This window comes from Allostigmatella hybrida (assembly GCF_020103775.1).
Lineage (GTDB): Bacteria > Myxococcota > Myxococcia > Myxococcales > Myxococcaceae > Hyalangium > Hyalangium aurantiaca.
This window is the reverse complement of record NZ_JAHXBH010000002.1, coordinates 1-230,686: the sequence shown is the minus strand read 5'-3', so window position 1 is coordinate 230,686 and position 230,686 is coordinate 1. Positions and strand designations below refer to the sequence as shown.

The 230,686-nt window shown below is 68.6% G+C and carries 160 protein-coding genes, 6 tRNA genes and 1 pseudogene (1 of these 167 cut by a window edge); 102 read left to right on the top strand and 65 right to left on the bottom strand.

Going from position 1 to position 230,686, the window contains the following annotated elements:
* The 3 genes in view from KY661_RS06195 to rsmI are tightly spaced (at most 26 nt apart) and all read left to right on the top strand, a layout consistent with a single transcriptional unit that may run on beyond the window.
* Window positions 1-594: the final stretch of a chromosome segregation protein SMC gene (locus tag KY661_RS06195; RefSeq protein WP_225409324.1), read on the top strand. 1,293 nt of this gene lie to the left of the window's left edge; only the last 594 of its 1,887 coding nucleotides appear in the window; the start codon falls outside the window, past its left edge; its stop codon occupies window positions 592-594.
* Between the two features lie 26 nt (window positions 595-620).
* A complete protein-coding gene (locus KY661_RS06190) occupies window positions 621-1,001 on the top strand; it encodes a YraN family protein (protein WP_225409323.1) in 381 nt (126 codons plus the stop codon).
* A gap of 5 nt (window positions 1,002-1,006) precedes the next feature.
* Window positions 1,007-1,834, top strand: coding sequence for a 16S rRNA (cytidine(1402)-2'-O)-methyltransferase (rsmI, locus tag KY661_RS06185; protein WP_225409322.1), 828 nt, complete (start codon window positions 1,007-1,009; stop codon window positions 1,832-1,834).
* 3 nt (window positions 1,835-1,837) lie between these two features.
* On the opposite strand, the gene KY661_RS06180 is transcribed toward rsmI, so the two are convergent.
* From KY661_RS06180 to KY661_RS06170, 3 genes are all read right to left on the bottom strand, one after another.
* A complete protein-coding gene (locus KY661_RS06180; protein ID WP_225409321.1) occupies window positions 1,838-3,199 on the bottom strand; it encodes a hypothetical protein in 1,362 nt (453 codons plus the stop codon).
* Between the two features lie 156 nt (window positions 3,200-3,355).
* A complete protein-coding gene (locus KY661_RS06175; RefSeq protein WP_225409320.1) occupies window positions 3,356-4,390 on the bottom strand; it encodes a M23 family metallopeptidase in 1,035 nt (344 codons plus the stop codon).
* Between the two features lie 69 nt (window positions 4,391-4,459).
* Entirely contained in the window at window positions 4,460-5,896 is a 1,437-nt protein-coding gene (locus KY661_RS06170; RefSeq protein ID WP_225409319.1) for a sigma-54-dependent transcriptional regulator, read from the bottom strand.
* A gap of 222 nt (window positions 5,897-6,118) precedes the next feature.
* Between KY661_RS06170 and murJ the strand changes: the two genes are divergently transcribed.
* From murJ to KY661_RS06150, 4 genes are all read left to right on the top strand, one after another.
* A complete protein-coding gene (gene murJ, locus KY661_RS06165) occupies window positions 6,119-7,732 on the top strand; it encodes a murein biosynthesis integral membrane protein MurJ (RefSeq protein WP_225409318.1) in 1,614 nt (537 codons plus the stop codon).
* A gap of 271 nt (window positions 7,733-8,003) precedes the next feature.
* The gene (locus tag KY661_RS06160) at window positions 8,004-9,917 is read left to right on the top strand and encodes a S1 RNA-binding domain-containing protein (protein WP_263436777.1); all 1,914 of its coding nucleotides are present in this window, start codon (window positions 8,004-8,006) and stop codon (window positions 9,915-9,917) included.
* 69 nt (window positions 9,918-9,986) lie between these two features.
* Window positions 9,987-10,060 (top strand) — tRNA-Met (locus KY661_RS06155).
* Window positions 10,061-10,135: 75 nt separating this feature from the next.
* Window positions 10,136-10,212 (top strand) — tRNA-Met (locus KY661_RS06150).
* A gap of 54 nt (window positions 10,213-10,266) precedes the next feature.
* On the opposite strand, the gene KY661_RS06145 is transcribed toward KY661_RS06150, so the two are convergent.
* Both KY661_RS06145 and ppk1 read right to left on the bottom strand, forming a co-directional pair.
* Complete coding sequence (locus KY661_RS06145) at window positions 10,267-11,001, bottom strand: 2OG-Fe(II) oxygenase (protein WP_225409316.1); 735 nt, start codon at window positions 10,999-11,001, stop codon at window positions 10,267-10,269.
* A 73-nt stretch (window positions 11,002-11,074) separates the two neighbouring features.
* Entirely contained in the window at window positions 11,075-13,222 is a 2,148-nt protein-coding gene (gene ppk1 / locus KY661_RS06140; RefSeq protein ID WP_225409315.1) for a polyphosphate kinase 1, read from the bottom strand.
* A gap of 100 nt (window positions 13,223-13,322) precedes the next feature.
* On the opposite strand from ppk1, the gene KY661_RS06135 reads away from it, so the two are divergent.
* Both KY661_RS06135 and KY661_RS06130 read left to right on the top strand, forming a co-directional pair.
* Window positions 13,323-16,520 carry a TonB-dependent receptor gene (locus KY661_RS06135; protein ID WP_225409314.1) on the top strand — a complete coding sequence of 1,066 codons (3,198 nt, stop codon included), beginning with the start codon at window positions 13,323-13,325 and terminating at the stop codon, window positions 16,518-16,520.
* Window positions 16,521-16,554: 34 nt separating this feature from the next.
* Window positions 16,555-17,295 carry a hypothetical protein gene (locus KY661_RS06130; RefSeq protein ID WP_225409313.1) on the top strand — a complete coding sequence of 247 codons (741 nt, stop codon included), beginning with the start codon at window positions 16,555-16,557 and terminating at the stop codon, window positions 17,293-17,295.
* Between the two features lie 13 nt (window positions 17,296-17,308).
* Here KY661_RS06130 and KY661_RS06125 read toward each other — a convergent pair whose 3' ends face one another.
* Window positions 17,309-18,247 (bottom strand): DNA topoisomerase IB, encoded by a 939-nt coding sequence (locus KY661_RS06125; protein ID WP_317987220.1) that lies wholly within the window; start codon window positions 18,245-18,247, stop codon window positions 17,309-17,311.
* A gap of 284 nt (window positions 18,248-18,531) precedes the next feature.
* On the opposite strand from KY661_RS06125, the gene KY661_RS06120 reads away from it, so the two are divergent.
* The 7 genes from KY661_RS06120 to KY661_RS06090 all read left to right on the top strand — a co-directional run bounded on the left by KY661_RS06120 (window position 18,532) and on the right by KY661_RS06090 (window position 32,588).
* Window positions 18,532-19,335, top strand: coding sequence for a hypothetical protein (locus tag KY661_RS06120; RefSeq protein ID WP_225409490.1), 804 nt, complete (start codon window positions 18,532-18,534; stop codon window positions 19,333-19,335).
* A 90-nt stretch (window positions 19,336-19,425) separates the two neighbouring features.
* Window positions 19,426-21,645, top strand: a complete 2,220-nt coding sequence (locus tag KY661_RS06115) for an SPFH domain-containing protein (protein WP_225409311.1) — start codon at window positions 19,426-19,428, stop codon at window positions 21,643-21,645.
* 115 nt (window positions 21,646-21,760) lie between these two features.
* The gene (locus KY661_RS06110) at window positions 21,761-27,253 is read left to right on the top strand and encodes a DNA repair ATPase (protein ID WP_225409310.1); all 5,493 of its coding nucleotides are present in this window, start codon (window positions 21,761-21,763) and stop codon (window positions 27,251-27,253) included.
* 136 nt (window positions 27,254-27,389) lie between these two features.
* Window positions 27,390-28,256 (top strand): nucleotidyltransferase, encoded by an 867-nt coding sequence (locus KY661_RS06105; RefSeq protein WP_075011095.1) that lies wholly within the window; start codon window positions 27,390-27,392, stop codon window positions 28,254-28,256.
* Between the two features lie 6 nt (window positions 28,257-28,262).
* Window positions 28,263-28,736 carry a heme-degrading domain-containing protein gene (locus KY661_RS06100; RefSeq protein WP_225409309.1) on the top strand — a complete coding sequence of 158 codons (474 nt, stop codon included), beginning with the start codon at window positions 28,263-28,265 and terminating at the stop codon, window positions 28,734-28,736.
* Window positions 28,737-28,834: 98 nt separating this feature from the next.
* On the top strand, window positions 28,835-30,778 hold the full coding sequence (locus tag KY661_RS06095) for a PhoX family protein (protein WP_225409308.1): 1,944 nt from the start codon (window positions 28,835-28,837) through the stop codon (window positions 30,776-30,778).
* 37 nt (window positions 30,779-30,815) lie between these two features.
* Window positions 30,816-32,588 carry a hypothetical protein gene (locus KY661_RS06090; protein WP_225409307.1) on the top strand — a complete coding sequence of 591 codons (1,773 nt, stop codon included), beginning with the start codon at window positions 30,816-30,818 and terminating at the stop codon, window positions 32,586-32,588.
* Window positions 32,589-32,608: 20 nt separating this feature from the next.
* Here the strand turns inward: KY661_RS06090 and KY661_RS06085 are convergent, their stop codons facing one another.
* Window positions 32,609-33,523: a glycoside hydrolase 64/thaumatin family protein gene (locus tag KY661_RS06085; protein WP_225409306.1), complete on the bottom strand. Its 915-nt coding sequence runs from the start codon at window positions 33,521-33,523 to the stop codon at window positions 32,609-32,611.
* A gap of 206 nt (window positions 33,524-33,729) precedes the next feature.
* Between KY661_RS06085 and KY661_RS06080 the strand changes: the two genes are divergently transcribed.
* Window positions 33,730-34,482, top strand: coding sequence for a hypothetical protein (locus KY661_RS06080; RefSeq protein WP_225409305.1), 753 nt, complete (start codon window positions 33,730-33,732; stop codon window positions 34,480-34,482).
* Here the strand turns inward: KY661_RS06080 and KY661_RS06075 are convergent.
* The 4 genes from KY661_RS06075 to KY661_RS06060 all read right to left on the bottom strand — a co-directional run bounded on the left by KY661_RS06075 (window position 34,448) and on the right by KY661_RS06060 (window position 39,165).
* Window positions 34,448-35,053, bottom strand: a complete 606-nt coding sequence (locus KY661_RS06075) for a cysteine hydrolase family protein (protein ID WP_225409304.1) — start codon at window positions 35,051-35,053, stop codon at window positions 34,448-34,450. The two genes, KY661_RS06080 and KY661_RS06075, sit on opposite strands and share 35 nt — an antisense overlap.
* 109 nt (window positions 35,054-35,162) lie before the next feature.
* Window positions 35,163-37,184, bottom strand: a complete 2,022-nt coding sequence (locus tag KY661_RS06070; RefSeq protein ID WP_225409303.1) for a PEP/pyruvate-binding domain-containing protein — start codon at window positions 37,182-37,184, stop codon at window positions 35,163-35,165.
* Window positions 37,185-37,204: 20 nt separating this feature from the next.
* Window positions 37,205-38,029, bottom strand: a complete 825-nt coding sequence (locus KY661_RS06065; RefSeq protein WP_225409302.1) for a hypothetical protein — start codon at window positions 38,027-38,029, stop codon at window positions 37,205-37,207.
* 62 nt (window positions 38,030-38,091) lie between these two features.
* Window positions 38,092-39,165, bottom strand: coding sequence for a hypothetical protein (locus KY661_RS06060; protein ID WP_225409301.1), 1,074 nt, complete (start codon window positions 39,163-39,165; stop codon window positions 38,092-38,094).
* A gap of 21 nt (window positions 39,166-39,186) precedes the next feature.
* On the opposite strand from KY661_RS06060, the gene KY661_RS06055 reads away from it, so the two are divergent.
* Window positions 39,187-39,957, top strand: a complete 771-nt coding sequence (locus KY661_RS06055; protein WP_225409300.1) for a 3-hydroxybutyrate dehydrogenase — start codon at window positions 39,187-39,189, stop codon at window positions 39,955-39,957.
* Here the strand turns inward: KY661_RS06055 and KY661_RS06050 are convergent.
* A complete protein-coding gene (locus KY661_RS06050; protein WP_225409299.1) occupies window positions 39,929-41,359 on the bottom strand; it encodes a Gfo/Idh/MocA family protein in 1,431 nt (476 codons plus the stop codon). The two genes, KY661_RS06055 and KY661_RS06050, sit on opposite strands and share 29 nt — an antisense overlap.
* A complete protein-coding gene (locus KY661_RS06045) occupies window positions 41,356-43,617 on the bottom strand; it encodes a nucleoside monophosphate kinase (RefSeq protein ID WP_225409298.1) in 2,262 nt (753 codons plus the stop codon). The genes KY661_RS06050 and KY661_RS06045 overlap by 4 nt, the downstream gene beginning before the upstream one ends.
* Window positions 43,618-43,742: 125 nt before the next feature.
* On the opposite strand from KY661_RS06045, the gene KY661_RS06040 reads away from it, so the two are divergent.
* Both KY661_RS06040 and KY661_RS06035 read left to right on the top strand, forming a co-directional pair.
* Entirely contained in the window at window positions 43,743-43,997 is a 255-nt protein-coding gene (locus KY661_RS06040) for a hypothetical protein (RefSeq protein WP_225409297.1), read from the top strand.
* A 26-nt stretch (window positions 43,998-44,023) separates the two neighbouring features.
* Complete coding sequence (locus tag KY661_RS06035; protein WP_225409296.1) at window positions 44,024-44,587, top strand: regulatory protein RecX; 564 nt, start codon at window positions 44,024-44,026, stop codon at window positions 44,585-44,587.
* A 16-nt stretch (window positions 44,588-44,603) separates the two neighbouring features.
* Here the strand turns inward: KY661_RS06035 and trxA are convergent, their stop codons facing one another.
* Window positions 44,604-44,930: a thioredoxin gene (gene trxA, locus KY661_RS06030; protein WP_225409295.1), complete on the bottom strand. Its 327-nt coding sequence runs from the start codon at window positions 44,928-44,930 to the stop codon at window positions 44,604-44,606.
* Between the two features lie 71 nt (window positions 44,931-45,001).
* Window positions 45,002-45,901 (bottom strand): LysR family transcriptional regulator, encoded by a 900-nt coding sequence (locus tag KY661_RS06025; protein WP_263436772.1) that lies wholly within the window; start codon window positions 45,899-45,901, stop codon window positions 45,002-45,004.
* Window positions 45,902-46,133: 232 nt separating this feature from the next.
* On the opposite strand from KY661_RS06025, the gene KY661_RS06020 reads away from it, so the two are divergent.
* On the top strand, window positions 46,134-47,606 hold the full coding sequence (locus tag KY661_RS06020; RefSeq protein ID WP_225409293.1) for a hypothetical protein: 1,473 nt from the start codon (window positions 46,134-46,136) through the stop codon (window positions 47,604-47,606).
* On the top strand, window positions 47,606-48,781 hold the full coding sequence (locus KY661_RS06015; RefSeq protein WP_225409489.1) for an ARPP-2 domain-containing protein: 1,176 nt from the start codon (window positions 47,606-47,608) through the stop codon (window positions 48,779-48,781). Before KY661_RS06020 ends, KY661_RS06015 begins: the two co-directional genes overlap by 1 nt.
* A gap of 15 nt (window positions 48,782-48,796) precedes the next feature.
* Here the strand turns inward: KY661_RS06015 and KY661_RS06010 are convergent, their stop codons facing one another.
* The gene (locus KY661_RS06010; RefSeq protein ID WP_225409292.1) at window positions 48,797-49,600 is read right to left on the bottom strand and encodes a lectin OAA family protein; all 804 of its coding nucleotides are present in this window, start codon (window positions 49,598-49,600) and stop codon (window positions 48,797-48,799) included.
* Between the two features lie 286 nt (window positions 49,601-49,886).
* Here KY661_RS06010 and KY661_RS06005 point away from each other — a divergent pair, with 286 nt between their 5' ends.
* A complete protein-coding gene (locus tag KY661_RS06005; protein ID WP_225409291.1) occupies window positions 49,887-52,073 on the top strand; it encodes an RCC1 domain-containing protein in 2,187 nt (728 codons plus the stop codon).
* 31 nt (window positions 52,074-52,104) lie between these two features.
* Here the strand turns inward: KY661_RS06005 and KY661_RS06000 are convergent, their stop codons facing one another.
* From KY661_RS06000 to KY661_RS05990, 3 genes are all read right to left on the bottom strand, one after another.
* Window positions 52,105-53,415, bottom strand: a complete 1,311-nt coding sequence (locus tag KY661_RS06000; protein WP_225409290.1) for a porin — start codon at window positions 53,413-53,415, stop codon at window positions 52,105-52,107.
* A gap of 189 nt (window positions 53,416-53,604) precedes the next feature.
* The gene (locus KY661_RS05995) at window positions 53,605-55,293 is read right to left on the bottom strand and encodes a vWA domain-containing protein (RefSeq protein ID WP_225409289.1); all 1,689 of its coding nucleotides are present in this window, start codon (window positions 55,291-55,293) and stop codon (window positions 53,605-53,607) included.
* A 74-nt stretch (window positions 55,294-55,367) separates the two neighbouring features.
* Window positions 55,368-56,417, bottom strand: coding sequence for a DHH family phosphoesterase (locus KY661_RS05990; protein ID WP_225409288.1), 1,050 nt, complete (start codon window positions 56,415-56,417; stop codon window positions 55,368-55,370).
* A gap of 169 nt (window positions 56,418-56,586) precedes the next feature.
* On the opposite strand from KY661_RS05990, the gene uvsE reads away from it, so the two are divergent.
* The 4 genes from uvsE to KY661_RS05970 all read left to right on the top strand — a co-directional run bounded on the left by uvsE (window position 56,587) and on the right by KY661_RS05970 (window position 61,929).
* A complete protein-coding gene (gene uvsE / locus KY661_RS05985) occupies window positions 56,587-57,522 on the top strand; it encodes a UV DNA damage repair endonuclease UvsE (protein ID WP_225409287.1) in 936 nt (311 codons plus the stop codon).
* Window positions 57,523-57,629: 107 nt separating this feature from the next.
* On the top strand, window positions 57,630-59,408 hold the full coding sequence (locus KY661_RS05980) for a M2 family metallopeptidase (protein WP_225409488.1): 1,779 nt from the start codon (window positions 57,630-57,632) through the stop codon (window positions 59,406-59,408).
* Between the two features lie 114 nt (window positions 59,409-59,522).
* Window positions 59,523-59,726 (top strand): cold-shock protein, encoded by a 204-nt coding sequence (locus tag KY661_RS05975; RefSeq protein ID WP_225409286.1) that lies wholly within the window; start codon window positions 59,523-59,525, stop codon window positions 59,724-59,726.
* 181 nt (window positions 59,727-59,907) lie between these two features.
* A complete protein-coding gene (locus KY661_RS05970) occupies window positions 59,908-61,929 on the top strand; it encodes a hypothetical protein (RefSeq protein WP_398577155.1) in 2,022 nt (673 codons plus the stop codon).
* On the opposite strand, the gene KY661_RS05965 is transcribed toward KY661_RS05970, so the two are convergent.
* Window positions 61,930-62,610: an FKBP-type peptidyl-prolyl cis-trans isomerase gene (locus KY661_RS05965; RefSeq protein WP_225409284.1), complete on the bottom strand. Its 681-nt coding sequence runs from the start codon at window positions 62,608-62,610 to the stop codon at window positions 61,930-61,932. It abuts the gene before it with no gap.
* A gap of 154 nt (window positions 62,611-62,764) precedes the next feature.
* Between KY661_RS05965 and KY661_RS05960 the strand changes: the two genes are divergently transcribed.
* The 13 genes from KY661_RS05960 (at window position 62,765) to KY661_RS05900 (ending at window position 73,227) form a co-directional block, all read left to right on the top strand.
* A complete protein-coding gene (locus tag KY661_RS05960; RefSeq protein WP_075011069.1) occupies window positions 62,765-63,106 on the top strand; it encodes a PilZ domain-containing protein in 342 nt (113 codons plus the stop codon).
* Between the two features lie 32 nt (window positions 63,107-63,138).
* Window positions 63,139-63,933 carry a hypothetical protein gene (locus tag KY661_RS05955; RefSeq protein WP_225409283.1) on the top strand — a complete coding sequence of 265 codons (795 nt, stop codon included), beginning with the start codon at window positions 63,139-63,141 and terminating at the stop codon, window positions 63,931-63,933.
* Between the two features lie 13 nt (window positions 63,934-63,946).
* Complete coding sequence (locus tag KY661_RS05950; RefSeq protein ID WP_225409282.1) at window positions 63,947-64,309, top strand: PEGA domain-containing protein; 363 nt, start codon at window positions 63,947-63,949, stop codon at window positions 64,307-64,309.
* A 128-nt stretch (window positions 64,310-64,437) separates the two neighbouring features.
* Window positions 64,438-65,127, top strand: coding sequence for a uracil-DNA glycosylase (locus KY661_RS05945; protein ID WP_225409281.1), 690 nt, complete (start codon window positions 64,438-64,440; stop codon window positions 65,125-65,127).
* A 94-nt stretch (window positions 65,128-65,221) separates the two neighbouring features.
* A tRNA-Val gene (locus tag KY661_RS05940) sits at window positions 65,222-65,293 on the top strand.
* 75 nt (window positions 65,294-65,368) lie between these two features.
* Window positions 65,369-67,297 (top strand): threonine--tRNA ligase, encoded by a 1,929-nt coding sequence (gene thrS / locus KY661_RS05935; RefSeq protein ID WP_225409280.1) that lies wholly within the window; start codon window positions 65,369-65,371, stop codon window positions 67,295-67,297.
* 61 nt (window positions 67,298-67,358) lie between these two features.
* The gene (infC, locus tag KY661_RS37885) at window positions 67,359-68,156 is read left to right on the top strand and encodes a translation initiation factor IF-3 (protein ID WP_450097568.1); all 798 of its coding nucleotides are present in this window, start codon (window positions 67,359-67,361) and stop codon (window positions 68,154-68,156) included.
* 92 nt (window positions 68,157-68,248) lie between these two features.
* Window positions 68,249-68,458 (top strand): 50S ribosomal protein L35, encoded by a 210-nt coding sequence (rpmI, locus tag KY661_RS05925; protein ID WP_075011063.1) that lies wholly within the window; start codon window positions 68,249-68,251, stop codon window positions 68,456-68,458.
* 84 nt (window positions 68,459-68,542) lie between these two features.
* Window positions 68,543-68,890 carry a 50S ribosomal protein L20 gene (rplT, locus tag KY661_RS05920; RefSeq protein ID WP_075011062.1) on the top strand — a complete coding sequence of 116 codons (348 nt, stop codon included), beginning with the start codon at window positions 68,543-68,545 and terminating at the stop codon, window positions 68,888-68,890.
* 147 nt (window positions 68,891-69,037) lie between these two features.
* Entirely contained in the window at window positions 69,038-70,087 is a 1,050-nt protein-coding gene (pheS, locus tag KY661_RS05915) for a phenylalanine--tRNA ligase subunit alpha (protein ID WP_225409279.1), read from the top strand.
* A gap of 56 nt (window positions 70,088-70,143) precedes the next feature.
* Entirely contained in the window at window positions 70,144-72,552 is a 2,409-nt protein-coding gene (pheT, locus tag KY661_RS05910) for a phenylalanine--tRNA ligase subunit beta (RefSeq protein WP_225409278.1), read from the top strand.
* Between the two features lie 93 nt (window positions 72,553-72,645).
* A complete protein-coding gene (locus KY661_RS05905; RefSeq protein WP_093515483.1) occupies window positions 72,646-73,050 on the top strand; it encodes an integration host factor subunit alpha in 405 nt (134 codons plus the stop codon).
* Between the two features lie 100 nt (window positions 73,051-73,150).
* Window positions 73,151-73,227, top strand: a tRNA-Pro gene (locus KY661_RS05900).
* 46 nt (window positions 73,228-73,273) lie between these two features.
* Here the strand turns inward: KY661_RS05900 and KY661_RS05895 are convergent.
* Window positions 73,274-73,468 carry a nucleotide exchange factor GrpE gene (locus KY661_RS05895; RefSeq protein ID WP_225409277.1) on the bottom strand — a complete coding sequence of 65 codons (195 nt, stop codon included), beginning with the start codon at window positions 73,466-73,468 and terminating at the stop codon, window positions 73,274-73,276.
* 450 nt (window positions 73,469-73,918) lie between these two features.
* Here KY661_RS05895 and KY661_RS05890 point away from each other — a divergent pair, with 450 nt between their 5' ends.
* Together KY661_RS05890 and KY661_RS05885 are read left to right on the top strand one after the other, a co-directional pair.
* Entirely contained in the window at window positions 73,919-75,280 is a 1,362-nt protein-coding gene (locus KY661_RS05890; RefSeq protein ID WP_225409276.1) for an AHH domain-containing protein, read from the top strand.
* 15 nt (window positions 75,281-75,295) lie between these two features.
* Window positions 75,296-76,546 (top strand): imm11 family protein, encoded by a 1,251-nt coding sequence (locus tag KY661_RS05885; RefSeq protein ID WP_225409275.1) that lies wholly within the window; start codon window positions 75,296-75,298, stop codon window positions 76,544-76,546.
* Window positions 76,547-76,821: 275 nt separating this feature from the next.
* Here the strand turns inward: KY661_RS05885 and KY661_RS05880 are convergent, their stop codons facing one another.
* Both KY661_RS05880 and KY661_RS05875 read right to left on the bottom strand, forming a co-directional pair.
* Window positions 76,822-77,037, bottom strand: a complete 216-nt coding sequence (locus KY661_RS05880; protein ID WP_225409274.1) for a helix-turn-helix domain-containing protein — start codon at window positions 77,035-77,037, stop codon at window positions 76,822-76,824.
* Window positions 77,038-77,257: 220 nt separating this feature from the next.
* On the bottom strand, window positions 77,258-77,566 hold the full coding sequence (locus KY661_RS05875; RefSeq protein ID WP_225409273.1) for a tyrosine-type recombinase/integrase: 309 nt from the start codon (window positions 77,564-77,566) through the stop codon (window positions 77,258-77,260).
* A 144-nt stretch (window positions 77,567-77,710) separates the two neighbouring features.
* Between KY661_RS05875 and KY661_RS05870 the strand changes: the two genes are divergently transcribed.
* The 3 genes and pseudogenes from KY661_RS05870 to KY661_RS05860 all read left to right on the top strand — a co-directional run bounded on the left by KY661_RS05870 (window position 77,711) and on the right by KY661_RS05860 (window position 78,988).
* Window positions 77,711-77,926: a DUF2381 family protein gene (locus tag KY661_RS05870; protein ID WP_225409272.1), complete on the top strand. Its 216-nt coding sequence runs from the start codon at window positions 77,711-77,713 to the stop codon at window positions 77,924-77,926.
* 32 nt (window positions 77,927-77,958) lie between these two features.
* A pseudogene (locus KY661_RS37880) lies at window positions 77,959-78,183 on the top strand (AHH domain-containing protein); the annotation flags it as partial.
* Window positions 78,184-78,520: 337 nt separating this feature from the next.
* A complete protein-coding gene (locus KY661_RS05860; RefSeq protein WP_225409270.1) occupies window positions 78,521-78,988 on the top strand; it encodes a hypothetical protein in 468 nt (155 codons plus the stop codon).
* 510 nt (window positions 78,989-79,498) lie between these two features.
* Here KY661_RS05860 and KY661_RS05855 read toward each other — a convergent pair.
* The 10 genes from KY661_RS05855 to KY661_RS05810 form a co-directional block, all read right to left on the bottom strand.
* Entirely contained in the window at window positions 79,499-80,683 is a 1,185-nt protein-coding gene (locus KY661_RS05855; RefSeq protein ID WP_225409269.1) for a DNA cytosine methyltransferase, read from the bottom strand.
* A gap of 8 nt (window positions 80,684-80,691) precedes the next feature.
* Window positions 80,692-81,144 carry a very short patch repair endonuclease gene (locus tag KY661_RS05850; RefSeq protein ID WP_225409268.1) on the bottom strand — a complete coding sequence of 151 codons (453 nt, stop codon included), beginning with the start codon at window positions 81,142-81,144 and terminating at the stop codon, window positions 80,692-80,694.
* Between the two features lie 6 nt (window positions 81,145-81,150).
* The gene (locus tag KY661_RS05845) at window positions 81,151-82,365 is read right to left on the bottom strand and encodes a PD-(D/E)XK nuclease family protein (RefSeq protein WP_225409267.1); all 1,215 of its coding nucleotides are present in this window, start codon (window positions 82,363-82,365) and stop codon (window positions 81,151-81,153) included.
* On the bottom strand, window positions 82,362-88,985 hold the full coding sequence (locus KY661_RS05840; protein ID WP_225409266.1) for a DEAD/DEAH box helicase: 6,624 nt from the start codon (window positions 88,983-88,985) through the stop codon (window positions 82,362-82,364). Before KY661_RS05840 ends, KY661_RS05845 begins: the two co-directional genes overlap by 4 nt.
* A complete protein-coding gene (locus KY661_RS05835; protein ID WP_225409265.1) occupies window positions 88,985-91,963 on the bottom strand; it encodes a hypothetical protein in 2,979 nt (992 codons plus the stop codon). Before KY661_RS05835 ends, KY661_RS05840 begins: the two co-directional genes overlap by 1 nt.
* 600 nt (window positions 91,964-92,563) lie before the next feature.
* A complete protein-coding gene (locus KY661_RS37695; protein WP_225409264.1) occupies window positions 92,564-92,773 on the bottom strand; it encodes a helix-turn-helix domain-containing protein in 210 nt (69 codons plus the stop codon).
* Window positions 92,774-92,972: 199 nt separating this feature from the next.
* Window positions 92,973-95,024 carry an ABC transporter permease gene (locus tag KY661_RS05825; protein ID WP_225409263.1) on the bottom strand — a complete coding sequence of 684 codons (2,052 nt, stop codon included), beginning with the start codon at window positions 95,022-95,024 and terminating at the stop codon, window positions 92,973-92,975.
* A 35-nt stretch (window positions 95,025-95,059) separates the two neighbouring features.
* Window positions 95,060-95,827, bottom strand: a complete 768-nt coding sequence (locus tag KY661_RS05820) for a 3-hydroxyacyl-CoA dehydrogenase (protein WP_225409262.1) — start codon at window positions 95,825-95,827, stop codon at window positions 95,060-95,062.
* Window positions 95,824-97,431, bottom strand: coding sequence for an MBL fold metallo-hydrolase (locus KY661_RS05815; protein WP_225409261.1), 1,608 nt, complete (start codon window positions 97,429-97,431; stop codon window positions 95,824-95,826). Before KY661_RS05815 ends, KY661_RS05820 begins: the two co-directional genes overlap by 4 nt.
* Window positions 97,432-97,442: 11 nt before the next feature.
* Entirely contained in the window at window positions 97,443-98,765 is a 1,323-nt protein-coding gene (locus tag KY661_RS05810) for an ABC transporter permease (protein WP_263436742.1), read from the bottom strand.
* 82 nt (window positions 98,766-98,847) lie between these two features.
* Here KY661_RS05810 and KY661_RS05805 point away from each other — a divergent pair, with 82 nt between their 5' ends.
* From KY661_RS05805 to KY661_RS05785, 5 genes are read left to right on the top strand one after another with little or no spacing between them, the layout of a single operon-like run.
* Entirely contained in the window at window positions 98,848-116,754 is a 17,907-nt protein-coding gene (locus KY661_RS05805) for a non-ribosomal peptide synthase/polyketide synthase (RefSeq protein ID WP_225409260.1), read from the top strand.
* The gene (locus KY661_RS05800) at window positions 116,747-121,339 is read left to right on the top strand and encodes a type I polyketide synthase (protein ID WP_225409259.1); all 4,593 of its coding nucleotides are present in this window, start codon (window positions 116,747-116,749) and stop codon (window positions 121,337-121,339) included. The genes KY661_RS05805 and KY661_RS05800 overlap by 8 nt, the downstream gene beginning before the upstream one ends.
* A gap of 51 nt (window positions 121,340-121,390) precedes the next feature.
* On the top strand, window positions 121,391-132,430 hold the full coding sequence (locus KY661_RS05795) for a non-ribosomal peptide synthetase (RefSeq protein WP_225409258.1): 11,040 nt from the start codon (window positions 121,391-121,393) through the stop codon (window positions 132,428-132,430).
* Window positions 132,427-133,746, top strand: a complete 1,320-nt coding sequence (locus KY661_RS05790) for an MFS transporter (RefSeq protein WP_225409257.1) — start codon at window positions 132,427-132,429, stop codon at window positions 133,744-133,746. The genes KY661_RS05795 and KY661_RS05790 overlap by 4 nt, the downstream gene beginning before the upstream one ends.
* Before the next feature lie 18 nt (window positions 133,747-133,764).
* Window positions 133,765-135,330, top strand: coding sequence for an amidase (locus tag KY661_RS05785; RefSeq protein WP_225409256.1), 1,566 nt, complete (start codon window positions 133,765-133,767; stop codon window positions 135,328-135,330).
* Between the two features lie 2 nt (window positions 135,331-135,332).
* On the opposite strand, the gene KY661_RS05780 is transcribed toward KY661_RS05785, so the two are convergent.
* Both KY661_RS05780 and KY661_RS05775 read right to left on the bottom strand, forming a co-directional pair.
* Window positions 135,333-137,408 (bottom strand): FUSC family protein, encoded by a 2,076-nt coding sequence (locus tag KY661_RS05780; protein WP_225409255.1) that lies wholly within the window; start codon window positions 137,406-137,408, stop codon window positions 135,333-135,335.
* Between the two features lie 112 nt (window positions 137,409-137,520).
* Complete coding sequence (locus tag KY661_RS05775) at window positions 137,521-139,020, bottom strand: MFS transporter (RefSeq protein WP_225409254.1); 1,500 nt, start codon at window positions 139,018-139,020, stop codon at window positions 137,521-137,523.
* Window positions 139,021-139,230: 210 nt separating this feature from the next.
* On the opposite strand from KY661_RS05775, the gene KY661_RS05770 reads away from it, so the two are divergent.
* From KY661_RS05770 to KY661_RS05755, 4 genes are all read left to right on the top strand, one after another.
* On the top strand, window positions 139,231-140,229 hold the full coding sequence (locus KY661_RS05770; RefSeq protein ID WP_225409253.1) for a polyprenyl synthetase family protein: 999 nt from the start codon (window positions 139,231-139,233) through the stop codon (window positions 140,227-140,229).
* On the top strand, window positions 140,226-140,822 hold the full coding sequence (locus KY661_RS05765) for a GbsR/MarR family transcriptional regulator (protein WP_225409252.1): 597 nt from the start codon (window positions 140,226-140,228) through the stop codon (window positions 140,820-140,822). The genes KY661_RS05770 and KY661_RS05765 overlap by 4 nt, the downstream gene beginning before the upstream one ends.
* 39 nt (window positions 140,823-140,861) lie before the next feature.
* Window positions 140,862-141,389, top strand: coding sequence for a gamma-glutamylcyclotransferase (locus KY661_RS05760; RefSeq protein WP_225409251.1), 528 nt, complete (start codon window positions 140,862-140,864; stop codon window positions 141,387-141,389).
* Between the two features lie 107 nt (window positions 141,390-141,496).
* Entirely contained in the window at window positions 141,497-143,350 is a 1,854-nt protein-coding gene (locus KY661_RS05755; protein ID WP_225409250.1) for a bifunctional metallophosphatase/5'-nucleotidase, read from the top strand.
* A 64-nt stretch (window positions 143,351-143,414) separates the two neighbouring features.
* Here the strand turns inward: KY661_RS05755 and glgB are convergent, their stop codons facing one another.
* From glgB to KY661_RS05735, 4 genes are read right to left on the bottom strand one after another with little or no spacing between them, the layout of a single operon-like run.
* The gene (glgB, locus tag KY661_RS05750) at window positions 143,415-145,616 is read right to left on the bottom strand and encodes a 1,4-alpha-glucan branching protein GlgB (protein WP_225409249.1); all 2,202 of its coding nucleotides are present in this window, start codon (window positions 145,614-145,616) and stop codon (window positions 143,415-143,417) included.
* Window positions 145,613-146,947 (bottom strand): maltokinase N-terminal cap-like domain-containing protein, encoded by a 1,335-nt coding sequence (locus KY661_RS05745; RefSeq protein ID WP_225409248.1) that lies wholly within the window; start codon window positions 146,945-146,947, stop codon window positions 145,613-145,615. Before KY661_RS05745 ends, glgB begins: the two co-directional genes overlap by 4 nt.
* Window positions 146,944-148,599 carry a maltose alpha-D-glucosyltransferase gene (gene treS, locus KY661_RS05740; RefSeq protein ID WP_225409247.1) on the bottom strand — a complete coding sequence of 552 codons (1,656 nt, stop codon included), beginning with the start codon at window positions 148,597-148,599 and terminating at the stop codon, window positions 146,944-146,946. The genes KY661_RS05745 and treS overlap by 4 nt, the downstream gene beginning before the upstream one ends.
* 15 nt (window positions 148,600-148,614) lie before the next feature.
* Complete coding sequence (locus KY661_RS05735; RefSeq protein WP_225409246.1) at window positions 148,615-150,612, bottom strand: alpha-1,4-glucan--maltose-1-phosphate maltosyltransferase; 1,998 nt, start codon at window positions 150,610-150,612, stop codon at window positions 148,615-148,617.
* Window positions 150,613-150,786: 174 nt separating this feature from the next.
* Between KY661_RS05735 and KY661_RS05730 the strand changes: the two genes are divergently transcribed.
* Window positions 150,787-151,419 carry an RNA polymerase sigma factor gene (locus tag KY661_RS05730; protein WP_263436740.1) on the top strand — a complete coding sequence of 211 codons (633 nt, stop codon included), beginning with the start codon at window positions 150,787-150,789 and terminating at the stop codon, window positions 151,417-151,419.
* Here the strand turns inward: KY661_RS05730 and KY661_RS05725 are convergent.
* Both KY661_RS05725 and KY661_RS05720 read right to left on the bottom strand, forming a co-directional pair.
* Window positions 151,416-152,573: a pyridoxal phosphate-dependent aminotransferase gene (locus tag KY661_RS05725; RefSeq protein WP_075005557.1), complete on the bottom strand. Its 1,158-nt coding sequence runs from the start codon at window positions 152,571-152,573 to the stop codon at window positions 151,416-151,418. The genes KY661_RS05730 and KY661_RS05725 overlap by 4 nt on opposite strands.
* A gap of 126 nt (window positions 152,574-152,699) precedes the next feature.
* Complete coding sequence (locus KY661_RS05720; protein ID WP_225409244.1) at window positions 152,700-153,566, bottom strand: phosphate ABC transporter substrate-binding protein; 867 nt, start codon at window positions 153,564-153,566, stop codon at window positions 152,700-152,702.
* 123 nt (window positions 153,567-153,689) lie between these two features.
* Between KY661_RS05720 and KY661_RS05715 the strand changes: the two genes are divergently transcribed.
* Both KY661_RS05715 and KY661_RS05710 read left to right on the top strand, forming a co-directional pair.
* Window positions 153,690-154,187, top strand: coding sequence for a hypothetical protein (locus KY661_RS05715; protein WP_225409243.1), 498 nt, complete (start codon window positions 153,690-153,692; stop codon window positions 154,185-154,187).
* Window positions 154,184-155,110 (top strand): hypothetical protein, encoded by a 927-nt coding sequence (locus KY661_RS05710; protein WP_225409242.1) that lies wholly within the window; start codon window positions 154,184-154,186, stop codon window positions 155,108-155,110. Before KY661_RS05715 ends, KY661_RS05710 begins: the two co-directional genes overlap by 4 nt.
* Window positions 155,111-155,156: 46 nt before the next feature.
* Here the strand turns inward: KY661_RS05710 and KY661_RS05705 are convergent, their stop codons facing one another.
* On the bottom strand, window positions 155,157-155,351 hold the full coding sequence (locus tag KY661_RS05705) for a hypothetical protein (RefSeq protein ID WP_075005553.1): 195 nt from the start codon (window positions 155,349-155,351) through the stop codon (window positions 155,157-155,159).
* Window positions 155,352-155,550: 199 nt separating this feature from the next.
* Between KY661_RS05705 and KY661_RS05700 the strand changes: the two genes are divergently transcribed.
* On the top strand, window positions 155,551-155,826 hold the full coding sequence (locus KY661_RS05700; protein ID WP_037583969.1) for a hypothetical protein: 276 nt from the start codon (window positions 155,551-155,553) through the stop codon (window positions 155,824-155,826).
* A gap of 65 nt (window positions 155,827-155,891) precedes the next feature.
* Window positions 155,892-156,632 carry a PHP-associated domain-containing protein gene (locus tag KY661_RS05695; RefSeq protein WP_225409241.1) on the top strand — a complete coding sequence of 247 codons (741 nt, stop codon included), beginning with the start codon at window positions 155,892-155,894 and terminating at the stop codon, window positions 156,630-156,632.
* 13 nt (window positions 156,633-156,645) lie between these two features.
* Here the strand turns inward: KY661_RS05695 and msrB are convergent, their stop codons facing one another.
* Entirely contained in the window at window positions 156,646-157,068 is a 423-nt protein-coding gene (gene msrB / locus KY661_RS05690; protein WP_075005551.1) for a peptide-methionine (R)-S-oxide reductase MsrB, read from the bottom strand.
* A gap of 211 nt (window positions 157,069-157,279) precedes the next feature.
* Between msrB and KY661_RS05685 the strand changes: the two genes are divergently transcribed.
* Entirely contained in the window at window positions 157,280-159,379 is a 2,100-nt protein-coding gene (locus KY661_RS05685) for a catalase (RefSeq protein WP_398577146.1), read from the top strand.
* 17 nt (window positions 159,380-159,396) lie between these two features.
* Here the strand turns inward: KY661_RS05685 and KY661_RS05680 are convergent, their stop codons facing one another.
* The 3 genes from KY661_RS05680 to KY661_RS05670 form a co-directional block, all read right to left on the bottom strand.
* Window positions 159,397-160,128: a DUF2845 domain-containing protein gene (locus KY661_RS05680; protein ID WP_225409240.1), complete on the bottom strand. Its 732-nt coding sequence runs from the start codon at window positions 160,126-160,128 to the stop codon at window positions 159,397-159,399.
* Between the two features lie 284 nt (window positions 160,129-160,412).
* Complete coding sequence (locus KY661_RS05675; protein ID WP_225409239.1) at window positions 160,413-160,751, bottom strand: FmdB family zinc ribbon protein; 339 nt, start codon at window positions 160,749-160,751, stop codon at window positions 160,413-160,415.
* 12 nt (window positions 160,752-160,763) lie between these two features.
* Window positions 160,764-161,972, bottom strand: a complete 1,209-nt coding sequence (locus KY661_RS05670) for a hypothetical protein (protein WP_317987219.1) — start codon at window positions 161,970-161,972, stop codon at window positions 160,764-160,766.
* Between the two features lie 219 nt (window positions 161,973-162,191).
* On the opposite strand from KY661_RS05670, the gene KY661_RS05665 reads away from it, so the two are divergent.
* From KY661_RS05665 to KY661_RS05645, 5 genes are all read left to right on the top strand, one after another.
* A complete protein-coding gene (locus KY661_RS05665) occupies window positions 162,192-162,692 on the top strand; it encodes a Fur family transcriptional regulator (RefSeq protein ID WP_177233461.1) in 501 nt (166 codons plus the stop codon).
* Window positions 162,689-163,204 (top strand): TlpA family protein disulfide reductase, encoded by a 516-nt coding sequence (locus KY661_RS05660; protein WP_225409237.1) that lies wholly within the window; start codon window positions 162,689-162,691, stop codon window positions 163,202-163,204. Before KY661_RS05665 ends, KY661_RS05660 begins: the two co-directional genes overlap by 4 nt.
* Before the next feature lie 70 nt (window positions 163,205-163,274).
* Window positions 163,275-163,553: an FtsB family cell division protein gene (locus KY661_RS05655; protein ID WP_225409236.1), complete on the top strand. Its 279-nt coding sequence runs from the start codon at window positions 163,275-163,277 to the stop codon at window positions 163,551-163,553.
* Window positions 163,550-165,712, top strand: a complete 2,163-nt coding sequence (locus tag KY661_RS05650; protein WP_225409235.1) for a sensor domain-containing diguanylate cyclase — start codon at window positions 163,550-163,552, stop codon at window positions 165,710-165,712. Before KY661_RS05655 ends, KY661_RS05650 begins: the two co-directional genes overlap by 4 nt.
* Before the next feature lie 36 nt (window positions 165,713-165,748).
* Window positions 165,749-166,663 (top strand): MBOAT family O-acyltransferase, encoded by a 915-nt coding sequence (locus KY661_RS05645; protein WP_225409234.1) that lies wholly within the window; start codon window positions 165,749-165,751, stop codon window positions 166,661-166,663.
* 2 nt (window positions 166,664-166,665) lie between these two features.
* Here the strand turns inward: KY661_RS05645 and KY661_RS05640 are convergent, their stop codons facing one another.
* Window positions 166,666-167,175: a MarR family winged helix-turn-helix transcriptional regulator gene (locus KY661_RS05640; protein ID WP_225409233.1), complete on the bottom strand. Its 510-nt coding sequence runs from the start codon at window positions 167,173-167,175 to the stop codon at window positions 166,666-166,668.
* Window positions 167,176-167,249: 74 nt separating this feature from the next.
* Between KY661_RS05640 and KY661_RS05635 the strand changes: the two genes are divergently transcribed.
* From KY661_RS05635 to KY661_RS05610, 6 genes are all read left to right on the top strand, one after another.
* On the top strand, window positions 167,250-168,653 hold the full coding sequence (locus tag KY661_RS05635; protein ID WP_398577145.1) for a TolC family protein: 1,404 nt from the start codon (window positions 167,250-167,252) through the stop codon (window positions 168,651-168,653).
* Complete coding sequence (locus tag KY661_RS05630; RefSeq protein WP_225409231.1) at window positions 168,641-169,807, top strand: efflux RND transporter periplasmic adaptor subunit; 1,167 nt, start codon at window positions 168,641-168,643, stop codon at window positions 169,805-169,807. The genes KY661_RS05635 and KY661_RS05630 overlap by 13 nt, the downstream gene beginning before the upstream one ends.
* Before the next feature lie 75 nt (window positions 169,808-169,882).
* A complete protein-coding gene (locus tag KY661_RS05625) occupies window positions 169,883-173,029 on the top strand; it encodes an efflux RND transporter permease subunit (RefSeq protein WP_225409230.1) in 3,147 nt (1,048 codons plus the stop codon).
* A 14-nt stretch (window positions 173,030-173,043) separates the two neighbouring features.
* Entirely contained in the window at window positions 173,044-173,835 is a 792-nt protein-coding gene (locus KY661_RS05620; RefSeq protein ID WP_225409229.1) for a class I SAM-dependent methyltransferase, read from the top strand.
* 129 nt (window positions 173,836-173,964) lie between these two features.
* Window positions 173,965-177,345, top strand: a complete 3,381-nt coding sequence (locus tag KY661_RS05615) for an ATP-binding protein (protein ID WP_225409228.1) — start codon at window positions 173,965-173,967, stop codon at window positions 177,343-177,345.
* A complete protein-coding gene (locus KY661_RS05610) occupies window positions 177,342-177,698 on the top strand; it encodes a response regulator (protein WP_225409227.1) in 357 nt (118 codons plus the stop codon). The genes KY661_RS05615 and KY661_RS05610 overlap by 4 nt, the downstream gene beginning before the upstream one ends.
* A 266-nt stretch (window positions 177,699-177,964) precedes the next feature.
* Here the strand turns inward: KY661_RS05610 and KY661_RS05605 are convergent, their stop codons facing one another.
* On the bottom strand, window positions 177,965-178,885 hold the full coding sequence (locus KY661_RS05605) for a type VI immunity family protein (RefSeq protein WP_225409226.1): 921 nt from the start codon (window positions 178,883-178,885) through the stop codon (window positions 177,965-177,967).
* Between the two features lie 187 nt (window positions 178,886-179,072).
* Window positions 179,073-180,776, bottom strand: a complete 1,704-nt coding sequence (locus tag KY661_RS05600; RefSeq protein ID WP_225409225.1) for an HAD-IG family 5'-nucleotidase — start codon at window positions 180,774-180,776, stop codon at window positions 179,073-179,075.
* A gap of 81 nt (window positions 180,777-180,857) precedes the next feature.
* Between KY661_RS05600 and KY661_RS05595 the strand changes: the two genes are divergently transcribed.
* From KY661_RS05595 to KY661_RS05570, 6 genes are read left to right on the top strand one after another with little or no spacing between them, the layout of a single operon-like run.
* Window positions 180,858-181,157, top strand: a complete 300-nt coding sequence (locus KY661_RS05595) for a hypothetical protein (protein WP_075005632.1) — start codon at window positions 180,858-180,860, stop codon at window positions 181,155-181,157.
* Window positions 181,154-183,136 carry a serine/threonine-protein kinase gene (locus tag KY661_RS05590; protein ID WP_225409224.1) on the top strand — a complete coding sequence of 661 codons (1,983 nt, stop codon included), beginning with the start codon at window positions 181,154-181,156 and terminating at the stop codon, window positions 183,134-183,136. The genes KY661_RS05595 and KY661_RS05590 overlap by 4 nt, the downstream gene beginning before the upstream one ends.
* A gap of 2 nt (window positions 183,137-183,138) precedes the next feature.
* Window positions 183,139-183,795, top strand: coding sequence for a response regulator (locus KY661_RS05585; protein WP_177241333.1), 657 nt, complete (start codon window positions 183,139-183,141; stop codon window positions 183,793-183,795).
* Between the two features lie 25 nt (window positions 183,796-183,820).
* Window positions 183,821-185,131 (top strand): M16 family metallopeptidase, encoded by a 1,311-nt coding sequence (locus KY661_RS05580; RefSeq protein WP_225409223.1) that lies wholly within the window; start codon window positions 183,821-183,823, stop codon window positions 185,129-185,131.
* A gap of 17 nt (window positions 185,132-185,148) precedes the next feature.
* On the top strand, window positions 185,149-186,516 hold the full coding sequence (locus KY661_RS05575; RefSeq protein ID WP_225409222.1) for a M16 family metallopeptidase: 1,368 nt from the start codon (window positions 185,149-185,151) through the stop codon (window positions 186,514-186,516).
* A complete protein-coding gene (locus KY661_RS05570) occupies window positions 186,513-187,226 on the top strand; it encodes an RluA family pseudouridine synthase (RefSeq protein WP_225409221.1) in 714 nt (237 codons plus the stop codon). The genes KY661_RS05575 and KY661_RS05570 overlap by 4 nt, the downstream gene beginning before the upstream one ends.
* Here KY661_RS05570 and KY661_RS05565 read toward each other — a convergent pair.
* The 3 genes from KY661_RS05565 to KY661_RS05555 are packed head-to-tail and all read right to left on the bottom strand — an operon-like array spanning window position 187,223 to window position 189,914.
* Window positions 187,223-187,873 carry a hypothetical protein gene (locus tag KY661_RS05565; protein ID WP_225409484.1) on the bottom strand — a complete coding sequence of 217 codons (651 nt, stop codon included), beginning with the start codon at window positions 187,871-187,873 and terminating at the stop codon, window positions 187,223-187,225. The genes KY661_RS05570 and KY661_RS05565 overlap by 4 nt on opposite strands.
* A 14-nt stretch (window positions 187,874-187,887) precedes the next feature.
* A complete protein-coding gene (locus tag KY661_RS05560; protein WP_225409220.1) occupies window positions 187,888-189,276 on the bottom strand; it encodes a hypothetical protein in 1,389 nt (462 codons plus the stop codon).
* 47 nt (window positions 189,277-189,323) lie between these two features.
* A complete protein-coding gene (locus KY661_RS05555) occupies window positions 189,324-189,914 on the bottom strand; it encodes a hypothetical protein (protein ID WP_225409219.1) in 591 nt (196 codons plus the stop codon).
* 144 nt (window positions 189,915-190,058) lie between these two features.
* Here KY661_RS05555 and KY661_RS05550 point away from each other — a divergent pair, with 144 nt between their 5' ends.
* The 11 genes from KY661_RS05550 to KY661_RS05500 all read left to right on the top strand — a co-directional run bounded on the left by KY661_RS05550 (window position 190,059) and on the right by KY661_RS05500 (window position 200,772).
* Entirely contained in the window at window positions 190,059-190,877 is an 819-nt protein-coding gene (locus KY661_RS05550; RefSeq protein ID WP_225409218.1) for an MlaE family ABC transporter permease, read from the top strand.
* A gap of 41 nt (window positions 190,878-190,918) precedes the next feature.
* Window positions 190,919-191,659, top strand: coding sequence for an ABC transporter ATP-binding protein (locus KY661_RS05545; protein WP_225409483.1), 741 nt, complete (start codon window positions 190,919-190,921; stop codon window positions 191,657-191,659).
* Window positions 191,660-191,738: 79 nt separating this feature from the next.
* On the top strand, window positions 191,739-193,262 hold the full coding sequence (locus KY661_RS05540; protein WP_075005534.1) for an MlaD family protein: 1,524 nt from the start codon (window positions 191,739-191,741) through the stop codon (window positions 193,260-193,262).
* Between the two features lie 109 nt (window positions 193,263-193,371).
* Window positions 193,372-194,292 (top strand): PfkB family carbohydrate kinase, encoded by a 921-nt coding sequence (locus KY661_RS05535; protein WP_225409217.1) that lies wholly within the window; start codon window positions 193,372-193,374, stop codon window positions 194,290-194,292.
* Between the two features lie 137 nt (window positions 194,293-194,429).
* Window positions 194,430-194,771: a TIGR02266 family protein gene (locus KY661_RS05530; protein ID WP_225409216.1), complete on the top strand. Its 342-nt coding sequence runs from the start codon at window positions 194,430-194,432 to the stop codon at window positions 194,769-194,771.
* A gap of 33 nt (window positions 194,772-194,804) precedes the next feature.
* Window positions 194,805-195,536, top strand: a complete 732-nt coding sequence (locus tag KY661_RS05525; RefSeq protein ID WP_075005532.1) for a metallophosphoesterase family protein — start codon at window positions 194,805-194,807, stop codon at window positions 195,534-195,536.
* A gap of 68 nt (window positions 195,537-195,604) precedes the next feature.
* The gene (locus KY661_RS05520; RefSeq protein ID WP_317987218.1) at window positions 195,605-196,273 is read left to right on the top strand and encodes a hypothetical protein; all 669 of its coding nucleotides are present in this window, start codon (window positions 195,605-195,607) and stop codon (window positions 196,271-196,273) included.
* Between the two features lie 51 nt (window positions 196,274-196,324).
* Window positions 196,325-197,167 carry an archaetidylserine decarboxylase gene (asd, locus tag KY661_RS05515; RefSeq protein ID WP_075005530.1) on the top strand — a complete coding sequence of 281 codons (843 nt, stop codon included), beginning with the start codon at window positions 196,325-196,327 and terminating at the stop codon, window positions 197,165-197,167.
* A gap of 26 nt (window positions 197,168-197,193) precedes the next feature.
* Entirely contained in the window at window positions 197,194-198,462 is a 1,269-nt protein-coding gene (hisS, locus tag KY661_RS05510) for a histidine--tRNA ligase (RefSeq protein WP_225409482.1), read from the top strand.
* Between the two features lie 90 nt (window positions 198,463-198,552).
* Window positions 198,553-199,293, top strand: a complete 741-nt coding sequence (locus KY661_RS05505) for an alpha/beta fold hydrolase (protein WP_225409214.1) — start codon at window positions 198,553-198,555, stop codon at window positions 199,291-199,293.
* Between the two features lie 177 nt (window positions 199,294-199,470).
* Window positions 199,471-200,772, top strand: coding sequence for an MFS transporter (locus KY661_RS05500; RefSeq protein WP_225409213.1), 1,302 nt, complete (start codon window positions 199,471-199,473; stop codon window positions 200,770-200,772).
* A gap of 6 nt (window positions 200,773-200,778) precedes the next feature.
* Here KY661_RS05500 and KY661_RS05495 read toward each other — a convergent pair whose 3' ends face one another.
* Together KY661_RS05495 and KY661_RS05490 are read right to left on the bottom strand one after the other, a co-directional pair.
* Window positions 200,779-202,116, bottom strand: coding sequence for an MFS transporter (locus KY661_RS05495; protein WP_225409481.1), 1,338 nt, complete (start codon window positions 202,114-202,116; stop codon window positions 200,779-200,781).
* A gap of 159 nt (window positions 202,117-202,275) precedes the next feature.
* Entirely contained in the window at window positions 202,276-205,038 is a 2,763-nt protein-coding gene (locus KY661_RS05490; protein ID WP_225409212.1) for an AbfB domain-containing protein, read from the bottom strand.
* Between the two features lie 155 nt (window positions 205,039-205,193).
* On the opposite strand from KY661_RS05490, the gene miaA reads away from it, so the two are divergent.
* Window positions 205,194-206,087 (top strand): tRNA (adenosine(37)-N6)-dimethylallyltransferase MiaA, encoded by an 894-nt coding sequence (gene miaA, locus KY661_RS05485; RefSeq protein ID WP_225409211.1) that lies wholly within the window; start codon window positions 205,194-205,196, stop codon window positions 206,085-206,087.
* Between the two features lie 12 nt (window positions 206,088-206,099).
* Here the strand turns inward: miaA and KY661_RS05480 are convergent, their stop codons facing one another.
* The 3 genes from KY661_RS05480 to KY661_RS05470 form a co-directional block, all read right to left on the bottom strand.
* Window positions 206,100-207,830, bottom strand: coding sequence for a response regulator (locus tag KY661_RS05480; protein WP_225409210.1), 1,731 nt, complete (start codon window positions 207,828-207,830; stop codon window positions 206,100-206,102).
* A gap of 49 nt (window positions 207,831-207,879) precedes the next feature.
* Window positions 207,880-208,845: a diguanylate cyclase gene (locus tag KY661_RS05475; RefSeq protein ID WP_075005522.1), complete on the bottom strand. Its 966-nt coding sequence runs from the start codon at window positions 208,843-208,845 to the stop codon at window positions 207,880-207,882.
* A 394-nt stretch (window positions 208,846-209,239) separates the two neighbouring features.
* Window positions 209,240-209,983 carry a tetratricopeptide repeat protein gene (locus KY661_RS05470; RefSeq protein WP_225409209.1) on the bottom strand — a complete coding sequence of 248 codons (744 nt, stop codon included), beginning with the start codon at window positions 209,981-209,983 and terminating at the stop codon, window positions 209,240-209,242.
* A 96-nt stretch (window positions 209,984-210,079) separates the two neighbouring features.
* Between KY661_RS05470 and KY661_RS05465 the strand changes: the two genes are divergently transcribed.
* The 5 genes from KY661_RS05465 to KY661_RS05445 all read left to right on the top strand — a co-directional run bounded on the left by KY661_RS05465 (window position 210,080) and on the right by KY661_RS05445 (window position 212,898).
* A tRNA-Leu gene (locus KY661_RS05465) sits at window positions 210,080-210,165 on the top strand.
* Window positions 210,166-210,255: 90 nt separating this feature from the next.
* Window positions 210,256-210,924, top strand: coding sequence for a response regulator (locus KY661_RS05460; protein WP_225409208.1), 669 nt, complete (start codon window positions 210,256-210,258; stop codon window positions 210,922-210,924).
* A 22-nt stretch (window positions 210,925-210,946) separates the two neighbouring features.
* Window positions 210,947-212,317: an RsmB/NOP family class I SAM-dependent RNA methyltransferase gene (locus KY661_RS05455; protein ID WP_225409207.1), complete on the top strand. Its 1,371-nt coding sequence runs from the start codon at window positions 210,947-210,949 to the stop codon at window positions 212,315-212,317.
* Window positions 212,318-212,374: 57 nt separating this feature from the next.
* The gene (locus KY661_RS05450; RefSeq protein WP_225409206.1) at window positions 212,375-212,770 is read left to right on the top strand and encodes a hypothetical protein; all 396 of its coding nucleotides are present in this window, start codon (window positions 212,375-212,377) and stop codon (window positions 212,768-212,770) included.
* A gap of 55 nt (window positions 212,771-212,825) precedes the next feature.
* A tRNA-Ala gene (locus tag KY661_RS05445) sits at window positions 212,826-212,898 on the top strand.
* 150 nt (window positions 212,899-213,048) lie between these two features.
* Here the strand turns inward: KY661_RS05445 and KY661_RS05440 are convergent.
* Window positions 213,049-213,969, bottom strand: a complete 921-nt coding sequence (locus KY661_RS05440; RefSeq protein WP_225409205.1) for a class I fructose-bisphosphate aldolase — start codon at window positions 213,967-213,969, stop codon at window positions 213,049-213,051.
* A gap of 219 nt (window positions 213,970-214,188) precedes the next feature.
* Here KY661_RS05440 and KY661_RS05435 point away from each other — a divergent pair, with 219 nt between their 5' ends.
* Together KY661_RS05435 and KY661_RS05430 are read left to right on the top strand one after the other, a co-directional pair.
* A complete protein-coding gene (locus KY661_RS05435; protein WP_225409204.1) occupies window positions 214,189-215,793 on the top strand; it encodes a TolC family protein in 1,605 nt (534 codons plus the stop codon).
* Between the two features lie 56 nt (window positions 215,794-215,849).
* Window positions 215,850-216,512 (top strand): MlaC/ttg2D family ABC transporter substrate-binding protein, encoded by a 663-nt coding sequence (locus tag KY661_RS05430; protein ID WP_225409203.1) that lies wholly within the window; start codon window positions 215,850-215,852, stop codon window positions 216,510-216,512.
* An 18-nt stretch (window positions 216,513-216,530) separates the two neighbouring features.
* Here the strand turns inward: KY661_RS05430 and KY661_RS05425 are convergent, their stop codons facing one another.
* From KY661_RS05425 to KY661_RS05415, 3 genes are read right to left on the bottom strand one after another with little or no spacing between them, the layout of a single operon-like run.
* On the bottom strand, window positions 216,531-217,517 hold the full coding sequence (locus KY661_RS05425) for an NAD-dependent epimerase/dehydratase family protein (RefSeq protein ID WP_225409202.1): 987 nt from the start codon (window positions 217,515-217,517) through the stop codon (window positions 216,531-216,533).
* A 10-nt stretch (window positions 217,518-217,527) separates the two neighbouring features.
* Complete coding sequence (locus KY661_RS05420; protein WP_225409201.1) at window positions 217,528-218,706, bottom strand: N-acetyltransferase; 1,179 nt, start codon at window positions 218,704-218,706, stop codon at window positions 217,528-217,530.
* A 6-nt stretch (window positions 218,707-218,712) separates the two neighbouring features.
* Window positions 218,713-220,266, bottom strand: coding sequence for an aminotransferase class I/II-fold pyridoxal phosphate-dependent enzyme (locus KY661_RS05415; RefSeq protein WP_225409200.1), 1,554 nt, complete (start codon window positions 220,264-220,266; stop codon window positions 218,713-218,715).
* Between the two features lie 336 nt (window positions 220,267-220,602).
* Here KY661_RS05415 and KY661_RS05410 point away from each other — a divergent pair, with 336 nt between their 5' ends.
* The 6 genes from KY661_RS05410 (at window position 220,603) to KY661_RS05385 (ending at window position 227,118) form a co-directional block, all read left to right on the top strand.
* The gene (locus KY661_RS05410) at window positions 220,603-221,796 is read left to right on the top strand and encodes an aminotransferase class I/II-fold pyridoxal phosphate-dependent enzyme (RefSeq protein ID WP_225409199.1); all 1,194 of its coding nucleotides are present in this window, start codon (window positions 220,603-220,605) and stop codon (window positions 221,794-221,796) included.
* A gap of 56 nt (window positions 221,797-221,852) precedes the next feature.
* On the top strand, window positions 221,853-223,757 hold the full coding sequence (locus KY661_RS05405) for an acyl-CoA mutase large subunit family protein (RefSeq protein ID WP_317987216.1): 1,905 nt from the start codon (window positions 221,853-221,855) through the stop codon (window positions 223,755-223,757).
* 7 nt (window positions 223,758-223,764) lie between these two features.
* Window positions 223,765-224,493 (top strand): class I SAM-dependent methyltransferase, encoded by a 729-nt coding sequence (locus tag KY661_RS05400; RefSeq protein WP_317987225.1) that lies wholly within the window; start codon window positions 223,765-223,767, stop codon window positions 224,491-224,493.
* A complete protein-coding gene (locus tag KY661_RS05395) occupies window positions 224,486-224,890 on the top strand; it encodes a cobalamin B12-binding domain-containing protein (protein WP_075005511.1) in 405 nt (134 codons plus the stop codon). The genes KY661_RS05400 and KY661_RS05395 overlap by 8 nt, the downstream gene beginning before the upstream one ends.
* A complete protein-coding gene (locus KY661_RS05390; RefSeq protein WP_317987215.1) occupies window positions 224,857-225,834 on the top strand; it encodes a hydroxymethylglutaryl-CoA lyase in 978 nt (325 codons plus the stop codon). Before KY661_RS05395 ends, KY661_RS05390 begins: the two co-directional genes overlap by 34 nt.
* Window positions 225,835-225,930: 96 nt before the next feature.
* Window positions 225,931-227,118: a PE-PPE domain-containing protein gene (locus KY661_RS05385; protein WP_225409197.1), complete on the top strand. Its 1,188-nt coding sequence runs from the start codon at window positions 225,931-225,933 to the stop codon at window positions 227,116-227,118.
* Window positions 227,119-227,174: 56 nt separating this feature from the next.
* Here the strand turns inward: KY661_RS05385 and KY661_RS05380 are convergent, their stop codons facing one another.
* From KY661_RS05380 to KY661_RS05365, 4 genes are all read right to left on the bottom strand, one after another.
* Window positions 227,175-228,002, bottom strand: coding sequence for a helix-turn-helix transcriptional regulator (locus tag KY661_RS05380; RefSeq protein WP_225409196.1), 828 nt, complete (start codon window positions 228,000-228,002; stop codon window positions 227,175-227,177).
* Between the two features lie 56 nt (window positions 228,003-228,058).
* A complete protein-coding gene (locus KY661_RS05375) occupies window positions 228,059-228,919 on the bottom strand; it encodes an aldo/keto reductase (RefSeq protein WP_225409478.1) in 861 nt (286 codons plus the stop codon).
* 18 nt (window positions 228,920-228,937) lie between these two features.
* On the bottom strand, window positions 228,938-229,963 hold the full coding sequence (locus KY661_RS05370) for an aldo/keto reductase (protein WP_225409195.1): 1,026 nt from the start codon (window positions 229,961-229,963) through the stop codon (window positions 228,938-228,940).
* A gap of 161 nt (window positions 229,964-230,124) precedes the next feature.
* On the bottom strand, window positions 230,125-230,595 hold the full coding sequence (locus KY661_RS05365) for a GNAT family N-acetyltransferase (protein ID WP_225409194.1): 471 nt from the start codon (window positions 230,593-230,595) through the stop codon (window positions 230,125-230,127).
* Window positions 230,596-230,686: the final 91 nt, after the last annotated feature.

Here is a 230,686-nt window from a genome sequence, read left to right as displayed (position 1 = left end):
CGGCAGATCGACGAGGTCAGCGCGCAGATCGCCAAGATTGGCACCTACGTGCGCGACGTGCGCGACGTGGAGCGGGAGATCTCCCGGACGAGGGAGTCCATCGCGCTCGCGAAGGCGCCGCCCCCCGCGGCCTTCGGGGGAGGCCCCGCGGAGCCCCTGGAGGATCCCTCGCCGGTGTTGCTGGCGCAGGCGGCGGACCTGCTGGCCTCGGATCTCTCCTCGGTGCAGGGCCAGCTCAAGGACCGCTGCCTCCAGTACTTCACCGCCCTCACGGACCGGCGCTACCAGAGCATCGACTGGGACCATGAGGGCCGGGGGTACGTGTTCTCCCAGGGGCGGCATGTGCCCGTGGGCGAGCTGCTGCCCAAGGACCTGGACCTGTACTACCTGGCCCTGCGCCTCACGGTGGTGGAGAAGGCGAGCGCCCGGGTGAAGTACCCGTTCCTCCTGGAGCACCCGTTCCAGGGCGTGGAAGAGATGAAGCTGCAGCTGCTGGGGCGGATGCTCAAGCACCTGGGCACGCTGACGCAGGTGCTGCACGTGACGGCGCACCCAGGCTTCGCCCAGCTGTCAGACTCGACGGTCAATCTCTGAGGGCAGGTGAACGTGGGGAGGGGTGGATGGGGCAGGCGGCAGGGGTGGACCGGCGGGCGTATGGGAACGAGGCCGAGGCGATGGCGGCGCGCTTCCTGGAGGACCAGGGCTATCGCATCCGCGCGCGGAACTTCCGGTGCCGCTATGGCGAGCTGGACGTGGTGGCCGAGCAGGGGGACACCGTTTGCTTCGTGGAGGTCCGGATGCGCTCCTCGGCGGTCTGGGGAGACCCCTCGCACACCGTCTCCTTCTCCAAGCAGCGCCGCGTGGTGAAGGCCGCGCTGCACTATCTCTTCGCGCATGAGCTGCGAGACCGGATGATGCGCTTCGACGTCATCTCGGTGGTGGGCCACGGCGGGCAGGCGCGCGTCGAGCACCTGCCCAATGCTTTCGATGCGGGGATGTGAGACCGATGCCTGGGACGCTCTACCTTGTCGCCACCCCGATCGGGAACCTGGGGGACATCACCTCCCGGGCCCTGGACGTCCTGAAGAAGGTGGCCTTCGTCGCGTGTGAGGACACGCGCCACTCCCGCATCCTGCTGGAGCACTTCGGCCTGGCCCCGGAGACGGTGAGCCTGCCCGCCTTCGCCGAGGGCCAGCGTGCGGGCCGGCTCCTGGACCGCATGGAGGCGGGGGAGGACTGCGCCCTCATCACCGATGCGGGCAGTCCCGGCATCAGTGATCCCGGCGAGAAGCTGGTGTCCGAGGCCCTGGAGCGGGGCATTCAAGTGGTCCCGGTGCCCGGGCCTGCGGCCCTCATCGCCGCCCTGAGTGCGTCCGGACTGCCCACGGGCCGCTTCCACTTCCTGGGTTTCCTGCCGCGCAAGGGGCCCGAGCGCCGGACCATGCTGGAGGAGGTGTCCCTGCTGTCCGCCACGCTGGTGCTCTATGAGTCCCCCCGGCGGCTGGGCGAGACACTGGTGGACCTGCAGGAGGCCTGGGGCGACCGGCGGGCGTGCGTGGCCCGGGAGCTGACCAAGCTGCATGAGGAGTTCGTGCGCGGCCCGCTGTCTGAGCTGGCCTCCCGCTATGGCGCGGAGGAGCCCCGGGGCGAGGTGGTGGTGCTGGTGGAGGGGCGCACCGGCGAGCGCCGCTGGTCCGAGGAGGAGCTGCGGCGAGCGCTGGAGGAGGGGCTGGAGCGCGGCGAGAAGCTCAAGGCGCTGAGCACCGAGCTGGCCCGCCGCGCGGGCTGGTCTGGACAGGACGTCTACCGCCTGGGGCTGAGCCTCAAGCGGTAGGGCTCAGAAGGCGAAGGTCGCCGACAGCTCCAGGCGGAACGTCTTGCTCTCGGTGGCCCGGAAGCGGCGGGACGGCAGGTCCGTGCGGTAATCGAACGAGGGGTTGAGCTCCTCGTTGGGGATTTCCTCCTTGTTTTCGCCCACCGTGGGAGAGATGTCGATCCGGCCGTTGTTGTTGAGGTCCTTGCCGAGGTCCTCGTCAGTGAGCGTGTGGTTCGTGTTGTAGAGGAAGGTGCCGGTGGCGCGCAGCCGGAAGGCCTCGCCGGCGCTTGCCGTGGCGCCGATCATGCCACCCACTTGGAAGTAGTCCTGGCTGACCAGCAGCTTGTGCAGGGCGGAGCTCAGCTCGTTGTAGTAGCGGCCCCGGGACACGTAGGTGCCGATGGTGCGCAGGTCGAGCGAGAACTGCTGGTTCTTGTTCTTGTTGTTGTAGGTGGCGATCTCCGTGCCGAACACGAAGCCCGCCATGCTGGGCGCCTTGATGCCCGTCTCCTTGCGGTTCCAGTCCTTCGAGCCGCAGTTCTTGGGCGTGCCCAGGGTGGGCGACGAAGAACCGTCTTCGGTCCTGTTGAAGCAGTTGGAGTAGATGCCTGGGCCGGTCACCGGCAGGGTGTAGTGGACCCGGAAGTAGGGCTCCGCGACGCCGAGCTTCCGCGAGAAGGACGTGTAGAAGGTGTACTTGTGAACGCGGTCGCCCACGTTGCCCCGCTCTTCCGTGGCCTCGGTGTTGTCCTGGCTGGGATCTCTCAGCTTGGCGGTGGGCGCCTCGTAGTCGATGCCGAGGATCCACGTGGGCTTCGTGTCGTCGTCCGCCTGGTTGAAGAAGGCGTAGGCCAGACCGAAGCGCATGTTGCCCAGGCCGCCGCGCTTGCTCGTGGACGGCACGGTGAACAGACCTTGTGCTCCGCTGCCAGTCTCTGAGCACCTTTCGACCAGACTAGTCTCAGGGTTGACGGTAGTGATTTCGGTGCCATCCGGCCTGATGCAGTTGTTGGGGATGGTGGAGTTCTCGTCCGATGTCCCGGAGACGTAGCCGTAGCTGTCGTTCTGCTGGAGGATGAGCGGCAGCCCGAAGGAGAACTCCAGGTCCTTGTAGATGCCGACGGCCAGGTCGATGTTCAGGCGCGAGTCGACGCCCTTGAACCAGACCTCCGAGGCCTCGATGCGCCCGTTCTCTCCGAGAGGATCGAGCTGCTCACGGGTGATCTTCGCCCGGGTCTGCGTGCGCTCGAAGCCGACGTCGATGAACAGATCGAACGGATCGTTCTCCTCGAACGAGGAGGCGATGCGGGTGATTTCCGCTGCGTTGGCTGCCAGTGGTGCGCCCAGCGTCAGCGCAGCGAGAACGGCGCGAAGCCTGTACATCCGACCTCCGAAGAGCCTCTGTCGCTCCCAGGGCCCGCGGATGGTGGCAACCGGCCTCTGGCCTGCTGCCGACGGTGGCCTAACCCCTGAGAACTCTTGAGAAATTGGCGGCGACGCTAGCCGCCATGCCCAGGGGTGTCAAGAAATGGGTGCGCCTCAGGGGCTGTTGCCGGCCACGGAGGGCGCCAGCAGCGAATCCATCCGGCGGATCTCCGCCTCCAGCGCGCCGCGCTGGGCCGCGGGCAGCGAGCGCCGGAAGGTGCGGTGGCTGTCGAAGGGATCGATGACGCGGTCATCCTGCGTCATGAGCTGGTAGTGCAGGTGGGGCGCGAAGGAGCGGCCGCTGTTGCCGCTGGCGGCGATCACCTGGCCCGTGGAGAACCGGCTGCCCGGGGTGAGCCCGCGCGACAGCTCGGAGAGGTGCAGGAACAGGGCCCGGCGCCGCTTGCCGCCCAGCTCCTCCAGTTCCACGCAGTTGCCGTTGGAGCCGAAGTTCCAGTTCTTGCGCTTGACGACGCCCGCGAAGGGGGCCTTCACCGGGGTGCCCACGGCGGCCTTGAAGTCCACGCCCTTGTGCCGGCGGCCATCGCGCAGCAGCGAGGTGATCTGCTCGTAGTCGTCCAGCGGCGAGTGCTCCAGGCGCATCTCCATCTCGTCGCCGGAGGGCAGGTAATAGCGCGGGTTGGAGTCACCCGAGGCCTGGAAGCGGTAGGCGCGGTGCGTCTGGCCCGTCTTGTTGCTGGCGAAGCGCACGGCGTGCACGAGCGGCTCCTCGCCGGGGCGCGTCTGGTACAGCACGTCCAGCGTGTCGCCGCGGAGGATCTCGTTGGGCACCTGCACCCACCAGACGAGGCTGCGCGTCACCACCTGGGCCAGCGCGGGGCCCACGGAGGGGTCCGTGGCCTGGACGAGCGCCGTCTCCAGGGGGCCCTCGATCTTCACGGAGGCGCGTGACAGCCCGGCGGCGGTCAACGGGTCCGTGGGGACCACGGGGGTGGTGGGGACCACCACGACGGGCGGGGCCGCGGGCAGGGCGGCGGCTGCAGTGGCCTCGGGCTCGCTGGAGGCGGGGCGCTGTTTCCACCACCAGACTCCCCCCGCGGCGGCACCGAGAATCATCGAAATGGTGACCACCGAGCCCAGGCGATTGCGCTTGGGGGGGGTTCCGAGAGTGGGAAGAGACGGCCGCATGCAAGCTCCCTGTGTCGAGCAGTTCCGCCGGGCCCAAACCGCCGCCCGCGCGGCGATATTTCGCCCCGCCTATTCGTCGGGACCGTCGTCCTTGCTGGCCCCTTCGTCCTTGCCCTCCGGGGCCGTGTCCCGGAGGCCGAACTCCTTCATCTTCGTTTGAAGGGACTTCCGGCTGATCTGAAGCAGCTTGGCTGCCCGGGTGACGTTTCCACCGGTCTCTTCCAGGGCCTTGGTGATGAGGTCCTTCTCGAGCTCCGCGGCCTTCATGCGGATGATGTCCTTGAGACCGGTCTCTCCCGTATGGGCCTCCATGGCGGGGGGGCCAGCGGGCGAGAGGGCGGGGGAGGTGTCGCCTTGACGAACGGGCTCCGGCAGGTCCTTGACGGTGATGAGGGGCCCGTCGGCGAAGAGCAGCACCCGCTCGATGAGGTTCTCCAGCTCGCGGATGTTGCCGGGCCAGGCGTAGGTTTGCAGCAGCGTCAGGGCATCGTCGGTGATGCCCTCGATGCGCTTGTTGAGGCGGCGGTTGTACTTCTCGACGAAGTGCCGCGCGAGCATGGGGATGTCGCTGCGGCGCTCCCGGAGCGCGGGCAGGACGATGGGCACCACGGCGAGCCGGTAGTACAGATCCTTGCGGAAGCGCCCGCTCTCGATTTGCGCCTGGAGGTCCTGGTTGGTGGCGGCGATGAGGCGCACATCCACGCGCGTCGTCTTGATGCCGCCCACGCGCTCGAATTCGCCCTCCTGGAGGGCGCGCAGCAGCTTCACCTGCATCTCGACGGGGATCTCGCCGATCTCGTCCAGGAAGAGGCTGCCACCGTCGGCCAGCTCGAAGCGGCCGGGCTTGGAGGTGACGGCGCCGGTGAAGGCGCCGCGCTCGTAGCCGAACAGCTCGGACTCGATGAGGTTGTGGGGGATGGCCGCGCAGTTGATCTTGATGAAGGGCTTGTCCCGGCGGCTGGAGGCGCCGTGCAGGGCGGTGGCGATGAGCTCCTTGCCCGTGCCGCTCTCGCCGGTGATGAGCACCGTGGAGGGCGTGTCCGCCACCTTGTCGATGATCTTGTAGACGTCCTGGATGAGCGGGGACTCGCCGATGATGGCGGTGCGCGCCTTGATGTCCGGACGCACGGAGTGCCGGGCGCTCTCGTGGGCCTTGGAGGCCTTGGCGATGACGGCGGACAGCTCCGACTGCTCGAAGGGCTTGGTGATGTAGTCGAACGCGCCGGCCTTGATGGCCTCCACGGCGGAGTCCACCGTGCCGTGGGCGGTGATGATGATGACGGGCACGTCCGGGTTGGCGGCGTTGACGCCCCGCAGGACGTCCATGCCGCCCACCTTGGGCATCACCAGGTCCGTCACCACGATGTCGGCGCCGTTCTTGTGGAACTCGGCGAGCCCCTGCTCACCGTTCTCGGCCACGGTGACGTCGTAGCCTTCCCGCCGCAACATGGCGGCCAGCACCTTGCGCAGATTCGCTTCGTCGTCGAGGACCAGGACCTTGGTCATGCGGTAGGGGCAGTGGGGGCGGAGGGGGGCAGGGGACCATGCGGCCCGCTGGGCCGACCGTCAAGCAAAACAGTGCCCCGCTGCCTTCCTGCTTCAGGGTGGTGAACGTCCCGCGTAGAGTCCCGCGCCCGCTTGACTGCTCCTGCTCCGCACCCTCCGCCGGCCCCCGGGCCTTCCCCCTCTACCCCCAAGTCCACTGGCGCCGGGAGTGGCCGGGGGGCCATGCTCGTCGCCGCGGGGATTCTCGCCTCGCGGTTGATGGGGTTGGTGCGAGAGCGCGTCTTCGCCCATTACCTCGGCAACGCGGCCGCGGCGGCCGTGTTCAAGGCCGCGCTGCGCATCCCCAACTTCCTGCAGAACCTGTTCGGCGAGGGGGTGCTCTCGGGCTCCTTCATCCCCGTGTATGCGCAGTTGCTGGGGCGCAAGGACCACGAGGAGGCGGACCGGGTCGCGGGGGCCGTGTTCGGGCTGATGGCGCTCGCCACCAGCATCATGGTGGCGCTGGGCATGCTGGCCACGCCCCTGTTCGTGGACGTCATCGCGCCCGGCTTCGAGGGGGAGTCGCGGGAGCTGGCCATCCGGCTGGTCCGCATCGTCTTCCCCGGCACGGGCCTGCTGGTGCTGTCCGCGTGGTGCCTGGGCATCCTCAACAGCCACCGCCGCTTCCTGCTGTCCTACCTGGCCCCGGTGGTGTGGAACCTCGTCATCATCGCCGCGCTGGTGCTGGCGGGGGGCCGGATGGGGGAGGCGCGCCTGGTGGAGGTGCTCTCCTACGCGGTGGTGCTGGGCGGGCTGCTCCAGTTCGGGGTGCAGGTGCCCTCGGTGCTGCGGCTGCTGGGGCGCTTCCGGCCCTCGCTCTCCGTGGCGAACGCTTCGGTGCGCCAGGTGCTGCGCAGCTTCATGACGGTGGTGATTGGCCGGGGCGTGGTGCAGATCAGCGCCTACGTGGACACGGCCATCGCGTCCCTGCTGTCCGAGCGGGCCCTCTCCTCGCTCTTCTACGCGCAGACCCTTTACCTCATCCCGGTGAGCCTCTTCGGCATGGCGGTGTCGGCGGCGGAGCTGCCCGAGATGGCCCGCGCCACGGGCGGGGCCACCGAGGAGGTGAACGCGAAGCTGCGCGAGCGCATCGAGGCGGGGGCCCGGCGCGTGGCCTTCTTCGTGGTGCCCTCGGCGGCCGCGTTCCTCTTCATCGGGGATGTGGTGAGCGCGGCGCTCCTGCAGACGGGCCGCTTCACGGCCGCGGACTCGCGCTACGTCTGGTACCTGCTGATGGGCTCCGCCGTGGGGTTGGTGTCCGGCACGGTGGGGCGGCTCTATTCCTCCACCTATTACGCGCTGAAGGACCCGGGGACGCCGCTGCGCTTCGCCGTGGTGCGGGTCTCCCTGGGGGCGGCGCTGGCCTGGGGCGTGGGCCTGCACCTGGCCCCCTGGCTCGGCCTGCCCCGGCACCTGAGCGCCGCCTTCATCACCGTGGCCAGCGGGCTGGTGGCCTGGCTGGAGGCCTTCCTGCTGCGCCGCAAGCTCGTCCGGGTTCTGGGAGGGTCCGTGGGGCCTCCGCCCGGGGTACTCCCCAAGCTGTGGATGTGTGCCCTCGCGGCGGGCGGGGTGGGGTTGGGCGTGAAGTGGGCCCTGTTCCAGGGGTTGGGGCCCATGCCGGGGGTGTCGGAGGAGTGGGGCGGCGGGTGGCTGGTGCCGCCCGCGTTGCACCCGGTGGCCACCTTTCTGGCCGTGGTATTGCCCTTTGGCGCCACCTACTTCGCTCTCACGGGGGCGCTCGGCTTCCCCCAGGCTCAGGCCGTCTTCCGGCGGGCGAAAAGGCTGTTGGGCCGGTAGCGGGCAGGGGCCAGGCAGCCGATTGCATGGAATGCAAAGGGCACCGCACTGCGTTCAAAAAGGACGCAGTGTGCGCAAAAGGACGCAAGCGTCTTCCGTCCCAGCTTGGGCTGTGTGTAGAGTGCGCCGCCTTTTTCAGGACCCGGTGTTTGCCTGAACCCTGGGCAGGATTTCCTTCAGGAAGGTCTCGGCAGTGAGCGACGAGAAAAGCGGTTCTGGTGGAGCCGGTGGATTTGGCCCGAAGAAGCCAAAGGCCACCTTCGGCGACGTGATGCTCGGTATTCCCTCTGGCCGCAGCGGCGAGCGAGAGGGCAAGGGGAGCGATCGCCCCAACGACAAGGGCCGAGGCCCTGGCCGTGGGGGCGGCGAGCGCGATGCGCGTCCGAAGCCCGAGGGTGAGGCGGGTGGCGCGTCCACCTCCGCCCCTCGCGAGGATCGCCGTCCCCGGGGCGGCGGTGGCGGCGAGCGCCGCGGCGGCGGTGCCGGTGGGGGCGAGCGCAAGCAGGGCCCCATGGTGGTGGTGAAGCGCGCCTCGGGGGTCATCGAGACGCGCGGCCCCTCCAGCGAGCAGGCCCCCTCCGAGGTGGGTGAGGCCCCCGCGGCCCCGGCCGCCGAGGCGTCCGCCGCGCCGGTGCCCACGCCCCGTCCCGTGCCCGCGCCGTCCAGCGCGCTCTACGAGGAGGTGCCCGAGAACGAGTCCTTCGCGGAGATGTTCGAGGCGCAGGTGAAGGAGGGCGGAGTGCCCGCCCGCCGCAGCGTGCGCATCGGTGAGAAGGTCACCGGGAAGATCTTCCAGCTGGGCGCGGACACCGCGTTCGTGTCGCTCGATGGCGTCAAGAGCGAGGCGATGATCGAGCTGCGCGAGCTGAAGGACGACGAGGGCATCCTGCGCTACGGCGTGGGCGACCCGATCGAGGCGCACGTCATCGAGGCGGGCGCCCGTGGCGTGCTGCTGAGCCGCACGCTGGCCAAGGGCAGCGCCTCCATGGCCATGCTGGCCGAGGCCCGCGCCTCGGGCATGCCCGTGGAGGGCATGGTGCTGAGCGTGAACAAGGGCGGCGTGGAGGTCGCCATCGGCGATGTGCGCGCCTTCTGCCCCATCAGCCAGCTCGACCTGCGCTTCGTGGAGAAGCCGGACCAGTTCATCGGCGAGAAGCTGACCTTCCGGGTCACCGAGGTCCGCGAGCGCAACGTGGTGCTCTCGCGCCGCGCCCTCCTGGAGGAGGAGCAGCGCAAGCAGGCCGAGCAGACGCGCAAGACGCTCGCCGAGGGCAAGGTGATCAAGGGCAAGATCACCGGCGTGCGCGACTTCGGCGCCTTCGTGGACGTGGGCGGCGTGGAGGGGATGATTCCCGTCTCCGAGATGTCCTACCAGCGCGTGGGCCACCCGAACGACGTGGTGAAGGTCGGCGACGAGGTGGAGGTGGAGATCCTCCGCATGGAGGCGGGTCAGCCGAACTCGCCCGACAAGGCGAAGCAGAAGGAGCGCATCACGCTCTCGCTGCGCGCCCGCCAGGAGGACCCCTTCAAGGTGGCGCTGGCCGAGCTGAAGGAAGGCGACCGGCTTCAGGGCAAGGTCGTCCGGCTGCAGCAGTTCGGTGCCTTCGTGGAGCTGCGCCCGGGCGTGGATGGCCTGGTGCACATCTCCGCGCTCTCCGACCGCCGCATCGCGCACCCGCGCGACGTGGTGCAGGTGGGCGAGACCATCTGGGTGACGATCGAGAAGATCGATCCGAACGAGAAGCGCATCGGCCTGCGGAAGATCTCCGAGGAGGAGGCGCAGCGCCCCGCCGAGGAGCGCACGGCGGCCCCCGCCGCGGCGAAGCCTGCCGAGCCCGCGGCCCCGCGCCCGAAGGTGGGCCAGGTGGTCACCGGCAAGGTGGACCGCATCGAGCCGTACGGCGTCTTCCTGGCCTTCCCGGGCGGCAAGGGGCTGATTCCCGCCGCCGAGACGGGCACGGACCGGGGCACGGACCTGCGCAAGCACTTCTCGCTGGGCCAGGAGGTGAAGGTGGCCATCCTGGACATCGATGCGTCCGGGAAGATCCGCCTGTCGATCACCGCCGCCGAGCGGGCCGAGGAGCGCGCGGAGCTGGATGCGTGGCAGAAGAGCCAGAAGCCGAGCGGTGCCGGCGGCAAGGGCTTCGGAACGCTCGCCGACCTGCTGAAGAACCGGAAGGCCTGAGGCGGGGCCTCCGAGGGAAAAAGGTGTTGACGCTCAGGTGGGGGGGCGGTACTTAGCCTCCCACTTCGCCGCGGGGTGGAGCAGCCTGGTAGCTCGTCGGGCTCATAACCCGAAGGTCGCAGGTTCAAATCCTGCCCCCGCAACTCGTAAGTCCGGGGGCTCTTCCGGGATGACTGGAAGAGCCCCAGGTGTTTCAAGGCAGCGCATCAACTTCATATCGCGGGGTGGAGCAGCCTGGTAGCTCGTCGGGCTCATAACCCGAAGGTCGCAGGTTCAAATCCTGCCCCCGCAACCATCGAAGTCGAACGGAAACCCCGGCCCTCAAGGCTGGGGTTTTTTGTTTTGGGCGCTACGGGCCGTTCGAGGAGCGCTTCTGCGCCTCGGAGGGCTCCCGGTCCCGGTGCGCGTCCAGGTAGGCCCCGAAGCCCGCCTTGGACTGGATGCGGAACGGGGCAATGCGCGCGAGGGCCTCGGGGCCGAAGGCGTACTGCTCGCAGACGAGGCTCGCGCGCAGGGCGCCTTCCGGGCCGCCCGTGAACGGTTGCACTTCGTGCTGAAGGTCTCCCCGGAAGTGCACGAGCAGGCCGCTCCGGGGCCGGACCTGTCCCAGGGGTTGGTTGTCGCGCAGCAGCCGCAGCGCGCCCCCCTGGATGCCCGGGGGAACCTGGAGGTAGAGCACGCTCACGTGTTCGGGCACGGCATCCGCGACGCCGCTGGGCTCCTGGAGCGTGGCGTCGATGTGCCGGCCCACGCCCTTGCCCGCCTCCAGCAGCAGCAGGTTGACGTAGAAGGCACTGGGCCGGAGCCGCTCCGGGCGAGGGCCGAAGAGCCGCTCCCGCCAGGGCAGCAGCCCGCGCGCCGTCGTGGAGGAGGTCACCAGCGCCAGGTACTCCGAGAGGAAAGGGAAGCGCTCCTCCAGGGTGGCCCGGCCCGCCTCGGTGAAGATGAAGGCGAAGCCCCGGCTGGCCTGGAACGTCCCCATCAACGGGCTGCGCGCCACGAAGCGTGAGCGGAGCAGGGCCTCCCGGAGGGCTTCCAGCGAAGGGCCGGGCAGGGCGTTCCGGTGGGTGACGTACTCGCTCACGCCTGCGAGCGTACCGGCTCCGGGTGCAAAGGGGCACACCCCCGGAGGCGGAAGCGCTCGCCTGCTGGGCCGATCAGGGCACGGGACGGCCGCTGCTGGCCTGGACCATGCGCGTGGCCCGCTCCATCAACTCCGCCTGGGCCCAGCGCTTCTCCCCCTGGGGCGTGCGCCGCTGCCAGGCCCCCGCCGCCTGAAGCTCCCAGGCATGCGTGTTGTCCGCGAGGGACCGGTCGAGCAGGTCCCGGATCTGCGCCAGCAACGGGGGATCCTCCACGGGCACCAGCGCCTCGACCCGGTGGTCCAGGTTGCGGGGCATCAGGTCCGCCGAGCCGATGTAGCAGCGCACCCCGGCGGCCCGCTCGAACAGGTAGATGCGCGAGTGCTCCAGGAAGCGGCCGAGCGTCGAGACCACCCGGATGTTCTCGGACAACCCCGGGACGCCGGGACGCAGGCAGCAGATGCCCCGGATGTTGAGCTCCACCCTCACCCCGGCCCGGGAGGCATCATAGAGCGCGAGGATCATCGCCGGGTCCACCAGCGCGTTCATCTTCATCTGGATGCGCGCGGGCTTCTCGGGCGAGTGGGCCTGCGCCGTGCGGCGGATCTCCTCCAGCAAGCCCTCCCGCATGTTGAGGGGCGCCACCAGCAGCTTGCGGAAGGACTGGGGGCGGGCGAAGCCGGTCAGGAAGTTGAAGAGGTCCGCCACATCCGCGCCGATCTCCGGATCCGTGGTGAACAGCCCCAGGTCCGTGTAGAGCCGCGCCGTCTTCGGGTTGTAGTTGCCGGTACCAATGTGGACGTAGTGGCGCACCTTCTCGCCCTCGCGCCGGACGATGAGGATGGCCTTGGCGTGTGTCTTCAGGCCGGGGATGCCGTAGACGACGTGAACCCCGGCTTCCTCCAGCGCGATGGCCCACCGGATGTTGGTGCGCTCATCGAAGCGGGCCTTGAGCTCCACCATGCACACGGCCTGCTTGCCGCTCTCGGTGGCGCGGATGAGCGCGGGCACCAGCGGCGAGCTGTCCGAGGTCCGGTACACCGTCTGCTTCAGGGCGAGGACGTCGGGATCTCCCACCGCCTCGGTGACGAAGCACTCCACCGAGGTGGAGAAGGACTCATACGGGTGGTGGACGAGCAAGTCCCCCCGGCGCATCGCCGCCATCACCGAGTGGGTCTCCGCGTCGGGGTCCGCCCGCAGCCGGGGCTGCGTGACGGGGCTCCACGGCGGATCCCTCAGCCCGGTGAAGCCGGGCGTGCCCAGCACCGCGTGGAGATCCGTCAGGGCGAGCAGCCCCTTCTCCTCGTACACCTGCCGGGGCTCCAGCTTGAGCGCCTCCATCAGCGGCTCGAGCAGCTTGGGGCTCATGCCCTCCTGGATCTCCAGGCGGATGACATCCCCGAAGCGGCGCTCGCTCAGCTCCGTCTGCACGGCCACCAGCAGATCCTCGGCGTCGTCGGACACCGTGAAGTCCGCGTCCCGGGTGACCCGGAAAAGCCCGTAGTCCAGCACCTCCATGCCGGGGAACAGCGCCCCCAGGTGGAGGGCGATGATGTCCTCCAACGGGACGAAGTCCGTGCGGCCCTTGAGCGGCACGAAGCGGGGTAGCACCTCCTTGGGCACCTTCACCCGTGCCACGTTCTCCGTCTCCGCTACGGGGTCTCTCAGCAGCACCGCGAGGCTCAGCGAGAGGTTGGAGATGTACGGGAAGTGCCGGCCCAGCCCGATGGCCAGGGGGGTGAGCACCGGGAAGATCTGCTCGCGGAAGCGCTGGTCCACCTGCGCCCGGGCCTCCGGGTCGAGCCCCTTCATGGACAGGATGCGCAGCCCCTTGTCCGCCAGGGCCGGGCGCAGGGTCTGCTCGAAGCAGGCGCTGTGCCGCTGCCCCTGCTCGCGGATGCCCGCGTTCAACCGGTCGATCGTCTCGCCCGGGCTGGCCCCATCCGGTACCAGCCGGGTGCCCCCGGTGCGGGCCTGCTCGTGCAGCCGGGCCACCCGGATCATGAAGAACTCATCCAGATTGCGGGCGTAGATGGCGCAGAACTTCAGCCGCTCCATCAAGAGTTCCGAGGAATCCTCGGCAAGCTGGAGCACCCGGTCATTGAAGGCAAGCCAGGACAGCTCCCGGTTGAAGAAGAGGTTCCGGTCCGGCAGTTCCATGCCTTCCGGGATGACATCCCGCTCATTGGGCTTGGAGTGAGTGCCCTTGCCGCGCTTCGCCATGGGGGGATGCGAGCAAGCCTCTCCCGCGTGTACCAGATGGGGTTTTGGCTTTTTTACACTTTGAGACAAAGTGCGGCGGCCAGTGCCAGAGGGGTTCACCGTGGAAAGTCGTCGTCATCTCGCGCGAGCGCTGTGTCTTGCCGCCGTGCTGCTGGGCTTTGGGGCCTGGGCGCAGGGCACCTCGGTCATCACCGGGACCATCCTCGACGCCTCGACCCGGAAGCCCCTGCAGGACGCAGTCGTGACGGTCATCGCGCCCCAGCTTCAGGGCGAGCAGTTGGTCGTCACGGATGCGAGCGGCCTGTACCGCATCCCCCAGCTTCCCTCGGGCGTCTACACCCTGCGGGTGGACCGCGACGGCTTCAAGCCCTACGCGCGCGGCGAAATCACCCTGCGCCTGGACCGCACCATCCGCGTCAACGTCGAGCTGCTGCCGGACGCGCTGAGCGAGGAGATCGCCATCACGGCCGCCGCGGCCACCGTGGACGTGGGCTCCAGTGCCCAGGGCGTGAGCGTGGACGCGGAGGTGATCCGCAACCTGGCCGTCATCCGGCCGGGGACGAAGGGCTCGGCCTCGCGCTCCTTCGAGGGCCTGGCCGAGCTGGCCCCGGGGGCCCAGGAGGACACCTACGGGGTGAGCATCAGCGGCAGCAGCTCCCCGGAGAGCCAGTACGTCGTCGACGGCCTGTCCGTGAATGATCCCGGCGTGGGCACGGTGGGCACGCCCCTGTCCGTGGAGTTCGTGAAGGAGGTCAACATCATCACCAGCGGCTACATGCCCGAGTACGGCCGCTCCACGGGCGGCGTGCTCAACGTCGTCACGAAGTCCGGCTCCAACGAGTTCCACGGCTCCGTCTTCGCCAACATGGCCCCGGGTTTCCTGCAGAACTCGGGGACCGCCATCCAGCAGCAGGGCAGCGTCATCTCCGCGCAGGGCAAGCCGTGGAACCTGGGCGACTTCGGCTTCGATCTCGGCGGGCCCATCCTCAAGGACAAGCTCTGGTTCTACGGAGGCGTGGCCCCCTCGTTCAACCGCATCCGCGTGGAGCGGCGGGTCAACGCGCTGGACATCTGCACGGAGCTGGATCCGGAGAACGGCTGCGAGAAGGTGGGCAGTGCACGCATCGACCCGGAGACCCGCTACACGCAGACGATTCCCCTGTGGGGCAGCCGGGTCAACCGCTTCGCCGATGAGCGCAGCCTCCAGTACCTGGCCAAGCTGACGTACAACTTCAACCCGGATCACAACCTCTCGGTGTCCGCCTTCGGCACCCCGCGCTCCTCGGGAGGGCAGGGCAAGTACTCCTTCAGCGACGACGGCGCCCCGGAGGTCTGCTCGGGGCTGTCGTGTACCGCCTATGTCCAGGGCACCTACGACTCCATCGCCACCCGGCGGGAGAACGATGCGCTGGACCTGGTGGCCAAGCAGTCCTCCTCGTTCTTCAACAAGACGTTGCTCGTCGATGCCACGGTGGGCTGGCACCACCAGGAGGACTCCATCCTCCCCTCGGACGGCTCGGGGCTGAACACGGGCGTGGGCCTGTCGGCCGAGCCGCGCATCAGCTGGCGCCGCACGCGCAACCCGGGCTCCCACACCATCCTCGAGTTCGAGGATCTGCCGTTCACCAGCGCCTGCGGGGCCACCGTGGCCGAGCAGCGGCAGCGCTGCCCCGTGAGCGCCTACACCACGGGTGGCCCGGGCACCATCAGCATCCAGCGGCTGGACCGCGTGCAGGGCAAGGTGCTGGGCACGTACCTCGTCCAGGCGCTCGGCCACCACATCATCAAGGCGGGCTTCGACGCGGAGCGGACGAGCTTCTACAACAACCGGGCGCGCACGGGCTTCGCCCAGTGGCAGGAGTGCACGGACGGCTCGTGCTTCTTCAGCCTCAACCAGTACGGCTACCTGGCGGCGCCCGACACCCCCGTCTTCCTGGAGACGAAGGAGGGCACCTCCCACTCGGTGACGGTGGGCGGCTTCCTCCAGGACAGCTGGTCCGTGCTCGACAAGGTCACCGTCAACGTGGGCGTGCGCTACGACATGCAGACGCTCTATGGGCTCGATGACAAGGTGGGGCTGAACCTGCCCAACCAGTGGTCGCCCCGCGTGGGCGTCATCTACGACTTCACCCAGCAGGGGCGCTCGAAGCTCTTCGTGAACTACGCCCGCTTCTACGAGAGCGTGCCGCTGGACATGGCGGACCTGTCCTTCCCGCAGCAGCAGCTCCTGTCGGCTACCTACAAGGCGCCGCCGTGCAACCCCACGGTGCCGGGGAACCTGGAGGAGGCCTGCTCCATCGCCCCCAACCGGGACGTCATCGGCAACCTGGAGAGCCCCAACCAGGGCTGGGACGCGCAGGGCGGCGACCGCGTCTCCGTGGACCCCAACATCAAGCCCCAGTCCATGGACGAGCTCTCCGCAGGCGCCGAGTACGAGCTGCTGCTGGGCCGCTTCGGGGCCGCCTACACGCTGCGCAGCCTCAACAACGTCATCGAGGACATGAGCCGGGACGACGGCAACACGTTCTTCCTGGGCAACCCCGGCAAGGGGTACTCGTCGGACTTCCCGGTGGCGCGCCGCCGGTACGACGGGCTGAACCTCTACTACCAGAAGAACTTCTCGAACCAGTGGCTCGCCCAGGCCAGCTACACGTGGTCCCGGCTGCGGGGCAACTACTCGGGCCTCTTCCGCGCGGACACGGGCCAGCTCTCGCCCAACCTGACGCGCGACTTCGATCTGCTCTCGCTGACCTTCAACCGCGATGGTCCGCTGCCGGGCGACCGGACCCACAGCTTCAAGATCTTCGGTGCGCGCGAGTTCGCCCTCGGCCCCGCCATGAGCCTCAACCTGGGCGGCAGCTACCGGGCCCGCTCGGGCACGCCGCTCAACTACCTGGGCGCGCACCCGCAGCGCAGCGGCTCGGAGACGTTCATCCTGCCGCGTGGCAGCGCCGGCCGGCTGCCGTGGGTGCATGGCATCGACACGCGCGTGGGCTTCAACCGGAAGCTGCCGGGCAACTCCACGCTGACCCTGTCGCTGGATGTCTTCAACCTCTTCAACTTCCAGCAGTACACCGCCGTGGATCAGACGCTCACCACCACCCGCGTCTACGCCATCGAGCAGGGCGGAAGCCCCGCGGGCGTGGAGGCCTGCGTGACGGGGCAGGGGGAGTGCCAGGTCATCTCCACGTCCACGAACAAGCCCATCACCTCCGCCGACCTCAACCCCAACTTCAAGCGCCCCATTACCTACCAGGCCCCCCGGTCCGTCCGCCTGGGCGCGAAGATCAGCTTCTAAGGCCCCCCGGAGAACACCTTCCATGAAGCGTCGAGTGAGGGAATTGAGTGTGGGCGTGGCCGCCGCCGCGCTGCTGGCCTGCAACACCGAGGACCCGGAGCGGCAGTGCGTGGTGGCACGGGCCGTCTCGGACGGATCCACGGGCTCGTTCGCCGCGGCCTATATCCTGAAGGAGGGGCAGGACCCCACGCGGGCGTGTGCCCAGCTCACCGCCGAGCCGGTGGGCCTGCAGAAGTACTACAGCGAGGATCCGAAGGCGCCCGACACCGTGGCCATCCGCAGCGCGCGGGTGGGGAAGTTGCTGGAGCAGTACGCCTCGCGGCTGGCGGCGGGGCCCGCGCCCACGCCCAACTCCCTGGGCGCGCTGGGCGAGGTGCCGGGCGAGGACAACTTCTGCGACGTGCCCACGCTGACGCCCACCCGGGTGGAGGTGCCCGAGGACAGCTCCGGGCCCGCCCAGAGCTTCACCTACACGTGGCTCAACCTGCGCATCTACAACACGCCGCAGATCCCCGGGACCCAGTTCGTCGCGGACCTGCTCTACACCGAGAACGGCTGCATCGCCGAGTACCAGGTGAAGGGCATCTGGCCCGTGGTGAACTGCGGCAGTGGCACGCCGAAGGTGCCCAACGACACACTGTGCGATCCCAACCCGGACTTCGAGGCGGGCCGACTCCGGGGCTCGGGCATCAATCCGCTGTTCCCGGTGAAGTGCGATCCGGTGGCCCTCATCTGCGTGCTGACGGGCGAGGTCCCCTCGGCCCCGAACCCCTGAGCCGGACGCGGCCTCAGGTGGCCCCCTCCTGGATCATCTCCAGCAGGGCCTTCTCCGAGCAGTGGAGCACGGGCTTCTCGTGCTTCGCCAGCTCCTCCACGGACTCGAAGTAGCGCTCCACGACCTTGCCCTGCTCGAACATGGCCAGCACGGAGGGGTAGATATAGGAAGCCTTCGCCACCGCCGGGGTGTTGCCGAGGTGGTGGGCGGCCTCCTTCACCGCGGCCACCATGGTCTTCTTCGCCGCCTTCACGCCGCTCTGGGCCTCGGCCTGCTTCACCCGTCTCCGGGCCCGGGCCAGCGCGCAGGCGCAGACCAGCGTTCCGCCCCACGTGCGGAAGTCCTTGGCGCTGTAGTCCGCGCCCATGACTTCGCGGATGTACTCGTTGATGTGGCGGCGGCGCACGTCCACCACGTGCCCATCGTCCAGGACGAACTTGAAGACATCCCGCCCCGGGATCTTGAGCAGCTGCCGGATGAGGGTGGCCACGCGCCGGTCCTTGAGCTCGCGCTGCTGCCGCTGGCCGCTCTTGCCCGGGAAGTCGAAGTGGACCGTCTCGCCCACCACCTTCACGTGCCGGGCACGCAGCGTGGCGAGCCCGAAGCTCCCATTCTCCTCCGCGTACACCTGGCTGCCGGGCCGGATGAAGCAGGTGCCCAGGATGCGCAGGATGCACGCCATCACCTTGTCCCGGCCCAGCCCCCGCCGCCGGAGATCCGCGCTCACCCGGCGCCGCATCTTCGGCAGGGCGCGGGCAAAGCCCACGATGCGCTCATACTTCGCCTCCTGGCGCCGGCGCGAGAAGGCCTCGCTGTAGCGGTACTGCCAGCGGCCCGCCGCGTCCTTGCCGATGGCCTGGAGCTTCGCCTTCTCGGAGGGCGCGATGGCCACGTCCGTCCACGCGGGCGGCAGCCGCAGTGCGTCGATGCGCTCGCGCTCGGCACGGGACACCGCACGGCCATCGGCGCGAACGTACCGGAACCCGCGCGCCGGGGTTCCCCGCCTGTGAATTCCTTCACTCTGTAGCCGTTCGAGGTGCGTCATGACTCGCCATGGCAGGCAGACGCACCGTGCGCCTGTGAACTGCTTCATAGCTGGGCAGCCGGAGCCGCTTCCGCAAAGGCCCAGCGGCGGGAGGCTCGTAGGGCAGGCAGGCATCTTGGGAAGGGGGGCTTTCCGGATTGCCGCCCGCTTGGTCTAGACTCGTGTTGGAAAGTCTCCAACCCCCCGAGCCGATGACCGCCTTCCTCGACGCCATCCTGGCTTTTCCGACAGCCCTGCTCAGCATCTTCATGGGCGTGGTGCTGGTGTACTGGCTGTGCGTCATCCTTGGCGCGGCCGGTGTGGACATGCTGGATGGGGACGTCGCCGCGGGCGCCAAGGCCGCGGGCGGAACCTTCGAGGGCGGCGCCAAGGCGCTCGGGGGCGTGCTCGAAGGCGGGGCCAAGGGCGCGGCGGACGGAATCGTGGGCAGCGCCAAGGCCGCGGGCGGCCACGGCAACGACATCGACGCGGGGGCCCTCTCGGGCCTGGGCTTCGCGGGCATCCCGGTCACCATCTCCGGCAGCTTCATCGTCTTCGCCTCGTGGACGTTGTCCCTGCTGGGCAGTGGCACGGCGCACGAGATGCTCGGCGCGGTGCTGCCCGGCGCGGTGATCAGCGGCGGCATGCTGCTGCTCAGCCTGGTGCTGGGCACGCTCCTCGCGGCGCTGGCGGTCCGGCCCCTGCGCCCCATCTTCATCTCCCAGAAGGCCCCGAGCCGCGATGCGCTCATGGGCCGGGTGTGCCTCATCAACAGCGGCTCGGTGACGGGGAGCTTCGGCCAGGCCACCTTCGCCGATGGCGGCGCGGGCCTCATCCTCAACGTCTTCTGTGGCAAGGCCAATCAGCTCAAGCGCGGAGATCAGGCGCTCATCCTCGGGTATGACCCGGCCCGGGATGTCTACGAGGTGGAACCGGTGGACTGGCTCCTCACGGAGGAGCTGGGTGCCGTCCGGGATCCGGCTGTGGTGGCCCACATCAAGGACCGGGTGTCTTAAGACTTCTCGCATATCGCGGCTTGGGGGCTGTCAGCGGGGGCCCCGGGCGCGTACTCACAAGCCCGCCGGTACGTCATCAGAAGGAAAGCAATGGATCTCCCTACCGTCGCTGGAGCCGTGGGTGTCGGCAGCGTCTTGCTGTTCGGAACCCTCATTGTCATCGCCCGGTTCTACCGCCAGGTGGATCAGGGCAAGGTGCTGATCGTCAACACGCTCAAGAGCGAGCCTGTCGTCACCTTCACGGGTGCGGTGGTCATCCCCATCATCCACCGGTCCGAGGTGATGGACATCTCGCTCAAGACGGTGGAGATCGACCGCCGTGGCAAGGAAGGCCTCATCTGCAAGGACAACATCCGCGCGGACATCAAGGTCACCTTCTTCGTGCGCGTGAACAAGACGCGTGAGGACGTGCTCAAGGTGGCCCAGTCCATCGGCTGCGTGCGCGCCAGCGATCAGGAGACGCTGGAGAACCTCTTCGAGGCCAAGTTCTCCGAGGCGCTCAAGACGGTGGGCAAGAGCTTCGACTTCGAGGAGCTCTACACCAAGCGCGAGGAGATCAAGGACAAGGTGGTGAACACCATCGGGAGGGATCTCAACGGCTACATGCTGGAGGACTGCGCCATCGACTTCCTGGAGCAGACCCCGGTCGAGATGCTGGACAAGGACAACATCCTCGACGCGCAGGGTATCCGGAAGATCACCGAGCTCACCACGGTGCAGAACGTCAGCACCAACGAGTTCAAGCAGAGCGAGCGCATGGCCATCACCAAGCGCAACGTCGAGTCCGACGAGGCCATCTTCGCCCTGGAGCGCCAGCGCGCCGAGGCCGCCGCCAAGCAGAAGCGTGAAATCGAGAGCATCCAGGCGCGCGAGGTGGCCGAGGCCGACCGCGTGAAGGCCGAGGAGCACGCGAAGGCGGAGCTGGCCCGCATCAAGGCCGAGGAAGAGATCGCCATCAACGAGGAGAACAAGTCCCGCCAGGTCCAGGTGGCGCAGAAGAACCGCGAGCGCGTGGTGGGCGTGGAGACCGAGCGCGTGGAGAAGGACCGCGCCCTGGAGGCCATCAACCGCGAGCGCGAGACGGAGCTGCAGCGCATCGCCAAGGAGAAGGCCCTCGAGGGAGAGAAGAAGGCCATCGCGGACGTCATCCGGGCGCGCATCGTCGTGGAGAAGACGGTGGCCGAGGAAGAGGAGCGCATCAAGGACCTGCGCGTGACGGCCGAGGCCAAGCGCAACAAGGAAGCGCTGCTCATCAACGCCGAGGCGCACGCGCAGGAGAAGCTCGTCAAGGACATCAAGGCGGCCGAGGCCAGCAACGAGGTGGCCAAGTTCATGGCCAAGGAGCGGCTCACCCTGGCCGACGCGGACCTCGAGGCCGCGGACAAGACCGCCAAGGCGAAGATTCGGCTGTCCGAGGGCGTTCAGGCCGAGGCGGCCGCCCAGGGCCTGGCCGACGTGCGCGTGCGCGAGGCGGACGCCGTGGCGGCCGAGAAGCAGGGCATGGCCCAGGTGCGCGTGAAGGAGGCCGAAGCCGCCGTCATCGAGAAGCAGGGCGTGGCCCAGGCCCAGGTTGTCCGCGAGCGGCTGCTGGCCGAGGCCGCGGGTGAGCAGGAGAAGGGCATGGCCAAGGTCCGCATCCAGCAGGCCGAGGCGGACGCCATCCAGAAGAAGCTGCTGGCCGAGGCCGCGGGCGAGCAGGAGAAGGGCATGGCACACGCCCGCGTCCAGGAGGCCGAGGCCGCCGCCATTCACAAGCGCGGCGAGGCCGAGGCGCACGCCACCCAGGAGAAGCTGATGGCCGAGGCCCGGGGCCTGGCCGAGAAGGCCGCCTCCATGAAGTCGCTGGACGGCGTGGGCCGCGAGCACGAGGAGTTCCGCCTGCGGCTCCAGAAAGATCGCGACGTGGAGCTGGAGTCCATCCGGGTGCGCAAGGACATGGCCGAGTCCCAGGCCAAGGTGCTCGCCCAGGCGTTCACCAACGCGAAGTTCCAGATCGTCGGTGGCGACGGCCAGTTCTTCGAGCGCTTCGTCAAGGCGGTGTCCATCGGCACGTCGGTGGACGGCGCGCTGGAGCACAGCGAGGTGCTGCGCACCGTGGCCCAGGGCTACCTCACCGGCGAGAAGGACCTGCCGGCGGACCTCAAGGACATCCTGTCCAAGCCGGGCCTCACCAACGACGCGCAGAACCTCGCGGTGGCGGCGCTGCTGCACCGCATGGTGGCCAACGCGCCGCCTCCGGCCGTCGTCACGGCGAGCCCCGTCGTGGAGAGCGTGGCCCGGCCCGCCTCCGCGCCGAAGTCCGCCGAGTAGCGTCCGCCGCTTCTGGGCGGTTTCAAGCCCTCACCTCCGCCGTCTCCCGCTGGCCGGGAGCGGGCAGGGGGTGAGGGTTTCTCTCTCTTTCGATTTTCCGTTCCGGTGAACCACCATGGCAACTGACGGCGTGAAGCCCCAGGGCGCGGCGCCCGCGGGCGAGACGACGCTGGAGGGCGGCAGCTACGAGGTCATCCGCGCCCGCCTGCTGTCCCAGGCGGAGGCGTTGGGCACCCGTGCCGCGGAGCTCAACACGCGGCGCAAGTCGCTCTTCGGAGGCACCGAGCTGACGGTCATCGGCAACGAGCGCGTCCGCACCGACAACAACTGCGTCCCGCGGGATATCGTCAGCGTCGGGAAGTACCTGCTCTTTGGCTACAACGTCTTCCTCGGGCTGAAGAAGGACACGGCCGTCGCGGACGTGTTCTCGCTGCACAAGTTCGAGAAGACGGCCGAGGGCTTCGACTTCTCCACCGTGTCCCCCACCGAGGCGGGCGGCTTCCTGGCGGACCCCCGGTTCGTCAAGGACTTCGGGGAGCTGTACAAGTATTACAAGGACGCGAAGCTCATCCAGCTTCGGCGCACCGACTCCCGGCTGCTGGCGGTCTTCCAGACGGGCCAGACGCTGCGGGACATCAAGGTCTTCCGCTTCAGCATGGATGTGGAGGGCCGGGCCACCTACATCGACAACCAGGGCGAGAAGGAGCACATCTTCCCGCCGTCGCATGACTTCGAGTGGACGTTGGCCACGCGGGAGAACTACGTGCTGGGCTCCCACCCGCACGTCAACATCCTGGATCAGGTCTTCGTCGAGACGGTGAAGGGCGATCTCACCGTCAAGGTGGAGAACAACTCCAGCACGGGCCTGGGCATCTACAACGAGCCGGTGGAGGACGCGGACCAGTCCCTGGACGACGCGGAGATCGCCTACGCGAAGGTGGGCGGCCTCATCCTCTTGCGCGTGCTGCCGTTCCGCGAGAAGGCGCACCGCTACCTGGTGTTCAACACGCGCACCCAGCACGTGCTGCGCATCGATGCGATTGGCCAGGCCTGCGTCCGGCTTCCGGAGGACCAGGGCATCATCTTCCCGGGCGGCTTCTACCTGCAGACGGGGGACTACAAGGTCTTCGAGGGCGCCTCGGCCGGGATGGAGTTCAAGCAGTCCATCCGCTCGCCCAACGGTGAGGACGTCCTCTACATCTTCTACCGCCGGGACGAGGGCAGCTACGTCCTGTTCCCCTACAACCTGGTGCGCAAGGAGGTGCAGAACCCGCTGCTGGCGCACGGCTTCAGCCTCTTCGGGGACGGCGGGTTGGTGGTCTTCCGGGCCGCCACGAATGAGCCCACCCGCGTCCACCCGATGCAGGTGTGGCAGACGCCCTTCGTGTCCGCCGAGCACGCCGCCGCCACGCCCCCGGTGCCCGGCTACCTGGGCAAAGTGGGCAACGCCGAGCTGGTGCGCGGCATCTCGGATGCGCTGAGCCTCCATCGCGTCGCCCGGACGGAGAAGCCCACCCGGCGCACCTACGAGGACATCATCGCCGCGGTGACGCGGGCCCTGGACGCCTACTACTGGCTGGGCCATGCGGAGGTGAAGCTCCAGGAGCCCATGGAGGCCCTGCGGCGCACCTCCGAGTCCATCATCGACGAGTTCGAGAAGGTCCAGGCGCTGCAGAAGCGCGCCACGGAGGCGCTCGCCGAGGCCGACGTGAAGCAGGCCGCGCTGCTCTTGAAGGTGCGCCCGGAGGAGCTGACCAACGCCGAGGCCTACATGCAGGCCCTCACGGAGTTGCGCCAGCAGCGCGGCCACCTCATCACCCTGAGGGAGATCCGCTACATGGAGCTCCCCCGGGTGGAGGCGCTGGAGAAGCAGGTCGTCGAGGAGTCGGACCGCGTCAGCGCCGGGTGCGTGGAGTTCTTCCAGAAGGGCGAGGCGCTTCAGCCCATCGGGGAGCGGCTGGACATCCTGCTCGGCAAGCTGGAGCCGGTGCAGACCACGGTGGAGCTGGCCCCGCTCTCCGAGGACATCGAGAAGGTGGGCAAGGGGCTGGAAGTGCTTGGCGAGGTCGTCGGCGGCCTCCAGGTGGGTGATCCGCTGGCGCGGGCGAAAATCTTGGAGGGCATCTCCGAGCTGTTCTCCCGGCTCAACCGCGTGCGCGCGGGGCTCCAGGCCCGGCGCAAGGAGCTGGTGGGCCGCGAGAAGCGCGCGGAGTTCGGCGCCCAGTTCAAGCTGCTCGGGCAGAACATCGAGAGCGCACTGTCCGGGGCGGACTCGCCGGAGAAGTGCGACGAGGCCATGTCCCGCCTCACCGTCCAGCTCGAGGAGCTGGAGGGCCGCTTCGGGGAGTTCGACGAGTTCCTGGAGCCCATCACACAGAAGCGCGAGGAGCTGCTGGAGGCCTTCGGCGCCAAGAAGCAGGCGCTGCTGGATGAGCGCCAGCGCCGGGCGCAGAACCTGTTCAGCGCCGCCGAGCGCATCCTCGTGGGCGTGCAGCGCCGGGCCAAGTCGTTCAAGACGGACGACGAGCTGAACACGTACTTCGCCTCGGACTCGATGATCCAGAAGCTGCGGCAGCTCGCCGAGCAGCTCATGGAGCTGCAGGACAGCGTCCGCTCGGATGAAGTCCTCTCGCGCGTGAAGACGGCGCGCCAGGACGCGCTGCGCGCCCTGAGAGACCGGCAGGATCTCTTCGAGGACGGCCAGGCGGTCATCAAGTTCGGCAAGCACCGCTTCAACGTCAACACGCAGACGCTGGAGCTGACGCTGGTGCCGCGGGACGGGGCGCTCTTCCTCCAGCTCACCGGCACGGACTACTCCGTGCGCCTGGAGGACCCGGCGCTGGAGAAGTACAGGGCGCTGTGGGAGCAGCACCTCGTCTCCGAGACGCGCGAGGTGTACCGGGCGGAGTACCTGGCCGCGTCCATCCTCGCGGACGCGGAGGAGGGCAGGGGCGGCCTGAGCCTGACCGCCCTGCACGAGGCCATCCCCTCGGGGACGCTGCTGGAGCGCGTACGGGCCTACTCCGCGGAGAAGTACGACGAAGGGTACGAGCGCGGCATCCACGACGTGGACACGGCCGCCCTCCTGGAGAAGCTGCTCCACCTGCACCAGGGCGCGGGCCTGCTGCGCTTCGCCCCCACGCCCCGGGCCTGGGCGGTCCTCTACTGGGCGTTCGACACGGATGCCGCGGGGCGCGCGGTGCTCCACCGCCGGGCGCGAAGCCTCGCCCGCCTGCGCTCGGTGTTCGCCAGTGGCTCGGAGCTGGTGGTCCTCGGGGACGAGCTGGGTGAGCGCGTGGGCGCGTTCCTCACGGCGCACCGGATCGAGCACTCGCCAGCGGAGGCCCGCCAGGCGGGGCGCTACCTCGTGGAGGAGCTGGGCGGGGAGCGTCCGCGCTTCACCACCAGCGCCGAAGCGGTGGCGGTGAAAGAGGCGTTCCTCGGCCAGCTCGACCGGCGGGGCAACCGCTCCGCGTTCGACGAGGACCTGCGTGGCCTGGAGAAGAACCTCCCCGAGCGGCTGCGGATTGCCCGGGCGTGGGTGGATGGCTACCTGGCCCAGCGCGAGGACGGTCCGGGCTCCGCGGCCCACGTGGCCGTGGAGACGGCGGTGTTGCTGCTCACCGAGCGCAAGGCGGACCGTCAGGAGGCCGGGGCGCTCACCTCGCTGGAGGTGACGGACCTGCTGGGCCAGCACCCGCGCATCACCGACCGGAAGCTGGTGGTGCGCCTGGACGAGTTCCTGGCGCGGCTGGGCGAGTTCCGGCAGCTCCGGGTGCCCGCCTACCACGAGTACCGGGCGCTGCTGAGGGACTTGCTGGAGCGCGAGCGCCGCAAGCTGCGCCTGGAGGAGCTGAGCCCCAAGGTGCTCTCGTCCTTCGTGCGCAACCGGCTCATCGACGAGGTGTACCTGCCGCTCATCGGCGCCAACCTGGCCAAGCAGCTCGGCGCGGCGGGGGAGAACAAGCGCACGGACCGCATGGGCATGCTGCTGCTCATGTCGCCGCCCGGCTACGGCAAGACGACGCTCATGGAGTACGTGGCGAGCCGGCTGGGGCTGACCTTCGTGAAGGTCAACGGCCCGGCGCTGGGCCACTCGGTGAAGTCGCTGGATCCGGCGGAGGCGCCCAACGCCACCGCGCGCCAGGAGGTGGAGCGCATCAACCTGTCGTTCGAGATGGGCAACAACGTGATGCTCTACCTCGACGACATCCAGCACACGGATCCGGAGCTGCTCCAGAAGTTCATCTCCCTGTGCGACGGCCAGCGCCGCATCGAAGGCGTCTGGAACGGCCGCACGCGCACGTACGATTTGCGCGGCAAGAAGTTCTGCGTGGTGATGGCGGGCAACCCGTACACGGAGACCGGAGAGCGCTTCCGGATCCCGGACATGCTCGCCAACCGCGCGGACACCTACAACCTGGGTGAGATCCTCGACGGGAAGGAAGAGCTGTTCGCGCTCAGCTACATCGAGAACGGGCTCACCTCGAACCCGGCGCTGGCGCCGCTGGCCACGCGCGAGCCCGCGGACATCCACAAGCTCATCCGCATGGCCAAGGGCGAAGAGGTGCCCGCGGGCGAGCTGTCCTACGGCTACGCGGCGGCGGAGCTGCAGGAAATTGTCGCGGTGTTCGAGCGGCTGTTCCGCGTGCAGAAGGTGCTGCTCAAGGTGAACCTGCAGTACATCGCCTCGGCGGCGCAGGACGAGCGGTTCCGCACGGAGCCCGCCTTCAAGTTGCAGGGCAGCTACCGCAACATGAACAAGCTCACCGAGAAGGTCGTGGCGGCGATGACCGAGGAGGAGCTGGAGCGGCTCATCGACGACCACTACCAGGGCGAGTCCCAGACGCTCACCACGGCGGCCGAGCAGAACCTGCTCAAGCTCCAGGAGATGCGCGGCCGGCTCACGCCCGAGAAGGCGAAGCGCTGGGAGGAGATCAAACAGGGCTTCGCGCGCGTCAAGCGCATGGGCGGCAAGGAGGACGATCCGGTGGCGCGCGTCACCGGCCAGCTCAGCGCCATCGAGGAGCAGCTCGGCGTGGTGGGCCAGGCCGTGTCGCAGGCCGCGGAGACGGTGCGCCAGGGGCAGCAAGACAAGAAGCCGGGCGCGGAGCCCATGGCGCCACACCTCGACGCGCTGCGCGAGGCGGTGCTGGAGGTGGCCCGGGTGGCGCGCGAGGTGAAGGAGACGCCCGCGCCCGCGCCCGTGGTGCAGGTGCCGCCCGGCCCGGACCTCACGCCGTACCTCCAGCACCTGGCGAAGGTGCTGAAGGCGCTGGCCGAGCGCTCCTTGCAGCCCACGGCGCCCGCAGCCGGGGGCGCGGGGCCGGTAGACCTGGGGCCCGTCATGGCGCAGCTCACGAAGGCCGTGACGGCCATGGCGGAGCGCCCGGTGACCGTGGCCCCCTCGCTGGCGCGGGCTGCCTCGGCGCCGCTGCCGGTCGATCTGCCCCGGCAGATCTCGCTCATTCAGACGGCCCTGGAGCCCCTGGAGCGGGCCGCGAAGCGCAGCCTCCAGACCGGCGCCGAGGACATCAAGGCCATGCACGTCTGGCAGGCGGTCACCGAGGCGCTGGAGCTGGTCCAGGCCATGAGCCAGCCCCGCTGAGGCCGTGAGGGGAGGGGCCGCGGAGGCCGGAGCTGCCCAGTTGGACAGCAGCCGGCCAGGCAGGCCCCTCTCCCTTTGCATTACGCCTGGCCGCTCCCATCCCTACCTTCTCCGGCAGACCAACGAAGGAAGGGTCATGAGCGATACGGATAACCAGACGATTGCGGATGATAGCGGTCCTCACCCTCAGCCTTCTTCGCCGCCTCCGATGAAGCGGCCCAGCAAGGCGCCTCCGCCCATGCAGGCGGACCAGCGCCCGCCGATCGAGCGGGGCGCGCACCTGCTGGCCTTGAGCGCGCTCAAGAACGCGGAGATTCCCTTCGTGGTGGCGGGCGCCTACGCCCTGCACCTCTATACGGGCATCTACCGGGACACCAAGGACCTGGACATCTTCCTCAAGCGCGACGACGTCGAGCGCGCCATGACGGTCCTGTCCGGCATGTCCTTCCAGACGAAGATGCATGACCCGGTGTGGATCGCGAAGGCCTACGCCAACGACGAGTACTTCGCCGACCTCATCTTCAGCTCGGGCAACGGCGTGGCGGTGGTGGATGACCTGTGGATCGAACGCGCCCACCCGGGCGTCGTCCACGGCCTGCCCATCCTGGTGGCGCCGCCCGAGGACATCATCTGGTCCAAGTCCTTCGTGTGCGAGCGCGAGCGCTTCGACGGCACGGACATCAACCACCTCATCCTGGCGCGCGGCAAGCAGATGGACTGGAAGCACCTGATGAAGCGGTTCGAGCCGCACTGGGAGGTGCTCCTGGCCCATGTGACGTTCTACCGCTTCGCCTACCCGGGCCAGCGCGACCACGTGCCCCAGTGGGTCTGGGACGAGCTGCTGGAGCGGGCGCGCAACCAGAAGAACGAGCCCGACAAGAAGAAGCTGTGCCGGGGTATGATCATCGCTCAGGGACAGTACCGGGTGGACGTGCAGCACTGGGGCTATGCGGATGCGCGCATGGAGGAGGTCTCCACGTTCCGGGATTACAAGAAGGACTGAGACCGCGTGCCCATCACCTTGGAGCAGTTGCTGGCGGAGGAGGCCGAGCTGCAGTTCGACCGGCTCGACCATGACGAGGTGATGGGCCTGGGGCTCGCCCTGCTCGACAAGGCGCGGCGGGAGAAGCTGCCCGTGGTGCTGGAGGTGACGCTCGGTGAGCTCACCGTCCTGCACTGTGCCTTGCCGGGCAGCCGGCCGGACAACGCGGACTGGATCCGCCGCAAGAAGAACACCGTGAACCGCTTCTGGCACAGCTCGCTCTACATGGGCCGCTATTACGGCGCGAAGGGCACGAGCCTCACGGACAAGCCGCACATCGACCCCACCGAGTTCGTGGACCACGGGGGCAGCTTCCCGCTGCTGCTGCGGGGGCTGGGGTGTGTCGGTACCGTCACCGTCTCCGGGCTGGCCCAGGAAGAGGACCACGCGCTGGTGGTGGGGGTGCTGCGCGAGCGGCTGGCCCACCGCCGGGGCTCATGACGCGGCCCGTCGAACCCACACGCTGAGATCGGGGGGCCGCGCTTGCGTTGCCGCCCGTCCTTCTGTGGCATGTTGCGTCCACCAAAGGAGTGGACGGAATGCAATCGCAGAAGTCGAAGTGCCGGTGGGGAGCTTTGGCCTTGCTCGGGCTGGTCGCGTGTACGGGAGACACGGGTCCGGCGGGGCCGTCGGGTCCGGAAGGCCCCTCAGGGCCCCCGGGGTCTCCAGGGTCTCCGGGCACGCCAGGTGCGGTCCGGTCGCTGAGCTTCACGCCCATCAACGTCGCGGTCACCCCGGAGCAGAAGCGGTCGGTCTACGCCAGCCCCAAGGCACAGGTGAATGGCAAGGAGGTGGCCATTCAGTACGAGACCGTGCTGCGCACGGGCAAGGCCCTGACCGGGCATGTGTTCGGGCGGATGGTCCAGAAGGATGGCAGCCCGGTGAAGAACACGGACGGCTCGGAGTTCATCTCCCCGTCCAATGACTTCTCGGCGCTCATCCAGAAGGACAACCGGATCTTCGAGCTCACCCAGTTCGAGACCACCCCCGCGGCGATGTACCTGTCCGAGCTGAGCCAGGATTCCAATGGCAAGCTCACGGCCATCAGCACCCGGCCCATCGATTTCTCGAGCGTGGAAGGGTACTGGACGCCGTGCGCGGGCAGCGTGTCCCCCTGGAACACGAACCTCTCCAGCGAGGAGTACCCGGCGGATGCGCGGCTCTTCGAGACTGCCACGTCGGTGAGCGCGCTGCCCTCCGCGGATCGCTCCATGCTTCGCTACTGGGGGCTGGATCCCACCACCGCCACTATCGAGCAGGCCAAGGCGGTCTACTCGCCGTACCGGTACGGCTACGTGATCGAGGTCTCCGTCGACGGCTCGGGCAACACCACCGTGGCCAAGCACTACGCCGCGGGCCGCCGCGCGCTGGAGCTGGCCTATGTGATGCCGGACCGCCGGACGGCCTACCTGAGCGACGATGGCGTCAACGACGGCTTCAACATGTTCGTGGCCACGCGGGAAGGGGACCTGTCCGAGGGCCAGCTCTACGCGGCACGCTGGTTCCAGACGAGCCCGGCGGGCGCGGGCGCGGGCCGGGCGGACCTGTACTGGATTCCGCTGGGGCCCAGCGCGACGAACGCCCAGGTGAAGGCGTTGATCGACGGCGGCATCCAGTTCTCCCACATCTTCGAGACGGAGCCCCAGTCCGCGGACGGCACGTGCCCGGGCGCGGCTTCGGGCTTCCGGTCCATCAACACCGAGACGGGCCGCGAGTGCCTGCGGCTGAAGCCGGGCCAGGAGCTGGCGGCCTCCCGCCTGGAGACCCGCCGTTACGCGGCCTACGTGGGCGCCACCACCGAGTTCCGCAAGACCGAGGGCATCACCTACAACCCCACGAACCACCGGCTCTACGTCTCGTTCAGCGAGCTGAACAACGGGATGATCCACGATCCCACGAACCGGGACCTGGGTGGCCCCAACCACGTCCGGCTGGCCCGCAATGACTGCGGCGCGGTCTACGAGATGGTCATCGCGCCCAACACGGAGATCGGCAGTGACTACGTGGCCGAGACCGCCTCGGCGCTGGTCGAGGGCGTGTGGCTGGGCTCGCCGGGCAGCAGCTACTACCCGGAGACCAGCCCCTACCACGACCCGACGTACACCTACGTGGACGGCGCGGGCGCCATCAAGACGTCGCCGGCGAACGTGTGCAGCGTGAGCCACATCGCCAATCCGGACAACCTGTCCTTCATCAATGGCTACGACACGCTGCTCATCGGCGAGGACACCGTGAACGGCCACCAGAACGACATGGTGTGGGCCTACAACCTCACCACGCGGGAGCTGACCCGGATCTTCTCCGCGCCCTACGGCTCGGAGACGACGGGCGTGTACTTCTACCCGGACATCAACGGGTACGCGTACATCAAGACCCAGGTGCAGCACCCCTACGGGGAATCCGACACCGACAAGATGGGTTCGGACCCCAGCGTGACGCATTCGTACACGGGGTACATCGGGCCGTTCCCCGCGATGAACTGAGCACCCGCGCACCCTCAGGACAGATCAGGAAGCATTCATGAGCCGTTGGAAGGTGGCAGGAGCCGTAGGGGTGACCGCTTTGCTCGCTGGGGGAGCGGTCACCGCCTGGCGCAGGGGCCCTGAGCGCCGGGACACGCCCGGGGCTCAGCAGGTGCCGGTGGCCCAAGTCCAGGGGGCGCTCCAGGCGGCGTTTCCCGCCCAGGCGCGGCAGGCCCCCCGGCTGACGAACCCGTCCGCCTACATTCCAGCGCAGTGCTATGCGGCCACCCAGGATGTGCCGGGGGGCCGCACGCGCAATGGCTGCTTCTCCTGTCACCAGGAGCCTCGCGCTCCCAACTACACCGAGGATGCGGAGGTGCAGACCCTGCTCTCGGTGCCGCGTCCCGCCGAGGACAACCGCTGGACGAACGTGCACCGGCCGCCCCCACCCGTGGAGCTGCCCGAGGCGGAGCTGCTGGCGTGGGTGCGGTCGAGCAACTACGTGGACGCGCAGGGAGGACGGACGCTCGCCCAGGCGCTGGCGAATCCGCCGGCCGCGTGGGACGCGAACGGGGATGGCCGCTGGGAGGGCTACGTCCCGGACTGTGCCTTTCAGCCGGACAGTGAGGGGTTCGACCGGGCCCCCGATGGAAGCATGACGGGCTGGCGGGCGTTCGCCTACGCCCCGTTCCCGGGCCTGTTCTGGCCGGCGAACGGGAGCGCGAGCGATGTGCTCATCCGGTTGCCGGCCGAGTTCCGGCGGGACCGGGAGGGCCGGGAGAGCCCGGCCGTGTACCGCATCAACCTCGCCATCCTGGAGGCGTACATCCGCCGGGTGGATGTGCCGGTGCCGTCCACGGATGAGCGCGAGCTGGGCACGGACCTCGACGGGGATGGCCGACTCGGCATGGCCTCGCGGGTGGCGTTCGTGTGGCCCCCCAAGCCCGGGCAAGCCTTGGGCTACGTGGGCCAGGCGGCGGGGCTGGACCGGGCGCGGGACGGTTGGCCCGCAGCGGGCCTGTATCCCCGGGGCACCGAGTTCCTCCACAGCCTGCGCTACCTCGACGTGGAGCGAGGCGAGGTGCGCATGGCGGCCCGCATGAAGGAGCTGCGCTACATGCGCAAGACGCGCTGGCTCACGTACAGCGATCTTCAGCTCCAGGCCGAGGCGGAGGCCCGGGAGAAGCTGCGGAATCCCGACAAGCTGAAGACGGTGCTCGCGGACGCGGAGCGTGGGGTGGGCACGGGCACCGGCTGGTTGATGCAGGGGTTCATCGAGGACGCGGGCGGAGCGCTGCGTCCCCAGAACATCGAGGAGACCGCGGCCTGCATCGGGTGCCATGGCGGGGTGGGGGCGGCCACGGACGGCACCTTCAGCTTCGCGCGCAAGCTCGACCCGGCCTCGGCCTTCCGGGGGGGCTGGTACCACTGGGGGCAGCGGGGGATGAAGGGCGTTCCCGAGCCGAAGCGGGCCGATGGGCGAGGGGAGTATGCCCACTGGCTCGAACAGGTGGGTGGGGGCGATGACTTCGGCGGCAACGACGAGATCCAGGCCCGGTTCTTCCGGCCGGATGGGACGCTCCAGCCGGCCGCGGTGAACACCCTCTCCCGGGACATCGCGTCCCTGCTCATGCCCTCGCCGGACCGGGCGCTGCGCCTGAACCGGGCGTATCTGGGGCTCGTGAAGGCGCAGCAGTTCGAGCGGGGCCGGGACGTGGTGGTGGGCGCCGCCCCGAAGGTGCTGCTCCGGTTGGAGCAGGACGGGGCGACGGGCATCCTGGAGCCGGTCACCCCAGGCTGGATGGCGCCCGAGAAGAGCGCGGCGCGCTGAGGGGCCCGGGGACGTGGGGCTTAGAACACGTCCTTGAGGTGCACGCTCAGGTGGGTGTCGCCGGTGCCCAGGGTGCTCGCGTCGTCCTTCGGGATGACGTAGCCCTGGTCGGCGCCGACGTGCTTCCGGTAGAAGTCCACCACCGAGGCGTCCTGCACATCCGACGTGGTGGTCTTCTTCACGCCGTAGACCGAGCCGTCGGCGTTCTTGGCCTTGATGGAGTCCGGGGCGAGCTCCGCGAGGTTGTCCAGCGTGCCGGAAACGCGGCCGCCGCTCTCGGGCGTGATGGTCATGCTGGCGTTGTTCCCCTCGATGTAGCTCACGTCGTAGTAGGTCTGGTTGCCGCCGCCGTTGAAGGCGACCTCGCCGAGGGTGGCCGCCGCGCCGTCACCGGCCGTGCTGCGGAAGTTGCCGGACCAGCCCGAGGGAAACTCCTTCGTGATGGACTCGCCGGGCTGGAGCGTCAGCCCTTCGATCTCCTGGCCACCGGCGTTCGGCGTGAACTTGATCTCCATCGGCTTGGTGCCGTCGTTGGTGAACTCCATCGTGTTGCCCGTCTTGGACGCGTTCTTCGACGCGTTCGCCGGGGCCACCGGGGCCGCCGCATTGGCCGGTGCCGCCGGGGGAGTGCCGCCCAGCTCCGGGACGCCGCCACCGGCGCCGCCGATTCCACCGGCCTGCCCACCGCCCAGCAGCTCCATGGCCTTGGTCAGCAGCTGGTTGATCTGCTCGAACTGCTTGCCCAGCGAGGCCAGCGGGCTGCCGGACTCGAAGCTGTCGCTCTGCAGCAGCTTCTGGAGGGGGTTGCTCTGCGGCGTGCTCAGCGACTTCAGGCCAAAGCCCTGCTCGGCCAGGGGGGCCACCGGCGCGTTGCCCTGGGTGTTGGAGTACGCGGGGATGGAGGCGGGCGAGCGGGAGAGGGAGGAAATGGACATGGCGGGGTTCCTCGGCAGCAGGGTGGAGAGAGCGGTCAGCGACCGGGCCTGATGTCGGGGGGAAGAGCACACGCCGTGCCAGCTCCGGGAGACCCACAAGTCCGCGAAAAGACGTACATGCACGGACCCTGGGGGAGACCTGTCCCTGGTGACTGCTGTTGGGGCTGGTGACGGCTGTCACCAGCCTTCTTTGCTAGACCGTGCCCATGCTCCCGCTCCTGCTGACCCTGGTCCTGTCCGGTACGAACCCGCCCCCCGTGGAGGCGTGGGCCCAGAAGGCCTGCCCTGCTCCCAAGAAGGAGCCGGACTCCAACGTGGAGTTCAAGGCCGCCCTGGAGGCCCGCGCCACCTGCCTCAAGAAGGCGATGAACAAGTCGATCGACCGGGTCCTCCTGCCGCTCAAGAAGAAGGATCCGCCGGCCTTCAAGCAGTGGATGGGGCTTCAGGCGGACTACAACCGCTGGGTGGCGGATGCGTGCGCGGCCATCGAGGAGGCCAACTGGGTGGACGTCTCCACCGGGGAGCGCTTGATGGGGACCGGGTACGGCGGCACCGAGCAGGAGTGTCTCCAGCGGCAACATGCCTGGCGCGGGTTCTACGCGGACGCCTGGGCCCGCGGTGACTGGAAGGCCATCGCGGCGGCGCAGGACGCCTATGCCCAGCAGGCGCCGAAGCGCGCGGATGTGCTGAGCCAGTACCAGAAGAAGACCCAGGCGGCGGCGGCCCAGGCGCCCGCCCAGGTGCAGCCGTCGGACACGCCGTCGCAGCAGCTCTCCCGGGACGATTGGAAGGACTACAACGGCCGCCTCGAGCGGGCGGCGAGCGGGCCCCAGGCCCTGGCGGAGCGGCAGTGCGCCCTGGTGCCCAAGACGGACGCCGCGTGCGCCGAGTCCTTCCGGGCCAGCCTCACCGCGCAGCTGGACTTCAGTGAGGCCCTCGGGGCGACGGGGAGCCCTTGACGTCCTTGCCCAGGCGGGCCATGTCCAGCTCGTCCCCCCGGCAGATCCGCACCTTGAGGAACCGCTTGAGCTGATCCAGGGCGATGTCGTGATCGGCATCGCTCTCGGCGCAGCAGCAGTCGCTCAGCACGGTGATGGTGTACTCGTGCATGTGCGCGTCATGCGCGCTGAAGAAGACGCAGAGGTTCGTGGCGATCCCCGAGAGGACCAGGTGCTCCGTTCCCAGGTACTCCAGGAGCGGCACGAGTGCGGTCGAGAAGAAGGCCGAGTGCTTGGGCTTGACGATGAAGTAGTCGTCCGGCCCCGGCTTGAGGGCGCGGGCGATCTCCCGGCCGCGGGCCTCGGGCCGGGTGCAGTACTCGAAGAGCTCGCTGAAGTTGCTGCGCCACTGGCCGAAGTTGTCGTTGACGTAGATGACCGGCACCTTCTCGCGCCGGGCCTGCTCGGCGACCGGGGCGAGCCGCTCGACCATCTTCTCGGCCCAGGGCAGGACCTTCTCGCCCCCGGGAAACTCCAGGTCGTTGAGGACGTCGATGATCAGCAGCGCCGACTTGGAGCGATGTTCGGACATACTGCTTCCTGAGGTGCGTCCCCCCGGGCGCGGAGGGTAGCCGGGCGCCCAGGACCAGGCGCGGGCTCGTCTCCAGACCAGGCAGGCAAGCCCGGGACGGCCGGGGGACTTACTGTCCCCGGCCTGGGTGAGGGCGGGCCTGTTTGACGGTCAAGGTGGGAACCTGGCCGGGCTCGGCGTCGAACTTGAATTCGACATCCATGGCGTACCAGCCCGTGTTGCCCGCCCGGGGCCCGTAGGCCGGGGAGAAGCGCTCGTGGATCGCATCCAGGGCCTTGCCCAGCTCGAAGACCTGGGCAGGCGTCAGGACCGTCTCGCCCTCCTTCACGAGGTTGGAGTGGGACAGGTACGTGAGGGGCAGGCCGGGCTGATGGAACGCGTAGATGAACTGATCGCTGGTGATGCCCGGGGGCGGATGCACCACCTCCGCGTCGCCTCCGGCCTGAACGTTCACGTAGAGGCCGGGCTGCAAGCCCGACGGATCAAAAGGGTTTGCGGTGAGCGCCACGCCGTTGGCCTCTTCGTCCGGGAAGTTGTGGTGGACCAGCAGCGCCATCACGACGGACGTGTGGTCGATGCTGCTGTAGGCGCGCTCCTCGAAGGTGCGGAACAGCCAGATGCTGGCCCATGTCTCCCGGATGGCGTCGAGGACATCCTCCCAGTCGCTGGGGTCACCGGTATGGGACTCGTAGCACCCGGCGCAGGGGAACCCCTCCAGGTCCTCGCTGTTCGTGCTGGTGCGGAAGCGCAGAGTGAGCCCGGGGTAGTCCGCGGCCATCTTGGCCTTGAGCAGGGCCTGGAACCCGGCGTTCACGGGGGCCTGCTCCATGGCGTCCCGGAACTCCTTGAGGCGCGCGTCGCGCACCGCGGGGTCCTCTTGGAACGCGGGGTCCGCCATCAGCCTGTCCAGGCGCTCGTAGAACCCGTTCTCCTCCATGAACTGCACGTAGTACGCGGCGGGAACAACAAAGGCCTGGCGCACGGGAAGGCCCGGGGTGTTGGCGAGCACCGCGTAGTGGGCGGCCTTGCCACCGAAGGCGGGGATGGCGTGCTTGATGGCATCCCGCAGGGAGCCCGAGCCCTCGGTGACAACCTGGCCGATGTCGTGCAGGCCGGTGACCGTCAGGTCGGCGGCGGGGAGCTGCACGGGCACAGGCTTGTGCGCCTCCCAGTAGGCATCCGCCTCGGCGCCCGTCACCTCCGTGATGTTCCAGGTGAAGGCGCCCACGGTGAGCCGCACCCACTTTCCATCGAGCGCCCGGAGCTGGGCGTTGGCCATGGCGTTGCGCAACCCCATGTTGGGCGTCTTCCGGTTCTGGGACAGGACGTTCACGTGGGACAGGGGCGTCTGGAACTCCTCGGTGATGAGGCCCAGCACCACGGAGATGCCGTTGGGCACCCGGTCCAGCACGACGATGTCGCGGTAGGACAGATAGGTCTTCTCCAGGTCCGCCGCGTTGACGAACCTCAGCCTGCCGATCGAGGACGCGAGGTTGAGCGGCTGGTAATCGATGGCCGCGAACAGCGCGTCCGTCGTCTTCACCGGCACGGAGGCCGCCAGCTTCTTCGCCTCGGCCGCGACGGCCTGGGACGTTGGATGGAAGAACAGCGAGGGGCCGAAGAACCCCGCCTGGCGGACGGCACCGTACAGCTTGGTGATCAGCGCCGCGGAGGCGGTGTCATAGGGCGCGATCTCCAGGGCCCAGACATCCGGCCCCTCGTAATAGGTAACGGAGCCCAGCAGGAAGCGGCGATCGGGGGCGGAGTACTCGGTCTGGTTGAAGTCCGCGAGCGAGCCCACGAGCGGCTTGCCCGCGCCCGAGAGGTTCGTGGAGACGAACGCATAGTGAATCGCGTACGCCGTGCTGTCCTGGAAGTAGAGCGTGTCGTTGTCGAACTGATCCAGCACGACCTTCACCGATCGGGCGCCCGGGATGCTGCTGTCGAGGGGCTCGGAGGCAAGGGCGTTGAAGTCGTCCTGGCACCCGAGGCGGGCCAGGAAGGCAGGGCGGGGGGCCGCCGCCTCCAGCGCGCAGGCTCCCTCTTGAATGGGCGCTTCGCCGGAAGAGGCGGCGTTGGAGCAGGCGAGGCCCAGCACCAGGGCCGCGAGCAGCAGGGGAGAGAAACGCAAGGCAGGCTCCTGGAAAAGGGTCACGGGGTGAGGGCAAAGCAGTAGATGCCGCCGTAGCCCCCACTGCCTCCGACGGTGGGCATGCTTCCGCCGGGGCCGCGCTGGGAGAGGTTGACGCCGGCCGCGCATCCCGGGGCCTGATGGTCCGAGATCCAGTTGCCGCCGTTGGAGAGGTTGCTCGAGTTGCGGGGCCAGGAGTGGCCGATGTTCGGCTTGCCGGTGGAGCCCGTCGCGCTCGTCCAGTCGTCGCAGGTGCTGGCCCTGCTTCCCGCGTACTGGCCCTGCTTGTTCGAGCCGGTGAGGATGTCGTGGTTGTCGACGCCCTGGCGGTTGGGCTCGCCGCGCTCGTTGGGCAGGTCATTCTGGATCTGCGCGGCCGCCTGGGGACGGATGGCCAGGAGTCCGGCCTTGCCGGGGGCCACGAGCCGGCCGCTCCGGTCGTACCAGGGGCCTTCGCCCACGCGGTCGATGGCGTGGACCACGCCGCCGTTGGCCCCGCCCGTGGAGGCGCTCAGGAAGGCGCGCCAGACCTTCTGTCCGGAGCCTGGAACCGCCTTCTCCGCGATGGTCCGGCAGATCTTGTCCGCGCCTTCGAGGCCGGTGGCTTCGCCAAACCGGAGATCGCCACCAAATCCGTTCTCGCTGCCCGACAGCTCCCGCATGGACTCGAGGCTGGTCACGAAGAAGCTGAAGGACCCCGTACCCCCCGGCCCGCCGGTGTTGCCATCCCCCTTCGAGGGAATCCCGGCGGAAGGCTGCGAGGGGGCTGTGCTCGAATCCCCACAGGAGGCGGCCCCCATCCCAAGACCGCAGAGAACGGCGGAAACAACGAGCGTGCTTTTCATGACGTGAGACTCCTGCCTGGGTTGCTCAAAACCGGTGTGCTCCTGTTGCCTGGGCTCTCGCCTCACTGGCACGTCAGGTCCGCCTGGCAGCGCTGCCCCGCGGGGCAGTCCTCGTTGCTGCTGCAGGACACGAGCCCTGGCAGGGTGAGCTCCCGCTCTGTCTGGGAGACGGTCAGCAGCTCCACGCACCCCACGGGCGTCTCCGTGGAGTCCGCCGTGCGGCGGCTGATCGTGACCTTGGGAAAGCCCGCCACCCCCACGTCGATCAACTGGGTGATGAGCCCGGCGGGGATGGCGTAGCTGCCCGAGTCCCGCACCCCGTCGCACTCGATCGAGGCCGCGATGCCACCATGGTGCGCCAGGTCCATGACGATCTGGATGCGGGCATCTCCCGGTGTGGACGGGGGCGTCCAGGAGACCGTCACGGGTTTCCCCCGCTCGACGGTGAGGGGCCCGCTGGGAACCTCGAGCCGCGGGAGGCCCCGGCCTCTCAAGGAGAAGGCGGGCACTTGTGCGCCGCTGGCCTCCAGCTTGAGGGGGGCGCCCTCGTCGACAGCGGGCAGGGAGGTTCCGGCGTTGAAGTAGAAGTTCGCCGAGTTGGGCGTCAGGGCGAGGTCCACCTTCATGCCCTGGAGCCGCACGGTTCCCACGTTCTGGGCCGTGGGGTAGGGGATGCAGACGCCGTTCTCGCCACAGGCCTGGGAGGCGTCACACGCGGGACTGCAGAAGAGGGAGCGGCCCCGCAGCAGGCGGCATTCGCCCTCCTGCGCTTCGGCCCGCCGCACGTTGGCGGGGACGACGCCGTTGAGGACGCGGCCCTGGACCGAGGTGTGGCCGTCCCCCATTTCGACGGTGAACTGGCCGCTTCGCGCCTCCAGGCCGCAGGGGGTGTAGGCCAGCCCGGCGCTGTCCGTGTCTTCCCCGGTGTCCGGGGTGGACGGTGAGCTGCCGCAGTAGGCTCCCCCTGCGGCGAGCAGGAGGAGGAAGCCTGTGCGCAGAAGTCTCTTCCGGTGACTCGTCAGGATCGTAGTGAGGGCGCTCTTCACGGGAAGTCTGAAGTAGTCCTCGCGGGGCCGTTGCGCCTGGGCCGCCAGGGCAAGGCGGGAGTAGAATTCCGGGGTGGCTTGCTCCACCATGCCGTCCTGGAGGAGGAGGACATGGGAGAAATGTCACAGAAGTGCGCGGTGGTGACGGGGGCGGCCAACGGCATTGGCCTCGCGGTGGCGCAGGCGTTGAGCGCCCAGGGCGTCCGGGTGCTGATGGCGGACCTGGATGCGGAGCGGGGCCAGGCAGCGGCCCGGGACTTGCCGGGCGCCCTCTTTCAGCGCACGGACATCGCCTCGCGCGAGGACTGCCAGGCGCTCATGGCCCGCGCGAAGCAGGAGTGGGGGCGGGTGGACATCCTGGTCAACAACGCGGGGCTCCAGCACGTCTCGCCGGTGGAGGACTTCCCGGAAGACAAGTGGGAGCACCTCCTGCGCATCATGTTGATCGGCCCCTTTCTGCTGACGAAGTACGCGCTGCCGTTGATGTACGCCCAGCGCTGGGGACGCATCATCAACATGTCCTCGCTGCATGGGCTGGTGGCGTCCCCGTACAAGTCCGCCTACATCTCAGCCAAGCATGGCTTGATGGGGCTGACGAAGACCGTGGCGCTGGAGGCGGCGGACAAGGGCGTGACGGTCAACGCGGTCTGCCCCAGCTATGTGCGCACGCCGCTGGTGGAGAAGCAGATCGCCGACCAGGCCCGGGTCCACGGCCTGTCCGAGACGGAGGTCATCGAGAAGGTGATGCTGGCCCCCGCGGCGGTGAAGCGCCTGCTGGAGCCCGCCGAGGTGGCCGCCTACGTGATGTTCCTCTGCTCCGAGGCCGCCGGCGGCATCACCGGGAGCGCGCAGGTCATGGATTGTGGGTGGACCGCGCGGTAGGTCCGCTCCAGGGCATGCGGCCCGTGGCCTGCGCCCCGGTCCGCTGTCCGTGGATGGCCTGGTAGATGCGGGACAGCCAGAGGTTGGTGCGCCGGTGGTCTTCCAGCTCGGAGCCACTGGGCCGCCCGTCGAGGAAGGCCTCCAGCAGCGCCAGGCGCGCCTGTTCGTTGTGGCCGTGCGGCTGGGCGGCCTTGCCGAACTCGAGCTTCTCGAAGGGCGCGCCCCCGACGGCATCCGCGTTGCGGAACACGTGGACATCGAAGTGGTCCAGGTGTCCCGGCCCATAGGGCAGCGGCGTGCGGGCATCCCGCGTCTCGTAGGATTGGTAGGAGTGGACCTGGAGGTTGAGCAGCGGGCCTACCTGAAGGTTCATGCGCTCGTGGCGTACGCGCCCCGCACCTTTATAGGGGTCCGCGGCGGGAGCGGGGGAGGCGCGGCGCGAGAAAGAGTTCTGGAGAAGCTGGAGGGAGACCAGCGTCTGCACGGCCTCGCCGGTGAGGACGCGGCCCATGAGGGTGAGGTCCATCTCCCCATAGTGGGCCACGGAGGGCACCGGGGTGGGGACCTGCTCCGGGCCGAACAGGCGCTCGTAACGGCCGTCCAGGAGCGCCAGGAAGTCCTTGGGCTCGAAGGTCTGCACCTGGAACTCCAGCTCGCTGGGCGCGGGGTTCGCGTGCGCGGAGGACTCCAGCAGCCACGAGCACAGATCCACGAAGTGGTAGCCCGAGTGCAGCAGCTTGCCGGTGCCGTGCTTGTACGGGTGGTGCTCGCGGTCCCACTCGCCGGGCATCACCCACATGCCGTCCGCGTGGTAGACGTCCAGGAAGGACACCGGCACCCCGTACTCCCCGATGAAGTCCTCCAGGTAGCGCTGGATGAAGCGGTAGCCCGCGTGCATGCGGCGCTGGGCCTGCACCACGAGGCGGGCGGGAGAGGCGGCCAGGGCCCGGGCGATGTCCTCGAAGCCGCTCCAGAGCGTCTGAGCGATCTCCGCGGCGCTCGCGGCGGAGGCCGGGGCGGTGATGGGCTTGTCGAGCAGCACGTGGACGCCGTTCTCCAGGGCCCACATCACGTAGCGTTGATGGGCGCGCGGCTCGGTGGAGATGATGACGCCGTCCAGCTGCCCGGCGGCCCGCAGTCCCGCGAGCTGCCCGAGGAGCTCTTCCGGCAACGGGGCCCAGGGCTGGGTGGGCTCGGTGAAGAGGAGCTGGTCCGGAGCCACCCGCCGCTGGGCGAGGTAGCCGCGCACGGCCTGGCTGTTGCTGTGAAGGTCCACGGCCGCGCTGAGGTGTACGCGCCCCTGAAGCGCGGCCTCTTCGAGCCAGGGGTAATAGACACGGCGGGCATGCCAGCCGAGGCCAATGAGCGCGACGTGGCGGATGGACGCGTGAGAACGGCTCACACCAAGAACCTGCGCAGACCGCTGAAGACGCTCAGCCGGTCCCGATCGAGGGTGTCCCCGCAGCTGGCTTCGAGGAAGGCCTCCGCCCACCGCTCGCCGAGGTTGTGCTTCACGGACCAGTGGGCCAGGGCCAGATCCCAGTACCGGTCTCCCGCCCCGGCGCCCGACAGATCCAGGCATCCGGTGAACGCCCCCGTGGAATCCACCCGGAAGTTGGGCAGGCACGGGTCGCCGTGGAGCAGGACGTGAGGCCCTTCGGGCAGCATCCTCGCGGCGGACTCCAACCGGTCGAGCTCCCGGGTCAGCGCCTCGATGCCTTCCAGGGGCGGGCCATACTTGGCGGTGAAGTTGCGCGGTGGGACGTCCCCCCGCTGGAGGCGCTCCCGGGCCCGTTGAAGCAGGGCCGGGAGGGCGTAACGGGCCAGCCCCTCCGGAGGCTCTGCCGTGTGGAACGTTCGCAGGGCCTCGGCCAGGTGGCGCACGAGCGCCGCGCGTTCCGAATCCTGGGCACAGGCCTGGGCCGCGCGCTTGGCGGAAGCCCCTGGAAGCTCCTCGGTGACCAGGGCCTGCACGTCGCCCCCCAGGGTGAAGAGGCCCCGGAACACGGGCACCTGGAGCGCCAGCCGCCGGGCCGTCTCGGACTGGAGGAAGGTGGCTTCGGTGGCCAGCGGGGCGCCCCAGGGGGGCGCCAGCTTGAGGTAGAGGACGGGGCCGGACGGTGGCGGGTAACGGAACACCAGCGAGTCCAGGCGGGATGAGTGGTTCACCCCATCGCAGGGGGCCTCCCCGAGCAGCGTGGCCAGGGCAGGAGGAAACAGCGCGACGGCCTCCTCCAGGAGCCGGCGGGACAGGGCATGGAGGATGGCCTGCGTCACCGCTTCGGGCGAGCCACCGCCGTCCACATCCACGGCGACGCCGCGCTTGGCGTAGTGCTCCAGGAGCGGACGCGTGTCCTGCTCCCAGTCCACCATCCGGGCCTGGACGGACCCCGGGGCATCCTCGGGGCGCCGGACGACGGAGCCCTCTGCGGCCGGGGGGACCTGTCCTGCGTGAAAGGTCTGCCCCGTGGAGGGATCCAGGGTGCGGCCCTGCAATCGCTCCGCCCGCGTGGCGTCATCCACGCGCAGGTAGATGGCGGCCAGTAACTGCCAGCGGTCGCCTTCGAGGAAGTTGGACTGGGACCGCATGCGGGGAAAGCCATCGAGCACCACCCCCGAGGTGGGCCCCAGGCCTTCGAGCTGCTTCTCCAGCAGCTCCAGGCACAGCGCATTGGGCAACCACCCCGAGGGCCGCCGATGCTCGCCCGTGGCGCCAAAGGCCGCGTCCTGCAAGGCCGAGCGCTTGCGCCGGAACTGCTGGATGCGCGCGCTCAGCTCGCTGGAGCGTGCCGACTCGCTGCGAATGCAGTGCCCGAAGTCGATGCCGGTGTAGCCCAGCGCCTGGGAGACCTGGCGAAGCTGGGTGCTCTTGCCCGCGCCGGGAGGCCCCAGGAGCACCACGCACCGGTGGCTGGACGGGCTCCGGCCAAAGAGCGTGGCGCTGCCGGGCGGAGGGGTCCGCGTGTAGAAGACGTCCGTGCGAATCACGTACTTGGACCGTGGCCTCGGGACGGGCGCGAGCCCGGAGTGGCGAGGATTCAGCGGCCCGAAGTGATGGAACACCAGGGCGGTTCCCGCTGCGGGCCGGACGCGGACCTCGTGGGCATCCGTGTCTCCCGGAAGCATGTGGTCCCGCGTCTGTCCGCCGGGGAAGAAGACGGTCTCGCCCTCATCGAAGTCATCGTTGAGATAGAGGATGACGCTCAGCAGCGAGCGGCAATCCCGGCTGAGCTCATAGCCGGTGTCGAAGTGGGGGAAGAACTCCTCTCCCGCCGCATAGCGGTTCATCCTCCAGCGCTCGTTCATCAGGCGGCTTCCTTCCGCCAACCGCCACGGCCCCACCGTGTGGACGTCGATGGCCTCCAGGTGGGGGCGCATGCGCTGGGCCAGCGTGTCACTCAGTCCGGGGTGGGCCTCGTAGAGCAGCCGGGTGTTGGTGCGGATGGGAGGCCCGGAGCGGCGGCTCTTCTTGGGGGCATAGCCGAGTGCCTCGGAGGCTGCGATGAGCTGCTCGCACTCCGCACGGGAGAGGACGGGGGCCAGCACGTACGCGCCAGGGACCCCCTCGACCGGCTGAAGGGTGCGAGCGCCCGGGGGGAGGGGCGGCTCGAAGTCGATGGGGCACACCGGCGTCGTGCGCAACAGGGAGGTTGCGGCCATGCCGTGAGAGCTTACCAGGGCTGGGCACGAGGCCCCACTGCCTCCCAGCGCACAGCCCCGGCCCCTCGCGGTTTCACGCGAAATGTGGGTGTGAAAGACTGCGGCACCGCCCTTGGGAGCTGCCCTTGAATTTCAGAAGTGGTGTCATCGCGTGGATGCTGGCTGCGAGTTGCCTCCTTGCTGGCTGTGCCAGCAACCGCCGGGAGGTCTACCTTCAGGACAAGGCTGGGGCCCATGTCTACCGTCAGCCCATCGCCGAGGTGTGGAGCCAGGCGAAGGCCCTCGACCGCGATTACGCCCTGGAGTGGAAGCTGCTCCAGCGCGTGGACGCGGAGGCCGCGAAGGCGCTGGAGGCCGAGGCCGCTCAGAACGTGCGCTAACGGGACGGTGGGACAGGGGCTGGCCGATGGATGAGCCGAAGGATGGACCGCGAGGAAAAGCCCCGGGGGCGCGAAAGCAGCCCCGGAAGGTGTCTCCGCGCTATCTCGAAAACGCTGCGCTGCACTACCTGAAGCGGTATTCGGCGACGGTCAGCCAGCTCAAGCGGGTGCTCATGCGCCGGGTGGAGAACTCCCTGCGGTTCCACGGCGGCGACCGGGCTCAGGCGCTCGGCTGGGTGGACGAGCTCGTACAGAAGCTCATCCGCAACGGGCTGATCAACGACCAGGCCTATGCCGAGACGAAAGCCCATGCGCTCCGGGCCTCGGGGCGCAGCGCCCGGGTGATTGCCCAGAAGCTGCGGATGAAAGGGGTGTCCGAGGAGGTCGTCGCGGACAAGCTGGCCCAGGCGACGGCGGAGGTGTCCGAAGAGGCGGCCGCCCGCATCTGGGCGCGAAAGAAGCGCCTGGGGCCCTTCCGGCGCGACCCATCGTCCCGGAAGGAGAACCGGATGCGGGACCTCGCCGCGCTGGCGAGGGCTGGCTTCTCGTTCTCGACGGCGAAGAAGGTCATCGACGGAACCGCCGAGTAGCGGCCCGCCGGGGTCGTCAGAGAAGCGGGCGGAGCGCCTCGTCGAGCTTCGTCCGCGGCACGGCGCCGGTGATTTGCTTCACCACCTTGCCCTCCTTGAAGAGGAGCAGGGTGGGCAGCGAGCGGATGCCATACATCCGGGCCGTCTCTTGGTGCGCATCGACGTCCAGCTTCGCGACCTTCAACCGCCCCTGGTGCTCGGTGGCCAGCGCTTCGAGCATGGGGGCGATGACGCGGCAGGGAGGACACCACGCCGCGGTGAAGTCCATCAACACGGGCTGCTGCGATTCGAGCACTTCCTTCCGGAACTCCGCATCCCCCACCTCGATGACCACTCCTGCCATGTGCCGTCCTCCGGGTTGTGGAAGAGGATGTAATGGAGGGGGCGCCCGGGGACGAGCCTCCCTCGGGCAACTCACTGTTCCGCGAGGAGCCCCTCCACCTCCCAGGGGAGCGCGGCGCTGTGCTCCGAGAGAAGCTCGAGGAAGGCGCGCACCTTGCGGGAGAGCTGGGAGCGGCTGGGGTAGACGGCGAAGACCGGGAGGCCCGGAGGCGTCTCGTCCGCCAGGACGGGAACGAGCAGTCCTGCCCGCACATCGTCCGCGACGAGCGAGGCCGGGAGCCGCACCACGCCCAATCCCGCGCGGGCCGCGCTCTGACCAGCCCGGAGGCTGGGGACCCGGATCCGGCCTTCCACGGGAATGGTCCGGGCGTCCGGGCCCTCCCCGAAGAACCAGACTTCGTTCGTGCCTGGCTCGGCCAGCAGGACACAGTCGTGCCTCCGCAGCTCCTCGGCGGAGCGAGGTGTGCCCCGGTGCCGAAGGTAGGCCGGGCTGGCGTAACACCCCGTCCGCAGAAGCCCCAGACGGCGCACCACGAGGCTGGAGTCCACAAGGGGACCGGTGCGCAGGGCCAGGTCGTACTCCTCCGCGATGAGGTCCACGTGGGCCTGGGCCAGCGACACCTCCACGCGCATGCGGGGCTGGCGCAGGAGGAACTCGGCGATGAGCGGGGTGAGCAGCTCGCCCAGCAGCGAGAGGGTGGCGAGGCGCAGCGTGCCCTGAGGCGTCCCACCGGCCTCGCTCAGGGCCTTGTTCACCTCCCGGGCCTCGGCGACGAGGCGGGCACAGTGCGCGTGGTAGGCGCGCCCGGCCTCCGTGAGCCTCAACCGGCGGGTGTTGCGCTCCAGCAGCCGTGTGCCCAGCCGGGCCTCGAGGGAGGCCAGCCGGCGGCTCACCGTGGACTTGCGCAGGCCCAGCCGCTCCGCCGCGGCGGTGAGGCCTCCGGTGGCCACCACCTCGACGAGCAGGAGCATGTCATCCAGCAGCGGGGGGCTTGGGGGCACGTCAGCACCTTACCGCCTCAGTCCCCCGGCGAGGGGAGGCTGTCAGGAGTCCAGAAGCCCCCCGTCGTGTTAAAAGAGGGTGCCGCTCGCGGGACTGTGATGCGACTTCCGAAACGAGCCTTTGGAGCTTGACTAGCCAGTCGTGTCCTCCTTCCCCGGGCGGCACCTTCTCCGACCCACTCGCGCACGCGAGGAGCTGACGATGGATGCGGCATCGGCCCGTGCCGAGCAGGTGGCTCGCGAAGATCTGGTGATGTTCGTGAACGCCTGCTTCTCGTGCACAGGCCAGCGTGAGTTCTACAACGATGGCCGGGGCCAGGCGGTCTCCATCGACTTCCTGCACGCCTACATCCTGGGCAACTACCGCCGCCTCTATTCGCGCACGCTGGCCGCGGGCATCAACCATTTCAACCAGGCGCAGATCATCCTCAACCTGCTGGCCACCGGCGCGCAGACGCGGCCGGAGGACCGGGAGGAAGAGGGTGCCCTCCTCGCGACGGCGCTCCGGCGGCTGCCGCCCCAGCGGGCGTACCGGGTGCTGGAGGTGATGCGGGAACGGCGCATCAACAACCGCCGGGCGCGTGCCATCACCCGGCAGTACCTGGAGGGCCGCAGGGACCTGCACTTCGATGCACTCAAGTACCGCTCCAAGCTGAGGGCCGCGGTGGCGCATGGGCACCTGAAGCTGGCGGGGGAGCTGAACCCCTTCCTGTTCCAGGGCTGGCGCAAGCGCGTGTACACCACGCCGCTGCTGGAGCAGTTCCGGCGGGCGCATTACGAACAAGCGGCCCTCTTCGAGCTGCCCTTCACCATCGCTGAAGGGTTTGCGCGCAAGCACCAGATCGCCCGGGAGGTGTTCCTGGCCCGCATCGAGCCCCGCCTCACCGCGGCCGAGCGCCTGCGGCTCCAGGGCGCGGCGGCGCGCGCGGACACCTCGCTCGCCATCGATCTGGGACGCACCCCGCTCACGAAGCTGGCGCTCTATGTGCTCTCCCTGAAGGGGGACACGCGCCGCGAGCGGCGGGCCGAGCTGCATGCCGCGCTCGAACAGGCCGCCGCGCGCACCGCGCGCCAGGCCCCGGTGCCGCTGGGCCGGGTGGCCGCCGTGCTGGACAACAGCTACTCCGCCTCGGGCTCCACCGAGAAGCGCCGCCGCCCGCTGGGCGTGGCCCTTGCCGCGCACTACCTGCTGTCCGCCCTGGCGCGGGAGTACCGCCCCTTCTGGATCCACCCGCCCGAGGAGCCCCTCTTCCTGGTGGCCCGGGGACAAACGGACCTGGCCACGCCCCTGCTCAACGCCCTGGAATGGCGGCCGGACCTGGTGGTCGTCGTCTCGGACGGCTACGACAATGATCCCCCCCACGCGGTGGCGGAGGTGACGCGGATCTTCCGCAAGAAGCTGGACCCCGCGCGCCGGACGTCCATCGTCCACGCGAACCCGGTGTTCGCCTCGGAGCTGTATGCCCCCCGGGGCATTGGGGATTCCGTGCCCACCGTGGGCGTCCGGGACGCCGAGGATCTTCCCACGGTGCTGGGCTTCGCGCGCTTCGCGGAAGGCGCCTCGCCCCTCTCGGAGCTGGAGAACTACCTGGCGGCCCGCGTGCGGCGGATGTTGGACCGGGGGCCGCGCCACGAACATCCGGTGGAACCCTTCGACGACGAGGAGGCGGCGTGATGGCACGGTTAGCGGTGGTCTCGAAGCGCCTCCTGCCGGTGGGGCTCCGGCTCGCGCCCTCCCAGGTCTGGGGCAGCATCCGCCTGGTGCCGGTCCTGCGGGATCAGGTGCCGGGAGACCTGCGCTTCACCCGGCGCCCGTACGGCGACCATGCGGCCGTCGTCACGCTCGAGGGCGAGCGGATGGCGCCTGGCCTCAAGTACGTCTCCTATGTGCCCCATGGGCTGGTGATGGATTGGGACGACCGGAGCGCGGAGGTGACGGTGGACACGCGCCTCCAGTCCTCCGAGGGCAAGGTCCTGAAGAAGGGCAACGCCACCCTCCGGGTGCTGCACCGCATGGCACACCGGGAGGACAAGAACCGCCTGCGCCTGTTGCCCTTGCACCTGGCGATGGAGGGGTTTCTGGCCCAGTCCTTCGGCGGGCCGGAGACGGCCTGGAGCGAGTACTCCTCGCAGGCGCTCTCCGAGGGCTTGAATCCCCGGCACGAGTGGTCGGTGCTGGGCTGGGTGAGCACGGCCTTCAGCGAGGCCCTGCGCATCTTCGAGATCCACGAACAGCAGGTGGGCGTGCTCATCTTCCACGCGGACCTGCTGTTGTCGGCCTCCATCGTCTCTCACCCCGAGGATTACCGCGCGCTGCACCGCGCGTTGCTGGAGGACTTCTACGGAGATCTGCTGCTCCAGTACGGCTTCCTGGGGGATGTTCCCGCGCTGGGGCTCTCCGTCGATGACACGGCCGTCTCGTCCGTGGGCGAGCTGCGGACCGCCATCGAGCACATGCGCGCGCACTGGGCCGACTTCCACGGAAGCATGGCGGGGGGGCTCATCGGCGCGGACGTCCATGCCCACACCGTGTACGAGGCGGGGCCCTTCCACCTCCAGCGGTTCGTCACCTCCCTGGTCCCCTCGGAGGAGAACCACATCGGTGAGTTCATCCAGCGGGGAGACGGCACGCTCGAATATCTCAAGACGTACCGCCTCTCGGCTGCACAGACCCGGCGAGCCTACCTGCTCAAGCACCTGGCGGAAGGGGAGTGGAACCTGGAGCGCACGGCGGCGCTCCTGAATACCTCCCGGGATGACTTGGTGCTGCGCCTGAAGAACGCGGGCTTTGGCTATCTGCTCAAGGAGCACGTGCTCCTGGAAGCCGCGCGGCGGCAGGCCCGCCGGTAGACTCGAGCGTCCGTATCAGTTCAGGGTGCCGCGGAAGCCGATGGGGCCTTCACCGGCGTACGTCATGGTCCCCGACAAGGTTTTCCCGCCGTCGGTCGAGGTGACGTCGACGGCGACGACGCCCTGGCCCTTCCGGGCACCGAGGATCCACTGGCCTCCGGGCTGCCAGGGGGCAGAGGGGCCTCCCCACTGGTTCTGCACCGTATAGGTGTTGTCGCCAGACAAGGTCGCCTTGAAGCCAATGGCCCCTTCTCCCGCGTAGGTCATGGTCCCCGTCAGGGTCTTGCCGCCATCGGTGGAGGTGGCTTTGATGGCGACGACGCCCTGATTCTGCCGGGCGCCGATGGCCCAGGCCCCGCCCTGTTGCCACGCGGCGGAGGCGCCGCCCCACTGGTTCTGGACCAGGTAGAGCCCGCCCGCGGACTGCTCGGCCTTGAACCCGATGGGGCCTTCACCCGCGTACGTGATGGTTCCCGTCAGGCTCTTGCCGCCATCGGGAGAGGTGATGTCGATGGCGACAACGCTCTGGTTGGGCCGGTCACCGAGGAGCCACTGGCCACCCGGCTGCCAGGGAGCGGAGGCGCCTCCCCACTGATTCTGCACGGTGTAGCTGTTGGTGCCCGACTGGACCGCCTGGACGCCAATGGCCCCCTCTCCCGAGTAGGTCATGGTCCCCGTCAGGGTCTTGCCGCCATCCGTGGACTTCAGATTGAGCGCGACGACGGGCTGGTTGGAACGGCTGCCGATGGCCCACAGTCCTCCCGGATTCCAAGCCGCGGACTGGCCGCCCCACTGGTTCTGCACTTGGTAAAGAGACATGTTTGCTCTCCAGTTCTTGCGCTTTGACGAATGGAAATACAGCACCCAATGACGGGTATGACAGAGTTTCGAATCCCCAGCCCTTGAAACTCTGGCGGGCGCTTGTAACTGCTTCTTTCATTCCGAGGCAAATCAATCTCAAACGAGAAATGCACTCTATCGATTGAGAGACATCTGTCTGCGACTGGCGTGCGATAGATTGGGAGACCTTCATCCCTTGGCCGCCTGCCGGGAAGAAAGCGGCTCCTTTGCGTTGAGATACCGGGACACGCTCGGGAGCTCAACGATGACACGAGGTGGCAAGGGGTGGTTTCGCTGGACATGGGCCGTGTGGCTGGCGGTGCTCCATGGGCTGCTGTGGGGGGGGCCCGGCGCATTTGCCGCACCGCGCCTGGCCGCGGGAGCGCAGCATTCCGTGGTGGTCCGCCCCGATGGCACGGTCTGGGCCTCGGGCCTCAATGACGCCGGCCAGCTGGGAGATGGCTCCACGCTGCCGAGCCTCGTGCCCGTTCAGGTCCTGGGCCTGGAGGACGTGGTGGCGGTGTCCGTGGGCACGCGCCACTCACTGGCGGTGCGCGCGGACGGCACCGTGTGGGCCTGGGGCTCTAATGATGCCGGCCAGCTGGGGGATGGCACCACCACCTCCCGCGCCGCGCCCGTTCAGGTGCTGGCGCTGGCCACCGCGGTCTCTGTGTCCGCGGGGGCCAACTTCTCACTGGCGATCCTCAAGGATGGCAGCGTGTGGGCCTGGGGGGGTAACCATCTCGGCCAGCTGGGAGATGGCACGGGCCAGTCGAGTGCTCAGCCCGTGCAGGTGAAATGGCTGAGTGAAGCGGTCTCCGTGGCGGCCGGCCTGGCGCACGCACTGGCCCTGTGTGAAGACGGCAGCGTGTGGGCCTGGGGATACAACCCATTCGGCCAGGTGGGGGATGGCACCCTCACCTCCCGCTTCGAGCCCGTGAAGGTGTCTAGGTTGAGCCAGGTGGTGGCCGTGGCGGTGGGCGGCCAGTACTCGCTGGCGGTGCGTTCGAACGGCACCCTGTGGGCCTGGGGGCAATCGAACATCGGCTCGCAGGAGCGCATACCCTCTCAGGTGCTCGGACTGGCCGACGTGGACTCCGTGGCGTCGGGCGCTAACCACGCGCTGGTGATTCGCCAGGACGGCAGCGTGTGGGCCTGGGGGGCCAACAGCATGGGGCAATTGGGAGATGGATCGAGCCGGTTCTCCTACCACCCGGTCCGGGTGAAAGGGGTGCAGGGGCCCATGGAAGTCAGCGCGGGGCACGGCCATTCGCTGGCGATGATGCCGGATGGCACCGTGAAGGCCTGGGGGGACAACTCCGCTGGCCAGCGAGGCGATGGCTCAACGGGGACCCGGTCCTCGCCGCTGCCGGTGGCGGGGCTGGGTGAGGGGGTGTCCGTGTCCGCGGGCTTCTTCCACGCGCTGGCGGTGCGCGCGGATGGCACCGTGTGGGCCTGGGGCTCCAACTCCGATGGCCAGCTGGGAAATGGAAGCGGCCTCCATCATGCCGTGCCCGTGCAAACCGTGGGGTTAAGCGAGGTGGTGTCCGTGTCTGCGGGGTATTCCCACGCGCTGGCGGCGCGCGCGGACGGCACCGTGTGGGCCTGGGGCTACAACGGGGCTGGCCAGCTGGGCGATGGCACCACCTTGGCGCGCAGCACGCCCGTGCAGGTGCAGGGGCTGAGTGGGGTGGTGGCCGTGGCGGCGGGTTATCTCTACTCGCTGGCGGTCACCGCGGACGGCACCGTGTGGGCTTGGGGGGACAACTCCTTTGGCCAGCTTGGAGATGGCGGCACCTCGCGGAACCCCACGCCTGTGCGGGTGGACGCACCCAGCAGGATCTCGGCCGTGGTGGCGGGGTATCGCCACGTGGTGGCGCTGCGCTCGAACGGCACCGTGTGGGCCTGGGGGGACAACTCCGTGGGCCAACTGGGGGATGGCACCAAGACGCGGCGCCTTCGCCCCGTGCAAGTCCTGGAACTGCAGGGCATGGTGTCCGTGGCCGCGGGCACGGCCCACTCGCTGGCGGTGCGCTCGGATGGCACGGTGTGGAGCTGGGGCCACAATGGCGAGGGCCAGTTGGGAGATGACTTCGCCCAGGAGCGCCTGGTGCCCGGCCCGGTGCAAAACATGAGCGGGGCCACATCCGTGGCGGCGGGCTCCTACCACTCCCTGGCGGTGCGCTCGGATGGCACCGCGTGGGCCTGGGGCAGCAACCGCCAGGGCCAGCTGGGAGATGGCACGGACCACACGCAGCGGACCCCGGTCCAAGTGGAAGGGCTGAGCGGCGTGGAGGCCCTGGCGTCATGCATCGCCCCCAACGTGAATGTGTTCTCCCTGGCGATTCTCTCCGATGGAACCCCGTGGGCCTGGGGCGCCAACATCGAGGGCCAGCTGGGCGGTCACGTGCTTCCCGTGTACGCCACCACCGCCGTGCCCTCCTTGTTCTAGGAGGGCACCTGGCGGTCCTCTCTCCAGACGGTCAGTAGTTGACCTGGAGCTGGACGCGCGTCAGGTCGCCGCGCTGCTGCAGGTAGGGGGCGCGGGAGGACGTGCGGTCCGAGATCAAGTACGAGCCCGTGACCTCCAGCGCCTTGAGGATCTGCCACTCCACGCCCATCTCCAGCTCGCGCACGTCGTAGCGGGGGGCGTTCGTGTCGAACTTCTTGCCACCCTCGTAGATCGTCCCCCTCACGTAGGGAATGATCGACACGCCGAGCACATCGTCCAGCTTGTACATGAGCTGGGCATACCCGCCGCGCAGCCTGCGACTGGCGACGACCGTGGTGGCCTCTTCGCCCAGAGAGGGGCCCTGGCCCACGTTGTACTCGGCGGAGAAGCCGATCGGCTGGGGGTAGATGACCAGGCTCAGGTTGGCGCGGGCATCGACGAGGTTGTTCTCCCCACCCTGCAGCGCGTAGGGGTTGTCGGCGGTGGGAGACACCGCGACGTTGAAGCGGCCGTAGTACCCGCCGGCGCCCACCTCGACGAACTGCTTGCCGAAGAGGAAGGGCCACGTCACGCGGGCGACGGTGTGCAGGTTGTCGTTGCGCTCGGGGCGGTTGGCGGTCTGGCCGTTGTAGACGCCCAGGCCCACCACGCCGTAGTCGCCCGAGCCCTTCAGCCCGCTGTCGACCAGGTGCTTGAAGCGCTTGCGGATCTCCGACGGCGCCCAGTAGAGGAACACGCCCAGGTCCCGCTCGTCCTTGAGGGCGCTGTTGATGGCGTCATTGCGATCGAAGGCGAGCCGGTTCTGGCTCGACTGGAGGTTCTCGAAGCCGTACGGCACCTTGGACTGGCCCACGCGCAGCCGGAACTCCTTGCGCGAGTCCAGGAAGATGTCCGCGTACCAGTCGCGCATGATGGCGACGTTGTACTGATCGGAAATCGCCGAGGCGAAGTCAGGCTGCAGGTAGATGGAGACCCGGTCGTGGACGTCGCCATAGATGACGAGGCGCGCCCGCCGGATGCCAAAGCCGTTGTTCTTGCCCAGGAACCGGTCGCCCTGGTCGTTGATGAGGTCGTCGTTCTCGCGGAAGCTCGGCAGCCGGTTGTAACGGAACTGGGTGTAGCCCCGGATCTTGATCTTGTCGTACCAGGGCGTCTCCTTCTTCGCCGCCTCGCCGGGAGGCGGGGGGGCGACAGGCGCCTCGGGGGCGGCAGGAGCCTCGGGCGCCGCGGGAGTCTCAGGCGTCTCGGCCTGCTGGGCCTGCGCGAGGGGAGACAGGAGGAGGGTGGCGCCGGGCATCAGCGCGAGGAGGACGGAGCGGTAGGAAGAGTCGAGGATGGGCATGACAGGTCCCTGGCCCGGCGGAAGCGCTCCCGGGCTCAGATGTGGCGCACCCCGTACACAATCCTTTGCACAGCGACAACAAAGCGCCGGCGCTGTGGCGAAAGTGTCACACCGGGTCACGGCCCCGCCGCGAAAGTGTCACCAGAGCGTCACAAGCGGGCCGGTTTCCTCCCCGAGCACGGGTCCTGGTCAGTACCCGCGCTCCGCGGTGGTGCTGCCCAGGGCCTGGGCGCGGGAGACGAGCGTCACGAACTCCGTGCGCTCGGCCCGGCCCTCGGTGGCCCCTTCCGCCAGCGCGCGCGCCTGGGCGAGGCTCCAGCCCTGGGCGGCCGGGCTGGCGCGCAGGATGTCCGCAGTGGACGCCACGGCCAGCGCGAAGCGGAAGTCCGTGGAGGCTGCCTCCACCGAGGTGCGCACCAGGCTCCGCGGGAAGGGGAAGCTCTGCTCGGCGGCCTCGGTCCCGTTGGGGGCCTTGGCGCGGATGCGCACCGTGGCGAGGGAGGCCGCCTCACCCGTCAGCTCGACTTCATAGAGGGCGGTGACGGTGTGGCCCGCGCCAATCTCGCCCGCGTCCACCTTGTCGTTGCGGAAGTCCCGGTCCGCCACGTCGCGGTTCTCGTAGCCCACCAGGCGGTAGCGGCGGACGGCCTCCGGGTTGAACTCGACCTGGAACTTCACGTCCTTGGCAATGACTTCGAGGGTTCCCGTGAGCTGCGCCTCGAAGACCTTCTTGGCCTCCTGGAAGCTGTCCACGTAGAAGCAGTTGCCGTTGCCCTGGTCCGCCAGCCGCTCCATCAGGTCATCCCGGTAGTTGCCCATGCCGAAGCCGATGGTGGACAGGGTGACGCCCTCGGCGACGTACTTGCCGATGCCGCTGAGCATCGCGTTCGCGGACAGGTTGGGGCCGATGTTGGCATCTCCATCCGTGAGGACGATGACGCGGGAGACGGCGTGGGTGGAGGCCTTCTTGATGGCGTGGCGGTAGGCCAGCTCCATGCCCGAGCCCATGGCCGTGCCACCGCCGGACCGGAGCCCGTCGATGGCCGCGTGGATGCGCTGCACCTCGGTGGCGGGCGTAGGCGGCAGGACATCCTGGGTGGAGCCCGCGTAGGTGACGAGGGCCACCGTGTCGTTCTCGTTGAGGTTCTTCACCGCCACCTTCATGGCCTCCTTGGCCAGGGGCAGCTTGTCCTCGGACTGCATGGAGCCGCTGGTGTCCACCAGGAAGACGAGGTGCGCGGGCTTGCGCTGCGAGCGCGAGACGACCTTGCCCTGAACGCCCACGCGCAGGAAGTGGCGGCCCGCGGCGAAGGGGGACGGGGCTCCCTCCAGGTGGACGGTGAAGGCACCCTGGGCCGGAGGGGCATAGCGGTAGGAGAAGTAGTTGACGAACTCCTCGACGCGGATGGCCGCAGGCGGCGGAAGGCTGCCCTGATTCAGGTAGCGGCGGGCGAGCGTGTACGAGGCCGTGTCCACATCGGCCGCGAAGGTGGAGAGGGCATCCTCGCGGGTGACGGTGAAGGCATGGGGCTGCTGCGCTTCGAAGGTGTTGCCTCCCTCTCTGCGAGGCTCCGGCATGGGTTCGGCCGGGGCCTCGCGGGTCAGCATTTTCCCCTTCCTTTCCGCCTTCATGGGGGCCGGGGCGGCGGGGGGAGGGGGAGGAGGGGCAAAGGAGGGAGCCGCCTCGTCCTCCGCCAAGGTGTCCGCGCTCTTGGAGGCGGGGGCACTGCTCACCCGCTTGTCCTGAGGTGCCGCAACTTCATGCACCAGGGCGGTTTGCTCGGCGGGCCCTTTCGCGGAGAGACAGGAGGGCAAGAGGCTCAGGCCCAGGAAGGCACTTCCCCACAGGGACAGACGGTACAGGGTGGACGGTGACATGGCGCTCCAAGGCCGGTTCGAGAGGACGCCGATGGAACGCGCGGGAATTTCTTCCGGTTTAAAGCGCAGCCGGTTCAGCCCGGTGCCACCCCACGGCGCTCCACGTCATGGGAGCGAAGCCCCCGGAAGCCCAGCGCCTCGATGAACCGGAGGAAGTCCGGGGCCGTGAGGCTTCCGCCCGTGGCCTGGGCGTGACCGTTGGCGAACTCGCCACCCATGGGGGGCAGGTTCAGGCCACGCAGGAAGGCAATGAGGTCTTTCTCGGTCCGGCTGCGCAGGACGAAGTTCACCCGGTCCGGCAGATAGCCCGTGTTGGCCGCGATGACGATGTGCTCCGGAAGGCGCTGGGCCCAGCGCACCGCCACCAGGGGATGAATCTGCGCGCCGGAGCTGAACAGCAGGAGCGCCACGTTGCCCGCGAACCGCGGAGGCGTCTTCGCGCAGCGGCCCACCTCGCGTTGAACTTCCAGGCGGCAATCCCGAAAGGCCTCCACGCCAGGGATGCGTCCTTCCGAAATGTCGGAGGCATTTCCCGCCTGCATCAGCACGTCCAGCGCCAGGGGGGCGGCGAACTGCGAGGAGCGGCGTGCCGCGTTGAGCAGGGCCACGGCTTCCGTCACGGCCTTGCGGCCCGCCCGGCGCAGCGCGTCCTTGAGGCCAGGGATGGGGGCGCTGACCCCCAGGTCCGCGGCCGTCCCCATCACCGCCAGCCACTCCAGGGGCCCGGGAATGACCCAAGGCGAGACGAGCGCATAGGTCAGCAGGCTCGTGGGCGCCACGGGCTCATGGCCGTAGCCCGAGAGCACGTGTGCCCTCTCGGGAAACGCGGTGGCGGCGTGGTGGTCCACGATGAGCGAGGGCAGCTCCGGAACCACCGCGCCTGGACGGCTGCCCATGTCGAGCACGAGGAGCGCATCGGCCCGCACGCGGCGGAGCCGCTCTTGAAACGCGGGCGAGTGGGCGTGCTCTCCCTTGCCGGGAACCCGGATGGTGACACGGGCGCCCACGGCTTCGGCGGCTCGAACGGCCAGCACACAGGAAGACAGGCCATCCACATCCGTGTGGGGCGCGATGAGGACGTGCTTGCCCTTCTGGGCGCCCAGAAAATTGCGTGCTTCGGCCATCGCCTCCGCGGACGCGGGCCAATCAGACTCCCCAGTGTGTCCCAGCAGCATGAGACAACCTGTAGCGCCGGATGGCCTCGCGCGAGGAAAGGGGAGGGATGCCTGGCTGGCCCTCGGGCGGGCCTGGGCGCCGGTGCAACGTCTCCCTCGCGCAGCATCTTAAAGGCACATGAGTGCAAGCCCCTTCTACCGCCTGGGTTACGTCGCCAACTGTCTCACGCTGGACCTCGGGGCCAGCCACACATGCCGCTTGGCGAAGGCCACCCCCCGGCGGCTGTCCGAGCTCATCGAGCAGAACCTCGCGGAGCTGGAGCAGATCCTCCTGTTCAACGAACAGCGCGGCATCGAGCTCTTCCGGATTGGCTCCTCGCTCATCCCCTTCGCCTCGCACCCGGTGAACACGCTGCCCTGGTGGCGCACGTATGCCTCGACCTTCGATCGGCTGGGCCGCATTGCCCGCCGCTCGGGCCAGCGCCTGTCGCTGCACCCTTCGCCCGCGGGGGCCTCGTTGTCGTCGAGGCATCCGCACGTGCGGGAGGCGGCCATCGCCGAGCTGCGCTATGGCGCCCGGGTTCTGGACTTGCTGGGGCAGGGGCCCGAGGCGCGGGTCGTGCTCCACGTCGGCGGGGCCGCCCCCAGCCGGCCCGAGGCGCTGGAGAGCGCCCACCGCATGCTGGACACGATGCCGGAGGAGATCCGCAACCGCATCGTCCTGGAGCACGACGACAAGGTCTGGACGGCGCGCGAGGTTTATCCCCTGGCCCGTGAGCACGGCGTTCCGTTCCTCGCCGACAACCTGCACAACGCCGTGCTGCCCTCGCTTCCCGTGATGCCCCTGGACGAGCTGCTGCGCGCATCCGCCGCCTCGTGGCAGGCGCTGGGCCTGCGGCCCAAGTACCACCTGGCCAGCCAGAAGCAGGACGGCAGGCCGGGGGCCCATGCCGGCCAGATCGATCCGGCGGACTTCCGAGCCGTGCTCGACGCCATGGAATCCCCGGCGGATCTCATGCTGGAGGCGAAGGAGAAGGACCTCGCGCTTTTCGCATTGCGTCAGCAACCCGCACGCAGCGAGCGGGCCGGGGTGCTGGCGGGGGCCTCTCCCTGAGCGCGTGATGTTTCGGGGTGCCTTCGGCGGGCGGTTCTTCTAGCGTCGCCGCCATGATTCGATCCCCCTTCGTGTTGCCCCTTCTGCGCGCGGCCAGTGCGGCCGTGATGCTGCTGGCCCTGCCCTCGGTGGCCCAACAAGGCAAGGCCACGCCCGAGGAGGCCAAGCAGTTCGTCGACCGGCTCAATGCCGACCTCAAGCGGCTCTGGACGAAGCAGGCCACGGCCGAGTGGATCAAATCCACGTACATCACCGACGACACCGAGCGGAACGCGGCGTCGATCAACGAGGAAGTCCTCGCCTACCTGAACCAGGCCATCAAGGACTCCCGCCGCTTCGACGGGTTGAAGCTGGATCCGGACACGGCCCGGATGATCCACCTGCTCAAGGTGAACTCCGCCATCGCCGCGCCTGCCGAGGCCCAGAAGCGGGCCGATCTGGCCTCCAGCGCCGCCAAGCTCGAAGGCCTCTATGGCAAGGGCAAGTACTGCAAGAAGGACAAGGCCGGGAAGGAGACGTGCCGGGATCTCGGGCAGCTCTCGGACGTGATGGCCTCGAGCCGCAACTACGACGAGCTGCTGGATGCGTGGGTGGGGTGGCATGCCGTCGCTCCGCCCATGCGCCCGCTCTATGAGCGCTTCGTGACGCTGGGCAACGAGGGCGCCAAGGAGATCGGCTTCCCCAACATCGGCAACCTCTGGAAGTCCGCCTACGACATGCCGCCCGAGCAGTTCGAGCAGGAGACGCAGCGGCTCTGGCAGCAGGTGAAGCCGCTCTACGACGAGCTGCACTGCTACGTGCGCGCCCGCCTGGCGAAGAAGTACGGCGCGGACAAGGTGCCCGCGGGCAAGCCCATCCCGGCGCACCTGCTGGGCAACATGTGGGCGCAGGAGTGGAACAACATCTATCCGCTGGTGGAGCCCTACGCGGGCCAGGCCAACCTGGACGTGAGCGCGGCGCTCCAGAAGCAGCGCTATGACGCCAAGCGGATGGTGCAGCTGGGTGAGAAGTTCTTCACCTCGCTGGGGCTCAACCCGCTGCCGGCCACCTTCTGGGAGCGCTCGCAGTTCACCCAGCCGCGGGACCGGGACGTGGTGTGCCACGCGAGCGCCTGGGACGTGACGTACAACAACGACCTGCGCATCAAGATGTGCATCAAGCCGACCGAGGAGGACCTGGTCACCATCCACCACGAGCTCGGCCACGACTACTACTTCACCTATTACTACACGCTGCCGGTGCTCTATCAGTCGGGGGCCCACGACGGCTTCCACGAGGCCATCGGGGATGCCATCACCCTGTCCATCACCCCGGGCTATCTCCAGCAGGCGGGCCTGCTCAAGAGCGTGCCGCGCAATGAGAAGAACCTCATCAACCTCCAGCTCAAGGACGCACTGGAGAAGGTGGCCTTCCTGCCCTTCGGCCTGCTGATCGATCAGTGGCGCTGGGACGTGTTCGCTGGGAAGACCGCCCCGGCGGACTACAACAAGGCCTGGTGGGCGCTCCGGGAGAAGTACCAGGGCGTGGCCGCGCCGGTGGCCCGCAGCGAGCAGGACTTCGACCCGGGCGCCAAGTACCACGTGCCCGCCAACGTGCCGTATACCCGGTACTTCCTGGCCCGCATCCTCCAGTTCCAGTTCCACAAGGCGATGTGCGAGGCCGCGGGCCACCAGGGGCCGCTGCACGAGTGCTCTGTGTATGGGAACAAGGACGCTGGCAAGAAGCTCCAGGCCATGCTGGCGCTGGGCGCGAGCAAGCCCTGGCCCGAGGCGCTCCAGGCGATGACGGGGCAGCGGCAGATGGATGCAGCACCCCTGCTTGATTATTTCAATCCGCTCCGAAGCTGGCTCCAGGAGCAGAACAAGGGGCAGCAGTGCGGCTGGTAGTTTTCCCGTATGGACACCCTAAGGGGCGTTGCCTAAATTCTGGCTGTCTTATCGGGTGGTTGCTCGGAGGGCCGGACGTCGGATTTTCGCGTCCGTGAATAGGAAGAACGCGACATGGCTACTGGTACCGTGAAGTGGTTCAATGATGCGAAGGGCTTCGGTTTCATCACTCAGGACGGTGGGGGCGAGGACGTGTTCTGCCACCACTCCGCCATCAACATGGATGGCTTCCGCACCCTTCAAGAGGGGCAGAAGGTCGAGTTCGAAGTGACCCGTGGACCGAAGGGTCTGCAAGCCCAGAACGTGCGTTCGGCCTGAGCATCTGCCCATTCGCCGTTGCGTATGAGGGTCCAATCCGTGAGGGTTGGGCCCTCATCGCTTTCTGGAGTCTTCCACCTTGCGTCCGAACCTTCCCCACGCCGCCTTTCTGCTCCCCGTGCTGGTGGTCCTGGGCTGTGCCTCTCCCCGCCCGTCCTCCCCGCCACTGGCAGGCCCGTCCATGCCCCCCTCCGCCGCGCCCCATTCGTCTCCTGCCGCTACTGCCCGTAAGCCCGAGACCGTCGCCCTGAAGGCAGAGCTGGTGGCCAAGCACGGCGAGGCCCAGCGCGCGCGCATCGAGCGGGGCGTGGAGCAGGTGGCCGCGCAGTGGCGGGAGGAGGACGGGGACATGGCGGCCTTCGTCCGGGAGCAGTTCATCGCGGACCCGAAGCTGCTGGATGCCACCTTCGCCCGGATGGAGCGCCTCTTCGAGCAGCTGGAGGGGCACCTGAACGAGCTGGGCCGGGAGCTGCGGTGGGCCACGGACGTGGACCAGGGGCCCATGCTGCCCGTGGACCCGCTGTTCGCGGCGTATGACCCCGGGGCGCCCGTCACCGAGGACCTGTTCCGCGCGAAGGTGGGCTTCGTGGTGCTGCTCAACTTCCCGTTGACGACGCTCGCCGAGCGCGTCGCGCACGCCCAGGATTACACCCGCCGCCAGTGGGCCGAGGCCCGGCTCGCGGGCCGCTTCTACCGGCGCGTGCCCTCCGAGGTGCAGCAGGAGGTGTCCCGCGCGGGCGCTGCGGCGGACCTCTACATCTCCGAGTACAACGTCTGGATGCACCACCTGGTGAACGAGCGCGGCGAGCGGCTCTTTCCCAAGGGCCTGCGGCTCATCAGCCACTGGAACCTGCGCGACGAGCTGAAGGCGGACTATGCCGATGCCGCCCAGGGGATCGCCAAGCAGCGGATGATCGTCCAGGTGATGGAGCGCATCGTCACGCAGACGATTCCTGCGGCGGTCATCAACAACCCCCGGCTGGACTGGAACCCGTTCACCAACGCTGTCACGGTGGCGCCTGCCGGGACGGTGGAGGAGAACGCCCCGGTGGGAGGGGCTTCCGCCGAGGCCTCCCCCGAGCCCGACACGCGCTATGCGCGGCTGCTGGCCCACTTCCACGCCGCCCGCCGGGTGGACCCGTACGTGCCGGTGGCTCCGACGCAGCTCGCCCGTGCCTTCGAGGTGCAGCGCGAGCTTCCCGAGGCGCGGGTGAAGGCAGTCCTGGAGCAGGTGCTCACCTCGCCGCTGGTGCCCCGGGTGGCGCAGCTCATCGAGCAGCGGCTGGGGCGCAAGCTGGAGCCGCAGGACCTCTGGTTCAACGGCTTCCGGCCCGGCTCGTCGCGCTCGGAGACGGAGCTGGACCGGCTCACCCGGCAGCGCTACCCGACGGCGGACGCGTTCGCGAAGGACATCCCCCGGCTGCTGCGGGGGCTGGGGTTCTCGAAGGAGCGCGCGGCCTACCTCGCGGAGCGCATCCGGGTGGACCCGTCGCGCGGGGCGGGCCATGCCATGCAGGCGGCCCGGCGGGGCGACTTCCCCCACCTGCGCACGCGCGTGGAGAAGGAGGGGATGAACTACAAGGGCTACAACATCGCGGTCCACGAGCTGGGGCACAACGTGGAGCAGGTGTTCTCGCTCTATGACGTGGACCACACGCTGCTGGCGGGCGTGCCCAACAACGCCTTCACGGAGGCGCTGGCCTTCGTCTTCCAGGCCCGGGACATTGAGCTGCTGGGGCTGGGCAAGCCGGACGCCTCGGCCGAGCGGGAGCGGGTGCTCAACGACTTCTGGCAGACGTGGGAGATCGCCGGCGTGGCGCTGGTGGACATCGCCGTGTGGCACTGGATGTATGAGCATCCGGAGGCCACCCCGGCCCAGCTGCGCGAGGCCACGGCCACCATCGCCCGGGAGCACTGGGACCGGTACTACGCGCCCGTGCTGGGCGGGAAGGGCTCGCCGCTGCTGGGCATCTACAGCCACATGATTTCGTATCCGCTGTACCTGCCGGACTACCCCCTGGGCCACCTGATCGCCTTCCAGATCGAGGAGCACCTGCACAAGAAGGGGCCCCTGGGGGCGGAGTTCGAGCGGATGGCCCGCCAGGGCGCGGTGACGCCGGATGCGTGGATGGTGCACGCGACGGGCTCGCCGGTGAGCGCCGAGCCCTTGCTGCGTGCCACCGAGGCCGCGCTGGCGCGGTAGCTACCGCCGGGAGGTATCGCCCGGGATGCTGAGCAGCTCCACCTCGAACTCCAGCACGGCGTTCGGGGGGATCTTCGAGCCGGTGGGGGGGCGCTCGCCGTAAGCTGTCTTCGCGGGGCACGTGAGCTTCGCCTTCGTGCCCACCTTCATCTTCTGGACGCCCTCGGTCCAGCACTTGATGACCCCGTTGAGGGGGAACTCGGCGGGCTGGTTGCGCCGGATCGAGCTGTCGAACTCCTCGCCGCTCGGGAGCGTGCCCCGGTAATGGACGCTCACGGTGTCGGTGGCCTTGGGGCTGGGGCCGGAGCCCGCCTGCAGCTCCTTGTAGATGACGCCCGAGGGGAGCTTCACGGCGCCCTTCTCCTGGGCCGCCTTCTCCAGGAACAGCTCGCCCACCTTGGCCTGGCGAGAGCGCGCCAGCGTCTGCATCTTCGGCGCGTACTGGTCGATCTCCACGGCGGGCGCGCTTCCCGCGTTGCCCTCGGCGATGGCCCGCTGGAAGAGCTCGAACTCAGCCGCCGTCAGGGCGAAGCTCCCGAGCCCTTTGCCCATGGAGTACCCGAACGCGTAGATGGTCTTCGCGTCCTCCGACTCGAGCGCCTGGGCCTTGGGGGTGCCCTGGGCCTGGGCTGAGGAGGCCAGAAGGCCTGCGGCCATCGTCGCCAACATCGTCCATTTCATTCCGTCCACCTTTCACAAGAACCGCGAAACTATAGGGCGGCCCTGCACCCACACGGAGGCAGGTCTGTTTTCTTGCGGGGCCGCCATTTGCCTCTACCCTCGCTACAGCCTGATTCAACCTGGAAGCGGGCTGTAGCACGACCGGAGGAACAAGATGCGCGAGCAGCGGAAGTCGAAGCGGGCCCCCATCGACATCTACCTGAACAAGTACATGGGAGGCGTGCCTTACATGACCCGGGCCTCCGACATCAGCCAGGAGGGGCTGAGCCTCGCGCAGCTCATCGAGCCGAGCCACCATGCCAAGCGGGTGGGGCTCCAGTTCCAGCTTCCGGGTTCCGAGGAAGTCATCTACGCGGAGGGTGAAGTGGTCCGCGCGTGGGCCGAGCTGGACCGTTCCCAGCACGAGCGCTCCGGGGTGCGGTTCACGCTGCTGACCGATCGGCACCGCAAGATGATCGACGCCTACGTGAGCCAGCGGGAAGACCGGGGGAACTGAGCGGGTTCCTGCAGAAACGACGGAGGCCTTCTGTGAAGCGCGCACTGTGGGTGCTGGTCCTGGGAGTTCCCTGGATGGCGATGGGCCAGGCCCAGGAGGCGAAGTCCAAGGCTCCCGTGGCCGTCCTGGCCCCGGCGAAGGCGGCCGGAGCCGATTGGAAGGACGGGATTCTGCGCGCCACGGGCGCGGGAGCCCCGGACCTCAAGGCCTCCAACCTGGCGCAAGCGCGGCTGGGAGCGGAGCGCGCGGCGAAGGTGGATGCCGTCCGCAACCTGCTGCGGCAGCTCGAAGGGGTGCCCCTTCGAGCGGACCAGTCGGTGGGCCAGGCGTTGGCCCAGGAGGGCATGCGGGGCCGCGTCGAGGAGGTGCTCCGCGGCTTCAAGGTTTCCAACAAGCGCTATTACTCGGACGGCGGGGTGGAGCTGGACGTGGAGGTGCCCCTGCCAGCCCTCGCGGCGGTCCTGGTCTCCCCATCGGCCACGGACATCCCGGTGAACAAGCAGGGCCCGAAGACGTACACCGGCCTGGTGGTGGATGCGCGGGGGCTGGGCGCGAAGCCCGTTCTGGCGCCCCTGCTGCTGGACGCCACGGGCACCCCGGTCTACGGCCTGGATGCGCTGTCGCGCCGGACCCTCGCCGTGGCGGCCTACCCGGAGGGGTTGGACGAGGCCCGGAAGAGCCTCCTGGTGGGGACGAAGCCCCTGGTGGTGAAGGCGGTGCGGCTCCAAGGCACGGACCTGGTCCTGGCCGACGAGGCCCTGAAGCAACTCGCCGCGGCGGACGGCTCCTTCCTGGCCGAAGGCCGGGTGGCGATCGTCACGCGCTGAGCGGGGACTGGGTATGGGACTTCGGGAAGCCAGCGGAGTCCTGCTCGCCCTGGGGGTGATGGCCTGTGCCGCCCGCCCGGAGGAGCCGGGGGCCCTGGCCCAGGCCCGGAAGCTGATGCGCGATGCCGAGTCCCAGAAGGGAAACGTCATCTTGAAGTGCGATCTGCCCGAGGCGGAGGTCGTGCTCGATGGCGTCACCCAGGGGATTTGCAGCGACTTCCAGGGCGCTCCCCGGGGGCTGCAAGTGGGGCAGGGGCTGCACCACATCGAGGTGCGCATGGACGGCTACTGGCCCTACACCACCTACCTGGAGCCTCAGGGAGCACGGACCACCCTGAACGTCCGGCTTCAGTCCAAGGCAGGACCGGCGCCCTGAGCGCGTCACGGCCTGCCCACCGGGGCCTTCCCCCGCCGCTTGCCCACCCACACAGAGCCGCTTGCGATCCGACCCATCTGGTTGTCAGAAGGAGGGGAGATTCGACGGTTCCAGTGGGGTGAGTTCAGGTGACGCGGCTCGAAGCACTACAGGAGGAGATCACCCGGTGCCGGGCGTGCCCCCGGCTGGTGGCCTGGCGGGAGGAAGTGGCGCAAGTGAAGCGCCGGGCGTTCCTGGACTGGAACTACTGGGGCCGGGCGGTTCCAGGCTTCGGGGATCCCCGAGCCCGGCTGCTCATCGTGGGGTTGGCTCCCGCGGCCCATGGCGCCAACCGGACGGGCCGGTTCTTCACCGGGGACCGCTCGGGCGACTTCCTCATGGCGGGCCTGTACCGGGCGGGGTTCGCGAACCAGCCCCTGAGCCAGCACTCGGGGGACGGCTTGAAGCTGCTCGGGGCCTACATCACCGCGGCGGCCCGGTGCGCCCCTCCCGAGAACAAGCCCCAGCCGGACGAGCTGGCCCGCTGTGCCCCCTTCATCGACCGGGAGCTGGCCCTCCTGCCCACGCGGGTGTTCCTGGCGCTGGGGGCCATCGCATGGAACGCCACCCTGACCGTCCTGGCGCGCACCGGGGTGGTGTTCCCCAAGCCCCGGCCGGTTTTCGCCCACGGGGCGGAGCTGGCGCTGCCGGGCGGCCGCACCCTCGTGGGCTGCTACCACGTCAGCCAGCAGAACACGCAGACGGGGCTGCTCACCCCGGCCATGTTCGACGCGGTGATGGTCCGGATCCGGAGCTTGGTGGAGGCAGAGCCCCCGTGAGTGCGGAGGGGCGAGGGAAGATCCGGGAGGTTGGTCGTGTTTCCTTGACAGCCGTGGGAGCCCACTGCTAATTCCCGCCGCGCTTTTCAGGCACGGGTCGTTAGCTCAGCGGTAGAGCACTACCTTGACACGGTAGGGGTCAGTGGTTCGATCCCACTACGACCCATCCCAGAGGAAGTCTCACAGCGGGCGGCAAGGCTTCGAGGAAGCCTGCCGCCCGTGGCATTTCGAGGTCTCGCGTATGTCCGACATCATCACGGTGACGCTCCCCGATGGCAGCCAGAAGCAGACGGCCCGGGGCACCAGCATCGCGGACTTCGTGCGGGAGGGGATTGGCGCCGGTCTGGCCAAGGCGGCCCTCTTCGCGCGCGTCAACGGCCAGGACATGGACCTGGCCCGTCCGCTGACCGAGGACGCGAAGCTCCAGATCTTCACCACGAAGAACGCCGAGGCGTTGGAGCTCATCCGCCACGACGCCGCGCACCTGGTGGCCAGCGCCGTGCAGCGCCTGTTTCCGGGCACCCAGGTGACGATCGGCCCTGCGACGGAGGAGGGCTTCTACTACGACTTCTTCCGCGAGAAGCCCTTCACCCCCGAGGACCTGGAGAAGATCGAGGCCGAGGCCAACGCCGAGATCGCCCGGAACCAGCCCTTCGTCCGCAAGGAAGTCTCCATGGACGAGGCGGTGCGCCTCTTCGAGGAGAAGGGCGAGAAGTTCAAGGTCGAGATCATCCAGGACATCGCCGCCAAGGGCGCGAAGACGCTGACGCTCTACAGCCACGGGGACTGGGTGGACTTCTGCCTAGGGCCCCACGGCCCGAGCACCGGCCGCGTGGGCGTCATCAAGATCCTGTCCTCCAGCGGAGCCTACTGGCGCGGCGACCACCGCAACCCGATGCTCCAGCGCATCTACGGCACGGCCTTCTTGGACAAGAAGGCCCTGCAGGAGTACCTGACGCGCATCGAGGAGTCGAAGAAGCGCGACCACCGCAAGCTGGGCAAGGAACTGGACCTGTTCCACTTCCACCCGTACGCGCCGGGCTCCGCGTTCTGGTCCCCCAAGGGCACCACGCTCTACCAGACCCTCTCGCAGTGGATGCGGCGGCTCACGGCAGATGCCGGGTACGTCGAGATCAAAACCCCCCTGATGTACAACAAGGGGCTCTGGGAGACGAGCGGCCACTGGGGCAAGTACAAGGAGAACATGTTCCTGGTGCTCGACAACGAGTCCGGCGAGCACGACTTCTCCCTCAAGCCGATGAACTGCCCGTCGCACCACCTGTACTTCGGGTTCAAGCGGCACAGCTACCGGGACTTGCCGCTGCGGCTGCACACCCAGGATGTGCTCCACCGCAACGAGGCGGCGGGCTCGCTCGGCGGCCTCACCCGCGTGCGGCAGTTCGCCCAGGACGATGCGCACATCTACTGCACGGATGAGCAAGTAGGCGATGAAGTGCGCCGCTTCGTGAAGCTGCTGGACCACGTCTACAACTCGGTGGGCCTGAAGTACTCGGCCAAGTTCTCCACCCGGCCGGAGCAGCGGCTGGGAGAGGACGCGCTGTGGGACCGGGCGGAGACGGCGCTGGAGGGCGTGCTCAAGACGCTCGAGGTGCCCTACGAGGTGAAGCCCGGGGAAGGGGCCTTCTACGGCCCGAAGATCGACTTCGACGTGTCCGACAGCATCGGCCGCAAGTGGCAGCTGGGCACCATGCAGCTCGACTACCTGGCTGCCCAGCGCTTCGACCTGAAGTACATTGGCGAGGACAATGCCGAGCACCGCCCGGTGGTCCTCCACCGCGCCATCTTCGGCTCATTCGAGCGCTTCATCGCCATCCTGATCGAGCACTTCGCGGGGGCCTTCCCCGCGTGGCTCGCGCCCATCCAGGCGGTGCTGGTGACCGTGGCGGATCGCCAGCTGGACTACGCCCGGAAGGTCCGGGACGAGCTGCGCGCCAAGGGCTTCCGGGTGGAACTGGACGAGCGCGGCCAGTCCATGAACGCCAAGATTCGCGAGTGGCAGATCCAGAAGCTGCCGTTCACCCTGGTCATTGGCGACAACGAAGTGGAATCCGGGAGCGTGGCCCCGCGGCGCTACGGGGGCGAGGACCTCAAGAGCATGAAGCTGGAGGACTTCGAGGCCCTCCTGCGCAAGGAAGCGGCGCTTCCTTGACATGTCGGCCGAGGTCAGGAAGCCGCTGACCTCCCTTGACTCCCTGTAGTAGAAAAGTATCTTGCGCCCCCTGGAGGGGGAAAGGCCCGCCAAACTCCCGTTTTCGGAGGATGCTCCCATCGTACGCGACCAAAGAACGAATCGCCGCATCCGTGCTCGCGAGGTCCGTGTCGTAGGATCGGCTGGTGAGCAGCTCGGTGTCCTTTCGATCGAAGCAGCCCTGGAGCGCGCTCAGTCCGAGGGGATGGACCTCGTCGAGGTCAACCCCATGGCGAAGCCGCCGGTCTGCAAGATCATGGACTACGGCAAGTTCAAGTACGAAGAGAAGAAGAAGGCCTCGGAAGCCAAGAAGAAGCAGGTCGTGGTCCACCTCAAAGAGGTGAAGCTCCGGCCGAAGACGGAAGAGCACGACTACGAGTTCAAGGTTCGCAACGTCAAACGGTTCCTGGAAGAGGGGAACAAGGCCAAGGTCACCATCGTGTTCCGCGGCCGTGAGATCACGCACAAGCAGCTGGGCAGCGCGATCCTGGATGACGTCAACAAGGATTTGAAGGAAGTCGCCGTGGTCGAGCAGGCGCCCCGCATGGAAGGGCGCCAGATGTTCATGATCCTCTCGCCCAATCCGAAGGTAGCGCAGCGGGCCCGGGATCTGGCAAGACAGCAGGCGGAGGCTCAGGCCAAGGCCGAGGCTCAGGCGCAGAAGAAGCAAGAAGGGGGCGGGAAGGTCGAAGGGGGCAAGCCGGAGGGCGGCAAGGAAGAGGCCCGGCCGGCGGGCAAGCCCGTGGAGGTGCCTCCGGCCTCGGCGGTGCCCCCCGTGGGGCAGGTGTCCGGGGCTGCGGCAACGGGCGGAACGAAGTAGAAGGCTTTGGCTGCTGGCTTCGGCTACCGGCCTTGAACAGAAGGCCGAGGGCTGGAAAGCCACCGGCATGACATGAAGGAAGGATTGGGACGATGCCCAAGTTGAAGACTCGCAGCAGCGCGAAGAAGCGGTTGCAGGTGAAGAAGAGCGGCAAGGTGAAGCACGGCAAGGCCTACGGCAAGCACCTCTTCACCCACGGGAAGACCCCGGCCCAGAAGCGCCGCAACCGCGGAACGGGTCACCTTCGCGACATGGATGCCAAGAAGGTCATCAAGGAAATGTTCCCCTACGGGGCGAACTAGTTCGAACCCCTAACCCAGGGCACTGGCGGAGCGGCGTGAGGCCTGCGCTGCGGGGCCCTCTGCAAAGAAGTCGAGGAGTGTGTCATGCGCGTCAAGAAGGGCTTCAAGGCCCGTCGCCGTCGTAATCGGATTTTGAAGCTGGCCAAGGGCTACCGCGGCCGCCGGAAGAACTGCTACAAGCGCGCCAACCAGGCCGTGGAGCGGGCGCTCGACTACGCCACCCGTGACCGCGCGGTGCGCAAGCGCAACTTCCGCTCGCTGTGGATCGTCCGCATCAACGCGGCCGCCCGCGGCATGGGGCTGTCCTACTCGAAGCTGATCGCCGGCCTGGCCAAGGCGAAGATCTCCCTGGACCGCAAGGTGCTGGCCGACATGGCCGTCGCGGATCCCGCGGGCTTTACCGCCGTCGCCAACATCGCGAAGGCGGCCTGACGGCACCGGCCCTGGGGCCGGTGAACAGAGCGTCGGGGGGCCCCGTGAAGGGGCTTCTCGTGCTGGAAACGGTTACACGGGCTGCCTCGCAAGGGCAGCCCTTTTTTTTGTCCCACCAGCAGGGTGCGTGGGCAGGGGAGTGAAGTCATGCGAGACCGCTTGCAGACCCTCGCGGACGCGGCGCGGCGGGACATCACCGTGGCCTCCGAGGTGTCCGCCGTCGAGGCGCTGAGGATCCGCTATCTGGGCAAGAAGGGAGAGCTGTCGGGCGTGCTCGGGGGCATGGGCAAGCTGCCTCCCGAGGAGCGCAAGGCGCTCGGCGAGGTGGCCAACCAGGTCAAGGCGGAGATCGAAAAGCTCCTGGCGGACGCCCTGCGGCGCGCCGAGGAGGCCGCCCTGGAGGCCGAGCTGAAGGGGCCCCGGCTGGATGTGACGCTGCCCGGCCGCGCGGTGACGCCCGGCAGCCGCCACCCGGTGTCGCGGACGATGGAGGAGATTGTCCGCACGTTCGCCCGGCTCGGGTTCGAGGTGGCCGTGGGTCCGGAGATCGAACTGGACTACTTCAACTTCGAGGCGCTCAACCTCCCGAAGGATCACCCTGCGCGGGACATGCAGGACACCTTCTACGTGGACGAGGCCACGCTGGGGCACGTGCGCAAGGCGGAGAGCCCCGTGCTGCTGCGCACCCATACCTCGCCGGTCCAGGTGCGCCACATGCTGGGGCGCAAGCCGCCGGTCCGCGTGGTGGTGCCCGGCCGGGTGTACCGGCGGGACTCGGACATCACCCACACGCCCATGTTCCACCAGGTGGAGGGGCTGCTGGTGGACAAGGACGTGAGCTTCGCGGAGCTGAAGGGCACGCTGGATGCCTTCGTGAAGGCGTTCTTCGGCTCGGAGACGCGCACGCGCTTCCGCCCGTCCTTCTTCCCATTCACCGAGCCCTCGGCGGAGGTGGACATCTCCTGCACCTCGTGCGGCGGGAAGGGCTGCCGGGTGTGCAAGATGACCGGCTGGCTGGAGGTGCTGGGCAGCGGCATGGTGCACCCCAACGTCTTCACCTCCAGCGGGTACGATCCACAAGAGGTGACGGGCTATGCCTTCGGCATGGGCGTCGAGCGCATCGCCATGCTGCGCTACCGCATCGACGACCTGCGCATGATGTTCGAGAACGACGCGCGCTTCCTCGAACAGTTCTGAGCGATGGTCCAGCGCATCCACGGAACCCAGTGAGACGTCCGGAAGAGGATTGACCTGTGAAGATTTCGGTGAAGTGGCTCGGCGATTACGTGGCGCTGCCCGCGGCGGATGTGCTGGCGCGCAAGCTGACCGCGGCGGGGCTGGAGATCGAAGGGCTGGAGCGGCCGGGTGAGGCGCTCCAGGGCGTGGTGGTGGGCCAGATTCGCGAGTCCGTGCAGCACCCCAACGCGGACAAGCTGTCGGTGACCCAGGTGGACGCCGGGGGCCCGCAGCTGCTGCAGGTGGTGTGCGGCGCGAAGAACTTCAAGGTGGGCGACAAGGTGCCCCTGGCCACCGTGGGAACCAAGCTCCCCAACGGCGTGGAGATCAAGCAGGCCGCGCTCCGGGGCGTGGACAGCCATGGGATGCTCTGCTCCTCGAAGGAGCTGGGGCTCTCCGAGGAGTCCTCCGGGTTGCTCATCCTCCCGGCGGAGCTGAAGCCCGGGACGCCCATCGCCTCCGCGCTGGGGATGGACGACGTGGTGCTGGAGGTGAACGTCACCCCGAACCGGCCCGATGCGCTCTCGCACCTGGGTGTGGCGCGCGAGGTGGGCGTGGTGACGGGCGTGGCGTTCCGTCCTCCGGAGCCGAAGCCCGCCGAGTCGGGCCGGGCCGCAGCGGAGCAGGTGAAGGTGCGCATCGAGGATCCGGTGCGCTGCCCGCGCTATGCCGCGCGGGTGGTCGAGAACGTCACCATTCAGCCCTCGCCCCCGTGGATGCAGGACCGGCTGAAGGCCTGTGGCGTGCGGGCCATCAACAACGTGGTGGACGTGACCAACTACGTCAACCTCGAGTACGGCCAGCCGCTGCACGCGTTTGATCTCGACAAGGTGGCCGGGCAGGAGATCGTCGTGCGCTGTGCCCGCCCGGGCGAGAAGCTCCGCACGCTGGATGGCAAGGAGCGCACGCTCGATGCGGACGACCTGGCCATCTGCGACCGGGACCGGGCGCAGGCCATCGCCGGGGTGATGGGCGGCGCGGACAGCGAGGTGACCGCGGGCACGAAGCGCATCGTGCTGGAGTCCGCGAACTTCCAGGCCTCCAGCGTGCGCCGCTCGTCCAAGCGCCATGGGCTGCACACCGAGGCGTCGCATCGCTTCGAGCGTGGGGCGGACCTCGATGCCGTGGGCCCCGCCCTTGACCGGGCCGCGCAGCTCATCGCGGAGCTGTCTGGCGGCACCGTGGCCCCAGGCCGCGTGGACATGTACCCCGGCCAGAAGCCCGCCCGGCGGGTGACGCTGCGCTTCGCCCGGGTGGAGAAGGTGCTGGGCACGGCGGTTCCGGAGGGCGAGTGCCGCCGGATCCTCGCCGCGCTGGGCTTCCAGGGGGTGGAGGAGGGGACGGGGCAGGCCACCTTCGAGGTGCCCCGGGCCCGGGTGGACGTGGAGCGTGAGGAGGATCTCCTGGAGGAGATCGCCCGGGTGTTCGGCTACGACAACATCCCGGCCCGGTTGCCCCGGGGCGTGGCGGAGCTGGCCCCCGAGCCGTCTCAGGCCGAAGCGGAGCGGCGCCTGCGTCAGGCGCTCTCCGGCGCGGGGCTGAACGAGGTGGTGAACTACTCGTTCGTGGCCCCCCGGAACCTGGAGGCGCTGGGAGGCAAGGACGCGCCCGTGGCGCTCATCAACCCGCTCAGTGTGGAGCAGTCGGTGATGCGCACCAGCCTGTTGCCCGGGCTGCTGGAGAACCTCTCCCGCAGCGTGCGGCACCAGGTGGAGCGCGTGGCCATCCACGAGACGGGCCGGGCCTACTTCCGCGATCCGGAAGGCGGCCAGGGCCAGCGCCCGGCCACCCGCGAGGTGCCTCGCGTGGCCGGACTGGTCTGGGGCCTGCGCTCCGGGCGGAACTGGACGCAGAAGGACGCCCGGATGGACTTCTACGACGCCAAGGGCGCCGTGGAGGCGGTGCTGCACGGCCTGCGCGTTGTGGGCGCCCGCTTCGAGCCCGCCGAGGCTCCAGCCTGGCACCCACGGGCCTGCGCCCAGGTGGCGCTGGCGGACGGGACGGTGCTCGGGCATGTGGGAGAGCTCCACCCGCGCGTGACGAAGGCCCTGGAGCTGCCCCAGGGGGTGTTCGCCTTCGAACTGGACACGGCCCCGCTGTACGCCGCGGCCCAGCTCGAGCCCGCCTACCATGCGCTGCCGCGCTTCCCGGCGGTGCTGCGGGACCTGGCCGTGGTGGTGCCCGCGGAGCTGCGCAACGACGAGGTCCGCCGCGTCATCCTCGAGGTGGGCGGGGCGCTGGTGGAGGATGCCCTCATCTTCGACGTGTACACGGGCAAGCCCATCCCCGAGGGGAAGAAGAACCTGGCCTACGCCATCCGCTACCGCTCGCAGGAGCGCACGCTCACCGATGGGGAGGTGGGGGAGGCGCACCAGCGCATCATCGCCGAGGTGAACCAGCGGCTGGGAGGCGCCCTGCGCGCCTGAATTCCTGAATGAAGTCAGGAGGTTGACACGCCTCGGGGAAGGCTGTCAGCATCCGCTCCTTTCTTTGCCGGAAAAGGGTTTCCGAGGGACCGTATGACGAAGGCGGACATCATCGAGGGCGTCTACGAGAAGGTCGGCTTCTCCAAGAAGGAGTCGGCGGAGATCGTCGAGCTCGTCTTCGACACCCTGAAGGAAACGCTGGAGCGCGGGGACAAGATCAAGATCTCCGGGTTTGGCAACTTCCAGGTGCGCCAGAAGAAGGCGCGCGTGGGCCGCAACCCGCAGACGGGCAAGGAGATCGAGATCTCGGCCCGCCGGGTGCTGACCTTCCGGCCGAGCCAGGTGCTCAAGAGCGCCCTCAATGGCGAGGCCCCCCCGGAGAACCACGCGGAGATCGACGCCCGGGAAGAGGAGAACGACGAGAACGAGGATTTTGACTCGGAGGACATGGATTCCGAGGACATGGACGGTGAAGGGGCCGAGGGCGGGAAGTACTAGCCCCCGGGCCCGGTTTTTCTGACGGCCGCATGCGGCTCTTGCTTGACGCTGGCGTCATGGAGGGGCATAAGGGCGGCCCGTTTCACGGCAGCAGCAGTGCCGGGGCGTAGCGCAGCCTGGTAGCGCACTTGCTTGGGGTGCAAGTGGTCGCAGGTTCAAATCCTGTCGCCCCGACCATCGAAGGCCCTGGAGTTTCCGGAGCAATCCGGTGACTCCAGGGCCTTCACCTTTTGGGCTCCGGGACTCCAGCCGCAAGCGGAGCGGGCTCGGTGCCAGCAGCAAGCAGAGCCTCGGTGAGGCCCGTAACGGTGGGCCCGAACGCGAGCTGGTTGAGTCCCTTGCGCATGTCCTCCACGTCGAGGTGGCCGTACACCTCCGAGGTGATGGCCGGGTCCGAGTGGCGGAGGATGCGCTGCATGGTGGCCAGCGGGACACCCGCCTTGAGCAGCAGAGTTGCGGCTGAGCGAGTTACTCCAGAAAGCGAAGGATGCCTACACGCAGCTGCGCCGCGAGGTTGACGACATCCTGGGACATCGACCTCGTCTGGGCGCAGGCTCTGCGCGACGCCTGTCAGAAGGCGGGCGTCCCGTACTTTCTCAAGCAACTCGGCGCCAGGGTCCAAGACGGCACCTCCGTGCTCGAATTGCGAGACGGGCACGGCGGCGACTGGGACGAGTGGCCAGAGGAGCTCCGAGTTCGCCAACTCCCGCCGCTGTGACCTTGCACGCTGGGTTCAACTGCTCTGCGCGATGAGGGACTACCTGCCCTGATAGGTCCTGGTCTCGCTGCTGCGGTTTGAGTCTCCTGGCCAGCGTGTGGCGCTGCCTCGACGCTCGCGCAGAGCGCGGCCGGGGCCACGGGGGACGCCATGATGCCACGCTGGCTGATTTCATCCTTGCTGGTACTGCTCGTGGGCTGCGGTACGTCCTCAAGGGCTGTGCGCCTGGAGACGGGCCAGGGCCAACCCATCGTCTTCACCCCGCGCATGGATACCGCGCCGGTGGAGTTGGACGACGAGGAGTTCGAGGAAGCGGTCCAGCGCCTAGCGCGAGATGCGCCAGTCTCGATGCACCTGCGGGAGGCTGCTCTGCGGCTGTTCGAGGATTCCTTGCGGCCTCGCGCCTGGTCGCACCTGCGAGGGAGTCTGGGAGTCGTTTCGGTGGAGGAGCCGCAACGGGGCCGTCTCCTGGTGCCCGAGGCGCCGGAGGAAACGGAGCTGGCGAACGCCTACGGACGCTGGTGCAAGCGCAAGGGCACCCCTGGCGACTGCCTGCGCCTGCTGGAGCACGGCCCCAGGCTGGACGAGGAGGCACGGCGCACCCTGGCCTTTCAATTCGCTCTGGATTCGGTGTGGGACGAAACCGAGGAGGCCTTGAGGGAGCTGACGAGCAAGGAGGCCATGATTGCCATGCTCTCCACCACGGGAGCCGTCTACTTTGGCCTGTGGCTGCTACCGGAGCCGGTGTCCAAGGGCGTGGCCGCCGTCCTCACGCTGGGGCTCGTCGCCTACCTGGGATGGGACACGGTGTGGAGCCTCATTCAAGGCTTCCGGGTACTGGCCGCCCAGGTGGAGACGGCCACCACCTTCGATGAGATTCGGGCTGCCGGAGAGAAGTACGGCAAGGTCATGGGGAAGAACGCGGCGCGGGTCTTCGTCATGCTGGCCACTGCGGCGATAGGCAGCACGGCGCAGACGATGGCCGCGAAGTTTCCCACGATGCCCGGCTCCGCGCAGGCCTCACGGGTGGGCGCGGAACAGGCGGGCTTCCGGCTGGCCGCGGTGGGGGAGGTGGACGCGGTGGCTGTCTCCTCGGGCGGCGTCATCACCATCGGGCTGGACCCGGGTGCCGTGGCGGTGACGGCACGGGGCACGAGCGCTGCGGCTTCGGGGCCGGTGGATGCCCAGGGACACGAGCACCACATCGCTACCAACAAGTGGAAGGACGCCACGCACAGCGGGGGTCCATGGACGCAGAAGTTCGAGGACCTCTTCGCGCGGGCTGGGATGTCGCTGGACGATGCGGCCAACAAGGTCCGCGTCAGAGGCCACAAGGGGCCTCACCCACCGGAGTACCACCAGGAGGTCTACCGCCGCTTGCAGCGAGCAATGCGCAGGTGCAGGAGCATGCAGCAGTGCCGGGAGGCCTTGACGGCGGAGCTGAAGGAATTGGCCTTGGAGATCGCGATGCCGGGCTCCAAGCTCAACAAGTGGGTCACCCGGACCGAGTGACGCAAGGAGCTCTACATGGAGAGGCGGTACTTCGATCTTCACGATGACGTCTACATCCAGGGGCGTTGGGAGCTGGGAGACCCGACCGACTCACAGGACCGAGAGGTCGATGACCCATGGCAGTTCGCGGATGGCCGCCCCGTGCGTATCGAAGAGCCGCTCCGGGTGCCTGTCACTCATCCAGGCACGCCGCTCGACTTCTCCCTGGCGGGCATCGGTGTCACCCCCATCGTCCACAAGAGGGTGGCTTCCCTCCTCGCGGAGCTGGCTCCTGACGACGTGCAGCTCATCCCGGTGGAACTGGAGGGCCAGCCCGAGCCGTACTGCATTCTCGTCGCCACGCGTGCCATTCGGTGTATCGACGACCAGGCCTCTGCCGAAGTGAAATACTGGAAGCCAGAGGACGGACAGCCCGACAGGGTCGGTGAGTACCGGGCCGTTCACGGCATGCGCATTGACCCTGCGAAGGTGGGCGATGCCAAGGTGTTCCGTCCTTGGGGATGGACGGTGGCCCTCATCGTGTCCGAGGACATCAAGGAGGCCCTGGAGCGCGCGGGTGTCACGGGGGTGAAGTTCACGGAGGTCACCGGCCCGAGCGAACTCAGCCCGGAGGAGCGAGAGAGGAACCGGAAGCTCATCGAGCTGCGGGAGCAGACGGACGCCGCCCGAGAAGCCTTCTGGCGCACCTTGGGGCGGTTGGACGAGGAAGTCATCATCCCCATCGTCGTGGGCGGCTCATGGCCGGCCCGGCGCCAAGTCTGGCGCATCATCCACCGCCCGAGCGGGCGCACCCTGCTGGTAACGGACGGGTTCTCGGACTACTTCGCGGACCACGTGGAGCCGTCTGTGGGCTTCGGCCTGGAGTTGGCCCTGGAGACGGACGAGCCCCTCCAGGACGCCGAGCAGAGCTGGCCTCTGTTGCTCCTGGAGCGGGTGGGAGACGAGGTGGCAGAGCACGAGCGGGTGCGCGAGAAGGTGAAGACGGGCTTCCTGTCCATGGAGGTCTCCGGCAAGGGCCTGCCCGAGTCGCTCGTTACCCAGGAGGGCAGGGTGGGGGTGTTGCTGGGCATGGAGCCGAGCACACTCCCCCGGGCCTTCTCCATGCCGGCCGGCGAGGTGCGGCTCGTCACCGTCAAAGTGCTGCTGCCGGCAGAGCTGGCCTACCTCCTGGAGCACGGGAAGAAGGGCCGGGACGAGCTGCTGCGGCGCTTCAGCCAGGAGGGATATGGGCACCTGTCCCGTGTCTGGCGGAACCCGGTTGTGTAGCTGGCTAGAACCGGGTGGTTGTGTTCCCTTGGTGTGTGAGGATGGGCCGGATGGGACTCACAAGATCGGAACAGATGGCCCGCATCCACAGGGACTCGCTTGCCTCGCTCTCCAGCTACATCCATCGCCGGCGCCGATAACGGAGCCCGCCTTCAGATTCATGGACGGCGTTCGGCAGCTGGGGATGCTCCATCGCGATTTCCAGCTTCATCGCCGACTCTGCCGTCCCTTATGACTCTGAAGGGCCTGGAGAACTTGACGCAGTCGGACGATGGTTACGGGGCGCCCGTGTAACCCAGCAGAAATCGCTCCAAGGCCGCCTCCTTGACCCGGACCGCGTTGGAGATTCGGATGTGGGGCAATGTGCCCCGTTCGCACAGCCGGTACACGGTGGCGCGGCACACGCCGAGCCGCTCCGCGACCTCCCGGACGGTCAGCAGCCGGCCAGGACCCGAGGCCACCGGCACCACCGGGGTGGAGCCCAGCAGCAAACTAGCAGCAAAAATCTTGGTGTCCTGGGGTACTGGATGGGACGGCTGGACAACCCCGGGAGAAGAAACCCGAGTATTTACGATGGGTTGCAAAGGGCTGGTAACCGTTGGACGGCCCCCGGGGTTCCTTGGGGTGCAAGTGGTCGCAGGTCCAAATCCTGTCGCCCCGACCATCGAAGGCCCTGGAGTTTCACCGGTTTGCCGGTGGGCTCCAGGGCCTTCACCTTTTGGGCTCCGGGACTCCAGCAGCAAGCAGGGCTGGTGGAACCTCCGGGAGAGATGCCGGAGCCATGGTTCGGAAGGCGAGCTGGTTGAGCCCCTTGCGCATGTCCTCCACGTCCAGGTGGCCGTAGATCTCGGTGGTGGTGGCCGGGTCTGAGTGGCGGAGGATCCGCTGCACGGTGGCCAGCGGGACGCCCGCCTTGAGCAGCAGGGTGGCAGTGGTGTGCCGCAGATCGTGGAAGCGGAGCGGCCGAGGGAGCGCCCGGGGCCAGAGCTTCATGCCGCAGCAGGGGCAGGGCTCGGACACCGCGTGGCTCTTGCGCTCCGAGTGACCGCCCCCCTTCCTCCGGCAGACGTGGCGGTAGCTGAGAAAGCGAGCCCTGGGCGACTCACGGGCCTGGTGGCCACCGGGCTTATGAAAGAGGAGGGGATCCCTCCCAAGAACATCACCTTGAGCATCGGGAAGCATGCCGGAAACTTCGTCAATGTGTTTCAGGCCCGCAGCTATCGCTCCAAAGCTGAGCCCCTCAGCCCCGGCGCGACGGACATGCGCGTGGTGATCGAGGCGGACGCACCGGAGGCAGAGAGCCGGGGCAGCTTCACGCTCAAGGTGTGGGATGCGGAGGGGACCCGGAGCGTCATCGTCACGGGTGTGACGTACCCGTAGATTGGAACCCTCCTCGATCTGGAGGGCGTCTCGTGGCTCCTCTGCGTCTGGTCGTTGCGGTCTTGTTCCTGGCCCTGTCCACCACTTGCAGCACGACGCCCGTGGCACGCTTCGACACGGGGCAGGGCCAGCCCCTCATTCACATCCCCCGCACGGGCGAGTCCAAGCCGGTGGAGTTGGGGAAGGAGGAGTTCACTCAGGCCATCGCGAAGGAAGTCCGGCGGATAAGGCCTTCGTTTGGTGGCTCGATGTCCGCGATGAACGCTTCAGGCGGCGGAGGCGGCGGCTGCTCCTCGACACCGGGTGGAAGAAAGCTCACGGAACACGCGCAGGAGAGCCTGAGACGCCACGGCTTCAAAGAGCCGCTCTCTCAAGTTGACGACATCATCGAAAACAACACCCGGACGACCACACAGGCGGACGGGGCCACCGTGTACATTCAGCACGCTGGTGGGAGAGGACGCTCCTACAACATTGCGATCGTCAACGAACAGGGTGAGATTGTGACCACGATGCGGAACTTGGACCCGAAGGCACTCCGCAAACTGGGCCAAAACTACGGGTTCAACCCGGATCCCTAGCGAGTTCAACGCCATGCATACCGAGTGCTCCCTCATCGCCAGAGGCTATCGCGCTGACTTTCGCTTCACCCTCGCGGAAGCGAATCGCCTTGTCGATCTGGAGGTTGGCATTGGCCTGGCCGATGGTTCACAGCGCCTCGCCACCTCGACCGCCGGGTACATCCCGGTCAACGACATTGTCCGCCTCGCCCGTTACTTCGAGGATCATCTGGCGTCGCTTGCAAGGAACCCCGACACGCAATCAGAGGGCTTCGTTCCCCTCGAATTGAACTTCGAGCTTCAAGCCATGGAAGGAGAGGTGCGCGCCGGAGGCGACGGCGAGTTCACACTTCGTGTCATGGTGAATGTCACGGGCACTGGAAGCCCGAATGGGAGCGTGTACGTGGGCTGTGAAGGCGTCATTGACGCCGCTCACGTTCGTGATTTCACCACGAGGCTTCACGAACTTGCCTCCCAGTTCGCTGCCGATGGCCGCCGTTGACCGAGTACCGCCCATCCCCGCAGCAGCGCGGGAAGGCCCATCAGCAAGGCCCCCAGGGCATGCCCCACGTCCTGGACGAGGTGATACCAGGGCCCATGCTGGCGAAGTGGCGGGTACTTCCTCGTCGAGTCCGTCCTCAATCCCACCTTCCAGGACGGGAAGGACACCGGCCGCTCTGGCTCGGGGACGCTGAAGATCATGTACGGCCTGGAGGGCCGCTGGCTGGACGAGTTCTATTCACGCGCGGCCTGATTTCGCCGACTCGCTCCACGAGGGGTGGAGCAGCGACAGATTCTCATCCGATGCGGTTCGTCCGGGTCGGAGAGTCAGCGCCATAGTCACCCGTCCGAACAGCGGTTTCGTTGTCTCCGAGGAGATCAAGGAGGCCCTGGAGCGCATCGGGGCCACGGGACGAAGTTCAAGGAGGTGTAGCCTCGTCGCTGTGGTCGTCTTCGGCTTCTCCTCGGTGCTGGGATCCCCCGTTGACCAAGCCCTTGGCTGCTTATTGCGTCAAGCGGCTTCACCCGTGGGCTTTTGTGTCGAAGCACCAGCGGCATGCTGACGCAGGAGCCGGACGAGTACGGAGAAGGCCAGCTTCGGCGGGACTGCATTGCCGATGCAGTGCGCGAGGAGCCCTCGGTTCGAGTTCGGCCCGAACTTGAACCAGTCTGGGAAGAACTGCACTCGCGCCGCTTCGTGGGGAGTCAGCGTTCGCGGCTCCGAGGGATGAAAATAGCGCCCCTGGCCAGGGCTACCGAACCCCGTGGTGATGGTATGAGCAGGCTCGTTCCAGTCGAGCCGCCCATACATCGCTCTGTAGCGATGCGTGGGATTGTCGCGATGGCACCTCGGCCGGAGATGATTAGGCAATTCGTAATCCTCCGGATGCGCGAGCAGATACCTGGCCCTCTTCAGATTCTCGGGACTCAGCTGGGCCGCAGTGTCGAAAACCGACTCGGCAGGGAACCGCTTCTTCTGAAGGTCCTTGATGGCCCATCGAAGTGTTCGAGGCTTGGCGATCGGCGGAAAATCCAGAAGCCCTGGGAGCTTCTCGCCGCGGTAAGCGACCAAGATGTGGCGGATGCGTTTCTGGGGAACCCCGATGTCGACCATGCGCACCAGGCGTTGCTCCACGGTGTAGCCCAGCTTTTTGTCCAGCCACTCCGTTGCCCGAACTAGCACGTTCCCCTCATCGCGGCGGATGCCCTGGACGTTCTCGATGAGGACGTATCTGGGCTCGAGCACCTCAGCCGCACGAACCATCACCATGTACAGCTCGTTCTTCTCGTCGTGCCGACGGGTGTGATTGTTGAGGTCCGAGTGACCCTGGCAGGGAGGACCGCCCACTAGGATGTCGATCTTGCCCACCTCTTGTTGGGTCTTTTCTTCTGCGGGGGTAAGGGGTTGTCCGGGGACCAGGCCGAACCTGGAGAGAACATCGCCCCGGTCGTTCTTGATGGCGGAAGGGAAGTTCAGGTCGTAAACGCCCTGGACACGCTCGTCCAACTCCATGGCCAGGCGTACCTCGAGCCCAATGTCGCGCGCCCGGCAGGCTTCCATGGCACCGAGCGTCAGGCCTCCCGAGCCCGAGAAGAGGTCGACCAGACGCAAGGGCTCTGCACCGCCAAAGGGCAGCGGACGGACCTGCACATGGCTGCGCAGGAAGGACTCATCGTCGCCGTCGATTTCATCCAAGCCGCTGCTCATCGCTTCGTGACACCTGCCTCGGAGAACCGGCGCACCAGGGCCTCTGGGTCGCGCAATGCGCACTGCCATACCACGATAACCCGGTAGCCGAGGCGCCTGAGCGCCAACGCTTTCCGCGCATCCCGGCTCCGATTCCCGGCCAGCTTCGATTTCCAGAAAGCGCTGTTGCTCTTGGGCACAGTCGCCAGCTTGCAGTTGCGATGACCGTGCCAGAAGCAACCGTGGACGAAGACGGCCCAGCGCGCTCGCTTGTTGACGATGTCGGGGGTTCCGGGCAAGTCGCGGGGACAGAGCCGGAACCGGACTCCCGCCTTCCACAGGAGCCGCCGGACTTCCACCTCTGGCCGGGTGTCACGCCGCCGCACGGCCTTCATCCGGCGCGAGACTTCTTCCGAGGGCCGTACCCCTGTGCGATGGAGCGTCACGCCGGAAAGATAATCACGCCACATCGGATTTCAGCCGAGGAAGACCTGGAGGCTCCGGGCCCGGCGCAGCCGCCTGCCTCCATCCGGAGGGTGCTCGTGGAAGTTGCGGGGGTGCACTACCCGGCCGTGGGCGCGCCGGTCCTCCGTCCGTTCGAGCTCGAAGAAGTACACCGGCGCTCCGGCGGTCACTGCTCCCAGTCCCCGGGCAGGATTCAGCCCGTCGACGATGACGAGGTTCCCGTTCGGCTCGCGCAGTTCCACCGTGTCGCCATGGGCTCCTGTCGCGACGCGCTCAAGAGTACCCCACACGTCCAATTGAGGCTCCTGCCCAGGAAGCTGTGGATGCGTCCAGGCACTGGGGCCCGACTGAAGGTAGCGTCCGCACGAGGGCCGTAGGCGGCAGCCACGGCACTGAGGGCCCGGCTCGGCCAGGTCCCTCGCACCGAGGGCCTTACCCTCCGGGAGCTCTTCGGAGATCGTCTTGAGCAGGGCTCGCGTTTCACCGCGCTCCGTTCCACCCCACGGAACGGGGTGGCGATCGTCTCCCTCGAGGAAGAGACGTACGGACGCGGCCCCGGCCGCTTCGGCGGCCAGGGCATACAGCCGCACCTGGAGCGTCGCGTCCGGCAGCAACTGTCCCTCGTCGTCATGCAGGCGGCCGGACTTGAAGTCGATGATGTCGAGGGTGCCCGGCACCGTCTGCTCGACGCGGTCGGCTCTTCCCCGGAGCCGCAGCGAGGGCGCAACCAGCCAGGCCTCGTCTCCCGTCTCAAGCCGTGGGGTGTCAGGTCCCTGGCCCGCGGGCACTGCCAGCAGATCTCCCAGCGGCCGTGCGGGCCCGTTCTTGCCCTGAAGCACCAGCCGCGCGGCCCACCGGCGGAGGCGCAGCTCCCGGAGCTCCCAGGCCCTGATCCCCATCGCTTCACGCAGAGGACCGAGTGCCGCGGTGCTTGCGGTCCCAGCCAGCTGAGCTTCTGCCTGCCGGGTGATGTCCGCCAGGAGCAAGGAGCAAGCCTCCTCCGCAGTCAGCTCCGCTCTCCAATGGCCTTCGCTCAGCTCCCGCCGCACGTGGTGCACGATCGTCCCGGCTAGGGCGTGAACGCCCGGTGGAAGGAGCGCGGAGGCGCTCCGCTCGCCCAGCACCGAGAGCTTGCAGCGGCCCAGCGCCCCGAAACGGGAGGGCGAGAAGAAAGCGGGTACCTCCACTCTTTCGATCGGTTTCGGGAGCGGAGGCGGCCGCGTCATTGATGACTCCGTGCCTCGCTGACGATCTTCTCGCGCACCAGCACCTGGCGGCGCAGCAGGTTGAATGTGTCCCAGCACAGTGGCAGTCCTCCCGCCTTCTTCGCCTCCGCATACGCCTGCGCCAGGATCGTTCCCGGGGGCGGTCCATTCTCCTGGCTCCAGTCCCAGAGCGGATGCCGGACGAGGACCCACGGGGTGAGCTCACTGCCTTGTTTCCGGATCCGGAAGGCGGGCACGTCGCCGAAGCAGGTGCTCTTGCCCCCGAAGCGGTCGGCCATCTGCCGCGCCAGTTCCTCGGCGAGCTTCGGCCAGCGCGCGAGCTCCACGTACGCCTTGAAGTCTCCCTTCAGCAGGCCCACCCGGTAGTCCGGGTCGACCATTGCCCGGATGAACGCCAGCCCCAATTGCCAGTCGAGCAATCCGTGGAAGGGCTGGTTGCCGTAGCGCCGCAGGCAGCGGTAGCAGGACGAGTCGCACCCCGTATGCTTCTCGTGGAGGAACTGCTTGAGCGGGTACCTGTTCTTCGCCTCAAGGATGGACTGGACGAGGCTCGCGATACGCGGCTTGCCTCCTTCCTGCTGAACGAGCCAGTCGCAGTAGCCCGCGCCGTTCACGAGGTGATCGGTGATCTGCAGCAGTGGCCGGGGGTCCTCCCGCATGTAGCGCCGAGGCTCCAGCACGTCGAATTCCTCGGGATCGATGTCCAGCTCGAAGGCGGCCCGGCTGGCGATGATGAAGCTGGCTGACATCGCCGCCGCGCGGATGCCCAGCCAGCGTGTCACCTCATCGTCGGCGACGGCATCGTCCACGCGTGAGTACAACCGGTAGAGAGCTAGGCCGTCCGTCGTTCCGTGAGTGGCCAGGTAGAGCGAGTCCGTCGTCTTCGGCGCCGCCAGCCACATCTGTATCTCTTGCGGCTCGGGCGCGAAGTTTCGCACCCGCTCGTTCAACTCGCTGTCCATGCAGATGGCCTGGTGCTCGAGCTTCGCGCCCAGCAGGCTGTCCGTGCCCTCCCTCACGCTGAAGTAGCGCCCGGCGTTCTCGTGGCTGGGCCCGCGATTGAGCCGGAACGTGCGGCTGTTCTGGTACTTGAAGGGCAGCCGCCAGGTCCCCGTGGCACCGAAACCCTGGGCCTCCTCGAACTGGATGCGGGCTGCCTCGGCCTGGATGGAGCGATGGCGCACACCGCCGTCGGCCTCTTCCTCGGTGGTGCGCGGGAAGAGAGGAAGGTCCGTCCGGAAGGCGTTGGGCACGCGGCAACTGCGGCGCGCGCCGAGGTCGAGCACCGCGCCGCACTCGCACTTGGTGACCGCCTCCTGCTTCGAGAGGTCCGTCCAGGCCTGGCACACCGTGCACTGTACCAGATCGAAGACGTGGCCGAACGCCGAGCCCTGGATGGCGTAGATGGCGTCTTCGCCTTTCCGGCCAATGGGGGGCGTGAGGTCAGGGGTGAAGCCCACGGCGAGGTGCTCGCGCTTGTCGATGACGACGGTGGAGCCGGGGGCGAACTCGTAGATGGCGACGTCGATGTCCCGGTCCACCTTGCTCCACTCGCGCTCCCCCCCATTGCGCCTCAGCCCCATGTACAACTCGCGCACCCGGGTCGGCATGCCGTACATGGGCAGCAGGCCGTATTCGGCCAGCACGTGCGCGAGGCCCGTCTGCTTGATGCGAGCCACGGCGGCCCTCATGTTTTTCATGAGCTCAGGCACGTCCACCTGGAAGCGCAGCGAGCTGCCCTCCTCAAGCAGCCGTGCCAGCTGCCCGGCGTAGCCCCGCTCCTGCTCGAGCGCTTTCTCCGTCCGGGCCTGCCAGTCGCTGTCCCGGAAGAGGACCGTGGGCAGGTACTCGCCGTGGATGTCCGGTGGGCTCATCAGGTCGCCCGGGAAAGGCCGCCCCGCTTTGCGCTCCTCGTCGCGCAGGCGCCTGAAGGCACTCCACAGCCAGCCCTTGCGGACGAGCCGGCCGCCGATGTTCTCCATCCGCTTGGTGAGGAATGGCGTGGGGGGGATGTCCCCCGTCATGGCCTTCGGCTCGCGGAAGTAGAAGACGTCGTGGCTCTTGGTCCGGCAGATCGTCAGGGCCAGGGAGAAGGCTTGGCCACGGCGTCCCGCGCGGCCCACGCGCTGCTGGTAGTTGAAACGCTGCGGGGGCATGTTCGCCTGGAGGACGACCTGCAGTGGGCCGATGTCGATGCCCACCTCCATGGTCGTCGTCACGGCCAACAGATCGATCTCGCTCTTGCGCTTGAAGAGCAGGTTCTGCCCCCCGAGCACGAGCTCTCCCTGCTCCTCGGGGCCGTCGTCACTCGTGCCTTCGAGCTCCGACAGCCGTGGAACGAAGATGCCTCGGAACTCCCGCTGGCGCTCGGCGGGTTTCTCCGTCTGCCCGGTGAGCTCCTCGCAGTGGAGCCGGAAGGCGCCGTGGCCGTCCTCGCCCACCTGGACGGTGGCGCGCTGGATGCGGCGTGCCAAGAAGTTGCGCACGTGCAGCCGGTGGACCTCGTCCTTACGCAGCCTGCTCCAGTCGAGCTTCGCGAAGCAGCGTGTGCAGACCCCAGCGCCCGGGTGCAGGTGGACACGGGAACACTGCTCGCACCGCACGTACTGGGCCTTGTCCGAGACGGTCTGGATACGGACAGCGGGCATGCGGATGAGCCCGTCCCCGTGCCCCGCGTCCGCCAGCTCGTCGAGAGCCGTTTTCAGCTGCACCTCCCAGTTGGTGGGCCACGCCTGCTGGGCGAATTTCTTCACCTTGGGACTATTGACCTGCGCGGCCTCTCTCCACTCATCGGGCATCTTGGGCTTGCCCATGGCGTCCTTCTCGGCGAAAGGACTCGGCCAGTACCGGTAGGCATCGGACATGACGCGCACCAGCGCGGCCAGCTCCGCGGCTCGCCGCTGCTTCTGCTCAGGCGAGCCCGGCAGCCGCTCGAGAGGTACCGTCACGTACCCCAGCCCCGACTCCTCGATGGAGAAGTACGTCTTGCTGAAGACGACGTCCGTCATGACGCGGTGCACGGAGGTGACGAGGTCGAGGCGGGCGTTGCCCATGGCGATCGCCTCGTCCGAATTCTCGGACGTCGCCCAGGTAATCTTCCCGGTCGCGGGGTCCAGCGAGAGGAGCCGGTTCCACGGAAAGCGGAGCGTCACGCTGGTGCCGGGCGCCTGGCCCGCGGGGCGGTCGACTCCCACGCCGTCGTAGGGATGGACACCGAACCGGGCCATGTCCGCGATCAGCGTGGGAACCGGGGACTCGGGAGTGAGGCGCTGGTGCTCGGCAATACCGATGATCTCCGAGAGCAATGCGCTCGGATCGAGCAGACTCGCCAGCCGACTCCTCGCTTCGGCGAGCTCCTTCGCGCGCTTGTCCCTGAGCTTGACGGAGGCCTGCGCCGCAGCCACCGACTGCTCAAGCACGGCGCACTCGATCTCAAGCTCGGCCCTCTCCGCCGCGCGGCCGTCGAGGTAGTGCCGCAGCGTCCGTACGAGCAGCTCGCGGCGGATGTCCTGGTGGTGGTTCTTCTCGATGGAAAGCGCGGCCTTGGCCGCGTCCTGCCGACTGTCCGAGAAAGACACCAGCTTGGGAGCCTCCACCGGGTTCGAGACACGTTGCGCGTCGAAGAGCTCGGTGGCCAGCAACTGCGTCGTCTTGGCGAAACCTGCCCGGAAGTTCCGCAAGGGAGACAGGCGGTAGCGCTTGTCGAGCCGACCTTTGTACGAGGTGAGGCAGTTGGGGCACGAGTAGGGCACGTTGGTGCCCGGGGACTCCCAGTTGCGCTTGTGCCCGGCATCCGTGCCGCTGCTCTCGAAGTACCAGCCCTCGAGGTGCTTGCTGGGGTCGAGGTCCGAGTCCTTCATCTTGTCCCGATTGAGGATGCCCCCGGTCTCCCGCTCGATGACCGCCCGCAGCCACTGGCCCTTGTCCTTGTCCTTGCCGTCCGCAGGCGCGTCGGCGGGACGGTTCCTGGAATTGGGCCAGAAGAGGGCGTATTGCTTCCAGGAGAGATCCTCGAAGCGCTGAGAGGCGGCGTCGTCCGGTAGCCCCTCAAGCTTCGGCTCCTGGGGTAGGAGCTCAGCCAGGTAACTGCCCCTTGAGAACTCGGCCCGCATGCCCCCGAAGAACAGCTCGCCGCAGCACTCGCAGTAGACGAGCTCGAAGAGCCTGTGCTCCCGGGCACCCTGGGGCGTCTCGATGGCGATGCGGTGAGCCTGCTCGATGGTGAGCTGGCCCACCTCGGCTCGCCGGTCCACCGCCGTCTTCGGAGAGCCCAGGCCCTTGTATGCCGGAGCGTAGAGTCCCTCGATGCTCCGGAAGAAGGTGTGCACGCGGAACGAGGGCAGATCGAGGCCCCGGAGGTAGTCGAGCGCCTTCAGCCCATCCGCCGCGCCGCGAGCGAAGAGCAGCCCGCGAAGGGCCTCCAGGTGCTCCGTGGTCGTGTGCCCCGGCTCATCCGTGGGAGGCCCGAAGAGCTTCTCCGCCAACTCGCTCAGGGGTTGTGCGCGTGAACGCTCCTCGTCCTGCTGCCAGCATGCCCACAGGAGGCGGTCGGTTGCTTCCGTGAGGGCCTCGGAGATGGCCTGGGACAGCGGCTTGTCCGCGCCAGTCCCGAGGGCCTTGCAGACGTGCCTCCACGCGCGCTCAAGCGGTTCGGCGTCCTCGGGAATCTTCGCGAACAGAGGCTGAGCCAGGGGAACGTCGGGGTCGCCCCATCCCGGGAGCTGGTGCGCCGCGAGCAGCTCGCGGAAGGGCGCTGGCTCCAGCCGCACCTTCGCTGATTCGGTGGTGGGCCCGTAGCGGCCTTTCTTCTCGTGCCCGGAGACGATGGACTGGCGCCACAGCTCCCTGGACTCCTTCTCGCCGCGCTCCGCGGGGGGCAGGCCAAACGGGCCGAACATGTCCCACAGATACTGGGAGCTCTTGTCCGCCTCCGCCTGCGGAGCGGCGGGGAGCGAGGCGCTCGAGGCCAGGATGCGGATCTTGCTCCGCTGCTTCGCGCTCTGGGTGAGGCCCAGCCGCTCGAGCAGCATCCGCAGCAGGAAGGACACCTCGGTACCCGCGGCTCCTCGCTGCAGGTGCAACTCGTCGAGCACGAGGAAAAAGTACGTATCGTCCTGCTCGAGCCACTTGCGGGTCTGCTCGAAGATGGGCTCTTCGACCTCACGGTTGAGCATGGCGCTCAACATGCTGACGTTGGTGATGAGGATGTCCGGCGGGTCCAGCTGCATGTCCCACCGGTTCGTCATCTCCGAGCCGTCCACCGAGGGGAACATGAAGGGAGCGTCGTCGGCCCCGGTGGCCGAGGGGGCCTGACGCGCGTCCTTGTCCGTCAGCTGGAGCTTCTCAAGCCGCTGGTGTGCCGCCGCGTCCGGAGCCCCGAAGAGTTTCTGGTAGTCCTCAAGGAGACTCGGCAGGGCGCGCTTGCCCACCGCCGGCTCCTCCGCGTAGGCGAGGAAGGCGGCCGGGTCGGCAGCGGCGCCGTGCTTCTCGCGATGGGCCTCAAGCCTGGCGTGCAGGTGCTCCTGAGCTTGTTTGTCCAGCGCGTGGAGCCGGGCCTGGATCTGCCCTTGCTCCAGGCTCGCCATGTACTCGAAGAGCTGGGTCAGACGGCGGGCGCGGCGATCCTTCTCGTCCTTCCAGAGATCTTCGTACGCCACGTCGCCGTTGTCGTCGGCCCGCTTGTGGCCCTCGATCTTGATGGACCCTCGCTGCGCCGCGGCGGCCTTTCCCTCCAGGAGAAAGGCATCTAGGCCCCGGGGGCTGCTCGTCGAGCCTGGGTGGCCAGTGACCTCAGTCGCACCAATGTAGCGGCCGAAGAAGATGCGGTTGCCATGGAAGTGCTCCTGCATGGCCTCGCGCGCCTCGGCCGAGTCGAGCGCCTTGCGCAGGCGGACGAGCTGGTCCTCGACCAGGGCGTTCATCGGGTACAGGACGAGCGCGCGGACCGCCGCCGTGCGTTTCTCTCCCGCACGGTGCCGCTCGAAGGCGGTGTTCAGAGGATGTTTCGTATCGGGCCGCTTCTGCTTGGGCAGCTCGGGGTAGCGCCGCCCGTCCTTCTCCTTGAAGTAGGGCAGGCCTGTCTCGGGATCCACCCACCAGTGATGCTTGAGGTATCCCGTCTCGGGGGCTTTCCAGCCGACGGCCTCCTTGGCGATCCGCGCCAGCAGGGGCAGCATGAAGGACTCCGTCTTGCCCGAGCCCGTGCCAGAGGTGACGACACCCGGCATGCCAGGCCGCACGCCCCGGTGCAGCATCTGGATCTGGTGGCGATAGGGTGAGTACTTCGCTTTGCGCTTCAGCGGCAGGCCGCCCTTCTCCCGAGGCTCCGAGCCGAACAGCCCCGCGAGGGCCAAGTCGACGAAGGCGCGCCGCGCCGGCTCGGAGAAGTCGGCCAGGGGCCCCTCGGGCGAGGTGTCCAGGTAGAGCGCGTCGAAGGACAGCTCCGCGGGCTCGTACCGGGGAATGGCCTCGATGAGCGGCTCGGTGCAGAAGGTGCCGGGCTGGCGCAGCAGCCGGCGCCGCTCCTCGGCCACGCTCTCGTCACCGATGCGGAAGGCGGTATCGAGGTAGCTGATGTAGAGTTCGCGGATGCGCTCGAAGTTTCCAATTGGGTCCTGCATCACTCCACCTTCCTTTGAATCCACGACTCGGGAACTGCCCGCGCGGCCAGCGGGGCGAGCTTCCTGCCGAACGGATAGACGTATGAGGTGACCACCGGGCGGCCCGCGCGCTCCTCGATGCGTGGGCCGGGGGCCCCGGCGCCGACCACCGTGCACAGGCGGGCCAGCGGCAGGGGCAGGTGCAAGGGGGCATGGGCCATGGCGCGGAGCACTCCGCCCTCAAGCGTGAAGGGAGGCCGCCCGGCCCTCTCCGTGGCATCCAGGAGCGCCCACGCTCGGGAGTAGCTCCAGCCCACGGGCGTCCCTGCCCGGGTGACGACGTAGATGGGGGCGCGCTGGCCATCACTGCGCCGCTCGATGCTCACCTCGCCCGGCTCTTCCGCGTTCAGCTTGAAGGCGCCACTCTTCCAGCACCAGGTCGCCTCGCGCACGTACATCTCCGGAGGCTCGTCCCGCGCGAGCTCCTCGCGGACGGTGAAGTGCGGGGGAACGAGGGACGCGTCGGGCCAGTCAAGGAACTCGGGCGGGGCGAAGGCCAGCTCCCGGGAGAGGGCCTCAAGCGGCTCCACGGCTCCATCTTCCGCCTCCAGGTGGATGACGGGAGGTTGGAAGCGGTTGGGTGGCGCCGCGTAGGTCACCTGCAGGCCGCGCTTACGGCCCTCCGGCTCGACGCGCCTGGAGATTGTCCGCGGCAGCAGGCCCAGCACGGTGCCGCTGAAGCGGTTTCCCCGCCGGGAGATGACGAGCCGCGGCTTGCGGGCCACGACGAGCGTCTGCCTGCCATTCAAGCGCAGCAGCGTGTCGATGGCGCCCACCTCCGCCAGCGCCCGGAGCAGGTGGTAGCGCAGTGAGTGGTGCTCGTCCGTGTGCGTGAGCCGGGCCAGGTGCTCGTGGACTTCCCGCAGGGGGATGCCGCTGCGGCTGTGCGCGATGGAGGAAAGGACATCCAGCAGGAGTGCGGCCTCCCTGGAGTAGTCGCCGCTCACCTTTTCCGTGTCCTGGAGGTACCTGTCCAGGTCTGTCGGTGCACACTCGCTCCCTGCCGGACGGACACTGGAGTGTGCGGCCTTCACGTAGGCGGAGTGGATGGTCTGCACCTCGGGCCGCTCGTCGAGCGGCACGTACTCGGCGCCCTCCCGGACGAAGACGGAGCCGGTCCCTCCCGAGAAGGCTCGCTTCCAGTGGCGCCGGTCTTTTTGAAGAGACGAGAAGTCGTCGTCCGGCAGGACCGGTTTTTGCGCGTCTCCGACGAAGACGATCATCGTCGGGGAGTTATTGGGGCCGATGGCCAGCCACGGGAAACCCTTGTTCGGCACGAGGGACATTTCTCCGACGCCGGGCCCGAGCCAGCGCGCCGTCGCATCGAAGAACAGCATGTCCATGGTGCGGGTGCGGTCCCAGGTCGTGAAGCCCAGGGGAATCTTGTCCACCGGGCCGCGGAGGGTCTCAAGCCGGCGCGAGGTCGTCTCAAGCCAGAAGTCTCCGCTCGGCAGCCCCTTGTGGTCGATCGCGAGGCTCAGGGCATCCAGGGAGACCTTCGCCTCACCCCGGCGCTCCAGGGCATAGCCCTCGATGTGCACCTTCCAGGTCGCCGCCACGCGCAGCTCCTCAAGCGCATCGTCGAGCCCCGCGGGAAGGAGCCACTCCTCGACCTGCTGCTCGCCGGTGACGCGTTGGCACGGCAGCCACGAGCTGGCGATGGCGACCTCGACCTTCTCGGCGCCGGGCGCGTGGATGCGTGGCAGGTAGCCGTTCAGCCGATAGAAACCGCCCATTGAGGTGCGTAGCCCTCCCACGAAGTGAGGACGCTGGGGCTCCGTCGTATGGAGGAGCGTGTAGACGCCCTCAAGTCCCTCGGGCGGGGAGTCCAGCTGGTGCAGCTGGCAACCTTCGACCTCCTGCCACCCCGGAAGCGCGCACTGGGTCTTCTTCCCTCCAAACGTCCGGACGAAGGCCTCGACCCTGTCATCGCGGACGAGGGCGCGGTCGCACTCCGCCAGCTCTTCGCCATGGGCGAGCCGGTACTCGCCCGTGATGACCCGTAGCAAGGGCAGGACACCGCTCGCGAAGGTCCGCCGGGACGTCCCCGTGAGCAGCTGATCGAATACCAGCCGCTGCGAAGAGGAGGGGGCCTGCGGTACGAGCCGGTAGCGGAATTCTCCCGCATCGAAGCCGAGGGCTTCCCGGGTGAAGCCAGGCTTGTCGGGGTACTGCTCGGTGCAGGCGATGTAGAGCTCGAGCAGGTCGTCCTGGTCGAAGCGGGCCATCAACGTGGTCTGGCCCGTGCGCTCGGCCCCGCCCGTCCGTTCCAGACTGGGCGTACTCGCCTCCTGCGCCACGGCGCGCCAGAACGGGCTCTCTCCTGGATCCCGGCCGCTCTGCAGGTACTTGTCGAAGAAGCTGTCCAACTCCTTTTGGAACTCCTTGCCGAAGACCTTCTTCGAGCGGCGCAACGCCTCAAGCACTGGCGTGATGGGAGGTTTGTCCACGAGCAGATCCGCTTTCTCCAGCACAGCTCGCAGCTGTAGCCGATCCGCGTGGTTGGGAAAGGCCAGGTAGAAGGAGCGCCCGATGATCTTGCGATAGGTGTCGCGTGGTGGGAGGATCAGCTCCCGGTACCGGTCGCGATGGCGCTGCGTCCAGTCGGCAAGATCCTCCCAGACGTCTTCCAGGCTGCCGGACTCCCGGGTGGAGGAGAAGCTGCTGACCGGTCTGCCTAGCACCAGACCCATGCGGGGATAGAACTGCCCCTCGTACGGAGGGTAGCCCGATGCAACCAGGCAGGTCAGCCAGAGGCAGGCGAAGAAGTAGGGCTCTTCGTCGCTGAAGCGGCTCCAATACGCGTCGCGGCTACCGCTGCGGAGACGGTACTGGAGGTAGTAGCTCTCGAAGGTGCACCTCTCCTTGTCGAGCTCCTGGCAGATGGCATCCGAGAAGGCCTGCAGCACCTCCTGTGCACGCTCGGGGGACTCTCCCACGATGACGCAGAGTTCCTTGAGGGAAGCCGGGATGTACCTGATCGGCTCCGGACTCTGGCTTCTGGTGAACGTGTCGGCGAAGAGCCATTCGTTCCAGTCGGAGTAAGAAGCGCTTTTCCAGGGCCTCGGCGGCAGCGCCGATGGAGTCGGAGCTTCTGGAACTACGGCGGTCATTCGAATATCCCGACCCTCGATGCGGACTCACCACCAGTACAACAGCAGTGGATTAGTACAAGGGCAGTAGATCGACTCCTATTCCAGCACATTGGGCTTCCTCGCTGGGTAAGGAGCTACAACATCTGGGCCGGTCAGGCTGAAGTACTGCTGTAATACTAGGCGGTAGGCCAAGGAGCCGAAGCCGAGCGGGTGAGGGGCCCGCTGCCTCGGGCTGGATGCTAGCCGTACCGTGGGCAGAAAGGTTGCTTGAAGCATCGCGTCACGACAGGGCTTCGCATGGCCAAGCCAAGACGGGGGCTATGGTCAACTCCGGAGGCAGACAGGGCCTTGGTGCCCGTGCCCTGCCGCTCAGGAGCCTGGAATGTCCTCCGCCACCGGTGCGCACCTCGATGGAGCATAGCAGACATTGGCCTACATTTGATTCTACGACGAAGTTCCCTGAATGAATCTCTCCAAGGCATGAGGATCTACTCGCACTGCATTGGAGAGCCGGATGTGGGGCAATGCGCCCTGTGAGCACAGCCGGTACACGGTGGCCCGGCATACTCCTAGCCGCGCTGCGACCTCCCGAACGGTCAGCAGCCGCCCAGGCTCGCCGGCTCTAGGCGGCAGCAGGGCAGGGCGCAGCAGCAAGGTAGCAGCAAAATCCTTGGTACCCTGGCCTACTGGATGGGACGGCTGGACAGCTTCGGGCGGAGAAACCCGAATGATTACGCAGGGTTGTGAACCGCTGTAACGTCTGGAAGGCCTTCGATGTTCCTTGGGGTGCAAGTGGTCGCAGGTTCGAATCCTGTTGCTTCGCCCATCAATGCTCGCTGTGCGGAGTTAGCGGCTACTCAGCAGCCTGCATGGCCTTCACTGGCGAGACCCGCGTCGCCAAAATTGCTGGGTACAGGGTGGAGAGCACGCTCACCCCGAGCACCATCACGTACCCGGCAATCAGGTTGGCCGCCGAGATCGACGGAAACAACCGGGGCCCCGAGAAGAAGAAATGTATCTCGTCGGAGGGGGCGGGGAGCCCGGTGTGGCCCAGGTATTTCATGAGCAGCACGCTGGCCAGCGCTCCAAGCGATCCGAAGGTGGTGCCGAGGAGAAGGGTCTCCGTGATGATCATCCAGCGGACGAATCCCCGCTGGGCCCCGATGGCACGCATCGTCCCGATCTCGTGAACCCGCTGGAGTGCCGCCATCATCATGGCGTTGTTGATGACGATCAGCGCCACCACGAAGATCATGAAGACCCCGAAGTAGAGCGCGGCCTTGACCACCAGGGTGAACTGTCCAATGAGGCCCGAAGCCTGCTTCCAGGTGGCGATCCGGATGGGCAGGCCCTTGTCACGGGCGAGCTGTTCCAAGGAGGGCGCCACCGCGTTCAGGGAGTTTCCCGGCTTGAGCATCACCGCCGCGCTGATGACCACGCTCTGGGCCAGCTCCTCCTGGGTGTACGTGTCCCCCAGGGACTTGTCCTCACCCGCTTCGAACAGGGCCTCCTCGTCGATGTGAGCCGGTGCGGCATCCCCGACGAGGGCGCTGTCCTCGCCGAAGAACTCGGCTTCGGCACTGGCCCTGTCCACGTCCTTCACGCCGCTCTGGGTTTTGATGCGCTCGATCTCGCGTGCTTCCTCCTGGCTCTGGCCTCCCTGGAGCTTCTGGAAGGACACCAGGTCCATCAGGTTCACCGTGCCCGCGAGCGGCGATTTCTCCAACCCCTTGAACTCGATCGTCCCATAGAACGGGACGTTGACCGATTGGACGTATCCACGCGGGCTCACGTTCTGGACCGTCACCACGTCGCCAATCCGAATGCGGTAGAGCGACAGGAGCGGCGCCACCTCGGAATAGAAGAGCTGGTAGCGCTCCTGGAAGTTCTCGTCGTTGGTGTTCAACAGCAGGGCCAGCAGCTGGGCGGGATCCTGCTCGCCCACGCCGAGCCTTCGTTGCAGGCGTGACACCAGCTCCTGCGTCTTCAAGCTGTCGAGCTGGAACAGGATGTCCCGCACCTGCTTCTGGTTCCGGGCCACATGGCGCCGCAGCTCGGGGTCCTCCGCGATGCGGCGTCCCTTCACCGTGACGGCCTCGTTCAGGAGGTCGAGCCGGCGCGCGATCTTGAGCTTGAACTTGTCCTCGTAGAAATACTGGCCCAGCAGCAGCCCTCGCTTGCCGGGAGGTACCTGGGTGCCTTCCCGCAGTTGCATGCGATCGAAGGTGGCTTGAAAGGCCTCCAGGTCCGTTCCGATGTAGCGGATCTTGATGGTCTCCGCGTCGATCACCAACCGGGCGATCCGGTTCTCCAGGAACTCCAGTGCGTCCAGGGGATCGCGATCGAACGCTGCCCAGAATGCGTCCGAGGCCGCGCGGTCCAGCGCGGCGAACTCCTCGGCATCGGTGGAGCTCGTGGCCACCTCGCGCGCGTTCCGGAGATCCTCCTGGAGGACGCGGACGCTCTGCTGCGCCAGCCGCTTGAGACCGAGCACCTGTTCCTCGGGGGCCTTCGTGCGGATGGCGTTCCGCAACCGCGCGAACACGTCATCCAGGGCATTGCCGGAGAGGACCAGCCCGTTGCTCACGTTGGCCGGTACGATGCTCAGGACCTCTGGCCTCGCCAGCAACTCCCGCTTGACGCGGGGGAAGTCCTCAATGGCGGGCAGGACCTGCGCCGCGCTCAGGTCCAGGTCCTCCTTCGCCTGGCTGGAGTAGACCTGGAGATCACCGGTTCCGCTGCCGATGAGGCTGCGGGTCATGGCCCCATCGATGCTGTCCAGCATCGCCCCGCCCGCGACCACGAGGGCCGTGCCCACGAGAATGATGCCGCCGATGACGAGGTTGAGCGTGCTCGTGAACAGATTGCGGAGCGCAATCTGCACCAGGATCATCAGGGGGCCCATGGGGTCTCCGTGCCTTGCATGTGCGCGGGGCTGGTTCAGCGCGGCGCGAAGCGGATGGCGCCATCCAGCCGGATGGTCTCGCCGTTGAGCATCGTGTTCTCCACGATGTGGAGCACCAGCGATGCGAACTCATCCGGGTGGCCCATTCGCTTCGGGAAGGGGACCTGCGCTTCGAGTCCCTCCCGGACGTCCTTGGGAAAACCGCTCATCATGGGCGTGTCGAAGAGCCCTGGCGCGATGGTCATCACCCGGATTCCGTGCTCGGCGAGATCCCGGGCAATGGGCAGTGTCATTCCGATGATTCCCGCCTTCGACGCTGCGTAGGCGGCCTGGCGGGCCTGTCCGTCGTAGGCCGCGATCGATGAGGTGTTCACGATCACTCCGCGCTCGCCGTCGGCGTTCGGCTCGTTCTTCGCCATCTGGGCGGCCGCGAGCCGGATGCAGTTGAAGGTGCCCACCAGGTTCACCTGGATGGGCCGGAGGAAGTCGTCCAGCTTGGCGGGCCCGAGCGCCCCCAGGGTGGGCACCGAGACGCCGATGCCCGCGCAGTTGACGAGGATCGACACCGGTCCCAGGGTCTGCTGAACGGATTGGAAGGCGGAGGCGACCGCCGAGGCATTGGTGACATCCGCCGCGAGGAACTGAGTGGGCTCACCGAGCTCCTTTGCCACCCCGGGCCCCTGCGAGTTCGGGCGATCCAGCAAGGCCACCTTCACCCCCGCGGCCACCAGCCGCGCCGCCACGGCTTTCCCCAGTCCCGAGGCGCCTCCGGTCACGGCCGCTACCGCCCCCTGGAGCTTCACGGCTGGCCCTCCGTGGCGATCCGCAGCTCGGTCGTTCCCCGGAGCCGATGCGCCACCTCCAGCCCGCGCGTGCGCGCCTCGGTCAGCAGGGTGTCGGACTCCTTCATGCGCGGCGAGTCCGTGGGGGACTCCGGGCCCACGATGTGCGACAGCCAGGGCTCGAGGCCCATGGCGTAGTTGTAGAGCCGCTTGGCGCCGAGGAGCTCCAGCAGCCGCACGCCTTCGCTGGCGTTGCTCCCCCGGCACCGGCGGTTCTTCTCCGCGCGGCGGTCGCGGCGCTTGGGGAACAGGGCATCGATGGTGAACGTGAGCGGAGAGCCCTCGTTCTCGGTGTTCATGAAGACCGTCTGCACCTCGCCGACCGCCTGGCGGATGTTGCGGTAGAGCGTGTCGTCCAGGTTGGCCGAGTCCGCGGCGAAGAGGATCTGCTCCTTGCCCGCGCGGATCAGGTACGCGCTCTTCGCGTGGGACAGGTCTCCATGCTCTCCCAGGAAGGGGATGGCGACGATTTCCCCATCGGGCAGTGGCAGCGAGTCGAACATCTCCAGGTCGACGACCCGCTTGTAGCCCATCATCGTGGACATCAGCTTGAGCGAGACGTCCCCCACGAGCAGGCCCCGCGCGCGAGGAACGACGAGGCAGTCGATCCGCCGCCGCAGGCGCAGGAGCGTCTCGGGGTTGTAGTGGTCGGCGTGGGCGTGCGTCACGAGCGCGTAGTCGATCCGGGCCGGGAGATCCTCGTAGCTCAGGCGCGATTCGCCCCCCGCGCGCGGCCGGACGCCGATCACCGGATCGATCAGGATGGAGGTTCCTTTCCACTCCACCAGCACGCACGCATGCCCCACGTACCGCACGCGCACCCCGGGTCCCGTCCACGTTTCGACCGGGGCAGGAGCGGGCGCCTCGGTCAGCAGGGAGCGCAGCACCTCCTCGCTCGGGACGGCGTCGCCGAGCAGCTCCTGGATGTGGCCCAGGGGCTGGGGGGTGCGCTCCAGCTCGAAGAGCGGGTCCACGCGCGCGTCCGTGAACGGCACCTTCCACTCGATCTGCCGCTCGTGGGTGAGCCGGGGCGTGGTGAAGAAGGTGCGGCGCTCGGAGTCGCGCTCCAGCGCTCCGAGCTGCAGTGCCTGGAGCTGCGGCTGGTGGTACCGGCTCTTGTACGAGAGCGGCTCCAGCACCTGGATGGAGGCGCGGTTGTTGTAGTCGTAGACCAGCTCCACGAGTCCCCGCAGGGAGGGGGGGAGCTTCTGGTACAGCGGCTCCAGCGACTGGCCCTTGGCCTCGGTCCAGAGGTACGTCTGGAACTCCTCGAACGCCTCGGCCAGCTTGAGCCCTTCCTCCTGACCGGTCTGCGTCCGCTGCAACAGCGCGCGCACTTCCGCTGCACGGGAGGCGGGCACGCCCACGAACGAACCGCCGTTGATCTCCCGCTCCGACTTCTCGTGGAAGGCCGGGTTCTGGAGGTACGCCTTCAGCAGGGGGAGCTGGAAGTTGTACGCGTTGAGGCACGCGGGAATCGGCGCGAGGGTGAGCCACCAGGCCATCCAGTGGTTGACCAGGGGCTCGATGCAGGTGTGCTCGGACAGGCGGTAGGTGGCGGACATGAGGACTCCGGTTACCCGGCGTGGTGCATGGCGGTGACCGGCTTGAGACGGGCCGCCAGGAAGGAAGGGATGAGGGCGATGGCCGTGGTGCAGGCGCTGATCAGCGTGATGGAGAGCAGGGTGGCTCCGGCGTCGACCCGGAGGTACAGCCGGTCTCCCATCAGGAACAGCTGCACCGCTTGGGGGACAGGGAGCTGAAGCGCATTCAGGATCGCGCAGAGGATGGAGCCCAGCACCGCGCCTGCCCCAGCGCTCAGGACGCTGAGCACCAGCGCTTCCAGGGCGAACATCCACACGACCTGTGAGCGCTGCATGCCGATCGCTCGCAGGGTTCCCACCTCTTGCGTGCGCTCCCGGATGGAGATCCACAGGGTGTTCATCAAGCCCACCGCGATGGTCACGATCAGCACGAACATGAGCACGAAGCTGAGCACGTGGAGCAGGCTGCTCGTCCAGTTGACGAAGGCGACCTCGGTCTTCCAGGTCGTGACGTCCAGCCGCTGGCCCGTCCAGTCCTCCTGGCTAACCAGCTCGAGCTTCTGCCAGTAAGGCTGCTGCTCCTCCTCGAGGAGCTCGTAGTGTGCGGAGGCGAGTGCTTGGCGCAGCCGCTGCTGGACTGCGGGGGCATCGTCGAGGTCCGGGAGGTAGATCAGCAGGGCGCCCGTCGCATCGCCGTGGAGCTGATACAGCGCCCGGAGCGTGGCATTCGGGACGAAGACGTTGATCGAACTGAGCAGCCCGATGTCGCGGGCGATGGCCACCACCCGGACATCCTGGGTGTTGGTGCTGCCGCGCACGGTGACGCCGGACAGGGTGAGCATGTCCCCGGTCTTCACCTCGAGCTTCTTCGCCTGGGATTCGAACAGCAGGATGCTCCCCGGGAGGGCCAGATCCTCCAGGTTCCCCTCGGCGAGGCGGAGGACCTGGCGGAAGACCGGCTCCGCCGCGATGTCCAGCCCGTTGAGCGCGATCTGCATGCCGTGGGTGTCGCTGATCACCCGGGCGAGGCCTCTGCCGCGCTGCGACACGCTGACGAGTTCCGGCACCTCGCGCTGGATGAGCTCGAGGAGCTTGGGAGCGTGCGTCACCACCGCGCTCGATTGGCCGCGCGTCACTTTGTAGAAGCCGGCGACGTTGACGTGGCCCGACATCAGCGTGGTGGCGGACTGCAGGACCGTGCTCTGGACGCCGTTGGAGAGCCCCAGCAGGAAGAGCAGCAGCGCGGTGACCCCGGCCATTGCGCCTCCCAGCATGAGGGTCCGGCGGCGGTGCGCAGCCAGGTTCCGGACCGCCAGGAGGATGAATTGGAGCACCTGTGGAGCGCCTGTGTGCATGTCTCCCACTTATCGGGCTGGGGTAAGGTAGTATAAGAAGGGCCTATTGTAAATTGGTGTTGTCAGGAAAATACTGTAACCGATGGAAAAGATTCGAGATCGGAAGCACGAAGAAGAAGCGCCCGCTTCTCTTTTCGCCCCTGGTTCCTGGGTTCCGGAGCATTTCTCGCACTCCAAGAACGTGAGAGCGAGTGCATTTTCCTGTGTGCAGGGCGGCTTTCGCATCTCGGGCGCGCTGGATGTGCCGTTGCTGGAGCAAAGTTTTGATGTGCTCGCTCAGCGTCATCCGAGCCTGCGCACCCCCCTGTCGCTGACGGTCATCGAGCTGCCGCAGGCGGGAGAGGCGGAGTGCAGGGGGGTGGCTCTGGAACAAGCCCAGCGGCCGTTTGATCCGGATCAGGGTCCGTTGCTGCGCGCGGCGCTGCTGCGTCTCGGGAGCCAGGAGCACGTGCTCCTGCTGTGCATGCACCAGCTTGTCGCCGATGAGGCCTCGCCTGAAGTGCTCGGGCACGAGCTGGCCACCGTCTATGGCGCGCTCGTTTCGGGCACGGTGCCAAGGCTGCTGGAGCCCTCTCCGTCTGGGGAGTTTGCCCGGAATCAGAAGTGGAACGAGGCGAGAGTGATCGTGTCTGCTGACGAGTGCGCGCACGAGCTGTTCGAGGCGCAGGTGAAGCGCACGCCGCAGGCGGTGGCGGTGAGCTTCGAGGGCGCGGAGCTGAGCTATGCGGAGCTGGAAGGGCGAGCCAACCAGCTTGCGCACCACCTGAGAGGGATGGGGGTAGGGCCTGAGAGCCGGGTGGGCTTGTGCGTGGAGCGCTCGGTGGAGCTGGTGGTGGGGATGCTGGGCACGCTGAAGGCAGGCGGAGCCTACGTGCCGCTGGACCCAGCAGTGCCGGCCGAGCGGCTGGAGTACATGATGAAGGATGCGGGACTGGAGGTGCTGCTGACGCAGCAGCGTCTGGTCCCGGGCCTGCCAGCGAGGGCTGGGCGCGTGGTGTGCCTGGATGCCGATTGGACACAAGTCTCACGTCAGAGCCAAGCGCCTGTGGCATGTGAGGGTAGCGCGGGCCAGCTGGCATACGTCATCTACACCTCGGGCTCGACGGGCAAGCCGAAGGGGACGCTGCTGGAGCATGGAGGGTTGTGCAACACGGCGCGGGCGGCCATCCAGATGCTGGGGTTGGGGCCGGGGCGGCGGGTGTTGCAGTTCTCGTCGCTGGGGTTCGATGCCTCGGTGTGGGAGATGTTCTCAGCGCTGCTGAGTGGAGCGCACCTGGTGCTGGCGTCGAGGGAGGCGCTGATGCCGGGAGCGCCGTTGCAGGAGTTGCTGCAGGCGCAGGCCATCACCACGGCCACGCTGACGCCTTCGGTGCTCATGCAGTTGGAGCCCTCAAGCCTGCCTGAGCTGGAGACGGTGGCGGCCGCGGGCGAGGCGTGCACGCCGGAACTGGTAGCGCGGTGGAAGCCGGGCCGACGGTTCATCAACGCCTATGGCCCCACGGAAGTGACCATCTGCGCGACGCAGAACTCGCAGGTGGAGGCGGTGAGGCCCACCATCGGCCGGGCATTGCCCAACGTGCAGGTGTACGTGCTGGATGAGGCCCAGAGGGTAGTGCCTGTGGGTGTGGCCGGAGAGCTGTGCGTGGGAGGAGCGGGGCTGGCGCGGGGGTACCTGGGCCGAGCGGAGCTGACAGCGGAGCGGTTCATCCCCAATCCGTACAGCCAGGCGCCCGGAGCGAGGCTGTACCGGACGGGGGACCGGGTGAGGTGGCTGGAGAACGGGGAACTGGAGTTCCTGGGGCGGATGGACTTCCAGGTGAAGCTGAGGGGCTTCCGGATTGAGCTGGAGGAGGTGGAGGCAGCGCTGAGCCAGCAGGCCGGGCTGAGCGAGGCGGTGGTGGTGGTGAGGGAGGATGTGCCTGGGGTGAAGCGGCTGGTGGCGTATGTGGTGGGTGCGGGCAAGCAGCCCTCTCCCAGCAGCGAGGCGCTCAGAAGCGCGCTGAAGCAGAAGCTGCCGGAGTACATGGTGCCCTCGGCATTCGTGAAGCTGGAGGCGCTGCCGCTGGCCCTCACTGGCAAGGTCGACCGCAAGGCGCTTCCTGCTCCGGATTGGAACAAGCTGGACCAAGAGCGCGAGTACGTCGCGCCCCAGACCCCAGTCGAGAAGGAGCTGGCGGCCATCTGGGCGAAGGTGCTCCGGCTGGAGCGTGTCGGCCGACACGACAACTTCTTCCTGCTTGGTGGTGACTCCATCATCGGGATGCAGATCCTGGCCCGGGCCCATCAAGCCGGGCTCCGCTTCACCTCGAAGCAGCTCTTTCAGCATCCGACCCTCGCCGCGCTGGCGCCCCTGGTGACGCAGGCCCGGGCTCTGGATGACCAAGGGGTTATCACCGGGCGGGTTTCCCTGACCCCCATCCAGCACTGGTTCCTGGAACAGCAGCAGCCGGAGCCGCACCACTTCAAGCAGGCCATGGTCTTCGAGGTGACCGAGCCGGTAGCGCCCGCGCTTCTGGAGCAAGCGCTGCGGCAGCTCCTTGAGCACCACGATGCCTTGCGCATGTGCTTCACCGAAGAAGGTGGGCGCTGGCAGCAGGCCAATGGAGCGCAGGCGCAGGCGGTGGCCCTGCGGCAGATAGACCTGGCGCGCGTTCCGGAGGCTCAGCGAGCGACGGCGATCGAGGCCGTGTCGGAAGAGCTGCAGGAAGGCTTCGACCTTTCCCAGGGCCTGTTGCTGCGCGCGGCACTGCTTCATCTCGGCGCGGGACAGACCGGACGGCTGCTGCTCGCCATCCATCACTTCGTGGTGGACTTCGTCTCGTGGCGCATCCTGCTGGAAGATCTGAATACGGCTTACCAGCAGCTCTGCCGGGGCGAACCGGTGGTGCTGGCCGCCAAGACGACGTCCTTCAAGCGGTGGGCAGGGAAGTTGGAGGAATACGCCCAGTCTCCTCTGGAAGAGGACCGGGCCTATTGGCTGCATCCCCGCGAGCCTGTCCGGGCGCTGCCGGTCGATCGCGTGGGCGGGGCCAATACGCAGGAGTCGGCCCGCGGTGTGACGGTGTCACTGGAGGTAGAGCCGACACGCGCGCTGCTGCAGGAAGTCCCGGGAGCCTACCGGGCTCACATCAATGATGTCCTGCTGGCGGTCCTGGCGCAGTCCTTGGCCCAATGGACGGGCTCACGCCAGGTGCTCGTTGATCTGGAAGGGCACGGACGCGAGGAGCTGTTCGAGGACGTGAACCTCTCCCGGACGGTGGGGTGGTTCACGACGCTGTTCCCGGTGCAACTGGACCTGCCGGAATCCACCCGCCCCGCGCCGGTCCTCGAATCCGTCCGGGAGGAACTGCGGCGGCTTCCTCATCGGGGCATCGGCTACGGGCTGCTGCGCTACCTCCGGAAGGATGGCGCGGCGCAGGGCCTGCTTTCCCGCCCCCAGGCCGAGGTGAGCTTCAACTACTGGGGACAAATCGACCTGATGGGACAGGGCTCGGCGCCCTTCGTGCTGTCGCCAGAGCTGGGAGGACCGGAGTTCGGCAGGAAGCACCGCCGGCCGCACCTGCTGGCCGTGGAGGCGCGCGTCTTCGGCGGCAAGCTCGAGGTGACCTGGCTGTACAGCGAGAACGTCCATGCGCGGGCGACCATTGATGCGCTGGCGCAGAACTTCATGGCGTCTCTGCGGACCCTCATCGCGGGCCGCACGTCGCCCGAGGCGGCACGCTACATTCCCTCGGATTTCCCGCTGGCCCAGTTGGACCGGGCCGCGCTGGAACAGGTGCTGAAGCAGACCCCGCGCATCGAGGATCTCTATCCGCTCTCTGCGCTCCAGCAGGGGCTGCTCTACCATGCGCACCTGGCGCCTGGAACGGACCTGTATTTCGAGCAGGTGAGCTGGGCCATTCCGCAGGCGTTGGACGTCTCCGCATTCCAGAAGGCCTGGGAGCGGGTCGTGGCGCAGAGCCCTGTCCTCAGGACGGTCTTCCTCTGGGAGGGCTTGGCAGAGCCGCTCCAGGCCGTTCTGCCCTCGGTCACGCTGCCGTGGCAGCAACTCGACTGGCGGGGTGTTCCGGCGGCTGAGCAGAAGGCACGGCTTTCCTCGCTCGTGAGCGAGGATCGCTCCCGCGGCTTCGAGCTGTCGCAGGCACCGCTGATGCGCGTGACGCTCCTCCGGCTGGGGGAGGCCGCCTACCACTGTCTGTTCAGCTTCCACCACCTGCTGTTGGATGGATGGAGCGTGGGCCTTGTGTTCCAGGCGCTGTACGCCCACTACGAGGCCCTTTCCTCCGGGAAGGAGTTGCCCCTCCAGCGGGGAACCTCTTACCGCGATTACATCGCGTGGCTGCGGCAGCAGGACGTCTCCCGCTCGGAGGCGTATTGGCGGCAGGCGCTCAAGGGATTCACCACGCCGTCGCCGCTGCCGTATGGCCAGCGGCCGGGATGGACGGCAGAGACATCCCAAGGGTACGGCGAGCAGCAACTGCAGATCGGCCGGGCCTCGGCGGATGCGCTCCAGGCCTTCGTGCGTCAGCACGGCCTGACGTTGAATACGTTGGTGTTGGGCGCGTGGGGGCTCGTGCTGGGCCAGCATGGCGGCTCAACGGACGTCGTCTTCGGCACGACGCTCGCAGGCCGTCCGCCCGAGCTGCCGGGCTCCGATGCCGTGATGGGGCTGTTGATCAACACGCTTCCGGTGAGGGTGCGCCTGGAGTCTCAGGTGCCGGTGCTCCCGTGGCTGGAGCGTCTCCAAGCCGAGCAGGATGAGCTGCGTCAGCACGAATACAGCCCCCTGTCTCAGGTCCAGGCGTGGAGCGAAGTGCCACGCGGGACGGGGCTGTTCGAAAGCCTGTACAGCTTCGAGAACTATCCGATGGACTCCGCGCTGGGAGGCGCCGAATTCATCGAGAGGACCCAGTTCGCGATTGCCGCCTCCGTCATCCCCAACCGGCAGGGGCTGCTGCTCAGAATCGCTTTCGAGGCGGGACGGTTCGAGAGCGCCACCATTGACCGGTTGCTGGCGCACTGGAGCCTCGCGCTGGAGCGCATGGTGGCCCAGCCAGAGAAGGCCCTTGGGCGCATCTCCCTGCTCTCCGAAGGGGAGCGGAGGCAGGTGCTGGAGGAGTGGGCCGCAACGGCGTTGGCTGGACGGCCCGAGGAATGCGCGCACGAGCTGTTCGAGGCGCAGGTAAAGCGCACGCCGCAGGCGGTGGCGGTGAGCTTCGAAGGCGCCGAGCTGAGCTATGCGGAGCTGGAAGGGCGAGCCAACCAGCTGGCGCACCACCTGAGAGGGCTGGGGGTAGGGCCGGAGAGCCGGGTGGGCCTGTGCGTGGAACGCTCGGTGGAGCTGGTGGTGGGGATGCTGGGCACGCTGAAGGCAGGCGGAGCCTACGTGCCGCTGGACCCTGCAGCGCCTGCTGAGCGGCTGGAGTACATGATGAAGGATGCGGGACTGGAGGTGCTGCTGACGCAGCAGCGTCTGGTCCCAGGCCTGCCTGCAAGGGCCGGGCACGTGGTGTGCCTGGATGCTGATGGGGCGCAGATTGCCCAACAGAGCCAAGCGCCTGTGGCGCATGAGGGTAGCGCGGGCCAGTTGGCGTACGTCATCTACACCTCGGGCTCGACGGGCAAGCCGAAGGGGACGCTGCTGGAGCACGGAGGGTTGTGCAACACGGCGCGTGCAGCCATCCAGATGCTGGGGCTGGGGCCTGGAAAGAGGGTGCTGCAGTTCTCGTCGCTGGGGTTCGATGCCTCGGTGTGGGAGATGTTCTCGGCGCTGCTGAGCGGGGCGCACCTGGTGCTGGCGTCGAAGGAAGCGTTGATGCCGGGAGCGCCGTTGCAGGAGTTGCTGCAGGCGCAGGCCATCACCACGGCCACGCTGACGCCTTCGGTGCTCATGCAGTTGGAGCCCTCAAGCCTGCCTGAGCTGGAGACGGTGGCGGCCGCGGGCGAGGCGTGCACGCCGGAACTGGTAGCGCGGTGGAAGCCGGGCCGACGGTTCATCAACGCCTATGGCCCCACGGAAGTGACCATCTGCGCGACGCAGAACTCGCAGGTGGAGGCGGTGAGGCCCACCATCGGCCGGGCATTGCCCAACGTGCAGGTGTACGTGCTGGATGAGGCCCAGAGGGTAGTGCCTGTGGGTGTGGCCGGAGAGCTGTGCGTGGGAGGAGCGGGGCTGGCGCGGGGGTACCTGGGCCGAGCGGAGCTGACGGCGGAGCGGTTCATCCCCAACCCGTACAGCCAGGCGCCTGGAGCGAGGCTGTACCGGACGGGGGACCGGGTGAGGTGGCTGGAGAACGGGGAGCTGGAGTTCCTGGGGCGGATGGACTTCCAGGTGAAGCTGAGGGGCTTCCGGATTGAGTTGGAAGAGGTGGAGGCAGCGCTGAGCCAGCAGCCCGGGCTGAGCGAGGCGGTGGTGGTGGTGAGGGAGGATGTGCCAGGGGTGAAGCGGCTGGTGGCGTATGTGGTGGGTGCGAGCAAGCAGGCTGCGCCCAGCAGCGAGGCGCTCAGAAGCGCGCTGAAGCAGAAGCTGCCGGAGTACATGGTGCCCTCGGCGTTCGTGAGGATGGAGGCGCTGCCGCTGGCCCTCACCGGCAAGGTCGACCGGCGGGCCTTGCCTGTTCCGACGCTTGACGGAGACGGGCGGCGGGAAGGCTTCGTCGAGCCGAGAACGGAAGTGGAGCGCAAGCTGGCGGAGGTGTGGGCCAGCGTGCTCAAGCAGCCGCGAGTCGGCGTGCACGACAACTTCTTCGAGCTGGGCGGGGATTCGATCAGCAGCATGCAGATCGTGGCCCGTGCTCACCAGGTGGGCCTCAAGGTCACGTCGAAGCAGTTGTTCCAGCATCAGACGATCGCCGAACTGGGGCCGGTGGTGGTGGATGCGAGTGGAATGCACGCGCAGGGCGTGGTGCAGAACCTCGAACCGCTGAAGGCCTCCCATTTCCCGCTGGCCAGGCTGGACCCAGCAACGCTGGAGCGGGTGCTGCAGCAGCACCCGGGGGCCGAAGACATCTACCCATTGTCGCCGCTGCAGCAGGGCATGCTCTTCCATGCGCTGCTGTCGGTGGAACTGGGCATGTACTTCGAGCAGGCCGTCTGGCGCTTTGGGGGCACGCTCCAGGCCCCGGCTTTCCGGCGCGCATGGCAGGAGGTGGTGGACCGCAACCCCATCTTGCGGACGGGCTTCTTCTGGGGAGAAGTGCCCGAGCCGCTCCAGGTGGTGCACCTGCGGGTAGAGCTCCCATGGCAGGAGCTCGACTGGCGGGAGGTGCCCGCCACCGAACGGCACACGCGGCTGGAGGCTTTCCTCCAGGAGGATCGTGCCCGGGGCTTCGAGCTTTCACGCCCTCCGATGATGCGGGTGGCCATTGTCCGGATGGCGGACAACGACTCCTGGATCATCTGGAGCTTCCACCACATCCTGCTGGATGGGTGGAGCGCCTCCCTGCTGCTCAAGGACCTGTTCGAGCTGTACGAGGCCTTCGTGCAAGGCCAGCAGCTCCAGCTTCCCCCCAGGCCTGCGTTCCGTGAGTACATCGCGTGGCTGCAAGGGCAGGACTCCACCGAGGCGCAGGCCTACTGGACCCGGGAGCTCCAGGGCTTCACGGCGCCCACGCCACTGCCAGGCGCGCGGAGTCTTGACCGTACCGGTTCCGAGTCCTCTCAGCAGCGCGAGCTTGAGGTCCAGCTCTCCGACGCGTCCACGGAGGCGGTGCAGGCCTTCGCGCGCAAGCACAAGCTGACGGTCAACACGGTGGCTCAGGCAGCGTGGGCGCTGGTCCTGGGCCGCTACAGCGGGGAGCCGGAGGTTGTCTTCGGCAGCACCCTGGCAGGCCGCCCGCCGGAGTTGACGGGAGCCGAAGCGATCGTCGGAGTGCTCATCAACACGCTGCCGGTCCGGGTCCGGCTTCCGGCCGGGGCGGTCCTCCTGACGTGGTTGCAGGACCTCCAGGCACAGCAACTGGAGCAGCGTCAGCACCAGCACTGCCCGCTGGTGCAGATCCAGAAGTGGAGCGAGGTGCCTCGGGAGCGGGCGCTGTTCGACAGCCTGTTCGTGTTCGACTACCCGATGGATGCCTCCGAGAAGGAGCGGCTCGGGATTCTGGACGCCGAGACCTTCCGGCCCAGCCAACGGACGAACTATCCGCTCACGGCCACGCTGGGATTCCCCCGGGGGAAGTTGGAGCTGAGACTCGCGCATGAGCCCCAGGCCTTCGACGCGGCGCTTATCGATCAGGTTCTGGCGCACTGGAAGTTGGCCCTGGAGCGCATCGTTGCTCACCCTGAGCAGCGGTTGAGGGATCTGCAGCTCCTCACAGCAGACGAGCGTCTGCAGGTGTTGGAGACCTGGAATCAGACGTCGGCGGAGTACCCGCGCGAGCAGTGCGTTCACCAGTTGTTTGAAGCGCAGGCCGAGCGCACACCGGAAGCAGTGGCGGTGCGGAGCGGAAGCGAGCAGGTGACGTACGGGGAGCTGAACCGGCGAGCCAATCAGCTGGCGCACCTGCTGGTGAAGAAGGGGGTAGGCCCGGAGACGCTGGTGGCGCTGTGCACCGAGCGAACGGTGGACACGGTGGTGGGCCTGCTGGGGATTCTGAAGGCCGGGGGTGCGTACGTGCCACTGGACCCGGCGTACCCGCAGGAACGGCTGGCCTTCATGCTGGAGGACACCCGTGCGCCGGTGCTGGTGACGCAGGCGTCGCTGGTGAGCCGCTTCAGCGAGCCCCGGGCGCAGGTGGTGTGCCTGGACACCCAACGGGCCGAACTGGCGCAGCAACCAGAGCATGCGCCGGTGAGCGGGGTGAAGTCCCGGAACCTGGCGTACGTCATCTACACCTCGGGCTCCACGGGGAGGCCCAAGGGGGCGATGATCGAGCACCAGGGGGTGTGCAACTACCTGACGTGGAGTGCGCGAGAGTACCGGGTGGAAGAGGGCCAAGGCGCGCCGGTGCACTCGTCGATCTCGTTTGACCTGACGGTGACGAGCCTGGTGTTGCCGCTGGTGGTGGGACGGCCGGTGGTGATGGTGGGGGAAGAGGCCGGAGTGGAGGGGCTGGGCGAGGCGCTGAAGGCAGGGGAGAACTACAGCCTGGTGAAGCTGACGCCGACGCACCTGAAGGTGCTGGCGCAGCAGCTGAAGCCGGAAGAGGTGAAGGGCCGCACGAAGGCATTCATCATCGGAGGAGAGGGGCTGTCGGCCGAGAGCCTGAGGTACTGGCGAGAGCATGCACCGCAGACGCGGCTCATCAACGAGTACGGCCCGACCGAGACGGTGGTGGGCTGCAGCATCTACGAAGTGGCAGTGGCGGATGCGGCGGAGGGAGCGGTGCCCATCGGGCACCCCATCGCCAACACGCAGATGTACGTGCTGGACGGGCAGCTGCAGGTGGTACCCAAGGGAGTGGCCGGAGAGCTGTACATCGGCGGGGAGGGCGTAGGCCGAGGGTACCTGGGGCGTCCGGAGCTGACGGCGGAGCGGTTCATGCCGGACCCGTTCAGCCGGCAGGCCGGGGCGAGGTTGTACAAGACGGGCGACCTGGTGAAGAGGCAGGCGGACGGGAAGCTGGAGTACCTGGGCCGGTTGGACACGCAGGTGAAGGTGAGGGGCTACCGCATCGAGCTGGGAGAGATCGAGGCGGTGCTGGAGAAGCACCCTGCGGTGAAGGAAGCAGTGGTGGTGGTGAGGGAGGAGCCGCCAGGCAACAAGCAGCTGGTGGGGTACGTGGTGACGGAGGAAGGCCGGGACGAGAGCGGGGCAGTGAAGGCGTACCTGCAGGAGCGGATGCCGGAGTACATGGTGCCCGCGGCGTGGGTGTGCTTGCCGGCCTTCCCGGTGACGCAGAACGGGAAGGTGGACCGCAAGGCGCTGCCTGCGCCGCACCTGGGCGCCAAAGCCGCTCAGGACTTCGCCGCGCCCAGGACGGAAGTGGAGCGCAAGCTGGCGGAGGTCTGGGCCAGCGTGCTCAAGCAACCGCGCATCGGCGTGCATGACAACTTCTTCGAGTTGGGCGGGGACTCGATCATCAGCATCCACATCGTGGCTCAGGCCCATCAAGTAGGGCTGAAAGTCACGTCGAAGCAGCTCTTCCGCCACCAGACCATCGCCGCGCTTGCGCCCGTGGTGGTGGATGCAAGCAAGGAGCGGGAGCAGGGGATGGTGCAGGGCCCCGTGCCGCTCACGCCCATCCAGCAATGGCTCTTCGAGCAGGACCTGCCGCAGCCGCAGCACTTCAACATGGCGTTGATGCTGGAGGTCGCGCCGCCCGTCGAGGCCAGCAGGGTGGAGGAATCTCTTCAGGCGCTGGTGGAGCACCACGATGCGCTTCGCCTGAGCTTCCGTAAGGAGGGCAGCGCGTGGAAGCAGGTGAATGAGGGCGGGGACAAGAAGCTCCGGTTGGAGCGCTTGAATGTGTCGCACGCGGGAGCCGGGGAGTCAGCGGCGATAGCGCAGATCGCCAAGCAGATGCAGGAGGGGCTGAAGCTGGGAGAAGGGCCGCTGCTGAAGGCGGCGCTCTTCGAGCGAGGCGCAGGAAAGAAGTGGAAGCTGCTGCTGGTGCTCCACCACCTGGTGGTGGACGTGGTGTCGTGGCGGATTCTCCTGGAGGACTTGAACCGGGCGTACGCGCAGCGGGCGAAGGGAGAGGCGGTAAGGCTCCCGGCGAAGACCACGTCCTTCAAGGTGTGGGCCGAACGGCTGGAGGGGTACGCGCAGGGCCAGGAGGTGGGCTCGGAGCTGGAGTATTGGGCGGCAGCGGAGCGGCAAGAGGTCCGGGGCCTGCCGGTGGATCGCGTGACAGGCGCGAATACGGTCGCCTCGGAGCGCCGGTTGACGGTGGGGTTGGAGGCGGAAGAGACGCGGGTGCTGTTGCAGGAGGTGCCCGGGGCGTACCGCGCTCAAATCAATGATGTGCTGCTGACGGCGCTGGCCCAGAGCGTGGGGAAGTGGAGCGGCCAGCCGCGGGTGTTGGTGAATCTGGAGGGGCACGGCAGAGAGGAGCTGTTCGAGGACGTGGACGTCTCCCGCACGGTGGGGTGGTTCACGAGCATCTTCCCCGTGATGCTGGACCTGCAGGGCGCGAGGACCCCCGGTGAGGCGCTGAGGGCGATCCGCGAGGAGCTCCGAAGGCTGCCCCGGCGTGGAATCGGATACGGGGTGCTGAGGTACTTGCGCCAGGATGGAACGGGGGAGCGGCTGAAGGCGCTGCCTCGGGCGCAGGTGGGCTTCAACTATGTGGGGCAGTTCGACGCCATGGCCGAGGAGGCGTCACGCTTCAGGCTGACGCAAGAGCCGTCTGGGGAGACGGTGAACGGGCACAACCTCCGGGCTGACCTGCTGGAGGTTCATGGCCAGGTGTTTGGTGGGCGGTTGGAGCTGACGTGGGCCTACAGCGAGAACTTCCACGAGCGGGCAACCATCGACGCCTTGGCCCAGGACTTCATGGGGGCGCTGCGGCAGCTCATCGCCCAGCGGAGCAGTGCGGATGCCGCACGGCGGGTCGCCTCCGACTTCCCGCTGGCCAGGCTGGACCCGGCAGCCCTGGAGCGGGTGTTGCAGCAGCACCCGGGGGCCGAAGACATCTATCCGTTGTCGCCGCTGCAGCAGGGCATGCTCTTCCACGCGTTGCTGTCGGTGGAGCTGGGCATGTACTTCGAGCAGGCCGCCTGGCGATTCGGGGGCACGCTTCAGGTCCCTGCTTTCCGCCGTGCGTGGCAGGAATTGGTGGCGCGCAACCCCATCCTGCGGACGGGCTTCTTCTGGAAGGGAGTGCCCGAGCCGCTCCAGGTGGTGCACCCGCGGGTGGAGCTGCCGTGGCAGGAGCTCGACTGGCGGGAGATGCCCGCCGCCGAACAGCGCACGCGGTTGGAGTCCTTCCTGCTGGAGGATCGCCACCAGGGGTTCGAGCTTGCCCGCCCACCCATGATGCGGGTGGCGGTCATCCGGATGGGGGAGAGCGACTACCGGATCATCTGGAGCTTCCACCACGTCCTGTTGGATGGGTGGAGTTCGTCCCTGCTGCTCAAGGACCTGTTCGAGCTGTACGAGGCTTTCGTTCAGGGACGGCAGCCGCAGCTGCCCCACCGTCCGGCATTCCGTGAGTACATCGCGTGGCTGCAAGGGCAGGACTCCACCGAGGCGCAGGCCTATTGGACCCGGGAGCTTCAGGGCTTCACGGCGCCCACGCCGTTGCCGGGCGCCCGGAATGTCGAGCGCAGGGCCGGGGAGTCGTCCCGCCACCGCGAGTGTGAGGTGCGTTTCTCGGAGACGTCCTCGGAGGCGGTGCAGGCTTTCGCACGCAAGCACAAGCTGACGGTCAACACGGTGGCTCAGGCGGCGTGGGCACTGGTCCTGGGCCGCTACAGCGGGGAGCCAGAGATCGTCTTCGGCAGCACCGTCGCTGGCCGTCCACCAGAGCTGGCGGGGGTCGATGCGATCGCCGGCATGCTCATCAACACGCTGCCGATCCGGGTCCGGCTGCCTGCCGCAGAGTCCGTCCTGAATTGGATCCAGGGGCTCCAGGCGCAACAGTTGGAGCAGCGCCAGCACCAGCATTGCGCGCTGGTGCAGATCCAGAAGTGGAGTGAGGTGCCTCGGGAGCGGGCGCTGTTCGACAGCCTGTTCGTGTTCGACTACCCGATGGACGCCTCCGTGAAGGAGAAGCTCGGGATTCTGGACGCGGAGACCTTCCAGGCCATCGAGCGGACCAATTACCCGCTCACGGCCACGCTGGGATTCCCCCGAGGGACGCTGGAGCTGAGGCTCTCGTATGAGCCCCAGGCCTTCGACGCGGCGCTCATTGAACAGGCACTGGCGCACTGGAAGCTGGTCCTGGAGCGCATCGTTGCTCACCCTGAGCAGCGGCTCTCCGGCCTGTCGCTGATGACGGAGGATGAGCGGCTCCAGGTGCTGGAGACCTGGAATCAGACGTCGGCGGAGTACCCGAGGGAGCAGTGCGTCCACCAGCTGTTTGAAGCGCAGGCCGAGCGCACGCCGGAAGTAGTGGCGGTGCGGAGCGGAAGCGAGCAGGTGACGTACGGGGAGCTGAACCGGCGAGCCAATCAGCTGGCGCACCTGCTGGTGAAGAAGGGGGTAGGCCCGGAGACGCTGGTGGCGCTGTGCACCGAGCGAACGGTGGACACGGTGGTGGGCCTGCTGGGGATTCTGAAGGCCGGGGGTGCGTATGTGCCACTGGACCCGGCCTATCCGCAGGAGCGGCTGGCCTTCATGCTGGAGGACACCCGTGCGCCTGTGTTGGTGACGCAGGCGTCGCTGGTGGGGCGCTTCAGCGAGCCTCGGGCGCAGGTGGTGTGCCTGGACACCCAACGGGCTGAGCTGGCGCACCAGCCAGAGCATGCGCCGGTGAGCGGGGTGAAGTCCCGGAACCTGGCGTACGTCATCTACACCTCGGGCTCCACGGGGAGACCCAAGGGGGCGATGATCGAGCACCAGGGGGTGTGCAACTACCTGACGTGGAGTGCGCGCGAGTACCGGGTGGAGGAGGGCCAGGGGGCCCCGGTGCACTCGTCGATTTCCTTCGACTTGACGGTGACGAGCCTGGTGCTGCCGCTGGTGGTGGGACGGCCGGTGGTGATGGTGGGAGAAGAGGCGGGGGTGGAGGGGCTGGGCGAGGCGCTGAAGGCAGGGGAGAACTACAGCCTGGTGAAGCTGACGCCGACGCACCTGAAGGTGCTGGCGCAGCAGCTGAAGCCCGAAGAGGCGAAGGGCCGGACGAGGGCGTTCATCATCGGAGGAGAAGGGCTGTCGGCCGAGAGCCTGAGGTACTGGCGAGAGCACGCGCCGCAGACGCGGCTCATCAATGAGTACGGCCCGACCGAGACGGTGGTGGGCTGCAGCATCTACGAGGTGGTGGCGGCGGATGCGGCCGAAGGAGCGGTGCCCATTGGGCACCCGATCGCCAACACGCAGTTGTATGTGCTGGATGGGCAGCTGCAGGTGGTGCCCAAGGGAGTGGCCGGAGAGCTGTACATCGGCGGGGAGGGCGTGGGCCGAGGGTACCTGGGGCGGCCAGAGCTGACGGCGGAGCGGTTCATGCCGGACCCGTTCAGCCGGAAGGCTGGGGCGAGGATGTACAAGACGGGCGACCTGGTGAAGAGGCAGGCGGACGGGAAGCTGGAGTACCTGGGCCGGTTGGACACGCAGGTGAAGGTGAGGGGCTACCGCATCGAGCTGGGAGAGATCGAGGCGGTGCTGGAGAAGCACCCTGCGGTGAAGGAAGCAGTGGTGGTGGTGAGGGAGGAGCCGCCAGGCAACAAGCAGCTGGTGGGGTACGTGGTGACGGAGGAAGGCCGGGACGAGAGCGGGGCAGTGAAGGCGTACCTGCAGGAGCGGATGCCGGAGTACATGGTGCCCGCGGCGTGGGTGTGCTTGCCGGCCTTCCCGGTGACGCAGAACGGGAAGGTGGACCGCAAGGCGCTGCCTGCGCCGCACCTGGGCGCCAAGGCCGCTCAGGACTTCGTTGCCCCAAAGGGCGCCCTTGAGGAACTGGTGGCCGGAATCTGGGCCCAGGTGTTGGGACTGGACCGGGTGAGCGCCCACGGAAACTTCTTCGAGCTGGGTGGGCACTCGCTCCTCGCCATGCAGATGATCTCCCGGGTCCGCGAGACGTTCGATGTGGATCTGCCCTTCAGAAGCCTGTTTGGGGCGCCCACGGTCGCGGGCCTTGCCCGGAGCATCGAATCCGCCCTCGCGGGCGGCTCTGGCAGGCTGCCTCCTCCCATGCTGCCGGTCCCCCGGGACGGGGAACTCCTCACTTCCTTCGCCCAGTACCGGTTGTGGTTCTTGGATCAGCTCCAGCCCGGTGGGCACGCGTACAACGTTCCCCTGGGAGTGCGGCTCCTGGGGCGGCTGGACCTCACCGCGCTGGAGCGCAGCCTGCAGGAGATCATCCGGCGGCACGAAGCACTGCGGACGGTCTTTGCGTCGTCCGGGGGGCGCGTGGTGCAGGTCATCTCGCCCGAGGTGCGCCTACCTCTGATGGTGGAGAGCCTGGAAGGGCTGGATGCTTCGGAGCGCGAGCAGGAGGCCCAGCGGCGCGCGGGTGAAGAGGCGCAGCGTCCCTTCGAGCTGAGCCGGGGGCCGTTGCTGCGGGCCACGGTGCTGCGCTTGGCGAAGGAAGAACACGTGCTGGTGCTCGTGATGCACCACGCCGTCACCGATGGCTGGGCCATCAACGTCCTCCTGCGCGAGCTGAGCCAGCTGTATCCGGTCTTCGCCGCCGGTGAGGTGCCCGTGCTTCCGGCACTCGCGATCCAGTACGCCGACTTCGCCGCGTGGCAACGGCAGTGGCTGCAAGGAGAGGTGCTGGAGGCTCAGCGCTCCTACTGGAAGCGGACGCTGGCGGGTGCTCCGCAGGCGTTGGAGTTGCCGACGGACCGTCCCCGGCCGCAGGTGCAGACTTTCCATGGGGCGCAGCTGCGTGCGCAATTGCCCCTGGCCCTCTCACAAGAGGTCCGGGCCTTGAGCCACCGCGAGGGCGCCACGCTGTTCATGACGTTGCTGGCGGCGTTCCAGGCGCTGCTCGCGCGCTACTCCGGGCAGACGGACATCGTGGTGGGCTCTCCCATCGCGGGCCGCAATCGCCAGGAGGTGGAAGGCCTCATCGGCCTCTTCGTCAACACGCTGGCGCTCCGCGCGGAGGTCCAGGGCACCCTCAGCTTCCAGGCGCTGCTGGCCCAGGTGCGGGAAGCTTGCCTCGGGGCCTATGCGCACCAGGATCTGCCCTTCGAGCAGGTCGTGGAAGCGCTGCAGCTCGACCGGGACCTGAGCCGCACGCCGCTGTTCCAGGTGATGTTCGTTCTCGAGAGCCAGGCGGCTCCCTCACTGGATTTCGGTGGGTTGGCCCTGAAGCCTCTCGACGTGGACCTCGTCACGGCGAAGTTCGATCTGACGGTCGGCCTGCAGGAGACCCCCCAGGGGCTGCTGAGCGTTTGGGAGTACAACACCGCGCTGTTCGACCGGGAGACGGTCGCGCGCATGGCAGGGCACTTCCAGAAGTTGCTGGAGGGGCTGACCGCCAGGCCGGAACAGCCGATCTCCCGCATCTCGCTGCTCTCGGAGGGAGAGCGGACGCAGGTCCTGGAGGCGTGGGCCCGGACGGCGGGGGAGTCCCACCGGCCCGTGTGCATCCACCGGATGGTCGAGGCACAGGCGGAGCGTGCCCCGGAAGCGCTGGCGGTGAAGTCCCCGCACGGGCAGGTGAGCTACGGGGAGCTGAACGCCCGGGCCAACCAGCTGGCACACGCGTTGAGGGGGAAGGGCGTGGGGCCCGAGGACCGGGTGGTGCTGTGCATGGAGCGCTCGGTGGAACTGGTGACGGGAGCGCTGGGAATCCTCAAGGCGGGAGGGGCATACGTCCCGCTGGATCCCGTGTACCCGGTCGAGCGGTTGAGGACGATGGCGGGAGACAGCCGCGCCCAGGTGGTGGTGACGCAGGGGCGGTTGAAGGCCGCGTTCGAGGGCCAGGGCCTGGCGGTGGTGTGCCTGGACGATGGCCGGGAGGAATTGGAGCGGCAGGAGCGGGCCAATCCCCAGGGCGGGGTAGCCCCGGACAACCTGGCCTACGTCATCTACACCTCTGGCTCGACGGGCAAGCCCAAGGGCGTGGAGGTGAGCCACGCGAGCCTGGCGAACCTGGTGGCGTGGCACCAGCGGGAGTACGAGGTGAAGCCCGAGGACCGGGCGACACTGGTCTCGGGTCCCGCGTTCGACGCCTCCGTGTGGGAGCTGTGGCCGTACCTGACGGCGGGCGCGAGCCTCCACATTCCGGGCGACGAGGTGAGGGCAGTGCCCGCCCGGCTGCTGGAGTGGATGGCCGCCGAAGGCGTCACCCTGAGCTTCCTGCCGACGCCGCTGGCCGAGGTGGTGCTGGCGGAGGACTGGCCGGAGGGGCTGGCGCTCCGGGCGCTGTTGACGGGCGGAGACCGGTTGCGCCGCCGGATGCGCCCAGGTCAGAAGGCCCGGCTGATGAACCACTACGGGCCGACCGAGAACACGGTGGTGGCGACGTGGGCGCCCGTGGTGGGCGAGGCCGGGACGCTGCCTCCCATCGGACGGCCCATCCCCCATGCGCAGGCGTACGTGCTGGACAAGGGCCTGAACCCGGTGCCCGTGGGCGTGGGCGGCGAGCTGTTCATCGGAGGAGACAGCCTGGCGCGCGGCTATCTGGACCGGCCGGAGCTGACGGCGGAGAAGTTCCTCCCCAATCCCTTCAGCGCCCAGCCGGGGAGCAGGCTGTACCGGACCGGAGACCTGGTGCGCTGGTCCTCCGCGGGAGAGCTGGAGTTCCTGGGCCGGGTGGATCAGCAGGTGAAGATCCGCGGCTACCGGATCGAACTGGGTGAGATCGAAGCCGTGCTGGCCAAGCACCCGGCGGTGCGCGAGGCCGTGGTGGTGGTGCGGGAGAGCGCTCCAGAGGTCAAACAGCTCGTCGGCTACGCGGTTGTCCAAGGCGGCGAGCGGCCCTCGAAGGCGGAGCTGCGCACCTACCTCCGGGAGCGGCTGCCCGAGGCCATGGTCCCTTCGGCCATCGTGCTCTTGGATGCGCTGCCGGTGACGCCCAACGGCAAGGTGGATCGGCGGGCTCTGCCCATGCCGGATGAGGGCTATGGCTCCGATGACACCGCCGTGGCGCCCCAGACGGACTTTGAACGGGCCGTGGCGGCCATCTGGCAGGAAGTCCTCCACGTGGCGAAGGTCGGCACGAACGACCGGTTCTTCGACCTGGGGGGCAACTCGCTGACCATCCTCGAGGTGCAGAAGAAGCTGTCGGCCGCGCTGTCCCTCGACGTGAAGCTGACCAAGCTCTTCCAGTACCCGACCATCGCGTCGCTCGCGCAGCACCTGGCTCAGGGAGAGCCGGGCTCAGCGGTGGCCGCCGCCAGCCCGCAGCGGGCCAAGCGGCGCCAGGAATTGGACGTACAGGGGCAGGCCCGCAGGCGGCTCCGCACCAGCAAGAAGGACGCGCAGGATGAGTGAGGAAACCGCGGTGAGCGCTGGACATGGGATCGCGATCATCGGCATGGCGGGCCGCTTCCCCGGGGCCCGGAGTGTCGAGGAGTTCTGGCGCAACCTGTGCCAGGGCGTGGAAGCCCGCTCGGAGCTGAGCGGCGAGGAGCTGGAGGCCTCCGGTGTGGAGCGCTCCGTCTGGACGCGTCCGGACTACGTCCGGGCGGCCTTCCTGATGGAGGGCGTGGAGCTGTTCGATGCGTCCCTCTTTGGCCTCAACCCCCGGGAAGCGGAGGTCATGGACCCCCAGCACCGCCTCCTGTGCGAGTGTGCCTGGGAGGCCCTGGAGCGGGCCGGCTATGGCGCCTCGCAGTACCGGGGCAACGTCGGCATCTTCGCGGGCTCTGGCACCAACGAGTACCTGCGCAACAACCTGGCGGCACGGCCCGAGCTGTTCCGTTCCGTCGAGGGGATGATCCTCCTCGGCAACGACGAGGACTGCATGGCCACCCGGGCCGCGTACCTCTTGGATCTCCGGGGGCCGGCCATCAACGTCCACACGGCCTGTTCGAGTTCGCTCGTGGCGCTCCACCTCGCGTGCCAGAGCCTGCGCGCGGGTGAGTCCGATCTGGCCCTGGCCGGAGGGGTCCGCATCAACGTCCCCCAGCGCAGGGGGTACGTGTTCGCGCCGGATGGCATCTCTTCCCCCGATGGGCACTGCCGGGCCTTCGATGAGAAGGCCGAGGGCACCGTCAGTGGCTCGGGAGGGGGCATCGTGGTGCTCAAGCGCCTGGCGGATGCGCTGGAGGACGGTGACTTCATCCACGCGGTCATCCTCGATTCGGCCATCAACAACGATGGTGCCTCGAAGGTGGGCTTCACGGCCCCCAGCGTGGACGGTCAGGTGGCGGCCATCTCCGAGGCCATCTCCATGGCCAACGTGGAGCCTGGGACGATCCAGTACATCGAGGCCCACGGGACTGGCACCGCGCTCGGAGATCCCATCGAGCTGGCGGCCCTCAACCAGGTGTTCCAGGGGCTGCCCCCGAAGTCGTGCGCCATTGGCTCCGTGAAGACCAACATCGGCCACATGGACGCGGCGGCCGGGGTCGCGGGCCTCATCAAGACGGCGCTGGCGCTGCAGCACCGGCAGATCCCGGCCAGCCTGCACTTCACCCGGCCCAACCCGAAGATCGACTTCGAGGGCGGCCCTTTCTACGTCAACCAAGCCCTCCAGGCGTGGCGTGAGGGAGAGGCACCGCGGCGTGCGGGGGTCAGCTCCTTCGGCATCGGTGGCACCAACGCCCACGCCGTGCTGGAGGAGGCGCCGCTGCCCGAGGAGGCCGCCCCCGGCCGGTCCTCGCAACTGCTGGTCCTGTCCGCCCGGAGCAAGCGGGCGCTGGAGGACGCCACCTCGAACCTGGCGGCACACCTGGAGGCGCATCCCGGCGTGAACCTGGCGGACCTGGCCTACACCCTTCAGGTGGGCCGGAAGCGCTTCGAGTTCCGGCGGGTGCTGGTCTGCCGGACCGCCGAGGAGGCACAGCAGGCACTGGCCACGCGCGATCCCCAGCGGCTTCTCACGCAGACCCAGGAGATCTCCTCCCGCCCGGTGGCCTTCCTCTTCCCGGGCCAGGGCGCGCAGTCCGTGGACATGGGGCGGGGGCTCTACGAGTCAGAGCCGGTCTTCCGCAAGCACGTGGATGATTGCTGCGAACGGCTCGGGCCGAAGCTCGGCTTTGACCTGCGGGAGGTGCTGTACCCGTCCGAGGCGCGGCGCGAGGAGGCCAGCCAGAAGCTGCTGCAGACCTTTGTCACCCAGCCCGCGCTCTTCGTCATCGAGTACGCGCTGGCCCGGCTGTGGATGTCGCTGGGCATCAAGCCCGAGGCCATGATCGGCCACAGCCTCGGGGAGTACGTCGCGGCCTGCCTGGCGGGGGTGTTTTCGCTCGAGGATGCGCTGGAGCTGGTGGCCTTCCGCGGGCAGCTCCTGCAGAAGTTGCCCGGCGGGGCGATGGTCTCCATCCACCTGTCCGAGAAGGAAGTGCAGGAGTTTCTGGGACCCCAGGTCTCGCTCGCCGCAGTCAACGCGCCCTCGCTCTGCGTGCTGGCAGGGCCCACGGACGCGATGGAGTCCCTGGAGGCGGAGCTGGTGCGCCGGAAGGTGGGGCACCGCAGGCTGCATACCTCGCATGCCTTCCACTCGGCGATGATGGACCCCATCCTCGCGGCCTTCGCGGAGCGGATGCAGCGGATCAAGCTTTCACCTCCCCGCATCCCGTACGTCTCCACCTTGACGGGGACCTGGATCACCGCGGCGGCGGCTACCAACCCCCGCTACTGGGTGGATCACCTGCGGCAGCCCGTGCGCTTTGGCGACGGCGTGGACACGCTGCTCGCGGAGCCCCAGAGGGTCTTCGTGGAGGTGGGCCCTGGACACGGGCTGAGCACCTTGCTCCGGAACCGGGCGGGTTCCGAGGCCCATCGGATCGCCGTCTCTTCCCTGCATCGCTTCCCGGAAGCGCAGGAGGATCGCCCCTTCTTTCTGGCGGCCGTGGGACAGCTGTGGCTCGCGGGCGCGGAGCTCCAGTGGCCGAAGCTGCACGCGGACGAGCGGCGGAGGCGCATTCCCCTGCCGGCCTACCCCTTCCAGCGGGAGCGGTACTGGATCGAGCCGCAGCCGAAGGCGGAGCAGGCGCGTGCCTCCTCCGGCGAGCGGCGGAAGCGGGCCGACCTCGCGGAGTGGTTCTATGTGCCGGACTGGAAGCGCCGGTCCCTGCCGGCCGCGTCGATGCGCAAGGTCCAGCCTGGCTCCCGCTGGCTGGTGTTTCTGGACTCCCTGGGCATCGGCGAGCGGCTGGTGCGGAAGCTGGAGGCCGCGGGCGCGGAGGTCACCTGCGTCCGCATCGGCGCGGAGTTCACGCGGAGGGACGAGCGGCGGTTCGAGCTGGCACCAGGGCAGCAGGCCCATTACCGGCGGCTGGGCGAGGAACTCCAGCGCATGGGCAGGCTTCCCGAGCATGCCGTCCACCTGTGGGGGCTCACCCCGGAGCTGGGCGGAGTGGCCGATGAGGCCGGGGTACGCAGCCAGCAGGAGCTTGGCTTCTACAGCGTGCTCTTCCTGAGTCAGGCGCTCGCGGAGCCCCTGGGGAAACAGACGCTGCAGCTCGACGTGGTTTCGCACGGGACTCAGGACGTCACGGGCGAGGAGCCCCTGGCTCCTGGAAAAGCCATGGTGCTGGGGCTCTGCACGGTGATTCCCCAGGAGCACCCGGGGATGCGCTGCCGGAGCATCGACGTCGAACTGCCCGAGGCGGGTGAAGAGGAGCGGTTGAGCACGCAGCTCCTCCAAGAGGTGAGCGCGGAGGGGCGTGACCGCACGGTGGCGTACCGTGGGCGCCGGCGCTGGGTGGAAGGGTTTGAGCCAGTGCGGCTCGAAAGCCCGGCCGAGGGCCCTGGGCTCCTGCGTGAGCGCGGCATCTACCTGCTCACCGGGGGACTGGGAAGGGTGGGACTCGCTCTGGCCGAGCACCTCGCGGTGACGGTCCACGCCCGGCTGGTGCTCGCCGGGAGATCTCCCTTTCCGGATCGTGGGGAGTGGGAGGCGTGGCTCAAGGGCCATCCGGAGGAGGACGACACCTCCCGGAAGATCCGGCGGCTGCTGGCCCTGGAGCAGCAGGGGGCGGAGGTGCTGACCGTTCGCGCGGACCTCTCGCAGCCCGCGGAGGTGGAGGCGCTGCTGGCGAAGGTGCAGGCGCGCTTCGGTGGGTTGCACGGGGTGGTGCATGGCGCGGCCACCACCGGCACCGAGGTGTACCTGCCAATCCGCGAGGCGGACACGCAGGCGTGCGAGAGCCAGTTCAACTCCAAGGTTCACGGGTTGCGGGTCCTGCGGGATGCGCTGCGCGGCCGGAAGCTCGACTTCGTCTTGTTGCAGTCCTCGCTGGCATCGATCCTGGGCGGCCTTGGCTTTGCCGCCTACGCCGCAGCGAACCGCTTCCTGGACGCCCTGGCGGCCCTGGAGGCCCGTGGGGACTCCACCCGCTGGATCAGCGTGAACTGGGACGGCTGGGATTTCGGGAACACGGGGCCCGGACGGGCGCCAGGGGGCGGACCGCAGGGCATGACCGCTTCGGAAGGCGTCTCGGCGTTCCAGCGCATCCTGAGCGGGGATGAGGCGTCAAACTGGGTGGTCTCGGCGGAGGCGCTCGAAGTCCGCTTGCCGGTCTGGAGCCAGCAGAACGGCGCGGCGCCGCCGGCCCCGGAGAAGGCCGTGGAGGCTGCGGCCTCGCACCAGCGGCCGGATCTGCCCACGGAGTACGTGGCCCCCCGCGATGAACTCGAAGCCGAGATCGCGCGGATCTGGACGGAGCTGCTGGGAGTCCAGCAGGTGGGCATCCATGACTCCTTCTTCCAGCTCGGAGGCCACTCCCTGCTCGGGATGCAGCTCCTGTCGCGGATTCGCGAACAGCTCCAGGGGGACATTCCCCTGCGGGAGCTGTTCGAGACCCCCACGGTCGCTGGACTCGCGGTGCGCATCGTCCAGCAGCGGGCCCGCAGCGTGGATGAAGACGCGCTGCGCTTGCTGCTGGCGGAGATCGAGCAGGCCAGCTAGCTGCGGCCGCTCCTGTCAAACAAGACTTACGGAATCTGGAGAGATGGGATCATGAGTGATCTGTCCAAGCGCATCGCGGACCTTCCGCCCGAGAAGAGGCAGCTGCTTTTGCGGCGGCTGGCGGAGCAGGAGAAGAAGGCTCCGGTGCCAGGGGTGCCGGTGGCCGAGGCGTGGCCCGTGCGGGATGCCTCCCAGCCCGCCCCGCTGTCCTTCGCGCAGCAGCGGCTGTGGTTCCTGGAGCAGCTGCAGCCCGGGAACGCTCTGTACAACCTCCTGATGGTCATCCGCCTGGAGGGGTCGCTCGACGCCGCCGTCCTGGAGAAGAGCTTCAATGCGCTCCTTCAGCGCCATGAAGCGCTGAGGACGGTGTTCGTCGAGCGCGATGGGCAACCGCTTCAGATCATCTCACCGCCGGTGGCCCTTCGCTTGCCGGTGGAGGAGCTGGGCTCCACTCCCGTGGCGGAGCAGGAGCAGGAGATCCGGCGGCTGGCGGGTGAAGAGGTGCGCCGGCCCTTCGATCTGACGCAGGGACCTCTGCTCCGGATGCGGCTGCTGAAGCTGGACGCGCAGGCGCATGTGCTCGTGATGACGGTGCATCACATCGTCTTCGACGGGTGGTCCCAGGCCGTCCTGCTTCGCGAGCTGGAAACCTTCTATGACGCTTTCTTGATGGGCAAGGTGCCCTCGCTGCCCGCGCTGCCGGTTCAGTACGCGGACTACGCGCTGTGGCAGCGGCAGTGGCTGCGGGGAGCGGTGCTGGACAATCAGCTCGCGTACTGGAAGGAGAAGCTGCGCGGTCCTCCTCCGATGACCGAGCTGCGCGGGGATCGTCCTCGTCCGGCGCTGCGGACCACGCAGGGAGCGCGCCTCTTCGTCGAATTGCCTCGCCCGCTGAGCGAGGCGCTTGCGGCGCTGAGCCGCCAGGAAGGCGCCACGCTGTTCATGACGCTGATGGCGGCGTTGAAGACGCTGCTGTTCCGCTACACCCAGCAGACGGACATCACCACGGGCTATGTCACCGCGGGCCGTGGCCGGCGTGAGGTGGAAGGCCTCATCGGGTTCTTCGTCAATACGCTGGCGCTGCGTGTGGACCTGTCGGGGGCACCCAGCTTCCGGACGGTTCTGGCCCGGACGCGGGTGGCCAGCATGGAGGCCTTCGAGCACCAGGAAGTTCCGTTCGAGCAACTGGTGGATGCACTGCAACTGGAGCGGGATCTGAGCCGGTCTCCGCTCTTCCAGGTGATGCTCGTTCACCAGCCGCTGTCGAAGGCGCGGCTCGAGCTGCCGGGGCTCTCGCTGAAGAGCCTGGACATTCAGCCCGAGACGGCCAAGTTCGATCTCACGCTGTTGCTGCACGACACGGAGCGCGGAACGCTGGCGGGCTCCTGGGAGTACAACACGGACCTGTTCGAGGCGGACACCATCGCCCGGCTGGCCAAGCACTACGAGCAGTTGCTCCAGTCCATCGTCGCCCATCCGGATCAGCGGATTACGGAGCTGGCGATGATGACGGCAGACGAGCGTCAGCAGGTGTTGGATGGGTGGAACCAGACGTCGGCGGAGTACCCGAGGGAGCAGTGCGTCCATCAGCTGTTTGAAGCGCAGGCCGAGCGCACGCCGGAAGCGGTGGCGGTGCGGAGCGGAAGCGAGCAGGTGACGTACTGGGAGCTGAACCGGCGAGCCAATCAGCTGGCGCACCTGCTGGTGAAGAAGGGGGTAGGCCCGGAGACACTGGTGGGGCTGTGCACCGAGCGAACGGTGGACACGGTGGTGGGCCTGCTGGGGATTCTGAAGGCCGGGGGTGCGTACGTGCCACTGGACCCGGCGTACCCGCAGGAACGGCTGGCCTTCATGCTGGAGGACACCCGTGCGCCGGTGCTGGTGACGCAGGCGTCGCTGGTGAGCCGCTTCAGCGAGCCCCGGGCGCAGGTGGTGTGCCTGGACACCCAACGGGCCGAACTGGCGCAGCAACCAGAGCATGCGCCGGTGAGCGGGGTGAGGTCCCGGAACCTGGCGTACGTCATCTACACCTCGGGCTCCACGGGGAGGCCGAAGGGGGCAATGATCGAGCACCAGGGGGTGTGCAACTACCTGACGTGGAGTGCGAGAGAGTACCGGGTGGAGGAGGGCCAAGGCGCGCCGGTGCACTCGTCGATTTCGTTCGACTTGACGGTGACGAGCCTGGTGCTGCCGCTGGTGGTGGGACGGCCAGTGGTGATGGTGGGGGAAGAGGCGGGGGTAGAGGGGCTGGGCGAGGCGCTGAAAGCTGGAGAGAACTACAGCCTGGTGAAGCTGACACCGACGCACCTGAAGGTGCTGGCGCAGCAGCTGAAGCCCGAAGAGGTGAAGGGCCGGACGCGGGCGTTCATCATCGGAGGAGAGGGGCTGTCGGCCGAGAGCCTGAGGTACTGGCGAGAGCATGCACCGCAGACGCGGCTCATCAACGAGTACGGCCCGACCGAGACGGTGGTGGGCTGCAGCATCTACGAGGTGGGTGCGGCGGATGCGGCCGAAGGGGCGGTACCCATCGGCCACCCGATCGCCAATACGCAGCTGTACGTGCTGGATGGGCAGCTGCAGGTGGTGCCCAAGGGAGTGGCCGGAGAGCTGTACATCGGCGGAGAGGGCGTGGGGCGAGGGTACCTGGGGCGGCCAGAGCTGACGGCGGAGCGGTTCATGCCGGACCCGTTCAGCCGGCAGGCCGGGGCGCGGATGTACAAGACGGGCGACCTGGTGAAGAGGCAGGCGGACGGGAAGCTGGAGTACCTGGGCCGGTTGGACACGCAGGTGAAGGTGAGGGGCTACCGCATCGAGCTGGGAGAGATCGAGGCGGTGCTGGCCAAGCACCCTGCGGTACACGAGGCAGTGGTGGTGGTGCGCGAGGACGGGCCCGGAGGGGCACGGCTCGTGGCCTACGTCACGGCTCATCCTGGACAGACGGTGCGCGAGGACGAGCTGCGGGCCCTCCTGTCGGGGACGCTGCCGGAGTACATGGTTCCAGCGGCCTTCATGGTGCTGGAAACGCTCCCGGTGACACAGAACGGGAAGGTGGACCGTCGCGCCCTGCCAGCGCCCATGGCGCGTGAGGTCGAGTCTTTCACTGCTCCGCGATCCCCCAGTGAGGAACTGGTGGCCGGGATCTGGGCGCAGCTGCTCGGTGTTCCGAGGGTGGGGCGGCACGACAATTTCTTTGCCCTGGGCGGTCACTCGCTCTTGGCGATGCAAACCGCTTCGCGGCTTCGGAACGCGTTTCAGATGGAGTTGCCGCTGAGGTGGCTCTTCGAGGCGCCAACGGTGAGCGCTCTGGCCCAGCGGGTGGATTCCGCCCGGCACGAGACGCCCGCGCCCCAGGTGTTCCCGCTTGCCCCCGTGCCGCGAGAGCAGCCGTTGCCGTTGTCCTTCTCTCAGCAGCGGCTGTGGTTCCTGGATCAGCTTTCTCCCGGAGATCCGTCGTTCAACCTGACCCTGGCCGCGCGGGTGACGGGCCCCTTGGATGCTGGGCGCCTGGAGTGGAGCCTGCGGGAACTCTGCAAGCGTCACGAGGCGCTGCGGACGACGTTCGCGACGGTGCAAGGCCAGACGGTGCAGGTCATCTCGCCGGAGCTGCGGATCCAGCTGAACGTGGTGGACCTCTCAGGCTTGCCTGGGCACGAGCAAGAGGCGGAGGTGCAACGCCGGGCCGACGAGGATGCGGCTCGGCCGTTCGACCTCACGAAGGGGCCCCTGCTGCGGGCCCAGTTGCTCTGCCTTGCGCCACAAGAGGGAGTGCTGTTGCTGGCACTTCACCACATCGTGACCGACGGCTGGTCCATGGGCCTGTTCTTCAAGGAACTGGAGGCCCTTTACGCGGCTCACGGCCGTGGCGAAGCGTCTCCTCTTCCCGCGCTGGCCCTTCAGTATGCGGACTATGCGGTGTGGCAGCGCAAATGGCTGTCCGGCGAAGTGCTGGAGGGGCAGCTGGCCTACTGGAGCAAGCAGCTGTCGGGAGCCCCCACGGTCCTGGAGCTGCCCACGGATCGTCCTCGCCCGGCGGTTCGCACCACCCGGGGCGCACTCGCCGTGGGGCCCAAGCTTCCCGCGGCGCTGATTCGAGCGCTGCGCGGGATGGCTCAGAAGGAGGGCGTGACCTTCTTCATGCTGATGGAGGCGGCCTTCCACGCCCTGCTGTACCGCTACAGCGGGCAAGAGGACATCTCGGTAGGGACGACCATCGCTGGCCGTAACCGGACTGAGACCGAGCCGCTCATTGGCCTGTTCATCAATACCCTCGTCCTTCGTGTGAACCTGGGAGGAGATCCGACGTTCCGGGAGCTGCTGGGACGGGTGCGGGAGGTAGCGCTGGGTGCGTACGCGCACCAGGACGTGCCCTTCGAGCGGCTGGTGGATGAGCTGGCCCCCACGCGCAGCCTGAGCCATTCGCCCCTGTTCCAGGTGGTCTTCGACGTGGGGCTCCCTGCTGGAGGTCCCCCTGCGGCGCTGGCGGATCTCAAGCTCTCGCCCCTGCGGACCCAGATCACCACGACGAAGTTCGATCTGGCATTCCTCATGGTGGACCATGAGGACGGAATGGTGGGCCTCTGCCAGTACAGCACGGAGCTGTACGAGGAGGAGACGATCCAGCGGATGCTGGGGCACCTGACGAGGCTGCTGGAGGCGGTGGCGGGCAACGCGGAGCAGCGGGTGTCGAAGTTGCCGCTGATGAGCGCGCAGGAGCGGCAGCGGGTGGTGGAGGAGTGGAATGCCACCGGCACCGAGGTGGAGCGTGCGTGCCTGCACGAGGTGTTCACGCAGCAGGCGCAGCGCACGCCAGAGGCAGTGGCGGTGTCGTACGAGGGGACGGAGCTGACGTACCGGCAGGTGGAAGGGTACGCCAACCAGCTGGCGCACTACCTGAGGGAGCGAGGGGTGGGCCCGGATGTGGTGGTGGGCCTGTGCCTGGACAAGGGCGTGGAGCTGGTGGTGGGGGTGCTGGGCATCCTGAAGGCGGGAGGAGCGTACCTGCCGCTGGACGCGGCGCACCCGATGGAGCGGCTGGGGTACATGCTGAGCGACGCGGGCGCACCGGTGCTGGTGACGCAGGAGCGGCTGGCGTACGAGGTGCCCTCGTACGGAGAGCAGCGGGTGCTGCTGGACGTGGAGTGGGAGCAGTTCACGCAGCAGCCGGAGCAGGCACCGCAGGTGGAGGTGGGCCCAGAGAACCTGGCGTACGTCATCTACACCTCGGGCTCGACGGGCAAGCCCAAGGGGGTGCTGATTGAGCACCGCAGCGTGCTCAACACGCTGAGAGGTTCGCAGCGAGAGAGCCAGATGGGGCCCGGGCAGAGGCTGATGCCGTTCGCCTCTATCGGGTTTGACGCGGCGGTGCAGGAGCTGCTGCTGCCGCTGCTGCACGGAGGCACGGTGGTGTTCGCGCCGCCGGAGGCGCTGATGCCTGGGCCGGAGATGGCGCGGTTCATCCGGGAACAGGGCATTACACAGCTGATGGTGGCCACGCCGGTGCTGGCGGCGCTGCCGTACGAGGAGGACAGTCCGCTGCGCACGCTGGTGGTGGGAGGAGAGGCGTGCCCTGCGGAGCTGGTGGACCGGTGGGCGCCGGGACGGCGCTTCATCCAGCAGTACGGGCCGACGGAGGCCAGCATCACCACGGCGAGCAAGCGGTGCGAGGCGGGGCAGGGCAAGCCGCCGTTCGGCAAGCCCTATCCCAACACGCGGCTGTACGTGCTGGGCAAGGAGCTGGAGCCAGTGCCGGTGGGGGTGACGGGGGAGCTGTACATCGGAGGAGAAGGGGTGGGCCGGGGCTACCTGGGCCGAGCAGAGCTGACGGCCAGCAGCTTCATTCCAGACCCGTTCAGCGCACAGCCGGGGGCCCGGTTGTACCGGACCGGAGACCGGGCGAAGTACCGGGCGGATGGGAACCTGGAGTTCATGGGCCGGGCCGATGGGCAGGTGAAGCTGCGGGGCTACCGCATCGAGCTGGGTGAGATCGAAGCGGCGGTGAACAAGTACCAGGGGGTGCGGGACGGGGTGGTGGTGGTGCGGGAGGAGGAGACGGGCAACAAGCGTCTGGTGGCGTACGTGGTGCCGCAGCCGGACGAGGAACTGGAGACGGAGCGGCTCAAGGCGTTCCTGGGCGAGAGGCTGCCGGAGTACATGGTGCCCACGGCGTTCGTGGTGATGGAGGCGCTGCCGCTGACGCCCAACGGGAAGGTGGACCACAAGGCGCTGCCGCCGCCGGGCCAGAGCGAAACGGCGGTGGACCGGTACGTGGCGCCTCGGAACCAGACCGAGGAACTGGTGGCGGGCATCTGGTCGGAGCTGTTGGACGTGGAGAAGGTCGGCGTCCACGACGACTTCTTCGACCTGGGCGGCCACTCGCTGATGGCCACGCGGGTGCTTTCGCGGATCCGGGACACGCTGCAGGTGGAGCTGGCCGTGAGCCAGTTGTTCGCATTCCCCACCGTGGCGGGCCTGGCCCGGATCATCGTGTCCTCGGATGACAGTCAGGGGCTCCAGGCCCCGTCGATCCTGCCGGTTCCGCGCGACGAGGAGATTCCGCTCTCTTTCGCGCAGGAGCGGCTGTGGTTCATGGACCAACTGGAGCCCGGGAGCGCGCTGTTCAACGTCCCGATCGCGCTGCGCTTCAAGGGGCAGTTGGATGCCGAAGCCCTGGAGAAGAGCTTCCAGGAAATCATCCTCCGGCATGAGGTGCTCCGGACGAACTTCGTGGCGACAGGGGACAAAGCCGCTCAGGTGATCTCCCCGGACCTCCTGTTCCAGATGCCGGTGGTGGAGCTCTCGGGCCTGCCTGAGCAGGAGCGTGAGGCCGAGGTGCGGCAGCGTGCCAGCGAGGACGCGCTTAAGCCGTTCGCCCTGGACAAAGAGCCCTTGGTGCGCGCGCAGTTGCTGCGGCTCTCACCGGACGAGCACGTGCTGTTGCTGTCGATGCATCACATCGTCAACGACGCATGGTCCGGTGGCATCTTCTTCCGCGAGCTGGCGAGCCTCTACCAGGGGTTCACGGCTGGGAGTCCGGTCTCGCTGCCGCAGCTGCCCATTCAGTACGCGGACTATGCGGTATGGCAGCGCAACTGGCTGTCCGGCGAAGTGCTGGAAGGCCAGCTGGTGTATTGGCGGAAGCAACTGGCCGGAGCGCCCGCCGTCCTGGAGCTGCCCACGGATCGTCCTCGCCCGGCGGTTCGCACCACCCGGGGAGCCTCTGTCGGTGGGTTCGAGCTGTCCGCCCCTCTCACGCGGGCGCTGCGCGGATTGGCCCAGCGGGAGGGGGTGACGCTCTTCATGCTGATGGAGGCGGCCTTCCACGCCCTGCTGTACCGCTACAGCGGGCAGGAGGACATCTCGGTAGGGACGACCATCGCCGGCCGGAACCGGACCGAGACCGAGCCGCTCATCGGCTTGTTCATGAACACGCTGGTGCTGCGCGTCAACCTGGGAGGAGATCCGACGTTCCGGGAGCTGCTGGGACGGGTAAGGGAGGTGGCGTTGGGTGCGTACGCGCACCAGGACGTGCCCTTCGAGCGGCTGGTGGATGAGCTGGCCTCCACACGCAGCCTGAGCCATTCGCCCCTGTTCCAGGTGGTCTTCGATTTGCGCAATGCCGCGTCGAATCCCCACCTCGGCGATCTGCAGATCTCGGGCGTGAAGGCGCAGACGGTGACGACGAAGTTCGATCTGGCGCTGATGACGTTCGAGCAGGGGGATGGGCTGGCGGGCTTCTGCGACTACAGCACGGAGCTGTACGAGGAGGAGACGATCCAGCGGATGCTGGGGCACCTGACGAGGCTGCTGGAGGCGGTGGCGGGCAACGCGGAGCAGCGGGTGTCGAAGTTGCCGCTGATGAGCGCGCAGGAGCGGCAGCGGGTGGTGGAGGAGTGGAATGCCACCGGCACCGAGGTGGAGCGTGCGTGCCTGCACGAGGTGTTCACGCAGCAGGCGCAGCGCACGCCAGAGGCAGTGGCGGTGTCGTACGAGGGGACGGAGCTGACGTACCGGCAGGTGGAAGGGTACGCCAACCAGCTGGCGCACTACCTGAGGGAGCGAGGGGTGGGCCCGGATGTGGTGGTGGGCCTGTGCCTGGACAAGGGCGTGGAGCTGGTGGTGGGGGTGCTGGGAATCCTGAAGGCGGGGGGAGCGTACCTGCCGCTGGACGCGGCGCACCCGATGGAGCGGCTGGGGTACATGCTGAGCGACGCGGGCGCGCCGGTGTTGGTGACGCAGGAGCGGCTGGCGTACGAGGTGCCCTCGTATGGAGAGCAGCGGGTGCTGCTGGACGTGGAGTGGGAGCAGTTCACCCAGCAGCCGGAGCAGGCGCCGCAGGTGGAGGTGGGGCCGGAGAACCTGGCGTACGTCATCTACACCTCGGGCTCGACGGGCAAGCCGAAGGGGGTGCTGATAGAGCACCGCAGCGTGCTCAACACGCTGAGAGGCTCGCAGCGGGAGAGCCAGATGGGGCCCGGGCAGAGGCTGATGCCGTTCGCCTCCATCGGGTTTGACGCGGCGGTGCAGGAGCTGCTGCTGCCACTGCTGCACGGAGGCACGGTGGTGTTCGCGCCGCCAGAGGCGCTGATGCCTGGGCCGGAGATGGCGCGGTTCATCCGGGAGCAGGGCGTTACGCAGCTGATGGTGGCCACGCCGGTGCTGGCGGCGCTGCCGTACGAGGAGGACAGCCCGCTGCGCACGCTGGTGGTGGGAGGAGAGGCGTGCCCCGCGGAGCTGGTGGACCGGTGGGCGCCGGGACGGCGCTTCATCCAGCAGTACGGGCCGACAGAGGCCAGCATCACCACGGCGAGCAAGCGGTGCGAAGCGGGACAGGGCAAGCCGCCGTTCGGCAAGCCCTATCCCAACACGAGGCTGTACGTGCTGGGCAAGGAGCTGGAACCGGTGCCGGTGGGGGTGACGGGGGAGCTGTACATCGGAGGAGAAGGGGTGGGCCGGGGGTACCTGGGCCGGGCGGAGCTGACGGCCAGCAGTTTCATTCCGGACCCGTTCAGTGCACAGCCGGGAGCCCGGCTGTACCGGACCGGGGACCGGGCGAAGTACCGGGCAGACGGGAACCTGGAGTTCATGGGCCGGGCCGACGGGCAGGTGAAGCTGCGGGGCTACCGGATCGAGCTGGGCGAGATTGAAGCGGTGGTGAGCAAGTACCAGGGGGTGAGGGAAGGCCTTGTGGTGATCCGGGAAGAAGCAGGCAACAAGCGCTTGGTGGCGTACGTGGTGCCGCAGGAGGAGGAGGAGCTGGAGACGGAGAGGCTCAAGGCGTTCCTGGGCGAGAGGCTGCCGGAGTACATGGTGCCCACGGCGTTCGTGGTGATGGAGGCACTGCCGCTGACGCCCAATGGGAAGGTGGACCACAAGGCGCTGCCGCCGCCGGGCCAGAGCGAAACGGCGGTGGACCGGTATGTGGCGCCTCGGAACCAGACCGAGGAGCTGGTGGTAGGCATCTGGTCGGAGGTGTTGGGCGTGGACAAGGTCGGCGTCCACGACGACTTCTTCGAACTGGGCGGCCACTCGCTGATGTCGGTGAAGATCCTTTCCCGCATCCGGGCCCTCTTCGACGTGGAGCTCGCGGTCCTGGACATCTTCGAGCAACCCACGGTGGCCCGGCTGGTCGAGAAGATCGTCGCCTCTCGCGCCGGTTCGAAGGGGCCGCAGCCTCCGCCCATCGTGCCGGTCCCCCCGGCGGAGTATGTCCCCCTCTCGTACGCGCAGCAGCTGGCGTGGATGCCTGGGAAGCTTCCTCCCGAGGATCCCGTCAACCTGGTCCCGCTGATCTTCCGGCTGGAGGGCCTTCTCGACGCGGATGCGCTCGCCCGGGGCCTGGAGGAGATGGTGCATCGCCATGAGGCGCTGCGGACCACGTTCCCCCTCGTGGACGGCGTGCCCGTCCAGCGGATCCACCCAACGCTCTCCGTGGAGCTGCCGGTGGTGGACCTCTCCCACCTGCCCGAGGACTACCGGGAGGCCGAGGCCTTGGCGCAGACCGAGGCGCGTCTCGGGCAGCCCTTCGACATGGCGCACGGGCCGTTGCTCCGCTTCGGGCTGTTCCGCCTCTCCGGGCACGAGCATGTGCTCTTCCTGGGGATGCACCACGTGCTGACGGACTTCGAGTCCGCCTCCGTGTTCCTCGGCGAGCTGGAGGCTCTGTACAGCGCTTACCGTGACGGCAAGCCCGCCCCCCTGGCCCCCGTGGCGCTCCAGTACCGGGACTACACGCTCTGGGAGCGGCAGTGGATGCAGGAGGGCGGGTTGGAGCGTCTGCGCGCCTACTGGGAGCGGAAGCTGACCCCGCTTCCCGAAGCGCTCCGGCTCCCCTTCGATCGCGCGCCCACCGGCGACGAGGGCTTCACGGGCGCCAGCCACTCCTTCGAGCTGCCCACCCCCTTGTCCGATCAGGTCCGCGCCTTCTGCGTGAAGGAAGGGCTCACCCCGTTCCTGTTCATGCTCGCGGTCTTCGAGGCCTTCCTGTCCCGCAGCTCGCGGCAGGAGGACCTGCTGATCAGCTTCACCCAGGCCAACCGCACCCGGGCCGAGTGCGAGAAGATGCTCGGCGTCTTCGCCAACATCACGCTCCTGCGCGGCGACGTCTCCGGCAACCCGAGCTTCCGGGAGCTCCTCGGACGGGTCCGCGAGGGCTTCCTGGAGGCCTTCGAGCACGCGGACATGCCCTATGTGGAGAAGGCCCGGATGCTGGAGGGGTCCTCTCAGGGGCTTCGCCGCTCGCCCGTTCAGATTGGCTTCGCCTTCCCGAGCCAGTCGGCGGCCGCGGCCCTCGGGTTCGCGGACCTCGTGGCGGTTCCGCTGGCCCTCCCGCGGAAGGAGTGGGCCCCCTTGGACCTGTCCCTCTCCATGTCCCAGGGCCCCCGGGGCTTCGTGGGCAGGTTCAACTACCGGACCCGCCTCTTCGAGTCCGCGACGATCCAAGCGCTGGAAGCGTACTTCCAGGTGCTGGTGGAGTGCGTGATCGCGGACCCGGAGCAACCCCTCCAGTCCCTGCCATCGCTCCCCCTTTTTGCTGAGCACGCAAGCCGTACTTCCTCTCCCCTCAACAGCAGCGGAACGCAGGTGGCCTCTTGAACGCCTTTCTGACGGTTTGGCTTGGGCAGCTCGTCTCGAAGTTTGGCTCCCAGCTCGCTGGGTTCGCGCTCAGCATCTGGGTCTTCGAGAGCACGGGGTCGACCTCTGCCTTCGCCCTGGTCTCTCTGGCGGCCGTGCTGCCGGCGTTCCTGGCCGCGCCCGTGGCGGGGCTCGTCGCCGATCGGTTCAGTCACCGGTGGGTGATGTTCTGGAGCGATGTGGTGGGCCTGTTGTGCGCGCTGGGCGCCATGTGGCTGTTCTTCGTGCAGCGCGCCGAGCTGTGGGCCATCGTCGTCCTCGTGGTGCTCAACTGCGCCGCGGACACGTTCCGCACCCCGGCCTGGATGGCCGCCACCACCCTGATGGTGCCCAAGGAGCACATCGGCCGGGCGAGCGGAATGGTTCAGGCCTCCCAGGCGCTCACGCAGCTCGTGGCACCGCTCGCGGCGGGACTCCTGATGTCCGTCATGAGCATGCAGGGGGTGCTCCTGATCGATCTCGCCTCCTTCTCCATTGCCCTGGTCACCTTGCTCCTCGTCCGGTTCGCGAAGCACGTTCCCCAGAAGCGTGCCGAGGGGAGCTCCTGGCAGGACGAGATCCTCGAAGGGTGGAGTTTCATCAGGCTCCGGGCGGGCTTGATGGGCCTCATGATCTTCAGCTTCTTGCTGAACCTGACGGCTGGCATGGCCCAGGTGGCGCTCTCGCCGCTGGTGCTGTCCATGAGCACGGCCGCGGTGCTGGGCAGCGTCCGGTCCATTGGCGGCGTGGGGATGGTGGTGGGCAGCATCCTCATGGGCGCCTGGGGCGGGCCCTCGCGCAAGGTGTACGGCGTGTTCGCCTTCACCGCCCTGTTCGGGGTCAGCCTGGCCGGTTTCGGGGTGATTCCGGTGGGCATGCTGACCTCCATCGCGTGCTTCGGCACGTTCCTGTGTGTCCCCGTCATCCTCGGGTGCAAGCAGGTCATCCTGCAGCGCAAGGTGGTGCCCGAGCTGCAGGGGCGGGTCTTCGCGCTGGACGGAATGGTGGGCAGGGCCGCTTCGGTCATCTCCTTCGCCATCGCGGGACCGCTGGTCGACAAGGTACTGGAGCCGCTCATGTCTCCCGCCGGGGCCCTGGCCGGAAGCCTGGGGCAGGTGTTCGGGGTCGGGCCTGGACGGGGCATTGCCCTCATGTTCGTGGGCCTGGGCGGACTCATCGTGGTGCTGGCGGCCGTGGGCTGGCTCATGCCCTCGCTCCGGCGGGTCGAGGAGGAGCTGCCGGATGTCATTCCGGATTCCCCCGCCGCCTTAGAGGCGGTGCCGCATGCCAGCGCGTAGCCAGGGAAAGGCGGGGGCATGAGCGGGCCGGTTCTCGACGAAGCGACCATCGACAGCGTTCACGAGGGGTACCGCAGCGGCGCCCTCTCGTGCTCACGGCTGGTCGAGTTCTATCTCCAGCGCGTCAAGCGGTTCGACCTCCGCACGGGCGGGCGGCCTCCGCTCAACAGCATCGTCTCGATTGCTCCGGACGTCCGGGAGCAGGCGGCGCGCTGCGACCGCGAGCTGGCGGAAGGGGGCGTCTCGAAGCCGCTGCAGGGCATCCCCGTCTGGGTCAAGGACAACATCTCCGTCGCCGGGCTCGCGGCCTCCGCGGGGTTGCTCGACTTCACCGATGCCGTGGCGCGGGAGGATGCCGCCCTCGTGGCGAACCTGCGCCGCGCCGGGGCTATCATCATGGGGACGGCCTCCATGACCGGGCTGGGGATCGGGACCGACGCCTGGGGCAGCCGGTTTGGCCGGGCGGGCAATGTGTATGACACGCGCGAGGAGCCCGGCGGGTCGAGCCATGGCCCTGCGATCGCCATCTCGGCGAACTTCGGCATGGTGGCCGCCGGTGTCGATGACTGCTGCTCCATCATCCTGCCGGCCGCCCTCAATGGGACCGTGGGGCTCCGGCCGAGTGTGGGCCGCGTCCCTCGCGAGGGCGTGGTCCTCGCGTGTACGGATACGTCTCCCGGGCCCATCACCCGGACGGTCGCGGACCTGGGCCGGGTGCTGAGCGCCATGGAGGCGCCGGAGGCTGGGCGCCAGGCGTCCTCCCGCCGCGTTCCAGGCCGGCGCATCGGGGTCCTGGTTCGCGCTGGCAATGCGGCCTTCTCCGTTCCGGAGGAGATGCGGGCGCCGTTCGAGCAGGCACTGCGGGATCTCGCGAGCCTGGGCGCGACGGTGGTGCCGGATGTTCACCTGAAGGGCGTGCGGATGAGCCGGCTCTCGTCGCTCGCGTACCACAACGCGCTCGTGGTGCACCTCAAGGCGCGCAGCGCCCCGCCGACCACCATGCGGGAGCTGTTCAAGCTGGGCCTGCTCGCACCGGGGGCCCTTCATGACATTGGCAAGGCCCCGGTCGTGGCGCTCTGGCCGAACGTGCGCCTGCCGGATGTCTTCGCCCCGTGGTACCGCCGGATCATCCGCGACAACCAGCGCGCCCTGAGCCAGGAGCTGGACCAGCAGGGGCTCGACGCGCTCGTCTTTCTCTCGCTGCCCGCGCACGGCACGCTGGCGACGGTGACCCAAGCCCCGCAGCTCACGGTCCCGGCCGGGACGTTTCGCGCGGCAGGGACGGGGACGGAGCTGCCCGTGGGCCTTTCGTTCCTGGGCCGACCCTGGGACGAGGCCACCTTGCTCGAACTCGCCGGGGCCTACGAGGCGGGGACCCGGCACCGGCGCTCACCGCGATTCCAGGAGGAGCCCTCCACGGAGGAGCGGCTCGACGTCGCGCAATTCAACGCCGTCAAGCTGGCGGTCGCGCACCGGGTGCGGGACACCATGCGGCTGCGGACGCGGACCGATGCGCCCCTCTCGCCGGAGGAGTTCACCGCGGCCGTCGATGGGGTGAAGCAGGAGCTGGGCTTTCGCGACTGAGGTCACCGCGAGGGGGCCGAAGTCATCGGCGAGGAATGGGGCCCCGGGGTGCCGTGAAGCCCTCTCACCAGATCGTGGAGCTCCATGAGGGCGGCATCGATGCGCCTGAGCAGGAGTTCCAGAGGCGGTGGGGTCCTGGCCTCGCTCTCGAGCGGCCTCAACGGGGAGTCGTCCAGCCCCGGAGGCAATGCCAGGCGGCCGTCCTCCAGGGTCGAGGCCAGCAGGCGCGCCTTCTCCGCCAGCCTGGCCGCCGCCTTGCGCAGGGCCTCCTCTTCGCCGGAGGGGGCGCCGAGCGGCTCCAGGTGCCGGATGAAGAAGGCAATCGATGCGAGCGCATGCACGAGGCGGCGTGTGTCCTGCCCCACGAAGAACATCCGGTCGATGAGGGGCCGCGCGGACTCGCGAACCTCCCGCAGCTTGGAGTCGATCCGCCGCACCCGCTCCACGAGGATGCGACCATTCGCGGGGCCCGGAGGCGCCGCGACCACATCGAGGGAGGCGGCGGCGCTGCGCAGGACTTCCGCCGCGCTCTGCCAGACGCGGACCCTCGTGCGCGAGGGCAGGAGCACCCCCGCCACCACGGCCCCGATGCCCGCCCCGGCCAATGTCTCCCACAGCCGCAGGTACAGCAGGTCCGGCGAGTAACGCCCCGTCAGGCTGTAGAGGAGTACCAGGAGCGTGGTGAACCAGAAGACCATCCACGCGTACGAGAGCCGCAGCAGGTAGAAGCCGAGGAACGCACAGGCGAAGAGCAGCGCGATCTCCAGGTCCCGGTGGCCGCTCACCATCGTGGCGAGCAGCAGTCCGGCCAGCACGCCCACCACGGTGCCCAGGGCCCGGTGCCAGGCCCGGAGGAGGATGTCTCCCCGGGTGGAGGCGCGGTTGAAGACCACGAACGAGGCCACCACGGCCCAGTACCAGCGGGTGCTCGACAGCGCGTGGCCCGCGATCATGGCCAGGCCGCCCGCCACCGTGGCCTGGATGGCCTGGCGGGTGGCGGCATGCAGCTTCGGGGGCTGGGCCTGGGGGGCCGCCGCTTCCGGAAGCGGCTCCGCGGCGGCGATGGCGGGGATGCGGGACGTCCCGGGATGCGGCAGAAGGGGAAGGGCCATCACCTCCTGCAGCTTGCCCAGCGCGCGCTGGATCTTCGCCGCGGAGGCAGAGGGCTCCTGGAAGGGAAGGGGCTGAAGGCCGCGGCGCTCACGCCAGAGGGCGGTCATCCTGGCTTGCAGTTCCCGGCGCTCGGCGGGGGCCAGGCTGTTCTGGTGGAGCCCCTGGTAGACCGCTGACGCGAGCCGCTCCGCGCACAGCTCCATCTCGAGCAGGTGCCAGCGGACCTCCTCCTTGGAGAGCCCCGGCGGCAGGTCCTCCTGAGGCACGCGTTCGAGGTGTTGTTCGATCTCCATCGCCCCTTCGTTCACCCGGCGGAAGGCCCGGCGGATCCGCTTCTCCGGGAGCCTTCCTTCGGGCGCTTGCAGCACCTGCGCGAGCTCGGCCAGCAACAGGCGGATGCTGCGCCGGTAGACGTGCAGGGTCCTGCGAAGCGAGGCGAAGGGCCGCTCGGGAACCCCCCAGGCCCGCACGCCATAGGCCACCGCGCCGCCAATCCCGATGCTGGCGAGCATCCAGGGAAGCTGTGCCGGACTGGCATGCACGAAGAGTGAGAAGAAGAACGTCATGAAGGCGATCGTTCCCAGCGCCGTTCCGCGCGGGCCGAAGCGCCGGACCGCGACGGCCAGGAAGATCACCCCCAGGAAGACGAGGGAGCTCATCACCAGGTTCAGCGCGGAGACGGCGCCCAGGCACACCGCCGCCGCGGCGACCCCGGGCACACACAGCAGGGTGAGCCGCTCCTGCCGGGGAAGCGGGTCCTGCACCGAGACCGAGGCCATCATCCCCACCATCATCCCCACCATCCCCAGGGACATGGGTTGATGCACGAGCGGGCTCAGCACGGCGAGGGCCGCCAGGGTCAGTCCCAGCCCCAGCAGGGCGCGCAGCCCCATCTTCAGGCGGCCGAGGTCCGGGTCCGACGCGAGGAAACAATCCCACCAATATGAAGGATGAAAGGCTCGCATCCGTGCCCCTCAATCTGGGGCTGGAACCGGACCGGTGCGTGCTGCTTGCTCCATCAGCGTCCTGGAGCGGGCGAGGGCCTGCCCGGCAGGCAGGTCTCCTTGAGCGCCGCGCTCAGGCCTCGCGGCGCTCGGTTCGGGCCCCCACGAAGGCGGGGAGTGCCCGGAGACGGCCCTTCACCATGCCGAAGAGCGCGCCGAGGGAGCTCACGGACTGGGCATCCGGCTCGATGATGCGCGCCGCGAAGAAGACGGCGCCAAAGCGGGCCACGGCGGAGAGCACGAAGAGCACGTGGAAGTTCACCCAGGCGTGGCTGCCCAGCGTGAAGGTGGCGGGCAGCGCTCCCGCCAGGGCGCCTCCCATCGCGGAGGCCGCCGCGTACGCCAGGCCTCCCGTGGTGGCGAAGGCGGCCAGGTAGAAAGGCCGTCCCTGGCGCGGGGCCACCGCCAGCGGAAGCGCGAACACCGCCAGTCCGTGGCCGCTCCAGAGGCTTCCCGCCAGCAGGACGTCGAACACCAGGGGCCACAGCGAGCCCTGGGCGGGCAACAGCCAGAGCAGGGGAATGGTGGAGATGCCCAGGGAGCAGACCATCACCACCGGCTGCGCGCCCACCCGGTCGATGACCTTGCCCCACAACGGCGCGGTCAGCACGCGCACCCCGGCCACCGCCGCAGCGTGCAGCGCCATGATGACGAAGGTCATCTGGAGGTTCTTGATCATGTGGAACGCGAAGTACGGCGCCGAGAGCCCCACGGCCGCGTTCCACGTCACCTGATAGAGCAGCACGCGGCGGGCGCGGGCATCCTTCCAGGGCATCAGCGTGGCCCGGAGATCCAACCGGAACGGGGTGCCCCCCGGCGCGGGGTCATGCTGCCGGGACATGATGTACGTGGTGATGAACCCCACGACGCACGCGAACGCCGCCAGCAGGGGCAGCGCCAGGCCCGGGCCCTCGGCGCCGCGCAGGCGGTCCAGCAGCACGCCCGCGGCGAGCGAGGCCAGCGTGCCCGAGATGGTGCACAGCGCGGTGCGCCGGCCGAAGTAGCGGCCCCGGAGGTTCTTGGGAACCAGCTCCCCCATCCACGCCACCCAGGCGTTGTTGCCCACCACGCCCAGCACCGCGGAGGCGGCGGCGATGCCGACGAGCAGCCGCTGCTGCCCGGCCAGCTCCAGCGGCAGCCAGGGCACCGCGCACAGGGGCAGCATCACCACGCGGGACAGGAACACCGCGGTGAGCGCCACCCGCCGGTGGCCAAAGGTGGAGGTGAGCCAGGCCGCCGGGAACTGGATGAACTGGGCGAAGAAGGGCAGCGCCGTCATCACCCCCACGAGGAAGGGCCCCAGCTTCAGCGCGATGGCCCACGCGGTGAGTGCCGTGGCACCCGCGCACGCGGTGAACACCTCCGTGACCATGCCTTCCGTCACCGAGGCCCGCAGCGTCCGGCGAAGGACCCGGCGCGGCGCGGTGGGGACCGGGCGCTCCGTGGGGGGCGGCGCTCCCAGCAACGGCGCGGCGGAGCCCGGCAGGGAGCTGCCTGGACGGAACAGCGGGACGGCGGAGGCAAGCGCGGCGAAGCTGCGCAGAACGTGGCGGCGGAGGGCGACGGAAGGCACGCGGCTCAAGTGAGAAAGAGGAACCCGGTTCCTCTCTCACGGGCATGCGGAAGACTCAACCGGACCGCGGGGAGGGACCTGGGCCGCCTGCTGAGTCACCAGCCCTCCGGGTTGTTCCGGCATTCCCGTTGGAGTGCCAAGAGAAACCACGGATTCGGATGCAGTTCACGCGGTCTTGAACTATATGAATGCGCCGAGGAGACGTTGCCCATGGATACGGCTGGCAAGCTGGCTCATTTTCTCGAACTCGTGGAACAGCGGCTGGGCAGTGCCTTGGCGGACGGGGACGCTGGACCGGGCGTGACGGGCGACACGCTGATGGAGGCCGCGCGCCACCTGTGCCTGGGCAGCGGCGGCAAGCGGGCGCGCCCCATGCTGGTGAGCCTCTTCGGGGACGCGGTGGACCTGCCCTCCGAGCGCCTCGTGGAGGTGGCCGTCGCGGCCGAGCTCATCCACTCCGCCAGCCTCCTGCACGATGACGTGGTGGACGCGGGCATGTTCCGCCGGGGCCGCCCCACGGTGAACGCCCGCTGGGGCAACATCGTCGCGGTGATGAGCGGCGACCTCATCCTGTCCACCACGCTGCTGCGGCTGGCGCAGCTCGACGAGAGCCTGTCCCGGACCGCCATGTCGGTGGTCTCCGAGATGACCCGCGCGGCCATCACCGAGGTGGAGGCCCGCGGGGTGATGGACCTGCCCCTGCCGCGCCTGCGCTACATCGCCGAGGGCAAGACGGGCTCGCTCTTCGGGTGGTGCGGCCACGCGGCCGCCCTCCTGGCCCACCGGCCCGAGGCGGTGAAGAGCTTCGATGGGTTCGGCCGCCACCTGGGCGTGGCCTTCCAGATCGCTGACGACATCCGGGATGTCCTCGGGACCGATGTGGGCAAGCCCCAGTACGCGGACCTGCAGTCGCGCACGCCCTCCATGCCCATCCTCCTGGCGGTGGAGAAGGACGACAAGCTGCGGCGCAAGCTCAAGGAGGCGTGGGCGTTCTCCTCCATCACCGCGGACCGCACCAAGGAGATCGGCGCCGCCATCATTGCCTGTGGCGCCGTGGAGCAGTCGCTGGCCCAGATGAACGCCGAGATCGACACGGCCCTGGGCCACCTGGGGCCCTTCGCGGACTCGGCCGGGGGCGCGGAGCTGGTGAGCTGGGCGCGCCGGCTCTCCAGCGGCATCACGGACCAGGTCCGGAGCAAGGTTGCATGAAGGGGTACCTGTGGACGGGGGGGAGCGCCGCGCCGGCTCCGGCCGCTGTGCCGGCCACGGGCTCGCTGGCGCCCTGGGAGGCCCTGGCGGTCGAGGCCGTGGGCAACGTCATCGAGTTCTGGGGGTTCAAGCGCAACCAGGGCCGGGTCTGGGCGCTGCTCTACCTGCGCGGCGAGCCGCTCACGGCGGGTGAAATCGAGCGCGAGCTGGAGCTGTCCAAGGGCGGCGTCTCCATGCTCCTGAGAGACCTGGAGCGCTGGGGCGTGGTGCTGCGGGTGCGCCCCCCGAAGGACACCATCTGGCGCTACGCGGCGGAGACGGACCTGGTGCGCATGGTGACGCACGTCATCGCCGAGCGCGAGGTGGGCTTCGTGGCGCGGATTCGCGCGGACCTGGCCGAGGCCCGGCGGCTGGCGCAGGAGGTGGGCGGCGTGCCGGCCGAGCGCCTCCAGCGCCTGGAGAAGATGGCCACGCTCGCCGCGCACGTGGAGAAGGCCATCCGCCTGTTCATCAAGACGGCGCGGCTGGACGTGGGGGGCGTGCTGGAGGCCTTCCGCGAGGAGTCCGGAAGGGGCCGGGAGAAGCGCAGGTAGCCTTCCCGCCCCGGGCGTTTGTGTCGTAAGGGGTCCGGCATGGACTCTCATTACGATCAGGTCATGAAGGCGCGGAACGCCGCGGATCCTTCCGTCTCCCGGCTGTACTTCGCCTACTCGACGATCCTGGACCGGGCCGCCTTCGAGGAGTGGCGCTCGCAGCACTCGTACGACTTCTTCCAGTTGCCCGAGGGCCGGCTCGCCGAGGCGCTGGACGTGGCGCTCGTCTACGACTTTCCCTCCCGCTGGTGGGGAGGCCGGGTGGCGGGGCTGACGGACCAGCCGGGCAAAAGCCTCTTTGGCCGCCTTTTCGAGATTCGCGGCCAGGACTGGCCCATCATCCAGCACAAGGAAGGCTTCGTGACGGGGATGTGCATCGAGCGCCTCGTGCGCGTGCGCGTGGAGGGCCAGGAACTGGAGGCCACCGCCTTCACCACCGCCCCCCGGAGGGCCTCCCAGGAGGGCGCCATCAGCCCGCGCTTCGTGGAAGCGCTGGTACGCGGGGCTCAGAGCGCGGGGCTGCCCGCGGACTACATCGAGCGCTTGCGCCGGGGTGAGCAGGGCTGACGGGCTTTCCTGCGCCTGGGTGCGCGGGTGTGCGTGGGTGCCTTCGGTTATAGGGTGGAGGGACCGGGCCGGTTGGGTCCGGTCTCTCCCTGCCGAGGTCATCTCTTATGTTTCCGCGTTCTTCCGCGCGCACTCGCCGGGCGGCCCTTGTCGCCACCCTGGGTGCCAGTGCCCTGCTTCAATTCACCGCCTGTGGCGACGATCCGGAGCCTCCCGGTGAGGGGAAGCCGCCCGTGGACACCTCGCCGCGCACGCTGCGGCTGCTCCAGACGAGCGACCTGCACACCAACATCTTCCCCTGGGACTACTTCACGGGCACCGCGGATGCTTCGCGGGGGCTCGCCAAGGTGGCCACGCTCGTCCGCAAGGCGCGCGCGGAGAACCCGGACTGCAACCTGCTCATCGACACCGGGGACACCATCCAGGGCACGCCGCTGGGCACCTATTACTCCCTGGTGGACAACACCCCCCAGCACCCCATGGCCCTGGCCATGAAAGAGCTGCGCTATGACGCCATGGCGCTCGGCAACCACGAGTTCAACTACGGCCTCGGGGTCCTCAACAAGTTCAAGAGCGAGGCGGGCTTTCCGCTGCTTGGCGCCAACGTGCGCAATTCCGCGGACGGCAGCGAGGCATTTACCCCCTACCTCATCAAGGAGGTGTGTGGCGTCAAGGTGGGCCTGCTCGGGCTGGTGACGCCCGGGGTGACGACGTGGGAGCGCCCGGAGAACATCCCCGGCCTGCGCTTCGACGACCCCCTGGAGACGGCGCGCACGTACGTGCCGAAGCTGCGGCAGGAGGGGGCCGACGTCGTGGTGGTGGCCATCCACGCGGGTCCGGACAAGCAGCCCACGGGCTTGGCGACGGATCCCGCCACCTGGCTGGTGGACTATGCCGACCCCACGAAGTGGACGGACCGTGGCAACCTGCCCGGTGAGAACGAGGCGGTGCAGATCGCCCAGCAAGTCGAAGGCATCGACGTGCTGCTCACGGGCCACACCCACCAGCCCATCCCGAAGATGCTGCTGAAGAACACCCAGGGGCAGGAGGTGCTGCTCATCCAGCCCAACCGCTGGGGCAGCCACCTGGGCCAGGTGGACCTCGCGCTCAAGTACGAGGACGGGCGCTGGACGGTGGATGGCAAGGACTCCCGCCTCCTCGCGGTGGACGCCACCGTCGCCGAGGATGCCCAGGTGACCCAGCTCACCCGGAGCCACCATGAGACGACGCTGTCCTACGTGGAGGCGCGCATTGGCACCACCCGGGCCGCGTTTCCCGGCGGGTATGCCGCCCGGTATGGGGACAGCGCCCTGGCGGACCTCATCAACACCGTTCAGGAGGAGTCCGCCGCGGCCGAGGGCTACCCCGTGGACTTCTCGCTCGCCGCCATCTTCAGCGACACCGGCGGCCTGCCCGCGGGCCCCGTCACCCTGCGCGATGCGTACAGCGTCTACATCTACGACAACACGCTGTACGTGATGGAGATCAACGGCTCCATCCTGCGCCGGGCCCTGGAGGCCAATGCCCTGTTCTTCAACCCCTGGAACCCCAGCGCGCCGCCGGATGCCTCCAAGCCCGACCTGGCCAAGCAGGCCAACGCGCGCACTTACAACTGGGACATCTACTCGGGGATTGATTACGGGTTTGATCTCACCCAGCCCGCGGGCTCGCGCCTGACCCACCTGCGCTTCAAGGGCCAGGACGTCACCGATGCCCAGATGTTCCGCATCGCCATCAACAACTACCGCGCGGGCGGCGGTGGCGGCTTCGCCATGTTCCGCGAGGGCAGGGTGCTGTGGACCTCCGCCGATGGGGTGCGCGACTACATCGCCCGCTACATCGGGGCCCATGCGGACCTGGACCCCGCCAGCGTGAACACCTGCAACTTCACGCTCTCGCCGAACCTCTACAAGTACTACTTCGAGGCCACGCTCGGCCCGGCGAAGTGCGCCACGCCGTAGCCGTGGGCCCGGGGGCGGGGAGGGGGTCTCCCCCCCCGCCGGTGAAGCGGTGGAACGCCCCGGCTCAGCCTGGGGTGAACCACACCACCGAGAGGGGCGGGAGCGTCAGCAGCGCGGACGCTTCCTGTCCATCCCAGGGCTGGGGCTCCGTGTGGATCTGCCCGCCGTTGCCCATGCCCGAGCCGCCGTACTCCTGGGCATCCGTGTTCACCAGCTCCTGGTAGTGGCCGTGGCGCGGGAAGCCGACGCGGTAGTTCTCGCGGGGAACCGGGGACAGGTTGGCCACGCACACCACGTGCCGGCCCGGGGTGCGCGAGCGCCGGATGAAGGCGAACGTGTTGGCCGCCGCCGCATCCGGCTGCACCCACTGGAAGCCCATGGGCTCGCTGTCCGCGTCGTACAGCGCGGGGAGCTCCCGGTAGAGGCGGTTGAGGTCCGCCACCAGGGACTGGATGCCCCGGTGGCCCGGGTCCTCCAGCAGGTGCCAGTCCAGGCTCCGGTCGCTGCTCCACTCGCTGGGCTGGCCGAACTCGCCGCCCATGAAGAGCAGCTTCTTGCCCGGGTGGGCCCACATCCACGCCAGCAGGGCGCGCAGGTTGGCCTGCTTCTGCCAGGGGTCTCCCGGCATCCGGCCGTAGAGCGAGCCCTTGCCGTGCACCACCTCGTCATGGCTCAGCGGCAGCATGAAGTTCTCGCTGAACGCGTAGAGCAGGCCGAAGGTGAGGTTGTTGTGGTGGTGCTGCCGGTAGATGGGGTCCTTCGAGAAGTACAGCAGCGTGTCGTGCATCCACCCCATGTTCCACTTGAAGTGGAACCCCAGGCCGCCCTCGTGGGTGGGCTGGCTCACCTTGGGCCACGCGGTGGACTCCTCGGCGATGACCACCACGCCCGGGTGCTTGCGGCGCACGGCATCATTCAGCTCGCGCAGGAAGGTGATGGCCTCCTCGTTCTCGCGGCCGCCCCAGCGGTTGGGGACCCACTCGCCGTGTTTGCGGCTGTAGTCCAGGTAGAGCATGGAGGCCACCGCGTCCACGCGCAGCCCGTCCACGTGGTACTCCTCGAGCCAGAAGAGCGCGTTGGCGATGAGGAAGTTGCGGACCTCGTTGCGCCCGAAGTTGAAGACCAGGGTGCCCCAGTCCGGCTGCGAGCCCTGCCGGGGGTCGGCGTGCTCGTAGAGCGCCGTGCCGTCGAAGTTCCCCAGCGCGTGCGCATCCCGCGGGAAGTGGCCCGGCACCCAGTCGACGATGACGCCGATGCCCTGCGAGTGCAGGTGGTTGATGAGGTAGCGCAGGTCATCCGGGTGCCCATAGCGGGCGGTGGGCGCGTAGTAGTTGCCCACCTGGTAGCCCCAGGAGGGGCCATAGGGGTGCTCCGACACGGGCAGCAGCTCCACGTGCGTGAAGCCCATGCGCTTGACGTAGTCACCCAGCTCGTGCGCCAGCTCCCGGTACGTCAGGGGCCGGTCCCCGTCCTGCACCACGCGCCGCCAGGAGCCGATGTGGACCTCGTACACGCTCCAGGGCTTGTGCGTGGGCTCGCCCTCGGCGCGCGTGGACAGCCACTGGGTGTCCGACCAGGAGAAGCGGTTGAGCGCGTGCACCACCGAGGCGGTGGCCGGGGGCACCTCCGTGCGGAAGGCGAACGGGTCGGCCTTGAGCAGGGGCGCGCCGCCGTGGTTCGGGCGGATCTCGAACTTGTAGCGCGTGCCCTCGCCCACCTCGGGGATGAACAGCTCCCAGATGCCGGAGGCGCCCATGCGCCGCATGGGGTGCAGCCGGCCGTCCCAGCCGTTGAAGTCACCCACCACGGAGACGCCCGCGGCGGTGGGGGCCCAGACCGCGAAGGACACACCCGCCACCCCGTTGTGGTGGATGGGGTGCGCGCCCATGCGCTCCCAGAGCTTCTCGTGGCGCCCCTGGCCCGCGTAGTACAGGTCCAGCTCGCCCAGCGTGGGCAGGAAGCTGTAGGGGTCCCTCAGGGTGAAGCTCTTGTTGCCCGGGTACTCCACCTCCAGGAGGTAGTTGAACACCTGGTCGCGCCCGTTGAGGCGCGCCTCGAAGACGCCGTCCCGGCGGTGCGTCATGGGGACGCGGCCCCCGAAGTCCGGCACCACGTGGATGGCGGTGGCATCGGGCCGGTAGGCGCGGACCACCACCCCATCTCCGTCCTGGTGGATGCCCAGCAGGTGGTGGGGTTCGGAGTGGCGCAGCTCGAGGAGCGCCTGAATCTCCGTGTCGATCTGCTGTCGCTCGGCGGGCTTCTTCACGTCGGCTCCTCCATCCTCAAGAGGGCCTGGACAGGGATGCGCACCCAGTCCGGGCGGTTTTGCAATTCATAACGGACTTCATAGAGCAGCTTTTCCAGCTCGAAGGCGCGGAGCATCGTCCCGAACGTCGCGTCGTCGGCCGGCAGGAAGGCGGCACCCCGGGTGCTCTCCCGGTAGCCCGCGAGGAAGGCCTCGCGCGTGGGGACCAGCCGCGGTCCGGGCGTGGTGCCCTCCAGCATCACCGTGGCCTCCGCGTAGTCGAACGAGCGCAGCATCCCCGCCACATCCCGCATCGGCGAGTACTTCTCCCGCCGCTGGGTGAAGTTGCGGGCAGGCTCCCCCTCGAAGTCGAAGATGAGCCACTGGCTGTCCGAGCGCAGCACCTGGCCCAGGTGGAGATCCCCGTGGATGCGGATCTTCTGCCCGGACGGGGCCACGTGCGCCAGCCGCCGCGCGTGCTCCATCAGCCGCTCGCGCTGGTTCTCGATGTCCACGTGCACCCGGCTGGCATCCGCCAGCGTCTTGCCCATCTCGCCCAGGATGGAGGCGCTCCAGCGCTGCAGGTCCTCCTGCAGGAGCGGCTCCGGGGCGAAGGCGGGGTCGTCGTTCACCGAGGCCAGCGCGTGGTGCAGCTCGCCGATGCGGCGGCCCAGCTCGCGCATCTCGTCCAGGAAGGTGCTGCCCAGCTCCCCGGCGCGGCGGAACTGATCCAGCGTGTACTTCCAGCCGTCCACGGCGTTGGGCACGAAGCGGTGCACGATCGCCAGGGTGGCCCCCGCGTTGCCCTCCAGGGTCAGCGCGCCCAGGAGCATGGGCGTGGAGCGGAACGAGGTGCGGGTGGCGAGAAAGCGCCCCATCTCGTGCTCCGGGTTCACCCCCGCCTCCAGCTTGCGGATGATCTTCAGGATGACCTTCTCGCCGAAGACGACGGAGGTGTTGCTCTGCTCCACCATGAGCCGGCGCACCGGCAGCGGATCCGGCAGGGCCACGTGCGCATCCGGCGTGGGGATCCACTCGCCCTGGATGCGTCCGGACGAGGAGGGCACCGAGCGCTGCTCGCGGATGAGGGTGAAGACGGAGCGCAGGCAGTCCACCTCTTCGAGCGCGTCCTGGATGCCCTCGGAGGAGGGTTTGACGGGCAGGAGGTAGCGCTCGGGTTGGCCCAGCTCGTACGTCACCTCGACGACGGCGAGGCTGAAGGCGCAGGGGCCCTCCGAGTCCAGCGTCACATGGTCCACCACGGACACGGACTTGATGGGCCAGGCCTTGCCGGCGAACCAGCGCTGGTGCTTCAGGTATTCGGGCAGCTTGGTCAGGTCCACAGGTGTCACGCGAGCGTCCTCCCGGGCAGGGGTTTTTCCAGACGGAACCACAAGAACATGTAAGGCCCCATGGACAGTTGGTATGGCAAGGACGAGATGCGTGGGAACTCCGTCTCCCCCATGAGCTCGATGGGCACGTAGCCCTCCCACTCACGCAGATCCAGCACCGCGGGCTGCGCGAACCGGGAGAGGTTGCAGATGATGAGGATGGTCTGCCCTTCGTGCTCGCGGGTGAAGGCGAGCACCCGGCGGTTGTCAGGGTTGACGAAGCGCAGCTTCCCCATGGCGAAGGCGGGGTAGCGCTGGCGGACCTTGATGAGCCGCTTCACCCAGTGCAGCAGCGAGGCCTTGACGCGCTCCTGGGCCTCCACGTTGATGGCCTGGTAGCCATACACGGGATCCGAGATCACCGGGGCGTACAGGCGCGCCGCGTCCGTGCGGCTGAAGCCCGCGTTGCGGTCGCCCGTCCACTGCATGGGGGTGCGCACGCCGTTGCGGTCGCCCAGGTAGATGTTGTCGCCCATGCCGATTTCGTCGCCGTAGTACATGACGGGCGTGCCGGGCAGGCTGAACAGCAGGCTGTGCATCAGCTCGATGCGCCGGCGGCCGTTGTCCATGAGCGGGGCCAGGCGCCGGCGGATGCCGAGGTTCAGCCGCATCCGGGGATCCATGGCGTATTCCCGGTACATGTAGTCGCGGTCCTCGTCCGTCACCATCTCCAGCGTCAGCTCGTCGTGGTTGCGCAGGAAGATGGCCCACTGGCAGTTGTCCGGGATCTCCGGCGTCTGCTGGAGGATTTCCACGATGGGGGTGCGGTCCTCGCGGCGCACGGCCATGAACAGGCGCGGCATCACCGGGAAGTGGAACCCCATGTTGAACTCGTCGCCGTCCCCGAAATAGACGCGCACGTCGGCGGGCCACTGGTTGGCCTCGGCGAGCAGCATCTTGTTGGGGTACTCGGCGTCGATGGTTTTGCGCAGGCGCTTGAGGAAGGCGTGCGTCTCCGGGAGGTTCTCGCAGTTGGTGCCCTCGCGCTCGAACAGGTAGGGCACCGCGTCGCAGCGGAACCCGTCCACGCCCATGTTCAGCCAGAAGCGCATGACATCCAGCATGGCCTCCTGCACTTCCGGGTTGTCGTAGTTGAGGTCCGGCTGGTGGCTGAAGAAGCGGTGCCAGAAGTACTGCTTGGCCACCGGATCCCACGTCCAGTTGGAGCGCTCCGTGTCCAGGAAGATGATGCGCGTGCCCTTGTACTTCTCCTCCGTGTCGCTCCAGACGTACCAGTCGCGCTTGGGGCTCTTCGGATCACTCCGCGACTCCTGGAACCAGGGGTGCTGGTCGCTGGTGTGGTTGACCACCAGCTCCGTCAGGATGCGCAGGCCGCGCTGGTGCGCCGCCTCCACCAGCCGCTGGAAGTCCGCCAGCGTGCCGTAGTCCGGATGGATGCCGTAGAAGTCCGCGATGTCGTAGCCGTCATCGCGCAGGGGCGAGGGGTAGTGGGGGAGCAGCCAGATGCAGTCCACCCCCAGGTCCTGCAAGTACGGCAGCTTCTCGATGAGCCCGGGGATGTCGCCATGACCATCCCCGTTCGAATCGTGGAAGGCGCGGATGTGCAGCTCGTAGATGAGGGCCTTTTTGTACCAAAGCGGATCCTGTTCCATACACCTCTCGGAGAATCACTCGTAGTAGTCGAACGCCTGCTCGGACCGGCGGAAACGGTAGACCGCCCAGATGGCCGCAGGGTGCTCGGGGGTGAGCGTCACCTGGGCGAAGGGGCCCTGCCACAGCCGGCGCTCCCCCGTCAGCAGCTCGTGCACCTGGTACGTCTCGTCGGGCTGGATGCCCAGCCGCTCCAGGGGCACGTGGAGCACGGCGTCCTGGGGGGAGTGGGGATCCATGCTCACCGCCACCAGCACCTGGCTGGCGCCGTCCGGGGTGACCTTGCTGTAGAACAGGACGTGCTCGTTGTCGGCCTCGTGGAACTTCAGGTTCCCGTAGAGCTGGAGCGCGCGGTGCTGCTTGCGGGCCTGGTTGATCTTGGAGATCCACTCGCGGATGTTGCCGGGCCGGTCGAGATCCCACGCCACGAGCTGGTACTTCTCCGAGTCCAGGTACTCCTCCTTGCCGTGCAGGCCCCGGCCCTCGCACAGCTCGTAGCCGCAGTACATGCCGTACGAGGAGGAGAGCGTGGCCGCCAGCGCCACGCGCAGGCGGAAGCCGCCGGGGCCGCTGCGCTGGAGCATCTCCGGGAGGATGTCCGGCGTGTTGGGCCAGAGGTTGCCGCGGAAGTACTCGGACACGGGCGGCGAGGTGATCTCCTCCAGGTACTCCTCCATCTCCGGCTTGAAGTTGCGCCAGGTGAAGTACGTGTAGGACTGGCTGAAGCCCACCTTGGCCAGGGCCTTCATGACCTTGGGGCGGGTGAAGGCCTCGGACAGGAAGACGGTGCCCGGGTGCACGTCCTGCACCTTGCGGATGAGCCAGGCCCAGAACTGGAGCGGCTTGGTGTGCGGGTTGTCCACGCGGAACACGCGCACGCCCTGCTCCACCCAGTGCAGCACCACCGAGGCCAGCTCCGCCCAGAGCGTCTCCCGGGCGGGGCCCATCCAGTCGAAGTTGACGATGTCCTCGTAGCGCTTGGGCGGGTTCTCCGCCGTCTTGATGGTGCCGTCGGGCCGGTGGAGGAACCACTCGGGGTGTTCCTTCACGTAGGGGTGGTCCGGCGAGCACTGGAAGGCGATGTCCAGCGCCACCTCGATGCCGTGCGCCTCGGCGGCCTTGAGGAAGTGGCGGAAGTCCTCCAGCGTGCCCAGCTCCGGGTGCACCGCCTTGTGGCCGCCCTCCGCGGCGCCAATGGCCCACGGGCTGCCCACGTCCCCGGGCTCCGCCTTCAGGCTGTTGTTCTTGCCCTTGCGCGCCGTGCGGCCAATGGGGTGGATGGGCGGCAGGTAGACGGTGTCGAAGCCCAGGGACTGGATGTACGGCAGCCACGCCTCGGCGTCCTTGAAGGTGCCGTGCGTGCGGCCATCGCGCAGGGCCGAGCGCGGGAAGAACTCGTACCAGGCGCCCGTGCGCGCCCGCTCCCGGTCCGCGAACACCTCCAGCACCCGGTCATACCGTGTGGCCAGGGAGCGGTCCGCGTGGCGGGCCGCGGCCACGGCGAGCTCCGGGGCCAGCGCGACCGCGATGTGGTCCGGCGAGGGGGGCTGCTTCAGCTTGCGGGAGGACTCGGTGAGCAGCCGATGGTCCTCGGCGAAGCCCGCGGCCTGGGCCCGGTTGGCGGCGGCCTCCAAGAACGCCGCGCCCTCCAGCAGCTCGCTGCGCACGTCGCGCCCGGCGTCCACCTTGCGCTTGAGCTCGGAGGCCCAGGTGGCGACCAGGTCCGGCCAGGCCTCCACGGTGTACTGGTAGCGGCCGTTGCGCGCGAGCGGGAATTCCGCGGTCCACAAATCATTGCCCCGCGAGCGCATGGGCACTTCGTGCCAGGGCGTCTCCTGCGAGGTGGGGTGGGTTTGGCGCCAGCGGACGACGGCGACAAGGACGTCGTGCCCTTCCTTGAAGACATCTGCCTCGACGGCAAGTGTGTCCCCCTCGACGCGTTTGACGGCAAATCGGCCGCCATCCAACTCAGGGCGGACGCTCTCGATGACCACGCTTCCAATTCGTGAGTTCATAAGGACGGCTGGGGCTTATAGGGCGGGGGGCCGCTTCTTCAGGGCATCACGATGCGAGGGACGTTGATGTTGAACGGCTCCGCGCACGGAGATGGTGGAAAGTGAACGTTCCGGGGGACCTTGGGGCAGTGCCCCGGGAGATCCAGGAACGGCATCAGTTGGCAAAAATGTGAGTTGCCACCCGAGGTTGCGGTATCCGGGAGTCCGACGGTGCTTTCCGATTCCCCTGCTACACAGGCGAGCGAGCTGACGGCGGACCAGGCCCTCCTCCAGCAGGTTGCCCTGGGCAACGCCGAGACGATGCGGACGCTCTATGCCCGGTGCTCCGGACGCGCCTGGTCCGTGGTGTTGCGCATCCTGGGCTCACGGGCCGACGCGGAGGAGGTGCTCCAGGAGACCTTCCTGGAGGTCTGGCGCCGGGCGCGCCAGTTCGACGCGAAGCGCGGCGGGCTGGAGACGTGGGTGGTGACGATCGCGCGCACGCGCGCCATCGACCGGCGGCGCTCGCTGAGCACCGTGGCCCGCGTCATCGCGGACGTGGCCTCGCACCCCCCGCTCATCAACCCGGTGGCGCCGCCGCCCTCGGAGCTGACCGAGCAGTGGCAGGACCGCAAGCGCGTGGCCGCGGCCCTGCGGGAGCTGCCCCGCGAGCAGCGGCTGATGGTGGAGCTGGCCTACTTCGAGGGGCTGTCCCAGCGGGAGATCTCCGAGCGCACCGGAGAGCCCCTGGGGACGGTGAAGACGCGCGTCCGGCTGGCGCTGGAGAAGCTCTCGGGGCTGCTGGCAGAGCCTCTCGGGCGCGGCTAGGGCAGCAGGGAGGTGCGGCGCAGGCGCTCGCGCAGGAGCTTGAGCCGCTCCTGCGGCTCGAAGCTGAAGACGAGGCGGATGTAGCGTTCGGCCACCGAGGAGCCCCAGTTCGTCATCGGCGTGGCGGCGACCTTCGCCTGCGTCAGCAGGATGGAGGCGGCGTCCGTGGCGCTGTAGCCCAGCGCGTGCGCGTCCAGCAGCAGGCTCCAGCCCCCATCGGGGATGACGACGGGCAGCCCCTCGAGCTGCTCGAGCATCAGGTCCCTCCGGGCCTTCCACTCGGCGATGGCCGCCGGGACGCCAGAGTTCTCGGTGCGCAGCGCCACCTCGGCGCCCTTCTGGGAGATGCCCGGCGGGGCGATGACCAGGTAGCTGTGCGTGTAGAAGACGTCCGCCATGACCTTGGGCGGACCGGCGATCCAGCCGATGCGCCAGCCGATCATCCGGTACTCCTTGGAGATGGAGCCGATGATGAGCGTGCGCTCCGGCATGCCCGTGAGCGAGGCGGGGTGGCGCAGGGGCAGCCCGTCATAGAGCACGCCCTCGAGGGCGGCGTCGTACAGCAGCCACAGGTTGCGCGTGACGCACAGCTCGCGGATGGCGAGCCACTCGGCCTCCGACAGCACGTGCCCCGAGGGCATGCCCGGGTTGGACAGCACCATGGCCCGGGTGCGGCTCGTCACCATGGCGCGCAGCATGTCCAGGTCCAGCCGCCAGCGCTTGTCCACCACCTTCATGGGCACGAACATCGGCACGCCGCCGGCGAAGGTGACCCGGTGAATCATCCCCGCGTACGTCGGATCCGTCAGCAGCACCTCGTCGCCCGGCTCGATGACGGCCAGCAGCGCGGAGATGAGCCCCTGCGTACCGCCCGCGGTGATGACGATCTGCCGGTCCGGATCATACGAGAGGTTGCTCTGGCGCTTGAGGCGCGCGGCCACCGCCTGGCGCAGGCCCGCGGTGCCCGTGAACGGCACGTAGCTGTTGGCCTCGCTGGTGCCCACCGCCTCGCGCGTGGCCGTGATGGCATCGGGCGGAGGCGGAAGATCCGTCGCGAAATTTTCCAGCCGGAGCACTTCGGGATCCGTGGAGGCCTCCGAGACCACGCGATCGACGTTGAACCCCACTACGCGCATCATTCGAGACGGACGCATTTCTCCTCCGGAGGCGCGGAACTATAGCCGCCCGGGTGGGAGGAGTGGATCCATGATGACGACTCCTGCGTGTTTCACTCCCGTGCTGGGCCTACCTTGTCTCCCAGGGTGGGCAGGGGGCCGGTTTCAGCGTTGTTTCACCGGGTAGTAGCCCACTTGGGTAACGAGTTGCTGGCCCTCCGGGGAGAGCGCGAAATCGATGAAGGCCTGGGTGACTCCGCCGGGGGTACCCCGGGTGTAGAAGAAGAGATCCCGGGAAAGGGGGTATTGACCGCTCTGGATGTTCTCGGCGGACGGGGCGATGGGCCTGCCCCCCTCCAGGATGTTCAGTTCCTTGATGCCCTTGGCATAGGCGGCCCCGCCGAAGCCGAGGCCGTTCTTCTCCTTGGAGACCGCGTTCACCAGCGCCGCGGTGCCGGGCAGGGACAGGGTGGAGGGAGCGAAGTCCTCGTCTCCCAGGACGCGCTCCTTCACGAAGACGTAGGTGCCGGAGGAGTTCTCCCGCGAGTGCAGGACGATGGGCGCGTCGAGCCCGCCCACCTGGCTCCAGCGGGTGAGGTCTCCCAGGTAGATGGCCTTGAGCTGGGCCACCGACAGCGCGCTGACGGGGTTGGACTCGTGGACGTAGAACGTCACCCCATCGCGGGCGACGGGGATTTCCCGGGCCTCCGTGCGGTGGCGCGCCTGGACCTGCTGGGCCTCGGACGGCTTGATGGACCGGCTGGACAGGGCGATGTCCGTGGTGCCGTTGACCAGGGCCGCCAGCCCCGTGCCCGAGCCCCCTCCGGTCACCTGGACCGACATGTCGGGGTTCACTTTCATGAAGGCCTCGGCCCAGCGCTGGCCCAGGAGCACCATGGTGTCCGAGCCCTTCACCGTGAGGTTCCGGTCCACTGGGGCCCCGCCCGCCGGGGCGGGCTCGGAGCGTTTGCACGCCGGCAGGAGGAGCATCCAGAGCGAGAGCAACGCAGGAAGGGCAGGCAAGCACCGCATCCCCGGAGATCTAGTCCAGGCGGCAAGGGGTAGGGAAAAGAACTCCTGGGCGGTGCGGGGCGCAAGACAGTCCGCCCCGCCCCCGATTGAGCCTGGGCGGAACCGGTTCTACGCTAGGCCCCCATGCTGACCGCCGTGTTCCTGTCCCTCTTCCTGGGCGCGGCGCCGAATGACGGCGCTTCGTCCGTATCCCCTCAAGCCCTCGACGCCCCTCCCGTGGCGGACGAGACCCCGACGGCCTGGTCCTGCACGGTGGACACCCTGCGGGCCGGCCGGGAGTGCGTTTTCGAGGCGGAGTTGACCTCCGCCGAGCCCACCCGCGAGCAGGGCTCCTCCAATGTCCGGCTCGTCCAGGAGATGGCGCGGAAGCTGTGCGCCGAGGCGTCCCGGTCCTCCTCGGACGAGGGGAGCTCCGGCGACCGCTCCATCGCCGCCGTCTGTGAGCGCAGGACCCTGGCCGTCGCCGAGGAGCGCTGCGCCCTGGAGGAGACCGTGCTGGTGGATGCCAAGGGGCGCTTCGCCCCCGACGCGAGGGCCTGCTACCGCGCGCTCGCCGGGGTGCTGCAGGAGGCTCAGATGCGGTCCACCGTGGCCAAGGCCTACGAGAAGGGGACGCCATGACGCGCATGTGGGGATGGCTGTTGCTGGGCGCACTCGGCGGTGGGTGCGCCAGCTCGCGGTCCGTCGAGATGCCCTCCGAGGAGGGACGTGCCTCCGCGCCGGGCGCCGGGAGGACGGCGCCCACGGCAGAGGGGTTCGACGCCAAGGCGTTCGCGGCGCAGTTTCCCAACCCCGCCGTCTGCGAGCGGCAGGCGCGCCGGTACCTGCCGGTGTCCCGCGAGAATGCCTGGTCGGCGCTGAAGGCGTGCGTGGAGAGCACCCCCTTCACGCAGCTCCAGGCGCTGATCGACCGCGCGTGGGCGCAGGAGCTGCGCACCCGTCCCGAGGGCGCGTCGCTGCTGGCCAAGGTGGTGGCGCAGCGGGGCGGCAGCGTGGAGGGAGACCTGCGGCTGCTGCATGAGCGCAAGCTGCCCCTCTTCTCGCTCGCCTCGGCCATCTCCCAGCCCGACACGTACAAGGGGCGCTACATCCTCGTCCGGGCGCAGGTGGGCGACAGGCGCAGCGAGGGGGAGAAGTCCACGCTGTGGCTCGTCGAGCAGGACCTCACCTCGGTTCCCCAGGAGGTGCAGCTCGGCACGTCGCACCGCCGGGAGAGCACGTTCACCACCACGGGAGACGTGGGCGGGCAGACCTCGCTCGGCAGCGGCACCGTGGGCGGCTCGCTGGCGCAGACCGAGCTGAGCCGGGACTCGGTCACCATCCCCGCGTACGACAACATCTCCAACGAGACGGGGCGCGAGGCACTCGGGCGGCTGGCGAGCCAGGACCCATTCCTGGAGCCGGGCCGGGACTTCATCATCCTCGCGCGCTTCGATGGAATGCGGACCACCTCCGGCGCCTCCGATGAGGAGGACGAGGGGCCGAGCATTCCCGTGTTGAGCATCGTCAGCTACTACACGCCCCATCCGCTGGTCGTTTACTGAGGGCCGGCCCCGGTGCTGCCTCCGGACGGAGGCAGCGGGGCGAGGCTCACGACTGCGGCTTGGTGTGCTTGTAGAAGAGGACCAACGTGTAGCAGTGGAACTCGTTGTCGCTCGACTGGCAGACGACCCGGTCCACGATCTCCAGGTCCGAGTTGCTGCGAAGCCAGCGGGTCACATTCTCGCCGAGTTCCTCGCGCTCCTTGGCCTTGGTCGCGGAGAACACCTTCACGCCCGTAAACATCGCCTTCCCCTCCTTCAAATCGTACGCCGTGGCGTCTGGAGGTTATCGCACATGCCCTTCCAGGGTGTCAAAAACCCGTCTGCTGGGCTGCTGGGGGTTTGCAGGTGGGACACCGTGCCTAGATTTCCCAAGTCGCACCGGGGGTCTGCGCTCCGGGAAGGGTCCTGGGGAAGGGTGGCGGCGAATGGGGGATGGGCAAATGGACGTCAAGACGAAGAAGGACCTGGCGGTGGACTTCATCAACGCGATCCGCACGATGGATCCGGCCGCTCTCAATGCGTTGATCGTCAAGGAGGCGGGCGAGGACCTTGCCCAGTTCTTCCTCAACTACAGCGCCAACCTGATTTCCAAGGACCCCTCGCGGGTGCTGGAGAACACCTCTTCGCTGATGCTGATGGGCTACCTTATCCGGACCTACGAAGAGAAGAATGGCCAGGCCGCCAAGGGGCTCTTCCAGTCCTACGCTTACGCGTAAGCGGCTTCATCAGCAGGGCGCCGGTACTCGACAGGCTCCAGCGAGCCTGTTAGGGAGCGGCGCCCATGCTGATTGACTTGCACGCTCACTCACACCTGTCCAAAGGCTGCGATCTGGACCCGCGCGCCGTGCTCGAGCGCGCGGCGCTGTTTGGCCTGGATGGGGTGGCCTTCACCGAGACGAACACGCAGGATGGCTGCGATGAGCTGTTCGAGATCGGCGCGAAGTCCAAGCTGAAGGTCTTCGTGGGGCTGGAGCTCGTCACGGACAAGGGCCAGTACCTGTGCTTCTTCCCGAAGCCGGAGCTGGCGCCCGAGCCCGTGCAGCTGTGGGGCAGCAACCGGGAGAAACCCTGGAGCGCCGCGGAGTGCCTGCCCAAGGTGAAGTCCCTGGGGGCCGTCATCGTCGCGGCCCGGCCGTATGACCGGGACTTTCCCAACCCGCCCATGGACGGCATCCGCTCGCTCAATCTGCTGAGCGCCGTGGAGGGCTACAATCCCAAGGTGAAGCAGACGGCCAACGACCTGGCCGTGGAGGCCGCCGAGGCCCTGAAGCTGCCCTGCACGGGCGGCAGCGATGCGCGCGGCTCTCTGGACGAGGTAGGCCGGGGCGCGACCTTCTTCAAGCGGGACATCGCCACCCAGGAGCAGCTCCTGGTGGAGCTGCTCAAGGGGGAGTTCTGGCCGGTGATGGCCGGTGAGCTGCCCCGGTTGACCCGCCCCGGCGAGGCCCAGGCGGGCGGCCGTGCCAAGGGCGGCAGGGGCGGAGGCGGGGGCGCCGCCAACAACCGCCGCCGCCGCCGCTAGGCAAGGGGCCCGGCTACGCCTGGACCAGCACGATGGGCTGGCCCTCGGGTACGTGCTTCATGGCCACGGAGTTCATGCAGTAGCGCAGCCCCGTGGGCGGAGGCCCATCCGGGAAGACGTGGCCCAGGTGGCCGTCACACCGGCCACAGCGCACCTCGGTGCGCACCATGCCGTACGAGCGATCGTGGTACTCCGTCACCGCGTCCGGCCGCAGGGGCTGGGTGAAGGACGGCCAGCCCGTTCCGGACTCGAACTTCACGCCCGCCTGGAAGAGCGCGTTGCCACAGCCGGCGCACACGTACGTGCCCGGCTCCTTGGTCCCCAGGAAGCACCCCGACCCGGGGGACTCGGTGCCGTGCTTGCGCAGCACCTCGTACTCCTCGGGCTTCAGGCGCTTGCGCCATTCCTCATCGCTCAGGATCAGCTTGTCCACCATGCGTGCTCCTCGTGTGCCACGACGCGTGGGCGTGGAGTCAACCTCCACACTGTCGGGTTGGAAAACAATGAATGTTCGGCTCCCGGACGCTTCGCAGCGTATTCCGTGGTGGGGCGTTGGCCAGCGTTCAGATGCCCAGCTTCTGCGACCATCAGGCACTTTGCCTTTCCGGAGGCCCACTAATTTGCGGCACCCAACCCAAGGGAGCCCTGTGAGCAAGACTGAGACCCAGAAGGTGTCGATCGACGAGCGCAGCAAGGATCAGGACCTGGCGAGAAACCGTTCGGACGGCACGGGCCAGTTCCTGACGACGGACCAAGGCATCCGTGTGGAGCACACCGATGACTCCCTTCGCGCCGGGACCCGGGGACCCACGCTGCTCGAGGACTTCCACTTCCGCGAGAAGATGATGCGCTTTGACCACGAGCGCATCCCCGAGCGCGTGGTGCACGCCCGGGGCGCGGCGGCCCACGGCTACTTCCAGGTCTACGAGTCACAGGCGAAGTACACGAAGGCCGCCTTCCTCCAGGATCCCTCGCAGAAGACGCCGGTGTTCGTGCGCTTCTCCACGGTGGCCGGCTCGCGCGGCTCCGCGGACACGGCGCGCGACGTGCGCGGCTTCGCGGTCAAGTTCTACACGCAGGAGGGGAACTTCGATCTCGTGGGCAACAACATCCCCGTGTTCTTCATCCAGGACGGCATCAAGTTCCCGGATGTCGTCCACGCGGTGAAGCCCGAGCCGCACCACGAGATGCCCCAGGCGGCCTCGGCGCATGACTCCTTCTGGGACTTCGTCTCGCTCGTGCCCGAGACGGCGCACATGGTCATGTGGATCATGTCCGACCGGGCCATCCCGCGCAGCTACCGCATGATGGAGGGGTTCGGGGTCCACACCTTCCGCTTCGTGAACGACAAGGGCGTCTCGCGCTTCGTCAAGTTCCACTGGAAGCCCTTGTTGGGGGTCCACTCGCTCGTGTGGGACGAGTCCCAGAAGCTGGGCGGCAAGGATCCGGACTACCACCGGCGCGACCTGTGGGAGGCCATCGAGCAGGGGGACTTCCCCGAGTACGAGCTGGGCGTGCAGATCATCGAGGAGGCGGACGCGGCCAAGCTCGGCGTCGAGCTGCTGGATGCGACGAAGCTCGTACCCGAGGAGCTGGTGCCCGTGCAGCGCATCGGCAAGCTCACGCTCAACCGCAACCCGACGAACTTCTTCGCCGAGACCGAGCAGGTGGCCTACTGCACGGCGAACATCGTGCCGGGCATCGACTTCACGGATGACCCGCTGATGCAGGCGCGCCTCTTCTCGTACCTGGACACGCAGCTCAGCCGGCTGGGAGGACCGAACTTCACGGAGATTCCCATCAACCGGCCGATCGCCCCCGTGCACAACCACCAGCAGGATGGGTTCCACCGGCAGACGATCAACACCGGCCGCGCCAACTACCACCCGAACTCCCTGAGCGGGGGCTGCCCGATGATGGCCTCCACCCGCCAGGGGGGCTTCGCGCACTTCCCGGAGAAGGTGGCCGGGGAGAAGACGCGCGTGCGCAGCCAGAGCTTCGCGGACCACTTCAGCCAGGCCGCGATGTTCTTCCGCAGCATGTCGCACCCCGAGCAGCAGCACATCATCGAGGCGCTCCGCTTCGAGCTCGGCAAGGTCGAGATTCCCGAGATCCGCAAGCGCGTCATCGAGGAGGTCCTGGCGAAGATCGACGGGACGCTCGCCGCGCAGGTCGCCCTGGGCGTCGGGGTCCCCGCGCCGAAGGCGGTGGCCTCGCCGAAGTCCGTGATCGACGCGTCTCCGGCGCTCAGCATCGAGAGCATGCCGAAGACCTCGATCAAGACCCGGCGCATCGCGGCGCTGGTGGCCGACGGCGTCGACGCCGCGGCGCTCCAGGAGCTCCAGGCGGAGATGAAGCGGCAGGGCGCGCAGGTGAAGGTCATCGCCAAGCACTTGGGCACCGTCACCGCCGCGGGCGGACAGGCCATACCGGTCGACAAGAGCGCCAACACCACCGCGTCCATCGAGTATGACGCCGTCTTCGTCCCGGGCGGGGCCGTGAGCGTGGAGACGCTGAAGCGGGATGGGGATGCGCGGCACTTCATCCTGGAGGCCTACCGCCACTACAAGGCCATCGGCGCCTCGAAGGAGGGCGTCGACCTGCTGAAGGCCTGCGGCCTCGACACCGGCGCGCCGGGCATCGTCGCCGACCCGGGCGGGGCCGGGACCGTGGCCACCGCCTTCGTCGACGCCATCAAGAAGCACCGCCACTGGGACCGCAAGGACACGGAGAGCATCCCGGCCTGAGTGGGGTCCCTTCCGGGCTATGGGCTGGGAGGGGGCGCGGCGGGCGCCTCCTCCACGCGGGTCAGGCGCCCGTCCGTGACGTAGGCGCGGCGCTTGCCCCCGGGGTAGGTCCAGGTCTCCAGGCGAGAGGTGCCCTGCAGCTCCCGGAGGATGCGCTCCGGGTAGCCCCAGGACATCTCCAGGGCCTCGGCGGGCATGCCCGTCACGGTCTTCTTCTGGCGGATGGCCTCCTTCACCTCCGCGCTGAACTCCGCGAGCCGGGGCTGGAGGGGCTGCGGCGACAGGAAGCGATCCACCTCCGCCTGGAAGTCCTGCCGCGTCTTGTGGTGTGGCGGCAGGAGGATGACCAGGGGCGGCCCCTCGGGAGCGCCCTCCACCTCCACATAGGCCCAGGGCCAGGTGCGCGGGGTGTAGAGGACGCGCTCGGCGACCACCCAGGCGGTGGGAAACTCCACCCGGAGGATGCGGGCGCGGGCCCCCGCGGGGAGCGTGGCCTGGATGGGGCCTGGCAGCACGGGCCGGCCCCGGGCGTCATCCAGCACCAGCACCTCCTCGGGAGGGTAGGGCGTGAGCAGCCGCAGGGAAGCATCCCCGAAGAACGGGGTGACGTGCATGGACAGGCGCAGGTAGCGCTGCGGCTCCGGGCGCGTGAGCGTCTGCTCCAGCGTGGCCCGGTCATCCGGTGCGAGCAAGGTGTGGGAGCTGCAAGCTCCCAGCAGAACGAACAAAACGGCGAACAGTCTCTTCACGGGGCCTCCCAAGGCGTGAGCGCGTGAGGGCCCTGCTTAGCTCAGCGGGTGGCTTGCGTCAGCGCCTCGGTGGTTCGAACGAGGGACTGGCACCCCCGCTGAGTGGGGCACACCGGACCCCGGCCATCGGGATCCGGGACCAGGAGGAAACGTCCCAGGCCGCGCGCATCCGTCAGCTCGGGATGACCGCACAGGACACAACGGCGGGGGGGCCGCTTGGAAGGAGGAAAGGGCACGGGCGGCAGTGTGCGCCGCCCCAGCACCCCTCGCCAGTTTCCGGTCCGCTAGGTCTTGGTGCTCGGCGCCGGCGTGGAGGCCGCCGGGGCCGGGCTGGAGGTCGTGCCCGTCGAGGACGACGCGCTGCTGGTGCTGGTGCTGGTGCTGGTGCTGGTGGAGGCGCTTCCCCCCGAGCTGGAGCTGGCCGAGCCGTCCTTCTTGGTGGAGCTGTAGAGATCCGAGTACCAGCCGCCGCCCTTGAGCACGAAGCTCGAACGGCTGACGACCTTGGTCAGCGTGTTCTCGGCGCCGCACTCGGCGCACGCGGCGGGCGCCGGATCGCTGATCTTCTGGAGCACGTCGATGATCTTCCCACAGCTCTGACAGGCGTATTCGTAGATGGGCATGGTGGTTTCTCGTCAGGGCGAAGAGTAATTCGAGTGGGCCTGGAGTTGCTTGCGCAACCCCTCGGACAGGCCCAGGCGGTCCAGGGCCCGGAGCACGAGCTCCTGGGGCGCACCGTGCTTGCGCGCGATCGCCAGGCACAACCCGGCCATGTCCCCGGCGTCCGGGACTTCGTTGCGGGCCAGCTCCTCCAGATCCTTGCGGAGCATGTCCATGAAGCGCTTCTTGATGCCAAGGTCCGCCAGGTACTTGTCACGGCCCAGCATGTCCAACCGCTGGGTGAGGTGTCGGCTGCCGAGCACCTCGCGCTGGCACCGCTCCCGCACCCCGTCCACCTCCGCCTGGAGCTGGAGCGAGCCGATGAGGCGCTGCAGCTCCGAGGGGCTGAGCCCCAGGGACCAGGCCACCCGGCCTGCGGCCCCGCGCTGCTCGGTGTAGGCGGAGAGGATGCCCTGCCGCTCGCGGGCAATCAGCCGGTCCATCAGCCCGTGGCGCTGCAGCACCATCTCCACGTCCGTCAGGGTCAGCTCGCCCCGGGGGCCGTTGTACTGCTCGGACAGGGTATGAAGCAGGGCGAAGCGGTGCTCGTTCTGCTCCAGCGCCGACGCGAGGAGGTCCTGGCCCTCGGCGTGGTTCAGCGTCTGGTAGCTGCCCTTGGGGGCGGCGACCTGGGTGAAGCGGCCCCGGGGCTTGGGCAGGGCCCGCTTGAAGGAGACGGGCTCCTGGGCATCGAAGGACACGGGCTCGGAGGGCACCTCGCGCTTGCGGGGCGCGATGCGCTCCTGAAGGGATTCAGCCGCCAGCCGGGCGGCCTTGTCCGCCTTCGACATACCGCCGTCGGCGGTGGGCTCGGACGGGGGAGGAGCGGGCGGAGGGGCGAACGTGAGCCCCGTGGGGGCCGGGGCAGGAAGGGGCGTCTTCTCCTCCTGGACGCGGGCCAGTTCCCGGACGACTTCGTAGTAGCCACATCCTTGGCGTTGGGCCGCGAGCTCGGCGGAGGTTCCCCGGAGGATGTCCACCACGGCGAAAGGCCCCAGTGGCGAGCGCTCCGGCTCCGCGTCGGTCAGCGTCCGGACGCGGAAATCATCCTCGTCCGCCAGCAGGGCGAGCGCCTCCCGGACCTCCGTGGGGGTTGCGGCGGATTTGGCGCGCCGGCAGAAGTCGGAGACGGCGACCGCCACCGGGGTTGGGACATCGTCGGGTTGCCGTCTTCTGGTCCACATGCTGGTCATGAAGGGAAAGCCACGGAAAAATGCTCGTTTACGAGGGCGGTTGCCTCTATCTTTCGCGCCGGATGGGTGTCAATGAGCCCGTCACACCTCAATGTAAACAGCCAGCCAGCAACGCAAGCGGCTGGACAGCAATCAGCGGACGAAGGCTTGCCCTCCAGGTCAACTTCCGTCAAAGCGGGTGAAGCGATGAGGCTCAGGAGTCGCCAGGAAATGGAAGAAGTCCGGTTGGTGGGAGGTGCGCTGCCCGTGAACGAGCAGGAGAAGAAGGAAGAAGTCCTCAATCGCTACATGGAGCAGCATGGCCTGAAGAGCACGCGCCAGCGCAGCCTCATCATCGACACGTTCTTCGCCATTGGCGGGCACCTGTCGGTGGAGGAACTGTGGAGCAAGGTGCGCGAGCAGGACGCCAAGGTGTCGGTGGCCACCGTGTACCGGACGATGAAGCTGCTCAACGACTGTGGGCTGGCCCACGCGCGCAACTTCGGGGACGGGCAGACCCGCTACGAGGCCGCCGCGGGGCGCGAGCACCACGATCACCTCATCTGCACCCGCTGTGGCCGCATCGTGGAGTTCGAGAACGACCGCATCGAGGCCATGCAGGAGGCCGTGGCGCGCAAGCACGGCTTCACGGTGACGTCGCACAAGATGGAGCTGTACGGCCTGTGCAAGGACTGTCAGCGCCAGCCGCCCGCGCCCAAGACCGAGGCATGAGCCGTCCGCGCCGGGCCCTGACGTGCGCGCTGCTGCTGGCCCTGGGCGCGTGCCGGAGCACGCCCTCGCCGGTGGAGGCCCCGGGCAACGGGTTCCTGAACGCCCTGGTCCTGCCCGCGGTGGGGCCCGTGCCGTACCGCCCCCGGGCCCTGTCTGGAAAAGTGGTCCTGGTCAGTTTCTTCGCCACATGGTGTTTCCCCTGTGTGGCGGAAGTGCCCACCTTGCAGGCGCTTCAGCGCGACCATGGGCCGGAAGGGTTGCAGGTGGTCGCCGTGGGGATGGACCTGGAAGGGCGCCGGGTGCTGGGGCCTTACGCCGACCAGGCCGCGCTCAACTACCCGATGTTGCTGGCGGATGAGTACCTGCGCTCGGGCCGGTCCGCCTTCGGCCACATTGGCGCACTGCCCATGACGGTCCTCCTGGACCGGGACGGCCGGGCGGTGTCCGCCTGGCAGGGGATGTCGGCACACGGGGAGCTGGAGAAGACGCTTCGCAAGCTGCTGAAGCGCTAGGGCGCGGCCGCTACAGGGCTGGAGCGGATTTCTTGCCCGGCAGGTGGCCACTGGTACCTTCCGGCCGCTCATGACGGCGCAGAGAAAATTCCTGGTGATGGCGGTGGTGGCGGGGGCCCTGTCCTTGGCTTCCGTGGCCGATGCCCGGGGGTTCCGCCGCTACCTCACGTTGCGGCAGGACGTCGAGTCGCTCCAGGAGCGCAACCGCCTGCTGGCCGTGCAGAACGAGACCCTGCGGCGTGAGATTCAAGCCCTGCGCAAGGATCCCGCCGCCCTCGAGCGTGCGGCCCGCGAGGAGCTCGGCTATGTGAAGCCAGGCGAAATCGTCTTCCATCTGGAGGCCCCATGAACGCGCTCTCGGCAGTTCCGCTGATGCCCAAGCTCGTCCGCCACGCGGTCCGGTCGATTTCGCTGCTGGCCGTGTTTTGGGTCTTCCTGCACCTGGCCCGCGGGGGCTTCCGGGGGCTCGACACGCTGGGGTGGACCGACGCGTGCCTCGTGCTGTTCCTGCTCCTGGGGCTGGGGGTGTCCGCCTGGCGCCGCGTCCGGCGCAATGCCCTGGGCTCGGTCATCGAGCTGCGGGACGACCTGGAGCTGGGCGGCGGCCTCATCGCCACGGCCTTCATCGTCGTGGCCATCGGGGGCACGGCGCTCTTTCCCCTCATCTATCTGTTGATGGCGTTCCTGGTGGCCTTCCTGCAGCGCAACGCGGGGCTGACGCTGCTGGGCGTGGCGCTGGCCTTCGACGCCCTGGTCACCCTGGGGGGCCCGGGCCCGAGCAACGGGGCCGCCTTCGCCACGCACGCGTTCTTCCTGTCGCTCTTCGCCGGCATGTACCACGTGGTGCTCTCGGCCCGCATCGCCGCGGCCCGCCACGCGGAGAGCGGCGCGGTGCAGAAGCGCATCAAGGAGGTGGAGGAGCGCGCGCGCACCTTCCGCCTCATCAGCTCGGGCACCCAGGACAGCTTCAGCGGGATGAACCAGGACGAGAAGTGGCTGGTGGCCTCGGTGAAGGAGATCGAGGGCGCGGTGGGTGCGGTGCTGGAAGTCGCCGAGACGGCCCTGCGCACCCACACCTGTGCCACCTTCCTGCTCGACTCGGATGACCGGGGGCTCAAGCTGCACGACTGCCGCTCCGCCTCGGATCGCGTGCAGCGCGAGCGCTTCAACGCCGGCGAGGGCATCATCGGCGGGGTGCTCAAGCGCCGGGCCCCGGTGCGGATGAACTCGCTGAACGGGCTCAAGGGCATCACCTACTACGAGAGCGCGCCCGCGGTGCAGGCCGTGCTGGCCGTGCCCATCATCGAGGTGGACGGGCTGGTGCGCGGCGTGCTGGTGGCGGACCGCGTCACCAATGATCCGTTCTCCGACCAGGACGAGCGGCTGCTGACGACGCTCGCGGGCGAGGTGCTGCGCGCCATCGAGGTGGAGCGGGTGATGACGTACATCCGCAAGAGCCGGGACGAGAAGGACCGGTTCTTCCGCGCCATCGAGGAGCTCAACCGCGCGGGCAACCCGGAGCAGGTGTTCATCGCGGTGCTGGAGAGCGCCCGGCAGATCGCCAGCCTGGACTTCTGCGCCGTGACGCTGGTGAGCGAGGTGGACGGCAAGCGCATGCACCGCGTGGCCCGGATGACGGGCGTCACCACCGGCGGCAAGGCGCTGGAGGGCCAGTACTTCCCGGACAACAATGGCCTCGTCGCCAACGTGGTGCGCTACGGCGCGCCGCTGCCGGGCCGGGACATCAAGGCGATGGAGCGGCAGATCGTCTTCGACGAGGAGACGCAGATCAAAGGCCTGGGCGCGCTGAAGATCTTCCCGCTCACCGCGGGTGACCGGATCCTCGGCACGCTGGTGGTGGGCTCGCGCAAGAAGGTGCTGGATCCGGACGTGCTGCGGATGCTGGAGGTCATGGCCATCCAGGCGGCGCAGGCGGTGCTCCGCGCCCAGCTCTTCGAGCAGATGGAGCGCATGGCCACCACGGACGGCCTCACGGGGCTGCTCAACCACCGCACCTTCCAGAGCAAGGCGGACGAGCACCTGGCGCAGGCGCGGCGCTACCAGCGCAAGCTGTCGCTCATCCTCACGGACATCGACCACTTCAAGAGCGTCAACGACACATACGGCCACCCCACGGGGGATGCCGTGCTCCGCGGCGTGGCGAAGATCCTCCGCGAGAAGGCGCGCGACACGGACATCGTGGCCCGCTACGGCGGCGAGGAGTTCGCCATCATCATGCCGGAGACGGACGCCAAGGGCGCCCTGGTCATCGCCGAGCGCATCCGCGAGGCGGTGAAGGCCGAGGTGTTCCAGACGGAGATGGGGCCGCTGAAGGTGACGCTGTCCCTGGGCATCTCGACGGGCCCGGACCACGGCTACGACAAGCAGCACCTCATCGATCTGTCGGACCAGTGCCTGTACCACGCCAAGCGCAACGGCCGGAACCAGTCGGTGACGGTGGCCCAGATGCAGGGCGGCCGGAAGCTCCAGGTGGCGGAAGCGGGGTAGTCCGGTCCGTCCACGGGGCAGGGGGTAGGGGTGACCATGCGGGATGTGTGGCTCCCAGTCCTCCTCGTGGGGGCGCTGTACGCAGCCTCGATGGGCGCGGGGTGGCTCGCGGCCGGCGCGGCCTGGCGCCGGAGGCTGGCCGTGCTCGTGTCCGGCGCGGTGCTCCTGCTGCCCTTTCTCGCTCCCGCGGACCTGCCCACCTTCCGGGCCTTCTTGGGGTTGGGGGGCGTCTGGTTCCTGGCCCGCGTCGTGGAACTGACGCGGGCCTACCGGAGCTTCCCGGCGTGGGACCGGATGCGGCATGCCGTGGCCCCGCTCGATGTCCGCAAGGCCCGGAAGGCCGCTTCCCGGCTCGATGGGGCCGCGCTGAAGCGTCTGGCGGTGGCCGCGCCCCTTGTGGGGCTTGCCTGGGGAGTTCTGGCCTACGGATGCCCGCTGCTCTCGGGTGGCCTTCGCCTCGCCGTGCGCTGGGGGGCGGGCCTCGTGTTCCTGTACACGGCGGTGGAGGCCGCCATGGCGCTCGTGCTGATCGCGTATGGCCTGCGGGGGATGGATCCTCGCCCGCTGCACGAGGATCCGCTGCTCTCGCGGACGATCTCCGAGTTCTGGAACCACCGCTGGAACCAGACCGTCCACCGCTTTCTGAAGCAGCACGTCTTTGTCCCCGTGGCCCGGCGGAGGGGCGTCTGGGGCGGAACGGCCGCGGTGTTCGGGGTGAGCGCCCTGGGCCACGCGGCCTTCATGCTGCCCGCAGTGGGCCCGTTCTGGGCCGGGATGATGGGGGCGTTCTTCCTGATTCAGCTGCCGCTGGTCTGGCTCGAGCGCGTCCTGGCCGTGGGACGGTGGCCGGCGCCGCTCGCCCACCTCTGGACGGTGACGTGGCTGAGCGCCAGCTCACCGCTGTTCGTCGAGCCCTGCCTCCAGATCGTCGACACCTGGGGCGGGGGCTGAGCTCACGGCGTCTTTTCCAGGGGCTCGTCGGAGTCGTCGGGGCCGAGCGTCTCCAGGGTCTGGTTCATCCCGATCTGCACCTTTTCCATCAGGCGCTTGAGCTCGTTCATCTCGGTCACGGAGAGGTGACGGCTCGCCTCGCTCTCCACCCAGTGGGACGCGTCGCGCAGCACCTCGAGCTCCGCCCCGGACGCGGGGGTGGCCTCCAGGCGCACACAGCGCCGGTTCTCTCCCGCGCAGCGCTTCACGAGCCCGTCCTCCTCCAGACGGTCCACCAAGCGGCTCGCGGCGGGCGCATCCACCATTAATCGCTCGGCCAGGGAAGCTTGGGTGTGGGCCTCCTGTTTGGCGATGTATTTGAGGGCCAATAATTGTTGAAAGGGCCTGCGGGTCCGCTTGCTCAGCCGGCGGGTAATGAACCGGTGCAACGTTCGGCGCAGAGATGCCACTTGCTCGGCGAGGTTCATCGGCGTATGAAGATGCTTGTTCTTGACAACAATTGTCAATAACACTGAACGGGCTGTCCCGCAGAGGGCGACCGGGCAGCACACAAGGCTCCTCTCTCCTGAACGTGGCCCTTCCCGGTATGCATTTCAGGCATCTCCCGTTCTTTTGCCTTTTGAGTGTCGCCGTCCCGGGGGTGACCCTGGCGGCCCAAGCGGAGCCTCCGGCGGCCCCCGCGCCCTTCCAGCCCAAGATCAAGGACCCCATGCTCGCGCCCGCGCCCGCGGCGGCGCGGCAGGTGTCGAGCTGGGACGAGGCGCTGAAGATGCTGCGCGAGCGCTCCTCGGACCTGCGGATCGCCCAGTCCAACGTCCAGCGCGCCGAGGGATTGTGGCGGCAGGCCCTCTCCTCGCTCCTGCCCACCGCGCGCCTGTCGGGCGGTGTGGGACATGACCTGCTCAACCCGGATGTCCCCGTGCTGGCGACTTCGGGCAGCCCGCTGATGGGCCAGGCGGGTGAGGGAGACAATGCGCCGTCCTCACCGCTCCTGAGCGGCTCCGTGTCGCTGACGCAGTCCCTGGTGAACGTGAGTGCCTGGCGCGGGTTGTCGGCCGCCGGCTCGACCGAGGAGAGCGCCCGGTCGAACCTCCAGGACGTGCAGCGCCGCCTCACGCTGGGGCTGGCCCAGGCGCTGGTGGCCACCGTGGCGGCCGAGCGCACCGCGGAGCTGAACCGCGTGGGCTTGCGGCAGGCCCTGGAGCGCGCCGCGCTGACCCAGCGCTCCTTTGAATTGGGGGCGGGCACGCAGCTCGACGTGGTGCGGGTGCGCCAGGACGTGGAGGTCGCCCGTGCCTCGCTCATCTCGGGAGACGAGCAGCTGCGCCGGACCCGGGAGGCGCTGGGGCTGACGCTGGGCTTGCCCGAGGCGGTGGGGGTGCAGACCACCTTCCAGCTTCAGGGGCTGGTGGATCAGACCCGCGACGAGTGCGCACCGCTGAAGGCCCTGAGCGAGCGGCCGGATCTCGTGGCCGCGCGGGCCCAGGCGTCCGCGGCGCGTGACAGCCGGCGCCAGGCCTCGGCGGGCTACCTGCCCACGCTGGGGCTCTCCAGCAACGTCGTGGCGTACACCACGGACCCGGGCTTCGGAACGGTGCCCACCTGGAGCATCTCCGCCATCCTGTCTGTGCCCATCTGGGAGGGCGGCCTTCGGGAGGGGCTCGTACGTGAGCGCGCGGCGCTCGAGGCGCAGTCGGCCGAGACGCTGCTGCGCACCGGCCGCGAGGTCGAGGTGGAGGTGGCGCGCGCCCGGCGGAGCGTGGAGGTGGCCGAGACCCTGGTGAAGACGTCGTCCGCGGCGCTGGAGCTGGCGGAGCGGACGGATCAGCTGACCCGCCGCGCCTTCGAGGTCGGCCGGGGCAGCAGCCTGGAGCTGGTGCAGAGCGGTGCGGCCCTGCGCCAGGCGCAGTTGTCGCTCGCCCTGCGGGAGTTCGAGCTCGTTCAGTCGAGACTGAGTGCATTTTTGACGGAGGCCCGATGCGACTGGTGAAGAGGATGCGCCCCCTGAGGGTATGGGCGGTTGGACTGTTCGGGGTTGCGTGCGTCGCGGGGGCCGTGGGGTGTGCCAAGCCGCCCGCGAAGGCGCCGCCCCCGCCGCGTGAGATCGAGGTCGTGAACCTGGCCCCCAGCGAGGTGCGGGACACCGGCGAGTACCTCGGCACGCTCCAGTCGCGTCAGAGCGTCACCCTGTTGCCCCAGGTGGCGGGCTACGTGCGCGCCATTCACGTGAAGCCGGGCCAGAAGGTGGAGGCGGGCGCGCCGCTCATCGACGTGGATGCGCGCGGCGAGACGGCCGCGGTCGAGAACGCCCGCGCTCAGCGCAGCTCCCGCGAGGTGGACCTGGAGCTGGCGCGCCGCACGATGACCCGCACCGAGGCCCTCCACAAGGAAGGGCTGGCGAGCGCCCAGGAGCTGGAGCGTGTCCAGGCCCAGGTGCAGGCCGCCGAGGCCGCCGCGCGCGCGGCCGGCGCCCAGCTGACCCAGCGCGAGGTGCAGCTGCAATTTCACGTGGTGCGGGCCCCCTTCGCGGGGACCGTGGGCGATGTCGTGGTCCGCGTGGGCGACTCGGTCGGCCTCTCGACGGTGCTGACGAGCGTGGCCCAGGCGGATGTGCTCGAGGTGAGCGTCTCGGTGCCCTCCGAGCGGGCCCGCTCGCTGCGGACCGACACGCCGCTGGAGATCCTCGACTCGCGCGGCAAGGTGCTGCTCACCAGCAGCGTCTTCTTCATCGCGCCGCAGGCGGATCCCCGCACGCAGCTCGTGGAGGTCCGGGCGGCGTTCCGCAACACCTCGGGGCTGCGTCCCAGCGAGCTGGTGCGCGCGCGCCTCGTCTACTCCACGCGCCAGGCGCTGCAACTGCCGGTGCTCGCGGTGGTGCGCCAGAGCGGCCAGCCCTTCGCGCTGGTGGTCCGGGAGAAGGAAGGCAAGACGGTGGTGGAGCGGCGGCCCATCCAGCTCGGGACCCTGGGCGAGATGGCCTACGTGGTGGAGAGCGGTCTGAAGGCAGGGGAGCAGGTGGCGGTCACCTCGCTGCAGTCCCTGCGGGATGGGGCGCAGGTGAAGGTGAAGCCGGCCTCCGCCGTCCGGATGGGCAAGGAGCTGAGCGCCGGGGCCAGCGGCGGTGCGGTGGGGGGAAGCCGCTAGTCACAGCAACACCGGGCGCCGCGCGGAGGGGCGCGGGGCCCAGCCACAGCATCGCACCTTGAGGACACCACCACCGTGTTCGTTGACTTCTTCATCCGTAGGCCTGTCTTCGCCGCCGTCTGCTCCATCGTGCTGACGCTGGTGGGACTCATCGCCATCCCCACGCTGCCCATTTCCCAGTACCCGGACCTCGCGCCGCCCCAGGTCACCGTCACCAGCACCTACGTGGGCGCCAGCGCCGAGGTGGTGGAGAGCGCCGTCACCATCCCGCTCGAGCAGGAGCTCAACGGCGTGGAGGGCATGCGCTACATCAGCTCCACCAGCGCCAACGACGGCACGAGCCAGATCACCATCACCTTCGAGCCCACGCGCGACATCGAGGTGGCCGCCGTCGATGTGCAGAACCGCGTGAGCCGTGCCTCGGCGCGCCTGCCCTCCCAGGTGAACCAGACGGGCATCGTCGTCAACAAGGCCTCCAGCCAGATGCTGCTGACGCTGGGCCTGTCGAGCCCCGACAACCGCTATGACGCGAAGTTCCTCAGCAACTACGCCGACGTGAACCTGAAGGACGCCATCAAGCGCGTCCGGGGCGTGGGCGAGGTGCGCATCTTCGGCGAGCGCAAGTTCTCGATGCGCCTGTGGCTGGATCCCACCTCCATGGCGAGCCGGAGCCTTACGCCCCAGGACGTGGTGCGCGCCCTCCAGGAGCAGAACCTCCAGGTGGCCGCGGGGCAGGTGGGCCAGCCGCCGTCGAGCGACGAGCAGCCCTACCAGATGGCGGTGCGCGCGCACGGCCGGCTCATCGAGCCCGAGGAGTTCGGAGAAATTGTCCTGCAGCGCAGCCAGGATGGGCGCCTCGTGCGGGTGAAGGACGTGGGCCGGGTGGAGCTGGGCGCGGAGAACTACGGCACCCTGCTGCGCTTCAACGGCAAGACGGGCGTTGGCCTCGCCATCTTCCAGCTGCCTACCGCCAACGCGCTGGATGTGCGCGACGGCGTCATCAAGGAGATGGACCGGCTGGCCCAGCAGTTCCCGCCGGGGCTGGAGTACCGCACGGGCAATGACACCACGCTGGCGGTGCGCGCCTCCGTCACCGAGGTGGTCCACACCCTCATCGAGGCCATCGCGCTGGTGATCCTCGTCATCTTCCTGTTCCTGCACGGGTGGCGCAGCGTGCTCATCACCGCGCTCACCCTGCCGGTGTCCCTGGTGGGCACCTTCGCCTTCGTGTACCTGATGGGCTTCTCCATCAACACGCTGACGCTCTTCGGCCTGACGCTGGCCACGGGCCTCGTGGTGGACGACGCCATCGTGGTCATCGAGAACATCGAGCGGTTGATGGCCGAGAAGGGGCTGTCGCCCATGAAGGCGGCCCGCGAGGGCATGAAGGAAGTGTCCGGCGCCGTGGTGGCCATCTCCATCGTGCTGGTGGCGGTGTTCATCCCCGTGGCGCTGTTTCCCGGCACCACGGGCTCCATCTACCGCCAGTTCGCGCTGACGATCGCCGTGTCGGTGGGCCTGTCCACCTTCTGCGCGCTGACGCTGACCCCGGCGCTCAGTGCCCGGCTGCTCAAGCACCACCACGGGCAGAAGTGGATCTTCTTCCGCAAGGTGGACCAGGCGCTCGACTGGACGCGCGATGTCTACAGCCGCGCGCTGCACGGGCTGCTGAAGCACCCCTTCGTGATTCTCGCCGCGTTCCTCCTGTGCATCGCGGGCACGGTGGCGCTCTTTCGCGCGGCGCCCACGGGCTTCATCCCCGACGAGGATCAGGGCTACCTGATGATCACCGTCCAGGGCCCCGAGGGCATGGCGCTGGCGCAGACCGAGAAGGTGCTGACCGAGGTGGAGGCCATCCTGCAGACGCTGCCCGAGGTGAGGACGGTCTTCGCCATCGGCGGCTTCTCTTTCCAGGGCAACGGACCCAACTTCGCCACCGCTTTCGTCCCCCTGCACCCGTGGGAGCAGCGGACGAGGCCGGATCAGTCCGTGGCCGCGCTGGTGGAGAAGCTGCGTGGGCCGCTCAGCGCCATCGGTGGGGCGCGGGTCCTGCCGTTCCAGCCCCCGGCCATCCGTGGCGTGGGCAACGTGGGTGGCTACCAGTTCATCGTCGAGGACACGGCCGGCGGGCGTTCGCTGGACGAGCTGGCCGCGTCCGCCCAGGAACTGGTGGCCAAGGCCAATGAGGACGGCCGGCTGCGTGGTGTCTTCACGTCCTTCAACGCGGACACGCCGCTCCTGGATGTCGAGGTGGACCGCCAGAAGGCCAAGGCGCTCGGGGTTCCGATCGAGCAGATCTTCAGCACCATGCAGGTCTACATGGGCAGCCAGTACGTCAACGACTTCAACTACGCGAACCGCACCTACCGCGTGTACCTGCAGGCCGAGCAGCAGTTCCGCGACAGCGCGCAGGACATCGGCGGCTTCTACGTGCGCAGCGACAGCGGGTCGATGATTCCGCTGGAGTCGCTGGTGAAGGTGGAGCCCACGGTGTCCGCCCAGGTCATCCGGCACTACAACCTGTTCCGCTCGGCGGAGATCAACGGCCAGCCGACGCTGGGTGTCTCCTCCGGCCAGGCGCTGGACGTGATGGACGAGATCGCCACGGCGAACCTGCCCCAGGGCATGAGCACGGAGTGGACGGGCATCAGCCTGGAGCAGAAGCAGAGCGGTGGGCAGACGGCGATCATCTTCGCGCTGGGCCTCCTGTTCGTGTTCCTGGTGCTGGCGGCGCAGTACGAGAGCTTCAGCCTGCCGTTCGTCATCATCCTCTCGGTGCCGCTGGCGATGATGGGCGCGCTGGCCTTGCAGATGGCGCGGGGCTTCGCCAACGACGTGTTCTGCCAGGTGGGACTGGTGATGCTGGTGGGACTGGCCAGCAAGAACGCCATCCTCATCGTGGAGTTCGCCGAGCAGCTGCGCGAGCAGGGCAAGTCCGCGGTGGACGCGGTGGTGGAGGCGGCCAGCGTGCGCCTGCGGCCCATCCTGATGACCTCCGTCGCCTTCCTCCTGGGCGTGGTGCCGCTGATGACGGCGTCGGGCGCGGGCGCGGCCTCGCGCAACTCGCTGGGCACGGCGGTGTTCGGCGGAATGCTGGTGTCCACGGTGGTCAACTTCATCTTCATCCCCGGCCTCTACGTGCTGATGCAGCGGCTGCGGGGCGAGGCGAAGCGGACGGCCACGGACGAAGAGGCGGAAATCTCCCCCGCGCCGTCGCACTGAGGTAAGGGGGCGCCGTGAATGCCGAGGCTCCGGCGCCGCTCGCGGTGACCACCAGTGCCAATCCGGACCCACCGCTCATCGCTCAGGCCCGCGCGGCCGCGAGTGCATGGGCGGTTCCTTTTTTTCCGCGCAGGCCCGGCGAGGGCGTCGCGGACTGGCTGGGCACCCGGACCGCGGCGCTCCTCGTCTTCGGCCGGGACGGGGTGACGCTCCGGGACGCGGAGGGGCAGCACGCCTTTCACGGGGGGATGGCGCACCTGCGGCGGCTGCGGCTGGCCGAAGGGGAGCCGGATACCTTCGTGCGCATGGCGGACCTGCGCCCCGGGGATGCGGTGCTCGACTGCACCCTGGGCCTGGGGCAGGACGCCATCGTGGCGGCGCTGGCGGTGGGGCCGCAGGGCAGGGTGGTGGGGTTGGAGAAGCGCCTGGCCCTCTATGCCGTCGTCTCGGAAGGGCTGAAGACCTACGCGCTGGGCCCGGACTCGTGCCGGGTCGAGGCGGTGCACGCGGACGCGAGCGAGTACCTGCGCACGCTGCCCTCGCGCTCCTTCGACATCGTGTTCTTCGATCCGATGTTCTCCAAGCCCCGGAAGGCGCAGCCCGGCTTCGACGTGCTCCGCCGCTTCGCGGACCATGGGCCGCTCACGCTGGAGACGCTGGCGGAGGCGGAGCGCGTGGCCCGCCGGTGGGTGGCCGTCAAAGGCGCGAAGTATTCCGATGACTTGAAGAAGCTGGGCCTCTCCCCGGAGCCGGGTTCCCGGCACACCGACGTCGTTTGGGGGCGTAGGCGCATCCGTGACGGGTAGCGTCCGTTGAACGACGGTTCAAACCCTTGATGTGGTTCAGTCCACCTTGTTTCAGTACCAGGGGGTACGTATACCTCCCCGATGAGTACGCTTCCGAGGAAGCTGGAATGGCTTGCCGACGGGGGCGAAATGGCCGCCCTCATCGAGTCCATCGACTGGTCGCTTTCCCCCTTGGGGCCCATCGAGACGTGGCCGCAGAGCTTGCGCACGACCGTGAGCCTCTGCCTGGCGTCGAATTTCCCCATCAACATCATCTGGGGTGACGGTCATAACCAGATCTACAACGAAGGCTACCGTGGGATCTGCGGTGCGGCACATCCCCGCGCTGTGGGAGAGAGCTACCGGGTGACCTGGGCCTCCGCCTGGCCGGCCATTGGCGAGCCCTTCGAGCGCGCTCTCGCGGGCGAAACGTCGTACCTCGAAAACCAGCGGATGTTCCTGGAGCGCAATGGCTACCCGGAGGAGACATTCTTCACCTTCTCGCTGAGCCCGATCCGCGACGAGTCCGGCAAGGTGGTGGGGCTCTTCCACCCGGTGACCGAGACGACCCCGACGATGCTCGCCCAGCGCAGGACGCGGGCGCTGCGGGACATCGCCGACCGCGCGGGACAGGCCCAGGTATTCGGTGAGGCGTGCGACCTGCTGCTGGCCTCCCTCGGGGAGTATGGCTTCGACCTGCCCTTTGCGCTTCTCTACGTGACGGAGCCGGATGGGACCGAGGCGCGGCTGCGGGGGACCTGTGGGACCCTGGCAGGGGGGCCGCTGGCGCCGGAAATCATTCGGCTCACGCCCGGTGCCGGGGAGAAAAGCTGGCCGCTCAGGCAGGCAGCGGGCAGCGGGCGGGCGGAGCCGGTCCCGGATGTGGAGGCCCGGTTCGGACGCGTCTCCGCGGGACCGTATCCCGAGCCGCTGGGGATGTCGTTCGTGCTGCCGGTCCGGGTCGCCGGGGTGGCCGCGCCGCTCGGGTTCCTCGTCATCGGGGTGAGCCAGCGGCTTCTGCTCGATGATGCCTATCGCGCCTTCGTGGAGATGCTGGGCGCGGCGGTCAACGCGGTGCTTGGGAACGCGCGTGCCTATGAGGCGGAGCGGCGCAGGGCCGAGGCCCTCGCGGATCTCGACCAGGCCAAGACGGCGTTCTTCAGCAATGTAAGCCACGAGTTCCGCACCCCGCTCACGCTCATGCTGGGGCCGGTGGAGGAGCTCCTGTCCGGGCGCCACGGCGCCCTGTCCGAGGCGGCGCTCGGCGAGCTGGAGGTCGTGCACCGCAACGCGCTGCGGCTGCTCAAGCTGGTGAATGCGCTGCTCGACTTCTCCCGCATCGAGGCCGGCCGGGCCCAGGCCTCGGTCGAGCCCACCGACCTGCCGGCGCTCACCCGCGACGTCGCGAGCGCGTTCCGTTCCGCCGTGGAGCGCGCGGGGATGCGCTTCGTGGTGGACGTGGAGCCGCTCGGGGAGCCGGTGCTCGTCGACCGCGAGATGTGGGAGAAGATCGTCCTCAACCTCATGTCGAATGCGTTCAAGTTCACCCATGCCGGTGAGATCCGCGTCGCCCTGAAGCGGGAGGGTGGGTTCGCGCGGTTGTCGGTGCAGGACACGGGCATTGGCATTCCGGCAAGCGAGCTTGGACGCGTGTTTCAGCGCTTCCACCGGGTGCATGAGGCGAAGGGGCGGACCCACGAGGGCAGCGGGATCGGCCTTGCGCTCGTGCAGGATCTCGCGAAGCTTCATGGGGGCTCGGTGGAGGTGCGGAGCACCGTCGGCGAGGGCTCGACTTTCCTGGTCCGTGTCCCGTTGGGCAATGCCTACTGGATGGGAGCGACCATCCTGGACAGCGCGCAGCGTCCACCCCCCAACCCGGTGCGCATCGAGGCCTTCGTCGAGGAGACGCTCCGCTGGCAGGTCGAGCCCTCTCCGGCGGCCCCCGTGCCGGTCCCGGCGCAGCCCCCGGGGGCCGCGGTGAGCACGGGCCCCCAGCCGAGAATCCTGCTCGCCGACGACAACGCCGATATGCGCGACTATGTCCGCCGCCTCCTGGAGAGCCGCTATCAGGTGACGGCCGTGGCGAACGGGGCAGAGGCGCTCCAGTCGGCTCGGGCGGCGCGGCCGGATCTCGTGCTCTCGGATGTGATGATGCCGGTGATGGATGGCATCGAACTCGTGCAGCAGCTCCGGGCGGACAGCACCCTGCGCACGCTTCCGGTCATCTTGCTGTCCGCACGCGCGGGGGAGGAGGCCACGGCGAGCGGGCTCGAACTGGGCGCGGATGACTATCTGACGAAGCCGTTCGCGGCCAGGGAGCTTCTTGCCCGTGTGCAAGCGCAGCTCACCATGGCGGCCCTGCGGCACCGGGCGGCGGAGCAAGAGGCACACGCGCTGGCCCTCACGCAGCATCAGCAGTGGCTCCAGGCGGTGCTCGACAGGCTCCCGGCGCCCACGCTGCTCGTCGACCCGGACTCGGGCCGGTTCACCTTCGTGAACCATGCCGCTCAGCAGCTCGCGGCCGGCGGCTTTCCCATGGACCTCGACGCCGTGGAAAACGGCCGGTCCTTTCGCATCACGGGCGAGGACGGGGGCCCGCCCGGCCTGGCCCGTGCGCTCAATTCCCAGGTCCATGACCTGGAAGCCCTCTGCCACTCGCCCGCTGGCCGCTTCCACCTCGTGGCCGACTCCGGCTTCGTGCCGGGCGTTGGCTCGCATCCACCGCAGGCCCTTCTCACCTTCACGGATGTCACGCGGCTCAAGCGGGTGGAGCAGGAGCTGAAGATGCTCCTCGATGGGCGCGATGAGTTCCTCTCCATTGCGTCACACGAGCTGAAGACGCCCATCACCTCCTTGCGGATGCAGTTGCAGATGACCGAGCGGAACGTGAAGCCCGAGGAGGGCCGCGCGCCGAGCCCGGATCGGCTCGCGAAGGCGCTCCGGGTGTCGTTGATCCAGGTGAACCGGCTGACAAGCCTCGTGGATGATCTCCTCGATGTGGCGCGCGTCCGGACGGGCACCCTCGACCTTGACTTCAAGGAAGCCGACCTTGTGCAGCTTGCCTCCGACACGCTGGAGCGCTTTGCCGGACAGCTCGCGCATGCCGAGTGCCAGGTGCGGTTGGAGGCCCCGCCGGGGCTCCTGGGGGTCTGGGATGGCCGCCGGCTCGAGCAGGTCCTGACGAACCTCGTCTCCAATGCGGTGAGGTACGCGCCGGGGGCGCCGCTGGCCGTGCGCCTCTCGGTGCAGGGGGACCGCGTCCGTCTCGAAGTGCGCGACCAGGGCCCCGGCGTTCCGGAAGCGCTGCGCGAGACCATTTTCGACCGCTTTGATCGCGGCATGGCCTCGCGCAACACCGGAGGACTGGGGCTGGGCCTTTTCATCGCCAAGCAGATCGTGCGTGCTCACGGCGGGACGATCGCCGTCGAGAGCCCTCCGGGGGGAGGCGCATGCTTCGTGGTCCTCCTGCCCCACGACGCCTCGCGCTCCCAGGCGCAGGACCCCGCCACGGCACCAGGAGGCCTGGCATGAACCGGCACATCCTCATCGTGGAGGACGACTTCTACATCCGGGATGCCATCCGCGAGCTGCTCGAGGAGGAGGGCCACACGGTGGTCTGCGCGGAGAACGGAGCCCACGGGCTCGCCGCACTGGAGACGATGCGGCCCTCTCCCGACGTCATCCTCTTGGACCTGATGATGCCCGTGAAGGACGGCTTCCAGTTCCGCACCGAGCAGCGGGCCGATGCGCGCTTTGCGCACATCCCCGTGGTGGTCATGAGCGCGGATCCCCATCTCGACAGCCGCCGCGACGTCCTCGCTGCCCGCGCCTACCTCCGCAAGCCGGTCGACATCGTTCAGTTGCTGGCTGCTGCCGTCACGTAGGCCTCAGCGTGGTCTCGGCCTGCTGCACCGTTTGCGGCGATGGAGTCGCTGCTGGTGAATTTTGTGTCAAAGGACGTGAGGTTTGGCATGGGGCTGTCCTCCGGCCGAATCGCAGAACCGGCCCGCCTCGACAGACTGCTTCTGCTCAATGCTTTGGCGTGCCCCCTGCTGAAGCCCGTCTGCGAGCAGCCCGTCTTCCGTGAAGTCTTCGGCCTCATATGAGAGGATGCCTCAGGCTTGAACGGTTACGTATTTGTCAGGAATTCTTACTGACAAAGGCGCCTTAGCCAGCGGCGCATGTTGTCCTTGTCGAGTGAGATCCAGCCGGTGCGCTCCTCATAGAGGAAAGGTTCCAGTAGGTGCGCCAACGCCCGGTACTGGGGAAGGTAAACCTTCTGCGCGGTGTCAATGGCATCGGGCCACTCACCCAGGGTGAGCAGCAGGCGCTCTCCCCCCAAGGAATGGAAGGACACTTCCGGGAAGGAGAGCTTGTGGCGCATGGACTCAATGCCGCCAAGCTGGCCGAGTAAGGGCTGACCTAGGAAGGTGAGCCAATAGGCTCCTCGAGCTCGGGTGCCGATGACACGGCTCGTATCATTCAGATGATAGAGATCCATGCCTAGGTAGTGGCTCAATGGGTCGATGAGATCCCTACGAGCCGCGTACCAAAGGCCGTGCGGAGCAACGAATGCGAGGCTGGCGTAACCGAAGCTGAAGGGTAGCTCGCGGGCGAGTTCCAGAGCCAAGGAGCGCAGATGGGCGGGACCATGCTCCAAGAGGTACTCGGTGGGAAAGGAGAAGGTGACTCCGCTGGTGGAGTTCTCGTCGTGAGAGAACCCCGGATCATCGAGTTTCCGGCCATCATATTCGAAGTGGTACCCGCCCACCGCACTGGCGTCCTCCTCCAAGTCGACGAGCCACTCGGCTCCCCAGGAGCGCTCAAGGATTTGCCAGCGGATGTGCTCCCAACCTTTGTCATCGAGTGGGAGAGTGTCTCCATCGTCCGAGCCGTACCAGTTCAATGATTGAGGGGGAATGGCACGCAAATAGGCCTGTAAGGCACGCCATACGGCGGGGGCCACCTCTTGGTGCGAGCGGCGCATGAAGAAGCAGAGGATGACACCGTCGCGGGCCACCAGCCTGCCGCTGTCTGTCCGCAACCGGATGACGGGGATGGTCTCTCTCATCGAGTCACTCCGGTCCGCGGAGAGATCATCAGTGCTTCTCCCCCCAAGGCATCCCGGTAAACCCTGCCCTGATTCGAACCTGCGTAGGCACTGTTCTCGCCATACACATGCCGCCAGTAAACTGGTGGCCAGAAATAGGTGTGCGGCCGTCCTGGGCATGCCCACAGGGTACATGGCTGCGCTCCATTCACTCCTTGGACGAAGCCTTGGGCGGGCCCTCGCTGCCCAGCGGTGACAGCTTCCCTGAGAGGGCCCCGGCCTGTTCGTGGGGCATCAGGTCCCGGGGTGAGCGGTAGTACTGCATGGGCGAGTAGTGCAGGAAGTTCGAGACGCGGCTCGTGTAGAGACACGCGTACTGCTCCACCTGGTAGCCGAAGCGGCTGTTCTCGTTGCCCTCCTTGAACAGCAGCCCCCAGTACGGGTTGAAGCCTTCCTCCACGTCCCGCTCCAGCGTGTCGGCGATGCCCGTCGCGTTCTTCAGCGCGCGGCGGACCGTGTCCAGCTCCTGCTTGAGCCGCTTGCGCTCCTCCTCCATCCGGGATTGTTCCTCGGGGGCAATCCCGCCTCGCTCCAGCCTCCGCTCCAGCGTGTTCAGCGCGCTCTTGATGACGTTCACCGTGTCATCCAGCCGCGCCCGGGTGTGCTCCACCTCGGACAGCTGGGTGATCTCCTCCAGCCGTGAGTCCGTGTAGGTGATCTCGTCTTCGATCTCCTGCACCACCATGCACGTGCGCCACAGCGACGACTTCTTCGACTTGAGGATGTCGCCGTAGATGTGGTCCCCCACGTAGAGGATGTTGTCGCCCCGGTAGCCCGTGAACTCCTCGAACTGCACCAGGTTTCCGCCCGAGTACACCTTGCCGCGCTCCAGGCTCTTGGCCTCTCCCACCACGCGGCCCGCCTCGGTGCTCGCATCCAGCTCCAGGAACGGGCGCTGGTCCGTGAAGAACCCCGGCTTGCCCGCCGCCGTCACCGTGAAGTCGAAGTAGTTGCGCCAGCTCGGGTACTCCGGAAGCTGTCCGTCCAGCAGGTACCCCATCACCGCATCCGTGTAGTCCCAGGCCGAGTTCGTCAGCAGGAACAGGCGCTTGCCCCCCGAGCGCAGCTTGTGCAACGCCGCGCCCAGCTCGGAGTCCTGGAACACGTAGCGCGACAGGTCCTTGCGCACCTCGCGCTTGAGCGAGTTGTCCCGGTGCACCGTGTCGATGGCCTCGCGGATGTTGTCGTACAGCTTGCCGTAGTCCACGCGCTCGCCCAGCGACTCCAAGAGCTCGATGATGCCCGCGTACAGGCATGTCTCCGGCAGCGCGAACAGCGTGTCGTTCCACGCGAACCGGGGGTTGCTCGGGCGGATGCGTTTGTTGCGGTACAGCTCCCGCTTCGTCTCGGACTTGAGCGGCCGCAGGCCGTGCCACACCCGCCCCACGTGGCCAAACCGGTCCATCTTCACGATGTTGCCCGTGGCCCGGTCCACCGCCAGCCCGCGCATCACGAAGTGGTGGTCATAGAGCAGCCCCCCGATGACCGGCGGGTAGCCGTAGTCGCTCACCAGCTTCGTGAGCGTCATGTCGAACGAGAGCTGCTCCAACCGGCGCATGTGGTAGATGGCCAGCGTGTAGTCCATGTCGAAGCCGATGAGCTCGATGGACGCCATGCGCAGGTTGCGGTTGACGAACACGTCCCGCGCCCGGGGCGTGTCCTGCCCCTCACGCGGGGTGGTGAGCAGGCGGGCAAGGCCCTCGTTGTTCAGCAGCGCTTGGGCTTGCTGGGCGGCCTCCTCGGCGTGGGCCCGGTTCAGGGCGGAGCGGAAGCTGCCGTGCAGGGGGTCCACGGAGGGCCCCCCGGGGATGGGGCGGGTGGTGGGCGCGATGGGCACGGGACCGTGAAACATAACATGCCCCCCCTGCGCGGGCACCCCGCCGTGGGTCTTCCTTGCCGGTATCCGAGGGGGCGTGGCACGCTTCGCCGCGCCATGCGGTCTCCTGCCAGACGTCAGTCCGCGGACGCCGAGATCCATGCGCGGCTGTCCGCTCGAATCGAAGCCCTGGAGGACCGCGTCCGCCAGCTCGAGCTGCACGTGCGGCGCGCGGCCTCCGCCGCCGTTCGCGCCCGGTCCGGCAAGGCCACCGCCTCCCCCCGGGAGGTGTCTGGAAAGCCCCGGCCCCGGTGCCCCGGGTGTACCCTGGAGCTGCCGCGGGGCCGCCGGGGCGAGAGCTGTGTCTGGTGTGGGTTTCACTTCGCCGCCGTCCGGCGCCGGGCAGGGAAGGGATGAGCGCCTCCTACCGCCTCACCGGCCGCGTCGAACCGGGAGAGCTCGCCGAGCTGTACCAGGCCACCCAGGAGGGTGGGGGCAGCGTGGTGGTGAAGCTCTTCCACGCGAAGACGTCGGATCCCGCCTACGCCCGGGTGCTGGCCGACACGTCGCGGGTGCTCAACCCCCTGCGCCCCCCGGGCATCGTCCCCGTGGTGGACATGGGCTTCGTGAAGCAGCGGCTCGCGGTGGTGCGCGAGCACGTGGACGGCTTCACCCTGGGCACGGCGCTCCAGCGGCTCAACACGAAGGAGGTGCTCCTTCCCTCCGCCCTCGCGCTGCACCTGGTCATCCAGCTCCTGGACGCCGTGCAGCGGGCGCACGAGGTGGGCGTCATCCACGGCGCCATCACCCCCGGCAACCTGCTGCTGTCGCGTGACGGCGTGCCCGGCATCTGCGACTTCGGGGCGCTCAAGGCGTTGATGGCGGTGCCCGAGCTCAAGCGCGCCTTCGCCACCCGGGGGCGCAGCGCCTACCGGGCCCCCGAGGTGGGGAAGGGCGAGGAGCCCAGCGAGCTGTCGGACATCTACTCCCTGGGGGCCATCGCCTACGAGCTGCTCACCCTGCGCGAGGCCCTCGTGGTGGGCAGCGGCCTGAGCACCCGCCGGGATGGGCTGCCCCCGCCCAGCCGCCTGGATCGCCGCATCAACTCCCGGTTGGATCCCATCATCCTGCGCGCGCTGGATCCGCTCCCGCAGCGGCGCTTCCGCTCGGCCGGGGAGTTCGCCGGAGGGCTGCGCAACTTCCTGGCCTCGCATGGGGGCATGCCCGGCGTGGAGGACCTGCGCCGGTTCACCCGGGAGCTGGTCCCCAACGAGGTGAACTTCTCCACGCTCGGGCCCGTGCCGTTCTCCGAGCCCTTCGCGCTCACCGCCGTCTCCGGGGCGGAGATTGCCCACCTGCGCGCCGAGCCCCTGGATGTCTCGGTGGTGGTGCGCATGCCGTTCAGCCCGGCGCTGAGCGAGGAGGAGACCGAGGCTAAGACCCAGGAGGCGGCCCCCGCCTTCGAGGCGTACGTGCCCGAGGGCTCCGCCCCCCTGGAGCCGCTGCGCACCGGGGCCGCCGCGCCCGTGGCCGAGCACGAGAACACGGCCCCCACGCCGGCCCAGGACGTCCCCTGGGAGGCGCCCGCGGGCCCCATGGCCGCCGCGCCGCGCAAGCCGCTTGCGGCCCCGGGCGCCCGGGAGGGCACGCGCGTGGGCCGCAACCCCCGGCTCAAGTGGGTCGAGGATGTCCCGGACGCGCCCGAGCGCACCGCGGAGGAGCCGCCCGAGGAGACCGCGACGTCCGTCCGGAAGCGTCTGGTGGCCCGGGAGGCCCCGGCCCCCGCGCCGCCCCCTGCCGCGAAGGACCGGCCGGAGATTCCGATGCCGCCGCCCACCCAGGAAGCGGTTCCGGTGGCGAAGCGGCGGCGGCGGCTCTTCACGGAGGAGCTCAACCTCCTGAAGTCCTCGCGCCGTCAGCGCCGGGCCCTGAGCCTCGCGGGCGCCATCGCGCTGGTGGGCCTGTTCGCCTTCGTGCTCGCCACCTGGGAGCGCGCCGCCCCCGGGGAGGCGTCTCCGGCGCCTTTTCGGGCGGCCCCCCCGGTGGGGGCCCAGGCGGGAGGCCCCGGGGTTCCGCCGCGGGAGCCTCCCCCCGCGCCGCCCGTCCCCGCGCCCCCGGCCCCGGAGCCCCGGGAGCAGGCCGAGGCCGAGGCACCCCCCCCGCGCGCCCAGGCGGCCTTCGTGACCCTGCGGGCCAACGCCCCGGCGCGGGTCTTCATCGATGGGGTGCCGCTGAGCCGGCGCACGCCGCTCGTCCGCTACCCGGTGAAGCCCGGCACCCGGCTCATCGTCCTGGAGTCCGTGTCCACCGGGGAGCGGGCCGAGTTCCGCCTGCACTTCGAGCGGGGCAAGACGCGGGCCATCGAGCAGAAGTTCAAACCCGTTCCGAGGCGCTGAGCATGGACCGCACCCGTGTCTACGTCGTCGAGGATCAGCCCACCCTCCTCAAGAACCTGGTGAAGGTGCTGGGGACCTTCGAGGAGCTCGAGGTGGTGGGCACCTGCCAGGATGGGGAGCTGGCGGTGGAGGACATCCTCCAGGTCCAGCCGCAGATCGTCCTGCTGGATCTCGAGCTGCCGGGCCTCAACGGCATCCAGGTCACCCAGCGCGTCAAGCGCCGGGCCTCCCACGTGGAGATCCTCATCCTCACGTCCTTCGAGGACGAGCAGAAGGTCTACGAGGCCATCCAGGCGGGGGCCTCGGGCTACCTGGTCAAGCGGGTGGGGCCCGAGAAGATCCGCTCCGCCATCCGCGAGGTGATGGAGGGGGGCACCGTGCTGGAGCCCATCATCGCGCGGCGGTTCTGGAACTACTTCCACTCGCTCCAGGGCAAGCCCGCCGGGAAGCCCGCCAACCCCTGGGGGCTCACCCCCGCCGAGTTCGACGTGCTGAGCTTCGTGGCCAAGGGGCTGTCCAACGCCGAGGTGGGGGAGGTGATGACGCTGGAGCGGCGCACCGTGCGCACCCATCTGTCTCACATCTACCGGAAGATGGGCGTGAACTCCCATGTGGAGGCCGTCGTGCTCGCCTTGAAGGCGGGCGTGGTGGATCTGTAACGCGGGCGTGTATACGGTGCCGGGCATGCCCAAGGCACCTCCCCGGCCCGCCGCCCGCAAGGTGGACGCCGCCCTGCAGTCCCTGCTCACTGTTCACGAGGCCACGCTGTCCAATGGCCTGCGGGTCCGGCTGCTGCCCAACTCGCAGACGCCCGTGGTCAGCCTCTACACCTTCTTCCAGGTCGGCTCGCGCAACGAGCGCCCCGGCATCACCGGCATCAGCCACCTGTTCGAGCACATGATGTTCAACGGGGCGAAGAAGTACGGCCCCAAGCAGTTCGACCGGACGCTGGAGTCCAACGGCGGCCGTTCCAACGCGTACACCTCCAATGACATGACGGTGTACTACGACGACTTCTCCTCGGACGCGCTGGAGACGGTGCTGGACCTGGAGTCGGACCGGATGCGCTCGCTGCGCATCTCCGACAGCTCGCTCGCCAGCGAGCGCGAGGTGGTGAAGGAGGAGCGCCGCGTCCGCGTGGACAACGAAATCACCGGCATGCTCGACGAGGAGCTGGGCACGCTCATCTACAAGGCGCACCCGTACCGCTGGCCCGTCATCGGGTGGATGGCGGACATCGAGAACATCTCCCGCCCCGACTGCGAGGAGTACTTCCGCACCTACTACGCGCCGAACAACGCGGTGCTCTACATCGCCGGCGACATCGACCCGAAGAAGACCCTGGCGCTGGTGCGCCGCTACTACGGGGACATCCCCAAGGGCCCCAAGCCCGCCACCGTGCTGGATGCCGAGCCCGTGCAGAAGGGCGAGCGGCGCGCCCAGGTGCGCCACCCGGCCCAGTCCCCCTCGCTGATGATCGGCTTCCGCGGCCCGCGCGCCTCCGAGGAGGAGACGCTGGTGCTGGACGTCATCCAGTACGCCATGAACAAGGGCGAGGGCAGCCGGCTGGTGAAGTCCCTCATCTACGAGCAGCAGGCGGCCGTGTCGGTGATGTTCGACTGGGGCTGGCGCATCGACCCGGGCACCATCGTCTTCTACCTGGAGCTCAAGCCGGACTCGGATGCCCAGAAGGCCGAGGCGGCGCTGTACGCGGAGCTGGAGCGCGTGGCGCGCGAGGGGCTCACCGAGCGCGAGCTGCAGAAGGCCAAGAACAACCTGCGCGCCGATCAGCTCCGGGAGCTGGCCACCAACACCGGCCGGGCGCACGCGCTCGGCCACTACGAGACGCTGCTGGGCTCGTGGCAGGAGCTGCTCATGCTGCCCTCGCGCTACGCCGCCATCTCCAATGAGCAGGTGAAGGCCGTCGCGGCGAAGTGCTTCGCCCCCGAGCGCCGCTCGGTGGTGACCCTGCTGCCCGAGCCCTCCGCCGCCTGAGCTTGAAAGGATTCCCCATGGCCTTGCGTTCCCAAGCCACCGCCAAGAAGGCGCCGGCTCCCCGTCCCATCAAGCTGCCCGCCGTCACCGAGACCGTCACCTCCAGCGGTTTGAAGGTCCTCACCGCCGAGCGGGGGCCGCTGCCGCTCGTCTCCGTGCGCCTGGTGCTGCGCGCCGGCAGCATCACCGACCCGAAGGACAAGGAGGGGCTCGCCGATTTCACCGTCCGCCTGCTGCGCCGGGGCACGAAGAGCATGAGCGCGGACGAGCTCGACGAGGCGATCGAGTTCGTGGGCGCCAGCCTCTCGGGCGGCGTGAGCGAGGACTTGATGTCGCTCTACGTCACCACCCCCGCCGAGCATTTCCCCGCGATGCTCTCCGTGCTGGGGAAGATCGTCCGGGAGCCCTCCTTCCCCGAGAAGGAGGTGGAGCGGGCCCGGGAGCGCACCCTGGCGCAGTTCGCCAACGACTTGGATGATCCCGAGACCATCGCGGCCCGGGCCTTCAACCGTGCGCTGTGGGGCAACCACCCCTACGGGCATGACGTGGGGGGCAAGGCCGCGCACGTGCGTACCTTCACCCGCGAGGACCTGGTGCGCTTCCACCGCGAGCGCGTGGGCCCCCAGACGGCGCTGCTGGTGGTGGTGGGCGCGGTGAAGCCCGAGGTGGTGGCCGCCGAGGCGGAGAAGGCCTTCGCGGGCTGGGAGCCCGCGGAGCAGGGCACGCCGGTGGAGGTGCCTCCCGTCACGCGCATGGCCCAGGCCGGCAAGGTCATCCTCGTGGACAAGCCGGATCAGACGCAGTCCCAGGTGCGCATTGGCGGCCCGGGGTACCGGCTGGGCCACCCGGACTACTTCGCGGCCACGGCGATGAACATCGCGCTGGGCGGCGGGTTCACCTCCCGGCTCGTGAACGAGATCCGCGTGGAGCGGGGGCTCTCGTATGGCGTGGGCAGCTACTTCGACGCGATGCGCGCGGCCGGCGCCTTCGCCATCTCCACCTTCACCAAGACGGCCTCCACCCGGGAGATCATCGACGTGGCCCTGGCGGAGGTGGCCCAGGTGCGCACCGGGGGGATTACGCCCCGCGAGCTGAAGACGGCGCAGACGTACCTGGGCGGGCTCTACCCGCTGCGCACCGAGACCAACGAGTCCGTGGCCTCCGTCATCGCCGACATCCGGGTGTATGGGCTGGGCGAGGACTGGGTGGAGAAGTTCCGGGAGCGGCTGTACGCGGTGACGGGCAAGCAGGTGAAGGAGGCCGCCGCCAAGTACCTGTTCCCCGAGCCCCCCGTCATCGTGGTGCTGGGGCGGGCCGCCGAGGCGAAGAAGCTCCTCAAGGGGCTGGGCCCCATCAGCGTGGTGCCGGTGTCGGAGTACGCGTGAGCGAAGTGCGCGTGCTCCACGAGGGCGCGGGCCTGCTCGTGGTGGACAAGCCCCCGGGCATGCTCGTCATTCCGGGGCGGGCCGAGGGCGAGTCCTCCCTGCGCGAGGCGCTGGAGGCCCAGCTTCGCCGCAAGGTCTTCGTGGTGCACCGGCTGGACCGGGACACCTCCGGGGTGCTGGTGTTCGCCCTGGACGCGGAGCGGCACCGGGCCCTGTCCGTGGCCTTCGAGGCGGGCCAGGTGCGCAAGCGGTACCTGGCGCTCGTCGAGGGCCGGGTGGAGGCGCCCCGGCTGGTGGATGCGGCGCTGGTGCCCGCGCGCAAGGGCCGCATGCGCCAGGCGCGGCCCGAGGAAGCGGGCAAGCCCTCGCGCACGCGCATTCGCCCCGTGGAGACGTTCGCCCGGGCCTCGCTGGTGGAGGCGGAGCCGCTCACGGGCCGGACGCACCAGATCCGCGTCCACCTGCTGGGCCAGGGGCACCCCCTGCTGGTGGACCACCAGTACGGCCGGGCCGAGCCCCTCACCCAGCGGGAGCTGGGCGGGGAGGGGGACGCGGTGGTGCTGTCGCGCACCCCCCTGCACGCCGCGAGGCTGGAGTGGCCCGCGCTGCCGGGCGTGGAGGCGGGGGCGGTGGAGGCGCCGCTGCCCGAGGACATGGCCCAGGCGTTGACGCTGCTGCGCGGCGCGGGGGCCGACGTCCGCCCGGGCTAGGGATAGTCCAGCACGAACTCGTTGGACTCGGTCCGGCGTCCCTGGCAGTCCACGACGTGGATGATGGCGAAGGTCTCGGGCGGGGCCGAGAGGGTGACGAACTGGGTGAGCTCGCCGTTCTGGAAGGGGGCACTCTCCGCGGGCTGGAGGACGGCCCGGTCGGCACTCAGGTACACCTTTCCCTGGAAGCGCGCGGCATCCGGGCCTTGGGCCCAGATGGAGATGGGGAAGGACTCCCCCGGCGCATGGTCCACCACGTAACCCATGGCGAAGCCGTCGATCTGCAGCGGCGGGGTGACCTCGAAGCCCCCGGGAAGCACCAGCTCCTGCCCATTCGAGAGCAGGGCGCGGACATCCTGCTTGCCCTCCGGGAGGTCCGCGGAGAGGGGCAGGTGGAACCCGTCGGACGCCCATTGCAGGGACGAAGCCTCGAAGCGCTGCGGTCCGATGGAGACTTGCTTCACCGTGACCGCTTCGGCGGAGGACGTCCCGTAGTCCAACGTGAGCGGCGCCACCCCGGTCAGTCCCACCTTCACGTCGATGCACTCGCCCATCGACTTGGTGGCGGGGCTCACGGAGGTGAGGGCCAGGGTGGTGGCCTGGTCCGAGTTGCTGCACGCCCAGAGCAGGGGAAGCACGCAGCACATCCACCCAGGGAGTCTCATGGTTCGTACCTCACGCCCAGCATGACGGCGATTCCCCCCAGCTTGGCATTCAGGTGGGGGGTCCGCACAGGGGCGTGCTCCCACCGGGGTTCCAGGAGCACGCTGAAGTGTCCCCAGCGGTACGCTGCCTGGGCGGACACGAAGGCCATCGTGCCCAGTTTTCCCTCCTCGAAGCCCTCCAGGAAGGTGCTGGAGACGTCATGCTGGAAGGGCAGCAGTCCCCCCCCCGCACGTCCGGCGAGGGAGAAGGCCTCACCGTCCAGCAGCGTCCAGCGCGCGGAGGCCAGCAGCGGGGCCGCGAGTAGCCGCGAGCGCAGCTGCCCCTGGTCCCCGGCCTCCGTGCTCAACGAGGCGCGCCGCACCCCTGCCTCCACCTCCAGGGAGAGCCGCTGGCCCCAGAAGGGCAGGGGGTACGAGAGCCCCAGGGCCACCAGGGGCCCCTGGTTCGCGCCCCCGGCGAAGAAGCCCCCCGCCAGCAGGTGCAGGGCCACCCCCTTGCGGGGGCTGACCGGGGGCGTGGGCGGCTCGGGAGGGGGTTCGGGAGGCGGCGGGAGGGGCTCGGGCGGAGGCGGCTCGGGGGGAGGGGGCGGCTGGCCGATGGGGACTTCGGCCCGGGCCTGGTCCCTGGCCCTGCGGCGCCGGATGTCCACGGAGACGCTCGGCGCTCCCGGCAGCGGCGTCACCCGGTAGAGCCGGTGCGCTCCCGCGGGCGTGGCGGGCTCCACCGTGGCCCCCAGGGGCTTGAGCTCCAGAGCGGAGGCCTCGCCGGTGTCCTCGCCCGCCACCACCAGCCACCCGCCCTCGGGGGGCATGGGCTGGGGCGACAGGAGCGCCACGAGGGGCCGGTGGGGGGGCACCGCCAGGGGCACGGTCCGGGTCTTTTGCAGCGTCCCCCGGGTGGCCAGCACGCGGGCCTCCCTCTCGCCGGGAGGCACCTCGACGGGGATGCGGGCCCGGCCCCGGCGGTCGGCCTGGACGGGGCCGAAGTGCTGGCCGGCGATCTCGATCTCCACCAAGGCGCCGCGATCCGTGGTGATGGGCAGCGTGGTGCGCCCCACCAGGGGAACCCGGATGACGGTGGCCTCGGGGGGCCCCTGGGGCGTGTCCACCCAGAAGGCGAGGAAGGCGGCGAGCGGGTAGCGGATGTCCGGGGGCGTCCACCGGAACGTCCGCGCCGGGCCGCCCGCCACCACCGGCTCGGCGAACGTCCCCGAGGACGCCACCGCGTGCACGGGCCCCGCCCCGGGGGGGACCCGGACCTCCACCTCCACGAGGCGATCCTCTCCCAGCACCACCCGGGTAGGAGAAAAGCTCACCTCTGGCGCCGCCGCAGCGGCCACCGGGGGCAGGAGCAGGAGGGTGAGGAGCAGGAACACAGGGCGCATGTCTTCAGGGCGGCGCGAAAGAGTTCACTGCTCCGGGGAGCCTGAGGTCAATCCTCGGAGGGAGGGGCCTCGGCGGCAGGGGCGTCGTCGGGAGGCGGGGCGGCGTCCTCGTCGCCCGGGGCGATGGGCTTGTCGGAGGGGCCTGCCTTCCGGGCGCTGGGCGGGCTGAAGGCGGGGCGCTCGGCGGCCGAGCCGCCGCGGCCGTGCACCAGCGTCTTCGTCTCGGACTTGAAGACGATGTCCACCTTGTCTCCGCGGACCACCGTCACCAGGCCCAGCCCGAAGGTGGGGTGCTGAATCACCTGATCCAGCCGGTACGTGTCCTTGGGGCTGTACTTCGGTGCGTTGGCGATGTCCTTGCCGGCCAGTTGCTCCTCGAAGGAGATGACGACCTTCTCGGCTTTCTCCGCCCGGGAAGAGGAAGACCGGGAGGCGGAGGAAGACGAGCTGCTGCGTGCCGCCGGCGTGGGACGATCCGTGGTGCCCGGAGCGCTGCGGTAGGCGTGATCTCCGCCGCAGGTGTTGCAGCGCACCCGGACGATCTTTGTGCCCACCATCGCCAGGATGGTGTGCGCCAGGGTGAGCTTGCAGCGGGTACAAAGAGCATCGACCTCGCCGCCGACCTTATGAGTTGCCATCGTGTGGAGCCCTGCTTCGGGCCTGGGGCCCGCATCATGAAAAAGGGGGCGCGCAACATAACGATCTGCCCCGAGAGGTACAACCGCCACGCACCACGGCCCTTGTGCCCCCGCTTCGGACACGTAGAGTAGGCCCCACCCAACATGGCCACCGAGAACGCGGACAAGGCGCCCAAGGAGCCTCACTTCCTGACCCAGGCCGTCGAGAATTTCGGCAAGGGGACCATTTCCGTCGTCAGCGATGTGGGGGGCGTGGCCCACCTGGGCTTCCAGGTGCTGCGCTGGACCTTCAAGCGCCCCTTCCGCCCGCACATCTTCTTCTCCCAGCTGGACTTCGTGGGGGTGGGCTCCATCTTCATCGTGGCGCTCACCGGGCTGTTCACCGGCATGGTGTTCGCCCAGCAGGTGTCCACCGCCTTTGCCCTCTTCGACGCCGAGAGCCTGGTGGGCCCCACGGTGGCCCTCACCCTCAGCCGCGAGCTGGCCCCGGTGTTCTCCGCGCTCATGGTGACCATGCGCGCCGGCTCCTCCATGTGCACGGAGCTGGGCACCATGCGCGTCACCGAGCAGGTGGACGCCCTGGAGACCATGGCCGTCAACCCCGTGCAGTACCTGCTGGTGCCCCGCGTGCTCTCGGGCCTCATCATGGGGCCGGTGCTCACCATGCTCTTCTTCACCTCGGGCATGAGCGGGGCCTACATGATTTCCGTCTTCGTCCAGGGCACCTCGGCCGGGACCTTCCTCTCGCGCACCCAGCAGTGGATGGAGCCCCTGGACCTGTACGAGGGCACGCTCAAGGGGGCCATCTTCGGCCTCACCGTCACGCTCATCTGCTGCTACAAGGGCTACAACGCCTCGGGCGGCGCCAAGGGCGTGGGCCAGGCGACCACCGAGGCCATGGTCTCCAGCGCGCTCTCCATCTTCATCCTCGATTTCATCATCGGGGTGCTCCTCCGCACATGACCGCCGCCTCCCGTCCCCCCCGCGTCACCTCCACGCGGCCGATGATCCAGGTCGTCGAGCTGCACAAGACGTTCGGCGAGTACAAGGTGCTCACCGGCATCAACGTCACCGTGCCAGAGGGCAGCACCTGCGTCATCCTCGGGGGCTCCGGCTCCGGCAAGACGGTGCTGATGAAGCACATGATCGGCCTGCTCAAGCCCGACAGCGGCCAGGTCATCATCGACGGGGAGGACATCGTCCCCCTGGGCGAGGAGCGCCTGGAGGTCGTCCGGCGCAAGTTCGGCATGGTGTTCCAGGCCGCGGCGCTCTTCGACTCGATGAACGTCTACGACAACGTCGCCTTCCCGCTCCGGGAGCACCGCAAGCAGCTGTCCGAGGAGCAGATCCGCACGCTCGTCCGCTCGAAGCTGGACCTGATGGGCCTGCCGCGCACGGCCGAGGCCAAGTTCCCGGCGGACCTGTCCGGCGGCATGCGCAAGCGCGTGGGCCTGGCGCGCGCCATCGTGATGGATCCGAAGATCGTCCTCTACGACGAGCCCACCACGGGGTTGGATCCCATCACCACCGACTACGTGGACGAGATGATCCTCGCGGCCCAGCGCGAGCTGCGCGTCACCAGCGTCGTCATCAGCCACGACATCGCCTCGGCGTTCAACGTGGCCGACTACATCGCCTTCCTCTCCAAGGGCGTCATCGTGGAGTTCGGCCCGCCGGAGCAGCTGCGCACCTCGCAGAACGAGGCGGTCAAGGTGTTCCTCCAAACCTGGTTCGGGAAGAACTAGGCGGGAGACGGGAAATGCTGGCGCGCAAGCCCCAAATGGCTAGAGTCCCCGCGGCCGGAAGCTTTTGGAGTCAACTCAGGTGAAGAAGCTCGTCACGCCGTTCCGCGTCGGACTGCTGGTCATCGCTGCCGGAGCATTCTTCCTGGCGTTCTTTCTGTTCTCGCAGAAGGGCAACCTGAGCGACGACGAGTCCGTTGCCGTGTGGGCCTACTTCCGGGATGCCTCGGGCCTGAGCCCCAAGAGCCGCGTGCAGATCGCCGGCATCCCCGTGGGCATCATCAGCAACATCTCCCTGGAGGGCACGCGCGCCAAGGTGTTCCTGCGCATCCAGAAGGGCGTGGACATGCGCCAGGATGCCGTCATCACCAAGCGCTCCGAGTCGCTCCTGGGCGACTTCCTCCTGGACCTGAACCCCGGCACCGAGCAGGCGCCGGCCCTGGAGCCCGGGGGGCAGATCCGCCGCGTCATCGACTCGCAGGGCATGGAGGCCGTGTTCGAGTCGCTGGGGCAGATCACCGCGGACATCCAGCAGGTGACCGGGGCGCTGCGCGAGGTGCTCGGCGGTGAGCGCGGCACGGGCTCGCTCCAGCGCATCGTGGAGAACACCGTCAAGCTGTCGGACGCAGTGAACGTGATGGTGCAGACCAACGGCGAGCGGCTCAACGCCATCCTCATCAACTTCGAGGGTGTGTCCGCGGACGTGCGCGGGCTGACGCGCGAGAACCAGGCCGAGGTGACGCGCATCGTCAACAACATCGAGTACATCACCAAGGATGTGCGGGAGGTGCTCGGCAGCGTGAAGAAGATCGTCGGCACCAACGAGGAGGGGCTCCAGGAGGGCGTGGGCAGCCTCAAGGACTCGCTCGCGAAGCTCGACCGCACCCTGGGCAACCTGGAGAGCATCACCACCACGGTGCGCGAGGGCGAGGGCGTGGTGGGCACGCTGCTCCAGGACCGGCAGCTGGGGCAGAAGCTCACCGAGACGGTGGAGGACGTGGCCGACTACGCCAGCCGCCTCACCGGCCTGCAGACGGAGGTGGGCGTGCAGTCCACCTACCTCATGACGCAGGGGCGCTCGAAGAACACCGTCTCGCTGCGGCTCATCCCCAAGCCGGACAAGTACTACCTGCTGGAGATCATCGACGACCCGCGCGGCATGGTGGAGGTCCGCGTGGTGCAGAACAACCCGCCGGACTCGGGCCAGCCCGTCACGCAGACGCAGAAGATCACCAAGGAGACCTTCAAGATCTCCGCCCAGCTCGCCAAGCGCTACTACTTCACCACGCTGCGCTTTGGCCTCATCGAGTCCACGGGCGGCGTGGGCGCGGACCTGCACTTCCTGAAGGACGCGCTGGAGCTGAAGCTGGACGCCTTCAACTTCTCCGCCGAGGAGCTGCGCTACCCGCGGATCCGCGCCACCCTGCGCGCCCAGGCGTTCGATCACCTCTTCGTGACGGTGGGCATGGACGACATCCTCAATGCCCAGCAGCGCGACACGGCCACCAACCGGCTCATCGCCGGACGGGACTTCTTCTTCGGCGGCGGCCTCTTCTTCACCGACGACGACCTCAAGGCGCTCATCACCTCCGTGCCTACCCCCTAGGCAAGCGGCTTGACCGCGGGGCCCCGAACGTCGTACCCCGTCGTGGCACGGGGCTTGCCCTGAGCGCCGTGCCGAGAGTCTTCAAACCCAGGCACTCCCAGGAAGCACCATGTCTCTGCTTGTCGTCGGTTCGGTGGCGCTGGATTCAGTGGAAACCCCCTTCGGTATCAAGGAGGAGGTTCTTGGCGGTTCGGCCACGTTCTTCTCGACCGCGGCCTCCTTCTTCAATCCGGTGCAGCTGGTGGCCGTGGTGGGCGAGGACTTCCCGGAAGCCCACGTGGAGTTCCTGCGCTCGCGCAACGTGGACTTGAGCGGCCTGGTCCGGGAGAAGGGGCGCACCTTCCGCTGGAAGGGCAAGTACGGCTGGCAGCTCAACGAGGCCCAGACGCTGGACACCCAGCTCAACGTCTTCCAGAGCTTCTCGCCCAAGCTGCCCGAGGCCTACCGGAACACCCCCTACGTGTTCCTGGGCAACATCCACCCCCAGCTCCAGGGCCAGGTGCTCGACCAGGTGAAGGCGCCCAAGCTGGTGGCCGCCGACACGATGAACCTGTGGATCCAGAACACCCGCGCGGAGCTGCTCGAGACGCTCAAGCGCGTGAACCTGCTGTTCGTGAACGACGGTGAGGCGCGCCAGCTCACCGGCGAGCACAACGTGGTGAAGGCCGCCCGCGCCATCCTCGGCATGGGCCCCTCCACCGTCGTCATCAAGCGCGGCGAGTACGGCGCGCTGCTTTTCGAGAAGGGGCACATGTTCGCCTGCCCGGCCTTCCCCCTGGAGGACGTGTTCGACCCGACCGGGGCGGGGGACACCTTCGCCGGCGGCTTCATGGGCATGGTGGCCACCGCTGGAACGCTCGACCGGGACGTGCTGTGCCGCGCCATGGTCATGGGCAGCGTCATGGCCTCCTTCAACGTCGAGCGCTTCAGCCTGGACCGGCTGAGGGACCTGCAGACGCCTGAACTTTATGCCCGCTTCAATGAGTTCAAGCGCCTGACCCACTTCGACGAGTTCCCCCTGAAAGCCTAGGGTACCCGGGGAAAGCGCGAATTCACTGGCTTGACCGGGGAGGAGGTGGGCTTTACTGTGCGTTCCTGCTGTTATTTTCCAGGCTCTTGGAAGAGACTGAGCGCACTGGGGGGTCTACCGTGGAGGAGTGTGGGGAGATGGAGAACCGAAAGTACGCCCGGGTCACCTCCCGGATGCGATGCTGGTGCAGGGCGGAGGACGTCACGCTCTACTCACGGGTGGGCAACGTGAGCGAGGGCGGGCTGTTCATGCGCACCAGCACCCCGCTGCAGACGGGCGCGCGGGCCGCGGTCCGGTTAGGAAGCGGAGAGAAGGATGGGGCGGAGTTCCAGGCGATGGCGAAGGTCGTCTGGGCCCGTCAGAATGGTCAGTCCCGGCCTCCGGGCATGGGACTGCAGTTTGACGCGCTGGATGACGCAGCGCGAGAGCAGCTCAGGCGGATCATCTCCCACGACATGGCGGCCAGCACCGGGGCGTGAGCCGCCCGGACGTTGCCCTCCATCGAGGCTTGCATGCGGATCGCGGTCATCTCCGACATTCACTCCAACATCGAGGCGCTCACGGAGGTGCTGCGGACCGCGGACCATCACAAGGTGGACCGGCTCGTGTCGCTGGGGGACATCGTCGGCTATGGCGCCTCGCCCAACGAGTGCTGCGAGCTGGTGCGCTCGGTCACCGAGGTGACGCTGCTGGGCAACCATGACGCGGCGGTGGCCGGCCGCATGGACTACTCGTACTACTACGACGCGGCCCGGCACGCCCTGGACTGGTCCGCCAACGTGCTGCGCGAGGACAACCACACCTGGCTGCGGAGCCTGCCGTACACCTACCGGATTGGCGAGGTGGGCTTCAGCCATGGCTCGCCCGTGGAGCCCAAGGCGTACGAGTACATCTTCGCGCTGGAGCAGGCGCGGGAGCTGACGCCGTTCGTGTCGGAGCTGCCGGAAGTCACCTTCATCGGCCACAGCCACCTGTGCAAGGCGTTCGCCATCGGCAACGGCGAGGTGAATGACGTGGTGGCCCAGAAGTTCGGCATCCGGCGGGGCTACAAGTACATCATCTCGGTGGGCAGCGTGGGGCAGCCGCGGGACTACGACAACCGGGCCTGCTTCGTCATCTGCGACACGGACGCGCGCACGGTGGAGTACCTGCGCGTGGAGTACGACATCGAGACGGCGGCGCAGAAGATCTTCGATGCGGATCTCGCGCTGAACTTCGGCAAGCGGCTCTTCCTGGGCGTCTAAACTGGCATATAACCGCCCCCGTGCGGACCCCCAGCCTGACGCCCCTGAACCGGCCCCTGAGGGGCCTTGTGTCCACCCTGTTGCTCGTGCTGTCGCCCGTGGCGTGCCGCGAAGCCGCGAAGCCCTCGGCGGAGTACGAGCAGGCCCACCAGCGCTTCAGCAAGCTCTACGCGCAGCAGCTCGACCGGGCCTACCTCGATCCGCAGATGACGGAAATCGAGGCTCAGCTTGAGGGCGTGCCGTCCGAGAGCCTGGATGCGCAGTCGGCGCGCGAGCTGCTCCAGCGCATCCGCGACGGGCGCAAGCGCATGGAGTCCTCCCAGGAGGACACGGAGGCCGCCGTCGCCTCGGCGCGCCAGTTCGATGACTTCCCGTCCTCTCCCCGGGAGGACACGCCGGCGCCGCCGCCCCCCGCCGCCCCGGCCCCCGTGGATGCGGGCACCCCGGACGCAGGGCCCCAGCAAGGCCCCGTGGAGGGCTCCCCGGCCTCGGCGCTGGGGTCTGGCTACCAGGGCTGCTTCCGGCGGGGCGAGACCATCAGCGTCACCGGCCGCGGGATGCGCGAGTCCTGGGAGCTGGCGGACCGGTTCTCGTGCAGGCAGGCATACCCCCGGTTCGCCAATCAACTGGTGCTCGTCGAAGACGGCCGGGTGCTCTCGGTGTTAGCCAAGAGCTTGATGCGCCTTGTTCCCACGGGGCCTGACGGCGGGCCGGCCGCGCCCGACGCGGGCCAGTAACCCCCCGCCCGTCCTTCTGGACGGCCACCCTTACGAGACACCCGCATTCCCATGAATGAACAGCACTTCATGAAGTTGATGCACCTGTTGCCCAAGTCCGCCCTCTCCGCGGCGGTGGGGCTGGCCACGCGCCTGCCCGCGCCCGCGCCGGTGCACCGGGCGGCGATGAAGGCCTTCGCCAAGGCGTACAACGTGGACATGGAGGAGGCGGAGCACTCGTTCGAGCGCTACTCCACCTTCGCGGAGTTCTTCACCCGGGGGCTCAAGCCGGGCCTGCGGCCGGTGGACAGCGGGGAGAAGGTGGTGGTCTCCCCGGTGGACGCGCGCGTGTCCCAGGTGGGTTACTCGGACCACGGGCGGTGCCTGCAGGCCAAGGGCATCGAGTACACGGTGGACGAGCTGCTCGGGGACAAGGCGGCCGCCGCGCCGTTCCATGGCGGGGCCTGGACGACGCTCTACCTGTCGCCCCGGGACTACCACCGCATCCACGCGCCGCTGGGCGGCACCATCACCGGCTACGCGTACATCCCGGGCGAGTTCTGGCCGGTCAACCCCGCGTCGGTGAAGAACAAGCAGTCGCTGTTCTGCGTGAACGAGCGGCTCGTCACCTACCTGGACACCGTGGCCGGCAAGTGCGCGGTGGTGAAGGTGGGCGCCACGTGCGTGTCGCGCATCAAGGCCGCCTATGACGAGGTGCTCACGCACACCGGCAAGCCGGGCAAGGTGCACCGCTATGGCGCCGCCCTGCCGGTGGAGAAGGGCGGGGAGCTGGGCCGCTTCGAGATGGGCTCCACCGTCATCCTGCTGTTCGAGCCCAAGCGGGTGAAGTGGGACGACAGCCTTCAGCCCGAGACGGTGGTCCGTCTGGGCAAGCGCATCGGGGAGATCGTGTGAGTCAGAAGCTCAGCGGTGTGAAGGGGATGAATGATCTTCTGCCCGGCGAGCTGGCCGGGGAGATGGCGCCCATCGAGACGTGGCAGTTCGTGGAGCGCTCGGTGCACGAGGTGTTCACCCGCTTCGGGTACGGGGAGATCCGCACGCCCATGGTGGAGGACACCGCGCTCTTCGTGCGCAGCGTGGGCGAGGAGACGGACATCGTCGGCAAGGAGATGTACACCTTCGAGGACAAGGCCCAGCGCAGCCTGTCCCTGCGCCCCGAGGGCACGGCCCCCGCGGCGCGCGCCTACATCGAGCACTCGGTGTCCAACCAGGAGCCGGTGACGCGCTGGTACTACACGGGCCCCATGTTCCGCTACGAGCGGATGAAGACGGGCCGCTACCGCCAGTTCTTCCAGATCGGCGCCGAGGCGTACGGCTCGCGCGAGGCGGCGCAGGACGTCGAGCTGATGGACATGGTGGTGCAGCTCCTGGAGGTGCTGGGGCTCAAGGACATCTCGCTCAACCTCAACTCCCTGGGGGACGAGGCGTGCCGGCCCGCCTATCAGAAGAAGCTGGTGGAGCACCTGATGGCGCACCGCGAGGAGCTGTGCGGCGACTGCCAGCGGCGGCTGGAGCACAACCCCATGCGGGTGCTCGACTGCAAGAACGACAAGTGCCAGGCCGTGGCGCGCGGGGCGCCGGACATCCTCCAGTTCCTGTGCGAGCCCTGCAAGGCGCACTTCGCGGACGTGCGCCGCAAGCTGGACGCGCTGAAGGTGCGCTACGTCATCAACCCGCAGCTGGTGCGTGGGCTGGACTACTACACGCGCACGGCCTTCGAGTTCATCGCCTCGCACCCGGCGCTGGGCACCGCCAGCACGGTGGGCGGGGGCGGGCGGTATGACAAGCTGCTCAAGGCCCTGGGCGGGCCGGACGTGCCCGCGGTGGGCTTCGCCCTGGGGCTGGACCGGCTCACGCTGCTCTTGCGCGAGGGCGGCCAGCGCTTCAGCGCGCCTCCGGACCTGTTCATCGCCGTGGCGGACGAGGGCTCGCAGGACGAGGCCTTCACCCTGGTAAGCCTCCTGCGCCGCGAGGGGCTGAAGGTGGAGTTCGACACGCGCGGCGGCAGCCTCAAGAGCCAGATGAAGCGCGCGGACAAGACGCGTGCCCGGTTCGCCCTGGTGCTGGGCGAGGCGGAGCGCCAGTCGGGCCGGGCTCAGCTCAAGCCCATGGCGGGCGGCGAGCCCCTCGCCGTCGCCCTGACGGACATTGCCCAGACGGTGCGGGCCGCCCCGCCTTCCCAGGGCTGACAGTTTCCCCGGCCCCGGAGAGGGATTGCGCGGTTCCTTTCCGGCGGCCACCTGTCATACGCTCCAGGGCGTAGGCTCGACTGTCTGCTGTTGGGGGGGGAAACCTGGCGCCACCAGGTGGCGGCGTTCCGGGACCGGTACCAGATCATCTTGTTGGACCATGTGGGCTGCGGCCGGTCCGACTTCAATGCCTACAGCGCCGGCCGCTACAGCAACATCCGCCGCTACGCGGAGGATCTGCTGGAGATCTGCGAAGGGCTGGATGTGAGGGATGGCATCCTGGTGGGCCACTCCGTCAGCGGTATGGCGGGCCTGCTGGCCGCCATCGCGGACCGGTACCTGAACGACGGGGACTACGTGGGCGGCTTCGAGCAGCCGCAGCTCGATGCGCTCTATGCCGCCATGTCGGCGAACTTCTACAGCTGGGCCATGGGGTTCGCGCCGCTGGCGATGAACACCCCGGACATGCCCGAGCTGTCCAACGAGTTTGCCCGGATCCTGTCCTCCATGCGCCCGGACATCGCGCTGTCCACCGCGCGCGTCATCTTCGAGTCCGACTGCCGGGCGTCGCTTCCGTTGCTGAAGACACCCACCCTCATCCTCCAATCCGGCCAGGACATCGCCGTGGCGGACGAGGTGGGGCGCTACATGGCCCAGCACATCCCGAACGCGCAGCTGACGCGCATCGATGCGCGCGGCCACCTGCCGCACTTGAGTGCTCCGGCGCTGGTGAACGAGGCGATGGAACAGTTCATTGATCCGGGGGAGCACCGGAAGCGGGCCCAGGGCCCCTTGGCCTCCGAGAGCCACCACGAGCAGCGGACTGGCTGACACATCGCCGTTCAGCCTCTCGACAGCGGAGGGGTGTCTTGTTTGGTGAGGCGGGGGGGACAGTCCATGCGGCAAGAGCCAGGTTCTGGATGGCCCGTTGGGCCCCTCCGGGCCGGGACGGGGCCCCGGGGCCGCGAGAACCTTGCCCCGCTGCCGGGTTGACGTTCAGATGCCCCCATGCAGACAGCCCCCTCGCGCCCCCTCACCCGTCAGGATGCCCGGACCCTCGCCCTGGCGGCGCTGGGCGGCGCGCTGGAGTTCTACGACTTCATCATCTTCGTGTTCTTCACCTCGGTGATTGGCCAGCTGTTCTTTCCCCCCAGCACCCCGGACTGGCTGCGGCAGCTCCAGGCCTTCGGGTTGTTCGCGGCCGGCTACCTGGCGCGCCCCCTGGGCGGCATCGTGATGGCGCACTTCGGGGACCGCACGGGCCGCAAGCGCATGTTCTCGCTGAGCGTCTTCCTCATGGCGCTGCCCACGCTGCTCATCGGCCTGATGCCCACCTACGCCACGGCCGGGTATGCGGCGCCGCTGGTGCTGCTGGTGCTGCGCATGCTCCAGGGCGCCGCGGTGGGCGGCGAGGTGCCCGGCGCGTGGGTGTTCGTCGCCGAGCACGTGCCGGACCGGCGCATTGGCTTCGCGTGCGGCACGCTCACCTCCGGCCTCACGTTCGGCATCCTCCTGGGCTCGCTGGTGGCCACGGCGATCAACACCGTGTACAGCCCCGAGGAGGTGCTGGCCATCGGGTGGCGGTGGCCCTTCCTGGTGGGCGGCCTCTTCGGCTTCTTCTCCGTGTTCCTGCGGCGCTGGCTGGCCGAGACGCCGGTGTTCGAGGAGATGCGCCAGCGCAAGGCCCTGGTGCAGGAGCTGCCCCTCAAGGCCGTGCTGCGCGGCCATGGCGCCGCGGTGGCCGTGTCGATGCTCGTCTCCTGGGTGCTCACCGCCGCCATCGTGGTGATGATCCTGATGACGCCCACGCTGATGCAGAAGCTCTACGCCATCCCCGCCGCCCGCACCCTGGAGGCCAACAGCCTGGCCACCCTGAGCCTCACGCTGGGGTGCATCTGCTTCGGCCTCGCCACGGACCGGTTCGGGGCGGGGTGGATGCTGGGGCTGGGCTGTCTGCTCCTCATGGGCGCCTCGTACCTGCTCTACCTGGGGGTGGCTCGGGCGCCGGAGCACCTGGCCGGGCTGTACGCGGTGACGGGCTTCTGCGTGGGCGTGGTGGGCGTGGTGCCCACGGTGATGGTGCGCGCCTTTCCCGCCGCGGTGCGCTTCTCCGGGCTCTCGTTCTCCTACAACGTGGCCTATGCCGTGTTCGGGGGCCTGACGCCGCTGGTGGTGACGCTGCTCGTGAAGGACACGCCCCTGGCCCCCGTACACTACGTGGCGGGGGTGTGTTGTGTGGGGCTTGCGGTGGCCGTCTACCTGCTCACGGCGGGCCGCTCGCGCCTCTCGGGGATGCGCTCCCCGGGGTGAGGCCCCTCAGGCCCTCTTGCGGCCACTGATGCTGGCGCCCGCGTCGGCCGGCAGGCGCCGGTAGATGGGGCCCGCCAGCGCCGACACCAGCCCCACGGCGAGGAAGGGCAGGAGGAAGCGCTCCGGCGTCAGCGGCCCCTCGGTGCTCCCCCGGGCCACGTGCAGCATCAGGCCGCCGAAGCTGATGCCCAGGCTCAGGCCCACCTGCTGGGCCACCACGGACAGGGTGGAGGCGTTGCTGATGGCCCCCGGGGGCAGCTCCGCGTACGCCACGGTGTTGGTCGCCGTGAACTGCATGGACCGGGTGAAGCCGGCCACCGCCAGCAGGCCGATGATGAGGGGCACCGGCGTCGAGTGCCGGAAGAACGCGGGGGCCGCCGTCAGCACCGCGGTGGCGAGGTTGGAGACGATGAGCACCCGCCGGAAGCCGAACCGGCGGATCATCCCCGGCGCCACGGGCTTGCACGCCAGGGCCCCCACGGTGGTGCCGATGGTCACCAGGCCCGCCTCGAAGGGGGTCCACCCCAGCGCCACCTGGAACAGCAGCGGGAGCAGGAAGGGCGTCGCGCCCAGCCCCAGCCGCAGCACGGTGCCGCCCAAGAGGCTGGCCCGGAAGGTGAGGAAGCGCACCAGGCCCAGGTTCATCACGGGCCGCTCCGTCCTCCGCCAGTGCCGCAGGTAGAGCCCCGTGGCCCCCAGTGCGGTGAGGCCCAGCCCCACCTGCGCGGCCACCGGGATGAGGTCCATGCCCGCCGTCTCCGCCAGACCGATCCACGAGGTGATGGCCACGGCCGTGAGGGCAAAGCCCTTGCCATCGAAGGGGCCCGGGTCGGGCGGGTGCAGGGGCGGCACGAAGCGCAGCACCGCCGCCATGCCCAGCAGCCCCACCGGCACGTTGATGAAGAAGATCCACGGCCAGCTGGCCACGCCCAGGATGAAGCCCGCCAGGGGCGGGCCCACCAGGGGCCCCACGAGCGCGGGCATGGTGAACCAGCTCATCGCCGAGACGAGCCGCTCGCGGGGCGCGGAGCCCACGACGATGAGCCGTCCCACCGGCGTCATCATCGCGCCGCCCAGGCCCTGGAGGGTGCGGAAGACGACGAGCTGGGCGAGCGACTGGGCGAAGCCACAGAGCACCGAGCCCACCAGGAAGACGCTCATGGCGAGCATGAACACGCGCCGGGGCCCGTACTTGTCGGCGGCCCAGCCGCTCGCGGGGGCCATCACGGCCAGCGCCAGGATGTAGGACGTGAGGGCCAGCTTCAGGTGCACCGGATCCGTGTGGAACGCGGTGGAGAGCGTGGGCAGGGCGGTGGACAGGGCCGTGGAGTCGATGAACTCCATGAACAGCGCGCTGGCCACGGCGATGGATGCCAGCTGGGGGCCGCGCCCCGAGGGACCGGGGGGCGCGGCGGGGTCGGGGCGGGAGTCAGCAGGGGCCTCGGTCACGCAGGCCCTTATGCTCCCGCCCCGGGACAGCTGTCACGCGGGGTGTCCCGGGGGCTACGGCGCCCAGGGGGCGACTACATTCCAGCTAACATCCGTGTTGAAGGAGGAGTTGCCGTTCCAGCCGCCGCCGCTGCCGTCCGCGATCCACACCTCGGAGGTGAAGTGGCGCAGGTAGCGGCCCGGGTAGTTGACGGCCTCCAGCGAGACGCCGGTGCCGCCCAGTCCCGGCTGCGCGCAGAAGGTGGCGTCCTGGTCGAACAGCGCCGAGCCATCCCGGGCGTTCTTGCGCAGGCGGTCGCTGGCGTGGCGCAGGTAGTGGCCGGGGAAGTTCCGGGACTCGAACGAGTAGCAGCTCGTGTCCGCCAGGCCGGGCACCGTCCGGAACGTGGCGTCCTGCTTGAGCGTCGCGCTGCTGCCGCCGTCCACCACCTCGGTGTAGGCCAGGTCCGCGGAGTGGCGCAGGTAGCGGTTGGTGAGGCCCGCGTTCGTCACCTGGAGCGAGTGGTACGTGTTCACCGCCAGGTCCACGCCGCTCTTCCACCACGGCGCGGCCAGGGCCCACGTGGCGTCCTGCCGGAAGCCGGGGGTGTCCGTGAACGCCTCCACCCACACCTCCGCGGCGCGGTGGCGCAGGTAGGCGCCGGGCTTGTTCTTGGACTCCAGGGAGATGTTGCCCGAGCCGTCCAGCGCGTTGCGGCCGCAGAAGGTGGCGTCCTGGGCGAAGGTGGACGAGCCGTCGTTCGCGTCCCGGCGGGTGCGGGAGTTGAAGTGGCGCAGGTAGCTGCCGGGGTAGTTGCGCGACTCGAACGAGTAGCACGCCGCATCCGCCAGGCCCCGGACGATCTTGAAGGTCGCGTCCTTCTTGGTCAGCCCGTCGGTGGCGCCGGTGATGGCCGCGGTGAAGCCCAGCGAATCGAGGTGGCGCAGGTACCGGTCGGTGAAGCCCGGCGTCACCACCTGGAAGGAGCGGAACTGGTTGAGGGGCAAGGGGCCCTGGCTGTTGAGCTGCCGGGAGGCGGCGATGAGGCTGTCGTGGGCCGCGCGCACCTGGGCCACGTTCGGCTTCATGATGACCCGGTCATAGGTCAGCATGCCGTTGATCTCGTTCTCCACGTCGGTGATTTCCGTGTACACCGCCGCGCTCAGGCCGGGGTTGACCATGAGCTGCTGGCTGCGCTGCATGAGCCCCACGTAGCGGTGGGTCAGCGCCGTGGCGTCGCTCATCATCTCGTAGCCGAAGCCGTTGCCGGGGCTCCACTCGTGGCTGGCCACCCGCAGGCCCAGGCCGCCGAACTCGCCCAGCACCGCGGCGCGCGAGGCCGAGGGCACCGGCGAGGAGGGCCCCACGTACGTGTGCCAGTCGGCCACGTCCCCGTTGCCGCCGTCCACCGCACCGCAGCAGTTGATGCCGCTCATGTTATCCACGAGCCGCGAGGGATCCCACCCCTTCACGAGGGTGGCGAGCCGGGCCTGGTCGTACTGGCCCCAGCCCTCGTTCTGCACCACCCACATGATGACGGAGGTGGCGCTGCGGTGCTCGTCGATCATCTCGCGCATCTCGGACTCGAACTGGGCCTTGCCCGCCGCCGAGGGCGTCCGCTCCATGGAGGGCATGTCCTGCCACACGAGGATGCCCAGCTTGTCGGCCCAGTAGAACCAGCGCTGCGGCTCCACCTTGATGTGCTTGCGCAGCAGGTTGTAGCCGAGGTCCTTGTGCTTCTGGATGTCGAACTTCAGCGCCTCGTCCGTGGGCGCGGTGAAGATGCCGTCCGGCCAGTAGCCCTGGTCCAGCGTGCCCATCTGGAAGACGAACTGGCCGTTGAGCACCGGCCGCAGCGCGCCGCCCACGAGCTTCAGGCCCACCGAGCGCATGCCGAAGTAGCTGGTGGCCTGGTCCACGGTGGTGGTGCCGCTCTTGAGCGCCACGCGCAAGTCATAGAGGAAGGGGCTCTCGGGTGACCAGAGCTTGGGGTTGGGCACGGGCAGGCGCAGCTCGGTGCCCACGTTGCCGGTGATGCGGCCCACCTGGGTGGTGCCGTCGAACGCGGTCAGCTCCACCGTGTGGCCGCTGATGCCCGCGCCCTGCACGGTGATTTTGAGGGCCTGGCCGGCCACGTCCGGCGTCATGTCCAGGCGCGTGACGCGCGCCGCGGGGGTCGGCTCCAGCCACACCGTCTGCCAGATGCCCGAGGCGGGCGTGTACCAGATGCCGCCCGGGTTCAGGCGCTGCTTGCCCACGGGCTGCTCGCCCGCGCTGGTCGGATCATACACGCCGACGATCAGCTCGTTGGCGGCGCCCGCCTTGAGCCGGTCGGTGATGTCGAAGCTGAACGCGTCGAACCCGCCCTTGTGGGAGCCGACGTTCTGGCCGTTGACGTAGACGGTGGCCTCCCAGTCCACCGCGCCGAAGTGCAGCTGCACGCGCCGGCCGCTCCAGCCCGCAGGGATGGTGAAGGTGCGGCGGTACCACATGCGGTCCTGGTGGCGCTGGATGCCCGAGAGCGCTGACTCGATGGGGAAGGGCACCAGCACGCTCTCCGGGAGCGTCTGGTTGAACGGGGGCGCCTGGCCCGCGCTGGCGTTGGCGAACTGCCACTCGCCGTTGAGGTTCTGCCAGTCGGTGCGCACCAGCTGCGGGCGCGGGTACTCGGGCAGGGCGTTGGTGGGGGACACCTGGGCCGTCCACGGCGTGGACAGCGGCGGCGTCTTGCGGATCCAGGCGGCCTCCGCGCTCGCGGGCGGGATGAGCCCCCACAGCAGGGGAAGCAGCAGCAGCGCCTTGCGGCCGCGCCGGGAGGAAGGGGGGGATGCGTGCATGGGTTCTCCTAGGGAATGCGGCCACGGAGCATTCACCAGGTGATACTGTTAGTCCTAGTTTTCTTGAGTTGCTGCGCTGCGCCATGGGGCGAGTGCTCCGCTGGCGACAGGCGGGGCGCGGTGGTAGGTGCCTTTGCCGTGGAGCCACCTGTCCCGTGAAGCCGCTGCTCACCGTGATCGCGGGGCCCACCGCCTCGGGCAAGACGGCGCTGGCCGTGGAGCTGGCCCGGCGCGCGGGCGGCGAAATCGTCAGCGCGGACTCGCAGCAGGTGTACCGCCACTTCGACATTGGCACGGCCAAGCCCTCCCCGGAGGAGCTGGCCGCCGTGCCGCACCACCTGCTCTCGGTGGTGGAGCCCCAGGAGACATTCTCGGCGGCGGAGTACCAGCGGCTGGCGGACGTGGCCATCGCGGAGATTGCCTCCCGGGGCCGGCCGGTGTTCGTCGTGGGCGGCACGGGCCTCTACCTGCGCGTCCTCCTCCACGGGGTGGTGGAGGCGCCCGGGGCGGACCCCGCGCTCCGGGCCACCCTGGAGGCGCTGGCCGCCGCGGAGGGCCGGGAGGCCGTTCACCGGAGGCTCGCCGAGGTGGACCCGGAGACGGCCGCGAAGCTGCCCGTGAATGATCTCGTCCGGATCATCCGCGCGCTGGAGATCCACTCCCGCACGGGCGTGCCCGCCTCCGTCTGGCGCCGGGAGCACGCCTTCACGCAGGACCGGTACCCCTTCCGGCTCTTCGTCCTGGAGCCGCCGCGCGAGGCGCTCTACCGCGCCATCCACGCGCGCACCGAGGCCATGTTCGCCCGGGGGCTCATTGAGGAGACCCAGGCGCTGCTGGCCCGGGGGTACGCGGACGCGGCGCCCATGCGCAGCGTGGGCTACGTGCAGGCGCGCGCCGTGGCCGAGGGGCGGATGAGCCGCGAGGAGGCCCTCCAGGACACCGCCCAGGAGACGCGCCGGTATGCCAAGCGGCAGCTCACGTGGTTCCGGAAGGAACCCGGCGCGGTGCACGTGTCCCCTCCGTATGATGTGACGGCCTGGGAGCGCTGAGCCGCCGCGTGCTCAGGAGGCGGCGTAGCGGTCCGGCTCGAGCGCCGCGGACACGTCCGCCGGGCGAAGCGCCGGGCGGGGCGCGTCCAGGGTCTCGCCCAGGAGCGCCTGCATGAGCTGCCGGGGCTCCACGGGCTTGGGCAGGAAGGTCTCCGCGCCCGCGTCGAGCGCGCCCTGGCGCACGTGGGGGCGGTCCAGGCCGCTCATGACGATGACGCGCGTGTTCCGGGTGAGCGGGTGTTTCTTGAGCCCCTCGCACAGCCGCAGGCCGTCCACCCAGTGCAGCACCACATCCAGCAGGATGGCCGTGGGAGGCCGACGCGCCACCGCGCAGAACAGCGCCAGCTCGTCCGCGAAGGCCACCACCGTGGCGCCCGTGGACTCCAGGAGCTGCGTCATCGCCTCGCGGGCGTCCGGATCGTCATCCACCACGTAATAGAGGTCCGGCTCCAGCGAGGGCATGGCCGTGGGCACCGGCTCCACCGTGGTGCGCAGCCACGAGCCCACCACCTCGCGCAGGCCCGCCCAGCGTGCCGAGGCCAGCAGGGCCAGCGGGGTGGGGGCCGCCAGGCCGAGCACGCCCCCACTGTAGACGCCGCCCACGGCCCCGCGCTTGCGGGCGGCCAGGAAGGCCTCGGGTGCCCGGCGTCCGGCCCGCCGCAGCCAGGCCACGGAGCGGGCGCCCGCCGCCGCATCCTCCATCATCTCCGAAAGCCCGTTGCGGACGTACCGGCGCTCCAGCGCGGCGGGGGTGAGCCCACCATCCAGCAGGCCCACGGCGGCGCGGCTGCACGTCGCCAGCGTCTCGGACAGGCCGATCTGCAGCGGGTGCCCCACGGCGGCCGGGCCCACGGCGAGCTGCCCGGGGGCCACCAGCGTGCGGCCGGGCCCGAAGGGCAGGCGCGTCGTTTCCAGGGCGGAGAGTTCGAAGCCCTCCTCCAGGAGCCCATCGCGCGCGGCCATCATCAACGCCTGGCACAGGTCCGCCGGGGTCACCAGCGGGCCGAACGCGAGCACATACACCGAGTGGGCGCTGGGCAGCAGGAACAGCCCATCAATGGTGGGCAGGGGCGAGAGCCAGAGCCGCGCCAGCGGGGCAAGGCTCAGCCGGGAGGCGCTCTGGCGCACCCGGGCGTGGACCGCGGCGACGGTGGGCGCGGGCTGGAACCCGGGGAAGAAGTTCTCCGCAAGCGCGGAGCCCGTGCCGGTGGCAAGCGCCACCGCGTGGAAGCGCTCGCCGCTGCCCTGCGCGCGCACCACCAGGGGGCCACTGTTGCGCACCGGGGTGGGGGCATCCGGCGAGGGCGGCTGGTGCTCCACCCGGTCGACGCGGCGGGAGATGAAGCGGGCGCCTTGCGCTGTCGCGGCGGTGGTGAGCGCCTCGCGCACCACGCTCATGCCACCCGGCCCATGGGGCCAGTTGTCCACCACCCACAGGCCTCCGGCCGGAGCGGGGAGCAGCTCGCGGCGGCCGTCGGAAATCACCTCCACGCCCCGGAGCTCGTGCACGCGCCAGTCCAGGGGCACGCGGCAGCCCAGCGCGGCCAGGCGGGAGCGGCACTCGGGGGTCAGCACCACGGGCGGGGGCACGCTGTCCGGCTCGCCCTGCGCGTACACGCGCACCTCCAGCGAGACGCCCCGTGCCCGGCCATTGAACATGAGCGAGGCGGCCAGGCCCGCGCCAGCGATCCCTCCTCCCACGACCGCCACCCTCGAACCGCTGACCAGCCTGTCTCCGCTCATCCGCGCCCTCGCTCGCCCTGGGGCCCCACCGCCGCCCGCGTGAACTGCTTCAGTGCCGCTGGGCCACCGGGGGAGGGTGGACCTCGGCGGCGGTGCTGTGCACCACCACCCGGTCCCGGCCCTCGCGCTTGGCCACATACAGTGCCGCGTCCGCCGCCTTCATCAGCGCGTCGGTGTTCTCGCGCGGTGCCTCGGGGGAGTGGTCCGCGATGCCCACACTCACGCTCAGCCCGAAGGGGGCCGGCCGGCCGTCGCTGCGCTGGACCACCACGTTGCGAAGCCCTGCCCGGATGCGCTCGGCGAACGCCGCGGCCTCGGCCGCCGTCTGGTGGGGCAGGAGCGCGACGAACTCGTCGCCGCCGAAGCGCGCCGCGAAGTCCGACTCGCGCAGGTTGTTCTTCAGGTGGGTGGAGAGCGCCAGGATGGCCCGGTTGCCCACATCGTGGCCCATCCCGTCATTGATGGCCTTGAGGTGATCCAGGTCGATGACGACCACGGACAGCGGGTACTGGTAGCGCAGCGCGCGCCGGAACTCCTCCTCCAGGCGCAGCGTGAGCGAGCGGAAGTTGGCCAGGCCGGTGAGCCCGTCGGTCTGGGCCAGCACCCGGAGCCGGTGCTGTTGCTCGCTCTGGCGCAGCGCGCGGTCGATGCGCGCCATCAGCTCGCGGGCGCTCGCCGGCTTGTGAATGAAGTCCACGGCTCCCATCTCCAGGCAGCGCTCCAGGGTGGCCTCGTCCGCATCCCCCGTGAGGAAGATGACGGGCACACAGTCGGTGCGCACGTCGCCCTGAAGGGTCTCCAGGACCGACAGCCCATCCCCGCTGGGCAGGAACCGGTCCAGCAGGATGAGGTCCGGGCGGTGCTCTCGCGCCAGCTCCATGCCCACGTCCGCATCGCTGGCGGTCAGCACCTCGAATCGCGACAACAGCAGATCCGAGAGGCTCTCCTGCACACCCGCATCGTCCTCGATGATGAGGACCAGCGGCTGCTCACTGCCCCGGCCGCGCCGTTCCATTCAACGCTCCGCTGCGCACGCCTGCCTTGAAATGGCAGGCCGAAGATCCCGAGCGCTACACCCTGGGGAAGACTCCATCACCCCACACGCTCCCGCCGCCACCCCGTGCCACCCGCACCCGTCGACCTCCGCAACCTTCACCCCAAACCTCCGGCTGCCAAGCCCGTCTGTCACTTTGCTTCCGGCCCGTGCAGGCCGGTGGCTCGATGACAGAGGGATAGAGCAAGCTGCGTGCCCCTGGAGAAATCCCTGGGGTTGGAGTCATTTCGGGGAGTTGCGCGACCCGCTACACCCCGGAGTCTTACCCCGGCTGGAAAGGGTTCCTGCGTGGCAACCCGTGATCCGGTAGGAATTCCCGTGTTGGGGCCAACGGATCACCACCTGGGGTCCACTACTAACGTCGGGTAGTGAACTGAACCCGGCGTCCGCCGCCGCCCATGGGCTGAACGGGGGGCGTTTCCAGGCCGAACTGCCACCAGGTGGGCTCGTAGGGCTTCATCTTGAGCCGCTTGTCGTTCTGGAGCTGGGCGAGGCTGGACTTGAGCTTCTCGTCGGAGGGGTTGGTCTCCACGCCGCGGGCGAGCACGCGCAGGGCCTTGTCCTTCTCCTTGAGCTGCACCAGGCACCAGGCGTAGGCGGCCCACATGAGGGACTCCTTCTTGCCGGCCTTCACCGCGGCCTCGAAGGCGGCCTCCATGGCGGGGTAGTCCTTGCGCTGGTAGTGCAGGGCGCCCTCCATGGCCTTGGCCATGTAGTTGCGCGAGCTGCCCCGGGCCAGGTGCGTCCGGGCGCCCTCATGGTCCTTGGCCATGTACTTGAGCATGCCGATCTGCGCGTGCAGCTCCGGGCCGACCATGATCTGCCACTTCTCGTAGACGAGCCCCTGCTCCAGGGTCTTCACGGCCCGCTCCACGCGCCCCAGGGCCTCCTTCTGGGAGGTGGGCTGGCCCTGGAACTCCTTTTGAACAGTCTCCATGAGCGCCTGGATGCGCTGGGCAACCCGGCGGGCCAGCAGGATGAAGGTGGCCCCGAAGGCCAGGATGCCCGGAACGAGACCGGCCCAGAGGGGAAACCCAGCCAATTTGACGCCCAGTGCGATGGCAATGCCAACGCCCAGGGAGATAAGGATGTTGTACATGTGCGGTCCCTCTAGCCATTTGCCTGGGGCACCGCAATCTCCGGATGCATGAGAACGCGGGCCGAGGTATACGTCTGCCGCCATTGGCGTCGACGAGGCCCTCTGTCGAAATTGGTAGACGAGGCGGACTCAAAATCCGCTGCGGCTGACCCCGCGTCCCGGTTCGAGTCCGGGGAGGGCCATTCACCTTCATCCGGCCACATGTGTCATGCAGCCAGCAGGGCGGAGCCTGGGATGACGAGCCTTCGGCGCTCCGGGCGAGAGGTGCTCCCATGAAGGTGCTGCTGGTCGAAGACGACCCGAGCCTGCGCGAGGGGATGGGCGAGCTGCTCTCCGAGCTGGCCGAGGTGCGCATGGTGGGCCAGATCGCCCCCGCCCTGGAGGCCCTTCAGGAGGAGCGCTTCGAGCTGGTGCTGACGGATCTGCGCATCGCGGGCAACGCGCAAGGCGGCCGCACCATCGTGGAGGCCGCCCAGCAGCGGCTGCAGCCGGTGGCCATCGTCAGCGCGGCGACCGCCGAGGAGATGACGAAGCTGCTGCTCCCCTTCCAGGCGGACGCGATGCTGACCAAGCCCTTTCAGCTGGAGGACATCCTGGTGCTGGTGGAGCGCTTCCTCGCGCTGCGCACCGAGGCGGAGCGTCTGGCCCCGCGGCCACCGGACGGGCAGGCCTGGGCCGAGCTGGCCTCGGGCGTCCAGGTGTCGCCCGCGCCCTCCGCGCAAGGGCCCGAGGGGCCTGCTTGGCTCCGCCTGGCCGCGGGGGCTTGCCACACATGGACACCCCGGGCCGGGGGGGAGGGCGTCCTCGTGCTCGAGGGGGACATCGAGCTGGGCGGCGAGCGTCAGCCGGCCCCTTCTTACTTCTTCCTGTCCGCCAGGGGCCCCCGCGAGGTGCGCACGGGGGCCGGGTGCCTGGCGGTCTCGTTGGCGCTCTCCCGGTAAGGGCGCTGGAGCCGGTCGTCCCGTGAGCCTCTCTTGGCCCCCACCGTTGGACCCGGCCCTGCTGGGCCGCCCCTCTCGCCGCGCGGCCACGGCCGCCATCGAGGCGCACGTCGCCGTGCTGCGTGGGGAGCCCCTCAAGGCCTCCCTCGCCAACGCGCTGCGGGAGGCCGAAGGGCTGGGCGGCCAGGAGCGCCGCTTCGCCGCGCTGGCCGTGCGGGAGCTCTCGCGCCACCAGCGCCTGTTGGACCTGGCGGCCCGGACGCTGGGCCACCCGCCCAGCAAGATTGGCCTCACCGAGGATCAGGCCCTGGTCCGGTACGCGCTCTGGCGCCGCCTCTTCTGTGGCGAGGGGTGGGCGCGCATCGGGCCCGAGGTGCGGCTGCCCGGCCCGGTGCGGCCCCGCACCATTAAAGATGATCTGCTCTCGCGGGTGGTGGAGACGCCCCTGCCGGAGCTGCCGCTGCCGGAGTCCGGCCCGGAGCGGCTCGCGGTGCGCTACTCGTTCCCCAACTGGCTGGTGGAGCGGCTGGCCGCCCTGCACCCGGAGCCCGTGCTGGAGGGGCTGCTCGCCGCGCTCGACGAGGAGCCGGCGCTGCACTTCCGGGTGCGCCCCTCCGGGACGCGGGACGAGGTGCTCGCGCAGCTGAAGGAGGAGGGGGTGGCGGCCGAGGCGGTGGCGCTGGCTCCGGACGCGGTGCGCATCGTGGACAGCAGCCACCGCGTCTTCGAGACGCGGACGATGAAGACGGGGCGCCTCCAGGTCCAGGACGTGGGCAGCCAGCTCATCGCCGAGGTGTGCCGGCCGCCGGGAGGCTCGCTGGCGGGGCTCACCGTGGCGGACGTGTGCGCGGGGGCGGGGGGCAAGACGCTGGCGCTGGCGGACATGGTGGGCACCACGGGCCGGGTGCTGGCCGGGGACCGCTCGCGGCGGCGGCTGGCGCAGGCCCGGGAGCGGGTGCGGGAGCTGTCCGTGCGCAACGTGGCCTTTCCCCACCCGCTGCCGCTGAGCGAGGTGGACGTGCTCCTGGTGGACGCGCCGTGTAGCGGCACGGGCTCGCTGGGGCGCGAGCCGGATCAGAAGTGGAAGCTCACCGCCAAGGCCATCGCCGAGTTCCAGGCCACCCAGCTCACCCTCCTGGAGGAGGTGGGGCGGGAGGCGCGGCCCGGCGCCCTCATCGTCTACGCCACGTGCTCGCTGCTGCCCGAGGAGAACGACGAGGTGGTGAAGGGCTTCCTGGCCAAGGCGCCGGGCTTCACCCTGGAGCCGGTGGCGCCGGTGCTGGGCGCCGGGCGGGCCGAGGCGCTGTGCGACGGCCCGTTCCTGCGGCCCATCCCCCCCCGGGTGCCCGGGGGCGGCTTCTTCGCCGCGCGGCTGCGCAAGTCCCAGGGTTGACAGTCCCCAAGGGCCCACGCTACGCACGTTCACCTGTCCTTCCCGAGGTGACACGTCTTGGCGGATGCGAAGCAGCCGGAGTTGATGAAGCAGATCCAGGAAGCCTTCCGCCAGGCGCAGGAGCAGCTCACCCACCTGCGCGAGGAAGTCACCCGCACCTCGGAGCTGGCGCGGCTCAACTCCCAGGGCAACTTCCTCCAGATGGAGAAGGACAAGGTGCTGCGCGAGCTGGGCGAGGCCGTGTGGCGCCAGGTCCAGAAGGGCAAGCTGGAGCTGCCCCCCTCGCTCGCACCGGCCGTGAAGGCCGTGCAGGCAGCCGAGCAGCGCGCCCAGGTTCACGCCCAGGAGATCACCGACATTCTCCAGGAAGGGGAGGCGGCCGCCGCGCGGTTGAAGGGAAAAAACGACACGAGGCCGCAAACTTCTCTGGCGTCCAAGCCGAAACGGAAGTAGAAGTGCGCCGCTTTCGACGTCGCGGCCCCCCAGGGCAGCGGCAGCAGGGACTCAAGGGGCTATAGCTCAGCTGGGAGAGCGCTTGAATGGCATTCAAGAGGTCACCGGTTCGATCCCGGTTAGCTCCACACAAGAAGCCCTCCGAGGAGAAATCCTCGGGGGGCTTTTTCTTTTCCGGCCGCTCGCGCACGCGGCAACGGACGACAGACAACGAAGAACGGCCGGGCCCCCCGAAGGGAGCACCGGCCGCGCGGTGAGGCAGGGGCTGGGGGCCGGGCTTACTTGCCGGAGAAGATGCCCATCACGTCCTTGAGCAGCTTGATGGACTCGTCATGCGGACGCTGGAAGGCGTTGCGGCCCATGATGGAGCCGAAGCCGCCACCCTGGTGGATCTGCTTGATGTCCTCGAGCAGCTCCGGGGTGCTCTTGGACTCGCCGCCCGAGAAGATGACGATGCGCTTGCCGTTGAAGGACGAGCGCACCACCTCGCGCACGCGGTCGGCCAGCGTCTTGGTGGGGATGCCCGCCTTCTCGAAGGCCTTCTTGGCCTCGGGCTGCTCGATGAAGTCCGTGGGGGGCTTCACCTTGATGATGTGGGCGCCGAGCTGGGCGCTGATGTGCGCCGCGTAGGCAATCACGTCAATGCCCGTCTCGCCCTCCTTGGAGATGGCGCCGCGCGCGTAGGCCCAGAGCACGGTGGGCAGGCCGTAGGACTTGGCCTCGGCGATGATGTCGCGCAGGTCCTGGTACTGCTCGTTGCGCGCCCCGGAGCCCGGGTAGATGGTGTAGCCCACCGCGGCGCAGCCCAGCCGCACGGCGTCCTTCACGGAGGAGGTGACCGCGGAGATGGGGTTGGGCACCTTGGCCAGGGTGTCCGAGTTGTTCACCTTGAGGATGAGGGGAATTTCACCGGCGAGCTTGCCGGCGACGGCCTCCAGGAAGCCGAGCGGCGCGGCGTACGCGCTGCAGCCCGTCTCGATGGCCAGCTGGGCGTGGTAGTCGGGATCATACCCGGCCACGTTCGGTCCGAAGGAGCGCGCCGGGCCGTGCTCGAAGCCCTGATCCACCGGGAGGATGACCAGCTTGCCGGTGCCGGCCAGCGCGCCGGTGTTCAGCAGGCGGGCCAGGTTGGTGAGGGTGCCCGGGTTGTCGGACGGGTACCACGAGAGGATCTGCTTCACGCGATCGGTGTAGGCCATGTGGCTCCTCGATAGCAGGCTGGGGCCCCCTGGGGACCACGGCCCGTGAAAAAACGGCGCGGATTGTGCTTCCCCGTAACCCAAGGCGCCATGGAGATCTCTCAAAAAAAACGAAGGCGCAAGGGCCCGCGAAAGAAGCGGTGACGGCGCCCTTGTGAAGATAGATGCTGCGCCGCCGCGATTTCTGGCACCCGCCGGACTCGCGAACGAGGCGACCCGGTGAAACAGACAGCTCTGGCACATCTCGTGGGAATCGGACTGGCGCTCTCCGCGGGGGCGGCGAAGGCGCAAGGGGCACCTGCCGGCACCTCGGGCGCTTCGGCTCCCGTTCCTGGAACGTCCGCGCCCGTTCCCGGGCAGCCCAGCGGGCCCGCTGCCCCAGGCCCCGCGACGCCCCTGGTGGACGTGCCCGCCCGGGCCCCGGAAGTGGGGGAGCAGGGGAGCTCCCCGGGGCCTACCTCCCCGGGCACGCGGCTGCCGGGAGTGCCCGCGGGCGCGGAAGCGCCGCTGCCCCAGGACAGGCCCCTCACGCTGACGGTGCTGGTGGCGAAGGCGCGCCAGCAGGACGCCCGGGTGGAGGAGGCCGAGGCGGAGCTGCGGCGGCTGGAGGCCCTGCAGCGGCAGGCGCACTGGGCCTGGTTTCCGAAGTTCGAGACGGTGGTGGGCTTCGGGGGCCCCGTGCCCGAGGCGCACAACGACGGCCTGGGCGGCCCGCCCACCACGGAGGCCACGCTGGAGGGAGACCTCAACTTCGGCACGCTGGGCGTGACGTTCCGCGCGGAGGTCAACGCCCTGTTGCCGCTGTACACCTTCGGCAAGCTGTCGGCGCTGGAGAAGGCGGGAGATCAAGGCCCCATCATCGGCCGGGCGCTCCGGGAGCGGGCCCGGGCCGAGGCGGGGCTCCAGGCGGCGCAGGCCTTCTATGGCTACCAGCTCGCGCGCTCGGGCCTGGCCCAGCTCGGCGAGACCGAGAAGCGCCTGGACGACGCGGCCAAGCGCATCGAGGCCCTGCTGGAGGAGGAGTCCGAGCAGGTCTCCAAGCTGGACACCTACAAGGTGAACTTCTTCCGGCAGATCGTCGTGGCCCGCCGCACCGAGGCGGTGCAGGGCCAGGCGCTCGCGCTGGAGGCCATCCGGCTGCTGGCGGGCGGCAAGCCCGGCGAGCCGCTGAAGATCGCCGAGGTGGATCTTCCGATGAAGGAGGCGTTCACGCCGCCCTCGCTGGAGGAGGCGATCGCCCAGGCCGAGCAGCGCCGCCCGGAGCTGGTGGCGATCCAGGCGGGCGTCACCGCGCGCGAACAGGAAGTCTTCATCCGCGAGCGCAGCTTCTACCCGGACCTGGGGCTCGTGGGCTTCGCCAAGTTCGCCTACACCACCAACACCACGGTGCAGCGCTCGCCCTTCTCGTACGATCCCTACAACGATCGCACCGCGGGCGTCGGCTTCGCCATGCGGGGCACCTTCGACATCCCCGTGAAGAAGGCGCAGTTGGATCAGGCCCGGGCCGAGCTGGACAAGCTCAAGGCCCAGCAGCGGCTGCTCCAGGCCGCCTTGCGCCTGGAGGTGACGAAGACGCACGGGGAACTGACGGCCGCCCTGAAGCGCGCCCAGGCCGCCACCGAGGCGGAGAAGAACGCGCGGCGCTGGGCCACCGCCGCCTATGCCGCGTTTGATCTCGGCACGGGCGACACCCGTGAACTGGTGGACGCTTTCACCGCGCTTGCTCAGGGATCGGCCGACAAGGCGAAGAGCTGGTTTGACGTCCGCCTGGGAATCGCGGCTTTGGAGCGTGTCACGGCCGCACCCCCGGCGGAGGGTGAATAACCTCCCGCCTCAACCTGTCCTCACACCGGCACGACCTACTTCCGGAGCCCAAAACGATGATTGCTGCCCTGCTTACCGCCTCGCTGCTCGCCGCCGCGCCCGCCGGACCGCTGGATGTCGTCAAGTCCGGCAACGCGGACGTTCAGAAGGCCGCCTCGGCGCCCGGGGCCACCGTCGAGCAACTGGCTACTGTCGTCGAGAAGTTCGTCGACTTCGAGGAGCTCTCCAAGCGCGCCCTCGGCAAGAACTGGGACACGCTTACCGCCGCCCAGCGCAAGGACTTCACGGAGACCATGAAGGGCCTGCTGCGCGCCTCCTACGCCCAGAAGGCCATCGGTCAGGCCCAGGCGGACGTGAAGTACGGCAAGGAGGCCATCCAGGGCAACGAAGCCACCGTGGACACCACCCTCACGGCGAAGGCCGACCAGATCCCGGTCGACTACAAGCTCTACAAGGTGGCCGGCAAGGGCGGCACGTGGCGCATCTACGATGTCATCACCGATGAGGTGTCCCTGGTGGAGACCTACCGCGGCCAGTTCCGCAAGCTGCTCGCCGACAAGGGCTTCGACGGCCTGCTCTCCACCCTGAAGGCCAAGCGGGCGCAGCTGGAGAAGTCGTCGGCCAGCACGGCGGCCCCCTCCGCCGGGGGCGTGGGCGCCAAGGCCCAGGCCACCAGCACCACCCAGCCGGTGCCCGCGGCCAAGGTCCAGAAGCCGTAGCGTTCCCCTGGGCGTCCCTTACTTCGAGGCGCCCAGAACGGTCTGCAGTCCCTGGGCGAGTGGAATGGCGGGCGTGAAGCCCAGCTCCTTCGCCGCCCGGTCCGGAGAGCAGGTCCACGCCGCGCACCGCATCTCGCGGACCTTGTCGCGGCTGAGCATGGGCACCGTGCCCCGCACCCGCGCGGCCAGCTCCGAGCCCAGCCCCACCACGTAGCTGATGGCCTCGGGCACGGACAGCACCAGGGGCGGCGTGCGGCCCAGGGCCTCCGCCAGCGTCGCGCAGAAGTCCTCCCACCGGTACTCGGTGCCGTCCGACACCATGTACACGCCCACCTCGGGCGCGTCCTTGCGCATCGTCTGGCCGCGCTCGGCCGCAGCGAGCAGCGCCGTGCAGAGATCATCCACGTGGATGAGCGAGTAGTGCTTCGGCCCCAGGCCGCTCTTGAGCACCAGCCCCAGCCGCGCCATGGGCAGCAGGGCGGGCAGGAACTCCTGGTCCCCGGGCCCGTAGACGATGGGCGGGCGGACGATGACGGAGGGCACCTTGTCGCAGAACTCGCGCACCGCCTCCTCGCCGCCCAGCTTGCTGCGGCCGTAGCGGGACACGGGGGCAGGGGTCTCCTCCTCGCGCCGGGGCTGCCCCGGCACGGAGGGGCCCGCCGCCGCCAGGGACGAGCAGAAGACGAGCCGGGGAGGCTGGGGCACTTCCGCCATGGCGCGCGCCAGCCGCCGGGTGCCCTCGGTGTTGCCCTGGATGTAGCCCTCCTCGCTGCGGGCCTTGGTGACGCCCGCCAGGTGGAGCACGCAGTCCACGCCTTTCACCGCCTCGGTGAGCCCTTGGCCGGTGAGCAGGTCGCCGTCGGCGAAGCGCACGCCCAGGGCCTCCAGCGGGCCGCGCTTGGAGGTGCGGCGCACGAGCACGGTGAGCGTGTCGCCCCGCTCGATGATGCGGCGGGCGAGCCGCTGGCCGATGAACCCGGTACCACCCGTGAGGAGAAAGTGCACTGCGGGCCTTTCAGAGCGGACGCTGGTAGATGCGGTGGGTCTTGGAGCGCTGGCCTCCCATGGACTCGATCGCCCGGTTCACCAGGTGATTGTCCTCGAGCGTCCAGGAGATTTCCCCACCTTCGTAGCCGAGCCTGCGGGCCGTGCGCAGCGTGTCCAGGTACATGATGGCGTCGATGCCGCGGCGGCGGTACCCCTCTTTGATGCCCAGGGTGATGAGCCGCAGCCGGCGGATCTTCCGCGCCGCCAGCAGCATCTTCACCAGCCCCACGGGCAGCCCGAAGGTGGTGAGCCTGCCCTGGGCGGCCTTGATGGCCTCGTTGGCATCCGGCAGGGTGATGGAGAAGGCGACGGGCTCGCCCTTCACCTCGGCGATGAGCACCAGCTCCGGCCGGACGATCTGCTTCATCTCCCGGACCAGGTGATCGAACTCGTGCTCCGTCATGGGCACGAAGCCCCAGTTCTTCTCCCACGCCGAGTTGTAGATGCCCTTGAGGAGGGCGGTCTCCTCGGCGAGGCGCTTCATGTCCACGTGCCGGACGGTGATGCCCTCGCGCTGGCGGATCTTCTCCGCGATGCGCACCACCTTCTCGGGCGGCTCGGCCGAGGAGGACAGCTCGAAGGACCAGAGATCCTTCGCCTTGGTGAACCCGCAGGCCTCGAGGAGCTGCGCGTAGTACGGCGGGTTGTACGTCGTCATCACCGCCGGCGGCGTGCCGAAGCCGTCCACCAGCAGCCCCAGCTCCTGGTTGCCGGAGAAGTTCATCGGCCCGAGCACCGAGGTGAAGCCCTGGGCCTTGAGCCACTGCGAGGCGGCGTCGAACAGGGCCCGGGCCACCCCGGCGTCATTCACGCACTCGAACAGGCCGAAGAACCCGTAGTTGGTGCCCTGGAACTCGTTGAAGCGCGGGTCCTTCACCGCCGCGATGCGGCCCACCACGTCCTTGCCGCGCCGGGCGAGGAACAGCACCACCTCGCCGAACTCGAGGAAGGGGTTCTTGCGCGGATCCAGGAAGTCCCGCCGCTCCATCTCCAGCGGGGGAACCCAGTTCGCATCCCCCTGGTAGAGGGAGTAGGGCAGGCGGATGAAGGCCGTCTTGTCCGCGCTGCCCTGCACGGGGCTCACCGTCACGCCGGCGGGTACGGGGGGCAGGGCAGGGGCGGCGGCCGCTTCGGCGGACAGGGCCATGGGCGCCTAGTTCCTTTCCACCGGGGCGCCGTTGTGGTCGTGCCCGTTCTTCATGAAGAAGTGCGCGCTCTTCTCCAGCAGCAGCCCGGGCAGCTCGCCGCGCTTCTTCCACAGCCGCCGCGAGGCCCCGCTCAGCTTGCGCAGGTCCTCCGGCTGGAAGTTGGCGGCGCGCCACGTCAGGTGCTCCACCGCGTCGAAGAGCTTGCCGGCCACCTCGCGCGAGGACATGCGCGAGAGCTGATCCAGCGAGAAGCCGTTGGGGTTCACCAGCTGGCCCGCGGAGCCCGCCGCCCACTTCTCCGAGGCCTTGTTGGCGCGCACGCCCGAGCCGGGCCGGGCGATCTGCACCGGCTCGTACACCGTGGGCCGCGTCTCGGGGATGACGTTCAGGCGCCGGCCGATCTTCTCGAAGGTGTCGAGCACCTGGTCGAGCTGCGCGTCCGTGTGCGTGGCCATGTAGCTGGTGCGGATGAGCGCGTGGCCCGCCTCCACCGCCGGGGGGATGACGGGGTTGGCGAACACGCCCGCCTCGTGCAGCGCCTTCCAGAAGCGGAAGCACTTCACCTGATCCCCGATGTGCACCGGCACCACCGGGGTGACGGACACGCCCGTGTCGAAGCCCATGGCGCGGAAGCCGTTGTGCATCTTCTCCGCGATGTCCAGCAGGCGCGCGCGGCGCTCCGGCTCCGCCTCGATGATCTCCAGCGCCTTGAGCGCCGCGGCCACGGAGGCGGGCGTCATGGACGCCGAGAAGATGACCGGGCGCGCCTTGTGGCGCATGTAGTTGATGACCTCGAAGGGGCCCGCGAGCACGCCGCCCAGCGAGGCGAAGCTCTTGGAGAACGTGCCCATCACCAGGTCCGTCTCCGCCTCCAGCCCGAAGTACTCGGACACGCCGCGCCCGTGGGCTCCCAGCACGCCCATGGAGTGCGCATCGTCCGTCATCAGCCGCGCGTTGTAGCGCTTGGCCAGCTCCACCAGGCGGGGCAGGTTGCAGAGGTCCCCTTCCATGGAGAACACGCCGTCGGTGACGATGATCTTCCCGGCGTTCGGCTCGGCCGCGGCCAGCAGCTGCTCCAGGTGCTCCAGATCATTGTGGCGGTACTTGCGCTCGGTGGCGAAGCCCAGCCGGATGCCGTCCACCAGCGAGGCGTGGTTCTGCCGGTCGCTGAAGACGATGTCGTGCCGGCCCAGGATGGCCGACAGGGCCAGGTTCGTCTGGAAGCCGGTGGAGATGACGAGCGCGGACTCGCGGTTGAGGAACTTGGCCAGCCGGGCCTCCAGCTCCTCGTGCAGTGCCAGGGTGCCGTTGAGCAGACGGGAGCCCGAGCACGTGGTGCCGAACTTCTCCACCGCGCGGATGGCCGCTTCCTTCACCCGAGGGTCCGCCGACAAGCCCAGGTAGTTGTTCGAACCCACCATGATGACGCGGCGCCCTTCGATCTCCACCTCGGTGGCTCCGTGCGAGGCCTCGATGGAGCGGAAGTAGGGGTAGAGGCCCGTGGCCTTCGCGATGCGGTAGTCCTTCCAACTGCGGCACTTGTCGAAGACGTCACTCATGGTGGTCCTTCTGTCTGCGTCGGGGGATCCGGGGGTGATCTGGAGGGGCGATTGCGGTGGGGCGCGTTCCAGATGGCTGCACCTTGGGAGGGGTGCTGCGTGCGACCTCCTCGGGGCGACGCGGAGCCGTGAATAAAGAGGGATGCCAGGACTGTCAAGGCACCAACTTTCCAGGACAAGGCCGCGGTCCCAGGGTGGTTTGTTGCGAATCAGGCACTTAGCGGCACCCGGCCCAGGTCATCTGACACGGGTGTCGCGGTCGGCAGGACGCTATGGTGTGCGGACGACGTGCCGGGCGCTTGTTTCCCTCCTCTTCCGGCCGTCCGGGAGTCCTCGATGAGCCGCTCGCACCTCGCCGGCCGTGTCTCGGGTTTGGGCACCACGGTGTTCTCGGAGTTCAGCGCCCTGGCCGCGCGCCACGGCGCGGTGAACCTGGGGCAGGGGTTCCCGGACTTCGATGGGCCGGACGAGGTGAAGGAGGCCGCGTGGCGTGCCATCCGCGACGGCACCAACCAGTACGCCCCGAGCATGGGGGCGCGGGAGCTGCGGGTGGCCATCGCCGAGCATGCGGCGCGCTTCTATGGCCAGCAGGTGGATCCGGACACCATGGTCACCGTCACGAGCGGGGCCACCGAGGCCCTGCTGGATGCCATCCTGGGGCTGGTGGATCCGGGCGACGAGGTGATCGTCTTCGAGCCCTTCTACGATTCCTATGTCGCGAACCTCGCGTTCGTGGGGGCCACGCCGCGCTTCGTGCCGCTGCGGCCCCCGGATGCGCACCACGCCACGTGGTGGTTCGATGGGGCGGAGCTGGAGGCGGCCTTCGGCCCCCGGACGCGGCTGATCATCCTCAACACCCCGCACAACCCCACCGGCAAGGTGTTCACCCGCGAGGAGCTAGAGCGCATCGGCGCCCTGTGCGAGCGGCATGGGGTGACGGTGCTCTCCGATGAGGTGTACGAGCACATCGTGTTCGCCCCCGCGCGGCACGTGCGCCCCTCCACCGTGCCGGTGCTGGCGGACCGCACCGTCACCGTGAGCAGCATGGGCAAGACGTTCAGCCTCACCGGGTGGAAGATCGGCTGGATCATCGCCCCGCCGCCACTGCGTGACGCGGTGCAGCGCGCACACCAGTTCGTCACGTTCGCCACCGCCTCGCCGTTCCAGGCGGCCACCGCGGTGGCGCTGCGGATGCCGGACGCCTACTTCCAGACGCTGGAGGCGGACTACCGGGTGCGGCGGGAGCTGCTGCTGAGCGGCCTGCGCGAGGCGGGGCTCGAGGCGCAGGCGCCCGAGGGCAGCTACTTCATCCTCGCGGACATCTCGAAGCAGGGCTTCCCGGACGATGTCGCCTTCTGCCGCCACCTGGTGACGCAGGGCGGCGTGGCCGCCATTCCTCCGAGTGTCTTTTATTCCGCGGAGCACCGGCACCTGGGACAGGGCTTCGCGCGCTTCGCGTTTTGCAAGACACACGGGGTACTCCAGGAAGCGGCGCGCCGGCTGCGTGAGGGGCTCTCGAAGCCTCGCTGACAGAGCGCCCGAGGTTGGCTTGCGACCCACTGGATGCGGGTGCTACACCGCCGGGCATGCCTGCGCGAATCCCGTCCAAAACCGTCGCTCGCTCCGTCTCCTCGAAGTCTTCGTCCAAGTCTTCGTCCAAGTCCTCGAAGAAGCCCGCGCCGAAGCGGCCTTCCGCCTCCCGCCCGGCGAAGCTCGCCAAGGGCGCGCGCAAGGTGGCGGCCAAGGCCGTGAAGGCCGCCGTGAAGGCCGTGAAGAAGGTGGCGCCCCGCAAGAAGGCCCCGGCCGCGGCGCGCTCCTATGACGCCGGGGCGGTGAAGGCCGCGGCGAAGGCCACGCAGAAGTGGGCCACGGAGGAGCTCGCCCAGGTGACGGGCAAGATGCCCCTGCGGCGCAAGGCGTTCACCACGGACTCGGGCATCCCCATTCCGGACGTCATGTCGCTGCTGGACCGCAAGGACGAGCAGGCCGAGCGCATTGGTCTGCCGGGGCAGTTCCCCTTCACGCGCGGCCCCCAGCCCACCATGTACCGGGGGCGCCTGTGGACCATGCGCATGTTCGCCGGCTTCGGGACGCCCTCGGACACCAACCAGCGCTTCAAGTTCCTCATCGGCCAGGGCATGACGGGCCTGTCCACCGCCTTCGACATGCCCGCGCTGATGGGCTACGACGCCGACCACCCGATGAGCCGCGGCGAGGTGGGCAAGGAGGGCGTGGCCGTCTCCTCGCTGAAGGACTTCGAGGTCCTCTTCGATGGGATTCAGCTCGACAAAGTCACCACCTCGATGACCATCAACGCCAGCGCCATCGTGGCGCTGTGCATGTACATCGCGGTGGCCGAGAAGCAGGGCATTCCGATGTCGAAGCTGGGTGGCACCATCCAGAACGACATGCTCAAGGAGTACATCGCGCAGAAGGAGTGGATCGTCGCTCCGCGGCCGGCCGTGCGCATCGTCACGGACATGATCGAGTTCTGCACGAAGCACATGCCCAAGTGGTACCCGGTGTCGATCAGCGGCTACCACATCCGCGAGGCCGGGGCGACGGCGGTGCAGGAGCTGGCCTTCACGCTCGCCGACGGCATCGGCTACGTGGAGGAGTGCGTGAAGCGCGGGCTGGACGTGGACGCCTTCGCCCCCCAGCTCTCCTTCTTCTGGGACGTGCACAACGACTTCTTCGAGGAGATCGCCAAGTTCCGCGCCGCGCGCCGCATCTGGGCGAACGTCATGCGCTACCGCTTCGGGGCGAAGAACCCGCGCTCCTGGCAGCTCAAGACGCACGCGCAGACGGCCGGCGTGTCGCTCACCGCGCAGCAGCCCTACAACAACGTGGTGCGCACCGCGCTCCAGGCCATGGCCGCGGTGCTCGGCGGCACGCAGTCCCTGCACACCAACTCGCTGGACGAGACGTACGCGCTGCCCACCGAGGAGACGGCGACGATCGCGCTGCGCACCCAGCAGCTCATCGCGCACGAGTCCGGCGTGGACCGGGTGGTGGATCCGCTCGCGGGCAGCTACTACGTGGAGTACCTCACCGACGAGATGGAGAAGCGGGCGATGGAGTACATCCGCCGCATCGACGAGATGGGCGGCATCATCCGCGCGGTGGAGGAGCAGTACCCGCAGAAGGAGATCGGCGAGAGCGCCTACCGCTTCCAGCGCGAGGTGGAGCAGGGCGACCGGCTCATCGTCGGCGTCAACGCGTTCAAGTCGGACAAGGCCACGCCCATTTCGCTGCTGCACATCGCCGACAAGGTGGAGCAGGAGCAGAAGGCGCGCCTGGCGCAGGTGAAGGCCGAGCGCGACAACGAGGCGGTGCGGGTGGCGCTGGGCAAGGTGGAGGCCGCGGCGCGCGGCTCGGACAACCTCATGCCGCCGGTGCTCGAGGCGGTGAAGGCGTACGCCACGCTCGGAGAGGTCTGCGACGTGTTCCGCAACGTGTGGGGCGCCTACCGCGAGGGTGGCGCGTTCTAGCGCGCCCGTGAGCTTCTTCGGCGAGCTGTACGTGCGCAGCACGCTGCCGTTTCTCGCGCCGGAGGTGACGGCGCGGGAGGTGGCCTACCTGGAGCGCTGCTTCGCGGGCCTGCCGCCCGCGGGGCCCGTGGTGGACCTGGGGTGCGGCCATGGGCGCCATGCCGCCCCGCTCAACACCGCGGGCGTGCTGGCGGGCCGGGTGGTGGGGCTGGAGCGCGACGCCTACTCGCTGGCGCACCGGCTCCCCGGCTTCCCGGCACTGGAGGGGGACTTGCGGGCCCTTCCTTTCCCGGATGCCTCCCTGGCGGGGGCCTATGCCTGGTACTCGACGCTGTTCGCCTTCTCGGAGGCAGAACATCGCATCATCCTCCGGGAGGTGACGCGGTGCCTTCGTCCGGGTGCGTTATTGGTGTTTCAGACGGTGCCCTACGAGCGGCTCCTGGAACAGCCCAGTGCGTCATTCCAGAGGCAACTGCCGGATGGCAGCCGGTTGGAGGAGGAGAGCCGCTTCGAGCCCGCCACGGGCAGGGACCACGGGCAGCGGCGGCTCATCACCCCGGAGGGCCGAGTCCTTTCAGGGACATATGCCATCCGGTACTATCCGCTTGCGGAATTGATCCAACTGTTGGAATCGACAGGCCTCTCGACGAAGTGGGTGCATGGCGGGCTGGAGGGCGAGCCGCTGACATCCGCCTCCACGGACCTCATCATGGGAGCAGAGCTGCGACATGGCTGAGAGGAAGCTACGAATTCTGGTGGCCAAACCGGGCCTGGATGGGCACGACCGGGGGGCGAAGATCATCGCCCGGGCCTTGCGCGACGCGGGCATGGAGGTCATCTACACGGGGCTGCATCAGACGCCCGAGATGATCGTCAACGCCGCCATCCAGGAAGACGTCGACGCGATCGGCATGTCCATCATGTCCGGCGCGCACATGACGCTCTTTCCCGCCGTCATCGACTTGCTCAAGACGAGCAAGGCCGAGGACATCCGCGTTTTTGGTGGCGGCATCATCCCGGACGACGACATACCTAAGCTGAAGGGTTTGGGAGTGACGGAGATCTTCACCCCCGGAAGCTCGACGCAGGACATCGTCCAGTGGATTCGAACGAACATCCCAGAGCGCGTATAGGCGGCTGGCTTGGGGGCCTCCCCAAGCGGGTCGACGTGTACGAGGTCGGCCCGCGGGACGGCTTGCAGAACGAGCTGCGCACGCTGCCCACCCGGGACAAGGCGCGCCTGGTGGAGGCGCTGGTCGCCGCGGGCGAGAAGCGCATCGAGGTGACGTCGTTCGTCTCCCCGAAGTGGATTCCCCAGCTCTCGGACGCGGAGGAGCTGCTGCGCCTGGTCGGCCGCAAGCCAGGCGTGGTGTTCTCGGCCCTGGTGCCGAACCTGAAGGGGCTTCAGCGCGCGCGGGAGGCGGGCCTGCAGGAGGCGGCCGTCTTCATCTCGGCGTCCGAGGCCCACTCCAAGAAGAACATCAACAAGAGCATCGCCGAGGCGCTGGAGGCCTCGCGCGAGGTGGCCACGGCGGCGGCCCAGATGGGCATGCGCGTGCGCGGCTACCTGTCCACGGTGTGGGGCTGCCCGTACGAGGGCGAGGTGCCCGTGGAGCGGGTGGTGGACATCTGCCGCCGGCTCGTGGACATGGGGCTCTACCAGCTGAGCCTGGGGGACACGATTGGCGTGGGGACACCGCGCCAGACGGAGGAGATCCTCTCGGCGCTCTTGAAGTACATCCCGCTGGAGAAGCTGGCGCTGCACCTGCACGACACGCGGGGCACGGCGCTGGCGAACGCGCTGGTGGGGCTGTCGGCGGGGATTACCACGTTCGACGCCAGCATCGGCGGGCTGGGCGGGTGCCCCTATGCGCCCGGAGCGGCGGGCAACCTGGCCTCGGAGGATGCGGTCTTCATGTTCCAGGGCATGGGCGTGGAGACGGGCATCAACCTGGACCGGCTCGTGGAGGCAGGTGAGCTGGCGCAGGAGCTGATTGGCCGCAAGCTGGCGGGCAAGTTCCTCCAGGCGGCGCTGGGCGAGCGCGAGAAGAAGGCGTCGCGCCGGGCCCGGACGTAGTTCCGGAGTTTGAGAAGCTGGAAGCAACCCCGGCCGAGGCAGGCCCGATAACCCTGTGCAGAGGCGCCAAGGAGTTCCGCGCGCTGGAGATTGCACATGGGTGTCGACAAGGTCGGTGGTGGCGGTTCCAGCAGCGGCGCTTCGAGCAGCAGGCCCAGTGTCTCCGAGAGCAAGCCCGCTTCGACGGCCACGCCTTCGGCGTCCTCCACGCCCGCCCCCCAGCCTCCCGATGCCGTCCGCACGTCCACCCCTGTCCAGGGGTGGTCCGGCCAGAGCGGCTTCGATGTGGCCCCGGCCAACGGGGTGTCCCCGAACGTCGCCGCCGCGGGGGCCAACCTGCGCGCCGCCGCCCAGGCGGGCACGACCGCCACGGAGCCCCCCATTCCCAGCAACACGGGCACCGTGGAGGTGAGGGGCAACACGATGACCGAGGCGCAGAAGACCGCGGCCGGTGCGTTGAGGATTGATTCCGCCGCGCCTGCCAGCACGTATGACGGCATGTACGTTGGCGCGGACGGCTACGCGTATCCGCCCGAGAAGTTCGACGTGACGCAGGTGCCGCCCTTCGAGCCCTCGAATCCCGTCGCGAGCCCGACGCCCACCACGTACTTCACCAACGGCATCAACACCCCTCCGGCGGGGGCGATCTCCGCGGCGCAGGATCTCGCGAACCACACGGGCACCAACGTGGTGCCCATCTACAACGCCACCGAGGGCCAGAACAACGACGTCCTCCAGACGGGGCAGGACCGCATCAACTGGGGTGACAACAAGGCCGTGAACACGCTGGCCAACGCCATCTCCGCGGACCTCGAGGCCGGGCGGAAGGTGAACGTGGTGGGCTACAGCCAGGGCGGCGCCATCGTCTCGCATGCCCTCAACCGGGTGGACCAGCGGATCATCGATTCCCAGGGGGGCTGGACGAGCAACCTGCCCGTGTTCGGGAACGGGAACCGCGAGGCGCGCGAGCAGATCCTGAGCAACGTCAACGTGGTGGGCATCGCGGGCGCGGGCAAGAACTTCCCGGCGGGTCCGCAGTACAACTTCTACGTGAACCAGCAGGATCCGGTCCCCAACTGGCTCGGCGTGCACGAGCCCAACGGCGTCCCGGACACCGTCACCAATCTGGTCACGGGCTCCTCCCCGTTGGCGTGGCTCATCAATGGGGGTGGGGCGGGCTTCAACGCTCCGGGCGCGCAGATTCACACCTTCGATGACCCGGCCCAGGGCTGGCCCAGCAACCACGGGCTCGACACCTACTTCCGGCACATCCAGACGCAGTAGGCCGGGCGCCGTGCCCCTGGGTCACGGGCCTTATCCGCAGCACGTCCCTCGTGCTTTCAACGTTCTGCGAGAGCACGCGCCATTCGCTGCGCGCTCTCGGGGCCGACGGGAGAATAGAAGAGGACTCGAAGAGTGCGTGCGTCCGGCTCGATGTGCATCAGCGTCACGTGCGCGAGCTCGATGCGGCCGGTTCCGGGGATGTCGACGATCTTCGTGCCCTCGGGCTCGGCATACAAGTCATGCTGCGTCCAGAGCCGGCGGAACTCGGGGCTCCTCGCCCTCAGCTCGTCCGCAATCTCCTGGAACTGCTCATGAGCACTCGCGCGCGCGGCTTCCGAGCGAAAGCGCGCAACGAGGTTTCGTGCGTGTGCCTCGCGCTCCACCGTGGCGAGCGGCGGTACCTTGCCGAGGAAGATGTTCCGCAGGGCATTCGTGCCACGCTGATCACCCCAAAGCTTCAGCGCGGGCCCGTTCATTGCGACGACGTCCCAGCGCATGGTCGAGACAGTCGCCGGATGACGATGCGCCTCGATCGTGTGCGCGAGCAGGGGGCTCACGATCGGCGGCGTTGCGGCAACCGGACGGGGCGAGCGGCCTTGGGCAAGCTCGAACAGGTACGAACGTTCCGCCGCATCCAGGCGCAGCGCGCTCGAAAGTCGCTCGAGCAGCGCCTCCGAAACTTGGATGTCGCGCCCCTGCTCGAGCCACGTGTACCAGCTCACCCCCACGTCGGCGAGCTGCGCGACCTCCTCGCGCCGCAGCCCCGGCGTGCGCCGCCGCGCGCCCTCGGGCAGCCCCACATCGGACGGCCGCAGCCGCGCCCGGCGGGTCCGGAGAAAGTGCCCCAGCTCGGAGCGCGGAGACGACAGGGACGCGGCGGTCACGGGCCGCAGTCTAGCACGGCGAAATAACGTCACGGTCGCTCGCGACCCTGAGAGGGTTATCGTCCAAGCTGAGCCTGGAGCCGTTCGGGCACGCGCGCGCCCTGAATACGAATTTTAGCTGAGGCCTCCTCGATGCGCTGCAAGTCGCCCTGCGTCAGCTCGACGTCGAGCGCGCCCAAGTTCTCTTCCAACCGGTGCAACTTCGTATCCTGGGAGAAGCGCGGCAGTAGCCGGCGGAGGTCGTCGCCGGCCAACGGCGTGCTGGCGTCCATCTTGCCGGTCAGAAAGCCTTTCCCGAGGGGGCTGTAGGGCACCAGCCCGATGCCCAGCTCTTCTAGAGCCGGAATGATTTCGGCCTCATGCTCTCGCATCCAGAGCGAGTATTCGCTCTGCAACGCCGTCACGGGATGCACGGCGTGCGCGCGGCGGATCGTCGCCGCGCCGGCCTCCGATAGGCCAAAGTGCTTGACCTTCCCTTCGGCGATGAGGTCCTTCACGGTGCCGGCTACGTCCTCGATGGGCACCTCTGGGTCGACACGATGCTGGTAGAGCAGGTCGATTCTGTCGGTCCGCAGACGCTTCAGAGATGCGTCCGTCACTCGACGTATCTGCTCGGGCCGGCTGTCAACCCCCGACAGCGGGCTCGGCCCGTTCTCGCCGTGCTTGATGCCGAACTTGGTGGCGATCACCACCTGGTCGCGCATTGGCGCAAGTGCCGCACCGACCAACTCCTCGTTGAGAAAAGGTCCGTAGACTTCTGCGGTGTCGAAGAACGTTACGCCGCGGTCAACCGCCGCGCGCAGCAGCTTCGTCATTTCCGCGGTGTCCTTGGGCGGACCGTAGAAGAAGCTCATGCCCATACAGCCGAGGCCGAGAGCCGATACTTCCAGTCCCCGTCCAAGCTTGCGCTTTTGAATCATAATCCTCCCTTGACGTTAGCGAGCGTTCTTCGGCGCTCTGCCTAGGTTGTCTAGGAACTCGATCATCCAGCCCGGGTATTCGGCGGGCAGTGCGCTCACCTTGTCGAGCTCGGCGATCTCGGCGGGGTCGAGCACGAAGTCGCTCGCCTTCAGGTTGTCCCTGAGCTGCTCCTCGTTCTTCGCGCCGACAATGATCGCAGAGACGTGGGGCTTTGCGAGCAGCCACGCAAGCGCGACGCATGCGACGCTCGCGCCCTTGGCGTCGCCAATCTTCCGCATCGCGTCGATGCAGTCGAAGGCGCGGTCCTTGTTGACGGGCGGGAAGTCGAAGCTGGCTCGGCGCGAGCCATCAGGGCCTTTGCCGTCACGGCCATGCTTTCCGGACAGCAGGCCCCCGGAGAGCGGGCTCCATACCATGAGCCCCATCTGCGCGTCGTTCACTAGAGGCACGAGTTCGCGTTCGAGATCGCGGGTGGCGATCGTGTAGTGGGCTTGCAATGACTCGAAGCGAGCCCAACCATGGCGCGCCGCGATGCCGTTGGCCTTGGCGAGCTGCCATGCTGCGAGATTCGAGCAGCCGACGTAACGCACCTTGCCAGAACGGACAACGTCGTCGAGGGCGCGCAGTGTCTCGTCGAAGGGGGTCACCGGGTCGAAGCCGTGAATCTGGTAGAGATCGACCCAGTCGGTCCCGAGGCGCTTCAGGCTACCCTCGATGGAGCTCATGATGTGAGCGCGGGAGAGGCCCTGCTGGTTCGGACCAGTGCCGGCCTTGCCGCGCACCTTCGTGGCGAGCACGACGTCTTTGCGGCGCGCGCCGAGGGCCTTGCCGAGGATCTTCTCGGACTCGCCCTCGGAGTAGACGTCAGCGGTGTCGAAGAAATTGATGCCGCTCTCGAGCGAGATTGACACGAGTTCGTTGGCCTCGGCCTGGGCCGTCTTACCAATGGGCTCGTAGAAGCCCTTCCCGCCGAATGTCATCGCTCCGAAACAGAGTTCCGAGACGTAAAGGCCAGTGCGGCCGAACAGTCTATAACGCATGCGAAATTCTCCCTAACGCAGGCCACCGGACGCCCCGGCCAGCCTGCTCACGGCGCTCATGATACGAGCGGCGTGAAGGGTTGCCAGAGGGAGACTTTATCCTGGGACTGCCACCACCAGGCTTAGAGCGCCTCATGTGCCAATCGGTTGTGTTAGGCGCTCTAAACGCTCGGTGAGAGGTTCAACTTGTAGCCCACATGTGTTGCCGCGAAGCCGAGGCGCTCGTAGAAACGGTGCGCATCTGGACGGGATTTGTCGGTCGTCAGTTGAACCAGAGCGCAGCCGCGGCTGCGGCACTGTTCGAGTGCCCAGGTGAACATGGCTTCACCGATATTCTCGCCCCTTCGGGCGGATGCCACGCGAACCGCCTCGATCTGTCCTCGCCACGCGCCTCCTCTGGAGAGGCCCGGGATGAAGGTCAACTGCAAGGTGCCGACAATGCTGACCTGGTCTTCCACGACAAGAAGGAACTGATTCTCGTCCCTGTCGATGGCTTCGAACGCTCTGAGATACTTCTCCGGAAGCGGAGTGGCCACGGTTTCGCGTCCCGCTCCGAGCATGTCGTCCGCCAGCAGCGACACAATCGCGGGCAGATCGTCGAGCGTGGCCTTTCGAAACGTCAAACTCAACATGATTGCTCAGCCTTAGGAGGCTGGAGGAAATAACTTTTCCCCTTTCGCGGCTGCACATTGCCTATCGTGATGGAGGACTCGGGGCCTTGGG

Bases quoted from the DNA above. Each gene is read 5' to 3' on its own strand.
- KY661_RS06190 (WP_225409323.1), top strand. From the start codon at position 621: ATGGGGCAGGCGGCAGGGGTGGACCGGCGGGCGTATGGGAACGAGGCC.
- rsmI (WP_225409322.1), top strand. From the start codon at position 1,007: ATGCCTGGGACGCTCTACCTTGTCGCCACCCCGATCGGGAACCTGGGG.
- KY661_RS06180 (WP_225409321.1), bottom strand. From the start codon at position 3,199: ATGTACAGGCTTCGCGCCGTTCTCGCTGCGCTGACGCTGGGCGCACCA.
- KY661_RS06175 (WP_225409320.1), bottom strand. From the start codon at position 4,390: ATGCGGCCGTCTCTTCCCACTCTCGGAACCCCCCCCAAGCGCAATCGC.
- KY661_RS06170 (WP_225409319.1), bottom strand. From the start codon at position 5,896: ATGACCAAGGTCCTGGTCCTCGACGACGAAGCGAATCTGCGCAAGGTG.
- murJ (WP_225409318.1), top strand. From the start codon at position 6,119: ATGCTCGTCGCCGCGGGGATTCTCGCCTCGCGGTTGATGGGGTTGGTG.
- KY661_RS06160 (WP_263436777.1), top strand. From the start codon at position 8,004: ATGCTCGGTATTCCCTCTGGCCGCAGCGGCGAGCGAGAGGGCAAGGGG.
- ppk1 (WP_225409315.1), bottom strand. From the start codon at position 13,222: ATGGCGAAGCGCGGCAAGGGCACTCACTCCAAGCCCAATGAGCGGGAT.
- KY661_RS06120 (WP_225409490.1), top strand. From the start codon at position 18,532: ATGACCGCCTTCCTCGACGCCATCCTGGCTTTTCCGACAGCCCTGCTC.
- KY661_RS06115 (WP_225409311.1), top strand. From the start codon at position 19,426: ATGGATCTCCCTACCGTCGCTGGAGCCGTGGGTGTCGGCAGCGTCTTG.
- KY661_RS06110 (WP_225409310.1), top strand. From the start codon at position 21,761: ATGGCAACTGACGGCGTGAAGCCCCAGGGCGCGGCGCCCGCGGGCGAG.
- KY661_RS06105 (WP_075011095.1), top strand. From the start codon at position 27,390: ATGAGCGATACGGATAACCAGACGATTGCGGATGATAGCGGTCCTCAC.
- KY661_RS06095 (WP_225409308.1), top strand. From the start codon at position 28,835: ATGCAATCGCAGAAGTCGAAGTGCCGGTGGGGAGCTTTGGCCTTGCTC.
- KY661_RS06090 (WP_225409307.1), top strand. From the start codon at position 30,816: ATGAGCCGTTGGAAGGTGGCAGGAGCCGTAGGGGTGACCGCTTTGCTC.
- KY661_RS06085 (WP_225409306.1), bottom strand. From the start codon at position 33,523: ATGTCCATTTCCTCCCTCTCCCGCTCGCCCGCCTCCATCCCCGCGTAC.
- KY661_RS06080 (WP_225409305.1), top strand. From the start codon at position 33,730: ATGCTCCCGCTCCTGCTGACCCTGGTCCTGTCCGGTACGAACCCGCCC.
- KY661_RS06075 (WP_225409304.1), bottom strand. From the start codon at position 35,053: ATGTCCGAACATCGCTCCAAGTCGGCGCTGCTGATCATCGACGTCCTC.
- KY661_RS06065 (WP_225409302.1), bottom strand. From the start codon at position 38,029: ATGAAAAGCACGCTCGTTGTTTCCGCCGTTCTCTGCGGTCTTGGGATG.
- KY661_RS06060 (WP_225409301.1), bottom strand. From the start codon at position 39,165: ATGGTGGAGCAAGCCACCCCGGAATTCTACTCCCGCCTTGCCCTGGCG.
- KY661_RS06055 (WP_225409300.1), top strand. From the start codon at position 39,187: ATGGGAGAAATGTCACAGAAGTGCGCGGTGGTGACGGGGGCGGCCAAC.
- KY661_RS06045 (WP_225409298.1), bottom strand. From the start codon at position 43,617: ATGGCCGCAACCTCCCTGTTGCGCACGACGCCGGTGTGCCCCATCGAC.
- KY661_RS06035 (WP_225409296.1), top strand. From the start codon at position 44,024: ATGGATGAGCCGAAGGATGGACCGCGAGGAAAAGCCCCGGGGGCGCGA.
- trxA (WP_225409295.1), bottom strand. From the start codon at position 44,930: ATGGCAGGAGTGGTCATCGAGGTGGGGGATGCGGAGTTCCGGAAGGAA.
- KY661_RS06025 (WP_263436772.1), bottom strand. From the start codon at position 45,901: ATGCTCCTGCTCGTCGAGGTGGTGGCCACCGGAGGCCTCACCGCCGCG.
- KY661_RS06020 (WP_225409293.1), top strand. From the start codon at position 46,134: ATGGATGCGGCATCGGCCCGTGCCGAGCAGGTGGCTCGCGAAGATCTG.
- KY661_RS06015 (WP_225409489.1), top strand. From the start codon at position 47,606: ATGGCACGGTTAGCGGTGGTCTCGAAGCGCCTCCTGCCGGTGGGGCTC.
- KY661_RS06010 (WP_225409292.1), bottom strand. From the start codon at position 49,600: ATGTCTCTTTACCAAGTGCAGAACCAGTGGGGCGGCCAGTCCGCGGCT.
- KY661_RS06005 (WP_225409291.1), top strand. From the start codon at position 49,887: ATGACACGAGGTGGCAAGGGGTGGTTTCGCTGGACATGGGCCGTGTGG.
- KY661_RS06000 (WP_225409290.1), bottom strand. From the start codon at position 53,415: ATGCCCATCCTCGACTCTTCCTACCGCTCCGTCCTCCTCGCGCTGATG.
- KY661_RS05995 (WP_225409289.1), bottom strand. From the start codon at position 55,293: ATGTCACCGTCCACCCTGTACCGTCTGTCCCTGTGGGGAAGTGCCTTC.
- KY661_RS05990 (WP_225409288.1), bottom strand. From the start codon at position 56,417: ATGGCCGAAGCACGCAATTTTCTGGGCGCCCAGAAGGGCAAGCACGTC.
- uvsE (WP_225409287.1), top strand. From the start codon at position 56,587: ATGAGTGCAAGCCCCTTCTACCGCCTGGGTTACGTCGCCAACTGTCTC.
- KY661_RS05980 (WP_225409488.1), top strand. From the start codon at position 57,630: ATGCTGCTGGCCCTGCCCTCGGTGGCCCAACAAGGCAAGGCCACGCCC.
- KY661_RS05975 (WP_225409286.1), top strand. From the start codon at position 59,523: ATGGCTACTGGTACCGTGAAGTGGTTCAATGATGCGAAGGGCTTCGGT.
- KY661_RS05970 (WP_398577155.1), top strand. From the start codon at position 59,908: ATGCCCCCCTCCGCCGCGCCCCATTCGTCTCCTGCCGCTACTGCCCGT.
- KY661_RS05965 (WP_225409284.1), bottom strand. From the start codon at position 62,610: ATGAAATGGACGATGTTGGCGACGATGGCCGCAGGCCTTCTGGCCTCC.
- KY661_RS05960 (WP_075011069.1), top strand. From the start codon at position 62,765: ATGCGCGAGCAGCGGAAGTCGAAGCGGGCCCCCATCGACATCTACCTG.
- KY661_RS05950 (WP_225409282.1), top strand. From the start codon at position 63,947: ATGGGACTTCGGGAAGCCAGCGGAGTCCTGCTCGCCCTGGGGGTGATG.
- thrS (WP_225409280.1), top strand. From the start codon at position 65,369: ATGTCCGACATCATCACGGTGACGCTCCCCGATGGCAGCCAGAAGCAG.
- rpmI (WP_075011063.1), top strand. From the start codon at position 68,249: ATGCCCAAGTTGAAGACTCGCAGCAGCGCGAAGAAGCGGTTGCAGGTG.
- rplT (WP_075011062.1), top strand. From the start codon at position 68,543: ATGCGCGTCAAGAAGGGCTTCAAGGCCCGTCGCCGTCGTAATCGGATT.
- pheS (WP_225409279.1), top strand. From the start codon at position 69,038: ATGCGAGACCGCTTGCAGACCCTCGCGGACGCGGCGCGGCGGGACATC.
- KY661_RS05905 (WP_093515483.1), top strand. From the start codon at position 72,646: ATGACGAAGGCGGACATCATCGAGGGCGTCTACGAGAAGGTCGGCTTC.
- KY661_RS05895 (WP_225409277.1), bottom strand. From the start codon at position 73,468: ATGCAGCGCATCCTCCGCCACTCGGACCCGGCCATCACCTCGGAGGTG.
- KY661_RS05890 (WP_225409276.1), top strand. From the start codon at position 73,919: ATGATGCCACGCTGGCTGATTTCATCCTTGCTGGTACTGCTCGTGGGC.
- KY661_RS05885 (WP_225409275.1), top strand. From the start codon at position 75,296: ATGGAGAGGCGGTACTTCGATCTTCACGATGACGTCTACATCCAGGGG.
- KY661_RS05860 (WP_225409270.1), top strand. From the start codon at position 78,521: ATGCATACCGAGTGCTCCCTCATCGCCAGAGGCTATCGCGCTGACTTT.
- KY661_RS05850 (WP_225409268.1), bottom strand. From the start codon at position 81,144: ATGTGGCGTGATTATCTTTCCGGCGTGACGCTCCATCGCACAGGGGTA.
- KY661_RS05845 (WP_225409267.1), bottom strand. From the start codon at position 82,365: ATGACGCGGCCGCCTCCGCTCCCGAAACCGATCGAAAGAGTGGAGGTA.
- KY661_RS05840 (WP_225409266.1), bottom strand. From the start codon at position 88,985: ATGCAGGACCCAATTGGAAACTTCGAGCGCATCCGCGAACTCTACATC.
- KY661_RS05825 (WP_225409263.1), bottom strand. From the start codon at position 95,024: ATGGGCCCCCTGATGATCCTGGTGCAGATTGCGCTCCGCAATCTGTTC.
- KY661_RS05815 (WP_225409261.1), bottom strand. From the start codon at position 97,431: ATGTCCGCCACCTACCGCCTGTCCGAGCACACCTGCATCGAGCCCCTG.
- KY661_RS05810 (WP_263436742.1), bottom strand. From the start codon at position 98,765: ATGCACACAGGCGCTCCACAGGTGCTCCAATTCATCCTCCTGGCGGTC.
- KY661_RS05805 (WP_225409260.1), top strand. From the start codon at position 98,848: ATGGAAAAGATTCGAGATCGGAAGCACGAAGAAGAAGCGCCCGCTTCT.
- KY661_RS05800 (WP_225409259.1), top strand. From the start codon at position 116,747: ATGAGTGAGGAAACCGCGGTGAGCGCTGGACATGGGATCGCGATCATC.
- KY661_RS05795 (WP_225409258.1), top strand. From the start codon at position 121,391: ATGAGTGATCTGTCCAAGCGCATCGCGGACCTTCCGCCCGAGAAGAGG.
- KY661_RS05785 (WP_225409256.1), top strand. From the start codon at position 133,765: ATGAGCGGGCCGGTTCTCGACGAAGCGACCATCGACAGCGTTCACGAG.
- KY661_RS05780 (WP_225409255.1), bottom strand. From the start codon at position 137,408: ATGCGAGCCTTTCATCCTTCATATTGGTGGGATTGTTTCCTCGCGTCG.
- KY661_RS05770 (WP_225409253.1), top strand. From the start codon at position 139,231: ATGGATACGGCTGGCAAGCTGGCTCATTTTCTCGAACTCGTGGAACAG.
- KY661_RS05765 (WP_225409252.1), top strand. From the start codon at position 140,226: ATGAAGGGGTACCTGTGGACGGGGGGGAGCGCCGCGCCGGCTCCGGCC.
- KY661_RS05760 (WP_225409251.1), top strand. From the start codon at position 140,862: ATGGACTCTCATTACGATCAGGTCATGAAGGCGCGGAACGCCGCGGAT.
- KY661_RS05755 (WP_225409250.1), top strand. From the start codon at position 141,497: ATGTTTCCGCGTTCTTCCGCGCGCACTCGCCGGGCGGCCCTTGTCGCC.
- treS (WP_225409247.1), bottom strand. From the start codon at position 148,599: ATGGAACAGGATCCGCTTTGGTACAAAAAGGCCCTCATCTACGAGCTG.
- KY661_RS05735 (WP_225409246.1), bottom strand. From the start codon at position 150,612: ATGAACTCACGAATTGGAAGCGTGGTCATCGAGAGCGTCCGCCCTGAG.
- KY661_RS05725 (WP_075005557.1), bottom strand. From the start codon at position 152,573: ATGCGTCCGTCTCGAATGATGCGCGTAGTGGGGTTCAACGTCGATCGC.
- KY661_RS05720 (WP_225409244.1), bottom strand. From the start codon at position 153,566: ATGCGGTGCTTGCCTGCCCTTCCTGCGTTGCTCTCGCTCTGGATGCTC.
- KY661_RS05715 (WP_225409243.1), top strand. From the start codon at position 153,690: ATGCTGACCGCCGTGTTCCTGTCCCTCTTCCTGGGCGCGGCGCCGAAT.
- KY661_RS05710 (WP_225409242.1), top strand. From the start codon at position 154,184: ATGACGCGCATGTGGGGATGGCTGTTGCTGGGCGCACTCGGCGGTGGG.
- KY661_RS05705 (WP_075005553.1), bottom strand. From the start codon at position 155,351: ATGTTTACGGGCGTGAAGGTGTTCTCCGCGACCAAGGCCAAGGAGCGC.
- KY661_RS05700 (WP_037583969.1), top strand. From the start codon at position 155,551: ATGGACGTCAAGACGAAGAAGGACCTGGCGGTGGACTTCATCAACGCG.
- KY661_RS05695 (WP_225409241.1), top strand. From the start codon at position 155,892: ATGCTGATTGACTTGCACGCTCACTCACACCTGTCCAAAGGCTGCGAT.
- msrB (WP_075005551.1), bottom strand. From the start codon at position 157,068: ATGGTGGACAAGCTGATCCTGAGCGATGAGGAATGGCGCAAGCGCCTG.
- KY661_RS05675 (WP_225409239.1), bottom strand. From the start codon at position 160,751: ATGCCCATCTACGAATACGCCTGTCAGAGCTGTGGGAAGATCATCGAC.
- KY661_RS05670 (WP_317987219.1), bottom strand. From the start codon at position 161,972: ATGTGGACCAGAAGACGGCAACCCGACGATGTCCCAACCCCGGTGGCG.
- KY661_RS05665 (WP_177233461.1), top strand. From the start codon at position 162,192: ATGGAAGAAGTCCGGTTGGTGGGAGGTGCGCTGCCCGTGAACGAGCAG.
- KY661_RS05660 (WP_225409237.1), top strand. From the start codon at position 162,689: ATGAGCCGTCCGCGCCGGGCCCTGACGTGCGCGCTGCTGCTGGCCCTG.
- KY661_RS05655 (WP_225409236.1), top strand. From the start codon at position 163,275: ATGACGGCGCAGAGAAAATTCCTGGTGATGGCGGTGGTGGCGGGGGCC.
- KY661_RS05650 (WP_225409235.1), top strand. From the start codon at position 163,550: ATGAACGCGCTCTCGGCAGTTCCGCTGATGCCCAAGCTCGTCCGCCAC.
- KY661_RS05645 (WP_225409234.1), top strand. From the start codon at position 165,749: ATGCGGGATGTGTGGCTCCCAGTCCTCCTCGTGGGGGCGCTGTACGCA.
- KY661_RS05635 (WP_398577145.1), top strand. From the start codon at position 167,250: ATGCATTTCAGGCATCTCCCGTTCTTTTGCCTTTTGAGTGTCGCCGTC.
- KY661_RS05630 (WP_225409231.1), top strand. From the start codon at position 168,641: ATGCGACTGGTGAAGAGGATGCGCCCCCTGAGGGTATGGGCGGTTGGA.
- KY661_RS05615 (WP_225409228.1), top strand. From the start codon at position 173,965: ATGGCCGCCCTCATCGAGTCCATCGACTGGTCGCTTTCCCCCTTGGGG.
- KY661_RS05610 (WP_225409227.1), top strand. From the start codon at position 177,342: ATGAACCGGCACATCCTCATCGTGGAGGACGACTTCTACATCCGGGAT.
- KY661_RS05605 (WP_225409226.1), bottom strand. From the start codon at position 178,885: ATGAGAGAGACCATCCCCGTCATCCGGTTGCGGACAGACAGCGGCAGG.
- KY661_RS05600 (WP_225409225.1), bottom strand. From the start codon at position 180,776: ATGTTTCACGGTCCCGTGCCCATCGCGCCCACCACCCGCCCCATCCCC.
- KY661_RS05595 (WP_075005632.1), top strand. From the start codon at position 180,858: ATGCGGTCTCCTGCCAGACGTCAGTCCGCGGACGCCGAGATCCATGCG.
- KY661_RS05590 (WP_225409224.1), top strand. From the start codon at position 181,154: ATGAGCGCCTCCTACCGCCTCACCGGCCGCGTCGAACCGGGAGAGCTC.
- KY661_RS05585 (WP_177241333.1), top strand. From the start codon at position 183,139: ATGGACCGCACCCGTGTCTACGTCGTCGAGGATCAGCCCACCCTCCTC.
- KY661_RS05580 (WP_225409223.1), top strand. From the start codon at position 183,821: ATGCCCAAGGCACCTCCCCGGCCCGCCGCCCGCAAGGTGGACGCCGCC.
- KY661_RS05575 (WP_225409222.1), top strand. From the start codon at position 185,149: ATGGCCTTGCGTTCCCAAGCCACCGCCAAGAAGGCGCCGGCTCCCCGT.
- KY661_RS05565 (WP_225409484.1), bottom strand. From the start codon at position 187,873: ATGTGCTGCGTGCTTCCCCTGCTCTGGGCGTGCAGCAACTCGGACCAG.
- KY661_RS05560 (WP_225409220.1), bottom strand. From the start codon at position 189,276: ATGCGCCCTGTGTTCCTGCTCCTCACCCTCCTGCTCCTGCCCCCGGTG.
- KY661_RS05555 (WP_225409219.1), bottom strand. From the start codon at position 189,914: ATGGCAACTCATAAGGTCGGCGGCGAGGTCGATGCTCTTTGTACCCGC.
- KY661_RS05550 (WP_225409218.1), top strand. From the start codon at position 190,059: ATGGCCACCGAGAACGCGGACAAGGCGCCCAAGGAGCCTCACTTCCTG.
- KY661_RS05545 (WP_225409483.1), top strand. From the start codon at position 190,919: ATGATCCAGGTCGTCGAGCTGCACAAGACGTTCGGCGAGTACAAGGTG.
- KY661_RS05535 (WP_225409217.1), top strand. From the start codon at position 193,372: ATGTCTCTGCTTGTCGTCGGTTCGGTGGCGCTGGATTCAGTGGAAACC.
- KY661_RS05530 (WP_225409216.1), top strand. From the start codon at position 194,430: ATGGAGAACCGAAAGTACGCCCGGGTCACCTCCCGGATGCGATGCTGG.
- KY661_RS05525 (WP_075005532.1), top strand. From the start codon at position 194,805: ATGCGGATCGCGGTCATCTCCGACATTCACTCCAACATCGAGGCGCTC.
- asd (WP_075005530.1), top strand. From the start codon at position 196,325: ATGAATGAACAGCACTTCATGAAGTTGATGCACCTGTTGCCCAAGTCC.
- hisS (WP_225409482.1), top strand. From the start codon at position 197,194: ATGAATGATCTTCTGCCCGGCGAGCTGGCCGGGGAGATGGCGCCCATC.
- KY661_RS05500 (WP_225409213.1), top strand. From the start codon at position 199,471: ATGCAGACAGCCCCCTCGCGCCCCCTCACCCGTCAGGATGCCCGGACC.
- KY661_RS05495 (WP_225409481.1), bottom strand. From the start codon at position 202,116: ATGGAGTTCATCGACTCCACGGCCCTGTCCACCGCCCTGCCCACGCTC.
- KY661_RS05490 (WP_225409212.1), bottom strand. From the start codon at position 205,038: ATGCACGCATCCCCCCCTTCCTCCCGGCGCGGCCGCAAGGCGCTGCTG.
- KY661_RS05480 (WP_225409210.1), bottom strand. From the start codon at position 207,830: ATGAGCGGAGACAGGCTGGTCAGCGGTTCGAGGGTGGCGGTCGTGGGA.
- KY661_RS05475 (WP_075005522.1), bottom strand. From the start codon at position 208,845: ATGGAACGGCGCGGCCGGGGCAGTGAGCAGCCGCTGGTCCTCATCATC.
- KY661_RS05470 (WP_225409209.1), bottom strand. From the start codon at position 209,983: ATGTACAACATCCTTATCTCCCTGGGCGTTGGCATTGCCATCGCACTG.
- KY661_RS05460 (WP_225409208.1), top strand. From the start codon at position 210,256: ATGAAGGTGCTGCTGGTCGAAGACGACCCGAGCCTGCGCGAGGGGATG.
- KY661_RS05440 (WP_225409205.1), bottom strand. From the start codon at position 213,969: ATGGCCTACACCGATCGCGTGAAGCAGATCCTCTCGTGGTACCCGTCC.
- KY661_RS05430 (WP_225409203.1), top strand. From the start codon at position 215,850: ATGATTGCTGCCCTGCTTACCGCCTCGCTGCTCGCCGCCGCGCCCGCC.
- KY661_RS05420 (WP_225409201.1), bottom strand. From the start codon at position 218,706: ATGGCCCTGTCCGCCGAAGCGGCCGCCGCCCCTGCCCTGCCCCCCGTA.
- KY661_RS05415 (WP_225409200.1), bottom strand. From the start codon at position 220,266: ATGAGTGACGTCTTCGACAAGTGCCGCAGTTGGAAGGACTACCGCATC.
- KY661_RS05410 (WP_225409199.1), top strand. From the start codon at position 220,603: ATGAGCCGCTCGCACCTCGCCGGCCGTGTCTCGGGTTTGGGCACCACG.
- KY661_RS05405 (WP_317987216.1), top strand. From the start codon at position 221,853: ATGCCTGCGCGAATCCCGTCCAAAACCGTCGCTCGCTCCGTCTCCTCG.
- KY661_RS05395 (WP_075005511.1), top strand. From the start codon at position 224,486: ATGGCTGAGAGGAAGCTACGAATTCTGGTGGCCAAACCGGGCCTGGAT.
- KY661_RS05385 (WP_225409197.1), top strand. From the start codon at position 225,931: ATGGGTGTCGACAAGGTCGGTGGTGGCGGTTCCAGCAGCGGCGCTTCG.
- KY661_RS05370 (WP_225409195.1), bottom strand. From the start codon at position 229,963: ATGCGTTATAGACTGTTCGGCCGCACTGGCCTTTACGTCTCGGAACTC.
- KY661_RS05365 (WP_225409194.1), bottom strand. From the start codon at position 230,595: ATGTTGAGTTTGACGTTTCGAAAGGCCACGCTCGACGATCTGCCCGCG.